Consider the following 230,686-nt stretch of genomic DNA (forward strand, 5'->3'; position numbering starts at 1 on the left):
AATCTTTCGCGTCAAAATGATGACGGGTATCGCCTGTGTGATCCATGACGATCTGCGTAGCCATAGAAGAATCTCCACTGTTTGGGTTTCTCTTCCAGCCCGGAGTAACTGTAATCGAAATACGACACGACGCATGTTCAAAAATGCGGCATCCCGCATCCTGCCGCGGAGCTATGCCTTGGCGCTGAGAAGAAAGCGGTCGTCACCGCTTCCGCCACGCAGACAAGCCAGGCGGGCCGTTTCGAACATTCGTCGCCCTTGTCTGTGGTTGAAAAGCTCACGTGCTCCAGAACCGGCATCAGGCCGGACCATTTGCTGAGCCCGCGAGGTGTCATTGAGCCAGAAGAAAATAGTTGTCGCGGAGCTTACGTTCCGGCGCGCCGTAGCAGCCCGGAGCGGCCGCTTTTGGCGCGAAGCAGCCGTTGACGCTCGAACGTTGGCCTGCTTTGGTTGCGGCTGGCCGCGAGTGTCAACGGTGCGGCGTTTCGTCAACCTGCTCCGCCGGAATGACCTCGGCATGCTTCGGCGGCAATGTAAATTGAAATACGGCCCCCCGCGGCTCATTTGCACTGGCCCACAGCCGGCCGCCGTGCGCCTCGATGATCGACCGGCAAATCGCCAGACCCATGCCCAAACCGGCGGACTTGGTGGTATAGAAGGCCTCGAAAACGCAGTGCGCACTTGTGGGGTCGAGGCCCGGGCCCGAGTCCCAAACGGCAACGAGCACGCCGCCCGCGGCATCCGTCCGCGTACTGATCAGCAGTTCGCGCCTCTCTTCACCGAGATCGCCCATCGCCTCGGCTGCATTCATGATCAGATTGAGGATCACCTGCTGCAGCTGTACGCGATCGCCGTCCACGGACGGCAAACCGGTAGCGAGCTCGGTCTGCAGCGCGACACCATGCTTCAGCACTTCGCTCCGGGTCAGGGCGATGACGTCGAGGATGGCTTCGTTCAAGTCGAATCGGCTGCTGCGGGGCGGTGCCTTCTTGACGAGGGCCCGGATTCCGTCAATGACGTCGCCGGCCCTTCTGCCGTTCTCGATGACCTGGCCGAGCGATTGCCGGACTTCCTCGAGATCAGGCGGGCTGGCGCGCAGCCAGCGCAAGGCGGCGTAAGCGTTGGTGACCGCAGCTGCGATGGGTTGGTTGACCTCGTGTGCGATCGAGGCCGTCAGCTGGCCCATGGTCGTTACGCGATTGACATGCGCCAGCTCCGTCTGCGCCTCGCGCAAGGCCTGCTCTGCTTGCTTGCGCTCTGTAATGTGCCGCCCGACGCCGCGGTAGCCGGTGAAGCGCCCATTTTCGTCGAAGACCGGCAGCCCCGAGACGGATACGTAACGCTTGCCGCCGTTGGGCATAGGTCGCGCGAGCTCGAAGTCGCGGAACGGCAGATGGGCATCAAGTGTCTCCCGATGCTTGCGCCAAGCCTCTGCATCGGGCTCCAAATAGGGCACTTCCCACCGCGTCTTGCCGAGCTCGGAGCCCCGCGCCGGTGCATCGACAACGCTTTCGGAGAACTCCTGACGAATGAAGCGATGCTGCGCATCGCTTTCCCAGTACACGTCGAACGAGAATTGCACGAGCGTGCGAAAGCGCTCCTCGCTTGCGCGCAGCTCCTGCTCGGCCCGCTTGCGCTCGGTCAAATCAAGTACAAACGAGACTCCTTGGTTCGCCTTTTCATCGAACAGCGTCCCGCCCATCAGCACGGGCACGCGGCTGCCGTCCTTTCGGAAGTACTCTTTCTCAAATGGTTGGACTATTCCAATCGTCTTCAGCTCTGCAACGGTCCGTGCGTCGCGGTCACGCCATTCCGCCGGCGTCAGCTTTGTCCGGTTCAGGCCACCTAAGGCAAGGTCCTCTTGGTCGTATCCCAGCATACGCAGAAACGCGTCATTGGCTTCGAGAATCCGACCTTCGAGGTCCGAGATGATGATCCCGATGATGTTGGCGTCGACCAGGCGCTGAATCTTCGCTTCGCGCTCTGCAAGATCGCGGTACAAGCGGGTATTCTCGAGCGAGATCGCGGCCTGAGAGGCGAGCAGCGTCAGCGCCGCGATGCGGGCCGGTGCGAAGACACGAGCGGCCAGGTTGTTCTCCAGATAGAGCACACCGACGAGTTTCGCCTGATTGATCAGTGGAAGGCAGAGAATGGAACGGGCCACGTGCTGACGAATGTATGGATCCGCAGCAAATGAGGACTGGGCCGCGGCATCGTCGAGAATGACGGTCTCCTGCATGCGCAGGACATAGTGGAGAACCGATTCTGGCAGCAGATCCTCGGTTACGACATCGTCACGCGGATTCACGATCACCCTATCGCCATCGGTCGTGGCTTCCGCTGTGATCCGCAGCGCTTCCCCTTGCAGCAGGAGCAACAGACCGCGCTGGGCACCGGCCTGCTCGATCGCGGTGCGCACCAGCGTCCCGATCAGTTTTTCCAGAACGATTTCGCCTGACACGGCTTGCGACACCTTGATAATCGTCGCGAGGTCCAGATGCTGAATCGGCGCGCCGATCGTGGTCGTCGGGCCGGGAACTCGCTCGTTCTCCCGCAGGTGCGGATGAAGCTGCTCGAGTTGCCGCACCTTACCGTCGGCTCCCCAACGAAGGTACGCGTGGCGGGCATCGCGCAGATAGAGATGCGCGATCTGCTCAAAGCCACGCGCCGCGTAGAAACGCGCGGCGAGTTCATAGGCGAGCGCCTCATTCTGAACGAAGGCATTGTCGCGCGCAGCGCGGATTGCCTGCTCGTAAAGACGCTCAGCGTCAAGTTCCCGGCCTTCCAGGCCTGCAATCTCCGCGTCGACCAGTGCGACGCGATCCTCGAAGTTCTCGGGACAATTGTTCGCCCAAACCTTGAGCTGCTCTTGATGTGCCGTCATCGCCTCCAGGTGCTGCCGCCGGTCATCGGGAGTAGCGGACCTGCAGACTGTCGCGTGGCAGAGCGCAGAGCAGAAGCGATATTCAACCGTCTCTGAGTGCGAGAGCGTCCACAGGAGGTCGTGCGCGCTCCGGGAGGCATCGAGCGCCATCTCGATGTCGCCAGACATGAAACGCGCCTGCAACTTCCGGATCCAATAATAGGCCGTGGGCCGCGCCAGGGCAGCGCCAGCGGAGAGCTGGTGCTCAAACTGCCGCTCGTCGAACTCTTTATCGTCGAATCGACCGAAGATCGGTGTCAGGCCGCGGAGAGTCCGAATGAGCCGGAGCTGCGCGGTGATGAGATCGAAGAAGAATGTGAAATGGACTTTCCGTGCGAATTCGAGGCCAAGGTCGGCCTCTCGTTGCGTCTCGGCGAGCGCGTCGCCTGCCGCCAGCATGTTCCTGATCAGGTTCGCGTAGCCGTAGGCGGCGTAAATGACGTCTCCGTTCCGGGTAGCCACATCGACACCTCGGCGCACCAACTCGCGTCCCGACTTCACGTGCTGAGTCCATGGCATGACCAGGTTCCCGAACACGATATAGACGCCGGCCTGGAAGCGCTTCAGTCCGCACCGTTCGACCAGCTCGTATCCCACGCGACCGAGTTTGAGCGCGGTCGGATACTCGCCGAAGCGTGCGCCGGCAACGATCGCCAGCCGCTGGTAGGCCAGGCTTGATCCATCGCAGTTGCCGCGCTCGAGGGTCAGCTTGACCGCGCAGGAGACCACGAGTATTTCGCGATTCTTATCAACACGCGCGCCCGGCGTTTCCATCTTGTTCAAGACGTCCATGGTCGCCAGCGAAGCCGGATCGCTCATTAGCGGCAACTCGATAAGTTCATCGATCGTGCGGCTGCCGAGCACGTACAAGACCTGTTCGTAGTCGCGTCGAGCATCGTCTTCGGTGGGATGGGGCGACCAGTCAATGCCCACACGCCGGAGGTAGTCGAGACCGACCTCGACGGCGCGGCTACCTTGACCGAGAGTCGTGTAGACATCCATTCGCAAGCAGGTGATGGCGGCGCAGTCAACGATGTTGGTGGCTCGTTCCCAAAGAATCCTGAGCCGTTCATCGGCTGCGGCCAATGCGCCGGTAACAAACTCGCACTCTGCACGGCGGAATTCGAGTTCGAACGCAAGTGCCCCACACCGCTCCAGGCAACCGTCTGGCAGCAGCGCGCGACCGGCAGCAAGGTAGGTGAGCGCCGAGCTGTAGGCTGCCGATTGCCTGGCGCGCCTGCCCGCGAGCAGATTGAGTTCGGCTAACCACTCGCGCTCCTCGCGTGAGGTAATCAAAGCCGCCCCGCGGTTGAGCTGATTAACGATGTCGAATATCATCTCCTCCCGCTTCTCGGGGGGTGTGCGCGCCGCGAGCAATCTGCCCATTCGAAGGTGCGTTTCGCCACGCAACTCGTCGGGGACCATCGAATAAGCAGCCTCCTGAATGCGATCGTGGACGAACCGGTACGTGCCCCTTAAGTGTTCGATCAATTCCTGATGCACGGCTGGCCACAGCGCTGCGTGGACCTGCTGCCTGGAAGTCCCGAGCACGATCGAGAGTGTCGTAAGGTCGGCGCTGTTTCCAAGACTGGCGAGCTGCTGCAACGCAGCCCGTGTGCTTGCCGGCAGGCGGGTGAGCTTCCCGACCATCAACTCCACCACGTTTTCGGTGTATCCCTTCGCGTGAATACGGTCGAGATCCCAGGACCAACGCGCAGCATCATGATCGAAGATGAGCATTCCCTCTTCGGCGAGCGAGGACATGAACTGATTGGCGAAGAAGGGATTGCCGCCTGTCTTCTCGTGCACCAATTGAGCGAGCGGTGCGGCGCGCTCGTGGTCGCAGCGAAGCGTGTCTGCAATCAGTTCTGCGAGATGTTCTCGTTCGAGCGGCGCGAGCCTGATTTCCGCCACTTTCCCGCCAGCCGTCTTGATAGCTTCGAGCTTGCGCAGCAGCGGATTGGCGGCAGTGACTTCGTTGTCGCGGTAGGCGCCGATCAGCATGAGGTGTTGCAGATCCGAACGGGTCAACAGATACTCCAGAAGATCAAGCGTCACCGCGTCGAGCCACTGCAAATCATCGAGGAACAGTGCCAGTGGATGCTCCGGCCTAGCAAAGACGCCTATCAGCCGCCGTACCACCAGTTGGAAACGCTGTTGCGCGTCTTGGGGTGGTAACTCACGAACCGGCTGCTGATCTCCGATGATGAGCTTCAATTCCGGAACGAGATCGACTATGAGCTGGCCGTTCGGGCCCAGCGCTTCACGGAGCGAGTCGCGCCACGGCGCCAATCGAGCTTCACTCTTTCCCAGCAATGGCCGAATAAGACTCTTAACGGCTTGAGCGAGGGTCTCATATGGCGTTTCATGCTTGTGCTGATCGAACTTGGCGGACGCGAAGAGCCCGCGTGGCGCAACGAGCACCTTATGCAGCTCATTGACCACTGACGATTTCCCGATCCCAGAGTATCCGGAAAGCAGCGCCAGCTCCGGCGCTCCGGTCGTGACGACGCGATCGAAAACAGCGAGTAAATGCTCGACCTCGCGCGCTCGTCCGTACAGCCTTTCGGGAATAAGGAGCCGATCCGAAGAGTCGTGGACGCCGAGCTGAAACGCGTCGATGCGTTCGCGAGCTTCCCATTCAGCCAGGCAGCGTCGCAAATCACATTCGAGGCCGCGTGCGGTCTGGTAGCGCTCTTCGGCTGTCTTGGCCAGCAACTTCATGATGATGGCCGAGACAATCGTCGGGACTTCCTTCACACGCTCGGCCGGCAAGATCGGTTGCCGTGCGACGTGGCAATGCACCCATCCCATCGGATCGGCCGCCGTAAACGGCAGCACGCCGGTCAGCGTCTGGTACAAGGTGACGCCGAGTGCGTAGAGGTCGCTTCGAAAGTCGATCGACCGGTTCGTGCGGCCGGTCTGTTCGGGGGACATGTAGGCAAGAGTTCCAATGAGCTCTTCCGGCGGCTCGGGTAACAACCGCTCGCGCCGTAGGCGCGAGGCGAGACCGAAGCCAGTGAGCCGCACCTCGGCATCCACGCCCGTGACCAGGATATTGGTTGGCTTGAGATCCTTGTGCACGAGGCCATGCTGATGCGTCTTGCCCAGCGCTCTGACGATGCCGATCGCCAAGCGCAAGAACTGTCCCACCTCCATGGGAGTGCCGAGCCGTCGGGCGAGGGGCTCGCCGCCGGGATCCTCGAGCAGGAGCATGGTCCCTTGGCTGTTCCGCAACAGCTCTAGCGGCCGTACTGCCCAGGCACCGTCCAGTTCGTCCTTCAACCCAAATTCGTGAGCAAGGCGCTCAAGGTTTGAGGGCGTTGGATGCTCTGCGGTTGGCGATACGGCCAGCACCGGCTTCCGCTGGCCATCGGCGTCCAGACACCATCCCCGGGCAAATGAACGCTCCCCGTCCTCCCACAAGACCTGGAGGCTGCATTGCGCATCAGGGCCGAACCGATAAGATTTCTCCACGGCCGCTCTCCGCCATTACTCCGGTGGTCGCTATCGGGATTCACTGCGCCGGCCTTGGCTCTCACCGATCGTCCGCTGAGCAGGCCAGGGCGAGCTTTAACGGCAATTCTGCCACAGCCAGCGCGATGTGGCATATCTTTCTGGCACAGCTCGCTGCAGGACATGGCCGCGGCTGGGGCGGAACCCGCGACGCATCCTCATGTCTTGCGCCGGCCTGAGTTACCCAACAAATGGCGTTGCCATCGCCATGCAACGTCTGCGCGATGAGAGGGCACCCATTGCGACCAACTATTAGCGACGGTTGCCGACAGGCGACGAGGGCGAGCTTGTGAGGCTTGCCGGCTGCGGCCTTTTCCAATGCGTCCGCGAGATTCGCGCCGCTCTGGTGTTCTTGAAGATCTCCGGCAACGGGCGAACTCCGGTCCGGCTTGGCTGCGCTCGATGCCGGGAAGCCATGGCGATAAAACCAGTCCAGAATGACCTTCCCGCATCTAGCGAGGGGCCGCTTCTGGCGCAACAAGCGGCCGCCGGGGATAAGTTGGGATTCGATGATTAGAGCTCGATTTGCTCGGCGATGTGTCGAGCATCGTCTACCTCAATCCCGAGAAAACGGACGGTGCTCTCTAGCTTTGTATGACCGAGTAGAAGCTGGACAGCACGAAGGTTGCCAGTCTTGCGATAGATTTGACTAACCTTCGTCCGCCGCATCGAATGGGTACCATAGAAGATCGGTTTCAAACCGATGCTGTCAACCCAGCGGTGCACCAGCCGGGAATATTGTCGGGTGGATAGGTGGGGGCGTGCATGAAGTCGGCTCGAGAAGAGATATCGAGAACCAGTCGTGCGGAGAATTTGTAACCAGACTTCGAGGGAGGCTCTCGTCTGCTCCGTAATCTCGAACTGCACTGGTCGGCCCGTCTTCTTTTGGACGACTGTCGCTCGGTCCCGGATCATTGGACCTGAGCATACTTCCTCGATACGAAGTTTCACCAAATCACAGGCGCGAAGCTTGCTATCTATCGCCAAATTGAAGAGTGCAAGATCGCGCCACATGCGTGCGATCTCGAGCCGAACGCGAATGGTCCAAACGTGAGGGTTGGAGGGGCTTTTTCTGGCCGACGAGCAATCCCTTATTCCAAGGCCGTGGATGGCCGCGGCCGACAAAACGAACGAGCATGGCGGATCCTCCGCCAACCCGCCCGCCGCGTCGCTCTATGTCGAGCGTAATAAGATAGCGATAAAATACATTCTGATCTCAATCTAATGACCATTCTTGATGGACCGGTCTTGGCGCAAAGCCGCCGTTCCTAGGCATTTCCGCTTATGGGGGGAAAGCCAACCTCCCGATCATCCGCCTCGACCTCTGAGTTTGAACCCGAAGCGGACATCGTGCACAGGTCTTAGGATGCATCACCAAGAAGCGGGCCAGCAGCGGCCGGTCTGCCATCATGAATCGGCACGAACACGGCGTGCTTCGACAATCCTAAATAGATAGTTCTTCACCTCCGCGTGCACGCTAGTTTAGCGACACGCAAAAGGTGTTTAATTTCAGGCATTTCCCGCTCTTTTCCCGTAGTTATACGCAGCCGGCGTTAAGTTTAACGTGGAAGATGCAGCATACCATTTTGCCAAAGCGCCGCCTTATGGCGCGCGGTCCAACGAGGCCGCGTGAGTCCCATCGCGCGCATTTTCTTGCGCGATGCTTGTGCCCGACTGCTGTCGACAATGAAGTCGGTGAGGTTCTTTGGAAACGTCGGAGCGGTCTGCCTCAGCATCAACTGGGCAGCTCCCGAACCGCCTAGGGGGTGCAGGAAATGGCCACCACCAATGCGTCCGCGCGAGGCGGAACGGTATGGAGTATTCGCAATCTCCTTGTCACGGCGGTCGCGCTGCTGGCCCTCTTCGGTATCGGCATCTCCGGACACGTCTTGCGCAATGCCAGCCTGGAGCGGGCAACGGCGGCCGATGCGGCCTCGGTCAACGAGACCGCGGATATGTTGCTGGAAAGCGCAGGCCAATGGGCCCGCGAGCGCGGCGCGACCAATCTGGCGCTCAACGCCGCCGACCCCGCGGCCGACGCCCAGAAGTCTGCGATCGCGAATTTCCGCAAACTCGGCGACCAGCCGTTCGAGCAGGCGCTGGCTCGCATGGCCGCAAGGCATTTCGCCAACAAGGACCAGATGATCGCCGGCGCCAAGCGCGCGCATGAGCAGGTTGCGGCGCTTCGTGCGCGCGCGGATGCCGAGATCACCAAACCAGCAGGCGCGCGTGACAAAGCCATCGTTTCGCAGTGGGCTCCGACCATCACCGGGCTGATCACCGCCAGCCAGGCCCTCCGCGTCGCCGCGGCGATGGAGGAAGATGACGTCCAGTCCCGCCTGTCGAGCCTGCAGAACCTGAAGCACTTCGTCTGGGTCATGAGCGAGTATCTCGGGCGCGAGAGGGCAGCAGTAGCAGCGCTGGTGGCTTCCGGCAAGCCGATGAGCTCGCAGGAGATCAGCACCCTCGCGACATTCCGCGGTCGACTAGAAGCTGCCTGGGACTACGTGCAAGCCTATGCCGCAAAATCGTCGGGGCCGCAGAGTGTGGTGGGCGGCACTGAACGCGTGCGCGAGAATGTATTCCGCCGGTTCGAAGAGACCCGCAAGGGCGTCTATGCCGCCGGACTTGGCGGGGGCGCTTATCCCGTCAATTCCGCTGAATGGTTCAGTCAGTCGACCAAGGCGATTGACGACGTCATTGCGCTCAGCGCGCTGGCAAGTCAGGAAGCGGTGAAACTCGCCGAAACTTCGCAGCGAAGCAGTCTGCTAACGTTGCTGGTCAATGGCGTCCTGATGGCGTTCTCGATACTGCTTGCCGCCGGTGCGCTATGGATCGTGTTCAACCGGATCGTTCGATCCGTCAATCAGATGACGGACGCGATGGGCGAAATCGCCGAGGGCAATACGTCGATTGCTGTGCCCTGTGTCGAACGCCGCGACGAAATGGGAGCAATGGCGCGCGCGTTGCTGGTGTTCAAGGGAAATGCGGAAAAGGTACAGGCCATGCAGGCGGAGCGGGCGGCGCTGGAAAAAGCCGCGCAGGCCGAGAAGGTGGCCGCCATGAACCGGCTTGCCGATGATTTTGAGGCCAAGATCGGCGAGATCGTTGAGACGGTTTCCTCGGCGTCGACCGAACTGGAAGCCTCCGCCAAAACACTGACCTCCACCGCAGATCGATCGCAGCAATTGGCTACGACGGTGGCGGCCGCGTCCGGGGAAGCCTCGACCAACGTGCAGTCGGTGGCGTCGGCGACGGAGGAACTGACCTCGTCGGTCACCGAGATCAGCCGCCAGGTGCAGGAATCCGCGCGGATGGCCAACGAGGCTGTTGATCAGGCCCGCACTACCAACGAACGCGTTGGTGAATTGTCGAAGGCGGCGGGCCGCATTGGCGACGTGGTCGAACTGATCAACACCATCGCCGGCCAGACCAACCTGCTCGCGCTCAACGCTACCATCGAGGCGGCGCGCGCGGGCGAGGCTGGCCGCGGCTTTGCCGTGGTGGCTTCTGAAGTGAAGGCGTTGGCTGAGCAGACCGCCAAGGCCACCGGCGAGATCAGCCAGCAGATTTCGGGCATCCAGGCCGCGACGCAAGAGTCGGTGAGCGCAATCAGGGAGATCAGCGGGACCATCGAGCGCCTGTCGGAGATTTCCTCGACCATCGCGGCTGCCGTGGAAGAGCAGGGCGCGGCAACGCAGGAAATCTCCCGCAACGTGCAGCAGGCCGCGCAGGGCACCCAGGAGGTCTCCGCCAATATCAGCGACGTCCAGCGCGGCGCCGGTGAGACTGGTTCGGCCTCCTCGCAGGTGCTATCGGCAGCGCAAATGCTGTCCGGCGACAGCAACCGCCTTAAGGTCGAGGTAGCCAAATTCCTCGACTCGGTGCGCGCTGCCTGACGCGAACCCAACAACGATAATGTTAGCAGCGGGCCACGCTCCGCCGGCCGCCGCGCTAGGAGGGACAGGGTAACAAGCCGCGGCAGGTCGAATCTCATGGCTTCTACCTGGACAACGCAGACGATATTGGTAGCACCAGCTGCAGGATTTCTCTTGCGAGTCTGTTCAGATAGGCAATAAGCGGGTGATCAATAATCCCGCTTTGTAAAGACGATGGATATATCCATGGTCCGCTTATGGCGCAAAGCGGCCGTCCGCAGGAATGCCCGTTCCTGGAGCAGGGCTGACATCACCCATGCGTCGGCTCATGTCTGTTTTGACCCGTGGCAGACATGGCTGTTTGACGGAGATCATAAAATAAGCCTTAGGGCGATGACGTTCAAAGCACGGGAGACCGCCTCGCGACGGTCTCCCCTCGTCCACTGGGCTATTGGTAGCAGCTCATCCGTTTTGAACAGCGGCTGCAGCCTTGCGGATCACGCCGATCACGACGTCGGGCTGCGATAGCATCGGCACGTGGCTGCTAGTCACTTCAGTGACGGTTGCTCCCATGCGCTTCGAGACCCAGCGTTGCAGGTCGGGATGCACAGTGTGGTCTTGTGTCGCCAGAACGTACCAGCTCGGCTTGGACCTCCACGCGATGTTGTCGGCGCTGAGCTTCTGTTGCAGGAACAGATCGGCGACGGGTGCATAATGGGTGGCCCACACGAGCTTCTGCTCCTGTTCGGACAGGTCGCCAGCGAAGAACTCGGTGCCGTTCGGAAGCATCCAGGCACGCCCATCCGCGACCTCGACGCGGGAGAAGATATCCGACGGATATTTGTTGAGCTGGTCCTGCACGGTCTCGCCGGCATCCGGGGCGACTGCGGCAATGTAGACCAGGCCAGCCACGCGCTTATCGACGCCCGCGGCGGTGATGGTGGCGCCGCCATAGGAATGACCAACGAGAAGAACGGAGCTGCCGACGCGGTTGAGCGTGCGCTTCACCGTCGCCACATCCTCTTCGTAGGAGTCGAGGCCATATTGAACCGCGATGACTTCGTGCCCGTCGGCCTGCAACGCAGGGATCACCTTGCTGAAGCACGAGCCATCGGCCCAGATTCCATGGCAGAAAACGATGGTAGGTTTGGTTTTGGTCGACACATTAACCTCCTTTGGGTTGAGCCTCAGATTGAGCTTTATCGCTCGCCGGAGCGGCACCCCAGCGGGTGACGTTTGCGTTGTTGTCTTGGGGGGCGCGGGGATTGTCCGCGCCGCCGTCAGTCGCTGAACGACGCCCCAGCGTTCGCTATAAAGTCCGCCACGGCCCTCGGTTGAGAAAGCATCGGCACGTCGCTGCTTCGAAGGACCATTGTCGCGCGTTACTAGAGCTATCAAAAAAGAAGAACCCTAGTGGTGAAAAACGGTGAAAGATGTCGCCTCATGGGCGCGAACGAAGCCCAGGTAGCCAACGCTCATCACATCAGGGCGACAATGCCGGCAGCGGGATGGGTAGGTCGACGCGTCGTGGCTTATTGTCTTGATTATGGAGAACGTCTGTCAGGTCCGGGGCCGTCTGACGCAAGCCAACTTACGGCTGTCGGCTACCGCCTAAGAGAAGGTGCAGCAAACTTCAAGCAAGCTCTCTCAGCAGTCTCGCGGCCTTTTGGAGATCCGATGTTTCAAACCCCTCGCTGAACCGATTGTAGACCAATGAAAGGACATTTCGCGCTTGCGCGTTCTTGCCGTTCTCACGCAACATCCGAGCGAGGTCGATGGTAGCTCGCAGCTCCCAAGTCAAGGCGCGCTGGCGCCGGGCCACTTTGATCGCCTCATAGAGTTGATTCTGCGCCGCGCGCTGAGCTGATATTCGTCGGTCAAGGCTCAGAAGCTCAGCCTTGATTCGGAGCAACTCGGGAAGGCACCAGACTTCCTCATACTTCCGTGACCACTTTATTGCTTGTTCGATCTGTCTGCGGGCTTCAGACATCTGCCCAATATTTCCGAGAGCTTGTGCGAGCATGCCCACAAAACTTACATGACGCACGCCAAATCCAGCCCTCTTCATTTCCTCAACAGCCTTTCGGAGTTGACCAACTTCGTCTTGTTCTCCCCTCGCAACCAGCACAGCACTTCTGAAACAAGCTGTGAGGCAAATAACATATCTGTGCTGGGGGATACGATCCGTTAGCAAAGCCAACATCTGCCTTGCTTCATCGAATTCGCCTCGATAGTAGGCGACCGGAACAGCCGCCAGCACAAGAGAGTTTTCAATAGAAATTGCATGCCCCAGAGCCTCGGAATCCTCGAGGACGATTCGAGCAACATGCTGGGCCTTATCAAGAAAGCCTTGCACCAACAAGACAGGCGCCAAGATGCAGCGAGCGGCAATGCGATTGTCCAAGTGGAATCTAGCGAGACGACGTCCCTGCTCTAACACGACCTTGTCATCGAGTAGCCGGGATAAGCGTTTTCGTGCCTGAGTGTGCTCCCCTACATAATGGACCGTCGCCGCCTCCAACCTATCGCCATCGATCTCAAACGCGCTATTCTGTACAGTCTTTGCGATCCGCCGAAGGTTACTGATATGCTTCATCGCCGATCTATGGTGGCCGACGTAGAGACGATAATAGGCGAGTCCATAAAGCGACCGGAGTACATACTCTGTTTCTCCAAGACGCTTAGCTAGTGGTAGTGCCTTACAGAGTAGGGTGTCGACTTGTGGAGCCGGCCCTTGCGTGTAAAGCAATACCAGCGCCAACGTCACGGAAAGCTTCATCCGCTGCTGATCGGTCAGCCTCCGACGGCTCTTCGGCTCGGTAAGCACGCGCTCAGTCCACGATCGACACTCCTCAATGAGGGACAGACGTGCCCATAATGGCACCGCCGCAACGACCAGCGCGACTCCCAATAGCCGAGCATCGGGGGCGCTGAATATCCACCGCAAAGCGGCCCGCACATCGTCAATTGTGCGCGAGTTTACGATTAGCCAATCGGTTGCGGGGAGCGAGTCTAGCTCAAATTCTGCGCTCCGAAGTACGTTCAAGAAATACGTAGCATGTCTAAGCGAGTACGATGAGAGTTCGCCATTTTCGTCAAGCTTTTTGCGGGCAAATGCTCGAGTCGTTTCAAGCAGGCGATATTGACGGAGCGTTGTATCGGCCGATATCAGGGATTTTTCAACCAGGGCGCTAACGGTCTCAACGACGTATTCATTGTCGCTTGCGTTAAATCCAGCGACCGCACTAGCAGCGCTGAGGCTAAAAGGCCCGGCGAACAACGATAAGCGTTGTAGAATGATTTGCTCGGTCGAGGGTAGTAGACGATAGCTCCAATCCAATGCAGCATTCAGCGTCTGTTGCCGTTCTGGAGCCGCACGGCTACCCTTGTTCAATAGGCGAAACCGATCGGTTAGAAGCGCAGAAACTCCACTGATACCCAACGTGGGTACGCGGGTAGCCGCCAATTCGATTGCAAGGGCGATGCCATCAAGTTCGCTGCATATAGAGCCGATGACAGAGGCATCGCTATCGTCTAACAAAAAATCTCCGCCGCTCGATTTCGCGCGCTCAACAAAAAGTTGTATCGCGGGAAACGTCATGGCCTCAGCTGCGCTCATCCTTTGCGGCGACGACGGGTAGTCCAACGGCGGCAAACGGTAGACGCGCTCGCCCCGAGTTCGTAGAGGCTCACGGCTTGTAGCAATAATGTGTACTCTTGTGGTATCGGACAAGATCCGTTGCACCATCTCTGTTATCGGATCGATCAAATGCTCACAGTTGTCGAAAACCAAGAGTAGGTTTTGGCTACGAAGAAAGGCACGCAAGGTGATTTCGGGCTGTTCAGAATGAATAGCGAGACCAAGGGCCGCGGCGACTGTACTGGCTATCACCCCCGGCTGATTGAGAGGCGAAAAATCAACGAACCACGCGCCATGTTGGTAGCTTTCAGCCACTGATCGCGCGACCGCAAGTGCTACAGTAGTCTTTCCGATCCCTCCAGCGCCAACGATCGTCAGGAGTCTGAAGTCCGTGGAGTAGCATTTCAGATCTTCAATAGAAGCAGCGCGCCCAAATATGGGCATCGATGAATTTGGTAAATTGCCGCTAGGATAAGATGACTTGCTGTGACGATTACTGGATCCGGCCTCTCCGAAAATGTTTACAGGAGATACGAACGTATAACCGCGACCGGCTACCGCCGCGATGTATTTACGCGAGGCTGTCGTTTCCTTTAACGCCTTGCGCAGAGCGGCTACGTTGACCTTAAGACTACTGCTCTCAACGTGAATGTTGGGCCATGCGCGTGCGAAGAGCTCCTCTTTGCGCACGATGTCACCCGGTCGCTCAACAAGAGCTAACAAGATGTCCAGAGCGCGGTCGCCAATGCGAATTGGTACGTCACCTTCGAGAAGGAGCCGCTTTTCAGAGACGAGCGTGAACGGTCCAAAACTAAATGAAGTCACCTCGCGTCGTGCTCCTCGGCATGACCGCCTTTAAGTGGCCAGAGGGTACCTGGGTTTTTAGTGACATGCCAAGTGTCTGCTTATGGCGGCGGGTTCAACTGATCGCTGCAACACATTCTGCGAACTTCTCAGCCGGCGTCTGATAGAGCAAGGTCTTTCTCGGCCTTTCGTTGAGCTGCCTGGCGATGGCACTGAGCTTGGCTTGGCTGTGCAAAGACAGATCGGTGCCGCGCGGAAGATACTGGCGCAGTAATCTGTTGGTGTTTTCGTTTGAGCCGCGCTGCCAGGGAGACCGAGGGTCACAAAAATAGATCTCGACCTCGGTGGCCAATGTCAAGCGCTGATGGTCGGCAAGCTCTTTGCCTCTGTCCCAGGTCAGCGACCGATAAAGCTCGCCAGGCAATCGCTGCGATTGCTTGATCAACGCCGAGACGACGCTTTCGGTGAGCAACCTTGACCAGCATCACGTAGCGAGAATGGCGTTCGACAAGCGTTGCAATATAGCCATTTCTCGACCCACCGATCAGATCGCCTTCCCAATGGCCGGGGACCGCGCGATCTTCGATCGACGGCGGTCGTTCACTGATGGATACGGCGTTCTTGATCTGGCCGAGCCCGTTCCGCTTCATGCTGGCGTGCCGGGATCGACGGACCGTGCGCCTCGCCCTCAGGTGCTCAAGAAGCTCCTTTTTCAGCACGCCGCGCGCCTGAATGAACAGGCTGCGATAGATCGTCTCGTGTGACACCTGCTTTTGAGGCTCCACCGGATATGTGCGTTTTAGCCAGCCGGCAATCTGCTCCGGTGACCACTGCCGCCGCAGCAAGGTCGATACTGTCCGCCTCAGGAAGGGACGGCAAGCCAGCTTGCAAAGCTTTGGACGCCGCGCCCGATCCCAGGCGGCCTGATCGGACCCGGCCGCGCGATAGCGATCCGCCCCGCCATTGCGCTGAACCTCACGGCTGACGGTGGACGGAGATCGTCCCAAGTGGCGCGCGATCGACCGCAACGAGCAGCGCATGCTGAGCCATCGAGAGATCTCCTCTCGTTCAGAAAGGCTGAGCGCCTGCTTGGCTCGGCACCTATCCGGAGGGCGGATGCCACCCGTTGGCGAGATCACAGAGAAGACAGAAAAGGACTCCCGGTCAAACCGGCGCCCGATCGAACTCATTGGCTCGTCGGCTTGCCAGCGATCCCAGATCTCGGACCGCTGAGCGGCTGAGTAATAAATGCGACGTCGCTGTTTCATGTCCACACTCCATCTTTGCTAGAAGATTAGAGTGTTGCGCCGACCAATTGAGCCCGCCGCGCAAAGCGGACCTTCGGACCATTGGCGATCAGCAAAGGTCCAGAAGCTCATTTGAAAGAATGCTGCAGACTGAGGATGGAGGAGGCTAGTGGATCTCGGCGATCTTCGGTCCGCGCCGTCCTCATTGATCAGCCCTACACCCCCGCCATCGAGAAAGCGGTAGGACCATCGGCCGTCCTGTTGAGGAAAGCTTTTAGTCTCCGATCTGGAGACCGCGGTTCGTGCAGCAGTATCCGCAATTTGAATTTAACCACCGGCGACCTGTAGGGCGTCATTCGTGCGATGTGGTCTGCCCCGCGAGAAGCGGAGCGTACGCGGCGAGCCTGCGGGATACGGACTCCGTGAAGAGCCGCACGCGCTTGGTCTTGCGTGTCTCCCCCTGTGTGAGAAGCCAGAGCGTTCCGTACATGTGCAGGTCGGTGCCCGGCACCCTCACTAGCAGGGGGTCGGCATCTCCCATGAAGCACGGCAGTGTCGTGATCCCGAGCCCTTGCCGTACAGCAACGAACTGCGCCTCGGCGTCCGTGATCCTGAATGGAACCCCCGTGGTGCGAACCTCTCCCTCGCTGGCCCAATCCGGAATTCCATGAATGCTTATGACGATCCACCGGATGGGATCAGGCGCGCCAGCACGCCATGCGGCCAGTCGATCGCGAGACATGTAGACGCCGCCGAACAACTCCGGTCCTTTCAGGCCGTGAAGATTGAGCGGCAGGGTTTTGCGGTCGTAGACGACGCGGATCGCGACGTCGGCCTCTCGGTTGGTCAGATTTGCCAGTTCGCCAAACGATAGGATTTCCATCTCGATTTCCGGATGCAGGTGCGCGAAATCGGCGAAGTCCGGCATGAGCAGGTGTGTCACGAGGGGTGGGGCCAGCGTCACCCGAAGTAGCCCGCGCACGCTCTGATCCCGACCCAAGACGCGCGTCTCCAGCTTGTGCGACGACGCTTCCATCTGCTTCGCGAGTTCAAGGACCTCCTCGCCCGCAGCCGTCAGGCGGTAGCCCGCAGGCAGCTTTTCGAACATGAGCGCGCCGAGGCGTTCCTCAAGCTGGGCGATGCGTCGCAGTACGGTCGCGTGGTTCACACCAAGGCTCTTGGCGGCAGCCCGCACCGAGCCTCCGCGCGAGACGGCAAGAAAGTAGCGAATGTCATCCCAGTCGATCATGGTGCAATCCAGCACCATGCGGTGCGCCTTCCAAAAGCCCGTAAACGGATCGTATAGCGGTATTGGCGGAAATAATAGCTTGCGGCGACGAGCCCGGCCCAATTCCGACCGGCAACCACCGATCATCGCGGCCGGCGTCAATCGTCGACCCGGATCGTTTTCGCACCACCAATGTGCGCTTTTCCGCACTCAACGCCTGACCCCGGCGGACCTATGTCGAGGTCTCGGGGGCGTCCCCAAACGATCAGAGGCGGAAGCCTGGAAGGAAGCAGTCATGGGAAAGCTTGAAGGTAAGGTTGCAGTCATCACGGGTGGATCCAGCGGCATGGCGCTGGCGAGCGCCCAGCGGTTCGTTGAAGAAGGTGCCTATGTTTTCATCACGGGCCGGAAACAGGGGGCGCTGGACGAGGCCGTCAAGCTGATCGGCCGGAACGTGACCGGCGTGCGCGGCGACGCGGCCAATCTCGACGACCTCGACCGTCTGTTCGACACGGTCAAGCGGAAAAGGGCAGGATCGACATTCTGTACGCGAGCGCCGGCACGGGCGAAGCCGTCCCACTGGGCGAGATTACCGAGCAGCATTTCGATGCGACCTTCGGCCTGAATACGCGCGGCACGCTGTTTACAGTCCAGAAGGCGTTGCCGCTGTTCAACGACGGCGGATCGATCTTCATGACCGGGTCGGTTGCTTCGATCAAAGGCTTTCCTGGTTACAGCGTGTATGCGGCGAGCAAGGCGGCGCTGCACGCATTCGCACGCGGATGGCTCAACGAACTCAAGGGCAGGAATATCCGGGTGAACGTGCTGCACCCAGGGCCGATCGCCACACCGATGCAGGACCAGGTTCTCACCGACGAAGCGAAGCAGATGTTCGAATCCCTGATCCCGCGGGGAAAGATGGGTCGTCCCGAGGAAATTGCGGCAGCCGCGCTGTTTCTTGCTTCGGACGATTCGAGCTTCGTGAACGGGGTGGAGTTGTCCGTCGACGGCGGCTTCTCGGCCATCTGAATTCGCGCCGAATAAAAACGGAGAGATACGATGAGTACCGAAGAGAGTATCCAGCTTGTGAAGAATTTCTTTGCAGCCATGGGCAGCAGCAACGCGCACGATCTGCTGGCGTTGGCTGCCGAAGATATCGAGTGGATCATTCCGGGCGAAGGCTGGCCGTTGGCAGGCACGCACCGCGGGCACGCGGAGTTGGCGGCTGTGCTCAAGAAGGCGTCCGAAGAGGTGGAAACGCAATACCCGAAGCCCCCCGAATTCGTGGCGCAGGGAGTCCGGGTTATGGTCGTCGGCGTCGCAACGGGAAAAATCAAACCCACGAATAGGCCGTTCAAGGACGAGTGGGTCTTCGACATAACCGTTCGAGACGGGAAAGTCGCCCGCATCCAGGAATACATCGACACGCAAGCACTGGCGCGGGCCTCGCAGTCCGACGCAAAGACGTAGTCGAGTTCGACGGTGATTTGTGCCGCCTGATATCCTCTAATCTGAATGGGCTCTATCCATGACTTCCGCTTTAAACGGTCAGTCGCTTGACCAGATTTTTCGCTTCGCTCGCACCCCGAACGGTTGGGCTGATCGTCCTGTTGAGGACACTCTGGCACGCGAAGTCTATGATCTCATGAAATGGGGACCGACATCCGCGAACAGCAGCCCCGCCAGGTTTGTCTGGGTGCGTAGCGCCGACGGAAAGGCAACGCTCGCAGGGCTTGCCGCGGAGCCGAACAAGGAAAAAATTCTGAAGGCTCCCGTCACGGTCATCATCGGCCACGATTTGGATTTCGCCGGCGAGCTACCAAAGCTTCTGCCTCATAATGCGGAGGTCATGCAGAAGTATTTCGCGGCACCAGGCGTGGGCGAGGCGACGGCAATGCGAAACGGAACGCTGCAGGGTGCTTACCTGATCATCGCTGCACGCGCGTTGGGACTAGACTGCGGCCCCATGTCGGGCTTCGACAACGCTGGCGTGGATAAGGTCTTTTTTGCCGGCACGCGTATCCGGTCGAACTTTATCTGCAGCATTGGCTACGGCGATCCGGCTTCCGTGTTTCCACGCAACCCTCGCCTTAGTTTTGAGGAGGCCGGTCGCTGGGCCTAAGCCCACCCGTCTAGCGGCAGCTTTTCGGGGTCGACGGTGAATGAGCCGTGGACCGCCGTCCCGCACGCTCGTCGAATTCCAAAACGTAATGGAGATCCCAATGTACGACCAATCCAAGCTATCCGAGTTGATCCGGTTCGCACGCGTGGATGCCGGCGCCACCGTCATCGACGTTTACCCAGGCGACGGCGATTGGACCCGTCTCTTCTCCGACGTCGTGGGACCCGAAGGACGGGTCTACAGCTTCGTGCCGGCCGAAGTCGCCCATTTCAAGAACGACCCGGTTGGTCGAATGCGGACGCTTGCGAAGGAGCCCGGCCGAAAGAACGTCGAAGCCGTCTCGGCGGACCTCGTGGCGATGCCGCAGGCCACACAACCAGCGGACGTTCTCTGGCTGCACCTGTTCTACCACGATCTGCACACCGCCCTGATCCAGGCCAAGGGCGCAACGGCGGAACAATTCAATCGAGCCGTCTACGAGCGGCTGAAGCCCGGCGGGTCCTACGTCATCGTAGACCACGCTGCCGCCGTCGGGGCGGGCACTAGCGACGCCCAGTCGCTGCATCGGATTGAGCCTGCATCCGTTCGCGAGGAGGTGGAGGCGGCCGGCTTCTTAATGGACGCGGAGAGCACCATACTCGCAAACAAGGACGATCCACACTCGATAAAGGTGTTCGATCCCTCGATCAAGGGTGAGACCGATCGCTTCGCCTACCGTTTCATGAAGCCTCGATAGGTCGCGGGAGCGACTGGTGCGACCTGACCGACGGGAAGACACGCTTGTCGCATCTCGACCTGTCTGCGGTGCGCGGCGGTCCACCAGCATCTCCGCTTCGCGCAGGTCTTCTTCATCCAGTCGTTGCTTCGTCCGGTCAGGTATCGAACGGCCGGTACTGGCGCCGCGCAAAGCGGCCGTTCGCAGGAATGTCCGTTCGTTGGGGGCGAAGCGGAGGTGGTAGGCTTGGCCGTCATCTTGGCGACGGCATCGAACGGACCCCCACGATTTCGCGCCGAACGAAAATCATAAGGTCGCGATCCTTCTCGTGCCTCGCGGTGGGACGACGCTCTTCACGAATAGTTCTTCCAGCAGCGGGCGGGTGACCAGTAGATCCTGCAGGGTATATTCGCTGAGCGTTGCATGAAACGCCTTCAGGGCGTTTCGCAAGGCCGAGCGCAGCAGGCAGGCCGAACTGATGCGACAGTCCTCACAGCGAGGCTCAAAGCAGCCAACGAGGGAGAAGTCCCCCTCGATGCACATCACCACGTCGCCAATGTTGATCTCGGATGGCTTCTTGGCGAGCGACAGCCCGCCGCCATTGCCGCGTACCGAGCGGACGAAGCCTTCCTGGCAGAGCCGATGGGCGACTTTCATCATGTGATTCTTCGATACGCGATAGGCGTCGGCCGTTTCCTTGACCGTCACAAGGCGGTTGGCATGCACGCCAAGCTGAATGAGCATCCGCAGCGCATAATCCGTTTGCATTGTCAGTCGCATGGAGACGATTCCATATTCATGAGGAGCGGCTGATCTTGTCTGCCAATGCAAGGAGCATTCGATCCGCGCCGGCCGCGCCGATCAAGGAAACGCCCAGCGGCAATCCAGCGAACTCTGCGAGGCCGGGCAACGTCACTTCGGGTAGTCCGGAAAGCCCGGCGATCGAGGTTAGGCGTTGTGCGCGCTGCCTGAACTCCTCAACTGCCTGACCTTTTGCATCGAGCATCGGCGCCGGTCCGGGGGCAGTGGGAATGCACAGCACTGTATTGGTCTCGACGCATACGCGGACGCTTCTGCCGAGTTCCGCGCACTTGCGCCGTGCATCCGCTGCATCGGCGTCGGTGATGGATCTGGCAAACGCAAATCGCTCGGCTATCGGCGCGCTCAAGGAGTCCCCGTGAGCGGAGATCCATGCTCCGTGTACGCGCCAGGTCTCGTGCGCGGACGCTATGCGGAATACATCGCGCCACGGGGCCAGTCCTGCCGCGCCGGCAATGGAAATCGTCGCCACCTCGCCAAAGCAGTCGCCTAGCGCGTCAACGGCATTTCGAAACACGAGCCTTGCCTCATGGTCCAGCAATTCCAGCCCCTCGCTCACGATCAAGAGCCGCGTGGGCAAGGAGGACGGCGCGACCTCCGGCAAAAGAACTTCACCTACCTGTTGGAATAATCCGGGCTCGCGCGCAAACCAGCCCACCGTATCGAAACTCGGCATCAAGGGTACGAGGCCCGCGGTGGATACCGTGCCGTGACTTGTGCGGATACCGAATAAACCGCAAAAACTGCCGGGTATGCGTACCGAGCCGCCGGTGTCGGTACCGAGCGCGAAGTCGCACAGGCTTGCGGCGACGGCCGCCGCCGAGCCGCTCGACGAGCCACCGGGCACGCGATCAGGCGCCTTGCTGTTGCGCGGTGTGCCGTAGTGGATGTTGTCGCCGTTGAGGCTATAAGCCAGCTCGTCCGTGATGGTCTTGCCGATCATGCGCGCGCCGGCGGCGAGCAAGGCCGCGACGGGTGGCGCGGTCTGCCTCGCCGGCCCATGCGTCGCCAGCCACTGTGGATTGCCCGCGCCGGTCACTCGGCCTTCGATGTCGAACAAATCCTTTACCGCGAAGGTGCGGCCGGCGAGCGGACCCGCCGGGGCGCCCGACAGCTCGAATCGCCCGTGCGGACAGAACGCGCCTACCGTATCGACCACCATCAGATCGCGGCTCGCCGTCCGCCGGCCTCATTTTTCGGCGCGTAGCCCATGCGAGCCCCCTGCTGGCGATAGCGGATCGCCAGCCAGCGATTGAACTGGCTCAGCGTCTCCTCAAGCGGCGCCAGGCGACCACGCGGTGCAAAACGCGAGAACTTGGCGCGCTGCATGGCGAGGTTGACGCTGGTATCCTGCTCACCAAGCTGGCGCGAGCCTTCCATCATCCGGCCGACGCGATCTGCGAAATCCGGCAGCGCGACCGTCGATTTTGGCATGCACCAGCCGCCGGCGGTGAACAAGCCGCCGCCGACCGTAAGCGTCGTCGGTGACAGCGGGTAGACCATTCCGTAGCAGAGCATGTCGGGTGTGAAAATGATGTTCATGGTCGGCGGCACCATGCCGAAGCCGACGCGGTGACGCTGCTTGGCACTGAGCGTTTCGATCGGCGGGAAGCAGGCGGGCGCCGCCCAGCCTTTCTCGGTGAGGCCGCCGTCCGGCGCCAGGAATGGGACGTACCGGACGATCACGTTGTCGTCGTCGCCGCGCCAGGGGTCAAATTCGGTGCCGGTGCTCGGCGCGAAGTCGTGGATGACCGGGTGGACGTATTCGGTGTGATACGGCTCGATGTAGTTCTCGAACAGCATCTTCCAGTTCCACGGCAGCGGATCCTTGATGAAGCTCGGCGGCAGCGTGACCATGGAGTCGAGATCGTAGCCTTGCATGTAAGGCTCGAGCTTGACCATGCTCGGAGCCAGCGGCTTGGCGTCCTTGTCGAAATTGATGAAGATGAAGCCATACCATATCTCGACGCGCAGCTGCGGCAGCGCGCTTTCCTCGCGCAGCTTGCGGATCTTGACGGCGTCGCTCATGCGCGGCGCCCCGACCAGCTCGCCTTCGATGGTGTAGGTCCAGCGATGGTAGGGGCAGATCAAGCGTTTGGCATTGCCGGCGCACTCTTCCACCAGCGTGTGGCCGCGGTGCCGGCACAGTGCCGACATCGCGTGAATCTCGCTGTCATGGCCGTGCACGATGATCAGCGGCTCGCCCAGCAGCGTCACAGCCATGTAATCGCCCGGCTGCGCGATCTGCTGCACCCGGCCGACGCACAGCCAGGAATGCATGAACACCGCGTCGCGCTCGAAATCGAAGAACGCCTGCGACATGTAGGCTTCCTTCGGCATGACGCGTGCACCGGCCGGATGATTGATCGGGCGATCGCTGATTTCGAGGCCGTCGAGCACCGTCGCCACGTCGGGATGAAGATGGGAATTAGCCTCCTGCATGTCGTCGCTCCTTTCCTCAAACCAGGCTATTTGGCGTCGGCCAGCGACGACAGGACATCGGTCGATCGGCAGACGAAACCGTAACACTTCTTCACGTTCCAGACGGTCGCCTGCGTGCAGAAGTCCGGCGATGTGGTGGCGCAGCAGTCCTCCATCATGATGCAGCCGTAACCGAGGAAATTCGCATCGGTGAGCGTGCAGAAAACGCACTGATCGGTGTTCACTCCCGCGAACAAGATGGTGCGGATGCCGAGATTCTTCAGGATGCTGTCGAGCGGCGTGTCCCAGAAACCGCTGATGCGATACTTGTCGACCTTGATGTCGCCTGGCTCCGGCGCGAGTTCGTCGACGACGGCCGCGGCCCAACTGTCTTTTTCCAGCACATGTGCGCCGCTGCCGGGCAGGGGCTCGCCGAGACCAACGCCAGTGCCCGCCGGCTTGTAGAGATGAATCTGGTTGGGCGGCATGTTCAGGAGATCGGGTCGGTTGCCCCAATTGACCCAGATCACCGGGACCGCGGCGGCGCGCAGCGCCGGCACGAGTTTCTGCAGCGGAGCGATCGGCGCGCGGTCCGGCGTGAAGTCCGCGCCAAGGTAGTCGACCCAGCCGCCCTTCGCGCAGAAGTCGTTCTGCATGTCGATGACGACGAGCGCGGTTCGGTTCAAATCCACAATGACGGACTGCGGCTCGCAGGCGATCGTCCGGCGGCGCGGCTCCGACAACGGCATGGCCATGTCGACCGTCGTCGCGTTGACCTGCCAGTGAAAGGTCGGCCCTTTGCCGAGCGCGTGGAATTTGGTTTCGGCGGCCGGTTCGATGTTGTCAGTCATCGCGATCCTCTGCACGGGTATCTCCGTTGTCGAAGGCAATCATGCAAAGTCCGTACCACTATCAACCGACGCCGCAGGCCCACTCGGCGCCTGCGGATGCTGGTTCGATCAACATGAATGAGGATGTTTTTAAGCGGCGGGGCATGCGAAGCGCGCGTTACATGCGCCGCCGCCGGCTCGGCCGAGCGCTTCAAACAGGCATGCGAAATGCATCTTTCGGCGTCATCGCGCTCGCATTCTGAGCATGGCGATGTCGGCACACGCCGCGAATGCGGCGATTCAGCGCTGGCACGCTCCTTGCTCGATAAAGCTCGCTCAGTTCCTCACTCGGAGAGTTCAAATGACAATCTCGCGTCGTCTCTTTATCGGCACGGGCATCGCGGGCTCTGCCGCGCTTGCATCGGGCCTCGTCAGCAGCACGGCATGGACCGCTTCGCCGGTCGCCGTCGGCATTCTCATTCCCGGTTCGAAGTCTGACAAAGGCTGGATGGAGTCGGGCTACGACGGCCTCACGGCCTCCGAGAAGAAGCACGGTGCCGCCATCAAGGTGCAGATGATCGAAAACATCAAAGACGCCGAGATGGAGCAGGCGCTGACCAACCTTGCCAGCAAGAGCGATCTCGTGATCGGCGTGGGCGGACAAACGCAGGCGGCGTTGCTGAAAGTTGCCAAGCGCTTCCCGAAGGTCAAATTCTCGATCGTGGGTGGCGCGCTCGGCGACAAGATCCCCAACGTTGCGCAGTACGACGTGAAGCAGGCGGAGATCGCCTTCCTGGCCGGCGCGGCGGCGGCGATGCTGTCGAAGACAGGTGCGGTCAGCTACGTCGGCGGCCTCGAAATCCCGTCGATCGTCAACGCCGGCAAGGAATTCGGCAATGGCGCCAAGTATATCAAGCCGGACATCAAGTACTTCGAGGCCTATGCCGGCGACTTCGACAACGTTTCCAAATCGAAAGAGGCGACACTTGCCGCGATCTCGCAGGGCGCCGATGTTCACTACCACATCCTCAACCTCGGCCTGCGCGGCATGGAGCAGGCGGCGCGCGAAAAGGGTACGCATCTGATCGGCGGCTACACCAACCGCTGCGGCGGCGATCCGCTCTACGTCGCGTATTCGGTGACCGGCGTCGGCTTCCAGGTGCAATACGCGATCGATCAGACGGTCGCCGGTACATGGGAATCCGGCTACAAGCCGTTCGGTCTGGCGATGGGCTCGGCCGCGTCGGATATGATTGTCTGCAGCGGCACGGCCGAGCAGAAGGCCAAGCTCGAGGCGATCAAGAAGGAAATTCTCTCGGGCAAGATCACGACCCTGAACGGCTGACGATGGCCGTCGCGGAAATTGCGGGCCTCGCGCCCGAACCGGAAGGCCGGCATGCGCCCGCGGGGAGCATGCTGGTGCTCGACCGCGTCTCCAAACGGTTCGGGCGCGTCCAGGCTCTCAGCGAAATTTCCCTGAATATCGTGTCCGGTGCCGTGCATTGCCTGCTCGGCGAGAATGGCGCTGGCAAGTCGACCTTGTGCAATCTCGTGTTCGGTGTCTACCAGCCGGACGCCGGCACGATGCTGTTCGATGGCAAGCCGCACGCGCCGCAGGGCCCGGCCGACGCGTTACGTGCCGGCATCGCCATGGTGCACCAGCATTTCAGCCTGGTGCCGGACATGACGGTAACTGAGAACGTGCTGCTTGGCCGCACGCGCGGTCTGCTCGACCGTAAAGCCTGGGCCGCGCGCATCCAGGCCCTGAGCGACGAATACAGCCTCGCCGTCGATCCTTCCACGCTGGTCGGCGATCTGTCGGTCGGCGAGCGGCAGCGGATCGAAATCATCAAGTGTATGATCGACAGCCCGCGGCTTATCATTTTGGACGAACCGACAGCGGTGTTGCTGCCGGAGGAAATTGCAAAGCTGATGAGCGTGTGTCGCAGCCTGGCGGAGCGCGGCTGCGCCATTGTGCTGGTCACGCACAAGCTCGCAGAGATCAAGCAGGTCGCCGACACTGTGACCGTGCTTCGTCAAGGGCGCACCGTAGCCACCTCGGCGGAGCCGGCCAAGGACATCCAACGGCTGGTGAGTGCGATGGTGCAGCGCGATCTGGCCTCGCTCGACGTCGCGCTCGCTGGGACGCTTGGTGTGAGCGAGGACGCAGTCGGAGCCGACAATGGCATTCGCGAACCGCACCTCCCGCGCGGACAGGAGGCAATGCAGCTGGATGCGCTGACAGTGAAGGATGCGAACGGCGTGCTACGCGTCGATGACGTAACTTTGACTGTCGACCGTGGCGAGATCGTCGGCGTGGCCGGCGTTGAGGGCAACGGGCAGACCGAGATCGGCCTCGTTCTTGCCGGCCTGCTAAAGCCGACATCGGGAAGGGTATTTATCGGCGGCACTGAGGCGACCAGCAAATCGCCCCGCGAGATCACCGCCATGGGCGTCGGCATCGTGCCAGAGGACCGCCACGCGATTGCCTGCATCAGCTCAATGTCGCTGGCCGAAAACATGTATCTCAACCGGCTCGACGGCTTCCGCCGCTTCGGTTTGTTGCGGCGCGGCCAAATGGAGCGCGAGGCGGCCACGCTGATGACGCAGTTCGACGTGCGTGCGGACGGGCCGCGCACGCCGTTTTCCAGCCTGTCTGGCGGCAACCAGCAGAAAGCTGTGCTGGCACGCGAGCTGACAACCGAGCGGCTCCTGTTCCTGCTCGCGGCGCAGCCGACGCGCGGGCTTGACGTCGGCGCGGTGGAAGCGGTCTACAAGTCGATCCGCAAGACGTGTGAGGCGGGAGTCGGCGTATTGCTGATTTCCTCCGAGCTCGACGAATTGATCGCGGTGGCGCACCGCATCGTTGTGCTTTACCGCGGGCGCATTATCGGCGAACGCCGCGCGCATCCGAAATTCCGGCACGATATCGGCATGTTGATGGCGGGGCAGCAACCATGGGCGTGAACGCCATTTCACCCGCCACGCCATCAATGTGGCAAAGTTTGATCCGCAACGAGATCGCGGTGGCGTTCGCCGCCGTTCTGGGCGCGCTGATCATCGGACTCCTGCTGATCGTCATGATTGGCGTGCCGCTGTCGGACGCAATCGGCGCTTTCTTTGATGGCGCCTTCGGCTCCGGCTACGCAATTGCCGCCTCGATCAACCGCGCCACTGTATTCGCGGCCGTGGGCCTCGGCTTTATCTTCGCCAACCAGGCCAACCTGACCAATGTGGGCGGTGAAGGCCAAATCGCGGTGGGAGGCATCGCGGCCGCGGCCGTCGCGTTGAAAACGCCGGTAGCCGGTCTGCCGATCGGGCTCGCCTTCATCTTCCCGATGTTGGCCGCCGTCATCGCGGGCGCGGCCTGGGGCGGCATGTGCGGCGTGCTCAAGGTGAAGGTCGGCACCAACGAGGTCATCAGTTCGCTCCTCCTCACCTTCATCGGAATCTGGCTCCTGTACTGGAGCGTACAGTCGACCGAATTGCTGCGCCAGCCGATGACCAATACGGCAACGCTGCCAGAAACGCTGGAAATCCCGGACGCGACCAAGCTCCCCGCCCTGCTGGACGTCGCCGGGCCGCTCAACATCGGTCTCGTCTTCGTGGTCATTCTCGCTGTGATCATCGGGCTGGCGCTGCACAAGGGCGTGCTGGGCCTGCGGCTGCGGGCAGCCGGCCTCAATGAGCTCGCCTCACGGCGCGCCGGCATTTCTTATGACCGATACGTGGTCCTGGCGATGGCTGTTGCCGGCGGTTTCGGCGGTCTTGCCGGCGCCATCATGCTGCAAGGCGATCAATACGTGCTCAAGGATGGCTTCACATCGGGCTACGGCTTCGATGGCCTCGTCGTTGGCCTGTTGGCACGGGGTTCCAGCATCGGCGTCGTTCTCGGTGCCTTGTTCTTCGGCTTCCTGCGCTCGGGTGGCATCAACATGGAAATGACGGCGCGGGTGCCCTCCGCCGTGGTGGTGATCATTCAGGGTTTGGTGATCATTGCCATCGCCGCCTCCGGCTATTGGCTATCGCGCAACGAAGGCAAACGATGACCCTTGAGCAATTCGCCGTCTTTGTTGGTTCGTCTCTGCGGCTAGCCACGCCATTGTTGTTCGGCGCCACGGGTGAAATCGTCAGCGAAAAGGCCGGCGTGCTGAACATGAGCGTCGAGGGTATGATGCTCACGGCCGCCTTCGGCGGCGCCTATGGCTCCCTTGTCTCCGGCAGTGCGGCGGTCGGGCTCGTGATCGGTGTTGTCTCGGTGGTACCGGTGGCACTGCTGCAGGCGTTCCTGAGCAATACGCTGCGCGTCAACCAGATCGTCAGTGGCATCGGCATCAACATCCTGGCGCTGGGCGCGACCACGCTGGCCTACCGCGAGATATTCGGCGCCCGGTCGAGCCAGCTCGTTGACGGCTTTGCGACGTGGGTGCCGCCGATTTTGGGACAAATCCCGGTGATCGGTAAACCGATCTTCGAACAGGTCTGGATATTCTATCTGGCGGTGGCGCTATTCGTGCTGGTGGCGTTCGGACTCAAGCATACCGCGCTGGGTCTCGCGCTACGTGCTGTCGGCGTCGATCCCAAAGCTGCCCACCATGCAGGTATTTCTGTCACGCTGGTGCGATATGGCGCAGTTATGTTTGCCGGGCTGTGCTCGGCGCTCGGTGGCGTCTTCATTTCGCTCGGCAACATTCATACATTCACCGAAGGCATGACCAGCGGCGCCGGCTATCTTGCCATTACCGCGGTGATCTTCGGCAATTGGCGCGTATGGCGCATGGTCGGCGCCTGCCTGCTATTCGGCGCCGCCACAGCGCTGCAATTCCAATTGTCGCCGCTGGGCATCGAAGTGCCGACCGCCTTCCTGATCATGTTGCCCTACGTGCTCGCCTTCGTGGCCGTGACCGGCCTTGTCGGCCGTCAGACGCCGCCGGCGGCGCTCACGCTGCCATTTCTCGGCGGCAAATGACCGCCGATGACAGTTATGGCTGCTTCTGCGCTGGCGCATTTGCGCCAGTCACGGGTGCGGACGTCGGCCCTTTGCGCGGGTTCACCTTTGCCGTCAAAGACCTGATCGATACTCGCGGTAGCGTCACCGGGGCAGGCAACCCGGACTGGCGCAGCACGCATGCGGTGGCAACGGCGAACGCGCCAGTGGTGCAGCAGCTCCTCGAGGCCGCTGCGACGATGGTCGGACGTACCATCACGGATGAGTTGGCCTTTAGTCTGGAAGGCGAGAACTTCTTCGAGGGCACGCCGGTGAATCCTCTCGCGCCGGACCGGCTGCCCGGTGGCTCGTCGAGCGGATCGGCGGCGGCGGTCGCGGCCGGTCTCGTCGATTTCGCGCTTGGTACCGACACCGGAGGTTCGGTGCGCGTGCCGGCAGCGTTTTGCGGTGTCTACGGTCTTCGTCCAACGCATGGCGTCATTCCGACTGCCGGTGTGGTTCCCTTCGCTCCAAGTCTCGACACGGTTGGTTGGCTGGCGCGTGATGCCGCGACGCTCGCCAGGGTGGGCGACGTCCTGCTGCCAAAAACAACGGTCGAACCGGTCAGGCGCGTCTTCGTCGCCCGAGACGCGTTTGCGTTGGCCGACCAGGGCGTGCAAAACGCGCTCGACGAGGCTATGCGCGCGATGGCGCTGCCGAGCGACGTCCTGGATGTTTTTCCGGGCACTGTCGACGACATGGCGCGTACTTATCAGGTCGTGCAGGCGATCGACATCATCGCCGCGCTCGGGCCGTGGCTCAAGGAAGTCCAGCCGCGGTTCGGACCTGCCATTGCGCCGCGCTTTGCCGGCATTCATGATTATACCGCCGCGGACATGGCAGCTGCGCAGCTCTTGCGCGAGAAACTTCGCGTCCGCTTGACTGATTTTTTCGTGACGCATCCCGATGCAGTCATCCTCCTCCCGTCGGCCCCCTGTGTAGCCTTGCAACGCGGGCTCGCAGGTCTCGACATTGCAGCTTTCTACCGGGCTGCGCTGGCAACCGGCGCGGTCGCGGGCCTTGCCGGCCTGCCGCAAATATCGATACCGATTGTGCATGCAGGTGAGTTGCCGATCGGGCTTGGGGCCATTGCAGCAAAGGGCAGCGATCGCGCGCTCCTTGCATTTGCGAGCAGCCGCCAGATTGGAAGATGACCTCCGGAGTGTATCAAAAGCGGCGTCTGGACCGACTTGGAGGGATGCGGATCACCGCTCGCAATGTCTGGGCCGCGCCCGGCACAAGTCGTTCCGCAAACCATCAATTTCCTGAAAATACCTTGGCCTGATCGGCACTCTTGCGCTTATTGTCTGTCGCGGGCCCGGCGGGTGCGCCGCGCACCCCAAAGCGCCGAAGGAAAATGGCATCCGAGCATCCGATTTCGCACAACATTGTTCTCGAACGGCTGCGCGCCGCGCGGGAATCGTTGCAGTTTCAGTACGCAGGCCGAAACAGTTAGCCATCTGCGCGACTGCTGCACGCTAGACCTGCTAAGATCGGCCATAAAACTCGTGCGTTAAGCTTGCTGTCTGCCGCGGAAGTTAATTCTGGAACACGTCGCCGCGGCCGGACAAAAGATAACCGCGACACTAACCTTTATTGGCCAGGTTAAATCAATCAAGACATTGCTCTACCTTCGCGCCGCGTTATGACCATGTGTGATTCTTGGTGAGAGCAATTATGCTTTGGACGATGATGGAAACCGTATCCTGATTGGATTGACGGTCGAAGAGACGCGAGAGTTTCTAGAGCTCACCGATTTGCTCGCTAGCATCAGTCCTGGGCAACCGCTCTCGTCCATCGACTGGACGTCGGCCAAGGAAATGCGTTGGTTAGTGCTCATGCAAAAGCATTCTCTAGAGCTCGAAAAACATCTACGCCCCGGTGGGAGTAAGCATTGATAACACGACGCCGCCACCGGGGTTCAGCGCCTTCATGACCCCAATCCGCGTGTCCAAAATCCGTCGAGTTAAGAAAGTGCTACCAGTTAGACGGCGGTCTTGACGTGCTGAGTAGTAGATCATTTAACGTGACGGGTTGCTGAGCTAGACCAAGGTGCTTGGAGCGTCTCATAATTCGGCGATGGCAAGCAGTATTTGGACGACCGAATATTTCAGCTGTCCCAGTTGCGGGCTGCCTTACAGCGCGACAAGGGAGCACCACTCAGAAAAGCATTCAGGCAGCTTCAAATGTGAGGTTTGCGCGACCAAAGTCCACGTGTGGTCAGGTAATTATGACTTTTTCGATTGGAAAGTCGACCAGGTGAAGTCGCCCGTGTTTGGGAAAAGGTGGGGGTGAACGAGCATCGGGTGTTCGAACCTAATCTGCCCGCCGCGCTCAACTACGCTGCGACCTTATCTTCCTTGTCGGCTTCGGCCAGCCGTGCCAGTGCGATGAAGAGGTGTTGCGGATGTTGGTCACCGGCGGTCCGCCGGTGCGCGGCGCTCCGGACTCCGTGGGGCAGCCCAGTACTCGGATTGCCCGATAACGGCCAAGCCAGGTCGGGGGACATAAGGGGCGGCGATCAACCGGCACCTACCTGGCGAGCCGGCTCTCAGAGCCATAGCAAGTATTTCGTTTCGCTAAGCCGCCGTTGCTTGCTCGCGAGGCGCTCGATCGGCAAGACGCTGTCTAAGGGCGTCGATTGTCACCTTGAGATTGTCGCGCCGATCGAGGAGGGCACTCGCCAGCATTGGATACCTGACATCGGACCGGTCGGAAACGCGGGCGCGTTCTTCTTGGGTCGCGATCTCGCATTCGATCAGTTGGACGGTGCGGACAAGATCAGGCAGTATCTTACTGATCACTGCAGTTTCGCGCGCTGTCTCAAAACGGGGCTGTATATTCATTTTGGTGCTCCGAATGGCTTAGTTCGGCACACCTAAAGATAGTGGCCGAACAGTTGAAGCACACATCGCAAGTTGTTGGCCAAGAAGCGTACCTTGCACCAATGTTTGACGCATCAGTGCAGAGGAGGCTGCAATGCGCGACGTTTCAAAACCGAAGTTCATCGGCTCGACGTTCTGTAACCAATGTCAGAGCCAGGTGAAGTTTTATATCGATGAGGCTCGTGCATCTGGAAAGTGTCAGCTCGTAGTCGTTTATGAGAATGGTGAACCCGACTTCATGGCCGGCATTCCTGATGAGTGGGCAGATGAAAACGTGCAGGACTTCATCTTCTGGCCGATGAAAAATCCGAACTCGCCCTTTCCCGCATGGGAGGTGCCGGCGCGCGCCTATGGCAGTCTAATGCTCTATGCTTGGTGGAAGGGCCGCCCTCCGCTTCAGCGAGCAGCTCAGAAATAGCTTACGGATTAGCTGGTGCACCTTTGCTTCGGAGGGCCACGCTAAGCGACTGCCTGAAAATAGCAATTTGAGATGGTTGCATGATGGATCGCCAACCCCGGGATAACCCCGGCTGCGTCAGCAACGAACGAAAATAACTAATATCGTATGAAGCCAAAACTCTCGACTTTTCAGCGCTATGCGGCCCGATAACTGGGTTCGGGACGCAGTGGACCGTCCGCTTCAGACGGCGACGATCAGCGAATGTCGGGATCGGTGATTGCGAGTCTCGGCGACAAAGTTGAGACGCCAAACATGGGTTGAGCCACGATTTCCGTCGCGGTCCAAACGGACTCCAACACCAATCGGGCAGGGCGCCTGAGTCGGTGAATCATGAGTTAATTTTCCGGCAAATTTCGCCGCTCGTCGCCCCCGCGACTCAGTCTATGACGTCTTCGTCGCACGAAAAATGCGGGTGCACACAGATGCCAAATTCGGATGATGTCGCCATCCACGAGATGCTTTGGGAACGCGTCCTGTCCCTGCTCGTCGTGGGTGCCAGCGTGCTGGGCGGAAGCACCGTGTTGCTGATACAGGCGCTACCACCATTGCTTCACGGATTTCCATAGAGGCGCAAAACGGGTTTTGACTGCGACCATGGGGATCGCAACCGCCATTCTGACCACGAAGAATTCTGTAATGATCTCAATGGGCCAAACAGACCGAAAATGTCAGAACGGCCTGAAAACACTACAAGATTTTCTGACTTCCAAGCTGAATGCGACGCTTAGATGCCTGCTGCCTACTGCCGCTGTTCACGCGGCTGTCTCGAACAACAATTTGAGACGGTTGGGATTTAAACCTACTAAACGGACAGCTCAAACGTACGCTGGTAGCGTACGAACGGCGGTTCTTGGTAAATTTGAAGATGCCGCGTAGCGAGTTACGCTGTCCGCCAAAAAGAAGGCAGGACCCCAAGGTAGTGTGAGCGATGTAGCGGACCACTGACTCGAACCTCCGACCGCTCACCCAGCCCCCCGCACGCGCACCAAAAGATCCGAGTGCTGCAGCGAGGCGTTCTCGCCGAGAACGCCGCATTGAAATCGCAACGAACTGGGACTCTCGGTCCACCCCGCTGGGCAACGCGGGACTAAAATGCGGCGTGACCGATACGTCGGACGTAGGGTCGCGGCGAGCGTGCTGCGATGGGCCACGGCAGGAGTTTTGCAAACGTCTCAGAAGTGGCCGGAAATAGCCGGATCAAAATATAGGGAGTTTGCAAAACCAGGTGAGAGATTTCAAAGGCTTAGCACAAAAGCTGTTGTGCTACCGTTACACCATTCCCCAAGAATTGCTCAACGACATCAGTATCTTAGATGGTCATCCGGGCAATTGCTCCGGCCGGATTCGTGAGGATCCGGCGATCTGGCGCTCTTCTACTCGCTACCTCCCGCCCTTGGCAAGCGCGCGGGGATGGCGTTGTTGCAGGGGGGCCGGCAAATCCCGGGTCATTGTGTGGCGCAGGCCACGGTCAGGATTGGGCGTATGAGCCTTTCTTTCGAAGAGCTGGATTTCCGTCCGACGCCGATGGGCGTGCTGAGCCTGAGGCGCCGCAGGCGGCCGATGTCCGATGTCGATGTTTACGAAATCAAGCTTGGCGATGAATTCCTGATGTCGAGCCAGTTCACGGCGGCAGAGGTCGAATTGGCCCGGCTCGGTCTGGCGGCGCTGGGTCGAGCGGATCTCGACGTGGTGGTCGGCGGCCTCGGGCTCGGCTACACCGCACGCGCGGTGCTCGAGAATGCCGGCGTGCGATCCCTGATCGTGGTCGATGCGCTTGCCGAGGTCATCGAATGGCACGAGCAGGGATTGCTTCCACTCGGCAAGGAGCTGACGGGCGATCCGCGCTGCCGTTTTGTCAACGGCGACTTCTTCGCGATGTCGTCCTCCGCCGAAGGGTTCGATCATCGTTCGCAGGTCCGGCGTTTCGATGCCGTGCTGGTGGATATCGATCACTCGCCGCGCAAGTTGCTGCATCCGCGCCACGCCGCGCTGTACGAGCCGGAAGGGCTGGCCCGGCTTGCCGGTCATCTCAATCCAGGTGGTGTTTTCGCGCTCTGGTCGAACGATCCGCCGGATGATGCTTTTGAGCGTGTCCTGACCGGTGCGTTTGCAACCTCGACCTCCCACGTCGTGACCTTCGACAATCTGCGCGGAGACCACGATGTCAGCAATACGGTCTACGTGGCCGTGAAAGCGGACTTGCCATTGCCGAGGTGATCGTCGATGCGGCGCCGAGCGATAGGAGTCTGACGGCGTCCGCGGACGCCAACTTGCCGATGCCAACCGGCCATGCAATGCTTGCGCTACCAATAAAACAAGCGCCGGGCGGTGATGCCCGGCATATCCAGGGCCAAAAGAGCCCGGTACCGGGTGGGACGGAGATTTTCAAAATGAGATTGAAACATATCGTAGGGCTGCTTTCTGCCGTCGCGATGTCAGCTGTGATCGCGGGCTCGGCTGCGGCCCAGGACAAGACGGTCAAGATCGGCGCGATCTTCCCCCTGAGCGGCAACGCGGCCAGCGCCGGCGTGCATGGCAAGGCGGCGATCGAAACCGCAGTGGAAATCATCAACAGCGGCAATCCCGCGCTCGGCAATCTTCCGGTGACCAAGAATGCGGGACTCAAGGGCCTCGGCGGCGCCAAGGTCGAAGTGGTGTTTGCCGACAACCAGGGCAGCCCCGCTACCGGGCAGAACCAGGCGCTTCGCCTGATCACGGAAGAAAAAGTGGTGGCACTCACCGGCGCCTATCAGTCCGGCGTCACGCTGACGGCGAGCGCTATCGCCGAGAAATACGGCATTCCCTTCGTCAATGGCGAGTCGGTTGCGGCCAATCTCACCGAGCGCGGTTTCAAATGGTTCTTCCGCACGACGCCGGTGGCCGGCGATTTCGCCAGAATCTATCTCGACTTCCTCAAGGAGATGAAGGCGGGCGGACAGAAGGTCGATAACGTCGCCCTCGTTCACGAGAACACCGAATACGGCACGTCGGTCGCGAACGTCATCACCGGCCTGTTCAAGGAAAACGGGCTCCCGATCGCGCAGGACATCGCCTATTCGGCCAACACCACCGACGTGCAGAGCCAGGTGCTGCAGCTCAAGGACAAGAAGCCGGACGTGGTGATCATGATCAGCTACACGTCGGATGCGATCCTCTACGCCAAGACATTCCAGGCGCTGGACTACAAGCCGCCGATGATGATCGCCGACAACGCCGGCTATTCCGATCCGTCGACGCTGAAGGCCGTCGGAAAGCAGATTCAGGGCATCTTCAATCGCTCCTCTTTTGCGATCGGCACTGCGGGGTCGCCGACCTTCCTGATCAACGAGATCTACAAGAAGAAGAGCGGCGGCGACGATCTCGACGATACCGCGGCGCGACAGATGCAGGGCTTCTTCGTGCTGGTCGATGCGATCGATCGTGCCGGCTCGACCGAGCCTGCGAAGATTCAGGCCGCGCTGAAGGCCACCGACCTCAAGCCCGATCAATTGATCATGGGCTACAAGGGCGTGAAGTTCGACGACAAGGGCCAGAATGTGCTGGCCGCCGGACTGGTGATCCAGCTTCAGGATGGCGAGAATTACGTGCCGGTCTGGCCGAAGCAACTCGCCAAGACGGCGCCCGTGTTTCCCTACAAGGGCTGGTAATGATCGGGAACGGGCGGGATTTCGATCCCGCCTTTTTTGATTTCACCGCGTCACGAACCCGCTAGCTCAACGGCAAGCCGCTAATATGTCCTCCATCCTCGTTCAGGTAATCGTCGGCGGGCTGTTGCTCGGCGCGGTCTACGCGCTGTTCTCGTCCGGCCTCACACTGATCTGGGGCATGATGAACATCGTCAATTTTGCCCATGGCGATTTCGTCATGCTGGGCATGTATGTCGCGTTCGTGGTGTGGACGGTGCTCGGCGTCGGGCCGTTCGTCGGCGCGCCTGCGGCGGCGCTGGTGCTGGCGACGCTCGGCATCATCGTTTACTTCGGGCTGATCCGCAGCGTAATGAAGGGGCCCATGCTGGCCCAGATCCTCGGCACCTTCGGACTCGCACTGCTGCTGCGTTACTCCGTGTTCTGGGGTTTCGGTGCCAACTTCCTGACGCTGCCGGAAAATCTGGTTGGCGGCACCTATGATGTGTTTGGCATCAAGCTGCAGGCCTCGCGCCTGCTGGCCGGCGTCGTCGCCTTGCTGGTGACCCTGGGGCTGCATTTGCTCCTGACGCGGACGTCACTGGGCTCAAAAATGCTCGCGGTCGCCGAGGATGCCACCGCAGCGCAGTTGATGGGCATCCGCCCCGACAGCATGCAGGCGATCGCCTGGGCGATCGCAGCCGGCGCCACGGGACTGGCCGGCGCGCTGATCGCAACATTCTTCTACATCGCGCCGACCGTCGGCGAGACGCTGGGCATCGTCGCCTTTGTCACGGTGTCGCTCGGCGGTTTCGGCAGCGTGCCGGGCGCGCTGGTCGCGGGGCTTCTGATCGGCGTCATCGAATCGGTGTCGGCCTACTGGATCGGCGCGGTCTACAAGGACATCGTTGTGTATTCGCTGTTCCTGTGTTTCCTCTGGTTCCGGCCGCAAGGCCTGATGGGCAAGATGTAATGCGGCGCTTCATCTGGCCCTCGGTCGCGCTCGCGCTTGTCATTCTCTATCCGCTGCTGTTCACGACGCCGTTCCAGCAGCGGCTCGGCGCGCTGATCCTGCTCTATGCGATCGCGGCTTCCGCCTGGAACATCATTGGCGGCTACGCCGGGCAGGTGTCGGTCGGGCATGTCGTCTTCTTCGGCTGCGGCGCCTATGCCTCGATGGCGGCGTACGCGCATTTCGGCTTGCCACCCCTGGTCGGGATACCCGTCGGCATCGCTGCCGCGGTTCTGATCGCTGCCGTCATCGGCGTTCCGACATTGCGACTGTCCGGGCATTATTTCAGCATGGCGACGATTGCGGTTGCCGAACTCGCGCGTCTGATCGTGACCAACGTGGACGTTCTCGGCGCCGCCGTCGGCCTCAGCGGTCCAACCGTGCCGCGCACCGTGTTCGATCTCTCCTTCATCTCGGCCTTGCCGTATTACTATCTGTTTCTTGCCGTTCTCCTCGTTACCCTCGGCATCACTTGGTGGATGACTAATAGCCGGATGGGATTTTATCTGCGCGCCATCAAGGATTCCGAACGCGCGGCGCGCTCGCTTGGCGCACCTGCGAGCCGCACCAAGCTCTATGCCTTCATGCTGAGCGCCGGGCTGACCAGCGTCGCCGGCGCGCTTTATTCGATGATGTTCGGGTTCGTCGATCCCGAATCCGGACTCGGCATCCTCATTTCGGTGAAAATACTGATCATGGCGGCGCTGGGTGGTGCCGGGCTGTTGTTCGGGCCGCTGGTGGGCGCGGCGATCCTGGTGCCGCTGGAGGAAATCTCCAACAACGTTCTGGGCGGCAAGGGCGCGGGCCTCACCTTCGTTGTTTACGGCGCCATCATCGTGATCATCGCCCGGTTCCAGCCGGGCGGCATTCTGGCCCTGATCAATCGGCTATGGGACAGGCGCAAGCCTGCTGCAGCAGCGAAAGGAGCTGCCCATGCTCCTTGAAGCCCGCGACGTCACCAAGGCCTTTGGCAGCTTCAAGGCCGTCGATTCCGCCAGCGTCACGCTGGAGCCCGGTGACATTCTCGGCCTGATCGGGCCGAACGGCGCCGGCAAGTCGACCTTCTTCAATTGCCTGACCGGCGATCTCGTTTCGACCTCGGGCAAGGTGCTGTTCGAAGGCCATGACATCACCAGCATGACACCGGAGGCGAGGGCGCAACTCGGGCTGGCGCGCACCTTCCAGGTGCCGCAGACCTTCGAAGGCATGACGGTGCTGGAGAACGTCATGATCGGGGCGTTCCTGCGCACCCCGCACCGGGCGCAGGCCGAAGCGAAAGCCCGCGCCGTGCTGGAGCGCGTCGGCATGAGCCGGCTGGCGGATGCGCCGGCGCGTTCGCTCGGCACGCCCGGCCGCAAGCGGCTGGAGATCGCACGCGCGCTCGCCACCGAACCCAAAGTGCTGCTGCTCGACGAAGCCATGGCCGGCCTTACCCAGCAGGAGGTAAAACTCGCGATCGACCTGGTGCGCGACATCCACCGCTCCGGCATTACGCTCGTCATTGTCGAGCACATCATGGAAGTGATCATGTCGCTGGCGAGCCGGGTGGTGGTGTTCCACCAAGGCAAGGAGATCGCGCGCGGCAGCCCGCGCGAAGTCACCGCCAACCCTGCCGTCATCGCCGCCTATCTCGGCACCCGCGCCGCCAAGGCGGCCGCGGGCCATACGCCGATCGAGCTGATGGGCGGGCCGGCGACATGAGCGAGCACTTGCTCCACATCGACAATCTCGAGGTGCGCTACGGCGACCTGATCGGCGTCTCCGACGTGTCGCTCCAGGTGCCCGAGGGCAGCGTGGTGGCGTTGCTCGGTTCCAATGGCGGCGGCAAGACCACGGTGCTCAACGCCATCGCCGGTCTCATCCCCGTGCACAACGGATCGATCCGCTTCAATGGCGAGGAGATCGGCGGCCAGCACGCGTTTGCGATCGTCCGCAAGGGGCTTGCGCTATCGCCGGAGGGCTGGCGGCTGTTCGTGCAGCAGAGCGTGGAGAATAACCTCTTGCTCGGCGCCACCCCGTTGCGCGACAAGGCGCGCGCGGCTGCGCTGCTGGAACGCGTCTATGAAATATTTCCAAAATTGAAGGAGCGGCGTACCCAGCGCGCCGGCACCATGTCCGGCGGCGAGCGGCAGATGCTGGCGGTCGGCCGCGCCTTGATGAGCGATCCAAAACTATTGATGCTGGACGAGCCGTCACTGGGGCTGGCGCCGGCCGTGGTCGAGTCCATGTACGAGACGTTCGGGAGGCTACATCGCGAAGGGCTGACCATCCTGCTTGCCGAACAGTCGATCGAACTGGCGCTGGAAGTCTCCGATTTCGCGACCGTGCTGCAGGTCGGCAAGAGCGTGCTGTCCGGCACCGCCGCGGCGCTGGCGCAGGACCCGCAGGTGCAGAAGGCTTATCTGGGGACTTGAACGCGAAGACTCGTAGGATGGGTAGAGCGCAGCGAAACCCATCATCGTTCCCGCGACGGCGGTTGATGGGTTTCGCTGCGCTCTACCCATCCTACGGATCTCGAACTATCGCTTGCGCGTGCGTGAACCGTTATCGGCCATCTCCGCCTGCAGCAACAGCAACAGGCATCCCGCCAGCCGTTCCTCCAGCTCCCCGTCATGAATGGATAGCGGTCCGGGATTGTTGAGGATGGCGTTAATTAGCGTTCCCAGCACGACCTGAAAGCCGAAGGCGATGGCGCGCGTCTTCGCCGCCTTGCGGCCCGGCCCCATGACCCGGAGCAGGATCGGCGTGGCATTGGCCACATTGGCGCGCGCCAGCTCCTTGAAGGTCGACCACTGGTCCGGTTTGGTGTCGTCGTGCTGGAGCGCGGCGCGCAGCACGCCTTCATGGTTGCGGATCCAGCCGATCGTCCCGCGGACCAGGAGGCGGCCGAGCTCGCCGAGATCGGCGCCGGCCAGCCGCTTGTCTTCCTTCATGCGCGACAGCCTGCTTTCGCCGTCACGCGCGGCAAGCGCCATCAGGGCATTGAAATAGGCGTCCTTGCTCTCGAACCGGCTGTAGAAGGCGCCGACGGTGGCGCCGACCTTTCGGCACAGCGCATCGATCGACAATTCCCCGAGGCTGTGCGTGCGCAACATCTCCGCGCCGGCCTGGAACAGGGCGGCCGTGGTCTCGCGGCTGCGCTGCTGCCGCGACGGGGTCACGCCGGGGAGATCGAGTTCGGGCGGTCGCTGCATCGGGAACTTGCGTCTCGGTTCGAAATAATCATAATGATAATTCGGATTATGCTTTTAGGCAATGCGGCGGCAGGCAGCATTGCCGTGACCCCGGCGAGCCGCAGGATCAACCGCGGTCGCATCGAAGATGCGGAGGAAAACATGGTGGCAGGCAGCGCAAAACCGTTCGGCGGCACGATCGGCAAAACGGTGGCTGGCTCAAAACCGTGGTGGCCGTCAGCGCCGAAGCCGCCCCAAGGCGCGCCGAATATTCTCGTCGTGTTGTTCGACGACGTCGGATTCTCCGATTTCGGCTGCTACGGCTCGGCGATCAGGACGCCGACCATCGACAAGCTCGCCGCCGAAGGCCTTCGCTATTCGGGCTTCCACACCACCGCGATGTGTTCGACGACGCGCGCGGCGCTGCTCACCGGTCGCAACCATCATTCGGTCGGCGTCGGCTGTCTCGCCAATTTCGATAGCGGCTATCCCGGATATCGCGGCAAGATCGCGCGCGAGGCGGGGACGCTGGCGGAAATGCTGCGGCCGCACGGCTATCGCAACTACATGGTCGGCAAATGGCATGTCACGCCTTTGACCGAAAGCGGCGCGACCGGGCCGTTCGACGGCTGGCCGCTCGGCCGTGGCTTTGATCGCTTCTATGGCTTCCTCGATGCCGAGACCGATCAATTTGCGCCGGAACTGGTTTCCGACAACACCCATATCGATCCGCCCGGGGTCTATGCGGATGGCTATCACCTGACGTCCGATTTGATTGACCAGTCGGTCCGGTTCATCGCCGACCACACCGCCGACCGTCCCGATATCCCGTGGCTGACCTGGGTGGCGCTCGGCGCCTGCCACGCACCGCATCAGGCGCCGATGGACGTCATCAAGAGCTATGATGCGATGTTCACCCATGGCTGGGACGTCGAGCGCGAGCAGCGAATGGCGCGGCAGAAGGCGATGGGGATCGTGCTGCCGGAAACCCGATTGCCCGGACGCAATGACGGCGTGAAGGCGTGGGAAGAGCACAGTGCCGACGAAAAGCGTGTCTTCACGCGGCTGCAGGCGGCCTTCGCCGGTATGCTCGATCACGCCGACCAGCATCTGGCGCGGTTGATCGCGTTCCTCGATACGGCCGGCATCCGCGACAACACACTGGTCCTGGTTTTGTCCGATAATGGCGCGAGCCAGGAGGGCGGGCCGCTCGGCTTCGTCAACGCGATGGGGCCGTATAATTTCCGTCCCGAACCGATCGCGGAAAAGCTGCGCCGGATCGACGATATCGGCGGGCCGGATTCGCACAGTAACTTTCCGCACGGATGGGCGATGGCGTCGAACACGCCGCTGCGCCGCTACAAGCAGAACACCCATGGCGGCGGCATCCGCGATCCCTTCGTCATGACCTGGCCGAAGAAGATCGCCGCCAAAGGCGAGGTGCGCCATCAATTCGTCCATGCCTGCGATCTGACGCCGACCTTGCTCGACCTGATCGGGATCGCGCCGCCAGCCGAAATTGGCGGCGTTGCGCAGATGCCGATCGAAGGCGAGAGCTTTGCGCGCTCGGTCACCGATCCATCCGCGCCGTCAAAATCTTCCTCGCAATACTTTGAAATGTTTGGCCATCGCGGCATATGGCAGGACGGCTGGAAGGCGGTCTCCTTCCATCCCTCCGGCACCCCGTTCGAGAACGACAAATGGGAGCTGTTTCACCTGGCGCAGGATTTTTCGGAAACCAACGATCTGGCCGCGCAACAGCCCGAGCGGCTTGAGGCGATGATCAAGCTGTGGTGGAGCGAGGCCGAGAAGCACAATGTGCTGCCGCTCGACGACCGCTTCGGCCCGCGCTTTGCGGAAAACGCCGCGCGCTTCCATGGCGCGCGCAACAAATTCACCTTTCACGCCGGCATGGGCCACGTGCCGACCGACGTGGCGCCCGACGTGCGCAGCCGCAGTTACACCATCGAAGCCCATGTGGAGATCGGCGCGGAGGGCGCCGAGGGCGTGCTGATCGCCCATGGCGACGCGACGTCAGGCTACAGTCTCTACATCAAGGACGGTTTCCTGGTGCACGATCTCAATATCGGCGGCGGCCATGAGATCGTGACCTCGAATCGCAAGGTGCCGTCCGGCGCGCATCGGTTCGGCGTGCACGTCGAGCGCCTGGTGCGAAAGGAGCCGCCGGCCAAAGGCTCCCGCACCGGCGTGACGGCTTATACGCTGCTGATCGACGGCGAGGCGGCGGGCGCGATCCAGACCCAGTCTGCCTTCAACAATTTCATCTCGTGGTCCGGTCTCGACATCGGCCGCGACCGTTCCAGCCCGGTCTCGCACTACGCGGCGCCGTTCGAATTCACCGGGCAGTTGCTGAAGGTGACGGTCGACATGCACGACGACCAGAAGCTGGATGGCGAGGGGGTAGGGGCTGCGGAGATGGCAAGGCAGTAGCGCCGCCATTACGAGGAGCAGGCGGCACGACACCCACCGTCATTGCGAGCGCAGCGAAGCAATCCATGCATCGGCGGGTGCGGAAGCATGGATTGCTTCGTCGCTTCGCTCCTCGCAATGACGCGCGTGTCGGCTACAGAGCCGGGTCAGTCATCAAGTCATTCGGCCGCTTGCTTGACCGAGGCTTGCGCGCCCGGATGCGTCCGATGATCGGAATCCGCCGATCGTCCCCAGCCGGCGAACCTGTTCGAGAGCCGGTCGAGATAGAGATAGACCACCGGCGTGGTGAACAGTGTCAGCGCCTGGCTGACGATCAGGCCGCCGACCATGGCATAGCCGAGCGGCTGACGGATTTCCGATCCGGTGCCGGTGCCGAGCATCAGCGGCACGCCGCCAAGCAGCGCCGCCATCGTCGTCATCATGATCGGGCGGAAACGCAATAGCGCCGCCTTGCGGATCGCGGCCTCGGGCTCGAGGTTCTCGTCGCGCTCGGCGGTGATGGCGAAATCAACCATCATGATGCCGTTCTTCTTCACGATGCCGATCAAAAGCACGATGCCGATCAAGGCGATCAGGCTGAAGTCGAACCCGAACAGCATCAGGATCGCGAGCGCGCCGACGCCGGCCGACGGCAGCGTCGACAGGATCGTGATCGGGTGGATGTAGCTCTCGTAGAGAATGCCGAGGATCAGATACACCACGACAAGCGCCGCGAGGATCAGCAGCGGAACGGTGCCGAGCGACTGCTGAAACGCCTGCGCGGTGCCCTGGAAGCTCGAACTCAGCGTGGTCGGGGCGCCGAGCTCGACCATCGCCTTTTGCACCGCGTCGGTGGCCTGGCCCAGCGCCGCGCCCTGGGCGAGGTTGAAGCTGATGGTGATCGCCGGAAACTGGCCCTGATGGCTGATCGACAGCGGCCGCACCGGCACGCTGGTCCAGGTGGCGAAGGTCGACAGCGGCACCTGGTCGCCGGTGGTCGGCGATTTCACGTAGATCTTGTTCAGCGTATCGAGGCTGGCCTGCAGTTCAGGCAGCACTTCGAGGATCACGTGATAGCTGTTGAGCTGCGTGAAATACTGCGTCACCTGGCGCTGGCCGAAGGCGTCGTACAGCGTGTCGTCGATCAGTTGCGGCTGGATGCCGTAACGCGCGGCGGTGTCGCGGTTGATCTTGAGCTGCAGCGTGGTTCCGTTGGTCTGCTGGTCGGTCGCGACGTCGCGCAGCTCGGGCAGCGTCTGCATCTTCGCCAGGATCTTTGGCGCCCATTCGTTTAATTCGGCCAGATTGGCGTCTTGCAGCGTGAACTCGAACTGGGTTCGCGTCGGCCGGCCGCCGAGCCGCACGTCCTGGGCGGCCTGCATATAGAGCCGGGCGCCCTCGACCTTCTCCAGTTGGGGGCGCAGGCGGGAGATGATCTGTTGGGCGGTTGCCTTGCGTTCGTTGCGCGGCTTGAGCGTGATGAACATGTTGCCGTTGTTGCCGGCCCTGCCGCTGCCGCCGATATTCATCGCGATGGTCGCGACGTCAGGATCGGCCATGACGATCTTGCCGAGTTCCTCCTGATGCCGCTTCATGTCGGCAAAGGAAATATCCTGATTGGCTTCCGATGTCGCGCTGATCAGGCCCACGTCCTGCTGCGGAAAGAAGCCTTTCGGGATGATCACGAAAAGATAGACGGACAATCCGAGTGTCGCAAAGAAGATCATCAACGTCGCGAATTTCCAGCGCAGCGCCAGATCGAGACCTCGCTCGTAGGCACGGAGCATGGCATCGAACGCATTTTCACTCCATTGATAGAAGCGGCCGTGCTTGGTCTCATGATGCGCGCGCAGGAACCGCGAGGCCATCATCGGCGTCAGTGTCAGCGATACGATCATCGACACGAAGATCGTCATCGCGAGCGTGACCGCGAACTCGCGGAACAGGCGGCCGATGATTCCGCCCATCAACAGCAGCGGGATCAGCACGGCGACCAGCGAAATCGAGATCGACACGATCGTGAAACCGATTTCCTTGGCGCCCTTGAAGGCCGCCGCCATCGGCTTTTCGCCTTCCTCGATATAACGGGTGATGTTTTCCAGCATCACGATGGCGTCGTCGACCACGAAGCCGACGGCGATCGTCAGGGCCATCAGCGACAGATTGTCGAGCGAATAGCCGAACGCCCACATCAGCGCGCAGGCGCCGAGCAGCGCCAGCGGCACCGTGATGGTCGGAATGACCGTGGCCCAGAAGCTGCGCAGGAAGATGAAGATCACCATCACGACCAGCGCAATGGTCAGGAGCAGGGTGAATTGCACGTCCTCCACCGCGGCGCGGATGGTCTGAGTGCGGTCGCTGATCACCTCGATTTTGATCGAGGGCGGGATCGCAGCGACCAGTCGCGGCAGCGTCGCCTTGATCTTGTCGACGGTCTCGATGACGTTGGCGCCGGGCTGTTTGAACACCACCAGGAACACGCCGCGCTTGCCGTTGGCCCAAGCAGCCTGCTTGGCGTCCTCCGGGCCGGTGACGGCCTGGCCAATATCGCGGATCCGCAACGGGCCGCCGTTGCGATAGGCGACGATGACGTCATTCCAGTCCTTCGAATCCAGCAACTGGTCGTTGGCGTAGATGGTGTAGGCGCGGGTGGCGCCGTCGATGTTGCCCTTCGGGCTGTCGACGGTGGTGATCGCAATCTGGCTGCGCACGTCCTCCATCGACAGGCCCTTGGCGACGAGCTTGCCCGGATCGATCTGGATGCGGATCGCCGGCTTCTGCTGGCCGCCGATGACGACCTGGGCGACACCAGAGATCTGGCTGATCTGCTGCGCGAGCTGGGCGTCGACGGCGTCGCTGACCGTGGTCAGCGGCAGCGTATCCGACGTCGCCGACAACAGCAGGATCGGCGAGTCAGCCGGGTTGACCTTGCGATAGGTCGGCGGCGAGGGCAGGTTTTTGGGCAGCTGCCCGCCGGCGGCATTGATCGCGGCCTGCACGTCGTTGGCGGCGGCATCGATCGAGCGGTTGAGGTCGAACTGGATGGTGACCGCGGCGGTACCGAGATAGCTGGTCGAGGTCATCTGCGCGATGCCGGGGATCTGCGCCAACTGGCGCTCCAGCGGCTGCGCGACCGACGAGGCCATGGTCTCCGGGCTGCCGCCGGGCAGGGAGGCGGAGACCTGGATGGTCGGGAAGTCGACCTGCGGCAGCGGCGCCACCGGCAACAGCGGATAGGCGACGAGGCCGACGAACAGGATGCCGGCCATCATCAGCGAGGTGCCGATCGGATAGCGGATAAAGGGCGCGGAGATTCCCTCGCTCATTGCTGGCTGGCCTTCGCTGCGCCTGCATCCGAACTCGCTACCGCCGTGCTCACCAGCGCGCCGGGCTGTACTTTATATTGGCCGGACGTGATCACCTGCTGCCCCGGCGACAGACCCTCATCGACTACCGAGCGGCCGTCGATCGAATTCGTCACCTTGATCTTGCGCAGCTCGGCTTTGTTTTCCGTGTTGACGGCATACGCATAAAGGCCATCGGGGCCGTGCTGGACCGCATCGTCGGCAACGACGGTCGCGTCCTTCAGGGTCTTGATCAGCAGGCGCGTGGAAACTGATTGACCTGGCCACAGCGCATGGTCCTTGTTGTCGAACACCGCCTTCAGCCGGATCGTGCCGCTCGTGGTGTCGACCTGGTTGTTGATCAGCGCCAGCGTGCCTGTCGACAGCACGCGCTTGCCGTCGGTCGACAGCGCGATCACCTTTGGAGGGGAGGCGTTGAGCGCCGCCTTGATCGCCGGCAACTGGTCTTCCGGCGCGGTGAAGATCACCGCGATCGGCTCGATCTGGGCGATGCTCACAATGCCGGTTTGGGTCGCGGCGTTGACGATATTGCCGACGTCGACCTGGCGCAGCCCGGCGACGCCGGAGAACGGCGCCTTGATGGTGGCGTAATCGAGCTGGGTCTGCGCGTTCTCGATCGACGCCGTGTCGGCTGCGATCTGCGCCGTGAGCTGCGCGACGGTGGAGCGCTGCGTGTCGGTCTGCTGCCGGGTCGCGAACTCGCCGAGCTTGGTGAAGCGCTGGAGATCCAGGTTGGCGTTGGCAAGATTGGCCTCGTCCTGGACCTTTTTGGCCTTGGCCTGGTCGAGCGTGGCCTGGAACGGCCGCGGATCGATCTCAACCAGCGTATCGCCCTCTTTGACGAATTTGCCTTCCTGAAACGCGATCCGGTTGATCTGGCCATCGACGCGGGTACGGACCACGACGGTGTTGAAGCCCTGTACGGTGCCAAGGCCGGTCAGATAGACCGGAAAATCGGCTTTTTCGACTGGGGCGATCTTTACGGGGACGGCGATCTGGACCGGTGCACGTTTCCGGGCATTCTCGGCCGTTGCGAGCCCGTCACCGTGGAAGCGCAGCCACCCGAAATAGCCGAGGCCCGCGACGGCGGCGGCCAGCAACACCCAACGGATTGTGCGCGACTTCGACATGCAAGCTTCTTGGGTTCGGAAGACAAGTAATGGGTGATCAAAACAGTTCCCTGCGAAGCCCGATATAATATGCGTGCACTTAATGTGTAAACACACTATAACTTGAGGAATCCTAAACAATTGGAAAGGTTTGGGATCGTCACTTAGCGGACCATCTTATTCGAATGTCGCTCGATTTGAAACGCAGCTTGATCGCCCAACTCGTCGAGAGTTCGCGCCTGCTGCGCAATTACATTGACAACCGCGCCAAGGAACGCGGCACCACGCGCGCGCAGTGGATCGTGCTGTTTCGCCTTCGGCAGCAGGAGGGGCTTTCACAGGTCGATCTCGCCGATGTGCTGGAGCTGCAGCCGATTTCGCTTGTGCGTTTGCTCGATCGCCTGGTCGAACACGGACTGCTGGAGCGTCGGCCCGACCCTAAAGACCGTCGCGCCAACCGCCTGTTCCTGACCAGAAGCGGCCGCCGGCTTGTCGACGACCTCGATAGTCTGCGTGACGCGATTGCATCGGATGTGCTCCGCGACATTCCGGACGAAGCGATCCAGACGAGCCTCGACGCGCTGGTCGACGTCAAGGAACGCCTCAAGGGTCTCGGTCAGGCCTCGGATACGATCGTCGCCAAATAGTTTCAGGCGATTGCCTCTCGACGACGGCCTGACCTCGTCCGGTTTGAGCACCCCAATTTGAAACCGTTGAAACGCGATGGGATGTCGTCCATATCGCGCTCACCAAATCGCGATATCAGGGGTGCAGGATGGACGAACTGAACGGACGCATGATGGCGTGCCAGATTTTGATCACGGGATTGATTGCGCGTGTCGCGAACGAGTCGCCCGATCCCTTGCGATTCCTCACTGACTTTCGCGATGAGATCAAAGCGGTGGTGAGGGGAGTCAACATCACCGGCATGGACAACACCGATCGTGTCCGTCAGGTCGCGCAATCGACGGTCGATGAATTGTTTTCGCTGATGAAGCCGCCGAGCACCGATTGATAGTCGTGAAGCGACGATGCAATTTATGCCTGATTTCACGGCATTTCTTTCATTTTTAGAACGTTTACAAACTAACTTTAGAAACGATTCGAACTGCAGTTTAGAATCGTTGTGATTTAGAATCACTTTGATCTGGATGGATTCAACCGGACTGTCGCCCCAATCGCGTTGACCCCAAAATTTCCACTCGGTACTCACCGAGTGGGACCATTCGCTGCATGTTGATTTGCCGCGAATTGAAATGATCAGGGGCACGTAATGAATCTTGCAAAAGCACCGAGGTCGCTTCGCTTTGAAGCGGCGGTCAACTCGCTCGGTCAGACGGTTGAAAACAATTCTGGCAAGACGGTTTCCGCGGTTGCGGGCCTCATTGCGGTCGCGTCGTTTTCCGGCGCTGAAGCGCAGCAGTCCAACCTCCCGCCGGTGACGGTCGATGCCCCGGTCGCTCGCCCGCGTCCTGCCGCTTCAAAACCCTCGCCGGACCAGCTTCGCGCCCGCAGCGCGCTGCGCCGCGCCGCCCGTCGCGCGCAGCCGGCGCAAGTCGCCGCGGTGCCGTTTCCCAATGCGGGAAGCCTGGCGGCCGATCGCAACCCCTATGCGGATGCCGCCGCGCCCTACAAGGTCGATCGCGTGCAGGCCTCCGGCAAGTTTCCGGAGCCTCTGCTCAACACGCCGAAAAGCATCACCGTGCTCAGCAAGGAAGTGCTTGCCGACAAGAACATCACCTCGCTGCGCGAGATCGGCCGCTCCACCGCCGGCGTGACGCTGGGATCGGGCGAGGGCGGCAACGCCTTCGGCGACCGATTCTTCATCCGCGGTTTTGACGCGCGCAACGACGTCTTCATTGACGGCATTCGCGATCCGGCGGTCAGCATCCGCGAAAACTTCTTCACCGAGCAGATCGAGATTTTGCGTGGCCCGGCGTCGTCCTATGCCGGCCGCGGCACCGCCGGCGGCGCCATCAACATCGTCACCAAGCAGGCGGGTGATCGCAACTTCTACAACGCCGAGAGCACCTTCGGCACCGACCACACCAAGCGCGTCACGTTCGACGTCAACCAGGTGATCAGCCCGACCTTCTCGATTCGAACTGGCGGCATGTTCCAGGACGCCAACGTGGCGGGGCGCAACTATGTGACCGACGACCGCTGGGGCGGCTTCATCTCGACCAAGTGGACGCCGACCAACGACATCAAGATCACCACGAACTACGTCCACACCGACCTCAGCGGCTTGCCGGACTTCGGCGTGCCCTACTACAAGCAAGGTAACGGGCCGGTCACCGACTTCGGCATCCCGCGACAGAACTGGTACGGTTTTGCCAATCGCGACTTCCAGACCGCGCGGCAGGATTTTGGTACGCTAACCGGCGAATACAAGGTTACCGACAGCATCACGCTGACCAGCCGGACCCGCGCAGAGCATTCGCTGCTGGCCTATATCGGCACGCTGCCCAACACCACAGCGCTGCAAACGGCGAATCCCGATCCGACGAAATGGACGTTCACCGCGAGCCCGCAAAGCCGCAACCAGTGGGTCGATATCCTGGCGAACCAGGAAGAGGCCGCGTTCAAGTTCGACACGGGGTCGGTCAAGCACACGGCGGTGGTTGGGCTCGAAGTCTCCAACGAGCGCATTGGGATCGACCGCTATACGGGGCTTTCATCTGAAGCTTTTGGCCTCGTCACGCCCGGCACCGGCTCCTACGCGGGACAGTCGATCTATGCACCAAACTACACGTTCTTTCCGTTCGGCATTCCGTCGCTCATCGGAAATCCGACCCGCTATAATGTCGACAGCAAAGCCCTCTATGTCATGGACACCGCGAACTGGCAGGACACGATCATCCTGAACGGCGGCGTGCGTTATGACGGCTATGACCTGCGATCGTCGAACAACACGCAGTCCGCCACGGTCAACTCGGATTTCATCAATTATAACGTCGGCGCCGTCTTCAAGCCGCTGCCGATCGGGAGCCTCTACGCGGCCTACGCGACGTCGACCAACCCGTTCGGCTCCGAACTCGATGCGACGGGCACCGATTACGGTAGCGCTCCGCCGAACGGCACCACCATTCTTGGGCCCGAGCGTAACAAAGCTGCCGAAATCGGCACCAAGTGGGAGCTGTTCGATCGCCACCTCCTGGTGACGGGCGCGCTGTTCCATACCGAGAAGGACAATGCGCGCGAGACCGTCAACGGCGTTCTCACGTCGGGAGCGGCCTACCAGGTCGAGGGCATCGACCTCGAGGTCAGCGGTAAAATCACCGATCGCTGGAGCGTTTTCGGTGGTCTGGTGCTCATGAAGTCGAAGGTCACGCAGAGTGGGATCGCTTCCAACATCGGGCTGCAGATGGCCAACATCGCTCATGAATCCTTCAGCATGTTGAGCAAGTACAAGTTCGACGGCGGCTGGGAGCTTGGCGGGCAGGCGGTCTACCGCTCGAAGATCTATGGCGGCACCTTCGGGGCCAACACCGGCACGGAGCTACCCAGCTACTGGCGCTTCGATGCCTTCGTCGAGAAGAAGATCGACAAGAACTGGACCATGAAGCTCTACGCGCAGAACCTGACCAACAAGCTCTACTACGACACGCTCTACCGCAGCGCGGTGCCGTTCGTCGCGGTCGCGCCGGGGCGGGCGTTCTACCTCGTCACCTCGGCGAAGTTCTGACGTGCTGATATGCGTCCCCGGGGTGCTGAGCAAAGCTGATGTGGCGGATTTCCGCCGCATCATGGACGCCTCCGACTGGGAGGACGGCCGCTCCACCGCGGGGTCGCAATCGGCCATGGTCAAGCGCAACGAGCAGCTTCCGCCGGACAGCGAAGCTGCCCGCGCGCTCGGCAATCGCGTGCTGTCGGCGCTGACCGCCAGCCCCAGATTCATCTCGGCGGCGATCCCGTTGCAGATATTCCCGCCGCTATTTAATCGCTACGTGGCCTCTGGCGGGCACCATTTCGGCCTCCATGTCGACAATGCGGTGAGGGGAGATCGTCTCACCGGCAAGCGGATCCGGACCGACCTGTCGGTGACGCTGTTTCTGTCGGAACCGGATGAGTACGACGGCGGCGAACTGGTGGTGGAGGACCTCTATGGCTCACATGAAATCAAGCTCGCGGCCGGGGACCTCGTTCTTTATCCTGCGTCTAGTTTGCATCTGGTCACTCCCGTCACACGAGGTATGCGGGTGGCATCTTTTTTCTGGCTTCAGAGCATGGTACGGGATGCTCACGCCCGCAGCCTGATCTTCGATCTCGATACCTCGATCCAGGCCCTGGTGGAGCGGCTTGGGCGAGACGACCCCGAAACGGTCAAATTGACCGGTATCTATCACAACCTGATCCGCTACTGGGCCGAAGTATGAAGAACATGACTCTTTCTCGCGTGACGACCTTTGCGGTGATCTCGGCGCTGGCGATGCTGTCGCTGGCGGCGCCGTTGTCGGCCCAGCAAAGCACGACCCCGGCACCCCTGGCCCAGCAGCAGGCGCCCGCCGTATCGCAGCCTCCGGCCGCGCTGCCCCAAGCGGCTGCACCGGCCGCGCCTTCGGACGCGGCCGCCACGCCAGCGGAGCGCGAGGCCAAATTGCTGAAGGCCGCCACCGCCGAACTCAAGGAATTGTCGCCGTGGACGATGTTCAAGTCGGCCGACGTGGTGGTCAAGGCGGTCATGATCGGCCTTGCCTTTGCGTCGCTGGTGACCTGGACCATCTTCATCGCCAAGATGCTCGAGCTGACGGTCGTTCAGCGCAAGGTGCGCTCGGCACTGATCAAGATCGCTGACGCGCGGTCGCTGGCGGAAGCGCAATTCGCGCTGGGCGCCAAGGGCAGCGTGCTGGCGTCCTTCCTGGCGGCGGCGATGCGCGAGGCGCGGCTGTCGGCGGGCATCTCCAGCGATGCCGGCATCAAGGAGCGCGCCGCTTCCAGCTTTGCCGAAATCGTGCGGGCCGAGGCACGGCGGATCCGGCTCGGCATGGGCCTGTTGGCAACCATTGGCGCGACGTCGCCCTTCGTCGGTTTGTTCGGCACCGTCTGGGGCATCATGAACAGTTTTATCGGCATTTCGAAATCGCAGACCACGAACCTCGCCGTGGTGGCGCCCGGCATCGCCGAGGCGTTGCTCGCCACCGCCATCGGCCTGGTCGCGGCGATCCCCGCCGTCATCATCTACAATCACTTCGCGCGGGTGACCAAAGGCTACCTCGAACTGGTCAGCCGGGCGTCAGGTGCCGCGGGGCGGCTATTGTCGCGCGATCTCGATCGCACCCATGTCAGCGGCGGGCAGCGCGGCCGCGGAGCGGCGGAGTAGGCAATGGGCGCGTCGATCGCAGATACCGACGTCGATGACGACAGCGATTTCGCGGAATCGCATGAGATCAACGTCACGCCGTTCATCGACGTCATTCTGGTCCTGTTGATCATCTTCATGGTCGCGGCGCCCTTGTCGACCGTCGACCTGCCGATCGATTTGCCGACCTCGACCGCGACCCCGCAGAAGAAGCCGGACAAGCCTACCTATGTCAGCATCAAGCCCGATCTCTCGGTTGCGATCGGGGAAAACATGGTCAAGCGCGTCGACCTGGTACGCTCGCTCGATACGATGGCCGACATGAGCAAGGAGCGTTACATCTTCCTGCGCGCGGATCGCGCCGTGCCCTATGGCGAGTTGATGGACGTGCTCGAAATCCTGCGCGCCGGCGGCTATTCCAAGCTTAAGCTGGTGGCGCTCGAAGGCGTTCCCGAAGCAGCCGCTTCGCAAGCGGCGCCGGCAAAGCCTTGACCGGCCTCGACGAGCAAAAGCCATCCCGGCGGCTCTGGATTTCCGCCGCGGTGATCGCGCTTGCGCTTCATGTCGGCGGCGCGGCGCTGGCGATTGCACATTTGCAGACCGAAGAGTCCGACGATGCGTTGGGCGCATCGGCGATCGAGGTCGGCCTCGAACTGGCGTCGGTGCGCCGCGAGGTGACCGACCTGCCACCGGGGCCGGACACCGATGCTTCCGCCGCGTCGCCGCAGCTCAACGAGCAAAAGGCCGAGGTCAAGGAAACCGAGCTGCCGCAGGACAAGCCGACCGAACCCGAAGAGGCCGACCGGGTGGTGACGGAGAACGAGTCGAAGAAGCCGAAAGAGGATGATCCGAAGATTGCGGCGGTGCAGACCTCGGCTTCCACCGAGTCGGTTGCCGCCGAAGCCACCGCGACGCCGAGTTCGGAGGCGATTCCGGAAGGGCCGCGTTCGGTCGCGCCGGTGATCGGCACCGGCGAGAGCGCCCGGCGTGCCCGCGTGACCTGGCAGAAGGAGCTGGTCGCACATCTCGACAAGCACAAGCGATACCCGAAGGAACGGCAGCAAAAATCCGCCGAGATCCAGATTCGCTTCACACTCGACCGCCTGGGTCACGTGCTCTCGACCGATATCGAAAAAGGCTCGGGCGATGCGGCCTTCGACGAGGCCGCGCTGGCGATGGTGCGGCGTTCCGACCCGGTGCCGATGCCGCCGCCGGTCATCGCTGACGAAGGCCTGACCTTCACCTTGCCCGTGATCTTCCGCGTCAAGACCAAGAGCTGACGCTGCCCGTTGCGCTTGTTCGTAGGATGGGTAGAGCGCAGCGAAACCCATCGATCCCAGGCGCTGAGAGCTGATGGGTTTCGCTGCGCTCTACCCATCCTACTCTGTTCCCGGGGCGCTTTGCTCACCCGAGCTACCTGACCTGCTTCCCCCATGGTACGGCGTGGCCGTGAACTAGGGATGTAGAATATACGGCCGCACGCTATCCATTCTTAGTCTGAGGCACGCGATCTCCTTGTCGGAAAGGGGTCGCAAGGCGGTCCTCTTGTCTTCCCGAACGATACCCGGATAGCGCAGGATAGCCTCTTCCGCGTCACCTGCCTCGAGCGATCCAACCGCAAAAAATCTGGGATCAGGGTCCCGTCCCACCAAGCGTAGTTCGACGAGCCAACCACATTGCGCAAGTCCCGCTACCCCCGATGCATCTCCAAGCGACTGCTCCCCCAGACTGACTTGGCTGGCTATCGGATGTGGGTTTTCGATGCATGGTATCGGCGCCGGCATGGCCACGAGCCACCGAACTTCGCTGTGCCACGCTCTGTCAGACATGGCGAGACCTCTTCCTCCACTGTCAGCGGCAGACTTTCTTTTGGTTCATCATGACTGCAGGCGCAGTTTTCTCTACTTGTTAAAGGCCAGGCTAGAGCAATACCACCAGACTTCCATGGGTTTCCAAGCGAGGAAATAACTGGCTTCCGTACACTCGACGTAGCTTTTGTAATTGCGCCCATTTTTGCACGTTGAGGACCCCATGGGCCAGGCAGACCCGGAGCATCCGACCCAGGGGCGTCCCCTTGATGGGAGGCTCGATTGGCAACCACCGTCGCAACTGCTGACACCCCGCTCAATCCTGCGAAGCTTTTCCAGTACCGACTCTTCCCCTGCGGTTGGCGATGTTCCACGGGACACGGTGCGATTTACGGTGTTGCGGGTAACCGCGCGCTGCTGGGGCCTTTGTGTCCTGGCAACCGGCTTCGGCGCCTGGACCGTGATGCTCGGAAGAACAGTAGGGGCCGAGCTTGGTTCGGTTCGCGACATTGCCGTGCCGCTCAGCAGTACGGTTGACAGGACAGCGAGAGCCGAGGGCGCGACAAGGCTCGATGACATTCTCATAACTCGTTCACTCAAATCCGAAGATTCCGTCCTCGCTGCGGACACCATGTCACGTATTTCCGAAGACATGACAGACGGCGTTCAGCTGTGTGCAAGTCCCGATACCCCCGATTCATCCCTTCAAAAGCTTGCCGCTAGCGTACAGGCTGCTGCAAAACCACGACATATCAGCTGGTCTCCAGCCCACGAACATTCCGACCTCCCTACACTCCTCGTACGTTTTGAAGTTGGCTGCATTTCTGCATGTTGTCGACAAAACAAAACTACCGGGCGAGAAGCATCCAACCCAGGGTTGGTTGCCGGATCTGAAACTTGTCGGGCAACCATCGGCGCAACTGCTGTTGGCCCTGCTGGCAATCTTCTCGAACGTGGCGAACCTCGCCATCACTGCACCCGGCGCCGGGTTTGGCGATAATGGGCGATAGGCAGACGTGCTTGCCACCTGCGGCCTCTGCGGCGGTCTTGCCACCCGCCTGTGTGGCCTGGCCATCTGCTTCGGCGCGTCGATCGTGACGCCGGGAAGCAGGGCTTGCGACATGGCCGTGCCGCTCAGGCCGCATAACAATGCAGTCGCCATGATAGCGACAGCCGAGAGCGTGACCAGGCTCGATGACATCCTCATAACTCGTTCTCCCCAAATGCCGTCCCCGGTGCGGCCTGCGCTACCTGTTCCGATTCTCTGCGGTGAGCCGGAATTTCCCCCCACCCAGCATGCCGGTGCAGTACCACCATGATCGGTTTCGGTCCCAGCCCAGGAACATCTTGGTTTCTACGCATTGCGCGTAGTCCCTGTGAGTGAGTGTGTCTTTGCAGGTTGCCGAGAAAACTGAATAGTACCCCACCGATTCACTGCATCCAACCCAGGGGTCCTTGCCGCGTGGGAAGCTCGATTCACAGCCATCGTTGCAACTGCTGGCCTCTCTCTCGAGCCTGGCAAGCTTCGCCATGACAGGACCCCGGGCAGCCGACGGCGTCCCTCCCGCCGTCTGAGCCGCCGTCCGCGGGGCTGGTCCTCTCCGGAAAGTTGCACCCGTGTTTGCCGCCCGTTCCTGCCTCTGTGGCGGTCTCGCCCTTTGCTCCGGCGCCGTGACCGTGACGCTGGGAAGCGTCGAGCTTGGCGTGGTTTGCGAGGCTGCCGTGCCGCTTAGGCCGCACAATAACGAAGTTGACAGGATCGCGACAGCTGAGGGCGCGACTAGGCTTGATGACCTTCTCATGACTCGTTCTCCCAAATCCGGAAATAAATGCCGTCCCGGTGCGGACATCGTCTCACGTATCCAACCAGCCGTTCCGTTCGGTCGGCATCATGCTCCAGCGCAGTCACACGTATCTTCCACGCTCGCGACAATGCGTTCGGTCGAGCCGAGTTTTCGCCGCAACCAATCGAATACGAATTCCTTTGCAAGGGTCGGGTTGTCGATATGGCCGGGAGATGCCGCGGTCTCTTCCGTCGAAAAGACCTTCAAATCAAGCGGCGCGCCCGATCGGTTGCAGGATTCGTGGACGTCGATTGCATTCTCGACGGCGATATAATCGTGTTGTCCGATCGTCATCAGCGAAGGACATTTTAGCATCGTCGCGGAATGCACGGCTTCCGCCATCCAGACCCGCTTGCCGGCCGCTGCTTGATCGCGAACGATCCGACCTGCAAAAATGAGTTCGTGGCGGTCCCAAAGTCCCCCGTCACAAACCGCAGCGGCAAATCGATGATCGCGGCTTGCGATCCTGGTCGCGAGAGAGCTGCCCAAGCCGTCACCGTAAAGCGCGATTCTGGAGGGATCGATGTCGCCGCGCGCCAGCAGATAGTCCACCCAGCAACCGGCCGAAGCCTCGATATGAGGCGAGAGTCTGTTTTCGTCCATGGCTTCGCAGCCCGGCAGATCAATCAGTAGAAGCGATAGGCCGTTTCCAGCCGCGCTCCTTCGCATCGTACAAAGTAGCTCGTCCTTGCAGAGGTCGATCCCGCCGAGACAGACCACGACCGGCATCAACGGGCGAGCGCCCGGAGCGCTGATGAAATATCCTTCCAGGGAGCGGCCGCCCTGGTATGGAATCTTGACGACCTCGCCCCTCGGGCTGATATGTTCGAGATAGTGGCGCGAGCACCGTCTCATGCTTCGCAACAGAAACTCGCGCCTCGGATCCTTCTCATCCATGAATAGCTCGGCGCAGCGGTAATAGTTCGATGCCCGCAGCCAGTTGCTGGTCGCCGCATTGAAGCCACCCCGGGCATGTGCTTCATCGCCGCGCGCACGGTTGATATCGGCGGCGCTTTTCCAGGCTTCGTGCCAGCTTTCGTCGTCGCCAGGCGTAATCAGCCTTGCGGCGAAAAAACATTCCGAGATGGTGCTCGCGCCCTCCTGTGCTGCACCGAGCATCCGCATGAACTGAAACGAATAGGCCTCGTCGTCGGGCCATTGCAGCCATCCCGCGTCGCTGTAGCAGGGCGACGCGGACCGCATTTTTGGTCCGCCCAATTTGGCCTCGGCTGGCAACGCGAGCATGTCCTTGTCCGGGTCGAGCGACACCGCTTTCTCCCAAAAGGAAGACAGGCATCACTGGAAGTGTCCGATGTATCCCGCGAATTTCTGCCTGTGCCGATTTTGAAATTTTCTATGTCGGGCCGGCAGGACGATACATTACGTTACAAAATGGGATGTCACTTGTCCCGGCGGTTGGGTACTCTGGCGTGTATGGGCAATCCGGACCACATTCTCGTCGTTGACGACGACCTGGGTTTGCGCGAGCTGCTGGACCGATACTTTGTCGGCAACGGCTATCGCGTCACGACGGTGGCCAACGGCCGGCAGATGCGCGACGTTCTCGCCAACCACCGGGTCGATCTGATCGTACTCGACCTCATGCTGCCGGGGGACGACGGTCTCACGCTCTGCCGCAACTTACGCGCGAATCAACCCTATGACATTCCGATCCTGATGCTGACGGCGCGCGGTGATGAAGCGGACCGCATCGTCGGCCTTGAGATGGGGGCGGACGACTACCTCACGAAGCCGTTCGCCCCGCGCGAGCTGCTCGCACGAATCCGCTCGGTGTTGCGCAGGGCCGAAATGCTGCCCCGCAACCTTGCGGCATCGGAGAAAGCCCGCCTGCTTCGGTTCGGCGAATGGAAGCTCGATACGGTCGGGCGTTTCCTGGTCGATGCCGAGGGGACCGTGGTCTCGTTGAGCGGCGCCGAATATCGACTGTTGCGCGTGTTTCTCGATCACCCCCAACATGTCCTCAATCGCGATCAACTGCTCAACTTGACGCAGGGCCGTGAGGCCGAAGTCTTCGATCGGTCGATAGACCTTCTCGTCAGCCGCCTTCGCCAGCGACTGCGCGAAGACGCCCGGGAGCCGTCCTACATCAAGACGGTGCGTAGCGAAGGCTACGTTTTTACAGCTGCCGTCGAGGCATTGCAGGGGCCGACATGAGCGCTCGTTTTCGGCGCATGGCGGCGCGTCTTTGGCCGGACACACTGTTCGGCCGACTGACGATGATCCTGTTATCCGGCCTTGTGGCGGCACATGTGTTGGCCTTCGTTTTGATTGCCCTCGACCGCATCGCTATCGAAGACGAGCTGGGTAGCAAATATGCTGCTGCGGACATCGCGGAAGCAGTCGCTTTACTTGACTACCTCAAGCCTGAAGAAAGACCCGCCTGGCTCGACCGCCTCTCTCGACGCAATTGGCGATACATTCTCGCCGATGAGGGAGAGCTGGAAGCGGAGACACCTAAACGACGGCAAGCGAATATCGCGCGTTTGCGGGCCGCGCTGGGGCCCGACCACGACGCGAATTTTGTCCACTTCGATCCACCGCAGCGACTGCGACGGGGCATACGCATGCACCTGAAGGACGGTAGCCCCGTGACGATCGCGGTGTTTCCGCCGAAGGAAATCATTTCGCCTTGGTTGCCGGCGGCGCTTGCCGTTCAACTCGGTATCATCGCATTCTTCGTCTGGGTTGCCGTAAAGCTCGCGACGCAACCGCTGGCGCGGCTCGAGCGCGCGGCCAACGGCCTGGGCTCGGATTTGCGCGGCGAGCCGCTCCCGGAGGATGGTCCGAAGGAAGTGGCGCGCGCCGCTGCCGCGCTCAACGCCATGCAGCGACGCATTGCCGAGCAGGTCGCGGAACGAATCCAGATTCTGGCGGCGATCTCCCACGATCTTCAGACCCCGATCACGCGGATGCGGCTGCGCGCTGATTTCCTGGGCGACAGCGACGCCAGGGAAAAGTTGCAGGGCGACCTGCACGAAATGCAGACGCTCGTCAAGCAGGGTCTTGCCCTGGCGCGGGAGTACGACGGCGTTGGCCCGACGGCCGCCGCGCATGTCGCCGTCGAAGCATCGCGGGAGCCGTCATGAGCGCCCACCTTCGACGTATGGCGGCGCGTCTTTGGCCGGACTCACTGTTCCGCCGGCTGGCGATCATCCTGTTCGCCGGTCTGCTGGCGGCGCATCTGCTGTCCTTTGGTCTGGTCGCCCTCAATGTCTTCGGCCCCAGCGTCGAGCAGTCCGACGACTATTTCATGAGGAGCGTCGCGACGGAGGTCGCTATCCTCGAACGGGTCAAGCCCGAAGAAAGACGCGAATGGCTGGATCGCCTTGCTAAACCAGCATATCGACACGTTCTCAAGGGCGGCGGGGAGGCATATGCGCCGCTCAGACCTCAAGGGAAAGTGTTTTTGGCGGCCCTCAAAGCCGAGCTTGGGGCCGGCCACGACGTGGACTATGTCTACCTCGATCCACTGGATCGATCGAAAAGAGGCATGCTCATTCATCTCAAGGACGGCAGTCCGGTGACGATCGAATACCGCGTGCCGAGGAGGGTGAGTTCGCCCTGGTTGCCCGCGGCGCTCGCCGTTCAACTCTGCTTTCTCGCATTCTTCACCTGGGTTGCGGTGAAGCTCGCGACACGACCGCTGGCGCGCCTCGAGCGCGCGGCCAACAGCCTTGGCTCGGACTTACGCGGCGCGCCGCTCCCGGAGGACGGTCCGAAGGAAGTGGCGCGCGCCGCTACCGCGTTCAACGCCATGCAGCGACGCATTGCCGAGCAGGCGGTGGAGCGAATCCAGATACTGGCGGGAATCTCGCGCCGCCTTCAGACTCCGATCACGCGCATGCGGCTGCGCGCGGATTTCCTCGGTGACAACGACGCCAGGGAGAAGCTGCAGGGCGACCTGCAGGAAATGCAGACGCTCGTCAAGCAGGGGCTTGCTTTGGCCCGCGGACGCGACGAGATCGGCAAGCAGCAGTGCCAGACCGACCTGCATGCCCTGATCGACAGCCTCGTCTGCGACTATTCCGACGCCGGAGAATCCCTCCGCTTTTCCGGAGAACGCGGGGTGACGATTCTCACGCACCCGCAGGCCTTGCGCCGCATCATGATCAACCTGATCGATAACGGGCTGAAATTCGGCGAGGATGTCGAAGTCGCCGTCGATGCGCAACGGTCGAGCCGCATCACGATCACCGTATCGGACCGGGGCCCCGGCATTCCCGACGAGCATCTGAAGTCGGTATTTTTGCCGTTCTATCGGGTCGAAGCTTCGCGCAATCGCGAAACCGGCGGCACCGGGCTTGGCCTGGCCATCGCCCAGCAACTCGTCAACGCGCTGCGCGGCACGCTCACGCTCGCCAACCGCGACGGCGGCGGATTAGAAGCGCGGCTGGAATTTTCGAGGTAACAATAGGATGATGTTGAATCAGCGGACATCATGCAAGCTGCGGCCAACGGCTGCCTCCTAGGTCCAGGGCGGACGAGAGCGCTTGACCCGTCCGCAAGATGCCTGAACGAGAGCAGGGTTGAGATCGGTTTCCGCCGCGACAGCTGAGCCTCTCATGCCAGGTCATGCAGCGGTGAAAAGTGCTGCGAATTCAAACCCATCTCTACTGTGCATGGGGTTGTTTTCGATATTTTGCATGCGGGGCCTGCGGTGAAGGGCATCCGCACAGGGGCCGGCACGCCTCATGCAAAAACCCTCTCCCGGCGACGGGAGAGGGCTGAGTAACATAGTCCGAGATCGCGATGCTCAGGTCTTCTTCAGCATCGGGCAGGCACTCTTCTCGAGTGGGATGAACGCTTCCGTCGCCGGAATGGTGGCAACGAGGTTGTAATAGTCCCACGGATACTTCGAATCCGCCGGCTTCTTCACTTCGAACAAATAGGCCGGATGGATCTTGCGGCCGTCGGCGCGGACCGAGCCCTTGCCGAACAGCGGATCGTCGGTCGGCATTTCCTTCATCTTGGCGACGACAGCGCGGCCGTCATGCGGATTGCCGCCGAGGGCCTCCAGCGCCTTGAAGTAATGGATCAGCGACGAGTAGACGCCGGCCTGCACCATGGTCGGCGGCTGCTTCTTGAACTTCTCGTTGAAGCGCTTGGTGAAGGCGCGGGTCTGGTCGTTCATGTCCCAGTAGAAGGTCTCGGTGAAGTTCAGGCCCTGCGCGACCTTCAATCCGAGCGAATGGACGTCGGTGATGAACATCAGCATGCCCGCGAGCTTCTGCCCGCCGGCGACGATGCCGAACTCCGCCGCCTGCTTGATCGAGTTGGTGGTGTCGCCGCCGGCATTGGCGAGGCCGATGATCTTGGCCTTGGAGCTTTGCGCCTGCAGCAGGAAGGAGGAGAAGTCGGCGTTGTTGAGCGGATGCTTGACGCCGCCGAGCACCTTGCCGCCATTGGCAACGACGACCGCAGCTGTATCGCGTTCGAGCGCATGACCGAAGGCATAGTCCGCGGTCAGGAAGAACCAGCTGTCGCCGCCGGATTTCACCAGCGCCTTGCCGGTGCCGTTGGCGAGCATCCAGGTGTCGTAGACCCAATGGATGGTGTTCGGCGAGCACTGCGCGCCGGTGAGATCTGATGACGCCGAGCCGGAGTTCAGGTTGACGACGTTCTTTTCCCTGGCGAGGTTGGCAATGGCGAGGCCGACACCGGAACTCGCGAGATCGACGAACACATCGACCTTCTCGACGTCGATCCACTGCTTGCCGATATTGGTGCCGACGTCGGGCTTGTTCTGATGATCGGCCGAGATCAGGTCGATCTTCCAGCCCTTGGCGAGAAGGCCGGAATCCTCGATCGCCATCTGCGCGGCGACGGACGAGCCGGGGCCGCCGATATCAGCGTAGAGTCCGGACTGGTCGCCGAGACTTCCCACCTTGACGACCTTGTCGAGCGTTTGCGCAAAAGCGCTGGTGGCAAAAACCAGGCTCGTGGTCACGACCAGGGCTGCAATGGATCGCTTCATCTATCCTCCAGAAATTTCTTTTTGAACGTTCGTCGGAACAACGGAGCCATTATGTCCGGCCTTGTTTCAACCGGCTAGCCGTTGCGATCAATCGTCATCGTCCGCGAATATTCCACCGCACGGTGAATTCGCGAGAAAGATGCCCAGCAATGTGAGGAAACGCGTCAGCGCCAGTAGTAGCGGATACCGACATAGACCACGGCGAGGCACGCAAAGATCAGCGCCACCGGAAGCCTTGGTTTGGTCGCCGGGCCGGATCCGGACGCGGCTGGCTTCGGCCGCGGGGGCGGCCGGCGGAACGCGGTGACGTTGCCGGTGTCGGTGGCCGGCTCGCTGGCGCGCGAGGGAATTTCGGGTGGCGCTCCGGAGCCGCCCATCTCGGCGTAATAGCTCTTGTACATGAGCTGGATGGTGGCCTCGGAGGCGTCCGCCTCGGTCATCCTCGCCAGTAACTGCCGGTAGCTTTCCAGAAAGCTCTGCGCCTCGGTGGGCAGGGCGGAAAACCCGTTGAGTTTGGCCAGCATTTTCCACGTTGCAAAATCAGCCCGGGCGCGCGTATCGGCGCGGCGTGCAATCAACATATCGGCAGCTTTTGTCGCCATGGCCCGGAGTCGGTTCTTCCCTGTGCTGTTTCTATCTGAAGTTTAAGCGTTGCCGGTAATGAAGAGAAGCGCGCTGATCACATATCCGGTCAGTGTCCGCAGTATCGTCGAAATAACATCAAGATTTAGGCCGAGCTGCGCGCCGATGACGGGAAGCAGGATCAGAAGGCCGATCAGGATCAGCATCCCGTACGGTTCCAGCCGCGACAGCGGGTATGCCAGCACCCGCGGCAGCAGCCCGACCGCGACCCGGCCACCGTCCAGCGGCGGGATCGGCATCATGTTGAAGATCGCCAGAACGATATTGATCAGGAAAGCATTTTTAAGGTTGTCCGCCGTCCATTTGGCGGCGTCTGCCGGCACCAAAGGCAGGGCATGGAATGCGAATGCGACGACCGTCGCCAGGACGATGTTGATGGCGGGGCCGGCCAGCGCCACCCAGACCATGTCGAGCCGGGGATGGTTAAGGTTCCGGAAATTCACCGGGACCGGCTTGGCGTAGCCGAACAGGAACGGCGAATGCGACAGCAACAGCAGGCCCGGCAGAATCACGGTCCCGAACGGATCGATATGCTTGAGCGGGTTGAAGCTGACCCGGCCAAGCTGCCAGGCGGTATTGTCGCCGAGCTTGTATGCCACAAAGGCGTGAGCAGCCTCGTGAAAGGTGATGGCGACGAGGAGGGGGAGTACCCAGACCGAGATGTCGTATAGCGAGATGTTCAAGCGGTCTGCCCCGGTTTTGCGCTTCGGAGCCGGTAGCCTAGCACGGCGCCGCTACTGGGGAACCGTCTCCTGATATTGCGGTAAACCGTCGTCGAGCCGCACCCAGGCCATCTTTTCCGAGACCCAGATATGCTCGGTCGGTGCAAAGGCGTTGCGGTCGTCGAAGGCAGCGAGCGCAACGCCCACCACGGTACCGTTAGTCCGCCGGGAAAACAGCCGTGTGCCGCAAACCTTGCAGAATACCCGGTCGAGCGCCTCCGATGACGGATAGCGCGCGGTGTCGCCCTCGACGATAAGCGCCCGCTGGTCGAACAGCGCGCGGGCAAAGAACGGCGAGCCCATCGCCTTCTGGCAGTTGCGGCAGTGGCAGATGCGGACATTGAGCGGCTCGCCCTCGGCCTTGAACCGGACCGCGCCGCAGAAACATCCGCCTTCCCGGATGGTGCCCATTTCAATAGGTCGCCCGACCGCCGGAGATGTCGAACACCGCACCGGTCGAGAAGGCGCAATCTTCCGACGCCAGCCAGGCGACCATCGCCGCGAGTTCTTCGACCAGCACAAAGCGCCCCTTTGGAATCTTCGACAGCATGAAATCGATGTGCTGCTGTGTCAGCTGGTCGAAGATCGCGGTTTTCGCCGCCGCTGGTGTCACCGCGTTGACGAGGATGTCGTGCTGCGCGAGCTCCTTGCCGAGCGACTTGGTCAGCGCGATCAGGCCGGCCTTCGAGGCCGAGTAATGTGCGGCGTTCGGGTTGCCTTCCTTGCCGGCGATCGAGGCGATGTTGACGATGCGGCCGTATTTCTGCGCCAGCATTGCCGGCACTACCGCCTTGCAGCAGATGAAGGGGCCGTCGAGATTGATGCGCAGCACCTTGCGCCATTCGTCGAGATCGGTTTCCCACACCGTCTTGTTGATGCCGGCGATGCCGGCATTGTTGACGAGGATGTCGATCTTGCCCAGCGCCTTCAGCGTTTCGTCGCGGGTCTTCTCGACCGCCGCAAGGTCGGAGACATCAACCTTGAAGGCGGAGACCGCCGGGCCGATTTCCCGGGCGGTCTTTTCCGCGAACGGCAGGTCATGATCCCAGATCGCGACCTTCGCGCCTGATGCGACGAAGCGTTCGGCGATGGCGCGGCCAAAACCCTGCGCCCCACCGGTGACGACGGCGCAACGGCCGTTCAGATCGATCTTGTTCATGCTGGAAGCCTTTGATTGCGTGGACGTCAGAGCATGTAGCCGCCGTCGACGACGAGGTCGACACCGGTGGTGAACGCGGCCTCGTCGCTCGCAAGATAGACCGCCATGGCCGCGATTTCCTCCGCGGTGCCCAGCCGCCCCATCTTCTGGCGGGCGATGAACATGTCTTTGCCCTGCGGGCCGACGGCCGCGGCGCGGTCGAGCATCGAGGGTGTCTCCACGGTGCCGGGGCAGATGCTGTTGCAGCGGATGCCCTGGGTGATGAAGTCGAGTGCAACTGCGCGCGTGAGCAGCGAAACCGCAGCCTTGGATGCGCTGTAGGCATAACGGTTGGCCGGTGGCCGGAGCGCCGCGCAAGATGAGATGTTGACGATGCTGCCGCCTCCGCCCGCCAGCATCGCCGGCAGAAACGCCTTGATGGTCCGGTGCATGGATTTGACGTTGAGGTCGAACGAGAAATCCCAGTCTTCTTCCGAACAGTCGAGGATGGTTCCGTGGTGTACGAAGCCCGCCGCGTTAAGCAGGATGTCGATCTTTCCAATGCGCTTGGCGAAGGTGTCGACGTCGGCGGTGCTACGAACGTCGAGCCGTGCCGTCTCGGCGATGCCTTCCTTGCCCAGGGTGGCGATGCCGTTTTCATTGATGTCGGTGGCGATCACCGTGGCGCCTTCGCGCGCGAATGCTATCGCACATGCGCGCCCGATGCCCGCCGCTGCTGCGGTGACAACAGCGCGTTTTCCCTTCAATCGATCTGACATGTTTTTCTTTTCCTTTTTTCTTCATCATTGCGAGGAACTCGCGACAAAATTGTAAAGCAATTTTGCGCTGAAGCGACGAAGCAATCCATAGTTCCTGTGCGGAGGCATGGATTGCGTCGCTACGCTGGCAATGACGGCGGTTGCCTAGTGATTATCCCGCGCCACGCCGACCGTGCCGGCAATATTTTGATAGCGCGTGGCGAGCTCCATGCAGGCGCCGGTGGCCTGCTGTCCGACGGTCGAGCGATAGACCTCCTGCCACGGCGTCTGGTTGGCCGGGTAGGGGAAGCCGCCCCTGTCCTTCAGCTCGGCGCGACGCTTCTTCAATTCGTCGCTGGTGATCAGGATGTTGGCGTCGCCCTTGTTGAGGTCGATGCGAACCTTGTCGCCGGTCCGCAAGATCGCCAGCCCGCCGTCGGCGGCGGCCTCCGGCGAGGCGTTGAGGATCGACGGCGAACCCGAGGTGCCGGACTGCCTTCCGTCGCCGATGCAGGGCAGCGAGAGGATACCGCGTTTGATCAGCGCCGCCGGCGGCTGCATGTTGACGACCTCGGCGCCGCCGGGATAGCCGATCGGGCCGGCGCCGCGGATGAACAGCACGCAATGCTCGTCGATGTTGAGCGAGGGATCGTCGATCCGGTCGTGATAATCCTCAGGCCCTTCGAACACGATGGCGCGGCCTTCGAACGCATTCAGGTCTTTGGGATTGATCAAATAGCGGTCGCGGAATTCCTTCGAGATCACGCTGGTCTTCATGATCGCGGAATCGAACAAATTGCCGCGCAGCACCAGGAAGCCCGCATCCTTCACCAGCGGCTTGTCGTAGCTCCAGATCACGTCGCCGTCGGGCTTGGCCGCCTCGCGGCAGTTCTCGCCCATGGTGCGGCCGTTGACCGTCACGGCGTCCTCATGGATGCGCTTGTGCGCCATCAATTCACGTATCACCGCCGGCACGCCGCCGGCGCGGTGATATTCCTCGCCGAGATAGAAGCCGGCCGGCTGCATGTTCACCAATAGCGGGACGTCATGGCCGTGCTTCTGCCAGTCGTCAATCGAGAGCTCGACGCCGATATGCCGCGCCAGCGCGTTGATGTGGATCGGCGCGTTGGTCGAGCCGCCGATCGCCGAATTCACCACGATGCAGTTCTCGAACGCCTTGCGGGTCAGGATGTCGGAAGGTTTGAGGTCCTCCCAGACCATCTCGACGATCCGCTTGCCGGTTTCGTAAGCGATCTGGCCTCGCTCGCGATAGGGCGCGGGGATCGCTGCGCAGCCCGGCAGCGACATGCCGAGCGCTTCCGCAAGCGAGTTCATCGTCGAGGCCGTCCCCATCGTGTTGCAGTGGCCGACCGACGGGGCCGAGGACGCCACGATTGCGATAAATTCGTTGTAGTCGATCTCCCCGGCGGCAAGCCGCTCGCGTTGCTTCCAGACGATGGTGCCGGAACCGGTGCGCTCACCATTGAACCAGCCGTTCAGCATCGGGCCACCCGAGAGCACGATGGCAGGCATATTGACGGTCGCCGCCGCCATCAGGCAGGCTGGCGTCGTCTTGTCGCAGCCGGTGGTCAGCACCACGCCGTCGAGCGGATAGCCGAACAGGATTTCGACCAGGCCGAGATAGGCCAGGTTGCGGTCGAGGGCCGCGGTCGGCCGCTTTCCGGTTTCCTGGATCGGATGCATCGGAAATTCCATCGCGATGCCGCCGGCCTCGCGGATACCCTCGCGCACCCGGTGCGCCAGTTCGAGATGGTGGCGGTTGCACGGGGACAGGTCATTGCCGGTCTGGGCGATGCCGATAATCGGCTTGCCGGACTGCAATTCCTCGCGAGTCAGGCCGTAATTCAGGTAGCGCTCGAGATAAAGCGCGGTCATTCCCGGGTTATGCGGGTTGTTGAACCACTCAAGGGAACGTAGCTTCCGGCCCTTGCCGTTGGTGGCAGTCTTGGTGTCATTGTTTTTCATTGGTTCCTCCCGCACTGCAAACTCGTGGGTGGCTTAAGTCACGGCAGCGATGCACCATGCCAAGAATTTCATCCGCTGCAACGCGCTTGCCTTCTCCCGTCCGAGCGATCTGATCTTAGTTCGAGCCAAAAGATAGCGCTACCATTTTCTGTCCGCGCCTAATCCAGGCGGACGCGTCGGCCATCACGTGCTTTGCGGTGTCGAGCTCGCGCGGACCATTAACTGAAAACCGAGGTTGAGAATCGCCTCCCGCGGACGACGGCCCTCGATCGCGTCGATCACCATGGTGACGGCGTGCCGGCCCATTTCGTAGCGATTGGTGCGCACACTGGTAAGGGAGGGGACCGCAGAGGCCGTGAATTCCAGATCGTTGAAGCCGACAATGGCCAAATCGCGCGGAACCGACATTTGCCGACGCTGGCATTCGAACAGGACCCCGAGCGCGAGGTCGTCGTTGACGCAGAAGACCGCGTCGATGTCGGAGGTCCGGGAGAGAAGATCGGCGAACAAGGTACCGCCGAGCGTGACAGTGGTTGGCACCGACGTGGTGACGACGAGGTTCGGGTCGAACAGCGATGCCGCTTTCATGGCATCACGATACCCTTCGAACCGCCGCTGCACACGAGGATCCATTCGCGCGCCGAGAAATCCGATGCGACGGTATCCCTGTTCGAGGATGTGCGAAATTGCCGCGGCGGCTGCGTCGTAATGAGAGAAGCCGACCATCATATCGACCGGACTGTCGCCGATCTCCATGATCTGCGTGACCGGACAATTCATCGACTCCAGGATCGTTCGCGATTCCGAGGTCTGGTTGATGCCGGTGACGATCAATCCCGCGGGCTTCTGCGCCCGAAACAGGCGCAGCAGCTTTTCCTCCTGCAGGATGCTGTAGCGGGTATTGGCAAGCTGGATGGTGTAGCGGCTGCCTTCCGAAGAATCGTAGATGCCGCGCAACACGTCGGCGAAGACGTTGTTGGTGAGCGAGGGAATCACGACGCCGATGACTTCGGTGCGGTGCGACGCCAGCGCGCGCGCGGCGAGATTGGGTACGTAACCCAGTTCCTTCACGGCGCTGTCGACGCGTTCCCGCTTGCTCAACGACAGCGCTTCGGGGTTCCTGAAAAAACGCGATGCCGTGATTGGGCTGACGCCAGCGAGCTTGGCGACCTCGGTGAGGCGGATTTTGCCAGACTTTGTCTGTTTTCGTCCCATCTTGCGCTCATATCACAACGGATTAGACGTTTGAACAATTATTGACAGCGCTACCATCGGATTGCTAAAAACCGCCAAACTGCGGATGATGATGACGGTTGAATTCGGCTTCCGGCATTAGAGTCGAAAAGACAGCAGGGCGCCGCCGTCTACCTGTGGCGCCACAAAACAGAAAAATGAGGGGAGAGACGATGTCGTCGGTACAGATTCGCGACGTGCGAAAGTCGTTCGGCAATTTTGAAGTTTTGCACGGTGTGTCGATTCCGATCGAGGATGGCGAGTTCGTCGTGCTGGTCGGCCCCTCCGGTTGCGGCAAGTCCACCTTGCTGCGGATGCTTGCCGGCCTCGAAAACATCACCTCGGGAACCATTTCGATCGGTGATCGCGTCGTCAACAATGTCCAGCCGAAAGAGCGCGACATTGCGATGGTGTTCCAGAACTACGCGCTCTATCCGCACATGACCGTCGCCGACAACATGGGCTTCTCGCTCAAGCTGCGCGGCGCGAGTGCTGATGAAATCTCGAAAGGCGTCAATCGCGCCGCGGAAATCCTGGCCCTGACGCCGCTGCTCGAGCGCTATCCCCGGCAGTTGTCCGGCGGCCAGCGCCAGCGCGTCGCCATGGGCCGCGCCATCGTGCGCGATCCGCAGGTGTTTTTGTTCGACGAGCCGCTTTCCAACCTCGACGCCAAGCTGCGTGTCGCGATGCGCACCGAAATCAAGGAACTGCACCAGCGGCTGAAGACCACGACCGTCTACGTCACCCACGATCAGATCGAGGCCATGACGATGGCGGACAAGATCGTGGTGATGCATGACGGTGTTGTCGAACAGATGGGCACTCCGCTCGAGCTCTACGACACCCCGGCCAACCAGTTCGTCGCGGGCTTTATCGGCTCGCCGGCGATGAACTTCCTCAAGGGCCAGGTGAAGTCGAACGGCAGCGCTGGCTTTGAGGGGCCGAACGGCGTCAAACTGCCGCTAAAGTCGGCGCCGGCCAATTCGGAAGGGCGTCCCGCAGTCTACGGCGTCCGCCCCGAACATTTCACCATCGCCGATGACGGGGCCGAAGCCGAGATCGTCGTGGTCGAGCCGACCGGCTCTGAAACGCAAGTGTTCGCCAAGCTCGGTGGCGAGCAGGTCGTCGCCGTATTCCGTGAACGTCATCAATTCAATCCGGGCGACAAGGTCCGGCTGAAACCAGACCCGGCACTTGTCCATCTGTTCGATGAGCAGACCGGGAAACGACTGAACGCCTAAAAAAATAAACTCAAAATTATAAATCAACGGGAGGATGGACTATGCAGGACTTTAACCGCCGTACCCTGCTTCAGGGCGGCACCGCGCTTGCGGCAACCGGTGCGCTTACGGGGTCGGCGTTGTTCGACTTTGCCAAGGCGTGGGCACAAGCCTCGCCGTGGAAAGCCGAGAAGGGCGCCAAGCTCACGGTGATGCGCTGGAAGCGCTTCGTGCCGGCGGAAGACGACGCGTTCAACGCCATGGTCGCGGCATTCAAGGCTGCTACCGGCACCGAAATGAACGTATTCAGCGAGTCCTTCGAGGACGTGCAGCCGAAGGCGTCGGTTGCCGCCAACACCGGCTCGGGTCTCGACCTTGCCTGGGGCCTGCACACGCTGCCGCAGCTGTTCCCGACTAAAGTGCTGAAGATGAACGATGTCGCCGATTACCTCGGCAAAAAGTACGGTGGATGGACCACGGCGGCAGAGATTACCTGCAAGCAGGGCAATGACTGGCTCGGCATTCCCGTCGCGACCATCGGCGGCTACATGACCTACCGGAAATCGGCCGTGGACAAGGCTGGTTTCAGTGAATTCCCGAAGGACTTCCCGGGCTTCCTTGAAATGTGCAAGGCGCTCAAGAAGAACGGCACGCCTGCCGGCTTCCCGCTCGGCCACGCTACCGGCGATGCCAACGGCTGGCTGCACTGGGTCCTCTGGGGCCACGGTGCCTACACCGTCGACAAGGACAACAAGGTCATCATCAACTCGCCGGAAACGGTCAAGGCATTGGAATATGCCAAGGCGCTGTCGGACACGTTTATTCCCGGCGTCGCATCCTGGAACGACTCCTCCAACAACAAGGCGTTCCTCGCGGGCGAACTCTATTGCACCGCCAACGGCATCTCGATCTATGTTGCCGCCAAGGACGACCCGGCCAAGAAGGAACTCGCCGACGATACCTATCACGCGCTTTGGCCGGTCGGGCCGATCGGCAAGCCGACCGAACTGCAGCTCGCGGTTCCGATCCTGGCGTTCAACTTCACCAAGTCCCCGAACGCTGCGAAGGCCTTCGTCGCCTTCATGCTGGAGAAGGAAAACTACGACAAGTGGCTGACCGGTGCGCGGGGTTATCTCACCCACACGCTCAATTCCTACGATAACTCACCGGTGTGGACGGCCGACCCGAAGAACGCCGTGTTCGCCCAGGCCAGCAGGCGCGCGCTGCCCGCTTCCGGCATCGGCACGCCCGGCGAGAAGGCGGCGACGGCGATCGCCGACTTCCTGGTGGTCGACATGTTCGCCAACTACTGCAGCGGACGCGACGACGCCAAGGGCGCCATTGCGGTGACCGAACGGCAGTTGAAGCGCATCTACCGTTAAGCAAAGTAGGGCGGGCCGCAAGCGATTGCGGCTCGCCTCCTTCCAATATCGATACGGCAGCAGCGCCGCTCATGAATTTGCAGGATTTCGCCCATGGCTGACATCGCACTGCAACCCCGGGCGGCACGGCCGCCGATCCGCGAGGCCACCTCGTGGGATCAGGTCAAGACCAACCGGAACTGGCTCGGCTTCTGGTTCATGCTGCCGGCAATGGCCTTCCTGATCTTCTTTCTCGCTTACCCGCTCGGCCTTGGCATCTGGATTTCGTTCACCGATGCCAAGATCGGACGGCCCGGCGAATATATCGGTATCGAGAACTATGAATGGCTGTGGGGCGACAGCATCTTCTGGCTGTCGGTATTCAATACGCTACTCTACACCTCCGTCGCGAGCGCTATCAAATTCGCCGTCGGCCTCTATCTCGCGCTGCTGTTGAACGAGAACATGCCGTTCAAGGCGATCCTTCGAGCGCTGGTGCTGATCCCCTTCATCGTGCCGACGGTGCTGTCGGCGCTGGCGTTCTGGTGGATCTTCGATTCGCAGTTCTCGATCATCTCATGGTCGCTCAAGCAACTCGGCCTCATCACCCAGAACATCAACTTCCTCGGCGACGTCACCTGGGCGCGGATTTGCGTGATCTTCGCCAATATCTGGCGTGGCGTTCCCTTCGTTGCGATCACATTGCTGGCGGGCCTGCAGACGGTGCAACCCTCGCTCTATGAAGCGGCGACGCTCGATGGTGCCAGCAAGTGGGAAATGTTCCGCTACATTACTTATCCGCTGCTGACGCCGATCATCGCCGTGGTGATGACGTTCTCCGTGCTGTTCACGTTCACCGACTTCCAGTTGATCTGGGCGATGACGCGGGGTGGTCCGGTCAACGCCACGCACCTGATGGCGACCTTGTCGTATCAGCGCGCCATCATTGCCGGTCAGCTCGGCGAGGGTGCTGCGATCTCGAGCGCGATGATCCCGTTCCTGCTCGCCGCGATCATGGTTTCCTGGTTCGGGCTGCAGCGTCGCAAGTGGCAGCAGGGTGAGAACAATGACTGATCTTCCGACCTCGCGGATCGATCTCAAGGCCGTACTTTCCGGAACTTCGCCGACGGTCGCCAAGGACGATCACAGCGAGGGCATGAGCTATCTGCAGTCGGTGCCGCGCCGGATGGTAACGCTGTATTTGCCGCTGGCGATCATCGTGTTCGTGCTGCTGTTCCCGTTTTACTGGATGGGGCTGACGGCGATCAAGCCGGATGAGCAACTGCTCGATCTCGACAAGTTCAATCCGTTCTGGACCTGGAATCCGACCTTCAAGCACATCCACAAGCTATTGTTCGAAAGCTACTATCCGTGGTGGCTGTGGAACACGATGTATGTGGCGGTCTGCGCCACCGTCCTGTCGATCATCGCCAGCGTGCTGGCGGCCTATGCGATCGTGCGGCTGCGCTATCGCGGCGCGCAATGGGTCGGCGGGCTGATCTTTCTGTCCTACCTGGTGCCGCCGTCGATCCTGTTCATTCCGCTGGCCACCGTCGTGTTCCAGTACGGCCTGTTCGACTCGCCGATGGCGCTGATCCTGACCTATCCGACCATCCTAATCCCGTTCTCGACCTGGCTCCTGATGGGTTACTTCAAGACCATCCCGTTCGAGTTGGAGGAATGCGCGCTGATCGACGGCGCCAGCCGCTGGCAGATCCTGGTTAAGATCGTGCTGCCGCTGGCGATCCCCGGCCTGATCTCGGCGTTCATCTTCTGCTTCACGCTGTGCTGGAACGAGTTCATCTATGCGCTGACGTTCCTGCAATCGACCTCCAACAAGACGGTGCCGGTCGCGATCGTCAACGAATTCGTCGACGGCGATATCTATCGCTGGGGCTCGCTGATGGCGGGCGCGCTGGCGGGCTCGCTGCCGCTGGTCATCCTTTACGCCTTCTTCGTCGAGCACTACGTGTCGGCCATGACGGGAGCCGTGAAAGAGTGAGCGCGTTGAGGCCCGTGTCGGACGTTATCTCTTGACGCGTTTTCTTCACGCGAACCGGTTTCCACCTCGCTTGAAAACGCTATAGAAGAATTCAAAAAGGAGACGGGTCTTGCACATTCTGATTTTGGGCGCCGCCGGCATGGTGGGCCGCAAGCTGACCGAACGGCTGCTGCGCGACGGCCGTCTCGGCAAGCACGACATCACCCGCATGACGTTGCAGGACGTGGTGACGCCCGCAAAGCCCACCAACGCATCGATCCCGATCGAGGTCGTGGCGTCCGACTTTGCCGATGCCGGCGCCGCGGCGCCGCTGATTGCCGGCCGGCCCGAGGTGATCTTTCATCTCGCCGCCATCGTCTCCGGCGAGGCCGAGGCCGAGTTCGACAAGGGCTACCGGATCAATCTGGACGGCACCCGATACCTGATCGACGCCATCCGCCACGCCGGCGGCGGCTACAAGCCGCGGCTGGTGTTCACGTCCTCGATCGCGGTGTTCGGCGCGCCGTTCCCGGAAAAGATCGGCGACGAATTCTTCCATACGCCGCTGACCAGCTACGGCACGCAGAAGTCGATCTGCGAGCTCCTCATCAACGACTACACCCGCAAGGGCCTGCTCGACGGCATCTCGATCCGCCTGCCGACGATCTGCGTGCGGCCCGGCAAGCCGAACAAGGCGGCTTCCGGCTTCTTCTCCAACATCATCCGCGAGCCGCTGGCGGGCGAGGAGGCGGTGCTGCCGGTCTCCGAGGACGTGCGGCACTGGCACGCCTCGCCGAAATCGGCGGTCGGTTTTCTGGTCCACGCCGGCACCATGGACCTCAACGCGATGGGGCCGCGGCGCAATCTCAGCATGCCCGGCATGTCGGTGACCGTCGGCGAACAGATCGCAGCGCTCGATCGCGTCGCCGGCAAGAACGTCACCGCGCGCATCAAGCGGGTGCCCGATCCGACCATCATCGGCATCGTCTCCGGCTGGCCGCGCGACTTCGTCACCGACCGCGCGCTCAAGCTCGGCTTCACCACCGCCGAGAAGACGTTTGACGACATCATCCGTATCCACATCGAGGATGAGCTGGACGGCAAGTTCGCAGGCTAACGTGGCTTCACGGTTCTTCACGCGGATGCGGTCATGGGTAAGGTAGCCTGCATCGGCGAATGCATGGTCGAGTTGAGGCAGGCTGATGGCGGCCTGTTTTCGCGCGGCTATGGCGGCGACACGCTCAACACCGCCGTCTATCTCGCCCGGCTCGGCGTCGGCGCCGACTACATCACCGCACTCGGCGATGACCCCCTGAGCGACGAAATGATCTCCGGCTGGGAGGCAGAAGGGGTCGGGACCAGCCGGGTGGCGCGGCTGCCGGGCAAGCTTCCGGGCCTCTACATGATCCAGACCGACGACAGGGGCGAGCGCCGGTTCTTTCATTGGCGTGACAGCGCCGCCGCGCGCAGCCTGATGGATTTGCCGCAGACGCCGGAGATCCTCGATTCGCTGGCCGGCTATGACGTGGTCTATCTCTCGGCGATTACGCTCTCGCTGTACGGTGCGGAGGGACGGAGAAGACTGTTCGCGGCGATCGAACGTGCCCGCGAAAAGGGGGCGCGTTTCGCTTTCGACACCAATTTCCGTGCCCGCGGCTGGCCCGATCTCGACGTCGCGCGCATCGTTTTCCAGGAGGCCTTCACGGCTGCCGATATTGTGCTGGCTTCCATGGAGGATTTGCTGCCGCTTTATCCGGGCGTAACCAACGAAACCTTGCTGGCGCGAATCCCCGGGGCCGAGGTGGTGTTGAAGCTTGCGGAGCCGGCGAGCATCGTGCGCCTGGAAGGCGTTCCTTATCCGATCAAGGCGAAGCCGGTAGAGGTGCCCGTTGTCGATACGACGGCGGCCGGCGATAGTTTTGCGGCCGCCTACGTCGCCGCGCGCCTGGTGGGCGCCGATCCGATTGAGGCCGCCCGTGCCGGGCATCGCCTCGCCGGCGTTGTGGTATGTCATCCGGGCGCGATCATCCCGCGCGCGGAGATGCCGCCCGGCCTCATTCCGAACCACGTCAATTCTCGCAAGGCATCGCCATGACATCAGCCACCAAGCGGGAACAACTCGCCGCCATTTTCAAGTCCGCCACCGTGATCCCGGTGCTCACCATCGAACGGGTGGAGGATGCGGTACCGCTGGCGCGCGCGCTGGTCGCAGGCGGCGTGCACGTGCTGGAAGTCACCCTGCGCACGCCGGTCGCCGCAGATGCCGCCAGGGCCATGATCGCGGCGGTGCCGGAAGCCATTGTCGGCATCGGCACGATTTTGAACGCCGACGATCTGGCGAGGGCCGTGGCGCTCGGGGCCAAATTCGGCATCAGCCCGGGGGCGACGCCCGAGCTGTTGCAGGCCGCCGCTGCAAGCGACCTGCCGTTTGCGCCCGGGATCGCGACGGCTTCCGAGCTGATGCAGGCGCTGGCGGCCGGCTTCGATCTCGTGAAATTCTTTCCCGCCGAGCAGGCCGGCGGTATCAAGGCACTTCGGGCGCTGGCCGGACCGTTTCCGAACATCAGGGTGTGCCCGACCGGCGGCATTGGCGAGGCCAATGCCGCGACCTGGCTGGCCGAGCCGAATGTGGTGGCGGTGGGCGGCTCCTGGCTCTGCCCCGCGGCCGATATCCGGACCGGTAACTGGGCCGGCATAACCGCCATGTGCGCGCGGGCGATGAAATCGCTGAAACCGACGTGAAGTCCTTTTCCCGATAGGCTACAAGGGCTTCAGAACCGGAACAGGGAGAACGACATGACAGCCAGCATCGTCGGATGGGCGCACACGCCGTTCGGCAAGTTCGACGCGGAAACCGTCGAGAGCCTCGTAGTGAAGGTGGCGACCGATGCGCTGGCGGATGCCGGGATTTCCGCCGAAGACGTCGACGAGATCGTACTTGGGCATTTCAATGCCGGCTTCTCGCCGCAGGATTTTACGGCCTCGCTGGTGCTGCAGGCCGACCCCAAACTTCGCTTCAAGCCGGCCACGCGGGTCGAGAATGCCTGCGCGACGGGCTCAGCGGCGGTGCATCAGGGCATCCGGGCGATCGCCTCGGGTGCGGCGAAAATCGTGCTGGTGGTCGGCGTCGAGCAGATGACGCGGACGCCGGGCCCGGAGATCGGAAAGTACCTGCTCAAGGCCTCCTACCTGCCCGAGGATGGCGACACTGTCGGCGGCTTTGCAGGCGTGTTCGGCAAGATCGCGCAGGGCTATTTCCAGAAATATGGCGACCAGTCGGACGCGCTGGCGATGATCGCGGCCAAGAACCACAAGAACGGCGTCGCCAACCCCTATGCGCAGATGCGCAAGGATTTTGGCTTCGAGTTCTGCCGCGCCGAGAGCGAGAAGAACCCGTTTGTCGCAGGTCCCCTGAAGCGCACCGACTGTTCGCTGGTTTCGGACGGCGCGGCGGCGCTGGTGCTGACGGATTCGGAAACCGCGAAGACCATGGGCAAGGCGGTGAACTTCCGCGCCACCGCGCACGCGCAGGATTTCCTGCCGATGTCCAAGCGCGACATCCTGCAGTTCGAAGGCTGCACGGTGGCCTGGCAGCGCGCGCTGGCGCAGGCCGGCGTGCAGCTCACCGATCTCTCCTTTGTCGAAACCCATGACTGTTTCACGGTTGCCGAACTGATCGAATATGAAGCGATGGGCCTGACGCCGCGCGGGCAGGGCGCTCGCGCCATCAAGGAAGGCTGGACCCAGAAGGACGGCAAGCTGCCGGTCAATCCATCCGGTGGCCTCAAGGCAAAAGGCCATCCGATCGGCGCCACCGGCGTCTCCATGCATGTGATGAGCGCGATGCAACTCGTTGGCCAGGCGCCCGAGGGCATGCAGCTCAAGAACGCCAAGCTCGCCGGCATCTTCAACATGGGCGGGGCGGCGGTGGCGAACTACGTCTCCGTGCTGGAGCCTGCGAAGTAATAGGACTAAGCCGTAGGGTGGGCAAAGCGAAGCGTGCCCACCATTCAGGATGATGCTATCGATAGGGGGTGGGCACGCTGCGCTTTGCCCACCCTACAATCTTGCCGCGGTAGCCATTTCCGGAGCGTGCATCATGAGCAACGAGAGTTCGTTGTCATTGCCAGAACTCAACGATCGGATCAGGATTCTGGAAGACAACATCCGGCAGTTGATCGAACAGGCTGCCGCCGCCTCCGGCGAACGGAACGAATCCCGTATCGCTGACCGGCTCAGCCAGCAGAATGAAGAGCTGGAGCGCCTGACCCGGGAACGGGACGCCAGACCGAAGAACTAGCCGCCATCGCGCGCATACGGCCATACGCCGGGCGCGCCTTGATCTTCGCAAGTGCCTGCCGTTACTTGGTCCTCACAACAATGCGAGGCCAGACGGCCGCATATCGGGGAGCAGGCTGACCCATGGGACCATTGGAAGGCATCAAGGTCATCGACATGACGACCGTGCTGATGGGGCCCTATGCCACCCAGATGCTCGGCGATTACGGCGCCGACGTCATCAAGGTGGAGTCGCTCGATGGCGACGTGACGCGGCAGATCGGGCCGACCCGTCATCCCGGCATGGGGCCGGTTTTCCTCAACACCAACCGCAGCAAGCGCTCGATCTGCCTCGATCTGAAGAAGCCTGCCGGGCGCGACGCCGTGCTGCGGCTGATCAAATCCGCCGACGTGCTGGTCTACAATGTGCGCCCGCAGGCGATGGCGCGGCTGAATCTCGGTTACGACGTGGTGTCGAAAATCAATCCGCGCCTGATCTATGCCGGCGTGTTCGGCTTCGGGCAGGATGGGCCCTATGCGGCAAAGCCTGCCTATGACGATCTGATCCAGGGCGCGACGGCTTTGCCGGCGCTGATGGCGCAGACCGCCGACGGCGTGCCGCGCTATGTCCCGAATGCGCTGGTCGACCGTATCGTCGGGCTGACCGCAGTGGGCGCCATCTGCGCCAGCCTGGTCGATCGTAACCGCACCGGGCGCGGCCAGCGTGTCGATATTCCGATGTTCGAAACCATGGCCGGTTTCGTGATGGGCGATCACATGGGCGGCCTCACCTATGAGCCGCCGCTCGACAAGGGAGGCTACGCCCGTCATCTGTCGCCCGACCGGCGGCCCTACAAGACCTCGGACGGCTATATCTGTGTAATCGTCTACAACGACAAGCAGTGGCAGAATTTCTTCGATGCCACCGGGCGCGACGACCTTCGCGTCCACCCGAAATTTGCGACCTTCGCCGGCCGCGCCACCAATATCGATGTGGTTTATGCCGAACTGGCACGCATCCTCGAGACCAGGACCACCGCCGAGTGGACTGCTATCCTCGAGAAGGCGGATGTGCCTGTCATGCCGATGCACGACCTCGAAAGCCTGCTTGGCGATCCCCACATCGTCGCGACCGATTTCTTCCCCGTCGTCGATCATCCAACCGAGGGCCGCATTCGCAACATGCGGCCGTCAGCGCGATTTTCGGAAACGCCGGTTGAGACGAAGCGGTTGGCGCCACGCCTGAGCGAGCACAGCGCGGAAATCCTCCGCGAAGCCGGCTCGTCGCCGGATGAGATCGCAGCGCTGGTGCGCGATGGCGTCACCAAGGCCGCGTCAAACACGTAAGGACGAGATAGATGGATTTTGCGCTGTCAGCCAATCAGGAATCGATCCGCGACGCAGTCGGAAAAATCTGTTCGCGCTTCGACGATTCTTATTGGCTCAAGAAAGACAAGGAGGGCGGCTATCCGGCCGATTTCCACCGCGCGCTGGCTGATGCCGGATGGCTCGGCATCTGCATCCCCGAGGAATATGGCGGGTCGGGGCTCGGCATCACGGATGCCGCGATCATGATGCGGACGATTGCGGAATCGGGCGCCGGCATGTCCGGCGCCTCCGCCGTACATATGAACGTGTTCGGGCTCAATCCCGTGGTCGTGTTCGGCACGAAGGAACAGTGCACGCGGATGCTGCCGCCGATCATCGACGGCCGGGACAAGTCCTGCTTTGCGGTGACCGAACCCAATACCGGGCTCAATACCACGCAACTGAAAACCCGGGCGGTTCGCAAGGGCGACAACTACATCGTCAATGGCCAGAAGGTCTGGATTTCAACCGCGCAGGTTGCCAACAAGATCCTGCTGCTGGCGCGCACCACGCCATTGGAAGAGGTGAAGACACCGACGCAGGGCTTGAGCCTGTTCTACACGGATTTCGACAAGAAGCGCGTCGCGGTGCATGAGATCGAGAAGATGGGCCGCAAGCCCGTGGACTCCAACGAATTGTTCTTCGAGAATTTTGAGATCCCGGTCGAGGACCGCCTCGGCGAGGAAGGCCGCGGCTTCGAATATATCCTGCACGGGATGAACCCCGAGCGCATCCTGATTGCGGCGGAAGCGGTCGGGCTCGGCCAGATCGCGCTGTCACGGGCCTCGGCCTATGCGAAAAACCGCATCGTGTTCAACCGTCCGATCGGCATGAATCAAGGCATCCAGCATCCGCTGGCCAGGAACTGGATGGAGCTGGAAGCCGCGTGGATGATGGTGCTGCGCGCGGGCTGGCAATACGACCAGGGCATGCCATGCGGCCCGGCCGCCAACGCCGCAAAATACCTCGCCGCCGAAGCCGGTTTCCACGCCTGCGAGCAGGCGGTCATGACGCATGGCGGCTTCGGCTACGCTAAGGAATATCATGTCGAGCGCTATTTGCGGGAATCCCTGATTCCGCGCATCGCACCGATCAGCCCGCAGCTCATTCTCAGCTTCATTGCCGAGAAGGTGCTCGGTCTGCCCAAGTCGTATTGAGAAACAGACGACCATGAGCTTCATCACCGGCGTCGGACTGACGTCCTATGGGAAGCACGAGGGTTCGTCCTCGCTCGATCTCATGAGCAAGGCGGCCGAGCTTGCCATTGCCGATGCCGGGCTGAAGCGGTCCGAGATCGACGGCATTCTCTGCGGCTATTCGACGGTCTCGCCGCACATCATGCTGGCGACCGTATTCGCCGAGCACTTTGGCATCCAGCCGTCCTATGCGCACGCCGTCCAGGTCGGCGGCGCCACCGGTCTCGCCATGACCATGCTGGCGCATCATCTGGTCGACGCCGGCGTGGCTAAGCACGTGCTGGTCGTCGGCGGTGAAAACCGGCTCACTGGCCAAAGCCGCGACGCCTCGATCCAGGCGCTGGCCCAGGTGGGCCACCCGGATTACGAGGTGTCCCTGGGGCCGACGATCCCCGCCTATTACGGCCTCGTCGCCTCGCGCTACATGCATGAATACGGCGTCACCCAGGAAGACCTCGCTGAATTCGCGGTGCTGATGCGCGCCCACGCTGCGACCCATCCCGGCGCCCAGTTCCACGAGCCGATCACCGTCGCCGACGTGATGGCCTCAAAACCCGTGGCGATGCCGCTCAAGCTCCTGGATTGCTGCCCGGTGTCCGACGGCGGCGCGGCGTTCGTGGTCAGCCGCGAGCCGACCTCTGCGACCGGCATTCGCGTGCGCGGCTGCGCGCAGGCGCATACCCATCAGCACGTCACGGCCGCGCCCGCATTGAGCGAACTCGGCGCGGAGATCGCGATCGCCAAGGCAAAGGCCGCGTCTGGTTTGGCGATTTCAGACGTGCGTTACGCGGCGGTCTATGACAGCTTCACCATCACGCTGGCGATGCTGCTGGAAGACCTCGGCCTTGCCGCGCGCGGTGAGGCGGCGGCGCGTGTCCGGGCAGGGCATTTTGGCCGCGACGGCGCCATGCCGCTCAACACCCATGGCGGGCTTTTGAGCTACGGCCATTGCGGCGTCGGCGGCGCGATGGCGCATCTGGTCGAGACACATTTGCAGATGACGGAGCGCGCCGGACCCCGGCAGGTCCGCGACGCCTCGATCGCGCTGCTGCACGGCGACGGCGGCGTGCTGTCGTCGCATGTCAGCATGTTCCTGGAGCGGGTGCGATGAGCGACAAACTGGCCGACTGGACCAAGGGCGCCGAGGCCATCGTTTATCAAACCTGCGGCGCGTGCGGGAATGTGCAGTATTTCAACCGCCGTTTCTGCGCCGCCTGTGGTGCGCGGGATCCGGCCCAGAAGCGCGCCAGCGGAGCCGCGACGGTCTATGCGACGTCGTTGGTGTGCCGTGCCGCGACGCCGGAGACGCGCGCGCATGTTCCCTACAATATCGTGCTGGTCGATGCGGTGGAGGGTTTTCGCATGATGGCCCACGGCGACAACGATCTTGCGATCGGTGACAAGGTTACCGCAAGCTATCGGCCGTTTGCGGGGAGGCTGGTGCCGTATTTCGAGAAAACATAAATCGCAGACGCAAAATGTTCACGCTACGAAGCAACCCAGAATTACGCGGAACAGGTGAAAATCTGAGTGCTTCGATGCGTCAACATTCAGTGCCAGTAGAACACGACGCTGGCGATAACGAGCATTGCCGTCACCGCCATCATCTGCGCGAGCGCTTCCGAGGCCGCCTTTTTGGTGGCTTCCTTCATGCCTAACTCCCTAGACTTGGGCATGAGTCATCAATGCCCGCGAAGGCCTGATGGCTCAGTTGGTTTTTTACTCGGAACGCCCCGCGACGAGTATTCGCTCTTTTGAGTCCCCACTCAGCGAATATCGACGGTGTTAGAATCGACCAGCATTGAGGCCGCAATTTGGCTCGTTCGTAGCCGGTTTGTGCACGCGAGAGGGAGTTTTTTGGCACGGGGTCGAACGGGTGGGGCGCGTGCCCGGATCCGCGCCAGCGGTATTTCGGTGGTTGATCAGCCTCCTGCTGCGGTGCATGATCCCACTGTCAACAAATCAGAAAATCTCCAAACCCCAAGGTGATGAATGGCCCGCGTCGAATACAGCGATCCCGCCAAGCACAACGAGCGCACCCGCGAATTGCTGGGCAAAAACCGCAATGCCAACATCTTCCGCATGATGGCGCATTCGCCGAGCTACCTCGAACAATACTGCCGGCTGGGCGGAGCGATCCGGCACAAAGGCGAACTGGACCCGATCGTGCGCGAACTCGCCATCACCCGCACCGGCATCCTGTGCGAGGCGCCCTATGAAATCGTCGCCCACAAGCGGATCGGCAAGAACGTCGGCGTCACCGACGAGCAGAACGAGGCGCTGGAGAACTGGGAGGCGGCGACATGCTTCAACGATGTGCAGCGCGCCGCGCTCGCCTTCACCGATGAAATTGTCCGGCGTCACAAGCCGACGGACGCGACCTTCAACGCGATTGCCTCGAAATTGACGCCGGCTGCATTGGTCGAACTGCAGCTCTCGGTCGGCTTCTACATCATGACGTCAAAATTCCTGGAAACGTTTGCGATCGATCTGCAGCCGGTGACGGAAGTGGTGGGCTGACGGATTTGTCGCCTGGGGTGAGAGTGATGTCGTGATCGACGAGGAACTCGAATCTTCGGTGCGTGCCGCCATCGCTCGATTGCATGCGGCGATGGCCATCGTGGCGAACGGTGACGTCTCGGCAATCAAGGATCTCTATTCGCACACGTCGGAGGCAACCAGCTTCTATGGGTGGGGCGGTTACGAACTGGGATGGGAGGCGGTTTCGCTCCGTTGGGACTGGGCCGGCGCCCAGTTCAAAGGTGGAAGCGTACGCCACGACAATATCTCGACGATCATCACGCCGGAGATGTTCTATGTTACCGACATCGAGACCTTCGAGGGACAGCGCGTCGCCAGCGTAGACGGCACAACAGGGTGGTCTAACCGGGTTACGCATGTTTTCCGCCGCGAAGCAGGCGAGTGGCGTCTCGTTCACCGTCACGCCAACCGGCTGGAATCGCAACACGAGCCATCAACCAGACTTACAACTACGCCTGTGAGATGATCTCAGACTCGCGGCCCGTATCGTCTTAGCGCCTCCAGCGTCAATCCCTTGCCGACGGCGCCGAAGATGTCGCCCTCGACGATGCGAGCCGATGGCACGGCTTTGGTGATCGCCTTGTGGACGTGAGCGAGTTTCACCGAACCACCGGTCAGGAACACGGCGTCGATACCACCGGGGGCCAATCCCGCCTGAACAAGGCAGTTGTTGATTCGGGCCGCGATGCGATCGGCCAGCTGCTTGGTATGGCTGACGAGATCGGGGCGGCTGATATCAGCGCCTAGACCGGGGCTAACCCACTCCAGCGGGATGTCCGCCCGGCGCTTCTCGGACAGGGCGATCTTGGCGTCTTCGACTTCCATCGCTAGCGTGTGGCCGCGCTGTTCATCGACCACGCGGATCAGCCGGTCGAGAAGTTCCGGCCGGCTCGCCTCCTGCCGCACCTGGCGGATATCGGCCATCACGCGTGGCTCGTACATGCGGTTGATGCTCGACCAGGTCGCAAGGTCGTGGAAGTAGCTCGACGGCACGTCGAGCCCGGGACGCTTCATGGCGCTGCCGAATCCGAACATTGGCATGACCACGCCGAGGCTGAGCTGACGGTCGAAATCGGTGCCGCCGATCCGCACGCCGTCATTGGCGAGAATATCTGCGGCGCGATCGGCCTTGCCGTGACGATCAGGCCCCAGACGCACGATCGAAAAGTCGGAGGTGCCGCCGCCGATATCGGCGATCAGTGCGACTTCCTCGGATGTGATCTGTCGCTCATAGTCCAGGGCCGCGGCGATCGGTTCGAATTGAAACGTGACATCGTCAAAGCCGATCCCTCGCGCAATTATCCTTAAGGTATCCTCCGCCTTGCGATCGGCGTCCGGCGCATTGTCGACAAAGTGTACCGGCCGGCCGTGGACGACATTGCGCAGTTCATGGCCGGTGGTCTGTTCCGCGCGGCGTTTGACCGCACCGAGATAATAGGCGATCACGTCGCGAAAGCTCACGCGTTCGCGCCCCAACCGGGTGGTTTCGTCGATCAGCGAGGTTCCAAGCACCGACTTGAGGCTCCGCATCAGGCGGCCGGGCGCGCCTTCGACATAGGCTTCCACGGCCCTGCGGCCGATCAGGATGCCGCCGTCCGTCTCATAGAACATCGCGCTGGGTATAGTGGTCTGGGCCGCCTCCAGCGCCACCAGAACGGGCGCCTGGCCTTCGATGGTGCCAAGCGTCGTGTTCGACGTTCCGAAATCAAGGCCACAGATTGACATGGATGCTCCAGGAGGGAGCGTCCGTTTACACATTACAACGTCATCGATCCACCTTTATCTCGTGTCATTGCAACCGGTTGTTCGCACGTATTGATTTGCTCGCTTAAGGCCATCCACAGATCAATTTGTTTCTGCGGACGCCTTGATGAATTAATCTGCGATGGTCCATAAGCGTCCTCCCGGCGGCGGCCGGCGATTCACCAGCCCTGATGGTTTTGAGGAAGATTCGCGTGGCAAATATCAATCGACAGATCGCGCAAGAGCTTGGTGTTCGCGAAGAGCAGATCTCGGCGACCGTCGAACTGCTCGATGGCGGCGCCACCGTGCCGTTCGTGGCGCGCTATCGCAAGGAAATCACCGGCGGGCTCGATGATGCGCAGTTGCGCACGCTGGAAGAGCGGTTGACCTATCTGCGCGAGCTCGAGGAGCGCCGGGTCGCCATCCTCAACTCGGTCCGCGAGCAAGGTAAGCTCGACGCCGCGCTGGAAGCCGCCATCATGGCGGCCGACAGCAAGGGGCGTCTGGAAGACATCTATTTGCCGTTCAAGCCGAAGCGTCGCACCAAGGCCGAGATCGCCAGGGAAGCCGGGCTGGAACCATTGTCGGAACTGTTGCTGACACAGCCGCAGAACGATCCTCAGGCCGTCGCCGCGACCTATGTCGACGCCGAGAAGCAAGTCGCGGACGTCGCCGCGGCGCTCGAAGGCGCGCGCGCAATCCTGGTGGAGCGCTTTGCTGAAGATGCGGACCTGATCGGAAAGCTCCGCGAGGACATGTGGTCGAACGGCCAGATGGCGTCTACCGTGCGCAAGGGTAAGAAAACCGAGGGCGAGAAGTTCGCCGATTATTTCGAATACAACGGAGCGCTCCACAAGCTGCCGTCGCACCGCATTCTCGCACTTTTCCGGGGCGAGAAGGAAGAGATACTCGAACTGCAGATCCAGCCCGAGGCGAATGCGCCCGAGGCCGGCGTGCCAAGCGCATATGAACTCAAGATCATGCAGCGCTTCGGCATCACCGATCAGAAGCGGCCGGGCGACCGCTGGCTGGTCGACACCGCGCGCTGGGCCTGGCGCACCAAGATTCAGGTGCACCTCAACATCGACCTGCGGATGCGGCTGTGGACGGCGGCGGAGACCGAAGGCGTGCGGGTGTTCGCCTCGAATTTGCGCGACCTGCTGCTGGCGGCGCCGGCCGGCGCGCGCGTGACCATGGGGCTCGATCCCGGCTTTCGCTCCGGCGTCAAGGTCGCCGTCGTCGATGCGACGGGGAAGGTAGTGGCGACCGGCGTGATCTATCCGCACGAGCCGCAAAGGCAATGGGATGCGGCGCTGGCGACGCTGGGCAAGCTCGCGGTCGCGCACCGCGTCGACCTGATTGCGATCGGCAACGGCACTGCCTCGCGCGAGACCGACAAGCTGGCGACCGAACTGGTCAAGCTGCTGCCGGACCTGAAAATGTCGAAGATCGTGGTGTCGGAAGCGGGCGCATCGGTCTACTCCGCCTCGGCCTTTGCGTCCGAGGAATTGCCGGAGCTCGACGTCACCCTGCGCGGCGCGGTGTCGATCGCGCGGCGCCTGCAGGATCCGCTGGCCGAACTGGTCAAGATCGATCCGAAGGCGATCGGCGTCGGGCAGTATCAGCACGACCTCGGTGAATCAAAGCTGGCGCGTTCGCTCGATGCCGTGGTCGAGGACTGCGTCAACGCCGTCGGCGTCGATGCCAACACGGCTTCCGCGCCGCTGCTGGCGCGGGTGTCGGGCATCGGTGCAGGGCTGGCGCAAAGCATCGTGCAGCATCGCGACGCCAACGGTCCGTTCAAATCGCGCAAGGCGCTGAAGGAAGTGCCGCGGCTGGGACCGAAAGCGTTCGAGCAGTGCGCAGGCTTCCTGCGCATCAACGGCGGTGAAGACCCGCTCGATTCGTCCGGTGTGCACCCGGAAGCCTATCCGGTGGTGCGGCGGATACTCACCGCAGCCAAGAGCGATATCAAGGCGCTGATCGGCAATGCCGAGATCGTGCGGCAGCTGAAGCCGCAGGCCTTTGTCGACGAAACCTTTGGTCTGCCCACGGTCACCGACATCCTGCGCGAGCTGGAAAAGCCCGGCCGGGACCCGCGTCCGGCCTTCAAAGCCGCGGTGTTCATGGAGGGCGTCGAGGAGATCAAGGATCTCAAGCCCGGCATGATCCTGGAAGGCACGGTGACGAACGTTGCTGCGTTCGGTGCCTTCGTCGATATCGGCGTGCATCAGGACGGCCTGGTGCATATCTCTGCGATGTCGAAAACCTTCATCAAGGACCCACGCGAGGTGGTGAAGCCAGGCGACATCGTCAAGGTCAAGGTGTTGGAGGTCGAAGTCGCCCGCAAGCGCATCGCGCTGACGCTGCGGCTCGATGACGAAGTGGGCGCCAAAAGCGAGCGCACACCCGCTCAAGGCAAGCCGCGCGAGTTTTCCAAGGCGTCGATGACGTCATCCTCGCCGAAAAAGCCGCAGGAGCAGGGCGGGGCGCTGGCCGAAGCGATGCGCCGTGCCGCCGAAAAGAACGGCCGGGGCAAGGCGGGGTAGGCCAAGGCCTGGCCGCCGCTGCGCGGCGCTTCGTAGGGTGGGCAGAGGAGCGAAGCGACGTGCCCACCATCTCTCACCGAGCGCGTTGTGAAATGGTGGGCACGCTGCGCTTTGCCCACCCTACAAATCGAACCATGTAGCCCGAGATCAGCCCGACGTCAGCAGGTTCAGCTTGGCATTCGCCAGGATCAGCCTGTCCGCCAGCAATTGCGCAAGATTGCGCATGATCCGCTCGCCGGCGTGCGGATGCTGCTTTCGGAATCGCTGGAAATCGCGGAGCGGGATTTCGTAGGCGGTCGCCGCCATGTCGGCCAGCACATCGGCCGAGCGGCGCGGCTCCAACAGCGCCATCTCGCCGAACGGCATTCCAGCCGTCAGCGTCGCCAGGCGGATGCCGTCGGGCAGGGTGACATGCACCACGCCGCTCCTGAGAAAGAACAGGGAATCTGCGGGATCGCCGGCGGCGATGATCTTTTCGTTGGCCTGATAGGTCCGGATCGACGCGAGCGTGGTGAGATCGGTCAGTTCCTCGTCCGTCAGCCCCGCCAGCAGCGCCTGTTCGGAGAGTTCGGTCGCCTCGAAGAAGTCGATCGCGCCCCCGTAACGGTAGACCACCTGGTCTTCCGCCCATTCGATCGCGGCATCGAGCAAATAGTAGTTGCGGATGTTGCTGAGGCCTTCCGTCCATTCCCCGATCATCTTCCATTCCGGCGACGACCGCCGGATGCCCGACAGGATCACGGTGACGTGGTAAGCCGCGAGCTCGCGAAACTCCTCGGCGAGCAGGCGGGTGCCGGCGCGGGTCATGGCGGTGACGCGGCGCAGGTCGAAGATGACGAGTTGCGGCCGCGGCTTGGCCGCGATCTGGCGCGAGACGTAATCGACATTGGAGAACGACAGCGTGCCCACCAGTTCGATGACGCGAACGTCCTGGCGATGCGCGGCGAGGATGTTCTGTTCGTGGGCGCGCCGCACGCGCCGCGACGGGCTGTTGCCGATGTCGTAATCGGCGATGATGCTGTTGCGCGCGTCGTCGCTGCGGTTGAGCATATGCAGGTCGTAATGCGATGACAGCGCCTCGCAGACCTTGATGCCGCGCACGCTGTTGCCGTGCTTGTCGAGTTTAGGCGAATAGCTGCCGAGCCCGAGCCGCGCCGGCAGCGCCGCAAGGATGCCGCCGCCGACGCCGCTTTTCGCTGGGAGGCCGATCCGGTAGATCCATTCTCCGGCGTAATCATACATGCCGGAGCTCGTCATGACGGAGAGCGTTCGCGAGATGGCATATGGCGTCAGCACCTGTTCGCCGGTCACGGGATTGATGCCGCGATTGGCGAGGGTGGCCGCCATGACGGCTATATCGCGCGCCGTCACCAGGATCGCGCATTGCCGGAAATAGACCTCCAGCACCGCCACCACGTTGTCGGTGATCACGGCGTTGGTGCGCAGCAGATAGCCGATCGCCCGGTTGCGGTCGCCCGTCAGGCTTTCGGAAGAATAGACGGCGTCATCGACATCGAGATCGCGCCCGGCAAATTTCCCCAGCGCCTGCCTGATATAGTCGAACGCGGCGTCGCCCTTCGCCTCATAGATCAGGCCGGAACAGGCGATCGCGCCGGCATTGACCATAGGATTGAAGGGGTGGTTTTCCGCGTTGAGGCGGATCGAGTTGAAGGGATCGCCCGAGGGCTCGACGCCAATGACGCTTTCGACCCGTGGCGCACCGAGCGTATCCAGCGCCAGCGCGAACACAAACGGTTTGGACATCGACTGGATGGTGAAGGGGATCTGGGTGTCGCCGACCTCATAGACATGGCCGTCGAGGGTGGCGAGGCTGATGCCGAAATGGGCAGGGTCGGCCTTGCCGAGTTCGGGGATGTAATTGGCGACCGCGCCGCTGGTTTCGCCAGCGAAATCGGCGTGGCACGCGTTCAGGAACCGCAGCAAGGGCGGTTTAGAGCTCGTCCAGGCAGCGGGGCCGGCGTTGAGCGGAGGAGGCGACTGTTTCATCGCCTCCTGTTGTGCAACGCAATCAGGGTGCGCGCAACTGGTCCGGCACCAGGGTTTGGCGCCGTATCAGCACCAGCGCGAGCAGGACGGTCGGGATCAGGATCGCCAATCCGAGGGAGGTGATCTGCCATTGCGACAGCGGCATGATCCCGCCGCCGGGCGTGGCGATGACGAAGCCGCCGATCACGAGCAATATCCGCAGCGGCCATTCCATGAGTCCGGCGCCCCTGAGATCGCCGACGTAGGCCTGATAGCCCTGGACGCCGCCGCAGATGAAGACGATGCCGAAGCAGGCGAGCCCCGTAAGCCCGAGCGCTTCGAGATAGGGATTATCCCCCTGCAGCAGCAGCGCGGGATTCAACACGAAGAAGAACGGGATGAAATAGATGATGCTGCCGACCCACATGCTCTCCCATCCGGTCTTCATCGCGGGCGCGCCGGCGATGCCGGCCGCCGCGAAGGAGGCGATGGCGACCGGCGGCGTGATCGCCGACAGCATGCCCCAATAGAAGATGAACATGTGCACGGCCATCTTGTTGAGCCCGAGCTTTTCCAGCGCGGGCGCGACCAGGATGGCGAGGAAGATGTAGCAGGACGTGGTGGTGAGCCCCAATCCCAGCACCATGCTGGTGATGGCGCACATGATGAGCAGCAGGAAGGCGTCGCCGCCGGCGATGGCGAGGAGATCGTTGGCGAGGCTCGAGATCACGCCGGTCAGCGAGAACGCGCCGATCAGCAGGCCGCAGCCGGCGAGAATGGCCATTAGTTCGACGAAAGTCTTGCCGTTCAGCTCGAGGAAATGCAGCCAGCGCGCGCCGCCCCAGTTCTTGCCCGGAAAGAATTCGTTGAGTGCGGCAAGCAGGCACATGCCCCACAGGAACGCGTTGAGCACGTCGAACCAGAGCATCAGGCAGGTCGCGGCGATTGAAAGCACCAGCACCGCCGTATTGCCGCGCTTCCACGGCGCCGGTCCCGACCATTGGTGCAGGATCACCAGCAGCACCGTGGCATAGAACGGCGCGTGGCTCTCGCGCTTGAAGTACAGCAGCATCACCACGAGGATCAGGATGACGAACAGGTAGTACCAGCCCTCCTTGAAAGCATCCATGAAGCGCGGAAGTTCCTCGCGCGGGAGGCCCTCGAGCTTGTGGCGGGCGGCGTAGCTGTCGACCTGCGCGAATAGACCGACATAATACAGAATCGATGGGATGGTCGCGGCCAGCGCGACATCCGAGTAGCTGGTGTTCATGAACTGCGCCATCACGAAGGCGGTGGCGCCAAGCACCGGCGGCGCCAGCACGGCGCCAGTGGACGCGCAGGCTTCGATCGCGCCGGAATAGGACGGCGTGAAGCCGGTCTTCTTCATCGCGGGGATGGTCATGGTGCCCGCGGTCAGCACGTTGGAGACGATGCTGCCGCCGACGGTGCCGAGCAATCCGCTGGCAAAGACGCAAACCTTCGCAGCGCCGCCGCGGAACGTCCCGCACATCGCGAAAGCAATGTTGATGAAGAATTTTCCGGCGCCGGTCATCATCAGCGCGGTGCCGAACACCAGAAAGCCGATGACGGTGTCGGCAAAGGCCTGAACCGGAATGCCGAGCAGGCTCTCGCCCGACAGCATGTGATAGGCGGTGGTCTGCTCAAGGGTCGATTGCGTGCCGCGGAACGGCCCGAGCCATTTGGAGTCGGCGAACAATGGATAGAGCGTGAACGGGAGCACGCTCAGCAACAGGCTCCAGCCGCCGGTGCGTCGCAGCGCTTCCATCAGCACGGCCCACATCACGAGGCCGGCTGCGATCACGTTCTGCGGGGCGCCGTCGAATTCCCAGCCTGATTGCGCCGCCTTGCGGACATTCATCATCAGCCAGATCGCCGAGCCGAGCGTCAGCAGGAACAGGACAACGTCATACCAGGGAACGCGGTCGAGGCTCGCTCTGTCGGATCCGGGAAAGATCAGGAAGGTGAACGGCAGCATCAATGCGATCAGCAGATAGAAATATTCGGTATTGAGCTGGGTATAACCGACAAAGAACTGCAGCGAGAATTGCTGGTTGACGCACAACAGGATCGTCACCGTAGCCGCTGTTATCAACACCCAGCGCCAGCCGCCTTGTAGGGTGCGGACGCGCGAAACCTCCGCCTCCTGCATGTCGGCGGCCGCTGCAAGATGCGGATCGGCGAACTCGATCTTGACGGGCTCCCTCGGATCACCGCCGAGCAACGGTGCGGAATCTGACGGCTGCGAGTTATCGGACGGAGGACTCGACATTCAACTGTTCCAATAACTGCTGCAACTGATCCTGGGGAGTTCCGAAGACCGGCTATTCAAAGCCGTTCGGCATGCTGGCCTTGGTCAGCGCCGCCGCGCGCGCCTTCATCCAGCCGTCGAGAAACGCCTTGTCATCCGATGGCGGATTGGACTTGCTGTAATCCGTCCACGCCGCCGCCAATACCTGCTGGCGCTTGAGCAATACCTTGTTGTGGGCTTCCTGTTCGTCGGTCCACTGACCGGCTTCCTTCAGCGCCCTCGCGGCGCCCGGATGCACCGGAACCACCCAGTTCTTGGTCTGCCGATCGGCCGCGAGGCCGGGCGCGCCCGGCGCGGAATCCTTAAAGGCGTCGTAGCCTGTGATCATCGCCTTGGTAATGGAATAGACGTCGTCGGCGGGCAGCGATCCATAGGACGTGAAAATCGGGTAGGGGTAGTTGCCGAGCTCAACCGGCTTGTCCTTGGTGATGCCGGCGCCGCAGGTCGCGACGTGCGGGAAGAAGAACGAGCCAACCTTTTTCACCCGCTCCCAGCCGGCCTTGTCGCCGGGCGGCAGCGGCGGCCAGACGATGCCGCGTGGCGACGTCTCAAGCTCCTTCGCCGGGCCGGTGATGGTGGTGGCGAAGGCGGCGTCGACGTCGTTGTTGACCATGCCTTTCCACATCGCGCCGTAGCTCGAGAATTCTACGACCTTGACGTCGCTCTGCTTGAGGTCGCCGAACGCCAGGATCGCGAGCGCGTTCTGGTTCAGCGCCGGCGAACCGACCACGAAGCCGACGCGCTTGCCCTTGAGCTGCTTGATCTCGGTCACACCCGTATCCTTGGCGACGCCGAGCGAGCCGGCGTTGCAGTCGACCGAGGACAGCACGAGTTGCAGCGGTTGCGGACCCCATTCCTTGGTGCCGAATTCGAACACGCCTTCCTGGGCGAAATAAGTGCCGGATCCCATTGCCGACATCGCAGCGCGCTTGGCGCGCAGCGGCGCCAGTCGCGCCACGTCGTTGCCGGCCGGCAGCACGCGGACATCGGTGCCGTATTTGTCCTTCATCATCTTGCCGACGCCGACCGCGATGTTGAAGCCTGCAGTGCCGGTGTCGTAAGCGGTGACCACCATGGTCGGCGGCAGTTTCACGTCTTCGGCGTACGCCGCAGGTAAGGCCAGCAGCGAAACGCTTGCAAGGGCGATTGGCGCGAGCGCCTTCAAGCGATGAATCATAGTTTTCCCCTCAGATGGTTTCGCAATGCGAATTCAGTCGTTGGCATTGATCATGTCATCGGCTGCCTGTGATGGCAACGTTAGGTAGGCATACGTCAACATCTGAGTTGGACAGATTGTCGCGGAGCTCGTTCGAAGAAAGCTTATGCCGCGATCTGGTTAAGCTTCGATGATTGCAACGACCTGTCCTTCAGCGATGACGTCGTCGAGCTTGACCAGGATAGTCTTGATTCTTCCTGCCGTCGTCGACGTGACCGGAATTTCCATCTTCATGGCTTCGACAAAAGCAATCTCGTCGCCGTCGCCGACATTGCCGCCGGTTGTGACAGGAAGCGCACACACGCGACCGGCGACTTCGGTGACGATCTTGATGTCTGGCATTGCCGTTCTCCCGGGAACCGTCTGACGGACTGGTGTCCTCGCGAACGGCTTTTTGTTGTGGCGGCAGATTGCCTGAGGTAGTTTGTTCTGCAAGTGGAATTTTATTCCGCAGGGCGGAATGGAGCCTGAAACATGGGACGGCGCTCGGAACGGCTTAGCAAGCAGGGAATGCTCGCCAGCGATCTCGCAGGCGAGGGTGATGTGATCCAGGTGGTGTCGCGGGCGTTCGACGTCCTGCGCTGCTTCGAGGGTCAAGACGCCAGACTGGGCAATCTGGAGATTTCCAGCCGCTGTGGTCTGCCGCGCTCAACGGTATCGCGGCTCACCCACACGCTGACGCGGATGGGCCAGCTGGTCTATCTGCCGCGCGACCAGAAATACCGGATCGGTCCAAGCGCGGTGGCGATGAGCACCTCGATGATGAAGGGGTTGCAGCTTCGCAACCTGATCCGGCTGCGGCTGCAGGACGTCGCCGATCAATTGCCGGGCACCGTCGGCTTCGTGATTCCCGATCGCTTCCATCTGGTCTATCTCGAATTCGCGCGGGCCGCGAACGCGCTCGGCCTGCACGAAGGTACCGGCAGCCGGATATCGATGACGAACACCGCGGCCGGTTTTGCCTACACCGCCGCGCTCGATGCCGAGGTCGGCAACGCCTTGATCGCCGAAATGGAGCGCGAGATCCCGGGAAACTCGGGGTTGTTGAAGTCGCGCATCGAAGACAACCGCCGTCATTTACGCGAACACGGCTATGTCGTGGGCTGCGGTACCTGGAGCCCGCATATCAACGGTTGCGCGGTGCCGGTGTGGTCGCCGCAATATCAAACCTTCGTCGTCGCGACCATTGGCCTGCTCTCGGCGATGTTCGATGAGAAGCGGTTGCACAGGGAAGCGGCGCCGCAGATGCTTCAGCTCGGTGCTGCGCTCGGCAGCCTGCTCGAAGGCGCCGAAGGCGACATCTTCACCAACCGTATCGAAAGAAAGCCGCTTCCGGTGCCAACCCATAATAACAACAAGATCATCAAGACGGAGGATACGAATGAACTGGAAGCCGGAGCTCGACGAGCTCGCTCGGCGCGAAGCGTTCGCGCGCGAGATGGGAGGCGTTGAAAAGGTCAAGCGCCAGCATGACCAGGGCCGGCTCACGGTTCGTGAGCGCATCGACAAACTAATCGACAAGAGTTCCTTCCATGAGATCGGCGCTATTTCCGGGGTCGCCGAATACGACGAAAGCAACGAACTCAAGCAGCTGACGCCGGCCAACTGCGTATTCGGCCGCGGCAAGATCGACGGCCGCACCGTCGTCGTGGTAGGCGACGATTTCACCGTGCGTGGCGGCTCGGCCGATGCCTCGATATCCACCAAGCCACTGATGGCCGAGGAGATGGCGCACGATTTCCGCCTGCCGATCATTCGCGTGATCGAGGGGTCGGGCGGCGGCGGATCGGTGAAGACAATCGAAACGCGTGGCGCGGCCAACCTGCCAGGCGGGGTCGGCGGTACGCGGGCGTACTGGTTCACGACCGGAAACCTGGCGCGGGTGCCCGTGGTCGCGCTCGGGCTAGGCTCGGTCGCGGGCCTCGGTGCGGCGCGTCTTGCTGCCAGCCATTATTCGGTGATGACGAGAAGCTCCGCGATGTTCGTCGCCGGTCCCCCGGTGGTCAAGCGGCTCGGCCAGGATCTGAGCAAGACCGAACTTGGCGGCGCCGACATCCAGACCCGCGCCGGCGGCGTCGACGATGCCGTCGACACCGAGGAAGAGGCGTTCGAGCGCGCTAGGCGTTTCCTGTCCTACCTGCCGTCGTCGGTGTACGACTTGCCGCCGACCACGCCCTGCACCGACGATCCGGAGCGCGCGGAAGAATCGCTGTCGAAGGCGGTGCCGCGCAATCGCCGCCAGGTCTACAAGATGCGGCCGATCATCGACGCCGTCGTCGACAAGGGTTCGTTCTTCGAGGTCAACGCCAATTTCGGCCGCCCTGTTATCACCGGACTTGCCCGGCTCGATGGCCGCGCGGTGCTGCTGCTGGCCAGTGATCCCTTCCACTATGGCGGGTCGTGGACGGCGGAGGCGTGCCAGAAGGTGGTGCGCTGGGTCGATTTTGCGGAAACCTTCCATCTGCCGGTGGTCTATCTGATGGATTGCCCCGGCTTCATGATCGGGCTCGAGGCCGAGAAGTCGGCGACGATCCGCCATGGCGTGCGGGCGATGGCGGCGGTCAACCAGTCGACCGTACCCTGGTGCACCATCATCGTACGCAACGCGTTCGGCGTTGCCGGTGTCGTGCACCAGCCGGCCAACCGCTATTCGATGCGCTACGCCTGGCCGTCGGCCTATTGGGGCTCGCTGCCGCTGGAAGGCGGCATCGAGGCGGCTTACCGCGCCGACATCGATGGCTCAGATGACCCGGCCGCGAAGCTGAAGGAGATCGAGGAGCGCCTCAACAAGCTGCGCTCGCCGTTCCGTTCGGCCGAGAAGTTCTGGGTCGAAGAGGTGATCGATCCCCGCAAGACGCGCTCGCTGTTGTGCGAATTCGCGCGATTGGCTGAGCCTATCCGCAGCGTTGGCCCGCCGACCAATATGTCGACGCGGCCATAGGTAGACGCTAGAATCGTAGGGCGGCAAAGCGAAGCGTGCCCACCATTCTGCGCCGATGAAGATAGATGGTGGGCACGGCGCAAATGCGCCTTTACCCACCCTACGAATATTCACTCCGCCGCTACCAACGGTTTCGGCCGCGAGATTGCCAGCACGATCAGAGCTGCGACGATGCAGAGCGCACCGGCCACAAAGAAAGCTGGCAAATAGGTCGCATAGATCGTTCGCGACAATCCAGCGCCGAAGGCCGCGACACCCGCACCCAACTGATGGCCGGCAAAAATCCAGCCGAACACGAGGTTCGCGCGCTCGGGCCCGAACCGCTGGGCGGTGAGCCGCACCGTCGGCGGCACGGTCGCGATCCAGTCGAGCCCGTAGAACATCGCAAACAGCGACAGGCCGTAGAACGAGAAATCGGTGAACGGCAGGAACAACAGCGACAGGCCGCGCAGCCCGTAATACCAGAACAGCAGCTTGCGATTGTCGTAACGGTCCGAGAGCCAGCCGGAGGCGATGGTGCCGACGAAATCGAAAATGCCCATCGCCGCGAGCAAGCTTGCCGCCTGCACCTGCGGAATGCCGAAATCGAGGCACATCGGAATCAAGTGCACCTGGACCAGGCCGTTGGTCGAGGCGCCGCAGATGAAGAAGGTGGCGAACAGGATCCAGAACACGCTCGACTTCGAGGCGTCGCGCAGCGTGCCGAGCGCCGCCGCCATGATCGGCGTGTTGTTCGGCGGCGGCGCCGGCAGCGGCTCGGTGCCTTCGTCGCCGAATGGCCGCAAGCCCACATCACTCGGCCGGTCGCGCATGACCATCAGCACGGCGAAAGCCGCCACGCCCAGCATGACGCACACCAGCGCCAGCGCGATCCGCCAGCCATATGCATCGGTGAGGCTTGCCAATAGCGGCAGGAAGGCAAGCTGTCCGGTGGCAACGCTCGCGGTGAGGATGCCGACCACAAGCCCGCGCCGGGCCACGAACCAGCGTGCGGCGATCGTCGCTCCCAGCACCAGCGCGGTCATGCCGGTGCCGAGCCCGATCACCACGCCCCACAGCAGCATCAGATGCCAGACCTGGGTCATCGCCAGCGACGCAACGAGCCCGGATACCACGATCAGCAGCGCCAACAGCGTCACATTGCGCAAGCCATAACGGTTCATCAGCGCGGCGGCGAAGGGCGCCATCAGCCCGAACAGGATGAAGCGGATCGACAACGCCGAGGAAATCTCTGCCGTGGTCCAGCCGAATTCCTTCTGCAGGGGCACGATGAAGACGCCGGGCGCGCCGACCGTGCCGGCGGAGATCAGGGCGGTGAGGAAGGTCACGCCGACCATCACCCAGCCGTAGTGGATGTTGCGGCGGGCGAGGGCGGCTGACAGCCAGTTCGAGATCATTGGGCCTCAGAGGATTCCAGAGGGAAGATTTGCTTGGTTGATTTACGTCATTCTGACCCGACGGCAGTCTGACTTAAATGTCATACTTCCCTCATTTCAGGACACGGCGTGGGAGTGGCGGCGTCCGGGATTGATCCGGGTGCGGCTCAATGCCGGAATTGCATTATACTTGTAATATTATGCACGGCAAAAAATCGCAACCGATCATCCCATGAGAATTTCTTGCCTTTCGCATGAGAGAAATTGATCGATCGGCGCCTGAGACTGAGATTGTCGCGAAAGGTCGCTATTCCAGCCCGTCGAGCGCGGTCTCGATGGCCTTCCTGAAGGCCACGATGTCGCCGAGTTCGTGGCCGAGCACGAGCGCAAGCCGGGTCAGGAACAGCGCTTCGCGCGCAGTCCCGGCTTGGTCGATCGCGGTTGCCAGCGTCTCATAGGCGGTCTCAAAATCCTCGAACGGCATAGCGCTCATGGCGTCTCGCTTCCCAGGCAAAGGCCTGCGGTTTTCAGAATTTCGGCGGCAACGATGGCCTTCCATCGCCCGGCAATGTGCAGGTCGGGCCGCAGCAGATAGAGCGTGCCGGGCGCGGCCCCGAACAAGCGGGCGATTTCGCCGTCCTGGTCGGCAATGGTTTTCGCTTCGGAGGCCGAATCGCCTGACGTGATCAGCACCGGAACGAAGCGCTTATCGATCCCGCCAAGCTGCGCGAGCAGCGCCGCTTGCTCGTGGGTGGGTTGCCTCTCGCAGAACAGGATCGCCGTCATGCCGTTGCAGGCGCGATCCAATAGATAGCTTCCGTCGGCGAGCCTGGCGTTCGGCGCCACGCTGCCACAAGGAGGGCCGGCGGCAAATTCGGTGTCGCGTTCGGCATAGGGCGTCAGCGGGCTTTCCGAATAGGTGTAAGGCTGCATCTGCCGCGGGTTGGCGAGCCCGCGCGGAAATTCGTGCTTCAAACTGAGCGACAGCGCCGCCTCGCGCGCCAATCGCCAGCCGCGCGTCGGCGGGGTCATGAAGCGCGTGCTCTTGGTGGCGTTGGCGAAGACGTCGAGCGTGGCGCCGCGTCGCTCCGGCGAATAGCTGTCGAGCAGCCGCGCGTCCGCCTCGCCGTGGAGGACGAGCGCCAGCTTCCAGCCGATGTTTTCGGCATCCGCCAAGCCGTTGTTCAGGCCGCGCACGCCGAAAATCGGCACGATATGCGCGGCATCGCCGATGAAGATGATGCGGCCATGCCGGTAGTCGTCGAGGCAGAGCGTGTTGGCGGAATAGACGCTCCACCATTCCAGTTCCCACGGTTTTGTATGACCGACATCGGCAAGGATTGCGCCGACGCGGGCGCGGAGGTTTTCCTCTTTAACGGCATCCGCTTCGCTTTCGCCTTCGCGGAGCTGGTAATCCACCCGCCAGATATTATTGGGCTGCTTGTGGATCAGCACCGTGCCGCCGGGGTTGCCGGCCGGTTCGAAAAAGGCGCGGCGCTCGGTCGGAAAATCGTGGTCCATGCGGATGTCAGCAATCACATAGCGGCCTTCGTAATTGTCGCCTTTCAGCCGCAAGCCGAGCATCGATCTGACGGGCGAGCGCGCCCCGTCGGCGGCGATCACATAGTCGGAGTCGAGCTGATAATCACCTGCCGGCGATGAAATCCCGACCGACACGCCATCGTCGTGGAGCTCGATCGCGGACAATTCACTCCGCCAGCGCATGTCGACGAGGTCGCTGGTCGCGACTGCGTCGTGCAGGAATTGTTCGATATATTGCTGCTGCAAATTGTACATCGGCAGATATTTTTCGCCCGGCGGTTGCGGCATCTCCAGCCGGAATATCTGTTCGCCGCGATAGTAGCTGCGGCCGAACCGCCAGCCGAGTGCCTTTTCGACAAACGGCGCGACCGCACCGATCCGCTCCAGGATGTGCATGCTGGGCCGCGCGATGCAGATCGCGCGGCTGCCGTCATTGAAGGTGTCCTTGCGATCGATCAGCACGCTCCTGATGCCGTAACGCGCCAGCACCAGCGCCGCCGTCATGCCGATCGGGCCGGCGCCCACGATCAGCACGGGATGCCTTGCCGTCGAGCCGTCGAGTTCGGGGACGCGCCGCGCTGCGAACCGCGGATAGTCGAAATATAGCGATTCCAGCGCGCCCTTGCCGGCGGGTTTCATGCCTCCCTCCGTCTATTTCTTGCGATCGAGAAAACCCTGCATCAGCCGTTGCGGCTCGCCGGTCAGGAAGGATTTTCCGAACACGCCGACGCTCAGATTGACCGACTCCGTCAGCGGCAGTTCCTCCCACTGGCGCATCAGCGCCTTCTGCGCGCGTAGCGCTTCGGGACCGCATTCCAGCAGCGCCTTGATCGTATGCTCGACCGCTTCATCCAATTCGCCTTGCTTCGCGACCACGTCGACCAGGCCCCAGGCGAGCGCGGTCGGCGCGTCGATATTCTCAGCCGTCATGACCAGCCAGCGGGCGCGGCCCCAGCCGATCAGCCGCGGCAGCAGGGCGGCGTGGATCACCGAGGGGATGCCGACACGGACCTCCGGCATGCCGAATTTGGCGTCATGGGCGGCAATCCGGAAATCGCAGGCGGCGGCAACCTCCAGTCCGCCGCCGAGGCACCAGCCGGGCAGCCGCGCGATCACAGGCGCCGGAAAATGGCGCACGGCTTCGCAGAGGTCGCGCAGCCGTGTGATGAAGGCTTCCGCGGACTTCTGGTCGAGCTTCGCCATCTCCTTGATGTCGGCGCCGCCGATCATGCTCTTCTCGCTCTGGCCGGCCAGGATCACCACGCGAATGTCCTTGTCACCGGCGAGCTTCTCGAACCCTTCGCGCACGCCATCGGTAACGGCGGACGAGAGAATGTTGAGGGTGCCTGCGTTGCAGATCGACAGGCGAACGACGCCTCGATCGTCGCGGTCAATGCCGCAGTGGGGATTGAGCATTTCCATTTTGTTTTTCCGGGCTTGTTCAGGACGGTTGACGCCACTTCCAAGGACATTGCGCCGGCTTGTCAAGGGCAGGCGGGCGAGGGGTGTTGTGCGGCGGCCCGCGTCGACATAGAATGATATACGTCATTCAAAGGAGCCGTTATGACCCTAACCGAGTCCGTCGATCTGTTTTCCTTCGACACACGGAGGCATCGGGTGGTGGAGTGGCAGGCGCCGGGACCTGTTGCCAGGGCCGCCTCCGGGATGTCCGGGCTGGAGACCATGTGCGCGATCCGAGACGGCATCCTGCCACCGCCGCCGATGGCCCGGCTGATCGGCTTCGAGATGTGCATCGCCGAAGCCGGGCGGATCGTGATGGAACTGGATCCGGATGAAAGCCTCGAAAATACCATCGGACTGCTCCATGGCGCGACCGCCGCGGCGCTGCTGGATACCGCCATGGGTTGCGCCATTGCCACCATGCAGCCGGCCGGGCAGACCTCGGTCACGCTGGACCTCAAGCTGACCTATCTGCGGCCGTTGTCGGTACGATCGGGCAGGGTCTCGGCGGAAGGCAAAGTGGTAAAATTCGGCCGCCAGACCAGTTATTCCGAAGGTTTTGTCCGCGACGGCGCGGGAAATCTTGCAGTGCACGCGACTGCGACATTTACGATGATCGGCGGTGACAAAGCGAAATAGATGCAGCTTTTCGTGCCCGCAACTGCTATTATATGACTGCAGACATTTAATGGGACGGATTGATGCGGTATTCGAAAGAGCACAAGCAGGAGACGCACGCGCGAATCGTGAAGAAGGCCTCGGTGCGGCTTCGCGAAAAGGGCGCGCATGGTATCGGCGTCGCCGACCTGATGAAGGAGGCGGGCCTGACCCATGGCGGCTTCTATGCCCATTTCGATTCCCGCGAGGCGCTGGTGATCGAGGCGTTTGGCTATGCCATGGATCGTGCTGCCGAGCATTGGCGCAATATGGCGGCTGACATTCCGCCGGAGAAGCGGCTGTCGACCATCGTCGATTCCTACGTCTCGGCCGCGCATCGCGACGATCCGGGCCGCGGTTGCGCCGTTCCGACGCTGGGTGCCGAAATCGCCCGCGAGAGCGCCAAGACTCGCAAGGCTTTTGCTGCCAAGCTTGACCAGATGATCGATCTCGTCGCCGACCAGATTCCGGACGTGCCGAGGAAGACGGCGCGTCGGCTCGCGATGGGCACGATGGCGACGATGATGGGTGCGCTTGTGATGTCCCGCGTCGCCGGCAGCGGCGAGATGTCGGACGAAATTCTCGCCTCCGGCCGCGAGGCGGCGCTGGCCCGCGCGGCGAAGCCGGTTGCGAAGAAGGCGCGGGCGAAGGCGAATTGAAATCGTGGGGTGGGCAAAGGCGCTCTTGCGCCGTGCCCACCATCTTTCCGCGATCGCCGGCTGGAATGGTGGGCACGCTACGCTTTGCCCACCCTCCAAATCTACGTTTTTCCGCCAAACAGCGCGCGTTCGCTCTCCACCGTCTCGTGGATGTAATCGGCCACCGCGCGAATGCGTGCGAGATCCTTGCTGTCGGCGTGCATCAGCATCCAGAAGCTGCGCGAAATCCTGATCTCGTCCGGCAATACCGCCCGTAATTCCGGATGCGCCGTCGCCATGAAGTGCGGCAGCACGGCGATACCAAAACCGGCGATGGTGGCGTTGAGCTGCGCGATCAGGTTGGCGCTGCGGAATTTGGCGGAGATCTTTGGCGAGACCTGGGGCAGGTAGTCCAGTTCCGGCGTGAACAGCAATTCCTCGATATAGCCGACGAAGCGATGCCCGGGCAGGTCGCCACGCGATACGATTTTTGGCGCGCGATCGAGGTAGGCCGGGGCGGCATAGAGTCCGAGGCTGTAGTCGAGCAGCTTGCGGCCGACGATGCGGCCTTCCTTGGGCATGGTCAGGCTGATCGCAATGTCCGCCTCGCGCTTCGACAGGCTGAACAGCCGTGCGGTGGCCACGAGCTGCAGGTCGAGATCGGGATACCGCTCGGTGAATTTCAGAAGCCGCGAGGCCAGAAAATGGCTGCCGAACCCGTCGGGGGCGCCGATCCGGACCGTGCCGGTGAGCTGGGCGCGCGAGCCGCCGACCGCTTCCTGGTTGGCGACGATGGTGGATTCCATCGCCTCAGCGCTGTCGGCGACGCGCTGGCCGGCCTCGGTCAGCAGGTAACCGGTCTTGCGGCGATCAAACAGTTTTGCGGAGAGATGCCGTTCCAGGCGGTCGACACGCCGGATCACTGTGGCATGATCGACGGCAAGCTGCTTGGCGGCAGCGGAAACCGACCCGCCGCGGACGATCGCCAGCACGAAGCGGAAGTCATCCCAGTCGATGGTTTTAGTGCCTTGCGTCTTGGCGCCTTGATCCAGCATTTCCGCACATCTATGGTGCAATTTATCGGACTTGTATCCTAAGAAATGCAGGTCAAAAAGGGCTCCAAAGCTAACCATCCGGGCCCTTAGGGAGATTATTCATGCGCTCAATCGGACATTTCATCGGCGGCAAAGAGGTCAAGGGCACGTCGGGGCGGACGGCCGACGTTTTCGAGCCGATGACCGGCGACGTCCAGGCCAAGGTGGCGCTGGCCTCCAAGGCCGAGGTTCGGGCCGCCGTCGAAAACGCCAGGGACGCCCAAATCGAGTGGGCCAACACCAATCCGCAGCGCCGCGCGCGCGTGATGATGAAATTCCTCGAACTCGCCCAGCGCGATTACGACAAGCTCGCCGATATGCTGGCGCGTGAACACGGCAAGACCGTTCCCGACGCCAAGGGCGACATCCAGCGCGGCCTCGAAGTCGTCGAGTTCGCCTGCGGCATCCCGCACCTGATGAAGGGCGAATACACCGAAGGCGCCGGCCCCGGCATCGACATCTATTCGATGCGGCAGCCGCTCGGCGTCGTCGCCGGCATCACGCCGTTCAATTTCCCGGCGATGATCCCGATGTGGAAATTCGCGCCCGCGATCGCCTGCGGCAACGCTTTCATCCTGAAGCCGTCTGAGCGCGATCCCGGCGTGCCGATGATGCTGGCCCAATTGATGATCGAGGCGGGGCTGCCGCCCGGCGTGCTCAATGTCGTCAACGGCGACAAGGAAGCGGTCGACGCCATCCTCGACGATCCCGACATCAAGGCGATCGGCTTTGTCGGCTCGACGCCGATTGCGCAGTACATCTACGAGCGCGCCGCGCAGACGGGTAAGCGCTGCCAGTGTTTTGGCGGCGCCAAGAACCACGCCATCGTGATGCCCGACGCCGACATGGACCAGACCGTCGATGCGCTGATCGGCGCCGGCTACGGCTCGGCCGGCGAGCGCTGCATGGCGATTTCGGTTGCGGTGCCCGTCGGAAAGACCGCCGCCGACCGCCTGATGGAAAAGCTGATCCCGCGCGTGGAGTCGCTCAAGATCGGCACCTCGGTCGATCCGTCCGCCGATTACGGCCCGCTGGTGACGCGCGAGGCGGTCGAGAAGGTGAAGAGCTACATCGATATCGGCGTCAAGGAAGGCGCGACGCTCGCCGTCGACGGCCGTGGCTTCAAGATGCAGGGCTACGAGAACGGCTTCTATCTCGGCGGGTCGCTGTTCGACAACGTCACCAAGGACATGCGGATCTACAAGGAAGAGATCTTTGGACCGGTGCTCTCGGTGGTGCGCGCCCACGACTACAAGGAAGCGCTGGCGCTGCCGTCGGACCATGATTACGGCAATGGTGTCGCGATCTTCACCCGCGACGGCGACGCCGCCCGCGATTTTGCCGCCAAGGTCAATGTCGGCATGGTCGGCATCAACGTGCCGATCCCGGTGCCGATCGCCTACTACACCTTCGGCGGCTGGAAGAAGTCCGGCTTCGGCGATCTCAACCAGCATGGCCCGGATTCGATCCGCTTCTATACCAAGACCAAGACAGTCACCTCGCGCTGGCCGTCCGGCGTCAAGGAGGGCGCGGAGTTCTCGATCCCGACGATGAACTGACGATACAGCCCAGGCCGTCATTGCGAGCGCAGCGAAGCAATCCATCTGCCGCGTAGGAAGCATGGATTGCTTCGTCGCTTCGCCCCTCGCAATGACGACAGGAATGAGAAGTCCGGAATGCATTTCGCTCTCAACGACGATCAGGTGGCGGTTCGCGACATGGCGCGCGAATTCGCCGCGGAGAAGATCGCGCCGCATGCGCTGCGCTGGGACGAGGAGAAGCATTTCCCGGTCGACGTGATGCGGGAAGCGGCCACGCTCGGCATGGGCGGCATCTACATCAAGGACGACGTCGGCGGCTCCGCGATGACCCGCTTCGACGCCGCGCTGATCTTCGAGGCGCTCGCGACCGGTTGTCCGACCGTGTCGGCTTTCATCTCGATCCACAACATGGCGTCCTGGATGATCGATGCCTATGGCAACGATACCCAGCGGCAAAAATGGCTGCCGAAGCTTTGCACGATGGAGTTGATCGCAAGCTACTGCCTCACCGAGCCGGGCGCCGGCTCGGATGCCGCGGCGCTGCGGACCCGCGCGGTGCGCGACGGCGATCATTACGTCCTGAACGGCCAGAAGCAGTTCATTTCAGGCGCCGGCGGCACCGACCTGTTGGTGACGATGGTGCGGACCGGCGGTGACGGGCCCGGCGGCGTTTCAACGTTCGTCATCGACGGCAAGACGCCGGGTGTGTCCTTCGGCGCCAACGAACGCAAGATGGGCTGGAATGCGCAGCCGACCCGCGCGGTGATTTTCGAGAACGCCCGCGTGCCCGTCGAAAACCGGTTGGGTGAAGAAGGCATCGGCTTCAAGATCGCGATGGCCGGGCTCGATGGCGGCCGCATCAATATCGCGGCGTGCTCATTGGGCGGTGCGCAAAGTGCGCTGGAAAAATCGCTGGCCTACATGAAGGAACGCAAGGCTTTTGGAAAGCGCCTCGACGAATTCCAGGCGCTACAGTTTCGTCTCGCCGACATGGCGACCGAACTGGAGGCGGCGCGAACCTTTGTGTGGCGCGCGGCCGCTGCCCTCGATCGTAAGGATGCCGACGCGACCATGCTGTGCGCGATGGCAAAACGTTTCGGCACCGATGTCGGTTTCGAGGTCGCCAACCAGGCGCTGCAGCTGCACGGCGGCTACGGTTACTTAAGCGAATACGGCATCGAGAAGATCGTGCGTGACCTGCGCGTGCACCAGATCCTGGAAGGGACCAACGAAATCATGCGGCTGATCGTCTCGCGCAAGCTGATCGAGGGCGCGCGATGACGGATGCGGCTGTTGCAGATGGTGACCTGATCGCGCGCAAGGAAGGCTCAGCCGGCATCCTCCGCCTGAATCGGCCGAAGGCGATCAATGCGGTGACGCTGGAGATGTTCCACGACATCGACAAGGCGCTCGACGTCTTCGAAGCCGATCCCGATGTTGCGGTGATCCTGCTGGAAGGCGCCGGCGAACGTGGCCTTTGCGCCGGCGGCGACATCCGCGCGCTCTGGGAGAGTTCGAAGATCAAGGGCGACCTCGGCAAGATCCTGTGGCGCGACGAATACATCCTCAACGCCCGCATCAAGAAATTCCCGAAGCCTTATGTGTCCTTCATGGACGGCATCGTGATGGGCGGGGGCGTCGGCCTATCCGCACATTCCAGCCACCGCGTCGTCACCGACAAGACCAAACTGGCGATGCCCGAAGTCGGCCTCGGCTTCTTCCCCGATGTCGGCGGCACCTGGCTGCTGTCGCATTCGCCGGGCGAAATCGGCACCTATTTCGGGCTGACCGGGCAGACGATGAACGGCCCGGACGCGATCCATGCCGGCTTTGCCGACACCGTCGCTCCATCGGCCAAGCTCGCCGCCTTGCGCGAAGCTCTCACCAAAGTCCGTCCCGGGGTCACGTCCGCCGAAGTCAAAACCTTGATCGCTGCCTTTGCCACCGGTGAGACCGCAGGTCCCGTCGCTGCGATGCAGGGAAAGATCGACGCGTGGTTCGCCCATGACCGCATGGAAGACATCGTCGCCGCTCTGCAGCGCGACGGATCGGAACTGGCACTATCGACGCTGAAGACGCTGACCGAAAAGTCGCCGCGCGGCATGGTGGTGACGCTGAAACTGATGCGGCTGGCGCGGACGTCGCGTTCGCTCGAGGAATGCCTGGTGCGGGAATATCGCGCCGCGCTGGAAGTTTTTGCCAGCGACGATTTCCGCGAGGGCGTGCGCGCCGCCGTGATCGACAAGGATCGCAATCCAAAATGGTCGCCGCCGCGAATTGAAGACGTAACGCCGGAAATGGTCGCGCCTTATTTCGCCGAGATCGGCACGGACGAACTGAAATTCCCCTGATCAAAATAGAAAAGTCTTAGCGGAGGATTCGAGATGGCAAATATCGCATTCATTGGCCTCGGCAACATGGGCGGGCCGATGGCGGCCAATCTGGTCAAGGCCGGCCACAAGGTCACCGCGTTCGATCTGGTCGCGGCCTCGCGCGACCAGGCCAAGGCCGATGGCGCTTCCATCGCGGAGACTTCGGTAGCTTCCGTCAAGGGCGCCGAAATCGTCGTCACCATGCTGCCAGCGGGCAAGCACGTGCTGTCGGTCTGGAATGAAGTGATCCCTGTCATGGCCAAGGGCAGTTTGATTATCGATTGCTCGACCATCGATGTCGAAAGCGCCAAGCAGGCGCATGCATTCGCTGCCAAGCATGGCGCACTTTCGGTCGACGCCCCGGTGTCCGGCGGAACCGGCGGCGCCAAGGGCGCGACGCTCACCTTCATGTGCGGCGGCGAGGACAAGGCGTTTGCGGCGGCAAAACCCGTGCTTGAGAACATGGGCAAGAAGCTCGTGCATTGCGGCGGTGCGGGCGCCGGGCAGGCGGCCAAGATCTGCAACAACATGATCCTCGGCATTTCCATGATCGGGGTCGGCGAGGCCTTTGCGCTCGCGGAAAAGCTCGGCCTGTCGCATCAGGCACTGTTCGACGTCGCCTCGACCTCATCGGGACAATGCTGGGCGCTGACGTCCTATTGCCCGGTGCCGGGCCCGGTGCCGGCCTCGCCCGCGAACAACGGCTACAAGCCGGGATTTGCCTCGGCGCTAATGGTGAAGGACCTGACGTTGGCGCAGGACGCGGCCAACGCCGCGGGCGCCGCGACGCCGCTGGGCAAGCACGCGCAGGAGATCTACAAAGCGTTCGACGCGGCCGGCCATGGCGGGGTGGATTTTTCCGGGATTATCCAGCACGTTCGGAGCCTCGCCGGGAAATAGGCACAGTCCTCACCCCCGCGCAACGGCGTTGCCGTTGTCGCAGGAGGTGCGAGCTAAGCGAGCCTCGAAGGGTGAGTGATCGGTGTGGCCATCCTTCGAGACGCCGCTTTGCGGCTCCTCAGGATGAGGTCAGTGCGGAAAAGGAACAGCATGACAACATTCCAGGAAGCGCGCGCCTTTCTGCTCAAGCACCGCACCGATTACGATGCGGCCGTGAAGGGATTTCGCTGGCCCGATCCGGTTCCGTTCAACTGGGCGCTGGATTGGTTCGATGCGGAACTCGCCCGCAATCCTGATAGCCGGGATCGCACGGCGCTCTGGATCGTCGATGCCGGCCACAAGGAAACAAAGCTTTCCTTCGCGACGCTCTCGGTCCGTTCCAACCAGGTGGCGAATTTCCTGCGCGCGCAGGGCCTGAAGCGCGGCGATCATTTGCTGCTGCTGCTCGGCAACGTCGTGCCGCTGTGGGAGACCATGCTGGCGGCGATGAAGCTCGGCGTGGTGGTGATCCCCGCGACCACGCTCCTCACTCCCGATGAACTGCGTGACCGGCTCGATCGCGGCCGGGCGAGGGTGGTGGTGGCCTCGCAGGATCAGGTCGCGAAGTTTGCTGGCCTCGGCAGCGAAAATCTGGTGCGCATCGTGGTAGGTGCCACGTCCACGCATGACGGCTGGTTGCCATTTGAGGAAGCGGCAAACAGCTCCGAGACGTTTGCGGCGGACGGCCCGACAAACGCCGACGATCCGATGCTGCTCTATTTCACCTCGGGCACCACCGCAAAACCAAAACTGGTGCGGCACAGCCAGCGTAGCTATCCCGTCGGCGCGCTGTCGACGATGTTCTGGCTCGGGCTGCAGCCGGGCGACGTGCATCTGAACATCTCGTCGCCAGGCTGGGCCAAGCATGCCTGGAGCTGCTTCTTCGCGCCGTGGAATGCGGGGGCGACCGTGTTCGTGGTCAACCAGCCGCGCTTCGACGCCAAGGCGCTGCTTGCGACCGTCGGCCGCTGCGGCGTCACCACGCTGTGCGCGCCGCCGACGGTATGGAGATTGTTCATTCAGGAAAAGCTCGCTGATTTCAAAGTTAGCCTGCGAGAGGTCTGCGGCGCGGGCGAGCCGCTCAATCCCGAAGTGATCGATCAGGTGAAGGCGGCATGGGGCCTGACCATCCGCGACGGCTATGGCCAGACCGAGACCACGGCGCTGGCCGGCAACTCGCCGGGCCAGAAGGTCAAAGTCGGCTCGATGGGCCGCCCGCTGCCGGGCTATCGCGTGCAGATCACCGATAATGACGGTCCCGTCACCAAAGAGGGCGAGGTGACGCTGGTGCTGGGTGCTGATCGCCCGGCCGGCCTGATGCAGGGCTATCAGGGCGAGGACGGCAAGTTGAGCGGCGCGGACGGCGATCTCTACCGCAGCGGCGACGTGGTGTTCGCCGATGACGAAGGCTATCTCACCTTCGTCGGCCGCTCCGACGACGTCTTCAAATCTTCCGACTACCGCATTAGTCCGTTCGAGCTGGAAAGCGTGCTCCTGGAACATGAATCGGTGGCCGAAGCCGCCGTCGTGCCGAGCCCGGATCCGATCCGGCTCGCGATCCCGAAGGCCTATGTGCTGCTGGTGTCCGGCGTGGAACGTTCGCCCGAAACCGCGCTGTCGATCTTCAAGCATCTCCACACCCGGCTTGCGCCGTTCAAGCGTATTCGCAAGATCGAACTGGTGACGGAACTGCCGAAGACGATTTCCGGAAAGATCCGTCGCGTCCAGTTGCGCCGGCTGGAACATGATAATGTCAGAAGCGACGCACTGCGCGGCGCCGAGTTCCGCGAAGAAGAATTCCCGGAGCTGCAGAAGGTGCGGACCGCCGGGCTGGAGACCTAGTCAATGAATGAAGTCTGGAAGAAGCCGCCGGTCTCATTTGAGGCCTATCAGGCCATGGTCGGCAAGGAGATCGGGGTGTCGTCGTGGCACCTGATCGACCAGAACAGGATCAACGTCTATGCCGACGTGATCGAGGACCATCAGTTCATTCATGTCGATCCAGAGCGGGCGAAGAAGGAAACCGCGTTCGGCAACACCATCGCCCACGGCTTCCTCACGATGTCCCTGATGAGCATCATGTCCTATGAGGTGATGCCGGTCATCGAAGGCACCGCGATGGGCGTCAATTACGGCTTTGACAAGCTCCGTTTCCTCTCCCCGGTACGGGCCGGCTCGCGCGTCCGTGGCCGCTTCACGCTGATGGAAGCCAAGCTGCGCAAGCCGAAAGAGCTGCAATCGCGCACCAATGTGACGGTGGAGATCGAGGGCGAGGAAAAGCCGGCGCTGGTGGCTGACTGGATCGGGCTGATCTATTTCGACTGATCTCTCATTCATCGTTTGCCGGGCTTGACCCGGCAATCCATCGCTGCTCAAAAACAGTCAAACGCGGGCTCGGTATCACCCTCTCCCCTTGTGGGAGAGGGGGGCGCCGAACGCAGTTCGGCGACGGGTGAGGGGTTCTCTCCACAAGCACGCCAGCCGAAACAACCCCTCATCCGGCGCTTTGCGCCACCTTCTCCCACAAGGGGAGAAGGAAGAAACCAGGATTACTCATGGCAATCAGGTTTGACGGACGCGTCGCTATCGTCACCGGCGCGGGCAATGGTCTGGGACGGGCGCATGCGCTGGGGCTGGCGAGCCGCGGCGCCAAGGTGGTGGTCAACGATTTCGGCGGTGCGCGCGATGGTACCGGCGGGTCGCTGACGCCTGCCGAAACCGTAGTCGAGGAAATCCGTAAAGCCGGCGGCACGGCAATGGCCGATGGCGCCGATGTCTCGAACTTCGAGCAGGTAACCGCCATGGTCGACCGCGCCACCCAGGAATGGGGCAGCGTCGATCTGCTATGCGCCAACGCCGGCATCCTGCGCGACAAGTCGTTTGCAAAAATGGAAGTCGCCGATTTCGCAAAGGTGCTGGACGTCCATCTCGTCGGCACTTTCTACTGCTGCAAGGCGGTGTGGGCCGGCATGCGCGAGCGCAATTACGGCCGTATCGTCGTCACCACCTCGTCGTCGGGCCTGTTCGGCAATTTCGGCCAGGCCAATTACGGCGCCGCCAAAGCCGGCATGGTCGGCCTGATGAACGTGCTGGCCGAGGAAGGCCGCAAGAACAACATCCGCGTCAACACGATCTCGCCGACCGCGGCGACCCGGATGACCGAAGAACTGCTGCCGCCGCAGGCGCTGGCCCTGATGCGCCCTGAGGCGATCACGCCGGCGGTGGAATTCCTGCTCAGCGAGGACGCGCCGACCCGCACCATCATGGGCGCGGGCGCGGGCTCGTTCGCCGTGATCAAGATCATCGAGACCGAAGGCATCAATCTGGCCCAGTCCGACTGGACACCGGATGCGATCGCGGCACACTTTGCCGAGATCGACGATGTCTCGAAGGCGAAGGCGCTGCAGGGCGCGTTCGAGCAGACGCAGAAATATGTGGCGCAGGCCGCGGCACGGGCGGGGATCAAGCTGTAGGCTCGGTCTCGTAGGGTGGGCAAAGGCGCAAAGCGCCGTGCCCACCATGCATCACCAACGCCGGTGAATAGTGGTGGGCACGCTTCGCTTTGCCCACCCTACGAACCGCCGATCCGGCCTACACTCCTGCCATGTCATCACCTCCCAAAAACGTCGCCATCATCGGCGCCGGCCCCGCCGGCCTGATGGCCGCAGACGTACTCGCGCAAGGCGGCGCCAGCGTCACAATCTACGACGCGATGCCGTCGGCCGGCCGCAAATTCCTGATGGCGGGGCGAGGCGGGTTGAACCTCACGCATAGCGAACCGTTGCCCCAATTCCTTGCACGCTACCGCGAGGCCATGCCGCACCTGCAAGCCGCCGTCGAAGCGTTCCCACCGAGCACCTTGCGTGACTGGAGCGGGGCGCTGGGGCAGGAAACTTTCGTCGGCTCCAGTGGCCGGGTGTTTCCAAAAGCCTTCAAGGCATCGCCCTTGCTGCGGGCCTGGCTGCGTCGGCTGGATTCAATGGGCGTACAATTGACGCTGCGTCACCGCTGGACCGGCTGGGATGAGCAGGGCCGTCTGCGTTTTCAAACGCCGGATGGGCAGCAATTCGCCGAAGCGCGCGCGACAGTGCTGGCGCTCGGCGGCGCGAGCTGGCCGCGGCTGGGCTCTGATGGCGCCTGGGCCGGGATTCTCGCGGCCAGGGGCGTGAAGATATCGCCGCTGCGGCCTGCAAATTCTGGCTTCACCGTCGCCTGGTCCGAAATTTTCCGCGATCGTTTCGAAGGTCAGCCGCTCAAGGCTGTGGCGCTGACATTTGGCAAACACACGGTGCGCGGCGAAGCCATCGTCACCCGCGCTGGCATCGAAGGAGGCGCAATTTACGCGCTTTCGGCTGAGTTGCGCGAGGCGATCCTGCGCGATGGAACGGCCACGCTCAATATTGCCCTGCGTCCCGACACGGAGATCGGCGAACTGACGGTGAAATTGTCGGCGGCGAAGGGCAAGCAGTCCCTCTCGAACTTCCTACGCAAGGCGGCAAATCTCTCGCCCGTTGCGATCGGGCTGTTGCAAGAAGCCGCCAAAGCATCCGGATTGTCGTTGTCATCGCTTTCGCCCGTTGATCTCGCCCGCTTGATCCAGGCGGTACCGGTGCAGCTCAACGGCGTGTCTCCAATCGCGCGGGCGATTTCGACTGCGGGCGGGATAGCATTCGACGAACTCGATAGCGATTTCATGCTCCGCCGGGTGCCCGGTGTGTTCGCCGCGGGCGAGATGCTGGATTGGGAAGCGCCGACCGGCGGCTATCTCCTGCAGGCGTCGTTTGCGACGGGAGCAGCCGCAGGGCGGGGCGCGCTGAAGTGGCTAAATTCGTAGGATGGGTAGAGCGAAGCGAAACCCATCATCGGGCAGCTCGGCAAGTCTCGATGGGTTTCGCTTCGCTCTACCCATCCTACGGGGATGCCTACCGCAGCTTCCCCCTTGCCGCGACCGGCAGCGTGCCGATGATCTCGTCACCGCGCACCATCACCACCTCGTCCATCATGTTGACGACGACGCAGACATGGTTGGGCACGATCCGCACGACGTCGCCGACGACGGGCCGCGTGTTGCTGCGGGCCAGGTCGAGAAAGCCGTGCTCTTCCGCAAAGCGCGCGATCTTCGCCTCGGGGTGCTCCAGGATCAGCCCGTGGCCTTCAAGCCCGCCGCCGGTATCTGAGGTCAGCGTCTTCGAGCCGGCATCGAGAATGCCGCGGTCCGGGCCGGCGCGGCTGACGACGGTGGAATAGATGTTGAGCGCGCAATCGTCCCAATCGGCGACGCCGGCCGCAACCTGCATGCGGTCGTTGTAGATATAGGTGCCGGGACGATGCTCAGTCGCACCCTTGAGCTTGCCGAGATTTTTCAGGTTCGGCGAACCGCCGGTTGACACCATCGCCGCGTCGAGCCCAAGCGCACGGACGCCGGCCAGTGCTTCGTCAAAGAACTTCTGCGCCTCCGTCCAGCCGGTCTCGGTCGGATACAGCATGAAGCCCGCGAACTGCAGCCCCTTGGACGCCGCGATCTCGCGGGCCAGCGCAATGGCCTCACCTGGCGTTTCGACACCAGCCCGCTTGCGGCCCGTATCGCATTCCACCACGACTGAAAGCGGCCGGCCGGAAGTGGCGGCGGCTTGCGGCAAGCCAGCGATCACGGTCGAATTGTCGGCGGCTACCGTCAAGTGGGCCTTGGCCTGCAGCGCGGCGAGGCGGGCCATCTTCTCCTCGCCGATCAGATTGTAGCTGATCAGGATGTCGTCGATGCCGGCTTCCGCCATCACCTCGGCCTCACCGATCTTCTGGCAGGTGATGCCCTTCGCGCCAGCCGCGACCTGCATCTGTGCCAACAAGGGGCTCTTGTGAGTCTTGATATGCGGGCGGTTAGCTACGCCGGCCGTGTCGCAGGCCACCTGGATCCGCGCGATGTTGCGCTCGACGCGATCCATGTCGATCACAGCGCAGGGCGTGCCGTATTCACGGGCGATCTTGGCGGCGAGGGGCGTTGTCATGCTCTTCTCTTTGTTCGAACCGTAGGATGGGTGGAGCGAAGCGAAACCCATCAATTCCGTCAATGGCTCATGATGGGTTTCGCTTCGCTCTACCCATCCTACGCTCAGGCCTGTTCTATCTCTTCCCGCAAAACCTCAAGCTCCAGCCACCTGTCCTCGGCCTCGGCCAGCTCTTGCTGCGCCTTTGCAATCGCAGATGAAGCCGCGTCAAACTTCTTGCGATCCTTGGCGTAGAGGTCGGGATCGTCAAGCAGCTTTTGCTGCTTGGCAATCTCGGCCTGCAACTTCTTCATCGTCTTCGGCAGCGTTTCCAGCGCGTGCTTCTCGTTGAAGTTCAGCCGGCGCCTTGGCGTCGCAGAAGGGGCGGCCGCCCTGGTTTCCTTCTTTTCCTCGACGGTAGCGATACTGGGAGCCTCGCGCGCGAGGTCCTCGCCGCGCTGCGCCAGCATGTCGGTGTAACCGCCGGCATATTCGATCCAGCGGCCATTGCCCTCGGGCACGATCACGGACGTGACGACGCGGTCGAGGAAGTCGCGGTCATGGCTGATCAGGATCACCGTGCCCTCATAGTCGCCGAGCATCTCCTCGAGTACGTCAAGGGTTTCGAGGTCGAGGTCGTTGGTCGGTTCGTCCAGCACCAATAGATTGGAAGGCTTTGCCAGCGCGCGCGCCAGCATCAGCCGGCCGCGCTCGCCGCCGGAAAGCACCTCCAGCGGCGTGCGCATCTGTTCCTGCGCGAACAGAAAGTCCTTCATGTAGCTGACGACGTGCTTCGGCTTGCCGCCGACCATGACGTGGTCGCCGCGTCCGCCGGTCAGCGCTTCCGCCAGCGTCGATTTGGGGTCGAGGCTTTCGCGGTGCTGGTCGAGCGTCGCCATCTCGATATTGGCGCCGAGCCGGATGGTCCCGCTGTCGGGCGGGCTGCCGCCGGTCAGCATCTCGATCAGCGTGGTCTTGCCGGCGCCGTTCGGGCCGACGATGCCGATCCGGTCGCCGCGCTGGACCCGGATCGAAAAGCCGTCGACGATCGTGCGGTCGCCATACGCCTTGCTGATGTTCTTGGCCTCGATGACGAGCTTGCCGGATTTGTCGGCTTCCGCAGCCGCGAGGCTGGCATTGCCGGTCGCGCCACGGTAAGTGCGGCGCTGGTCGCGCAGCGCATGCAGATTGCCGAGCCGCTTGACGTTGCGCTTGCGGCGGCCGGAGACGCCGTAGCGCAGCCAGTGTTCCTCGTTGACGATCTTGCGGTCGAGCTTGTGCTGGTCGCGCTCTTCTTCCGCCAGCACCTCGTCGCGCCAGGCTTCGAATGCCGAGAAACCGCGGTCGATCTGCCGGATCTGGCCTCGATCGAGCCAGGCGGTCGCGCGCGACAGGTTGGAGAGGAAGCGGCGATCATGGCTGATGATGACCAGCGCGCAACGGCGGCTTTCCAGTTCGCTTTCCAGCCATTCGATGGTCGGCAGATCGAGATGGTTGGTCGGCTCGTCCAGCAGCAAAATGTCGGGCGAGGGCGCCAGCACGCGCGCGAGCGCGGCGCGGCGGGCCTCGCCGCCGGAGACATGCGCCGGGTCTTCGTCGCCGTGCAGTCCGAGCTGCTCGACCAGATAGCGCGCCTGATAATGATCGTCGCCGGGGCCGAGGCCAGCCTCGACATAGGCCAGCGTCGTCTCGTGGTCGCCGAAGTCAGGCTCCTGCGGCAGATAGCGGATGGTCGCGCCGGGCTGCACGAAGCGGCTGCCGCCGTCGGGTTCGACGGTGCCGGCGGCGATCTTCAGCAGCGTGGATTTGCCCGAGCCGTTGCGGCCGATCAGGCAGACGCGCTCGCCCGACGAGACCGATAGTTCCACGCCCGACAACAGCGGCGTGCCGCCGAACGTGAGCCTTATATCTTTCAACTGAATCAGCGGTGGCGCCATCGTTCGCTTCAACCTTGATCTTGTGCGGGCTGTTGCGCCCGCTGGCGCTGGATGCGGCGGATGGTCTGGTCGAGCGCCGACAGGAATGCCGAACGATCGCGCGGGGAGTAGGATTTCGGGCCGCCGGTGATTTCACCGGACGAGCGCAGGTCGGTCATCAAATTGCGTACCGCCAGCGTCATGCCGATCGATTGTTCGGTGAACGGCTTGCCGTTCGGCGCGATCACCTCGGCGCCCGATTTCACGCAGCGGCTGGCGAGCGGGATGTCCGAGGTGACGACGATATCGCCTTTTGCCGCGCGCTCCGCGATCCAGTCATCGGCGGCATCCATGCCGGAACCGGCGGCGATCCGCTCGATCAGCGGGTCCTGCGGCACGCGGATGAAATTGCCCGCGACCACGCTGACCGGCAGGCCGTGCCGGAGCGCGACGCGATAGATCTCGTCCTTCACCGGGCAGGCGTCGGCATCGACATAGATGCGGGTGGGGTTCAAATCGGGCACTTCAGGTCAGTCAATCGGATTGGATTCGGTAAGGCTCTCTCGTCCGCGCGTGGTACTCCACCGGGCGGAAAAATGCGAGGAAAACAGCTGTCGGAACACGCTTGCTACGGTACTTTCTTCGCTACGATAACACTTGAAAAGAACAAAAAAGCAGAGGAAACGGGCATGACAAGCCGTATCGAGCCGCATCGGGTCTCGGCCTATAACACGTCGAAGCATTCCGAAAACAAGATGCACGATGACACCGTCGCGAAGCGTTACGGTTTTATCGGCGGGCTGGTGCCCGGTGTCGACGTCATGGCCTATATGATGCACCTGCCGGTCGCAAAATGGGGCCGCGCCTTCCTCGAACGCGGCCTGATCGAGGCGCGCTTTGTCAAGCCGGTGTATGACGGCGAGCTGGCCGTTGTCACCGGCGAAGAGAACAGCGGCGTGCTTGCGATCCAGGTCGAGAGCCGGGGAGAGCTTTGCGCGACCGGCACGGCCTCACTGCCACCGGAAGCGCCATCCTTTTCCCTTTCCGACTTTGTCGACGTTGCGGCAGTCGCCGAGCGCAAGCCGGTGGATGCGACGTCCTATGCCCTCGGCAAATGGCTGGGCGCGGTGCCGCGTACCTGGGCGGCGGATGCGGCCAAGGAGTATCTGGCGGATATTCGCGAAACTGAGCCGATCTACACCCAAGAAGGGCTCGGCCACCCCGGCCTGCTGCCACGGGTGATGAACAAGGTACTGGTTGATAATGCGATCATGGGTCCGTGGATTCATGTCGGCACCCGGATGCAACTGCTGTCTGCCGCCCGCATCGGCGATGAATTGACCGCGCGCGCCAAAGTCGTCGGCAATTACGACAAGAAGGGCCATCGCTTCGTCGAGCTCGACGCGCTGGTCGTCGCCAACGGCAAGACGCCGCTGGCCCATTGCCACCACATCGCGATCTACCAGCCGCGCGAACAGGCGGCGGCGTAGGGGCAACGCCTCGCGCCCCAAGCTCACCTGTCATTCCCCGCGAAAGCGGGGAATCCAGTACGCCGCGGCTTCCCGGTTTTATCGCTGGCGTCTCTGGAATACTGGATCGCCCGGTCAAGCCGGGCGATGACGACTGTGTGTTAGCGGGCGACGTTCAATCACTTCACGCCGCCTTGGCCTTCGCATCCTGGATCGCCCGCCACACCCGCTCCGGCGTCAGCGGCATGTCGAGATGGGTGATGCCATATTCCGACAGCGCATCCACCACCGCATTGACGATGCAGACCAGGCTGCCGGCGCAGCCGGCTTCGCCGCAACCCTTGGTGCCGAGCGGATTGGTTTTTGCCGGCGAGGGGTGATCGCCGACTTCCATCGGCGGGATATCCTCAGCGCGCGGCATGGCGTAGTCCATGAAGGAGCCGGTGATCGGCTGGCCGCTGGAATCGTAGCTGACTTCCTCCATCAGCGCCTGGCCGATGCCTTGCGCCACGCCGCCATGCAACTGGCCGGCAACGATCATCGGGTTGACGACGGTGCCGAAATCATTGACGGCGAAATAACGCACGATCCGCGTCACACCGGTTTCGGGATCGATTTCCACTTCCGCGACATGGCAACCATTGGGGAAAGTCGACGGCGTTTCCTTGGTGGCGTGGTCGACGTCGAGCGACAGCGGCACGCCCTCGGGCATCTTGCCTTCACGCACGCGCTGCGCCAGCTCCATGATGCCGATCGAGCGGTCGGTGCCGGCGATGGTGAAGCGGCCTTGTGCGAATTCGATATCGCCTTCGGACGCTTCCATCAGATGCGCGGCGGCCTGCTTACCCTTGGCGACCACGAGCGCGGAGGCTTCCACAATCGCCTGACCGGTCGCCGTGATCGAGCGCGAGCCGCCGGTGCCGTTGCCGAAACGGACGAGGTCGCTATCGCCTTGCTCCAGGGTGATCTTCTCGAACGGCACGCCAAGCTGCTCCGACAGCACCTGCGCGAACGGCGTGGCGTGCCCCTGGCCGTAATCGAGCGTGCCGGTGGTCAGCTTCACCGAACCGTCGGGCTCGAAGGTGATCTTGCCAAGCTCGCCGCTCGGCGGCGCAGTCACTTCCAGATAGGAGCCGACGGCGATGCCGCGCAGCTTGCCGCTCTTCCTGCTCTCCTTCTTGCGCCTGGCGAAATTGGCGTGGTCGGAAATCTCCAGCGCCTTATTGAAGACGCCTGCGAAATCGCCGCTGTCATAGGTAACGCCGGAGGCCGCCGCGAACGGCAGTTGCGCCGGCTTGATGAAGTTGCGCTTGCGCAGCGTCAGCCGGTTGATGCCCATCTCGTCAGCAGCGCGGTCGATCAGCCGCTCCATGTAGTAATTGGCCTCGGGCCGGCCGGCGCCGCGATAGGCGCCCATCAGCGTGGTGTTGGTCAACACCGTCTTGATGTCGACGCCGAGCAGCGGCGTGCGGTAGACGCTGGCGAGATTCTTGCCGGTGTTGAGCGACAGCGGCCCCGGCGCGACGCCGGTGATGTAGGCGCCGAGATTACCGTAACCCTGCAGACGCACCGCGAGAAACTTGCCTTCGGCATCGAGCGCCAGTTCGGCGTGAATGAGCTGGGCGCGGCCATGGCTATCGGACAGGAAGCTGGTCGAGCGCTCATCGGTCCACTTCACCGGCCGTCCCAGCGCCTTCGCCGCGTGCGCGATGCAGGTGTATTCGGGGTAGTGCATGTTCTTCATGCCGAAGGAACCGCCGACATTGGCGGTGAGGATGCGAACCTTGTCGGTCGGCACGTTCAGGATTTTTGCAAAGCCGGCCTTGTTGCCGGCGACGCCCTGGGTCGGCACCTGAAGCGTGAAACGCTCGCTCGCCTTGTCATAGGCCGCCAGCGCCACGCGCGGCTCCATCGAGACCACAGCCACGCGGGTATTGACGATGTCGAGTCTTGTGACATGCGCCGCAGTGGCAAACGCGGCGTCGATCTTGGCGCTGTCGCCATAGTGATAGTCCAGCGCGACGTTGTTGGGGATGTGGTCGTAGAGCAGCGGCGCGCCGGGTTTTGTAGCCTCCGCCGCATCGGTCACGGCGGGAAGGGGCTCGATGTCGAGTTCGACGGCCTCCGCCGCATCGCGCGCCTGCGCCAGCGTTTCAGCGACCACAAAAGCCACGGGGTCACCGACAAAGCGTACCTTGTCGGTGACCAGTGCCGGACGGTTGGTCTGCAGCAGCGGCGAGCCGTCCCGGCTTTTCAACGGCAGGCCGCAGGTAAAGGGGTTGTAGCCGGCGGCTTCCAGGTCCTTGCCGGTCCAGACGCCGAGCACGCCGGGCATGGCCTTGGCGGCCGCCGTGCCGATCCCCTTGATGATCCCGTGGGCATGGCTGGAGCGCACCATCCAGCAATAGGCCTGGCCGGGCAGGGTGAAATCGTCGGTGTATTTACCCTTGCCGCGCACCAGGGTGTCGTCTTCCTTGCGGCGCACCGGCTGCCCCACACCGTATTTTTGCAGTGCAATAGCGTTGTCCACGGAGGAAGCCGACGTGTAATCTTGCATCGCAAAACACCTGAAATGCTGGGAATTCTCTGGGATTTTCCCGGTTTGGCGGGTTCCTGCTGAGATAACGCACCGCGTCATGCCCGACAACGCCTGATTAGGCATAGTCCTATGTGATGGGTTGTTGCGTAGCCCCTTGGCGCTGCTAAAGTTTCTGTGAACGGTAATTTTCTTCGTCGGCCCGGAAGCGGCCGCGGAAAGACAGTTTTGATGAATGAGGATACGCGGCTGCGCGAAGGTCTTGAGGCCTGCGCAAGCCCGTCAGGGTCGGTTGCGGCGGCCACGGCAAACGGCGTTTATGCCGCGCTCGACCTTGGCACCAATAATTGCCGGCTTTTGATCGCCAGTCCGGCCGGCGATGGGTTTCGCGTGATGGATTCGTTTTCGCGGATCATCCGGCTGGGCGAAGGCATTTCCGCAACCGGTTCCATCAGCGAGGCGGCGATCGACCGCGCCATCGCGGCGCTGAGCATCTGCAGCGACAAGATCCGCTACCGCAAGGCTCGCCGCCTGCGGCTGATCGCGACCGAGGCCTGCCGCGCCGCTGCCAATGCCGACAGCTTCCGCGACCGGGTCGCTGCCGAGACCGGCATCCGGCTCGAGGTGATCGATCGCGAGACCGAAGCGACGCTGGCCGTGATCGGCTGCTCGCCGCTGCTTGACGCAAAAGGGCGGGGTGCCATCCTGTTCGACATCGGCGGCGGCTCGACCGAACTGGTTCGGATCGAGCGCGATCCGGCCGAGCAGAATGCGTCGCCTCGGATCAAGGCGTGGATGTCGATCCCGCTCGGCGTCGTCACTTTGGCCGAGCATTTCGGCGGCAGGGACGTCACCGCGGAATCCTATACGCACATGGTGCGCGAGGTCGCGCAATATGTAGCTCCGTTCGCAGCCCAGCACGGCTCGGATTTGCGCGACATGCACATGCTGGGCACCTCCGGCACCGTGACGACGCTCGCCGGCGTCCATCTCAATCTGGCGCGCTACGACCGCCGCCGCATCGATGGCGTCTGGATGAACGGTTCCGACGTCACCACGGTGATCCAGCGGCTGCGCGGCATGAGCTATCAGGAACGCGCCAACAATACTTGCATCAGCGTCGAGCGCGCCGATCTGGTGCTGGCCGGCTGCGCCATTCTCGATGCGATCCGCGATGCCTTCCCGCTGCCGCGGCTGCGCGTCGCCGACCGCGGCTTGCGCGAAGGCATGCTGGTCGAGATGATGCGCGAGGACGGCGCGCTCAGAGCGTGCTAATGCGCCGCGTGGCGTGATGTGCTAGATCGCGTCTGACATTTCAAGGCACCAACCGATATGGCAAAAGACACCACCGGACGGCTGCACGTCACCGTCAAAAGCGGTGGCAAGCGCAAGCTGTCATCAAAACTCTGGCTGGAGCGGCAGCTCAACGATCCCTATGTGGCGCAGGCCAAGCGGGACGGCTATCGCTCGCGCGCGGCCTACAAGCTGATCGAGATCGACGACAAGTATCATTTCCTCAAGCACGGCGTCGCCGTGGTCGATCTCGGCGCCGCCCCCGGCGGCTGGAGCCAGATCGCGGCCAAGCGCGTCGGTGCGGTCAACGGCAAGGGCAAGGTGGTGGCGATCGATCTCTTGGAGATGCCGGAAGTTCCCGGCGTCAATTTTGCGCAGCTCGACTTCCTAGCCGAGGACGCGCCTGAAAAGCTGATCGCCATGATGGGCGGCCGCGCCGACGTCGTGATGTCCGATATGGCGCCCAACACCACCGGCAACCGCAAGACCGATCAGTTGCGCATCGTCGGCCTGATCGAAACGGCGGCGGCGTTTGCCTGCGACGTGCTCAATCCCGGCGGAACGTTTCTGGCCAAGGCCTTTCAGAGCGGCGCCGACGCCGAACTGGTCGCGCAGTTGAAGCGAGATTTCGCCAGCGTGCGCCATGTCAAACCGGCATCAAGCCGCCAGGATTCATCCGAACGCTACGTGCTGGCGATGGGATTTCGAGGCGGCGCGAAGACGTCGCCGATCGTCGGCGGCTGACGAACAGGTGTGGCGAACGGCGCGGCATCCTCTTGTTCGCTACGGTTGTTGCGCTTAATTTTTGCTCGTACAAGATGCCAATCCTCATGGTCCAACCCCTCCAGGAAAAATTTCCGCGCCAATTAATCCCTTGTGATTTCACCAATTATTGGCCACATTTAAAATTGAAATAACTCCAATAAAATAAAAGCCTTATACAATTAATGGTTGCCTGCGGTCGTCGATAAACCCTGGGCAGGAATTAAAATTTTACTGACGTTCGTTTCGATTTTCGGGCCGAGCGCGCGTGTGTTGTTGTGTAGTCCAGCGTTTTTAGTCAGGTGTTTGTAATGCGTTTTTTTACAAGATTGGTGGCCGCGCTTATCGTCGCGGTCGGGTTCTGCGACGCGAGTCTCGCGCAATCCTCCAGAACACAGAATGCGTCACCGACGCCGAGCGAACAACAGATCAGGGAACGGATTAATGCCGGGACTGTGGGCCTTGCCGGCGGTTTGCTGGAGGGCGCCCCGATCCGTTTCGCTACCGAAATTGCGCGGGTGGTGAATGAGAGCAGTCAGGTGCACGTTCTTCCGATCGTGACGCGGGGCCCTACGGAAAACGTCAACGATCTTCTCTATCTCAAGGGAGTGGATCTGGCGATCATCAACACGGACTCGCTTGAAGAGTACAAGACGCAGGTGCCGCAGATCCAGCAGCGTATCGTCTCGATCATGAACCTGTTTCCGTCGGACCTGCATATCTTCGTCCGGCCGGAGATTCGATCGCTGGCGGACCTCGCAGGCAAGAAAGTCAACTTCAACACGCAAGGCACCGCCGCGGCCTATTCCGGGCCACTGATTTTCAGCCGCCTGGGGGTTACTGTCGACAAGATGTTCATCCCGCACCCCGTCGCCCTGGAGCAACTGAAACGCGGGGAGATTTCTGCCGTCGTCTTTATCACGACGAAGCCCGTCGACCCGTTCGTCAAGGGCAAATGGGACGATGGCTTCAAGTTTCTGCCTGTCGAGTTCGGTCCGAAATTCTCGGACTACTATGTCGCTTCGTCGCTCGAGTCCGCGGACTATCCCAACCTGATCGCGAAGGGTGAGCGCGTCGCCACCATCGCGGTTCCCACCGTTCTCGCATCGTACAACTGGCGGCCGGAGACGCCGCGTTATCGCCGGGTCGAACGCTTCGTGGAAGAGTTCTTCAGCCGGGTCGAAAAATTAAAGGCGCCCGGGTTCGATCCGAAATGGAAGGACATGGACCTGAAGAAGGGCGTGCCAGGCATTGAACGATTCCGGGCCGCTCAAAACTGGATTGATCGCACCAATCCTGTCAAACAGAGCGAGATGTCGCGATGAGAGCGCTGTGGATCGCGACCTCGCTCTGCCTCGCGAGCACCGTCGTTCTCGCGCAGTCCACAAACAAGACCGTCGTGGGCCTGGACACCTGCTTCAAGCTGGTACGTGTCACGGAAGAGAACTGCTCGACCTCCACCAACGACACGGCGCAGCGTCAGCAGTGCCTTCAGAACGCACGCAAGGTGCAACTCGCGTGCCTTGAACTCGCCGGACCGCAGGCCTTTGCGTCGGTCGATCGGCCGCCGACGGCTGCCGGCCCAGTTTCGTCCGACAAGCCCGCCGAAGCCGCCTCGCAGGTCATTTCCACCGGGGTGATTCCATCGGTAAATCCGGTCGCAGGCACCTCGGCAGACCAAAGCGAGAGCCAGTCGGCCAAGACGTCGGGGGCGGTTCCTTCGGACAAATCTGTCGCAGCGATATCAGTGGGCACGGCGACCACATCGACCTCCGCGCCATCCGGCACGCAAGGCTCGGGCTGGACGGTGAGCGAAACGACCTCGCCCGTGGATTATTCCCCTCTCGTCACGGCGACGATTCCCGCGCGGTCCGAGACCAAGAATGCGCCGACGGCGCTGGTGGTTCGTTGCCGCGGACGCCGCACCGAACTCGGGCTGCGCATGGAGGGGTCCACGCGCGCGTCGCGTGGCGGCGAAATCCCCGTCGCCTACCAGATCAACGATCAGCCAATGGTCAAGCTGCGCTGGGCTGCATCCGCGGATGGGAAGACGGCGAGTTACAGGGAGGACGCGACCGCGCTGTTGCAGTCGTTTTCCGAGGACGCGCGTCTGAAGATCATTGTGGTCGATGGAGCTGGCCGGGATGGTGAGGCTGCTTTCCAACTCGCCGGATGGAACGTGATCCGCGACAAGATCGCGACGGCCTGCATGTGGACGTCGACGGCGAGCAAGTCATCGGAGCGACGCTAGGGCTGGATCGGCGATTTCTGAGAAGTTCGTCATGCGTATTTTTTTGGAGAGTTTTGTCATGCGTAGATGGTTTTGTCAGTTGATCGTGGCGTCCATGGTCTGTTTGCCGATGGCTTCGGCCGCGCTGGCCCAGGGCGCGAAGCAACATAGTTCGCGTCCGGCAAAGCCGCATCGACTGCTCATACATGTCGATCAGAATGATCCGGCGGTCATGAATCTCGCACTGAACAACGCCACGAACGTGATTGAGTATTACCGCGCCAAGGGCCAGGACGTTGACGTGGACATTGTTGCCTATGGTCCGGGCCTGCACATGTTGCGCGCCGACACGTCGCCGGTGCAGGACCGGATCAAGCAGCTGAAGGGCATGGCGTTCCCCAGCAAGGTCCAGTTCTCCGCCTGCGGCAACACCAAGGAGAACATGGAGAAGAAGGAGGGGCACTCGGTCGCGGTGCTCTCCGACGCCACGATCGTTCCGTCAGGCGTCGTCCAGTTGATGGAGAAACAGGAAGAGGGCTGGAGTTACGTGCGGCCGTGAGCTGGATTTTCCGTCGCGCAGTGATTTGAGTTCAGGCAATGGTTTCGAGGGGCATTATGCGACAGTTATGGGTGTTGCTGATTTTCTTGTCGTGCTTTGGCGCCGCCGGTGCATCGGAATTAACGCCGCAGGATCGCACGGTCGTCTCGCAGGTGGACGATCGTAGCAAGGCGCCCCCGGCGTCGCCGGGCGATGCGGGCCGAACGGTTGCGCTACTGTTGGCTGTTCCGGAAGTCACGTCATTGTCGGAACTGGCAGGCAAGAGCATTGCCATCGATGAAGCCGCGCCTGCGTCGAACGACGACGCGCGGCGCAAGCTCGAAGCAACGGTCAATGCGAAATTGGCCGAAGGCCGGGCGAAGGCGCTGGACCGGCTGGTCAACGGGGAAGTATCCGCGGCAGTCCTGACGCTGGCCTATCCAGAGACGGCCGAGTGGTCCGCTGAAATCGCGGGTTTCAAGGTGTTTCGAGTTTCGCTGGTGGATCGCCCTCTGGTGGCCGGATTGGCGCCTGCGGATCCCGCGGTGTCCGATACGCAATCGGCGCGCATCCCGCTTTCGCTTCCGTCACCGGAAGCCCGCGCCGAAGTTGTCGATCCCGCGGCGCTGGCCGCCGCCAGAAAGGTGCGAGAGCGGATGCGGGTCGCGACTGTCATCGCGGAGCACGTGATGACGTTGCGGGATGCCGAGAAGAAGGCGTTAGCCTCGCCGAACGGCGGCGAGCCGTCGGTCGCGATTGTCGTGGCTAGCCCGGAAATCAAGTCGGTATACGACCTCACCGGAAAAATCATCGCAATAGACGACAAGTATTTGAATTCGCAAGCCAGGATTCAAGCCGCGATCGCGTCGGCGGGGGCGACTGATAGCCTGCTCACCACGGGTGAAAGCATGGCAATGGATCGGCTGCTCAGTGGCAAGGCGCCGGCCGCCGTCCTGACCCTGGTCTATCCGGAAACCGGATTTTCGACGATCGAAGGCTACAGTGTTTTTCGCGTTCCGCTCTAAAATAGCGGGATGAGGGCAGGCATGTCGTCGTTCGACCGCTGGTGTGCACTGTTCCGTTGGAGCCGGACACCCGGCACGTGATGCAAACAGGGCTTTAGACCCGTCAGCCCAGCCGCTGATCGCGCGCGTCCTCGGTGCCTTCGCTGGCGGCCTTGGTCGCGGCCTTTTCCACGCCCTTGCGGCTGGAAATCTCCACCGCCTTGCGGCCCGAGATTTCGTGGCCGGCATCGTCAGGCATCTGCCAGAAAAAATACGCCGACACGCCCGAGATGATGGCAACCACGAGGAACGCGGGCGGGAACACCCCGGCGCTCAACTCAGTGACATGCTGATACGCCATGGTTGATTCCACCGAGAACGCACCGACCGCGACGCCCGCGGAAATCGCCAGTTGCTGGTTGACGCTGACCAGCGTGGTGGCGCGGCTCATCTGCGCCGGCTCGACCTCTGCATAGGCGACCGTATTGATCGCGGTGAACTGCAGCGAGCGGAAGAAGCCGCCGACCACGAGAATGATGAAGATCAGCAACAGCGGCGTCGTCACCGTGAACAGGGCGCATGCGGCGAGGAAGACCGCACTCACGACCGCATTGACCGTCATCATGTAGCGAAAACCAAAGGCGCGGATGATGCGCGCGGCGAGCGTCTTCATTCCCATGGCGCCGACCGCCGAGGCAAACGTCACCAGGCCGGACTGGAACGGCGTCAGACCAAAGCCTTCCTGCATCAATAGCGGCAGCAGGAACGGCAGCGCGCCGATGCCGAGCCGGAACAGGAAGCCGCCGATGATACTGGCGCGCATGGTGGAAAGCCGCAGCAGCGAGAAATCCAGCACCGGCGATCCGGTCCGCCGGGCGTGCATCACATAGAGCGTCATCGAGATCGTGCCGACCGCGACGAGGCCGGCAACCATTGGCCAGGGCAGCAAATTGAGGCCCGCGACCGAGAGGCCGAAGGCGATGCCGGCCAGGCCGATGCCGGCCAGTATCAGCCCATAGAGATCGAATCGCTCGGGATCCTCGCTCTTGATCGGGTCGATGTACTTCAACGCCATGAAGATGCCGAGCAGCCCGATCGGGATGTTGATCAGAAAAATCCAGTGCCAGGAGAAATAGGTGGTGATGAAGCCGCCGAGCGGCGGGCCGATCACCGGTCCGACCAGCGCCGGCACCGTCACCCATGTCATCGCATTGACCAGCGCGCTCTTGTCGATCGAGCGCAACAGCACCAGCCGCCCGACCGGCGTCATCATCGCCCCGCCCATGCCCTGCAGGATACGGGCGATGACGAAATGGGTGACGTTCTGCGACAGCGCACAGCCGATCGAGCCGATCATGAACACGCCGATCGCGATCGAGAACACCATGCGCGCGCCGAAGCGGTCGGCGGTCCAGCCGCTGGCCGGAATGAACACGGCAAGCGAGAGCAAATAGGAGGTGATGGCAAGCTTCAGCGTCAGCGGGCTGGTGCCGATGTCAGCCGCGATCGCCGGCAGCGAAGTCGCAATCACCGTCGAGTCCATGTTTTCCATGAACAGGGCGGTGGCGACGATCAGCGGGATCAGGCGTTGCTTGTCCATCGGAATCGGGAGACCGGGAGTAATAGAGGCGGGCGAGGGGGCCTGTATCATCCCGTTGTCGCACAAGCCATTGCGGAACGGGGCAAATCACCTAAATCCTGCGTGACGCTGGTATGCACCGCCAGCCGCTGGAGGGTCCGCATGATTTACGTTCTTGCCGCCTTGTTGCCGCCGCTCGGACTGCTCCTGAACGGGCAGCCGTTTTCGGCGATCTTCAACCTGGTCCTGATCGTATTTTGCCTGGTTTTCGGGCTGATTTTCCATGTCTTGCTGCTGGTGCCCTCGGCGCATGCGCTGATCGTGGTCCACATGAAGCGGGAGGACCGCCGGCACCGCGAGGTGGTGGAAGCGATCCGCCAGCACGGCCCGCCGCCGGGATACCGGTCCTAAGGCCGTCGCTAACCCCTTGGGATTGCGGCTTTTCCCGAAAAGCATGTGCATAGCTGGCAAACGCTTTGATTCGGCGTTCCGTCATGCTATCGACCACCGTCAACCCCACCGATGGGCTTCGATTCGACGGCGATGCCTATAGCATCGCCGGAGGCGGCGTTCATCCATAAGAACTGATCGCGGCGATGAGCCGCCGAAAGGAGTTGGCAATGGCGCAGGGACTTCAGGGTATCCGTGAAGCCTTCACGTTCGACGATGTGCTTCTAAAGCCCGGTCTCTCGGATATCCTGCCCTCTGAGGCCGATATCCGCTCCCACGTCACCCGCGCGATCCCGCTCAACATCCCGATCATCGCCTCCGCGATGGATACGGTCACCGAAGCGCGCATGGCGATCGCGATGGCGCAGGCCGGCGGCGTCGGCGTCATCCACCGCAATTTCGACCCCGAGGGGCAGGCCGCCCAGGTGCGGCAGGTCAAGAAGTACGAATCCGGAATGGTGGTCAATCCGCTGACCATCGGCCCCGATGCGATGCTGTCGGACGCGATGGCGCTGATGAACGATCACGGTTTTTCCGGCATTCCCGTGGTCACCGGCGCTTCCAAGGGGGTACCGGGAAAGCTGGTTGGTATCCTCACCAACCGCGACGTGCGGTTTGCGACCGATCCGCGCCAGAAAATCTCCGAATTGATGACGCATGAAAACCTCGTCACGGTGCGCGAAGGCGTCAGCCAGGACGAGGCCAAGCGGATGCTGCACAAGCACCGCATCGAAAAGCTGCTGGTCGTCGACGACCAGTATCGCTGCGTCGGCCTGATCACCGTCAAGGATATGGAGAAGGCGGTCGCGCATCCGCTGGCCTGTAAGGACGCGCAGGGTCGATTGCGCGCCGCGGCCGCGACCACGGTCGGCGAGGGCGGCTTTGAGCGTACCGAGCTCTTGATCGATGCCGGCGTCGATTTGATCGTGGTCGATACCGCGCACGGCCATTCCGCCCGCGTGCTGGAAGCCGTCAACCGCATCAAGCGGCTTTCCAACGCCGTGCAGGTCATCGCCGGCAACATCGCCACCAAAGAAGGCGCGCAGGCGCTGATCGATGCCGGCGCGGATTCGATCAAGGTCGGCATCGGCCCGGGCTCGATCTGCACCACGCGCATCGTCGCCGGCGTCGGCGTGCCGCAGCTCACCGCGATCATGGACGCGGTGGAAGCGGCGAAGAAGGCAAACGTGCCCGTCATCGCGGACGGCGGCATCAAATATTCCGGCGATCTGGCGAAGGCGCTCGCCGCCGGCGCCGACATCGCCATGGTCGGTTCGCTGCTCGCTGGCACCGACGAGACGCCGGGCGAAGTGTTTCTGTGGCAGGGCCGTTCCTACAAGGCCTATCGCGGCATGGGCTCGGTCGGCGCGATGGCGCGCGGCTCGGCCGACCGCTACTTCCAGCAGGACATCAAGGACACGCTGAAGCTGGTCCCTGAGGGCATCGAGGGCCAGGTGCCCTACAAGGGCCCGGTTGCCAATGTCATGCACCAGCTCGCAGGGGGCCTGCGCGCCGCCATGGGCTATGTCGGCGCCCGCAACCTCGCCGAATTCCACGACAAGGCGCAGTTCGTCCGCATCACCGGCGCTGGCCTGCGCGAAAGCCACGTCCACGACGTCACGATTACCCGGGAAAGCCCGAACTATCCGGGCGGAGTTTAGTATGGTCGATTGGTCGGACGACAGGATTGCCGCGCTTTCGAAGCAGGATTTGAAGAATCTGCTCGCCAATGCTGAGCGGAAATCCGCCGCCGAGATCGTCGCGCGATGCAAAGCCGAGATGGACAAGCGGGATACGTCAAAGCCGCGCAACGCATCGAAGCCGCGCACCGAGCTGAAAGAGTTCGAGCACGGCATGTCGGAGCAACTCGCTGAAATCGGCAAGGCGATGGCCGCGAAATACGATCTGTCGGCGGAGACAGCGAAAGCAAGATCGGCGGGCGTGAAGGGCTTCAAGGCGCACAAATTGCTGGACTCAAATGGCTTTGCAAAACTAGGCGGGATGCAACGCGACGGCTCGGTCGCGGTCGACCGCTATATTTCATACCGGCGTGGCACGGATATCGTCTCGATCGGTGTCTTCCTGCTGAAAGACCAGCCCGTCGAAGCCCATGAGTTTCACGTGATCGCGCCATTGGCCCTGCTCGATGGGGGAAAGCCGATCGCCGAGATTCGCCCCACCGCGACGGAAGCGCAGAAGCAGACCGCGGATAGCGGGCTTGCCCTCACGGATTTGGCGAGCGCGGCTGCCGCGTTCGAGGCGGCGCTCTCCAAAATCGCGGCCTGATACTTTGGGGCTCAGGCGGTAATTGCAATCAACGACCGTCATTGCCTGCGACAAACGCGAAGCGTTTCAATCCAGCTTTTGTTTGGCAAGGATGGATTGCTTCCCCCTGCGCTCATTGAGCTACGGCGGACAAGTCGCTAGGCTTGTCATGACGAAGAACAATAACATTTGGAGGAACCCCATGTCCCAAGGCAAGCGCATCGTTCTGGCTTCCCGTCCCGTCGGCGAACCCAAGCCATCTGATTTCCGCCTCGAGGAATGCCCGGTGCCGACACCGGGCGCCGGCGAGGTTCTCCTGCGCACCGTCTGGCTGTCGCTCGATCCTTATATGCGCGGGCGCATGAGCGACGGCCCGTCCTATGCCCAGCCGGTGCCGATCGGCGGCGTCATGGAGGGCGGCACGGTCAGCGAGGTGATCGCGTCCAACAATTCCGCCTTCACCAAGGGCGACATCGTGCTGTCGCGCGCCGGCTGGCAGACCCATGCGATCTCCGACGGTAAGGGCCTGGCCAAAATCGATCCCAAGATCGCGCCGATCTCGACCGCGGTGGGCGTGCTCGGCATGCCCGGCATGACCGCCTATACCGGCCTGCTCGACATCGGCAAGCCGCAGGCGGGCGAGACAGTGGTCGTCGCGGCGGCCTCCGGCGCCGTCGGTTCGGCGGTCGGCCAGATCGCTCGCATCAAGGGCGCTCGCGCGGTCGGCATCGCCGGCGGCAAGGACAAGTGCGCCTACGTCAAGAACGAGCTCGGCTTCGACGATTGCCTCGATCACCGCGATCCCGATCTTGCGGCGAAGCTGAAGGACGCCTGCCCGAAAGGCATCGACGTCTATTTCGAGAACGTCGGCGGCGCGGTGTTCGAAGCGGTGTTCCCGCTGCTCAATGCCTTTGCGCGCATGCCCGTCTGCGGCCTGATCGCGCATTACAACGATACCCAGGCGGTGGCGCCGAAATGGGCGGCGGCGATGATGCGCAATGTCTTGACCAAGCGGCTGACCATCCGCGGCTTCATCGTCAGCGACTTTGCCGCACGTCACGGCGACTTCCTGCGCGACATGTCGGGCTGGGTGCGCGAGGGCAAGGTCAAGCACAAGGAGTTCGTCACCGAAGGCCTCGATAGCGCCCCGGCAGCGTTCATGGGGCTCTTGAAAGGCGCCAATTTTGGCAAGCAGCTGGTGCGCGTCGGGCCGGACAAGGCGTAAGCCGTCATAACATCTCGGAGAAGATGAAACATGGCAGGCATTCTTGACGGCAAGGTAGCGCTCGTCACCGGCGGCGCGTCTGGCATCGGCCAGGCGACCGCGCTGGTGATGGTGCGGGAAGGCGCGCGGGTGGCGGTGGCCGACCGCGCCGAGGCAGACGCAGCAGGGACGGTCGCGCTGATCAATGCGGCCGGCGGTCAGGCGATCGCCATCGGCGGTGATGTGACGCGCGAAGCCGACGTCGCCGCGATGGTGGCGCGCACGGTCTCGGCGTTCGGGCGTATCGATTGTGCGTTCAACAACGCGGGAATCTCCGGACGCGCCGTCGGCCCGGCGGGCCAGCGTTCACACGAACTCAGCCAGGAGGCGTTCGACACCATGCTGGCGGTGAATGTGAGGGGCGTGTTTCTCTGTCTCAAGCACGAAGTCGCGCAGATGCTGGCGCAGGGCGGTGGCGGCGCGATCGTCAATACGGCTTCCATCGCTGGACTGATCGGCCTTGCCACCTCGGCCCACTACGTCGCGGCCAAGCACGGCGTGGTGGGGCTGACCAAGAGCGCGGCGATCGAATATGCCCAGGACGGCATCCGTGTGAACTGCGTCAATCCCGGCTACGTCGCGACCCCGATGACGAAAGATATTATCGATGAGCGCGGTCAGGACATTCTGGCGAAAGTGCCGATGCGGCGTTTCGGCGTTCCCAACGAGATCGCCGAAGCGGTGGCCTGGATGTGTTCGGACAAGGCCTCGTTCATGACCGGCGCATCGCACGTGATCGACGGCGGATACTACGCGGCCTGAGACGGGCTGTTCGTGGCGCCCCGGACGCGATGCCGGGGCTTTCACTTTTCAGACGTAGAGGTCAGTACTTTGCGACGACAGGTCCGCCGAAGCGGTAGTTGATGCGCGCGGTCACCATGTCGACATCCTGACGAATCCGTTCGCTGTGGTTCAACGCAGCGATAAACGCCGGATCGTAGGTGATCCGGACATCGCGATCGCCCATGAACAAATGATTGTATTCAAGCGCGAATGACCAGTTCGGCGTGAACCCATACTCGGCTCCGACGCCGACCACGCCACCCCATCGCGTCTCGCTGCCGCGGGCCGCAATGAAGCCTGATGGCAGCGGACCCTGGGGGCCCGTGAGGAAGATTTCGTACTTGTCTTGCGTGACCGCAGCGCCGCCCTTGACGTAGAGCAGGAAAGAATTCCAGGCGTAGCCGACCTGACCGGTGAACAAGCCGATGGCATCGATCCTGGAGCGGTTGGCAAAACCGGCCAGAAAAGCGTTCGGAGTCGGGTTCGAACCCGATAGATCCGCCCAGTTGCCCTGCGCCTCCAGTCCGAACACCCAGGCCGCGCGTTGCCAGCGATAGCCGACCTGGCCGCCGGCTGTTGCGCCACCAGCGGTATGGCATCCTTCAGGACCCGAAACGGTGAACGGGGGAATGAAACCAAGATCGATGGTGAACGGATTCGCATCCCAGCACTTGCGGCTCCACGCACCGCCGCCATTGGCGCCGAGATAGAAGCCGCTCCAGTCATAGATGGCTGCGACGGCCACCGGGGGCGCCTTGGTGTAAGGACGGGCCGCGAGATCGGCGGCAGCGGCGCTCACGGCGCTGACTGCGAGCAAGGAAACGGCAAGCGCAAATCTATTCATGAACGCCCCCGGGCGCGACACGTCGCGGTGAAATCGGGAACAGCCTATCCGATCCGCTTGAGGAGAGGCTGTTCCTCGCGAGCAACACCTGCAACTATTCAGGCCGTCTTTGGAGCGTCACTGCCGAACAAGCGAAACCGCAGGACAGACGTTCGAAGCCCTAGCTCTTCGATTTCGCGTTGAGCAGTTCATCCAGCCCGACATCGATCTGGCCGGCCGCCCTGACGTGCCGGACCTCAAAACTGTCGGGCCGGAAACGATACTCCACCAGCCCGCATTCCTTCGCGCCGATCACGGGCTGCATTCGGTCAGGAATGATGAAGCCGGCGGAGGGCGACCAGACGTGGCGCGTATGGCCAAAGGTGAAGTCGCGGCGCTGATGGACGTGGCCGCTCGCAACCAGCCGCACGTCAAGCGCACTGAGCATCTCCACAAGCCTGGAGCGTACCGGTTGCGGTACATAGCGGATCGCGGTGTCGGATTCCTCGGGATCATCAGGGGTCATCAGATATAACGGCTTGTGTAGAAAAAGTGCGATCGGCTTGCCGTTCGCACCGGAGAGCTGCGACTGCAGCCACTCTTCCTGCTCGTACTCGCTCGGAATTCCCGTGTTCATGATCAGCGAATTGAGCCCAATGAAGCGCCAGCCCGCGGCTTCGAACTGCCAGCGGTCTTCGCCGAACACTTCGATGAAGGCGGCACAATCCTTTTCGTTTGCCATATGCAATGGTGCGGCGCCGAGCGCCGTCGGGTTGTCGCCGACGTCGTGATTGCCTGGCAGGTAGCGGCAATCTATCGGCAAGGTCGCGTGCAGTTCTTTGGCGAATTCCAGATCGCTGCGATGAGTTGGACCGTCCCACGACACATCGCCGCTGTTGACGACGAGATCCGGCCGCGCGGCGTCGATGTGCGCGCTGATCCGATGAAAATTCTCGGTCAGGCTGGCGAAGCGGTCGGCGCGAGAAAGATGCGTATCGGAAATTTGCGTCAGACGAAATTCGGTCATGCATTATTCCTTTCGCCGCGAGCATAGCCGGAGCCGAAGTCGGCGCGATGACGATCTTCTCGATCCAGGCGCTGACGTCTCTGAGACGCTGGATCATCCGCGTGCGCGAGTAATGACGACTATTATGTGGCGCAACGCGTCACTCTAGCGCTTACCCCAGCGTCCTTCGCCAGAACGCCAGCATATCCGCCCGAAACAATTCGGCATCGCCATCGCGGCTTCCGATCCGGGCGCCCTTGCGGCCGTAGCCGGCTTTCAGCGCGTAGATCATGAGGTCGCGGTCGACCAGCTTGCTGTCGGCGACGCCGGTGAGCGGATGGATGAAGGCGCCGTCATTGGCGATATAGGCCGTCGGCGCGGCGGGGGAGACGGATGCGTCGGGAACGTTCTCGATATCGGTGCCGCGGTCAAAGCTCTGCTGCGCGCCGCCGATCAGCCGCATCGTCGCTCTTCCGCCGGAGAGGCGGATGGCCTGGCAATGGCCCTGCACCTGCATCGGCGAGCACCATTCATCGGCGTCGCCCATGATGACGCGGATTTCGGTTTCATCGACGGAGGGATCTAGGAACTGGTGGCCGCTCCAGGGATAGGCGGCGAGCACGCTGCGAAAGCCGGCGCCGGCGCCGACCACCGCATCGGCAAAGCGCCGCGTCGCTGCCGTCAGCACCGCCGAGCCGCCGCGGCTGTGGCCCTGCGCGCCGATCCGGGAGGCGTCGATCTCGGGATGATCAGACAGCACCTGCCAGGCCGCCAGCACGTCATAGGCGCTGGCGGCAAAGGAGAACTGGGTCTGGTTGGCGACGGTGGAGGTCACATCGCGCGCGCCAAAGCAATCGAGCACAAACGCCGCGAAGCCGTCGGAAACCACCGTTTCGGCATGTTTGACGTGCGAGGGCGCCACGCCGAGGCTGCCCGGCACCACCATGACCAGCGGCAGCTTTCCGTTGCGTTTGCGCTTGTCCGAGGCCGGCAGGAACAGCTTGCCGTCGATCGCAAGCCTCGGCAGCTCGGCGGAATTGCTGATGACGTGGAAGTAGTTGGCAGGATTGGCGGTGGGAATTTCGAAATTCTGTCCCTTGCTCTGTCCGTTGGCGCCGTCGGCGAAAACAATATCCTGATCGCGAAATCGCAAGTTGTAATCCTCCTGCGGCTGCTCTTTTTTGGCGACCGTCAGCGATAGAGTAAAGTGCTAGCTGTTCCCGTCAAAGCAAATGTGCCCCGCGGTTTCGCTGTCTTTTATTTCGCGATGTGTATCGGCAACAGGTCTGCATGTTGGCAGGCATACAGGGGGTGGGCGATGGCGGCGAATGGCCATGATTGTGGCGAAACCGATCGCATCAGCACGCCTGGTTCCGCAAGCGCCCGCGTGCCTCAATGCACGCGGTAGCGGATCGCGAAGGCGTCATGAAGCTCTGACGTCACCGTGTCGCCATTGGCGGGGACGATGCCGTCGGCGAGGTGCCACGGCCCGAACTGGCCGGAACGCGACGGGCTCGCGGGCAGCCGCAGCCGAAAGGTGCTCTGGCCCTGGCCCGGCAGGTTCAACACCATCATGCGTTCCGTGGTGCGGTAATCGAGCGTCACGGTTCCCCGCAAGATGCTTCGGCCGTCGGGGGTGGCGGCCAGTGCCTCCTGAACTTTTGCAAGCTTCTGGTTTCGATCGGTCAGCAATTCGACCTGGGTGTCGGTGGCCGTCGCGAGTGCCGCCTTCGGCAGGCGGATTTCGAATTCGACGGCGGGCTTTGCGGGATTGAGGCCGAGATAGGCCAGCGCAGCGTTCCGCATGTCCGAGATCGCGAAGGCGAGCAGCACCAGCACCGCGGAGGCGGCGAGCCCGTGCCTCACCAGATCGCGCCGGCTGCGATAGCCGCTGCGGAAATAGACCGACAGCGCGATTGCGACCGCCAGCGCCGCGGCGACGCCGGCCAGGGCCGACATGATCACGCCAAGGCCGCCGTCCGGGCTGCCGGCCCCGAATGCCCTGAAAAAGGAGGTCACGGTGTCGCCGGGCAGCTCGGTCGCGTTGGCTGCGCCGGTCAGGATCGGGGAGGTGATGTTCATCGCCTGCTCGCTGGGTTGCTTGATGGCCGGTTCGAGGCCAGAACCATCGGAATTCTCGATAGTTGGTCGCCAACGCTTGAGCTGTGGTTCAAACGGCTCGGGCGGTGGTTCAGGTGGCCCCGGACAAGCGGATTTGTCAGGCGAAGGGCGGCTATATTGCTTTAAGGTCTGGTGCAGGTTTCGGGGGAGATTCTCATGTCGGTTCAAATGGTTTTGCTGCCGGTCTTCGTTCTGGTCGGGCTCACTTTCTTCCTGATGCTATGGATGGTCACGGCCCGCACCAAGGCGGTGAAGGCCCGGGAAACCAGCGTGAAGGACATCGCGGCGGGACAGCCGAAATATCCGGCCCGCGTCGCCCAGATCGGCAATTGCTTCAGCAATCAGTTCGAAGTACCCCTCCTGTTCTACTTCCTGATCGCGCTGGCGCTGCCGCTGCGGCGGGCCGATCTCTTCATCGTGCTGATGTCCTGGGTGTTCGTGGTGACGCGATTTGCCCATGCCGGCATTTTCGTCACCTCGAACAACATCCAGCAGCGCAGCCTGGCGTGGTTTGCCGGCGCGCTGGTGGTGCTGGCGATGTGGATCTACTTCGCGCTGAAGCTGCTGCTTCTGATCTAATCTTTGTTTTGACGCGTTTTCTTCACGCGAACCGGTTCCACTTCGCTCGAAAACGCTAACGGAAAGTTCTTGATGACTCCCGCTGCCCGGCTCTCCGCCGCTATCGAACTGATCGAGACCATCGACGCCCAGCGCGTTCCGGCCGCAAAGGCGCTGAAGGAGTGGGGCACCGCGCACCGCTATGCCGGCTCGGGCGACCGCGCGGCGATTTCGGGCCTGATCTGGGACGTGTTGCGGCGGCGGGCGTCGAGCGCCTGGTTGATGGACGCCGACACGCCGCGCGCGCGCGTGCTCGGCATGCTGAGGCTCGAGCGCGGCATGACGACTGAGGCGATCTCCAATTTGTGCCACGGCGAACGATTTGCGCCGGAGCCGCTGAGCGCGGCCGAGCGCTCGGCGCTGACCTCGCGCTCACTCGACGATGCACCGCCGCATGTTGCCGGCGATTATCCGGAATGGCTCGACGCGCATCTGGCAAAAGTGTTCGGCGACGACAGGGTGGCCGAAGCAACGGCGATGGCGAGCCGCGCGCCGCTGGATCTCCGCGTCAACACGCTGAAGGCCAATCGCGAAAAGGTTCTGCCGCGGCTGTCGCACCTCGGCGCGGAGCCGACGCCGTGGTCGGCGATCGGCCTGCGCATCGAGCTCGGCGCCGATGCGCGCAATCCCGGCATTCACGCGGAAGAAGATTTCATCAAGGGCGGCATCGAAGTGCAGGACGAGGGCTCGCAGCTCGCGGCGCTGTTCACGGCGGCAAAACCCGGCGAGCAGGTGATCGACCTCTGCGCCGGCGCCGGCGGCAAGACGCTGGCACTCGCCGCGATGATGCAAGGCAAGGGCCGCCTGATCGCGACCGATCATGACAAGCGCCAGCTCGCGCCGATCTACGAGCGGCTGTCGCGCGCCGGCGTCCACAACGCCGATATCCGCGCGCCGAAAGGCGACGCTGATCCATTGGTCGACATCAGGGCGTCGGCCGATCTCGTGCTGATCGACGCGCCCTGCACCGGCACCGGCACCTGGCGCCGCAATCCGGATGCAAAGTGGCGGATGCGCCCCGGTGCGCTCGAAGTCCGCTTGAAGGACCAGGCCGAAGTGCTTGATCGCGCGGCAGCCCTGGTCAAGCCGGGCGGCCGGATCGCGTATGTCACGTGCTCGGTGTTGCCGAGCGAAAACGGCGACCAGGTGCGCGCGTTCCTGTCACGCCATGAAGGGTTTTCGATTCAGCCATTGAACGAGACGGCGAGCGTGCTCTGGGACAAGGCGGAAGATTTTGAAAAGGCCGCGCTCGGGTCTGCCGAGGGCTGGCTGATGACGCCGCGTCGCACCGGCACGGACGGGTTCTTCGTATCGGTGCTGAAGAAGGCGTGATCGCGTAGGGTGGGCAAAGCGAAGCGTGCCCACCATCTATCCGCGACCGATGTCTTGAATGGTGGGCACGCTTCGCTTTGCCCACCCTACGAGTTCTCAATCCACAATGAACAACTTCACCCCGGTCTTGGTCGACGACCGATGCGCGGCGTCGCCGAAATCCGAGACCTGATAGCTCATCCCCGCCTTGAGCTTGAATGTGCGCCCGTCGCGCAATTCGCTATCGAGTTCGCCCTCCAGCACGTAGAGCACGTGTCCGCGGTCGCACCAGTGATCGGCGAGGTAACCCGGCGAATACTCGACCATCCGCACCCGCAGGTCGCCGATGTTAAGCGTGCGCCACAGCGCTTCGCCGGTTTCGCCGGGATGTTTCGTCGCGGGGACTTCGCTCCAGTCGGTGACGGTGAAGGGCAGTGTCGGAATTTTCATGCGGGAATTTCCTGTGGTAGGGGAGCGGGTAACTCTGGCCTCCGTCATTGCGAGAAGCGAAGCGACGAAGCAATCCATTCTTTCTTGATGCCGCGTGATGGATTGCTTCGCTTCGCTCGCAATGACGGCGGTACTGCACCAAATGTTCGCCGAGCCTGGCCGGATCTTGCCTCCAGCGTCGAGCCGCAGATCTGCGCGCTACGCTCGTTCTTGCCGCGCAGCGTGCCGCTGGCCTCCGCCTGACCACGGTCAGCGGTCATCTCCGCGTCTTCGGTATTTTGCTACCGATCGCCGAGAAAATCCAGCAGCGCGGCATTGAACAGGACTGGATCCTGCAAGAAGGCAAAATGGCTGGCGTTGGGCAGGATCAGCAGGCGGGCGCCAGGAATTGTTGCGGCGATATATTCCGTGTGCTCGCGCTTGATGCCTTCATCGTGGTCTCCATCCACCACCAGGACCGGTGAGCTGATGGTGCGGAGTTGCGCATCCGTCCAATTCGGCTGGTTCTCCCACATCTTGCCGATCTGTTCCTGAAAGGCATCGTATTGATCGGGCGTCGGTGAAAGGTGCGTATATTCCTCACGCGCGCGCGCCATATAGGCGGCAAAGACGGGATTCTTGTCGAACCCGTCCTTGAGGCCGGAAGTCTGCGTATTGGCGCCGAACGCGAAGACGCGGCCCACGCGATTGGGATACCGCATGGCCATGTCCAGTCCGATGATCGCACCGTCGCTCCAGCCCGCAATATCGGCTTTCTGGATATTGAGCCTGTCGAGCAGCGCCACGACGTCGTCGGTCATCAGGTCGTACCCGAACGGCTGGTCGTTGCGCGTGCTGCGCCCATGTCCGCGGCTGTCCACCACGACAACGCGGTGATGTCCGGCAAGCGCCAGCACCTGGTTGCCGAGATAGTCGGAATTGGCCAAGCCGCCGTGCAGCACCACGACCGGCGAGCCTTGACCGATCTCGGCGTAGAACAGCCTGATTCCGTTGAGCTCGGCGTGTCCGGTCTTTAGTCCCGGGACCGGTGCCGGTGTCGGCGGCAACGCCTCCCAACGTTCGGCTGCCATCGCTGTGTGCAGTGGGATCGCAAGTACAAGAAAAACCAAAATCAACGTTCGGCGCATCTTCAATCCTGTCGGTGATCATCCGACCAATCTGGATGAGGTAGATTTCAGCCGGATTGCGGCAACAGCGCGGACGGTTACTGATGTAGCCCAATATGGGTCGAGTACCGTGCGGAGCCTGTATTTGCCTCCTTTTCCTTCGATTTTGCCCGCTAAAAGACGTGGATGGCCTTGACCAGGCTGGCCACGGGGGATTTTCCGGGTTGCGAGGCCGCCCCTCGTCGCGTATCTGCTTGCCATGACAGCCCCACAAAAAGCCCGCGAGTCGACGCCAACCATGGTCTCGGCGCATGACAAGATTCTGATTGTCGATTTCGGCAGTCAGGTGACGCAACTGATCGCGCGCCGGGTCCGCGAGGAGGGCGTTTATTCCGAAATCGTGCCGTTCCAGAAGGCGGAAGCCGCCTTCGACGAGATGAAGCCGAAAGCGGTGATCCTCTCCGGCGGACCGGAATCGGTACACGAAAAAGGCTCGCCTCGCGCGCCGCAAAAGATCTTCGATTCCGGCGTGCCCGTGCTCGGCATCTGCTACGGCCAGATGACCATGGCCGCCCAGCTCGGCGGCGAGGTCGAGGGTGGCCACCACCGCGAATTCGGCCGCGCCGATGTCGAGGTCAAGGCGGCCAGCAACCTGTTCGAATCCACCTGGTCGATGGGCGAAAAGCATCAGGTCTGGATGAGCCATGGCGACCGCATCACCAAAATGCCGCCGGGTTTTACGGTCGCCGGCGTTTCGCCGAACGCGCCGTTCGCGGTGATCCAGGACGAGAAGCGAAGATACTACGGGTTGATGTTCCACCCCGAAGTGGTGCACACGCCCGACGGCGCCAAGCTGATCCGCAATTTCGTGCGCAAGGTCGCCGGCCTGACCGGCGACTGGACCATGCGCGCCTTCCGCGAGGAGGCGATCGAGAAGATCCGCGCGCAGGTCGGCAAGGGCAGGGTGATCTGCGGCCTCTCCGGCGGCGTCGATTCTGCTGTCGCCGCGGTGCTGATCCACGAAGCGGTCGGCGACCAGCTCACCTGCGTGTTCGTCGATCACGGCATGCTGCGGCTCGATGAAGCCAAGACCGTCGTCGACCTGTTCCGGCATCACTACAACATTCCGCTGGTGCATGTTGATGCCTCAAAACAATTCCTCGGCGAGCTCGCTGGAGTCACCGATCCGGAAGTGAAGCGCAAGACCATCGGCCGCCTGTTCATCGATGTGTTCGATGCGGAAGCGAAAAAGCTCGGCGGCGCGGACTTCCTCGCGCAAGGCACGCTCTATCCCGACGTGATCGAAAGCGTCTCCTTCACCGGCGGCCCGTCGGTAACGATCAAGTCGCACCACAATGTCGGCGGTCTCCCCGAGCGCATGAACATGAAGCTGGTCGAGCCCCTGCGCGAATTGTTCAAGGACGAAGTCCGCGTGCTCGGCCGCGAACTGGGTCTTCCCGAAATATTCGTCGGCCGCCACCCGTTCCCGGGCCCGGGCCTCGCCATCCGCTGCCCCGGCGACATCACGAAAGAGAAGCTCGACATCCTCCGCAACGCGGACGCGGTCTATATCGACCAGATCAGGAAGCACGGCCTCTACGACCAGATCTGGCAAGCCTTCGCCGTGCTGCTGCCGGTGAAGACCGTCGGCGTGATGGGCGACGGCAGAACTTACGAATACGTCGTCGGCCTACGCGCCGTCACCTCCACCGACGGCATGACCGCCGACTTCTATGCCTTCGACATGAAATTCCTCGGCGAGACCGCAACGCGGATCATCAACGAGGTGAAGGGCGTGAATAGGGTGGTGTATGACGTGACGTCAAAGCCGCCGGGGACGATTGAGTGGGAATAATTCGGGCCCGTCTGGGACTATCCCGCTCTATCCAATTGCACGAATTAACAGACTGATTTTACGACTTAATTCGTCATCTACGTTCGAGATCTATCGGCACGCAGAAATCTGGACAGACGGGGCGCCTGACGGTGTCTCCGTCCATTGAAAATACCGATCCTGATCGATACCGTCACGCGCGATGCTGCGCCTGACGGTATTTTTCTTTGTCTAAGTATCTGTAAAGCAAGGAAATATCCGGCCAATCGCGGCTCAAAAATGACCGACGGTATTTGCCTGGAGGGAAAGTCTTTGCTGACAGATGCGGCGCTTAAGGCTTTGAGGCCAAAGGAAAAATCGTACAAGATCACTGACCGTGACGGCATGTACGTGCTCGTGTCGCCCGCTGGTACGCTGTCGTTCCGGCTCGACTACCGTCTGCATGGCCGGCGCGAGACTGTCGTTCTCGGGAAGTACGGCCCAACCGGGCTATCGCTCGCACGAGCTCGCGAGAAATGCATCGATGCGAGGCGCGCAATAGGTGAGGGTCGTTCTCCCGCAATCGAGAAGCAGCGCGAAAAGCGGCGTCTGCTTGAAGCCAGAAGTTTCGGCGAGCTCGGTGAAAAGTGGCTCGTCGCCGCGCCCATGGCCGACAGCTCACGGGCAATGCGGCGATCGATCTTCGAGCGCGAGCTGCTTCCGGTCTGGCGCAGGCGCCTTCTGAATGAGATTGCATCAGACGATCTCCGTGCCCATTGCGCTGCCATCGTAGAGCGCGGGGCTCCTGCAACGGCGATCCACGTCCGCGATATCGTGAAGCAGATCTACGGGTTTGCGATCCTGCACGGCGAGAAGATCACCAATCCTGCAGATGAGGTTGGACCTGCGTCGATCGCAAGCTTTGTCCCGCGGGACCGTTCGCTTTCACCGACTGAAATTCGCATCATGCTCAAACAACTGGATCATGTCGCGACATTGCCTACCATCAGGCTGGGTATGCGTCTGTATCTGCTGACGATGGTCCGCAAGAGCGAACTGCTCGATGCCACATGGGATGAAGTCGATTTCGAGAATGCGGTCTGGACGATTCCCAAGGAGCGCATGAAGCGTTCGAGGGCGCATAATGTGTATTTCTCGCGCCAGGTGCTCGATATCTTCATTGCGCTGAAGACATGCGCAGGAAATTCGAAGTTCGTCCTGCCGTCGCGCTACGACGCGGACGCTCCGATGTCGCGGGCCACGTTTAACCGGGTCACGTACACGGTTGTTGAGCATGCAGAAAAGGAGGGGCTTCCGCTGGAGCCGTTCACGGTTCATGACCTGCGAAGGACCGCGTCAACACTTCTGAACGAACTCGGATTTAACAGCGACTGGATCGAAAAGTGCCTTGCGCATGAGGACGGGCGGTCATCCAGGGGAGTCTACAACAAGGCAGAGTACGAGGTGCAGCGCCGCCACATGATGCAGGAGTGGTCCAACATCGTCGATGCCTGGGTTGGCGGCCAGAAATACATCCCGACCCTTATTCCCCCTTCAATGCCGCTCCTGCAGCCCGACCCGGCACTATGACCGGCCGGGTTCGACGTTGTCTCACATCAGGATGCGGCGCACGGGCAGGAGGCGTTGATCTTCGCGCAGCGAGCCAGGCTTCGACCTCAGCGAGATCCCACACGACACACCGGGCCGATAGTGCGAACCGCCTCGGAAACTCGCCGCGCTGCTCCATTTCATAGATGGTGCTGTCGGCAAGCGGGACCATCTCGCGAAGCTGGTCCCGCCGGATGGTGCGCTTGATGGGTGTTGCTTCCCGACGTGTCATCTTGCTGTCCTGTAAGCGATTGAGACCAATAGATACTGGGCAACTAGAGTTTGGGGCTCCACCCGGCAACCGGCTGGCTAATGTGTCGTACAAAAAGAAACGTTTTGCGCTGTCGGATATAAGGTGGGCCAACCAGTTCGCTCGCACATCGCCGGGAGGAACCGCATCATGCCGTTGCGCGAAGGGCGGCCGGGCGCGATCGTCCGCAGGCCATTTCCCACCTGCAATCTGTAGTTTATCGGGAGCACCGAGGCGGACCGCACGGCTGGATTTCAAACGCCAGCAAGAGTATACATCGGGCACTGCACACCCTAAAGCATAATAGGCTTCAGTGCTCGATTGACGCCGCGCTGGTCGGTCATGCCAAAGGATCGGTGAACAGTAAATACATCCACACGCTCGATACCGCTCTTATCATGGCGGCCGATACGATTTCCGGTTATATCCAAGGCCTTCTGGACGGGGACAAGTTTAAGCAGACTGCCTACGCCTTGGATCGTGACACGCGGAAAGCCGCCTTGGCACGCTTCTTGGCAACGGCCGTCGGAGAGCGGCTGACCGAGACTGAAGATATGCAGGGCATTGCCGCCTAAAGTGGGCGGACCGCGACCGCTTCGGAAAAAGCGTTGGCTGACCGGAATACGAATCTGAGGGTCGGACGTTCGAACCGTTCCGGGCGCTTATCGAGCTCGCTGGAAAAGCTATTGATCTTAAAATTGGCTTAGAACGGTCCAGAATAAATTTCAGTTTAGTCTAGGATTTGGTCTGGGGAGTTTTCGCTGGCGAGCCGCGCTATCTCTTCGTTGCAGATTGGAAGCGCGACCGTGCCACCAATCCAACTTTGCCTGCACGGGGAGCCCAAACCGGGGCGGCCTCAGGCCGTCAAGGCCGGAGCCGCGAAGCGGGGGCGCGACAGCGCCAGCCTTTATGGCCTGAGGCCGGTCCGGTTCACTGCTGTCAGCAGCAAAAGGACATGCCATCGAACGGTCTGGCAGAAGGCAGGCAACCACCGACCTCACCGGACCTCATCGCGCTGACATTTCGGGCGCCATGCGACGGGATCGGCGACCCAGCGGTCGATGTCGGACTCATGCCAGCCGATCCCGTTGACGCTGATCTTGATCTGTGGCGGGAACGTGCCTTCAGCGATCTTGCGGTAGATGGTGGATCGGGACAACCCGCTCCGGGCAAGTACAGTTTTCAGACGGATGATACGGGCGGGTTCGTGCATGGCTGCGCTGCCTCCTGCTGGCTGTTTCTGACGACTGCTGAGACAGACAGGGCAGGCGTTTGCTGGCGCGCAAGAGGGATTTACCCGTCACCGCACTGTGGCGAAGAGTCGGCGGTAAAACGGACGAGTCAAATTTCGATGCCCCGGCCCCTTCCAAGGTCGATGCCGTGGGTGAAAGCAAGCTCGAGGCCGAGCCGGCGTCCTGATTCGAACGCGATGCCAAGCTCCCGCTTGCGGTTGTCGAGGATAGACTCCAGTTGCGGATCGCGTTCGAGGACTCTCGCCATGTCGCCCATCGCGGAGCGCGTGGCCCTGTAGCCGGATATGTCGCCTGCCTGATACTGGCGCAGGCTGGCCAGGTCGAGCTTCTGCCAGTCCTCCACGAAGCGGTCGGCGCGGCGGCCCGGATCGATGCGCAGTTCAGTTTCAAGCTGGAGCGCTCGGATGGCGCGGGCAGGGTTGCCCGAAGCGGCTTCCAGGGCGAGTTCCGGGTTCTTATTGTAGGCGGCTTCGGCGTCGTGCGAGCCATAGGGCCGCACCGCCTCGAAGACCTTGCGGGCTTCCTGCAATTCCTTCACCTGCTCGAGACTTGCATCGACGCCCAGCTTCTGCATATCAAAGATCGCATCCACGGCTCGGGCATGGCGGACCAGCGCTCGGGTACGCACGCGACGCAATTCCTTTTCTGGGTCTTCCGCCACCTTCCTGTCCGGCGCTTCGGTTTTGCGCCGCTCGGCTTCCGTACCGGTCCTTTCCCTTTCCGGCGTTTCCCGCTCAGGCCTTCGTCCGCCATCCGGGCCGGGCACATCTGAAGGAGAGCGAAGGCCGTCGAACATGTCGCGTAGCTTTTGCGGCACGACCTTGCGCACGATCTCGGCCACGCGCTCGCGGAAGGTGATCCCGCGCCGCTCGGCATAGCTCTGTACCGGATCGGCACGCTCGTAGTCCGAGGCCATATCCTTCGCGCGATCGCGCGACAGGGTGCGGGCGAGGCGGTCCTGATTGGCAAAATCGTCGCGGCCGTAATGCAGCTCCACGCCGTCACGGTGCCGCGACAGGGCGACATAGCTGCTGTGGGTGTCCATCCCCGGCGTCGCCAGTACATGGGTGCGATCCACCGTCATGCCCTGCGCCTTGTGGATGGTCGCGGCATAGCCATGGTCGATATGGTTATAATACTTGAGGTCGAAGCGTACGGATCGACCATCCTCGGTCTGAACGGTCATGGACTGCGGGCTCATCTGTTCGATGATGCCGAGGGTGCCGTTCTTCACGCCAAGCCCGCGCTCATTTTGCAGGAACATGACCCGATCTCCGCTGGCGAAGTTTCTCGCGCCGCGCTCGACCGTGACGTGCACCTCATCGCCAAGGCTTCCGGCTTCCCGCATCTTTTCGCGCGCCGCTTCGTTGAGGGCCCGCACTTCGTCGTTGGTGTGGGTGAGGATGATCCGGCTCCGGTCCGTTGATGTCTGCCGGTCGCGGTCCCAGCGGTCGATCAGATCGCCGCGCGCCTGCTCGCGGGTCTGGGCCTCATGCACCATGTCGTGGGAGCGATAGGCTTCCAGCGCATTGCCGGTTCTGCCGGTCGCCAGATCACGCGTTGCGTCCCGCTGCCAGTCCTCCCGTTGGCGGCGCACCTCGCCGATTTCCGCGCCGCCGTGACGCTCATGGATCGAGCGGAACGCCGCGCCGGCCTCTATTGATTGCAGCTGTTTTGGATCCCCGACCAGCACGACCTTGGCTCCGGCCTCAGTGGCATGGGACAGCACGCGTTCCAACTGCCGGGTACCGACCATGCCCGCCTCGTCGATCACCAGCACATCGCGGGTCGTGAGCAGGTCGCGGCCCTTTCCCCAGCCATGCTCCATGCTGGCGATGGTCCGTGATGCAATGCCCGATCCGCTTTCGAGGTTTTCCGCCGCGATGCCGGAAAGTGCCACGCCCCGGACCTCATAGCCCGCCGTCTCCCACGCCTCCCGTGCCACGCCCAGCAGCGCGCTCTTTCCCGTTCCGGCATGGCCGACGACGATGCCAAGATCGCGCCCATCCGTGATGTGCACCAGCGCATCGGCCTGCTCGCTCGAAAGGACAAGACCGCTCTGTTCGGCGCGCGCCAAAGCGACTTCGCGGTTCGCGCCGCGCACCTCATGGCGCTCCCGTTCGGCCATCAATCCGGCGCCGCGGTGCAGGCGCTGTTCCGCCTCGATCATGTCGCGGGTGGTGAAGCGGTCCTCGCCGCGTGAGTCCTTGCCGAGTTCGACAAGATCTGGAGCGCTACGCATCGCGCCCATGACTACGTTGAACTGCTCGATCCCGTCGCTGTGGCGGTGCGCGAAGATAGCTATATCGCGCCGCGTGAAGGTCGATTGCTGCTGTGTGATCGCGTCTAGCCCCAGCGAAGGATCGGCGATGATCCCCTCGCCATTATTGCGTGCAATCTCGCGGTGCATCTCGGCGCGGTCAGCCTCGGTCGCTTCGCCCTCGATGCCCCGGTCCTCGATACGTTTGGCGGGCGCGCCGATCTGGGTTTGCGGCTCCAGCGCGATACCCTGCGCTTCCAGGCTGCGATGGTCGATCCGCGCGTCGATGTCGAGTTCGGCTAGCCGCTCGTTGGCAAGCTCGGCCCAACGTTCCCGCCAGCGCTCGACCATCTCAGTGCGGTTCCAGTCCCGAACCTTCGGACCAAAACCGTTTTCGTCCACAACGCGCATGGTCAGCATGACATGGGCATGGGGTTTGAGCAGGCCGTCCTCGGCCATGTCCCAGTGCACATTGAGATCCGCGATCATGCCCCGATCCACGAATTCGCCCCGAGCGAAGTCGCGGGCCAGTTCGATGCCCTGGGCCTCACTCATCTCGCGCGGAATGGCGAACTCGACCTCGCGGGCAAGCTGAGCATCCTTGCGGACCTCGAACGCTTCGACATCGTTCCACAGGCGTTCGCGGTCGCCCCACGCCTCCGGCGCATTTTCAGGGAGCAGCACCTCGGAATGGACGACGCCGCGCTTGGCCGAAAAGTCATGGCTGCGGTCCAGGCGCTCGTCGCGCAAACGCGACCCAGAGCGGTAGGCAGCCGACGCCACCGCGCTGGAGCCAGACTTGCGGCCAATGACCTTGACGTGAAGATGGTAGATCGCCATCGCGATCAGATCAGTGGCACGGCAGAGCGCACGTCGGAACGACGTATAAGCGCGCCCTCCCTCGAAAAAATCTCGGGCGGGATCGCACCGTCTCAGCCCGTCCTGACAACCCTACAGCATTGTGCCGGATGCTCGACTATCATTTCTCATCAACGCTCAAGGAGACAATGATGCGGAAGCCAAGGGACTTTGATGCCGAACTGAAGGCGCTGGGGGACAAAGCCCGCGACCTCAAAAGCCGCAAAGTGCAGCAGCTTGGCGAACTCGTCATCGCCACGGGGGCTGACACGCTCAGCGCCGATGAACTGGCTGGCGCGCTGATCGTGCTAGCCGAGACGAAGGAGGCCGGAAAGAGGGAGGTATGGGCCAGGCGCGGGGCCACGTTCTTTCAAAGACGGGCGCGGCGAAATGCACCAACAACTGACCGCAACCTGGAAGGCACTCCGACGCAACCGGGCGGCCCGCAACCGCCATCAGGCCGCAAGGGCGCGGCATGACATGCGCACTTGGCAAGTCGAGCGCCGCAAGCGCACGCGGCGTCTCATCGAACTCGGTGGCCTCGTCGTGAAAGCTGGGATTGTGAACCTGACAGGAGACGACCGCGCCACGATCTTTGGCGCGCTGCTATGGTGCGCCGATAAGCTCAAAAGCGAACAAGGCGAACAGGCACGAGCACTGTGGGTGGAAAATGGGAAGCAAGCGTTTGAGGCGGCTTCGGCGACTCACAGCAAGACGGACCCAACTAGTCCGGCGGTTCGTCGTTAACATTTTACAAGAGCATCTCAACAGAGCGACGCCATGCCCGGGCGGCAGCGCAAACGCTAAGTTTTGGCGTGGACGCGGTCGATGCGCAGTTGCCGGGACAGGCCCCGCTGCGAAGGCCGCGATCGCCGACACCCGGGGCTGCGCTTGGCCGAGACACCCCAGGGTGGCTCGGTTCACGAGAGCCGTTTTGGCGAAGCGAACGCGCCCGGAAAGTTGTCCGACTCTGAATGCTGGAACCGACGGCCGAATTTGGCTTTCCAGTTATAGATCGTCGCCTCGGAGACACCGTGCTTGCGCGCCAGGTCGGCGGTCTTAGCGCCCGCGTCGTACTCCCTAAGCACCCCGATAATCTGCTTTTCCGTGAACCTTGCTCGCTTCATCTATCCGTCCTTCTGCAGGCCGGACTCTAACCTCAACTGGAGGAAATCGGCAGGGGCAGGTCACCTCCGCTCGCCGCGGGACAGTTCTGACACTTAGAAAACAGCGATGCCCTTTGACATAAGGGACTACTCGCTACTCTTGCCCAGCGGAGGCCGCCGCCGCAGTGCTCACGAAGAGACCCTGTAGCGATTTGAGCGTCAGGTCGACCACCGCTGCGTTGGGGCTGCCCAGCTGAGCAACTTTGTCGGTAGTGATGAGATTAGTCACTCGCAATTCCTCCCGAGACAGTTCATGTAAATCTTCCCACGGCGGAACGTTTAGCGACAGTGACAACAGATCACCCGCGCCGCCCATGTCGAAGGTGTATTTGGCGAGACTTCCGATATCGCGCTCAACGGTCATGAGATCATATGCGCTGTAGCTCGCGGCCCGTGCATTGTCAGCGCGGTCACCCATCCAGATCTGATGCACGCGGACATGCGCCTGTTCAGGCACGTAACGCGACTTGCCCGACAGCAGCAGAAAAACGCACATTGATTCGCAGTAGGCCTCCGGCGACACGTGGGCGCGCTCACCACGTGAGCCGGGGGTAAGCACGCTCACCCCGACGGTCGTGAACATTTCGAGCGCCCGGAACCGCCGTCCGAGCGCCATCGCGTCGTTGACCGAGCCGCCGCTGGAATCCAGCACGATAGTTTCGCCCTTGAGCTGATGATCGCGCGCGAAAGCATCGAAGTCGCTTGGGGTCTCGGCGGTGACGATGCCGACTGCGCTGATCCAGCCTCGGCAATTCGGCTGGCAAGCGACCCAGCTGAATTTCATCGGCAATTGGCGTTCTTCGAGGGCGACGCCGGCATACGCCGAGCAGTCCAGCATGGCCACCAGGCCAAGCAATGCGATGCAACGGGTGGCGGCGCTGAGCAACATCCAAGCTCGGGTGGTCGTCCAGTGAGCGAGCATGATTCCTTAACCTCGGGTGGTGTTAGCCGCGTTACGACGGCGTATATGCACCGGCGACTGCTGACGCTGCCCGTCCGGCGATACAGCTTCAGAATCGAATCTCGGCCAACGCTGATGCTTGGCGCGCCATTTCGGGCCGGGGCCACGCATGTAGTGCAGCCCGGGTCGGTAGCTGTCGCGCACGTCCATAATCAGGTTGTGAATGACACTGGCGAAGTCGGAGACAAACTCAGCTGTCCTACGAGCGGTTGCACCCATTGTTGTCATCGATGAACCTCTCCTATTTCTCTTGCCGCTCAACACATCGGCCGTTATGCCCAAGCGTAGCCTCCGAGAGATGGGCCAAGCCATTGCACAGAGGTTGATCCTCACCGGACCCTTGGCTGAGAAGAGCACACCAAGGTTTAGGCCGTGCCCACGAGGGCCTTGCGACTGATGGGAAGGTCGCACCTCCTTCATGGCGCATTATCGCTTTCAGCAGCTGGCAATCCAACTGGCTCAAAGTTGCGAGGTGCGAAATGCCAAGAAGACACAGCGGATCGGATTGGCACCACCTCACGCTCTACCCGCCTGCGCAGATGAGGTTAGCAGGCGGGTTTGCTGCGGGCCGCCGGAGAGAATGAAAACGATAACGATCCGCGCCCGCGTCTACCGGCGAAGCGCACGGAAGCAACCGCAGACGAGCGAAAATGATGCCTCGCCCTTGCCGATCTCGTAGCGGTGCTCGTCCAGCGCTTCGGAAAGATCACTGGGAATCTCGACTGGGCCTGCTCATCGCTTTCGATCGATTCGCTTCGGTCGAGCCGAGCATCAGCAACGTTAGTCGAAGTGCTTTTCGCGGCGCTTTCAAGGGCCGCCCCCTCAAGCGACAGCATTGTCTCGTTGATGATGTTCTCGTTGCCTCTTTGAGGGTACTCGTTTTTCAATACGTCTGAAGGTTTATTTGATGGGCGTGGTTAGAGGGTTGTCATTGGTGTCGAGGACGAAGACAGCGAGCAGCTTTGCGGGCTCGGTCTTGCTCGCGTTGCGGCTGATCGAATGGATAGCGCCCGGCGGTTCGGACCAGCTCTCGCCTGCCCGATAGATGCGCGTCTTGCCGTCATTCACCTTCGACTCGATCGCGCCCGAAATCACATAGGCGTAGATGAAAGCCGACTTCGCGTGGGAGTGGGGCACGGAGGCCGCGCCGGGTGCGTAATCGACTTCCACAGCGATCAACGACTTGCCAAGGATATTGGGAATGGCCGCCTCGAAGTTCTTCGTAACGGTTTGCGCTTCGCGATCATGGGCGTGGATGGGGCCGGCCATCGAGAAGGCGAAGGCGGCGCAGGTGGCGGCGATGATGGTTCGGATATTCATGGGCTTTCTCCTTCTGCCTATAGGTTGGTCTTCGTTCTTCATTGTTTCCTCCCGGCCTTGCTGGCCTGCTGCTGATTACGGACACCGAACGGGTCAGTCTCGCGGGATGAAGTCGACGTGGGGCCCCGGCTCGATAATGAACACCGCGAGCGTGGCGAGAACGCACGCGACCGCTGCGATAGCCATCGCCATGTGGAATCCTGAGAATAGCTGAGGACCGCCCTGCTGCAGGACGCCGCCGAGCAGGGCGATGGCAAAGAGGGACCCGGCGCGTGAGACCGCGCTGTTGACACCAGACGCGGTTCCGGCGCGATCGGACTCGATGGAGGTGAGGACGAGGGTCGTCAACGGTGCGATCGCCAGGCTCATGCCCAGCGACAGCAACAGGATGGGGGGGAAGATGTCCGCCCAATAGGTGGCGTTCGAACCGACACGGAGCATCATGGCGCATCCCAAGGCGACGACGGCGCCGCCAGCGAACAATGGCAAGCGCCGGCCGAACCCGCGGCAGAGCATGCCGGCGAGCGGCGAGACGACCATAATCAGCACTTGCAGGGGAATGAATGCCATGCCCGCTACCAGCGTCGGCAGGTGCGCGCCCCGGATCATCACGAACGGGATCAAGGTTAGCACGATCGTGAACGCTCCGTAGAGGAGCGCGGTGAACAGGTTCGCGCCGAGGACCGACCGCGAGGCGAAGAGGGAAGGGGGCAGCATGGCGTTGTCGCCTAATCGCCGTTCGGTCACGATGAGGCAGGCAAAGCCGCCCAGACCGACGATCAGGGTGACGAGCACCCAACGGTTCAGACCGGAACCGTTGGTCAGGCTGGTCAGCCCCGCACCCAGCCCGCCGAGCCCGACTGTCGAAAAGACCGCGCCACCGACGTCGACCCGAGCGTGGCTCGTCGCGGAGTCCTTGGGTATCCACACGGCGCCGACGGCCAGCGCGCCGGCGACTACGGGCAGGAGCATCAGAAAGGTGGTCCGCCAGGACCCGTGATCCAGGATCGCGCCGGCGATCGCGGGCGCAACGCCGCTGGCGACAGCCGCGGCGGCGGACCAGATGCCGACCGCACGGGCTTTCTTGTCGGCGGGAAAGGCCTGCCCGAGCAGGGAAAGGCCGTTGGGCAGGATCAAGGCTTCGCCCAAGCCTTGCAGGAACCGGCCGACGATCAGTGGGGTGAAACTCGGCGCGAAACCAATCGTGGTCCCACCCAGGCCATAGAGAGCGATCCCCGCGAGGAAAATCCGCTTCTGTCCGAATCGGTCACCGAGAGCGCCAGCGACCAAGGTCAGGGCCGCGAGCGGCAGGAGCTCGGCGTTCATCACCCACTGCAAATCGAGCGGCGACAGGCGCATCTCTCGGCCAATCGCCGAGAGCGCAACCGTGACGACGGCGCTGCTGACGAACACGAGGCAGCTGCCCAGGCTCGACGCGGCGAGCACCTTCGTGCTGCCCTGCGCGCCGACAGCCTTAGGCTCGGAGAGCGCCAGGCTGCGGTCGGTCAGGATTAGGGACGCGCTGCTCACGACCTAATCCCTCAGGTTGGGTCGAGCGATTCGCGGCGCGCGAGCTCATTGGCCAGCAGCCTGAAGCCCCGCCGCCGTGTCCATTCGCGGATCACTCCTCTCATCAACCTCAAGCAGACTCTCCCTAGACCGCCGTCACTTTCAACCCGCGCTCCACCGCCGGACGCGCGAGGCCACGGTTGAGCCACGCCTGCACATGAAGAAAGCGGCCGAAGCCGACAAGGTCGCGCGCTTCGTAAAAGCCGATCAAATTGCGCACCCAGCCGAGCAGCGAAATATCGGCGATGCTGTAGTCAGCGCCCATCACCCAGTCGCGGCCCGCGAGCCGTTCGTCGAGGACACCGAGCAGCCGCGCTGATTCGGTTGCGTAGCGGTCGCGCGGGCGCTTGTCCTCATGGGCCTTGCCGGCGAATTTGTTGAAGAAGCCGACCTGGCCGAACATCGGCCCGACTCCGCCCATCTGCCACATCACCCACTGGATCGTTTCGTAGCGAGTGTTCGGATCGACGGAGATAAGTTGTCCCGTCTTGTCGGCAAGATAGAGGAGGATCGCGCCCGATTCGAACAGCGCGAGCGGTGTGCCGCTCGGCCCGTCGGGGTCGTAGATTGCGGGAATCTTGCCGTTGGGGTTGAGCGCGAGAAAGGCCGGGTCGTGGCTTTCGGCCGCTATGATGTCGATCCGGTGCGGCTCGTAGGCGAGGCTCGTTTCCTCAAGCATGATGCCGACCTTCACCCCATTGGGCGTCGGAGCGGAAAAGAGCTGCAGCCGATCAGGGCACTGGCTCGGCCAGCGCGTGAAAATTGGATGATTGAGTGTCATTTTTTTCCTGGGTGAGCGGGCCGAGCTGCGCCGGGATATGGCCGAATCTCCCGCCTGGATGCGTGCCCAGATAATCGCCGCGACCCAAAGGGAAACGATAATCCACGACAAAGGGCACAATTGCTCGCCCTCCTCGAGTCCTCACGGACGAACATCGGCAACCAGGCGAGCATCGAGCCTTTTCGATGCTCGCCTATGTTTGGCGGGGGACGCGCGACCCAAGAACAGGTGCCGCACGTCTCGACCCTTTACGCCGCCGTCGCCGCCTTCAACCCGCTAGGCGCGTGTCCAAACCCGAATGCTTCACGACTGGTTCCTCAGGCGCGTTCAAGACTGACGTTGAGAGGAAGACAGCGGCAGCGAGGACCCAGTAGTACCAGGCGTCGAGTCCAGCGAATTTGAAGGCAAACGGTGCGATGACAAACACCACCCCGACGGCGCGATCGACCCAAAGGTGCAGCCAGTAGGGGATGATGCGGACGAGACCGGTGGGATGGTCGGTCAGAGTGGCCAAGAGCAGCGCGGCGACACCGACAACAACCGAAAGCCACATTGCGACCGGTCCGCTCTGGCCGAGCTTCAGCACGAACGGCGCTGCCATCAGGACGATCGCGACGGGATAATCGATCAGGTAGGCGTGGATAGACTTGGTGATGAAGCGGAACGACATTGGTGACTCCTATGTGCTTGGTTGCTTGAGCGGGTCCTTGCGACGCGGAGAGTGCATCCACCAAGAGGACGATCACGCCGCCCTATGCTGGCAAGCACTCCGCACAACCGTGACAGGTCAGTCCGGTTAGATGCACAGAAAAGCTATGCCGGCACGCCAACCGTTGGAAATGCCCGGTCGTTATAGTTTCCATTCCACTCGCCCGGCGCCATGGAAGCGAGTTAGTGCGGCGTAGAGCGTCGACCGCCAGTCCAAGAGCGGAGTGAACTTCAGGCGCACGAGGCGACGATGCTTCAGTGTCTAGGTGTCGAGGTCAGGCTTGGGAAGATCGTCCGGACCGCGCCATACGTCATCCGCTTCATTCCCAGGGCATCCCACCAGGTCCGCGACGGTCGTCGTGCGTTATGCCGAGGGGCAGCTTTCGACCTTCGGTGTCGCAGCTGTCAGGCGACCTCCTCGATCACGAACTCCCTTCCGTTGAACGAGATCGCGTCACCGGCGCACTTGCCCTCCAACTCAGCTTAGATCGGTCCCTGGGTGGAGATAACAGAACGGCATCTCCCAACGCCTGGCACGCCGCAACACGGCCGGCGCACTCGTCGCTAGAGAAGTGGCGTGGCGTTATCGATTTCATTCTCGGCCGCTTGAGGCCTGGAGCATCTAGTCTAGACTAGTGAGCTGCTCGACGGCCCGTGGCTTTGCGAGCCGGCCCTTCCGAGCACGCGCCGGCCGCGTCAAACGGCGGCGCTTGGGACGAGCGGTGTCGAAGCGTCGCGCCGGTCGTAACGCACGGTCGGCGTCTGCATTGCGACGATCTCCTCGCCGACTGTCGGGTGCACGGCCATGATCGACATGAAGTCTTTCATGGTGGCTCCGCTGCCGACGGCGATGGCGAGCACCTGGATCATCTCGCTGGCCTCTTCAGCGAAGATATGGATCCCGAGGATCCGGTCAGACTCGCAATCCACGACGACCTTCAGAAGCCTGGCCTTGCAATCGCCCGTTACGGCCGCCTTCAGCGGGCGGAAGCGGACCTTGTAGACGTCAACAGCAAGATATTGCGCCCTCGCTTCCAGCTCCGTCAGGCCGACGGTGCCGATCTCCGGGCTGGAGAAAACCGCGGTCGGCACATTGGAGTAGTCGACCTGCCAAGCTTTCTTGCCGAACACGCTGTCGGCGAACGCGTGGCCTTCGCGGATCGCGACGGGCGTTAGGTTGATCTGGTTCGACACATCGCCCACCGCGTAGATGTTCGGGATGTTCGTGCGCGAGTTTGCGTCGACAATGATCGCGCCGTCTGCCCCAGTCTTGAGCCCGGCGCGGTCGAGCCCGAGCGAAGTCGTGTTCGGGGTGCGGCCGAAGGCAAGCAGCACCTGGTCGGCCATCAGCCTTCCGCCCTGTTCGGTCGTAACGTCGATCCTACCCGCACGGTCGCCACCGCCGACGTCCCCGTCCCGTCGTTCGAGGCGGCGGATGGTGTCGCCAAACAGAAGCTTAATGCCACGGTTCGTATAGGACCCGGCGACCGCCTGGCGCACGTCCTCGTCAAAGCCACGGAGCACATTGCTCCCGCGGCACACGACGGTGACGTCGCTTCCCAGCGCGGCAAACAGACCAGCAAACTCCATCGCGATGTATCCGGCCCCCCCGATGACAAGCTTTCTCGGGAAAGTCTTCAAGTCGAAGACGCCGTCCGAGGTGATACCGAGCTCAATGCCGTCGAAGGGAGGCAGTTCGGGCCGTGCGCCTGTCGCGATCAAGATCGTGCGCGCTCGTACGCGGCGGCCGTCTTCGAGGAGGCGCACCGTATGCGCGTTCTCGAGCACAGCGCGAGATCTCACGACCTCGACGCCCGCGCCTTCCTGACCGGTACCGTAGAGCCCTTCCAGGCGTGTAATCTCGCGATCCTTCGCGGCGATCAATGACGGCCAGTCGAAATGCGGGACCGACAAGCGCCAGCCGAATTCCGCGGCCTCGTCGAATGTGTCGCTGAAACGGCTCGCGTAGACGAACAGTTTCTTCGGCACGCAGCCGCGGATGACACACGTCCCTCCCAGCCGATACTCCTCGGCGAGCATCACTTTGGCGCCGTGTCCCGACGCGACGCGCGCAGCGCGGATGCCTCCTGACCCACCACCAATCACGAACAAGTCGACATCGAACTCCGCTTCACGGGAAGGCGCTGACGCCTTGGCCGCCGATGTCGATACGCCTGGGGGGGCCTGCAATAAATCTGTGTCGCTCAAGTCAGCATCCAATCCATTCTGTCCGCCGGTCGAAATGCGTGCGCTGACCGAATTGTCCGCGCACGCGCGGGGGTGAACGTCTGCCTAGAGTTGCTCTCACTCTGAATTCGAATAGTCGAGAGTGTAGCGCACACGCTGCCGCTTCGGACTCGTGGCATCGTGGTTTGGACTTTCGGCTCAGCGCATCCGTCGATGATGCGCGGCCGTACAGACTCGCTCACGAACCACGCATGATTCTCGGCCGCAAGCGTGCGCTCGGGGTCAAGCTCTCCGGGTCGTCTCGAACAGGAACCATGTGCGACGTTCCGCCTCGTCGATCCAGTTTTCGATCAGGCTGGCCGTGGCGACATCGCCGTGCTCGTCGCAGACATTGCGGGCCTGCCGCATGCGCTGTGTGAGCGCCAGGTTGTCTTCCTTCAGCTCGGTCAGCATGTCTTCGGCCGTGACGAAATCCGCTTCATTGTCCTCGATATGCTTCACCCTGGCGATGTGGCCGATCGAGCGGATCGTTGTGCCGCCGATCTTGCGCGCTCCTTCCGCGATGTCGTCCGTCATCGCGAAAATCTGCGCAGCCTGCTCGTCAAGAAGGAGGTGATAATCCCGGAAATGCGGGCCTGATATGTGCCAATGGAAGTTCTTGGTTTTGACGTAAAGCGCGAACACGTCTGCCAGAAGCACAGTGAGGGCGGCGGAAATATCCTTGGTGGCGTTGGAACCGAGATCGGTCGGCGTGTCGAGCGGCACCTCGCGGCGCTTTCTCGCGTCCTCTATACTCATTATTGGATCCCTCCTTCAGGGTTGATGCAGTCTTACTGTTCGTGGAGGATCACTCTGAACAAGCCATTTTGCGAAATAGAGTCTGCACGTTTGCAAGGACTCGGCTCTTTGACGTTAACGCGACATGGTCGAGTCCGCCTTCGATGACTGTCTCTACGTCGGGCCACGTCGGCCTGCGCCATAGCTCCTTAGGCCCGCTTTAAATCCTCGACCAACATCCCCGTGCCGTGGCGCGCGAGCGCCTGGGTCGGGGCGTTGGTATTGCCACTGGTGATGGTGGGCATGATCGAGGCGTCGATTACCCGGAGACCGTCGACCCCGCGGACCCTGAGCCTTGCATCGACCACCGCTCGCGCATCCTGGCCCATCCGGCACGTGCCGACCGGGTGAAACATCGTCGTCACGACACGCTTCACCCATTCGCCGATCTCGGCGTCCGACTGGATGCGCGGGCCGGGCTCGATCTCTTCCGCGATCACCGGCGCCAGCGACTCCTGTGCCATGACCTTGCGGACCGCGCGCACCGATTCCACCGCCGCCCTCAGGTCTTCTTCCTCGCCCATAAAGTTAGGGTTGATGAGCGGCATTGACGTCGGGTCGCTGTCGGCCAGCCGTACCCAGCCACGGCTCTTGGGCTGAAGCACCACGAGTTCGAAGGTGATGCCCGAGCGGTCGCCCGTCGGGCTGATTCCATCGGCAGCGATGATAGGCACGTGATAGCATTGGATCGTGGGTTCGGCGGCGAAGTCGGACGGATTCCAGTGGGAAACCGTCTCGATGCCGTTGCCCGACGCCGGGCCATCCTTGGTGACGAAATAGCGCAGGCCCGCCTTCACGGTGCCGAGACCCTGGGCGGCCGCCTGATAGCCGAGATCGCCCTTTACGTAGGCACGGACCGGCACGATCGCGTGGTCGTGGAGATTTTCGCCCACCTCCCGAGAATCCACTATCACAGCGATACCGTGCTGGCGCAGCTGCTCGGCCGGCCCTATGCCCGAGTGCATAAGGATCTTCGGGCTATGGACGGTGCCAGCCGACAGCACGACCTCGTCGGCCATGATCCTCTCCAGGCCGTTGTCCATGAGCTCGACGCCAACGGCCCGCTTGTTCTCGACGAGGATGCGAACGACCGTCTTGCCGGTGAGAAGGGTGACGCGGCCTGAGGCGAGGTGCGGACGCAGATAAGCGTCGACCGCGCTGCACCGCCGCTGATTTCCGACCGTTGACTGCACCGGCGAGACGCCGATCTGGCTCTCGCCGTTATAGTCGGGATTATAGGGAAGCCCATATTCCTGGAAGGCTTTGAGGCAATATTGGTTCAGCTTGTTGATGCCCTTGGGCAGCTGGACCGACAGGCCACCATCGATGCCGTGATATTCGTCGTGAAAGGTGTCGTTGTGTTCCTGCGCCATGAAGACGGGAAGCAGGTCTTCATACGACCATTTGCCCGTGTTGCCGACCGCGTCCTGCCACGCGGCGTAGTCGCGCATCTGACCACGGACGTAGGCCATCGCGTTGATCGAGGAGCCGCCGCCGAGCACCTTGCCTGAGCGATAGGCTCGCGTGGTGCCGTGCTGGGGAACCGTCTCGTATTTCCAGACATGCCGGTCGTGGGCCAGCATTTTGGCGAACCCGGCAGGAATGTGGATGAACGGATCGCGATCCATGTCGCCGGCTTCGATCAGCGCGATCGACGCATCGGTGTGTTCGGCGAGATAACTCGCAACGACGCAGCCGGCCGCGCCCGCACCAACAATGACAATGTCGTAGGCTTCCTGGGACATCAGTGTCTTTCTTTTCACGCCATTTGTATCGTTCAATCAACACCCGTAGCCGGAGCAGCGCCATCGCGGTGCCTGATCCTGAGTTTGATTGGAACGTGCTTTTGGAGAATGACCTTGCAACGCCGGCGAGGGAAATCACCTCTCGCCATAGAGTCGATAGACGATCGTTATTGCCGCTCGCCCCGCGTCGTGATGCCGTAGCGAGGAATGCCACCGGCCGCATGGCACCTGGAAACCGACGTTGAAACACTTTGGGAGGATGAACACTGAACAAGGTCGCGCCCGAGCAGCGGTGGTAGCGCGCTACGTTCATTCAACGCTTCCCCCCATACATTGGGTCAGGCCGCTCGCGCTTCGTTATTGCAATCCCGTGATTTCAGAAACTCGCTTTCGAACAGCCGCGTGGGAACGACGTATTTGACCGCGAGAATTTACGGTCGCAAGTCACGAAGCCATTGCACCGATCCTGACGCCAGACATTCCCGCGATGATCGCGGCCGCGACGATGGCGCTCATCGCGACGCAGACACCCCAAAGGCGATCGGCATTACGTTGATCAACACCGTGTGCGATCAGCACCACTCTCAGCCCTGAAGCAAGGTGGCTCAGGACGAAGAAGGCGCCTAGTGCATAGTGAGGCAGCAGACGGATATTCCATGCGTCATGAATGAGCCCAGTCGGGGCTCCGATCGCGAAATCCCAATCTGTCGGTATGCCGAGGAAGCTTCGCGCGTAGACGAAGACCGAGTTCATGTGGCCGAGAATGTACACTGAGAGATAGGCTCCCGAAGCTACCTGATAGGTCCGCTGGAAGTCATGCGCTGCGGCGCTCCAACGCCATGCCAGAAAGAGGCCGGTGCCGATCTGGAAAAGCATGGCCGCCACCAACAACGGTTCACCTACGGCAGAGCGATAAACCACGCGTCCGATCTTCATAACGGCCGCATGCGCATCCGGCCCTATCAAGCCGAACAGATGATTGGTGAGATGAAACACCACATATAGAGACAGGACCGCGGCCGTTACGCCGTGGACCACCCGCCAACCCCCGACTGCAGGCACGGCTGCAGCGACCGGATCTCGGGCAGACTGCGACCAGATCGCGATTGCGAGCCAAATCGCGCACCAGACGACCTCGTCGGGAATAGGGCTCTTGATCAAGATCTGGACAACGCCGAGAAAGACATAGAGCGTTGGCGACACAACGCTGGCATAGGCGAGGCGTCTTGAGCCGGGACTGGACGTGGGACGACAAGCCAGAGCGATCCCAAGAAGCGGCACGACGAACGCAACGATCAGGACGAAGGTCGCGCTGGCGATTGCGAGCGGTGGCGGGATTACGGCCTGCGTGCCGACGATGGCATGAAAAGCATTGAGCAGAAATGGATAACAAAGCGCCGCCGCCGCGGGAACCAGAGCCAAATAGTCAAAGCGCTTCTCAAGAAACCTTCCGCGATTCTGCGGGTGAACGAATGCTTCCATCATAAACCTATAAAGCCATAACAATAACCGGTGTCCGAGACGACTTCCAAGACAGGTTTAAAAACTCGCCTTCGCGTATCACGCCGCGCGGCAAGCGGCCAATAACGATTGTCTATCGACTCTATGGCGAGAGGTGATTTCCCTTGCTGGTGTTGCAAGATCATTCTCCAAAGCATCGTCGTGCCGAAACTTTTAGCGCCGAAACCGACACGCGGAACACGATGCCAGATTGAGAAGCCAGGAGGCTCGATATGCAGAGCAACGACGCAATTGAAGTCGTCGCGCCTCTTGGATGCTGCAGCCTGTATCGAGACTGGCCGACGGTGACTATCTCGACCTGTCCGATTCAATTGCGGCATTCCAGGTCCTTGGAGAGACGGAAGTGAGTGCGACTGACAGAACAGAGTATTCGGCTCCGGCGACCCGGCTCGATCGCGGTTCGTTTCGCCGCCTTGCACGATGGGGCGGTGCACCGATCGGTCTGCTGTTAGCGCTCGCGCTCGCTGGCTGCGACGAGAAGGCGCAATCGCAGGTGGCCGCGCCTCCGCCGCCGCCGGTGACGGTGGCACAACCTGTCAAACGGATCGTCACCGACTGGGACGAGTTCACCGGCCGCTTCGAGGCGATCCAGGAGGTTCAGGTCCGTGCCCGCGTCGGCGGCTTCGTCAATAGTGTAGAGTTCAAGGATGGTGCGATCGTCCGTACTGGCGATCTGCTCTACATCATCGATCCGCGCCCGTTCGAGGCGGTCGTGCTACAAGCCGAAGGGCAGCTCGCCGACGCACGCGCCAAGGGGGAGCTCGCCAAGCGCGATCTCGAGCGCGGCCTGACCCTCGTGCAGACCAGCGCAGTCTCCGAACAAGTCGTCGATCAGCGCCGTCAGGCGCTGCAGGCGGCGCGTGCCGCCGAAACTCAGGCTGAAGGCGCGCTGAAGGCCGCACAGCTCAATGTCGAATTCACCCATGTGGTGGCCCCGATCACCGGCCGCGTCAGCCGCCATCTGGTCACCCCGGGCAATCTCGTGCAGGGCAGCGAGGGCGGCGCGACGCTATTGACCTCGATCGTATCGCTCGATCCGATCTACATCTATTTCGACGTGGACGAGGCGACATACCTGAAGAACAACAAGCTGTGGTTCGAGGGCAAGCGGCCGAGCTCGCGCGACACGGCGAATCCGGTGCAGGTGGCGCTGACCGGCGAAACCAAGCCGTCGCATGAGGGCCATATGGACTTCATCGACAACCGGCTCGACGTTTCCACCGGCACGCTGCGCAGTCGTGCCGTGATCCCGAACCATGACCTATCGATTCTGCCGGGCCAGTTCGGTCGCGTGCGGCTGATCGGCTCTTCGCCCTACGAGGCGCTGCTATTGCCGGATACCGCGATCGCGACTGACCAGTCGCGCAAGATCGTGTTCGTGGTGAAAGACGACAACATGGTGGAGGCGAGGGCAGTGGTGCTCGGTCCGCTCGACGAGGGCCTGCGCGTGATCCACGAAGGCCTCAAGCCGGAGGATCACGTGATCGTCGACGGCATCCAGCGCGCTCGCGTCGGCGCCAGGGTCAACCCGCACAAGGCCGAGATCGGCGGCAATTCATGAATCTCGGGCGTCTTTCCGTCAACCAGCCGATTCTGGCGATGGTGCTGTCGATCGTACTGCTGATCGTGGGCACGCTCGCCTATCAGACGCTGCCGATCGCCGAATATCCGCAAGTGGTGCCGCCGACGGTGGTGGTCACCGCGCAATATCCGGGCGCCACCGCGCAGACCGTTTCCGATACGGTCGCCGCCCCGATCGAACAAGAGATCAATGGCGTCGACGACATGCTGTATCTTTACAGCCAGGCCACCTCGAACGGCCAGCTCACCATCACCGTCACGTTCAAGCTCGGCACCGATCTCGACAAGGCGCAGGTGCTGGTGCAGAACCGCGTCGCGATCGCGCAGCCGCAATTGCCGGAGGAGGTGCAGCGCAACGGCGTCGTCACCAAGAAGGACTCGCCCGATATTCTGATGGTCGTCTTCATGCTGTCGCCGGACGATACCCTCGATCAGCTCTACATCTCCAACTATGCGTTGCTGCAGGTGCGCGACCAGTTGCTGCGGCTTGACGGCATCGGCGACATCCAGATCTTCGGCGCGCGCGATTATTCGATGCGGCTGTGGCTCGATCCCGACAAAATCGCCAATCTCGGCCTGACCTCGAGCGACGTGGTTGCGGCGATCCGCGCCCAGAACCTGCAGATCACGGGCGGCCAGCTTGCGAGCCCACCGATTGCCGACCGCGCCTTCCAGCCAAACCTCACCTTCGTTGGCCGGCTGAAAGATCCATCCCAATTCGAGGACATCGTCGTCAAATCGGGCCAGGACGGCCGCATCGTTCGCCTTCGCGACGTGGCGCGGATCGAGCTCGGCGCGCTCGACTATTCCACTAACAGCTTCCTGTTCCGTAAGTCAGCGGTGGCGTTGCGGGTGACGCAGCGGCCAGGATCGAACGCGCTTGCGACCGCTAAGGGCATCAAGGACACGATGGAGAAGCTGAAGGCCAGCTTCCCCAAGGGGCTCGACTACAATATCGGCTACAACCCGACCGAGTTCATCCGGCAGTCCATCAGCGAGCTGATCAAGACGATCTATGAAGCGATGGCACTGGTTGTCGTCGTGGTGCTGGTGTTCCTGCAGGGCTGGCGTCCGGCGATCATCCCGATCGTGGCGATCCCAGTGTCGCTGGTTGGTACCTTTGCGGCCATGGCAGCCCTCGGCTACGGCATCAACAATCTCACGCTGTTCGGCCTCGTGCTCGCGGTGGGCGTCGTGGTCGACGACGCCATTGTCGTGGTCGAAAATGTCGAGCGGCATCTCGCGCGCGGCCTGAGCCGGCGCGATGCCGCGCTGAAGACCATGGAGGAAGTCGGCGGCGCGCTGGTGTCGATTGCGCTGGTGCTGTGCGCAGTCTTCGTGCCGACCGCGTTTCTAGGTGGCATTACCGGGCAATTCTTCCAGCAGTTCGCGGTCACCATCGCGGTCGCGACAGCTATCTCCTGCTTCTGTTCGCTGACCCTGTCGCCGGCACTGGCTTCGCAGATCCTCCTTCCGCGCGAGGAGAAGCGGCCGCCGGCCGCTTGGAATTTGATCGCGCGCGGCTGGGAATGGTTCACCAGGCGGTTCAACCGCGGCTTTGACTGGCTGTCGCATTTTTATGCTGACGTGGCAGGCTTCGTGATCCGACATCGCGTTGTGATGCTGCTCGTCTATGTGGTCCTGATCGGCAGCGCCGGTTGGCTGCTTGGCAGCACGCCTCAGGGCTACATTCCGGCACAGGATCGAGGCTACGTGATCATATCCGCGCAACTGCCGGGCGCGGCCTCGCTGGCGCGGACCACAGAGATCGTTCGCCGGATCGAGAGCATCGCGCTCGATACGCCCGGAATTTCGCATATCGCGGTCTTTGCAGGTCTGTCGGGAGCGACCCGCACACAGGCAAGCAACTCGGCGGCGCTGTTTCCAGTGTTCGAAGAACCGGAGGTGCGCCTCAAGAAGGGGCTGAACGCGCGGGTTATCACGGCGGATCTGCGCAAGCGGCTGTCGGCCATTGAAGGTGCGTTCATCATCGTGATCCCGCCACCACCGATCCCCGGCATCGGCACCGGCGGCGGCTTCACCATGCGCATCCAGGACCGGCAAGGCCGTGGTCCGAAGCTGCTGGCGGCCGCGACTGACGAACTCGTCGTAGCGGCGCGCAAGTCGCCGCTGCTCCTCGCCCCCACTGTGTTCTCGCCGTTCTCGGCGAACACGCCGCAGGTCTTCGTCGACATCGATCAGGTCAAGGCGCAGAAGCTCGGCGTTCCCATCCAGAACATTACCGACACGATCCAGACCTATTTCGGCTCGACCTATGTCAACGACTTCAACCTGTTCGGCCGCACCTATCACGTCACCGCGCAGGCCGACCTGCCGTTCCGGAAGGAGCGTCCTGATCTTGCGCGGCTGCGGACCCGCAACGCCAATGCCGACACGGTGATGCTCGGCAGCGTCATAGATTTTAAGGACGTCGCGGGTCCCGATCGCGTCGCCCGCTACAATCTCTATCCGGCGGCCGAGCTGCAGGGCGAAGGCTTGCCGGGGACAAGTTCCGCGACCGTGATCGCCGCTATGAAGAAGCTCGCCGAGAATACATTGCCGAGTGGCTTTTCCTTCGAATGGACCGACCTGTCCTATCAGCAGGTCACCGGCGGCAACACCGGCTTGTTCGTGTTCCCGATCTGCGTGCTGTTCGTCTATCTGGTTCTGGCCGCGCAATACGGGAGTTGGAGCTTGCCGTTTTCCGTCATCCTGATCGTGCCGATGTGCTTGCTTGCCGCCACTATCGGCGTGCGCATCACGGGTCAGGACGTCAACATCCTCACCCAGATCGGCTTCATTGTGCTGGTGGGATTGGCGGCCAAGAACGCGATCCTGATCGTCGAGTTCGCGCGGGACATCGAGCTTGAGGGTAAACCGCGCCTGGAGGCGGTGATCGAGGCTTGCCGCCTGCGACTGCGGCCGATCCTGATGACCTCGTTCGCCTTCATCCTCGGCGTGCTGCCGCTCGTGATCTCCACGGGCTCCGGATCGGAAATACGCCAGGCGGTCGGCGTCGCCGTGTTCTTCGGTATGCTCGGCGTCACGCTGTTTGGGCTGATCTTCACGCCGATCTTCTACATGGTGGTGCGCAATCTCGCGGAAGGCAAGAACGAGGGCAAGCCGACCCAGACGGCGGTCGCGGCGGAGTGAGTTGCGGTGACGCCGATGCGCGATGAAGCCGGAACAACTCATGCTGCCGTGTGAGGCAGGAGGACGGGCGATGGCCACGACGGTTGAAGGCAATGTTGGAAGTCACGACAATGACTGGACGTCTGCAGAGACTGCCGACGGGCGCAACGTTGGCCTCTCCCTCTGGAGGGGCATTCGAGGAAGGTGCCCGCGCTGCGGGCGGGGTCGCCTGTTTTGTGCGTTTCTCAAGGTCGGCGACCACTGCTCTGTCTGTCGTCTCGATTTCACTTGCCACCGAGCCGACGACCTGCCGGCCTACTTAGTGATCGTCATCGTCGGACACGTCTTGGTCCCGGTAATTCTCTGGATTGAGGTGGACTATGCACCGTCGCTGGCGTTTCAGCTTGGCGCCTACCTTCCGATTACGGCCTTGGCCTCGATAGCTCTCCTGCAGCCGGTCAAGGGCGCCGTCGTGGCGCTGCAATGGGCGCTCAGGATGCACGGCTTCGGCGCGCACCCGCCCGACGAACTCTAGGCTTGAGGCGGAAGGTGCCTCAACAGAACGAGGTCGGAAAAGCGGGCGCGAGCGCCAGCAATTTCATTCGCAGCATCATAGCGTCTGACGTCGAGACCGGCCGCACACGTGCCTTGGTCACGCGCTTTCCACCCGAACCGAACGGCTTCCTCCACTTGGGGCATGCGAAGTCGATCGTGCTGAATTACGAGCTTGCGAAGGAATTCGGCGGCCGCTGCAATTTGCGGCTTGACGATACAAACCCGGCAAAGGAAAGGGTGGAGTACATCGACGCGATCAAGCGCGACGTCCAGTGGCTCGGATTCGATTGGTCGCAGGACCTCCACTTCGCCTCCGACTACTTCGAGCAGCTCTACGCCTGGGCCTGCGATCTCGTCCGCATCGGAAAAGCATACGTGGATGACCAGTCCGCCCACGATATTAGAGAGGGCAGGGGGACATTGACGAACTCTGGCCGGAACAGCCCGTTCCGCGACCGCAGCGTGAAGGAAAACGCCAAGCTGTTCGCGCGGATGCGCGCAGGCGAGTTCAGGAACGGCGAGCGGGTGCTCCGCGCGAAAATCGACATGGCGTCAGCAAACCTCAACCTGCGCGACCCCGTCATCTACCGTATTCTCAACGCCAGCCATCCGCGCACCGGCACGGCCTGGCACATCTACCCGAACTATGACTTCGCGCACGGCCAGTGCGACGCCATCGAAGGGGTGAGCCACTCGCTCTGCACCCTCGAGTTCGAGGGTCACCGACCTCTTTACGACTGGTTCCTCGACAACCTGCCGGTGCCATCGCGACCCCGGCAGTATGAGTTCGCTCGCCTGGGTATTACGTATACCGTCCTCTCGAAACGCGCGCTGACGGAGCTAGTGCGCGACGGCCACGTGGCGGGCTGGGACGACCCGAGGATGCCGACGCTTGCGGGCATGCGCCGACGCGGCGTGCCGCCCGAAGCGGTGCGTCGCTTCATACGCGGCGTCGGAGTTTCGAAGGCCAACAGCACGGTCGACGACGGTGTCCTGGACGCAGCGATCCGGGACGTCCTGAATGAGCGGGCTCCCCGACGACTGGCGGTGCTCAAGCCGCTCAAAGTGACAATCGAGAACTACTATGAGGGCCGGATAGAGGAGTTCGAAGCGCCAAACCACCCGGCGGACCCGGCCTTCGGGACGAGAGTCGTCCGGTTCTCCCGCGAGGTGTACATCGAGCAAGACGACTTCCACGAGGCGCCACCACAGGGTTTCCGGCGCCTCGCGCCGGGCCGCGCGGTGAGGCTCCGCTACGCCTACCTCGTCACTTGCCATGATGTCGTGAAGGACGCCGCAGGCCGTGTGGTCGAGCTGCGCTGCGTCTACGACCCCGACAGCAGGGGTGGCGCCGGCGCCGGGGGGCGAAAAGTCGGGGCGACAATCCACTGGGTCAGCGCGGTGGATGCGTTGCCGGCAGAGGTCAGGCTCTACGGCCGGCTCTTCTCAGCAGCAAGTCCGAGCCCGACGGACCTAGGAGCCGACCTCGACCCACATTCCATGCAAACCCTAAGCGGCTGCCTCGTCGAGCGGGCAACCGCCTCTGATCCCCATGGCCAGGCATTGCAGTTTGAGCGCCAAGGCTACTTCACACACGACGACGATTCCCGCCCAGAAAGGCTGGTCTTCAATCGAACCGCCTCGTTGCGCGAGAGCCCGGAAAAGCCGCCGACAGGGCACCTCGACCTTCTCAGCAAATGAGACGTGTTGCAGAGTATCCTTTCATGGCCGGAGTTCACTCACTGGATCGGCGAGCCGGCCGGCTTCATTTTGTTGGGCTTAGAGATCGTCACCACGACGCTCCCCGGCTCGAAGTCGACGGCGTCGCCAGCGCGGAGGCCAGCCGCACTTCATCCGGCCGAACTAGCGGTTGCTGTCTGTCCCTGCGTTCCAGCATCCGCGGACCGCCGGGGGCAGAAGAACTGATTTGCCCGAGGCTCGTTGCTAGGCTGACAGCGATGCGAAGACGTCGGCTCCGCAGTGCCGGCGCATAATAGCGGTGGCGGCCTCGAACTGCTTTGCACTGGCGGGGTGGACGATTAATACAATGCCACCATTGAGGATCTGGTTCTCGGCCCACTCGTGCACGTGGCCCTCGTGTCGCTTCCCGAACAAAGCTGCCAGCCCGCCCACACTGCCGCCGGAAGCCAACCCCGCCAGCAGAGCCGGTGCGGCTGCTCCGCCAGTCGCCGCTAGGACAGCGCCGGCTCCAGCGAACGACGCGACAGTGGCCACAAGCGAAGTCGTAAGTGTGCGAACCTGCTGCCGGTCGTCACTCAAGCTGATCTCGACGCGGGGCAGCTGCTTGATGTCGCAACCGACGGCGCCGGCGCAGGACGCTGCAATATCCTCCTGCGCCAGGACGCTTATGCGAGCGCGGTCGATCCCCGCAGCTCCCAACTCGCTTACGACAGCCTCGAATTCAACTTCGCTTTGCAGCGCACCAATGACCTCTCGCAACTCGCTCTCTAGCGTCATCTTATAAACCTGCCTTCCCATCTCGGCCCATGCCGCGCACCGCGACCGCCTCTCACGAGTAGTCGCCGCCGCTCTGCTGAGTGAGGTTGCCGAGGTAGTCACGCTTCCCGATCTTCGCTCCGAGGTGCCGGAGGATCGCGTGCGCAATCGAGACGTGAAAGAAGAAGTCGGGCAGAACCAGGTGCCGGATGTAGTCGTCGCCGCCAAACCATCCGCGCACGATAGGCGGCGTCAATTCGTACGTGTGGGACTGCGCGCTAGCAATCTTGTCCGGCTGCACGTTTTGCAGAAAACAGCGAGTCTCAAGGAGCCGTTCCTTCAACGCTGGATACATCATCGGAGTGTTGCGGGGTGCCGGCGGATCGTGTTGCATCAACCTCGCCATGTGCGCCTCGACCTTGTTGCAGGTTACTGAGAACTGTTCTCCGAAAGTAAGCATGTCGGGCGCGAGCCGCTCATTAAGGATTCTCCCAGGCTCAAACGTCTTGGACCGTTCGAGCGCTTGGGCGTCGTCGAGATAGTCGTCCATCACGTTCAACCCATGTAGCATGACAGGAACAGTGATGTCATAGACCGAGAGGGGCACGCTGACCTCCATGCGCTCGTTTGTAGTCTGAACGTCGGTCAGACTCGATAGGTCGATAACCGAAACGTATGGTCACAATAACTCCTTCGATCTCACGGCTTGCCACACCAGCTTGCCGGACTCGACAGTTGCTCCCGCGAAACAGCAGCAAGAGGAGAGCGCCTAAGCATGCGGCCGCCTAGTGATGCAGTACGGGATATCCGTTAACGTAAATCCAGTCAGTGGCCTTCGCGGGCACGTGGCACCCCTGGCAATCGGTGTGGTAGTCGGTAGAGGTGGTCTTGAGCGGCTTGTCCGCGTCGAACCACGACCATCCCCACCCGTCGCCCCACAAGGGGTTGCCGGGGTGCGTTCCCTTGCTGTCTTTCACCATGACGAACCAACCCTTGAGCTTGTCGGCGTGGCTTACTGTACCGGTGGTCATCTCGTTCGTTGAGGTCGCGAAGACTTCTTTCACCAGGACGGCGCCGTCCGGGAACTGCCCCGTCTTCCGGTAGGCGTCGATCGCTCCCGGAGATGCGTAGACGGCGTGCATTTCCTTCGAGCCTTGGCCGCCGTCGGCGGCAATCGCCCAACTCCCGAGCGCTTGGTAGAGGGTTCGGTAGTCTGCCGGCACGCGCAGGTGCCCGACGGCGTCCACCGCGTTCGCGGTCGGATCGGCCGGAGCAGCCGCTCCGCCAAGCGCCGCCACGGTGCCGGCAACCAGCGAGACGGCGACAGCCAGTCCGACAGTCCTCGATAATTTCATGGTGGCCTCCCTTATTGCCCGAGCGCGGCACGGCGGCTCGGCGCAATGGCTTCAATCAATGTCGAGGCGGCCGCGTGTTCGGCCGTCCCAGTGGTGACCTCAGGATCGGACGAAGCCGGCGAAATTAGAAATTCCGAGTTGACATGCATTCGATAAGCGTGAGCTATCGTGTGAGTGCAAACAACTCAGCACACCGGTTCGGCGTGATGCCGTGCATGTCTCTCCGTGGCTGGGCTGATAGGACGCAGCCAGCCGCCCTGGACCGCAATCGTCTGGCTGCACGGATCAATGGGCGCGTGTCGGTCACGGACGAACGCGAATGACCGTCTTTCCCGCGCGTCGCTCGGTGGCGTTGAGGGTGGCGACGGCATCGTCGAGGGCCGAGACGTTGCCAATGTTCGTCCGCAGTCGTCCGTCACGCACCCGCTGGACGATCTCACTCAGTTGGGCACGATCGGACTCGACAACGAAATCGACCGCTAGGCCATCGGCAGGCTGCGCCTCGGGCGGCCCGACGATGGACACCAGTGCTCCTCCAGTTCGAACAAGGCCTGCGGACCGCTTCTGGATGTCGCCGCCGATGACATCGAACACCAGATCGACGCCGCCGACGTCTTCCAGCGCGTCGTTGTCGAGGTCGACGAACTCCTGCGCGCCGAAGTCGAGCGCTTTCTGACGGTCGGCCGCGCGTCCGGTGCCGATGACATACGCGCCAGCCTCGCGCGCTAATTGCGTCACCATCGTCCCGACTGCGCCTGCCGCGCCGTGCGCGAGGACGCTCTGCCCCGCCTGAAGACGGCCATGCTGGAACAGTCCCTGCCACGCGGTGAGGGCCGAGATTGGCAGGCTCGCGCCCACCGTGAAGTCGACGTCACCTGGCAGCGGCGCGAGGTTGCGTCCTTCGATGGCCACATACTCGGCCAGCGTGCCATCGCGGTACCAGTCCGCGAGACCGAACACGCGCTGTCCCACCGACAGACCCGTCGTGCCATAGCCGAGAGCGATGACCACTCCGGCCAGCTCGTGCCCGGGGATCGACGGTGTTCGGCCGCGGTCGAGGCGATCGGTCCAGGTCGGGGGCCACGTCAGCTCAGTCGGGACGAATCCCGACGCGTGAACCTGAACGACGACGTCATTTATCGCTGCCTGCGGCTCGGGCCGCTCCACCAGCTTCATCCCGGCCGTTCCGGCAGCCTGGTCCGTCACCACGATCGCCTTCATGATAATTTTCTCCTCGGTCATTTGTCACTTTGGTGGAAATGCTGCAGGTATGGAAAGTCCGTTCGACTATTGCGGGACCACGGGTAATTTTCGGGTTGCCCTCGGCGGGGCTGATGGGACGCAGCCGGCCGATCTGGACAGCGCCGGCCGTCCGCGTGCATCGATGGGCGCGAGTTGCTCACGGACGAACGCGAATGATCGTCTTTCCGCTGATCCGCTCGGTCGGATTGAAAGCGGCGACGGCATCGTCGAGGGTCGAGACGTTGCCGATGTTCGTCCGCAGTCGTCCGTCACGCACCCGCTGGACGATCTCACCCAGTTGGGCGCGATCGGACACGAGCACAAAGTCGATCGTCAGGCCGTCGGCGGGCCGCGCCTCGGTCGGCCCGGCGATGGTCACCAGTGTTCCTCGGGCCCGGATCACGCCTGCGGACCGCTTCTGGATGTCGCCGCCGATGACATCGAACACCAGATCGACACCGCCGACGTCTTCCAGTGCGTCGTTGTCGAGGTCGACGAACTCCTGCGCGCCGAAGTCGAGCGCCTTCTGACGGTCGGCAGCGTGGCCGGTGCCGATGACGTAAGCGCCGAACTCACGTGCGAGCTGCGTCACCATCGAACCGACTGCGCCGGCCGCGCCGTGCACAAGGACGCTCTGCCCCGCCTGAAGACGGCCATGCTCGAACAGTCCCTGCCACGCGGTCAGGCCCGGCATCGCCACGCTCGCTCCCACCGTGAAGTCGACGTCACCCGGCAGCGGCGCGAGGTTGCGTGCCTCGATGGCCACATACTCCGCCAGGGTGCCGCCACGATACGAGTCCGAGAGGCCGAACACGCGCTGTCCCATCGACAGCCCCGTCGTGCCATAGCCGAGGGCGATGACCACTCCGGCCAGCTCTTGCCCGGGGATCGACGGTGTTCGGTCGCGGTCGAGGCGATCGATCCAGGTCGACGGCCACGTCAGCTCACCCGAGGTGAATCCCGACGCATGAACCTGAACGATGACGTCGTTTATCGCTGCCTGCGGCTCGGGCCGCTCCACCAGCTTCATCCCGGCCGTTCCCGCAGCCTGGTCCGTCACTACAATCGCCTTCATCGTCCACCTCCCGATGTGTGGGATGTCGTCATTTTCCGAATTCCTTTGCAGATGAGCGAAAATAGAACGGCGAAAATCGATGGTCCAATGACCTTCGGCCATGGAATCGATGCCACCGACTCGGCGTTCAAAAATCGACGGTGCGGAACAAACATCTGCTTCTCACACCGAAGGGCCGGCTATCACAATGATGATCTACCGCTCGTCACCCTTGGCTTGGAAAAATCTCCACGGAGTTGGCGTTACGCTCGCATCACGCGACGCCTCGCAGGCACCCTCGGAGAAGGTCGATGCGACCGGATAGAGTTCAGATCGAGCCAGTCCGTGTAACGGGGGGAAAGTCCTACTCGGGATCGAACACGTTACTGAAAAAATTCGTCAAGGAGTACATAGCCACCAGCCCGACGATCTCCATGACGTTCGCATCCGTGTAGCCTGCATCGCGAACGGCTTTCAGATCGGCGTCACTGACCTTGCCGCGGGTCTCGATGACTTTGCGCCCAAACTGAACGGCGGCGTCCCGCTTCGGGTCGCTGGCATGGCCCTGCCGAGCGAGAATGATTTCATCGACCGCTAGCTTGGCCATATGCTCGGCAGTAAAGCTGGGTATCCTCAGGCAATAGTTGCAGCCATTCACTTCGGAGACAGCGAGGCCGATCCTGTCACGCGTCTTCACGTCGAGCGCCTTGCTCAAGGAGCCGAGCAGGGCGGCCCACGCGTTGAACGCGATCGGGCTCTGTGCGAAGGTCGCCATCATATTTGGGATGAACCCGATGTTTTCGGTGAACGCATCGAGTGTCGGTTTGCAATCGGCCGGCACTTGTTCCGGCTTTAGAGCTGCGCTTCTTGGCATCGTGGTCTTCCGTAAGTTAACTTTACTGGGGCGTGTACTCATAAAAATCGACTGAAAACCCAGTGGTCGCGATACCCAACGTCCGCTGTTGGGTAAAGCGGACCTCGAAGGGCCGGGGCTGGCATGTCCGTAATGACCCTGGCGGTGTGTACACGACCAAGACCCAGGCTGTGTGAAGACCCGGTCGATGCTATGATTCTCTTGCTGAATCGGCGGCTTCATTCAAAATAAAGCACCCGGTCATGTCTTTGACGTAGTTGCCTCGTGCACTCACCGATTGACCTCGTGCTGATGACCACAGGCGCTGCAGCAACTGGCATAAAGAATGCCTTCGCAGGAACGCACCAGCGAAATAGAGCCTCTGTTTCCAGTGTATTTAAATTGGGCTTGATGACGCGATCATAAGGTTCGCACGCGTGAGTGAGACACCCGGGGCGCCGCCAGAAAGGCGGCGCCCCAAATGTTTGGGTGATCTTGGTACTTCGCCCATTGTTCCCGCCATGCCGGATTAGAATCTAGAGGCGTGATACCGGCCTGCTCGTCTCGGTCGACGTTTGGCTACGAAGATCACCTCAAGCGAAGAAGGGCTTGACTGCCTCCAATACTTCGTTCTTGCTCATGGCCTTATCGAATGCCCCGTCTGAACCCGGCTTACCCACCAGCACGCGCACCGACCCGGCATGACGAGCTTCTACCGAATGAATTTGAAGCGCGGTCTGTAGAACGGGCGTTCTGGCGAGATTCGTAATCTGTCCCTTGAAGGCCGCGACGCCAGTATCTTCGATGGTGGATGATAGTGTCGAGAACGTCTTAAAATTAGTAAACACGTCGGCATACTTTCCGCCGGCACTGAAATCGAACTTCGGCGGTTTGACCGCTGCATTTCCCAATACGCCGCTGAGCAGCGCCACATGCCCGGCTTCATGCTCACCGATTTCGCGGAAGAGGCCGCGGTATTTTTCAGGAATAAGGCCATCCGCCCCATTCGCGGTCTTGTAGAACGCTGCCTCGAAGTGCTCAAGCGTCAGCGCATAGTTGAGAATGTCGACCACTTGCTGTGGAAGCTCGGCGCCGAACGCTTCCGTCGAGGCCACGGCAAGCAGAGTAGAGGCGCTCGCCGTTATCATATGGCTGCGATATTTCGCGAGCGCGTCCCTAGCGCTCAGGTCGATGCGCTTGACTACTTCTGGTTCAAGTTCATTGAGAAGGCTGTTTCGATCGTTCACTGGTCTCTCCTCACTTCAGCGAAGGGGCGGTTAGGGCAGTCTTGATAAATGGTTTCGCCTTCGCGAGCACCGCCGTTGGTGGCATCGTCCCATCAAGCCCTTTCTCACTGACGTGTCCTTTACCGGCGGAGGTTGCGGATGGGCCATGTAGGAGTGCCGCGATCATTGCAGCGTGCCGCGCCTCTACGGATACGATCGTTCCTGCTGCTGCCAAATAGTCCGCGTTACTGAGGAGCGGACCTGCTCCATTGAAGGCGGCTATGCCGAGATTCTCAAAGGAATCGGCTGTAGCAAGGACGCTTGAGCGCTGTTTGAAATCTACCTGCGAAAAATCGACCTCGATTTCCGGGATCGCATGGTCGCCCAGCGCCTTCTTCAGGAAGCTTTTATGTGCTTCTTCGTGATCGCGAATTTCGACAAATGTTTCGGTTTCATTTTTCGTGATCCCGCTGAAGGGATGATCCGTCACTTTTGTGTAAAAGGCAGCCTCTAATTGCTCCAGCGCGTAAGCGTAATTCAGGATGGCAACGTCGCCCTCGCCCAAACTGGTAGCCCATGCCGTCCCAATGCCGAAATTGGGCAGGGCCACGCCGCAAACTAACACGGTGCCCGCGGCTGTACCGCTCCACTTTAAGATCGCACGTCGTGAAAACGTAATGTCGGATTTCATCTCTCGCTCCTTCGGGGTAAACGGTCTTCCAGTCGCTGTAGACCGGCGCCTAAAAGCAGTGTGAGCTAGTTCTCTGGACGGGAGAAGCCAGGACCCGACATCATAATGATTACGTTCAGTTATAATCGGCGCCTTCCCGCATTGACGTGCCGCAGCATCACACGCAGGCACGAGCCGTCGAAGATACCCGAGCGCGCTATGGCACGTAGGTGGCCAAGCGGCCGGCTTGAGTTGTTCGGCAGTGCTGCGGAGGAATTCGCCACTGACGGATTGATCGCCTGATCCCAGCTCAAAACGTCCGACCTTCCGCGTATTTTTACTTTTGAATTGGACGGTCGAAGGGGATCGACAACGTCTCGGATGGGCATGTTGACGCGTGCTGACAAATAGTCTCAGCCACCGCGCTATATGTGATGGCGGTAGTCCGAACGCGGATGCCCTTAACGGACATGCCGACCTGCCCGACGGATGTCTGCTGTCGAGGGTAAGGCCGACATGTGGCAGGACGCGCCATCCGCGGCTTTATGAGTACGCGCCCTAACACTACTTTGGCAGATTTTAAGCGGCACGGGATTCCCAAATCAGTTTTTCTGTGACTCATGGGTGGTCGGCTCTTGGAGGGCTGACCATGGTGGACTGGGAAGACGAGCTCGAACGCTGGCTGAAGCCATTCCTGGATCGGTTGGGTCATAAGACCCGGCAGCGGATGTGTCCGCTTTACGTTGCGGGATTGATCGGTCCTGGTGATCGCAAAAGCGTTCAGCCGATGGCGGAACGCCTTGCAACGGGCAACTACGATCAGTTGCACCATTTCATCGCCGATGGTGTCTGGGACGCAACACCGCTGGAATCGGAACTGCTCAATCAGGCCGACCGGCTTGTCGGCGGCAAGGATGCGGTGCTGGTTATTGACGACACCGCGATGCCGAAGAAGGGCGAGCGCTCAGTTGGTGTCGCGGCTCAATATGCATCGGCTCTTGGCAAAACGGCAAATTGCCAAACGTTGGTGTCGCTGACACTTGCGCGCGGCGAGGTGCCGGTGATGATCGCATTGCGTCTCTTCCTACCCGAGAGCTGGACAAACGACACCCCTCGTTTGAAGCGCGTCGGCGTACCGGTCGAATACCGGACGCCACGATCCAAGCCGGAGATCGCTTTGGCGGAGATTGATCGCGCGATGGCAGCCGGCGTACGCTTCGGTTGTGTGCTGGCGGATGCAGGATACGGCCTCAGCGCGCCGTTTCGACAAGGTCTCACGACACGCGGGCTGGCCTGGGCCGTTGGCATCCCTCGTCACCTCAAGGTGTATCCGGTTGGTGTGCAGCTCATTTGGCCGATTACCAAAGTTCGGGGTCGGCCACGTAAGCGCCACGTGCCAGATATTCTATCGATCGCGGCCGAAGACATGCTGGCCAGCGCCAAGTGGAAAACTGTGAGTTGGCGCAACGGGACCAAAGGCCGGCTGAAAGCCCGATTTGCTGCTATCCGTGTGCGCACCGCCGACGGACCTCCTCAGCGAATATGGGATAAGGGTCAACAGCATCTGCCAGGCGACGAAGCCTGGCTCATCGGCGAGCAACGCGCCTCCGGGGAGAAGAAATACTATCTCGCCAATCTGCCGGCCGCGACAAATCTGCGCACACTAGCCGCCACCATCAAGGCACGATGGATTTGCGAGCAGGCGCATCAGCAGTTGAAAGAGGAGCTCGGGCTCGATCACTTCGAGGGGCGATCATGGCAAGGTCTGCATCGTCACGCGCTGATGACTATGATCGCCTACGCCTTCTTGCAACACCGTCGCCTCGCACAAGCGAGGCGGAAAAAAAAGAATCAACGGACCTCCGCCTCAGCCAAGCTTGCCGGCGGTACGCCACGCCATCGTCGATCTCATTCTGCGACCGCCATCTCAGCGATGCCCATACTGCAGAAGACGAATACGTGAAAAGCCGCAGCAATAAATCTGCCAAAGTAGTGCTAATACTCATACGAGATCCAGAACGTCGGCGAGCGGACGGCGCGGCTTCTGCGCCCAGTTTCCCGGACGCTCCGGCCCCACGGACAACAGCATGACCGGCACTTCGTCCTCAGCCAGTCCGAACTCGCGGTGCACCGCTTCGGCGTCGAAACCGATCATCGGCGTCGAACCCAGGCCCAGCGAACGGGCCGCATAGGTCATCGCCGCCGCGCCGAACGTGCCGGTGCGGACTGCCTCGTCGCGCTGGCGCTGCGGGTACTCCATGTACAGATCGCGTGCGGGGATTTCCCATTCCGGCACCATCTTTGCCGGCATGATGCCCGCTTTCACCAGCGGTGCCAGACGCTCTGGTACTACGCTGGAATCGGCCAACTGGCCGCAGACAATGAAGGTAACGGCTGCTTCGGTGATCGCGGGCTGATCCCAAGCGATCGGACGCAACCGAGCCTTGGCTTCAGGCGTGCGCACAGCGATGAAGCGCCAGTTCTGCAAGTGGAAAGACGTTGGCGCGGTGGTGCCGATACGCACCAGCTCGCGGATTTGGTCGTCGCTCAAGGTGGCGGCAGGGTCGAAGTACTTGGTGGCGCTGCGGCTCAGGATGCATTCGATGACGGCGTTGGTCATGGTGGTTCCGTTGGTCGTGGCGATTCCGTCGGTCATGGTGATTCCTATGGGTGAAGGGATAGCTTGAGGTGCGAGAGTGCTTTCGCTCTCTTTGCTGAGAACGCTGCGGCGATGGGGCCCCCTCGACGTCTCATGCCAGGGGCCATGGGTAGTTTCGCGGAAGCGAAGGCAGAAAGATGCGACCTCGCTTCCACAACTGCTCGGTGAAAGGCGGCGGCTTGACTAGTGACACATCAGCATCCACCACGTTCACGGTCGGACCGGCCGGAGCCGCTTCGCTCATCTACGCGCGCAGCTACGGTGCCGTGACCAGCGAGACGGCAACAGCTGGGCCGACGGTCTTCGGTGATTTCATGGTGGTCTCCTTTGTTACCCGCGTGCGGCACAGTGGCTCGGCGCAATGGCTTCATTCAATGTCGAGGCGGCCGCGTGTTCAGCCGACCCAGTGAGCCTCAGGATCGGACGCGGCGGGCGAAATTGGAAATTCCGTTTGGACATGCATTCGATAAGCGCAGGGTATCGTTGCCCGAAAAGTGCTGTGCGTACGCTCCGTCGGTCAGGGCAGGGAAGCGCATCGCGTAACCGCCGCTGCTCTCGAAGCGCACAGGCAGCACGCTCGTAACGCATGGCGGTGAGGATTTCAGACGGAGAATCACGCAATTCGGACGCCTGCACACTTTGTCGGCGGTATCGATGTTTAGCGTGCGAATGGATGGCGCCTCGCTGACGCCTCGCTCAACGAGCCGTTACTTCAATGTAGCAAGATAGGCAACGAGGTCCGTCCGGTCCGTCGGGTTCTTCAGCCCTGCGTAGGGCATCCTGTTTCCGGGAACCACCTGCTGTGGGGATTCCAGATACGCATCGAGGATCTTCGTATCCCAGACAATGTCGGACTTCTTCATCGCGTTACTATAGCTGAAGCCGGGAACCGTACCCGCCTTCCTGCCGATGATCTCCCCCAGGCCCGGCCCGACGCGATTGGCATTATCCGTCGCATGGCAGGATGCGCAAGCTTTGAAGATGGCTTTTCCGTGCTCGGCGTCCTGTGCGTAGCCGCGATTTGCGGTTGCTCCCGCAACTACGAGCAGCGCGATAAACGCGCGAATCTTTCCCGCGCTTTTCATAGGGGGACGTCCTTTTTAGATCGGGATCAGAGGTGGCGCGGCCGCGCAACATAATCGTTGAGGTCGTCGCCGAGCCGAAGCGCGAGAGCCCCTAGCGGTCCTGTCGGGTTGTAGCCTGCATTGAAGGGGTAGACGGATGCACCGACGACAAACAGGTTTTCTGCATCCCAGTGCTGCAGGTGAGGGGAGACGACGCTCGTCGCAGGGTCGCTTCCCATAATCGTGCCACCAGTGACATGGGTGGTCTGATAGATGCGACTATCGTACGGCTCCTTGCGGGGCGCTGTCGGCGGCGCGATGTCGGCACCTGTCGCTTTGGCGATCTCGTCGATCTTCTTCGACAGAAAGACGGACATCTTGCGCTCGTTCTCGCGAATGTCGAACGTCATCCGCAGAAGCGGTTGACCATAGGCATCGACATAGCTCGGGTCCAGGTCGACATAATTCTCCCGATGCGGATACCAGCTTCCGTGGGCAGATATGGTGAAATTGTGGGCATACCAATCGGCGTTGGCCTTCTTCCAGGTCGAGCCCCATTTCGGGGTTCCGGGCGGCACCGCACGGCTCGTAATCGGCCGTCCATTCGTCACGTTGGCGTAGATGTAGCCCCCTCCAAAGAAGCCAAGACCGCTGTGGTCGAAATTGTCGCCGTTAAATTCGTCGATCACCGTCTGTGAGGCACCGGACGCCAGGAACGGGTTGATCCAGCGATCCTTGAAAAAGACACGCGTGCCAGACATTGTCTGGTGGCAAAAATTCTTGCCGACGACCCCGTGAACAGTGTTCGGATTGTAAGGCGTCCCAATCCCCGCCATCAGCAGAAACTTGGTATTTGACATCGTGAAAGAAGAAAGTACGACGACGTCGGCCGGCTGTTCGTACTCCTCGCCGGTTACGCGATCGATGTAGCGAACGCCCCTCACGCGTTTTGCCCTACGATCATAAAGAATATCGAGAACATGGGTTTGCAGACGCAATTCGAAGCTCTTGCGCTTTCTCAGCATCGGATAGAGCAAAACTTCGGGGCTCGCCTTGGCATTGGCTTCGCAGATGAAGCGCTCGCAATGGCCACAGAACTGGCACTGACCAAGCTGCATGCCATCGGGGTTGGTGTAGGGCTCCGGCGAATTCGCCGCCGGCAAGGGAAAAGGTTTGCAGCCTAGCTTTTTGGTTGCCTCGCTGAAGATCACGCCCGCTTCGGTGATAGGCAGAGGTTTTTGCGGAAACTCGTTCTGCCGTGGTGCCTCGAACGGATTTCCGCCCTCCTGCACCTTGCCACGCAGATTTCCTGCCTTGCCGGCAATGCCGAACAGCTTTTCGAACTGATCGTGATAGGACTCCATCTCGGCATAGCTGACGCCCCAATCCTGGATCGCCATTTCAGCTGGAATGGCCTTCTTTCCATACCGGTTCTCAAGGTGGGTGCGCAAAACAGGGTCAGACTCGCTCCAGCGCCAGGTCTGCCCGTTCCAGTGATTGGCCGCACCGCCCATTCCCTCGCCGGGTTTGAAGGCCTGGAGACGCCGTATCGGCAGCGCCGTTTCGCCGTCATTATGGCGAAGCGTGTAGGTCTGGACGGACCAATCCTGAAAGAGATCACCATGCACGTCCCAGCGCAGTTCGTCGCGCTGTGATGGCAGGCTTGTTGCGGCGGTATGGGTGCGGTCGATTCCACGTTCAAGGACGACGACATCGACGCCCTTGGCCGTCAGCTGGCGAGCAGCCAGCGCCGCTGTGAATCCTCCGCCAACGAAAACGACGGTGCGATGTTTCAAGCGTGTAGCCATGATTTCTTCCCTTAGGCGAAGTCGGCGATAGATTTCGGATCGGCAGCACCCGGGAAGGGCTTGCCACGGAAATCGATCATGTCTTGGGAATGAACTGCAGGGAGACCTGGATAACCAATCGCCTTCCAGAATACTTTGCCGACATTGCCGCCATAGATGGGATCGGCAAAGCAGGCTTGTTCGAATAGCGGATAGACGAGTTCGTTGAACCACGCGGTGAGCTGGACGCGCTCGTCCGTGACCTTGCCGTCGGCAATTTCATGGAGAAATTGGTCAGCGCCACTCTCATCCAATTCACTAAAGGCCTTGCCATTGCGTTTCCGGCAGGCCGCATCCGCGGCGGCGAGTCCCGCCTTGAAAAACTGCTCGGGTGTGAGCGGCAATTGATAACCCAGTTCAGGCTTACCCTCTCGCCAGGGGCCGCGCATATAAAGGCGCGCGCCCTTACCGAAACCACCTGCCAGTTGTCGGTCGATGTAGGCTGCAAGCCCGCAATCGACGCCGCCGGGTGTCAGCGCATCCGCAGGGCACATCACGTTGACCATTACCTCGACGAAGCCGGCTTCGTCCGGGCCGAATGACAGATAGCCAAGCACTGGCGACGGCAACTTGGCAGCGATAGTACTCGCGGAAGCATCCACGGATTGGGAGGGGACCGGTTCGGATGCTTCCGCGAGCGCCGCGGTTCCTGTCAGGAGACTCGGAGCCAGCGAAGCGGCGCCCGTGGCGGCGGCAACGCCGAGAAAGCCTCGACGGTTCGGATGGAAGGTTTTGTCGCTTTGGTCATTGGTCATCGGAGTTGCAGTCCACCTTTTCATCGCGGCATAATCGCGTGATCATCCATGTGCGAGGCGTCCCTCTGTGCCGCGGAAGCGCGGGTCGCCTCATGCGGAGTTCAGTCTGCCTGACACGCGTTCGCGGTCGGGTCGTTCGGAGCAGTTCCGCTGATCTCCGCTAGCGCCGCCACAATGGTGGCGAGCAGGGAGGCGGCAACAGCCAAGCCAACAGTCCTTGTAATTTCATGGGGCTCCTTTGCTGCCCACGCGCGGCGCGGTAACTCGCCACAACGCCTTCAACCAGTGTTTCAATCCCTGTGGAGGCGACCGCGTGTGCTCGGCCGGCCCAGCAGACCCAAAGATCGGACGCAGCCGACGAAATTAGAAATTACCTTTGGTCATGCATTCGATAGGCGTGAAGTATCGTCCAAAAGCGCTGTGCGCGCTTGAATCCCGTCCGTCTTCGATCAGCCATCGAAAAGCGCGCCGTACTCGAGGTGTCGGGCGGCACAGGAAGACATGAAGGGCACTTCGCGATCACCCTTTTTCCATCGCCTCGCAACACGTCAAAAACGCCATGCGCCAGCCGCGATCCGTACCTTTGGCCGGGCAGCTTGCTGTGGAGCAGGACGAGGCGGCTTTTGGTAGGCGACTGCGAGCGCGCCGTCGCCGAATGGCATTTCAAGCCGGCTCATTGCTGGATTGCCCGATTACGGCCGCGGGAAGCGGGGCGAGCTGCGTGTGTCTGGACGACTGGCGACGTATTGTGGATTCGCCGTGCCATCCGCGGACTTTTCCGCTGCGGTGGCGTGCGGCCCGCAGCACTTTGTTTGCGCGCCGTCGCGCTCGGCCAGTGCGATCGGGCACGATTGCGCGTGATCGCATGCCGCGTCAAATATCGTCCCCGTGCTGCAGCGCACGAGCGGAAGACTTGAGCCAACAGACCCTGCTGGAACACTTTCGTCGCACTCTAGAGGCAGAGTGAACTGAAAGGAGTCGCCCCGAGGTTCATTCGCGCCGGCCCACATCCGGGCCGCCGTGCGCCTCGATGATGGAACGACAGACGGTCAAGCCTATGCCGACGCCTCGGACCCTAGTAGAATAGAGGGCCTCGAAGGGTCGGTCCACACTCTTCAGAGCCAATCCCGGACTCGAATCTTGTACTGCCACCAGCGCGCCGTCTGATTCCTCTTTCTCCGTGCAAATCAGCAACTGCCGTGCTTCTTCGCGCATGCTGCTCATTGCCTCCACTGCGTTGATCCTCAAATTGAGGATTACTTGCTGTAGTTGCACCCGATCTGTTTGGACAGGCGGTGAGGGCTCTGCGAAGTGCGTCAGGACTGCTACGCCGTTTTTCGTCACCTCGTCACGCGTCAGCTCGAGCACGTCGCGGATCGCTCCATCTCCACGCGCTCCTTCTTCGGTGGCGCCTCCTTGAGGAGCCCCCGGATCCGGTAGATCACGTCACTGGCCCGATAAGCGTCCCTCACGATGCAATCGAGCGCTTGTCGCACCTCGTCCAGGGCCGGGGGGCGATGATCCAGAAAGTGCCGAGCGGCTTGAGCATTAGTGACAATCGCCGCAATGGACTGTGTTACGTCAGGGACGACCGAGGCTGCGAGCCGTCCTATCGTTGTGATGCGGTCGACGCGCGCCAGATCGACCTGCACCTCGCGCAAGGCTTTGGAGGCAAGCGTCAGGGACTGCGTTCGGAATGGTACGGCATCAAGGGTTTTTTCGGTATTGTCTGGTGGGGCGCCCAAATGTCCAGTGTCGGTCATCGCGTTCTCCTTTGGATGTTCGGAGCGGAGCACAAGACCGCGAAAGGTCTGTCCGCTGGCTGAGCATCCAACAAATGATCTAGCCACTCTTGGAGGAATTTGATCCGGACCGGAGGCCCTTGCTTTTTTACGTGGAATTTTGGCTTGCGGCGCGCCGTCAGGCTCACTGTTCCACAGTCGGAACAATACCGTCGGCTGCCCCTGCGGCGATTGCGAGGGTACTTCGCGTGGTATACCGTGATGCCACTTCGACGATGCTTTCTTTGGGCGTGCGCGGTGTCTATTGGACTTGCGGCGCCGTGTGCCGCGATAGCGCGCTTTGCCACGGGCAGAAGATGGACGGCGCGCCATCGCTACAAACCTGTCCATCGTGAACCAGGTGCGGTGATGGGACTCCCGGAGTGGTCTGCAAGCTCGCTCGACACTTTCGCTGGGCATGTCGAACACGTTTGTTCGGTTGCTCAGGGGGCAGCGCCTCCGCCGGGGGTGGAAGCAGTATCAAGCTCCTGGCAAAGATCAGCAAAAAAATACGGACTTGATCCGGTCGATAGCAGGGCGCCGCGGATCCTCACGCCTGCTGAATTGAAGCATTGTCGCGAACCGCTCGATAAGTTCACCTTTAGTGCTCAAGAGGAGATAAATGAACTATATAAGGTGGTTCGTGAAGCTGGTTATGCCATCTTGCTCTGTGATAGCTCGGGCGTCGTAGTCGCGCATCGCGATGAAGATGCGCGGGCAAGCGAGTTCAAATATTGGGGAACTTGGCTTGGTGGGGTGTGGTCCGAGGAGTTGGAAGGCACAAACGGCATCGGCACCTGCATCATAGAAGAGCGGCCTGTCACGGTCCACAGAAGCCAGCATTTTAGGTCCAGACACATTAACTTGAGCTGCTCTGGTGCGCCGGTCTTCGGGGTTGACGGGCGATTGATAGCAGTGTTGGACGTCTCTGCCGTCGATCCTGAACTCTCGGAACGAGCGCACGCGCTCACTGGTGCGCTCACACTGCGATCGGCCTGCGCGATAGAAGAGCGACTTTTTCGTGAGCACTTCCGTCGAGAGTGGGTCGTCGCGGTAGCGCCGCCGGAGGGAGGCGCTCGAGGCATGCTGTTGGCGATTGACAGCGACCAACGTATCATGGGCGCAAACCGGTTCGCGCGCACATCCCTTATGCTCGATGATCGTGGACTCCGGGCAGGTACCAGCTTGTGGTCGATCTTCGAGCGAAACGTCGACATTTTCCGGCACCGGGACCGGACCGATTTTTCTGTGCGGTTACTCATCGCCGGCAGCAATGAAAATCGGCCCGCGCTTGTCACTCCACCCGATCGCCCTGTGACTGCCTCGAACAATCCAACGAGCCATGACCTGCACACGCGGCCGCGCCTGGGCTCGATTGATGTTTCGACACCGCCGCCAGCGCCGCAAGCATGGGGCGGATTGTCGCCGGGCGCAATGCGTCGGGTGCGGGAATACGTGGAAGTGCATTTGGGCGATACTATCGATCTGTCGATGCTGGCTGGAGTTGCCGGACTATCAGTACATCATTTTGCACGACAGTTTAAGCAATCAGCCGGGTTGACGCCGCATGTCTACCTCACGCAAAAGCGCGTTGAGCGCGCCCAGGAGATGTTGGTTCAGACGGATCTTCCGTTAGCGGAAATTGCGTTCGCCGTGGGCTTTTTCGACCAAGGTCATCTAGCACGTCATTTCCGTCATTTGCTCGGTAAGACCCCTCGAGAGTTTCGATGGTCGCAACACTAGAAGCAAAGAACGTTTGCATTGCCGAAGATTTCGCTGAGGAGATAGGTCTGTCGCATGGCCACCACACCGACCGAAGACGCGGTCAAGGAATCCGATGCGGCCTTCACACCGCGAGAGCGTCCGCGCGACCGCGGTGAGATACGCTGGACGCACCTGAAGCCCCAGCTCTCGAGCAGCCTGGGACCCTTTGAGACCTCGAGTCGTTCAGGTGGTGCACCACGATCATCACGGCTCTGCGTTCGCTGTCGGCCGTGGCGACGTCGCGGACTCACAGGAGGCGTTCTGCCGTCCTGCGGCGGAGCGTCTTCAGGTCGTTCGCGAGCACGCGAATGCCCTCGGACAGCTTCTCGGTCGCCATCGCGTCCTCGTTCATGATCCACCGGAAGGTTGTTTCGTCCATCGGACCCGCGGGGTCCAGGTGTTTTATGTCGACGGCGTCTTCGCTCACGAACCAGTGGCAGATCCCGTCTTCCGCCGTCCGAAGGGAGCGTGGCTCTGCGGCGGTCGGCGCCAAGACGCGTTTGAGCTCGCCCCCCTCGGACGCAAGGGCGTCCATGAGGGTTGGCGCGATCGACAGCCGATCGCATCCGGCCAGCGCCTCGATCTGTCCAGTGTTACGAAATGACGTGCCCATGACGATCGTCTCGATGCCGTTCGACTTGTAGTATCCGTAGATGTCCCGCACGGACCGGACCCCTGGATCCTCGTCGGCGGCGAAGTCCTTTCCACCAGACTTCTTGTGCCAGTCGTAGATGCGGCCCACGAACGGCGAGATCAGGAAGGCGCCAGCTTCGGCGCTGGCAATCGCCTGCGCCCGGTTCAGCAGCAACGTCATGTTGCACTTCACACCCTCACTTTGGAGGATCTCTGCAGCTCGTATTCCCTCCCACGTCGATGCGAGCTTGATGAGCAGGCGCTCGGGTCCGACGCCGCGCTGCTTGTAGCCGTCGATAATCTGGCGCGCCCTCGCGACCGATGCTCCGATATTGAACGACAGGTTGGCGTCCACCTCGGTGGACACAAAGCCTGGCACGAGCCGCAAGAGCTCGACGCCGACGGAGACTGCGATCCGGTCGGCAGTCGCGGCGGCGACCCGTGCAGCGTCGCCGCTCCGTTTTCGTCCCCATGTCAACGCTTCTTCGACAACATCCCTGTACTCGGGATTGTCGATAGCTTTCAGGACGATCGTGGGATTCGTCGTGCAGTCTACCGGCTTGAGACGCGACACCGCACCAATATCCCCCGTGTCGGCGACCACCGTTGTCATTGCGCGTAGTTGATCCAGCTTCGACGCCAAGGCCTTTTCCTCTCGATGTCGGCTCAAGCCGTGCATGCGCCATGCCTGCGAAACCGATTTCCTGTCGTCGGTTCGCGCTTTTTTATGCCTCGCGCGTGGCCAGGGTCGTCGGGTCAGACGGGCTTTCCCGACTGCTCCTCTTCGAACGTCACCGCTACCGCCGCGTTTGCCGAGAGGCGAACCCTTTGCCCCTCGACGTCGGCGACCAGCCCGAGGTCGATGAAATGCGCGTGGTCCTTGTGCTGGCCCTCGCCGCTGTCGCGCTTGGCGAGCCTGATGCGACCGTTCGCGACACCGTCGACGGTGCCGACGTGAACGCCGTCTGCGCCGATCACTTCCATGTTCTGGACGATCTTGTTCGTGGTCATCTCGTCTCTCCTTGTTTCGCCGACTGTGGCGAAGCTAAGCGTGCTCCGCCAGCCGGAGTCCCGCGATTTGCCAACGCGTGTGCGCCGGGGAAAAAGTCCGGTAGCTCGCGCCGACGGTGTGACGCAAGAACCGCCCCGCAGCACGAACTGGCCGGACATGAATTTTGCCGTTGTACTCGCCGGCCGCTCCCTCGACCGCGCGGAAGCGCAAGTATTGGCGAGGATGCGTCAACCCTCGTTTCACGGAAGCGAAGTAATGCTGTGTCCGCCGCCGTCCACACGTCCCTGCGCCGCCTCAGGCGGCGCTTCTGCGCGGAAGCTTCCACTGCGGGCGGACGAAGTGGCAGGTGTAGCCGTTCGGGTAGCGTTCCAGGTAGTCCTGGTGCTCGGGCTCGGCCATCCAGAAGTCGCCAGCGGGCGAAACCTCCGTCGCTACTTTGCCCGGCCACAGCCCTGAGGCCTCGACGTCGGCGATGGTGTCCTCGGCGACGCGGCGTTGTTCCTCGCCCGTGTAGAAAATCGCCGACCTGTAGCTTGCGCCTCGGTCGTTTCCCTGCCGGTTGGGCGTCGTCGGGTCGTGGATCTGGAAGAAGAACTCCAGCAGGTCGCGGAAGCTCGTCTGACTCGGGTCAAACGTGATCTCGATCGCTTCCGCGTGCGTGCCGTGGTTGCTGTACGTGGCGTTCTTGACGTCGCCGCCCGAGTACCCAACCCGCGTTGAGACGACACCGGGCAGGCGTCGCACCAGTTGCTGCATTCCCCAAAAGCAACCCCCTGCCAGGATCGCGCGTTCTGTAGTCGCTGCCATCGTCAAGCCTCCTGCTTTGCGAAGAGCTTTGCGTACTCGCCGTACCCCTCGCCCTCCAATTGATCGCGGTGGATGAACCTCAAGGAGGCCGAGTTCATGCAGTACCTCAACCCGCCCTTGTCGCGCGGCCCATCCGGGAAAACGTGGCCAAGGTGGCTGTCGCCGTGCTTGGAGCGAACCTCCGTCCGTGCCATGCCGAGCGAGCTGTCAACGTTCTCGACGACGTTTGCGGCCTCGAGGGGCCGCGTGAAACTCGGCCATCCCGTCCCGCTGTCGAACTTGTCGAAGGATGCGAACAGCGGCTCGCCGGAAACCACGTCGACGTATAGGCCAGACTCCTTGTTGTCCCAGTATTCGTTGGCGAAGGGGCGCTCGGTCCCGGCAGTCTGCGTGACGCGGTACTGCTCGGGAGTCAACTTCGAGACCGCTTCGGGGTTTTTCCTGTAGGTCGGCATTCGCCGTGCTCCTTTTGTTCAGAATTGAAGATAGGCACCGGATGGTCGACCGTCCAATCACTTCCGGCTATCGAAACGATGCCACGCGGATCGACACCAGGAGGTGTTTCAATCCGCCGGGGCCGATCTATTGGCCCAGGCGACGGGTCTGACAACTGCGGGAACAGGACCTTGAATCGGCGCTCGCCCGACTATTCCCAAAGATAATTCGTCAACCACTTCCATTCCAAAGTTGAATTTTCGTTTTCCAGAACGCACGGTCACCATGCAAGAAACTAACGCGGACAGCGCGAGGGGCGCCATTGGGGAGAACTAGAATGGACGACGAAGTTTCGAAGGGGCGCCCGGTCAGTACGCCGATCGAAGCCTCCGCGGAGACCTTGAGCGGCTTTCGCACGCTGGACATCCGAACCGACCGACTGCTTTCATCATGGCTGCGAGAGGCGGGCGTTCCTGAAGGCGCCCTGAAGGCGAACGAACCTGCCCCCGATTTCCTTCTCCCCGAGGCAACTGGAAAGCTCGTTTCATCTTTGGAATTGCGACAAACTGCACCGTTGATCGTCACCTTCGTTTACGGGACCTGGTCCCCATTGTGCGCAGCTGGACTACTCGCTCTTCACGGGGCCACCTCCAGTATCCGCACTGCCGGCGCCAGAGCAATTGTCATAACGCCCGAGACTGGAGACTTGCCACGAAATTTCAAACGCGATCACCGACTGGATCTGGAAATCCTCTCCGACCTAGATCTTGGGGTGAGCCTTTCGTTCGGCCTGGTGTCCGTGTTGCCGGTGGAGATAAAGAGCCGTCTCTTGCGGCGCGGCCTTGATCTCTCCGCTCCCTATGGCTTCTCCTTTTGGATGTTGCCAATGCCGGCCACCTATGTCCTCGACCAACGAGGGATCATCCGTCGAGCGTGTGTCGGGCCGGACTCCATCACGGGAGCGACGATCGAAACCATGCTTGCTGCACTGTCCGAATTGGATGGGCCTAAGCCTCGTCCTTAGAGCCTGACCGGAAATGAGATGAGGTCAATTCAAGAGGCTACAGCGGGGCGACTGCAACTGCGTCATGCCCGCGACAAGCTTGGGCATGAGGAGGCGGGACCGGGGCTCGTGATTTGGATCAAGGAGCCTGCACCTTGTGCGTCAGCTTTGCGAACATTGTCCTTGTTCGAGGCAGGGGCAGATGCGCGGCCGAGTTTGTCCAGCGCACTCGTCCAGTCGCGAACACGAGCAACCTTGATAAAGGCATCAAGCGCCGGCGAATACTGCCTCCCCGCCACGGCCAAAAGCTGCACCTCGTGCCGGACGGGGTCGCCCTCAATTGGAATGGCGGCGAGCGACGGCAGCCTGGCAGCGTGCTCTGGCGCCAGGATGGCCCCAAAACCGGCGGATGCCATTTGCTGAAGATGCCTTTCCTGATCGCTCCTGTGCACAACTTTAGGGCCTGGATGGTCGGCAAAACAAGCCTGCTTGAATCGGCCTGCGACGTCGCATCCGACCCTTTCGAGAAATACCACCTCATGCAAGTCTTGGAGCGGGATAATGGTTTGCCTCGCCATCGGATGTTTCCGAGACAAGACGAGCACGTACCGCTCCTCGAAGAGCCGCCAGCGATCGATACGCTCAGGTAGCTCCACGGCGTCACCGACGAGTGCGGCATTGATCTCGCCATCCAAAAGCATCGCAACGAGCCCGTCGGCATCCGCCTCGCGCAGATCGACTCGAAGATCAGGAATTATCCTGGCAAGTTCCAAGAGCAATTCCGTAATGAGTGCGGCGGAGACTGACGGCACCAGCCCGATCTTGAGCGGGGCGATTGTCTTCTTTTGATAGCCTCGCGCCTGAAGCCGTACCGACTCCGCGGCGGCAAATATTTTCTCCAGCGTGGGCAAAATCATCTTGCCCAGCTCGGTGAGCTGGGTGAGGTGACGTTCACGGTGAATCAACGCGCCACCGAGTTCTTGCTCCAGTTTTTGTACCGCCTTTGTCAGCGCCGGCTGCGTCACATTGCATTGCTCCGCAGCTCGCGTAAAATTGAGTGTCCTTGCTAGGGCTAAGAAATATCGCACCTGATAAAACTGCAGCTGCATGCTCATACTCGAAAGATTTGCCGTGGTTCGGATCGTTCCAGTTCCTCCTTGCCATAGTAGGGAGGGGCGATGGGCAAGCGGTTTGTTGCGGAGCTTCCGCGGAAACAGATATTGTTCGCCGGCTCGGAATTGTCGACTCGCGTCTTGCGGTTTCCTACTAACGTCGCGGTTGCGTGGAACATCATAGGCGAGACCAGTTAAATCTCAGGGTTTGCATCGGGATCGGCTCGGCCATCTTTTCATCGGGTATTTTTTGCGCATTTAGGATCTCCTTAAGGTCTCAGTTCTCGACGGTTGGAATGAGGGCCGCGGCAAGCGCGGCACGCTCACGCTCGTCAAAGAGGTTTCTAGCTTCCGCCCAGGCCGCTGGTTTGGGCACCGTCCTAGCCATAAGGATTTGCAATTATGAGTGTACTACGCGATGACTGCGCTCCCCAGCGACCGCGGTGTCCTGTCCCAACACTAGGACACCAGCTTAATCAGAGGGTCCGAAACACATGTCCGATAGTCCAAATCTTGTATTGCCTCGATCCGATCTCGATATGCTGATGGCAACCTTGGATGTCGACGTCATTGGGCTCATCGAGTGTTTGGTCAGTCCAGGTTGGCGCCTTTCATTCGGGAGCGCGGATGCGCCGGCTATCCACTACAATCTTTCCGGGACCGGACGAATGGTCGTGGATGGTTTCTCCGCATTTCCTCTGGTACCTCACACCCTTGTCATCACACCGGCCAAGAAGCCGTTTCACATCGAGGTCGATGACTGCACGGCGGCCAGGACAGTGAATGTGGTCGAAGCGCAATGGGATCCGCGCTTCGGCGAGCGTGTCCAGCGATTCGTCGCCGGGGACGTCGGCCCGATGGTCGTGCTGATCTGCGGGTACTTTCGCGCCACCTACGGCTCGTCGATCGACCTCTTTGCAGGCCTTTCCACGCCGATTGTCGAGCGCTTCGAACCCGGCGATGAACTGGGGTCAAAGTTGCAGGCTGCGTTGGCAGAAATCAGCGGCCGGCAGGTTGGAATGCAGGCGATGACGACCGCCATCCTGAAGCAGGTCCTCGTCACGCTCGTCCGTCGGAGTCTGAATTCGACCAGCGTTTGGCTCGAACGCTTTTCTATCCTGAGTGACCGTCAAATCGCTCTTGCGTTCGCTGATATGGTGGCGCGACCATCGGCCGATCACTCTGTCATGGCCTTGGCGCAGAAGGCTGGCTTGAGCCGATCCGCATTCATGGCGCGTTTTGCGCGCGCAATCGGATGTTCGCCAATGGTCGCGCTCCGGCAAATGCGGATGAAGCGTGCAGCCGATATGCTCGCCGCGAGGACATTTTCAGTTGAGCAGATCGCGCGGGCGGTCGGTTATAGGAGCTGCAGCAGCTTTCTCCGTGCCTTTCGCCAAGTGCATGGATACGTCCCGGCAGAATCTGAGGGTGAAGGGCGCTCCGCGCCGCCAGCTCCTCCCCGGTCAGCGCGGCGGGTCGGGCCCAGCTGAGGACGAAGTCCGGGATACGTGACATTGGTGCGCCGGTCGGTACACAGCCGATGACCTGCTGTTATCGATTGTATGATCAAGAAACATGATCGCCGCGGCGCGACGCGCCCTAGTCTTCGGGGCAGTCCAGTGGCCGCCACTGGCTGAGACGGTCGGTGTCAGTGCCATCGTCACCAATCGAATAATTGTTTGTGGTCTACAGAAGGAGGCTCAAATGCCCCGTATTGCCATTCCGAAACGCGAGGACGCCCCCGCAGTGTCCAAGCCGATCCTCGACAACGTCGACAAGATTCTGGGCTTCGTGCCCAACCTGCACCGCCTCATGTCAATCAGCCCGAACGCGCTCTCCGGCTGGGCTACCCTGATGGGATCGCTTGCGAAGACGCTGGACGTCAAGACGAGAGACGGGATCGCGTTGGCGGTGTCGGAGGCGGACGGGTGCGACTACTGCCTGGCCGCGCACAGCTTTATGGCGGGCAACCTGGCCAAAATCCCGGCGGACGAAATCGAGCTGAACAGGGAGGGCCGCTCGAGCGATCCGAAGCGCCAGGCTGCGGTCGCCTTCGCGAAAGCGCTCATCGAGACGCGCGGCAAAGTTTCCGACGCCCAGTTTGCGGCGGTCAGGGATGCGGGGTGGACAGACGCCAACATCGTCGAGATGATCGCGCTGACTGCCCAGTTCCTGTTGACCAACTTCATTAACAATGCAGTGCAGACCCCGATCGATTTTCCCGAGGTCAGTCCCGCGAAGGCAGCCTGACGCGAGGTGCCTTCCTTTGGAGGGAGGGCTGGAAAATCCAATGTCTCGACGCTCCCCGCGGCTTGGTGTCAAGCGCGTCTACGAGCCGCCCGAGGCCTCGGACGGCACGAGGGTGCTCGTCGACCGCATCTGGCCGCGCGGGCTCACGAAGGAGCATGCCAGCGTCGACGTATGGCTGAAGGACATCGCCCCGAGCGCCGGTCTCAGGACCTGGTTTGGCCATGACCCGAACCGCTGGCGCGAGTTTCACAAACGATACTTCGAGGAGCTCCGCGCCAATCACGCCGCAGTCGAGCACCTCACGGATCTTGTATCGACGGGCAAAGTCACGCTGCTCTTCGGCGCGCACGACACCGAGCGCAACAACGCCGTGGCGCTCGCGGACTATCTCGCGGCACACTAGTCGGGGTCGATGTTCGGGATCGGAAGCTCGCGCAAGTCGTCGTCATAGCTTGCCGCCGGTCCGACGCCGACGTTATCGTTCGTGCGGATGTCGGCGCTGAGGCCGAGCGTCCGCCCGATGGGACACATGTTCGCAGCCTGCATCAGTTGGGCGTGCGCCTCGTCGCCAAGGTTTCCTTCGAGCCTGATGGAGCGCTCGAAGGAGTCGCGGCCGCCATCCCCGCCATGGTGGTACGACACGGCTACCTCGACGTGGGAAAGCGGGATTTTCCGCCTTCGCGCCTGCAGCCGTATCGTCATCGCCGTGCACGCGGCGAGCGAAGCGCTTAACAACTCGTAGGGGTTCGCCCCCACCGCCGTGCCGCCCCTGCCGTCGGGGCCGCCGATCGAAAACACCGATGCGCCGGCACGGCCGTTAAGCGTGCCAGCGCCGTCAAGGTCGCCGGCCACCTCCGCCTGTGGGCGGGGAGCTCCATCGTCGTTCGAATTCGTCATCGTGCTTTCCTTTTCAGATTCTGACAGGGCCCTTGGCTGGCCCGTTAGAGCGGGTCGCGGCAGTCGAACAGTTTACACGGCATCTTTGCGGGAGCCTCCGCGCTTCGGCGCGGTCTCGCGCTCGCTGATGAGGATAAGCACGTAAGCGCTGATCACCCACTGGACGGCAGCGAAGGACGCTTCGACCGACCGCCCATTCGAAGGCAGCGAGGCTACGATGTTCGAGGCGAACACGATGGGACGAGGCGAACGACGCCGTTAGCAGAACTTGGAATTTCCGCGATGCCTCGGCGCCTCGCTCGTCCACTGCGCTCGTCATTTCGGCGGGTCTCCTTGACCGTTTCGTCGCTGCCGCCTCGCGAAGCGACCTTTACTGCTCCAGGGCTCGCGCCTTGGTGAACGCAGGGTGGAACTCGCAGTAGGTTGGATCTCCCCGATGGAGCGGTGTCAGTCGTGAAGGGTCTCGCCGCCCTTGGCGTCTGCGTAGTACTGAGGCGCCTCGCGACGGTCGTATTTCCCGTAGTCGCGCACGATCCGCACTCTCCGGACCCTTGCATTGTCATTCGGCTCGGAAGCGTCCTCGTATGCCCGCGCTGCAGCGGCGTCTTTCCAGGATATGAGGAGAATCAGCTCGCCGGGCGTAAGTACGGCGTCGAAGATGTCCCAGGACGTGCTGTCGGCGGCCCACGGATTCAGGCCGAGCCACTCGGCGCAATCGTACGGGTTGTTGGTCTGCTTCCACTCCGCGGGGCGAGTCGCGTTGATCAGTGTAAGCGTTGTTCCTTCCCCGACTTCGGTTTCGTCGAGCCTCTGCTCCGTGAGGGCGTACCCCGGCGGCACTTGATTGTCAGCGGTGATCTGGCCGACGCGCAGGTGGTAGTCAGCGAGGATTTCGTCGCGGCCCTTCTGCTGGACCTCGTGATGGCGCCTGCGGGTGCGCCAGCGGACGAGTGACTTCTCGTCCCGCCAGTTCGAAAGCGAAAGGATCCAGCCCTCGCGGGTCAAGCTCTTGTACCGGATGTTGTCAACGAAGCCCTCTTCCTGCTCCAGCTCGGAGCGCAGCATCTTGGCGTTGTCGAGGTAGTCATCCCAGTTCTCTTTATGGGGGAGAACCTCAAAAATCACTGAAAACATGTTCAAATCCCGCTTTTAGAGTGCTGCTGCGACGCAGTCGATCTCGATGTCGAAGTGCCCAGGCCAGGCGTGCCGCCTTCACGGCAGAAGACCTTCAGCCGTCGACATCGATCGTTTTGGACAGCATCCGCGTGGCTCCTGTTGCCTTCACCGACACGTCTCTCGCAAAACGAAATGGATCGTCTCTCAAGCGCCATAGCGTTCGGTCTTAATCGCTCCGGCTCCCAGTCCCAAAGCGAGCGCGGCGTCCACCGCGATGTCGACGAAGGCGTTCGACCCGCACACGAAGGCGCAGCCGGGGGACTCAGGCAGCCTCGCCGCGAGGTCCGCAACCATCCTGGCGTCGATCCGCCTGCTGAAGTCGGTGCGGCGCGTGGCAGGCTCGCGTGTCAGCGCCAAGGCGAGCGCGAAATCGGGAAGCGACATTTCGAGCTCGAGGAGCTCGTCCCTGAACAGCACGTCACCCCAGGTCTTGGAGGAGAGCGACAGCGCGACAGGCACCGGCTCGCCGCTGGCCTTCCGATACCGGATCATGGCCATGAGCGGTACGACGCCGGAGCCGGCGCCGATCAAGAGCACTGGTTTGTTGGAAGACCCCGGCCAGAGAAAGTGTCCGCCAAGCGGCCCGCGAAGCTCGATCGTGTCGCCTACTTGGGCGACGTCGTGGAAGAACGGGGAGACCTCGCCGTCCGGGAGACGCTCGATCGCCAGCTCAATCACCTTGGAACCGCTCGGGGCCGAGGCGATCGAGTAGCTGCGCATGGCATTGTAGCCGTTGGGCGCGGTCAGCCGCACGTCAACGTGCTGTCCGGCCGCATGATCGAACGTTTCGGAGAGGCTGAGAAAGAAGCTCTTGATAGCCGGCGTTCTCGTCGCGATCTTGACAATCGCACAGCTCTGCCATCGCGCGGTTGCGGCAATCGCTTCAGTCATTCGTATATCGCTGCTCATTCCACGGATCGCCGTACATGTGGTACCCGCGCAGCTCCCAGAAGCCGGCCTCGTTGCGCTCCGTGAACTGAAGACCGTTCACCCACTTCGCCGACTTCCAGAAGTAGAGATGCGGCACGATTAGGCGCGCCGGCCCCCCGTGCTCGCGCGGCAGCGGCTGGCCTTCGTACTTGAGCGCGACCATCGCCTTCCCCGTTGCGAGGTCGGCGAGCGGCACGTTGGTGGAGTATCCGTCGTAGCAATGTGCGAGCGCGAAGGGAGTGGGTGCGGTAAGGCCAGCGTCGGCGAGGATGTCGTCGACGGCTACGCCCTCCCAGGCGGTGTTGAGCTTCGACCACGAGGTCACGCAGTGGATGTCTCGTATCATCCTGGTTCGTGGGAGTGCGTTGAACTCAGACCAGCTCCACGCTTTGACCGGACGAGGTCCGACCTTCAGCGTGAAAGTCCAGTCCGCGGGATCGATCCGCGGCGTGGGTCCGGCCGTAAGCACCGGGAAATTGTCGACGAGGTGCTGTCCCGGGGGGATCCGGTCCGATTGTTCTGATCCGGATTGGCGGCCTGTGAAACCGCGAGTGACCATGGCGGATTTCCTCCGTTGGCGGGTGAAGGGAGCTTCTTCCCGCACAAAAACGCTAAGCTGTTGTGCACCGGATGAGCACGGTACCGTCGAAGCATGGAATTTCGCGCGGCGAATGGGAAATGACGTCACGCCATGAAGTCGATAGCCGCTCGTTATGACGGCCGTCCGCCTTCCGCATAGGGCTCGCGTGCACCCGAAGCCGAGTCCTCCAGCAGCTCGGCCAGCATCCTGACGGCCTCGGTGAGCTTCAGGACTTCCCGCTCGCGGAGTTGGTCGATCTTCTCGTGCAGCAACTCTATCTCGAGCTCCGCCTTCACGTTGATGCGGTAGTCCTTCTCCGCGGCCTTGCGATCGATGTCCTGCTGCCGGTTCTGGCTCATCATGATTACCGGCGCCGCATAGGCGGCCTGGAACGAAAGCGCGAGATTGAGAAGAATGAACGGGTAGGGGTCCCAGCCCCTGATCGCGCCCACCAGGTTGGCGGTTATCCAGACGATCAGGATCGCGCTCTGGACGATGATGAAGCTCCACGATCCCATGACGGTGGCGACCGCGTCCGCTATCCTTTGCCCCGGCGTCAGTCGCGCAACCGCCGGGGGCTCATCCATGGCCTGAAGCCGAAGCGAACGGCGCGCTCGCCTGAGGTCGGCGAGCAGGTCGTGCTCAGCCGGCTCCATGCCGCCGGGGTCTCCCGCCTTCTCTTCCACGCTGCCAGCATCCGTTCCGCTCGATTGCACGGTCGATCTCGTCTTTGTGCTCGTCTTGCGCGACCCAGCGCGCAACCACCACGTAGCTCATGTCTCGGCCTTTCGCTCGTGCTACCTGACGTCAACGCCGTTCCAGAAAGCCACGTAGTCCTTGATGTTCGCGGCCGCCGTCGACGGCTCCGGGTAGTACCACGCGGCGTTCTCGTTGGTCTTTCCGTCCACCACCAACGAGTAGTACCTCGCCGTACCCTTCCACGGGCAGCGGCTCGTCGTCGAACTCGCCTGTAGGAATTCCTTGCGGACGCTCCCGGGCGGGAAGTAGTGGTTTCCCTCGACGACGACCGTCTTATCCGACTCCGCGATCGTCGCGCCATTCCAAGTTGCCGTCGTCATTCCCTGTTCCTCACCCTGCTACGGTTGCGATGACTCCGACGCTATCGCACGCCGCGGCCTCCGCGAAATAACGATCGCGAATGGATTGCATAGCGCTACGCTTCGCCGGGCCACGCCACTGTGACGCAAGCGCCCCGGCCGGACGAGTTGGACGCCATCCGGAGCTCGCCCCCAGCTGCCCGACCAGAGCCTTCAGCACCTTCATTCCGAGGTCGGCAGAGCAGCCGCCTTGGAAGAAACTCAGGACGAGGGGTCCGTTGCGGCGCAGCTGCTCGGAGGAGTGGAGACGGCCGTCGGCGCCTGGTGGGTGGAAGTCCGGCGCGGTGTCTCCGACTTTCAACGCGTGCGATGCCACATCTGTATCGCGCAGCCAACCCACGAGGTGGCTGTAGGACTCCCAGTCTGCGGCGCTGAAGGTCGTTAACAGCTCGGTGCGAATCTGGGCGAGTGTCTAGTCGATCTGGTTTGGCATCGGTAGGCCGTCAGACTGCGGATCGATTGGCTGGAAGCGGTTGGCCGCCGGCGTGCGTGTCGTGGTCATGCCGGCGCGCTCGCCACCTCCGGGAGCGTTGCGTGCAACATGCCCTGTTAAGGGACTTCGACCGACCAGTCGCGAAGCCGCGCGACCTTGACGAAAGCCTCCAGCGCCGGCGAGTAGCGGCGCCCCTGCACAGCCAGCAGCCGCACCTCCCGCGAAACCGGATCGCCTTCGAGCGGAATGGTCTTGAGCGTCGGAAGGCGCGGCATGTGCTCGGGCGCGAGCATCACGCCGAAGCCAGCCGCGGCCAAGTGCTGCAGGTGCAAGTCGTGACCGCTGCAGTGCCCGAGGCGGGGCGGCTCCTCGGCGAAATACGACCGTTGGATCTTCGGGGCGACGTCGCATCCGGCGCGTTCCAGCAAGACGGTCTCGCGGAGGTCGTCGATGCCGATCGAGGGACGGTTTGCGAGCTGGTGTGTCGGCGCGAGAACCGCGACGTAGCGCTCCTCAAACAGCGACCAGTCGTCGATGCGGGCAGGTATGTCCTGCACGTCCCCGACTATTGCGGCGTTGATCTCCCCCTCAAGCAAGAGGTCGACGAGATCCTCCGCTGCGCCCTCGCGCAGCTCGACGTGAAGTCCAGGGATGAACTTTGCGATCTCCGCGATCAGATCGAGGACGAGCGACACCGAGATGGAGGGAGCGAGGCCGATCTTCAGTGGCGCAACCTCCTTGCGTTGGAATTCTTGGGCTCTGCGACGCACCGCCGCTGCCGAGGTCAATGTGTGCTCCAGCATCGGAAGGACTTCCTTCCCAAGGTCCGTGAGCTGCGTCAACTGGCGCTCGCGGTAGATCAGCTGGCCGCCGAGCTCCTGCTCGAGCTTCTGCACCCCCTTGGTCAGGGCGGGCTGCGTGACATTGCACTGCTCGGCTGCGCGGGTGAAATTGAGTGTGGACGCTAGGGCTAGGAAGTAGCGAACTTGATGAAGCTCCATGGGTTGTTCTCCGTCAAGTGCTGCGGACTATACTGATGGGCCTTGCGTCGCCCCGTCTGGACTCGGGCGCTCGTGGTCGTTCACCAAGAGGGGGAAGGCGACCGCGGTGACTGTCAACGGCCGCCTGCTCGTCACCTTCAACGAGGTCGGGTTGGCGGCCACCGTCGCCGGGCTCGGGCTCGTCTCGATGACCGTAGGCGCCGCGAGCAAGGAGATTTCGGGGGTCTGTTCGTGCGCGTCCTCGTTGACTGGGTCATGGGCGAGGTCGAGCTGCTCGCCGTATTTCCGGCGCGCAAAGCTGCGAAGCCATCGCGCGTGCATTCGTCGACTTGCTTGCCTCAAGTTCCGTCATGATCTTTCCTTCCGGGTCGCAGTTGCGCTCCGAGTTCCCCCCGGGACCAACGGGCATGGCGCTTATTGAACCGCGTGTGCCGCCGTAGCGAGTAAAGCCGGGCAAATCGCTCCAAATTGCTGCTAAAAAGAAGGAGGATCCGCGTCCGCCGTATCCGGCAAGACCAAGGGACGGCTGGCATTTCTAGGGCGATGGAGTACGATTGCTCCAGGCTGGAGAGAGGCCGCGCGTGTGGCGCGCGAAGTGCTTGATCAGCCGACTTCAAACCGACGCCTGACACCGGAGTCTGACAGATGGTGCAGCAGTCGCTGAACGTCGCGTACTCGGATGGTGGCTCTCAGGTGTTGTGGGAGGACGGCGAGCGCGTGTTCAGCCGTAGCTGGCGACTAGACGAGAATGGCAACCGGCTCGCCGTGTTGCTTGTTGCCCCTGCCGGCGACCACGCGTCCCGGTCAAGACTCGATCGCCTCACGCACGAATACGAGCTGAAAGATGAGCTCGACGGAGCATGGGCGGCGCGGCCGCTGGCCCTCATGCGCGACGCCGGTCGGACCGTGCTGGTGCTCGATGATCTGGGCGGCGAGCCGCTCGACCGTTTGCTCGGTGGGCCCATGGAGGTAGGACGCTTCTTGCGCCTCGCCATCGCTGTTACGTCGGTTCTGGGCAAGCTTCATCAGCGCGGGCTCGTCCACAAAGACATCAAGCCGGCCAACATCCTGCTCAACGAAGCGACCGGCGAGGTGCGGCTGACCGGGTTCGGCATCGCCTCGCGCTTTGCGCGCGAACGTCAGTCGCCCCATCCTCCCGAGACGATCGCGGGTACGCTCGCCTACATGGCGCCGGAGCAGACCGGACGGATGAACCGCTCGATCGACGCCCGGAGCGATCTCTACGCCCTCGGCGTCACGCTGTACCAGATGCTCACGGGCGTTCTGCCCTTAACGGCGGCCGAGCCCATGGAGTGGGTGCACTGCCATATTGCCAGAAAGCCGGTGCCGCCAGGGGAGCGGTTAGAGAGTGTCCCAGCGCCCGTCTCGGCGATCATCATGAAACTGCTCGCCAAGACACCCGAGGATCGTTACCAGACCGCCGGCGGTGTCGAGCGCGATCTGCGACGCTGCGTGGCGGAATGGGAAGCGCGCCGTCGCATCGATGACTTCCCGCTCGGCCTGCGCGACACGCCGAACCAGCTGCTGATCCCCGAAAAGCTGTACGGACGAGATCGTGAGATCGCGACGTTGCTTTCCTGCTTTGACCGCATCATCAAGACCGGTGTGCCAGAGTTGGTGCTGGTCTCAGGATATTCCGGCATCGGCAAGTCCTCAGTCGTCGACGAAATACACAAGGTGCTGGTGCAGCCGCGCGGCCTGTTCGCGTCCGGCAAGTTCGACCAGTACAAGCGCGATATCCCCTACGCGACACTGGTGCAGGCTTTTCAAAGCCTCGTCCGGCCTCTCCTCAGCAAAAGCGACACCGAGTTGGCGAGCTGGCGCCACGCGCTTCTGGAGGCGCTGGGACCGAACGGGCGGCTCATGATCGATCTCATACCCGAACTCAAGCTAATCATCGGAGGCCAGCCGCCGGTTCCTGAGTTGCCGCCACAGCAGGCACAAAGCCGTTTTCAACTCGTATGTCGGCGCTTCATTGGCGCATTTGCCCGACCGAACCATCCACTGACGCTCTTCCTCGACGATCTGCAGTGGCTCGACGCGGCGACCCTCGATCTGCTTGAGGATCTGCTGACGCGTTCAGATTTGCGGCACCTCATGCTGATCGGTGCCTATCGCGACAACGAAGTCGCTGCCGCTCATCCGCTAATGAGAAAGCTCGACGCCATCAAGGCCGCCGGCGGAAAGGTCGTGGAGATCACGCTGTCGCCGCTCGCCCACGAGCACCTTGGGCAGTTGGTTGCGGATGCTCTTCGCTGCGAGTTGGAGCGGGCCGCGCCGCTTGCGAAGCTGGTGCACGTGAAGACCGGCGGCAATCCGTTTTTCGCCATTCAGTTCCTGTCTTCGCTCGCCGAGGAAGCATTACTCACATTCGATCATGATTGTGCGGGCTGGTCCTGGGATATCGATCGCATTCACGCCAAGGGCTACACCGACAACGTCGTTGATCTTATGGTCGGGAAGCTCTCCCGCTTGCCGGCCGAAACTCAGACGGCGGTGCAGTTCATGGCTTGTCTCGGCAGCGCGGCCGAGGTGGCCACGATTTCGATCGTTTTCGAGACCCCGGAGGAGCAGGTCCACGCGATGCTGTGGCCTGCGGTCCGTCAGGAACTGGTCGAGCGCCTGCCCGGCGCATACCGGTTCGTGCATGATCGCGTACAGGAAGCGGCCTATTCGCTGATCCCGCCAGAACGGCGCAGCGAGGTGCACCTTCAGGTAGGAAGACTGCTCGAAGCGCAGACTCCTTCCGAGAAGCGAGAGACGGCCATTTTCGACATCGTGAACCAGCTGAACCGCGGCGCGACCTTGATCACCTCGCAACGCGAGCGCGAGAGACTGGCCGAGCTCAATCTGCTCGCTGGCCAGCGTGCCAAAAGTGCGGCCGCCTACTCCTCGGCGCTGACCTACCTTGCCGCCGGAGCGGCCCTGCTCCCCGAAGATAGCTGGGAGCGCCTGCACGAACTGAGGTTTGCGCTGGAGCTGCGACGCGCTGAATGCGAGTACGCGACGGGGGCGCTTGCGCAAGCGGAGGCGCGCCTGGCGGTGCTGTCAACGCGCGCTGGTACGACGGTCCAACTCGCAACCGTGGCCTGTTTGCGGATCGATTTGCACATGACCATCGGTCAGCTCGACCGGGCCGTCGCCGTCGCTCTCGACTCCCTCCGCCACCTCGGGATCGACTGGCCGCCGGATCCGACTGAAGAGCAGGCGCGCGACGAATACGAGCGGATCTGGTCGCATCTCGGCGGCCGCACGATCGAGGAGCTCCGTGAACTGCCGTTGATGAGTGACCCCGACACACTCGCGACCGTTGAGATCCTGATGCGACTGGCGGGGCCGACTTACGTTATGGGCTCGCGGTTGTTTTCCCTCGCCAGCTGCAGGGCCGTGAGCCTCAGTCTCGAGCACGGCCACAGCGAGGCCTCGTGTGTGGCGTATGAGTTCTTCGCCATGGCGGCCGGGCCAACATTCGGTAAGTACGACGCCGGCTTTCGATTTGCCAGCCTCGGCAATGACTTGGCTGAAAAGCCTGAACTCAACCGTTTCCAGGCGAGAACGATTCAGACGTTTGGGTTCGTCACCCCCTGGACGCAGCATGTCCGGATGGGGCGTGACCTGCTGCGGCGCGGGATAGAAATAGCGGAACGTACCGGCGATCACGCGTTTGCGGCCTACGCCTGCGGTCAGCTGAACACCAATTTCCTGTTGGCGGGCGATCCGCTCGACGAGGCGCAGAGGGAGACCGAAAGCGGCCTAGAGTTTGCGGAGAAATTGGGGTTCGGCCTTGTTGTCGGTTGGATCACCTCGCAGCTCGGGCTTATCCGGACGCTGCGCGGGCTCACGACAAGGTTCGGCGCGTTTGATGATGGGCGATTCAAAGAGCTCGAGTTCGAGCGCCATCTGTCAAGTCAGCCGGCATTGGCCCTTGTCGAATGCTGGTACTGGATACGCAAGCTGCAGGCCCGCTTTTTTGGGGGTGACTATGCAGCGGCGGTCGATGCTTCGTTGAGGGCGCAACCGCAGCTACAGGCATCAATGTCAATGCTGGAAACGGCCGAATATCACTTCTATAGCGCGCTGACGCGCGCGGCATGTTGGGACACGGAAACAGCCGAGTCGCGGCAGAAGCACATCGAGACCCTCACGGCTCATTACCGGCAGCTCCAGATCTGGGCCGAGAATTGCCCGGATAACTTCGAGAACCGCGCTGCGTTGGTTGGTGCGGAGAAAGCCCGGATTGAAGGCCGCGCTCTCGATGCCATGGACCTTTACGAACAAGCCATCCACTCGGCACAGGCAAACGGCTTTGTTCATAATGAGGCGCTCGCCAAAGAGCTGGCGGCGCGCTTTTACGCCGCGCGCGGCTTCGAACAAATCGCACACCTATATTTGCGAAACGCCCGGGACTGCTACCTGCGCTGGGGTGCGGACGGAAAGGTAAGACAACTCGATCAGCTCAATCCTTGGCTGAGGCAGGAGCAGCGCGCGCAAGGTCCGACGGGCACGATCGAAGCACCAGTCGAATATCTCGATCTCGAGACGATGATCGAGGTATCGCGAGCGCTATCGGGCGAGATGGTTCTGGATAAGCTCATCGACAAACTCATGCGCGCGGCTCTCGAGCACGCCGGTGCCGGGCGAGGTCTCCTGATTGTGCCGCGAGGCGATGAGCTGCAGATACAGGCGGAAGCGATCGCTAGCCGAGAGAACGTAACTGTGCATCTGCGGGAAGGTTGCCCGATTGCAGCCGCGCTGCCGGAGTCGCTCGTTCGTTATGGAATACGCACTCAGGAAATCGTGATTCTCGACGATGCGTCATCTCACAATCCATTTTCTGCCGATCCCTACATCGTTGAGAGATATCTCCGTTCTATTCTCTGTTTGCCGTTAATCAACCAAGGAAAGCTTACAGGCATTCTCTACCTGGAGAACAATCTGACACCCAGCGTCTTTACGCCCGATCGCGTCGCTTTGTTGAAGGTGCTTGCGTCTCAGGCGGCGATCTCGCTCGAAAATTCGCAGCTTTATCGCGACGTCGCAGATCGCGAAGGGAAGATTCGGCGTTTGGTCGACGCCAACATCATTGGGATCATCATTGCCGACCGCGAAGGTCAAATTCTTGAAGCCAATGACGCGTTTCTACATATCTTAGGATATGACCGTGAGGACTTGTTTTCGGGCCGCGTGCGCTGGACCGAGCTGTCCCCGCCCGAATGGCGCGAGCGCGACATATTGACTCAGGCAGAACTGAACTCAACCGGGATAGTTCAGCCCTTCGAGAAGGAGTATATTCGGAAAGACGGCAGCCGCGTTCCGGTGCTTATTGGCGCCGCTCTGTTCAAAGAAGGAGGCGACGAGGGCCTTGCATTCGTGCTCGATTTGACAGAGCGCAAGCGAGCCGAGGACCGGCTGCGCCGCAGCGAAGCCTGGCTAAGCCAAGCACAGAGGCTAAGCCGTAGCGGAAATTGGGTCTATAGTGCGACATCGAAGCAGTTTATTTATTGGTCCGACGAGAGCTACAGAATCTGGGGGTTTGATCCGCTGCGGGGCCTTCCAAGCCGTGAGGATATGCGGCAACGCATCCACCCAGACGATCGAGACCGAGTCAGGCAAGCAGTTCAAGAGGCAGTGCGCCAGAAAACGGATTTCACAGCGGAGTTCAGAATCTTACTTCCTGATGGAACGGTCAAATACCTTGAAGCAACCACCCATCACCTGTTTTCTTCCGAGGGCGCACTGTTGGAGGGTATGACCTCAGCCGTCGATGTGACGCAACGCAAGCGTACCGAGCAAGCCTTGCGTGAAAGCGAGCGAAGTTTGCGCTCGGCGATTGACGGGATACCGGGCCTCGTTGCGATCTTGGCCCCGAATGGTGACCTCGAAGCCGTAAATCGTCAGATCTTTGAGTATTGCGGCCAGTCACTGGAAGAGCTGAGGAACTGGGGCACAAACGGAACGATACACCCCGATGACTTTCCCCATCTCGCTGAAGTCTTCACAAAATCGATCGCCGCCGGCGTTCCCTATGGGACCGAAGCACGCGTGAGGCGCTTCGACGGCGAATTTCGTTGGTTTGAGATCCGCGGCATTCCGGTCCGGGATGCCTCCGACCGCATTGTTCGCTGGTATTCTCTGCTCACTGACACCGAAGATCGCACACAAGCGTTGGCGCGGTTGCAGCAGATGCAGTCAGAGTTTGCCCACATCAACCGCGTGAGCATGATGGGAGAGTTAGCAGCCTCGCTGTCGCACGAAATCGCGCAACCGATCGCCAGCGCACGCAACAACGCCCGGGCGGCCCAGAATTTTCTGAAGATGCAGCGGCCGGACCTGGGCGAGGTCAGGGAAGCACTTTCCTGTGTCGTCGGAGATGCTGATCGGGCCGGAGAAATCATCGACCGCATCCGAGAGCAAATCAAGAAAGCGCCGCCGCGAAAAGAATGTTTTGATCTCAACGTGGCAATCAACGAAGTGATCGTATTGGCTCGAAGCGTGACCCTCAGGAATGGCGTTTCGGTACAGACCCGGCTTGCAGAGGGACTACTTTCGGTTCCGGGGGATCGCGTTCAGCTGCAACAGGTCTTACTGAATCTGATTCTGAATGCGGCTGAAGCAATGGGTTCGATGGAGGAAGGGGCGAGAGAGCTGTTGATCAGCACAGAGGAGCATCAAGCAGGCGTCGTCGTGGCCGTGCGCGATTCCGGGCCGGGCATTGATCCGGAGCATCTCGACCGAGTCTTTGACGCCTTCTACACCACGAAGCCCAGTGGAACGGGCATGGGGCTGTCGATCTGCCGGTCTATTATCCATGCTCATGGCGGCAAGCTATGGGCGGAGGCGAACGAACCCCGCGGCGCCGTGTTCCAGTTCACCTTGCCGGGAGCGGAAAGGGAGCTCACGACCCCTCCTCAGGCGAGCCTGCCGACCTGAGAGCCGCGCAAACACATCGTGTGAGATGGTCCTCATCCACCGGCTTACGCAGGTAACACAAGACCCCATCGTTCAGGGCGCGAGCCCGGTCAGCATCATTGGGAAAGGCCGTCACGAGGATTGTCGGTATCGCGTTGCCCGTTTCGATAAGTCGCCGGTAGAGTTCGAGCCCGGTCATAGCAGGCATATGGATGTCGGCGATCAGGCAGGCTGTTTCGGCAAGGCGCGGGGAGGCGAGAAAATCGGCCGCAGACGAGAAAATGTCGACCGTATAGCCCAGTGATCTCATGAACCTGCACATGGACTCACGAAGGAACCGATCATCTTCAACGACCGAAACCAGTACCTTTTTCATCATGCCGCCTATGGCCATTCGCTGGACCCGTCGTGCGGGCAGCCAATCATCTAATCATAGTGACGCTCCGCATCGAATTGCTTGATATATGAGAGGATGCCACCAGTGTGCCGCCTGTGCCCCGTAAACTTTGGCTTATCTGGACGATGATTGCGAAGCCAATCCGGCATGGCTAGTGATCGAGGCTCCCCCGCCGGACGAAAGCAGTCGCGGGAATCGCAGCGGGCGAACTCCAGGACTCGTCCGAGCGCCCTAAGCCTTCGTATCATCGTCCCGCCCCCTTTGGATGCCCGAGCTCAACCTGCGCTCAATTGAGCCGTTGGTGACAATCCTCTTAGTCTTAATGCATCCGACATGCACACAGGCCAAAAGGAGAAAACAATGACTTACCGACTGGAAAGTCACGGGTCCGACAAGGCCAAGCGATGCGCAGTCTGTCAGGGCAAGTTTGGTCTCGTCCGGCATTATTCGTGGCGAACGCAGCTTTGCTCCAGGAAGTGCGTCGATTGCTTCAAGGCGCGCCGCCAAAGTGACCACAATTGGATGGGCTGGTTCCAAATCGCTTTCGACCAGTCGCCCGAAAACCGCGCGAGGGCGTCATGACTCTTCAGATCTCTCAACGAGGCAAGGAATATTTGAAGACAGCGCAGACCTTGCTTCGCGCGACCAAAACCATGACGGACCAAGCGATTGCGGCTCAGCTTAAGGCTCTTGCCGACGACTACGAGCGGCGAGCCGAGAAGGCTTCGCTCGACGATGCAGCCAAAGCATTGGCTCAATCCGCCGAGCGCTGAATACGAGTGGCATTCATGATCTGATGGGCAGCTTCCCTCAGCCGCTATCGGGCCGACCAGAGATCGGACTTCAGCCGAAAGTCGACCCGAGCGTCGGGAGGGGAGCGAGCTATGTCTGCGCGCGCAAGCTTTGGTGTACCGGCGCGCATCCTTCAGAAAAAAAGGGGCTGTTCAGGTTCCAGGATTGGGATTAGAAATGCGCGGTCTGCCGGACCTGCAAACCAAGATGCTAGCTGATTTTCGCGATCTCTTCCGAGTGGCAGCGATGTCTGACGCAACCTCCACCGTGTTGGTCATCGACGACGATCCGGATCTCCGCGCGTCGGTCGGGCGCCTGCTGCGATCGCTCGGCATTAACGTTCAGCTATTTGCCTCCATTTCCGACTTCCTCAAATCCGATCCGCCGGATTGCCCCACCTGTCTTGTGCTCGATATCAGATTGCCCGGCCAAAGCGGCCTCGATTTCCAGCGCGAGCTAGCTGCGGCAAACAGGGAGATCCCGATCATCTTCGTCACGGGCCACGGCGACATACCGATGTCTGTGCAGGCAATGAAGGGGGGGGCGATTGAGTTCCTGACCAAGCCGTTCCGCGACCAGGATCTTCTCGATGCCATTCAGCTTGGCTTGGCCCGCGATCGTGCGCGGCGGGAGAATGACAAGGACTTGGTCTCCCTTAGGCAGCGTTTCGCCTCCCTAAGCCCCCGGGAGCGCGAGATCGTAATTCAGGTGGCGCGCGGCCGCCTGAGCAAACAGATTGCCCACGATATCGGCATCGCCGAAGCCACGGTGAAGGTGCATCGCAGCAGGGCGATGCACAAGATGCAGGCCGGTTCGCTTCCAGAACTCGGCCGGATGGCTGGCAAGCTCAAGCTGGTGCCTGACACGCCGCAACGCTCTTAAGGTGTGCGCTTTTGCGCTATTCGCGCGGCCGGAAGCAGTTGCGCAATCTCCAAAGCAAACGAAGAGAGAGGCCGGCGGGCGTTACGCCGCGGACTTTTTCTTGCAACTGTCGGCTCGCGGGAGGTTCGCACTACCGAATCCGGGTACAGCTAATTGTACGCCGATTTATTGATCACGAAGTGCCGCGCAGATGCGCGCTAGCCTCAAGCTTTTCCTCCTGGGTGACTACTGTGCCAAGCACTGCCATCGCGAAATGATCTAATCTGCGGCACCCCCTGACTTGATCCCGCCATAGCACTTACAATCTGCCGCCCGATTGAAGCCATCTCCCCGGCTTGTAAATCTAGGTTTAGGCAACGCAACCAAATCTGTCATTGCGCGCCACCCACGTGGAATAGCTCGCAGCACTGCAGATCGTCATATTGCGGGTCACTAGCATCTTTGCGGGGATTAGCCCTGTCAAAGCAAGCGAGGTCATTATGCGATCGACTGCAGCGTTCGGACGCTTGGAGCAATTTCATCTCGAACCGGAGCTTGACGTCGGACGCGCCGTTCAGCGTCCGGATGCGGCCAGGCCACTCTTCGAGAAACGAACCAAACCAGCCGGCGCAACGCCAACAGAAGTTTCGTTCGGACCGTTTCGCCTGCTTCGAGCGCAGTTCCTTTTGCTGGAAGGCGACAAGCCCGTGCCTCTCGGAAGTCGCGCTCTGGAAATCCTGATTGCTTTGCTTGAACGCCACGGAGAGTTGGTCAGCAAGCAGGATTTGATGGCTCGCGTTTGGCCCAATGTTTTCGTTGAGCCCGCCAACCTCACGGTTCATATGTCAGCGCTGCGTCGCGCGTTGCGTGACGGTCAGGATAGGAATCGCTTCATTGTCAACATCCCCGGACGCGGCTACTGTTTCGTCGCCTCAGTCGCTATGTCGGCTCACGAGAATTGAGCGCAACTGGCGAAGCACCGGGAAATTCTGGAGAGGCATTACCGTGGTCGCGACAATGGCAGATCAGCCCTTCACTGTAGCGAACATTCCCGTCAGCTCCTGGAGCTTCGCGATCCGCATTTGGCTGGCTACAATCCTGGCGTTGTTCGTGAGTTTTTAGGGCGAGGGCGGCGGCCCCTCCGCCGGCATTCGAAACCGTCACTCGCCTTTTCTAAGCCAAGGTTTATGTGGCGCGCAACTACGGACGTATCCTGAACAACCCACGTGCAATAGAAGATAGACCGGCAGAAATGTAAGTCTCCTCGCAGCAACTCACGTTCCGGAGTCCGTTCATGAGGAGAATCACTGTTCTCATCGCTTCTGCTCTGATCAATGCATCTACAATTCCCGGGCTTGCGGCGGAGTCCACGTTAAACAAGGATGTTAACACCGCTCGCGCGGTCTCGGCGACTGTACACAGCAAGCCCGATAATGCGGCCGACAACGAGAAGACTTGTCGCGCCTACGCCGCCTCATTTTATGAGTCCGTGATGCGGCAGCAAGCCGCTGCTGGCCGCGTCGACGGCGCGCGGCTGGTAACTGCGATCGATTCCGTGATTGACGCTTTCAAAGACTTGTTGGCCACGAAATGCGGCAGCTGACACTCACTATTCTCTGACAATGCACAAGGTCCGCAAATGATCAGCTTCCCGCTCATAACCCCCTGGATGTGGTTTGAGGCCGCCATGACAGTTCAGTCACTCTCCAACAATACACTCGGCAAGCTGGTCGCGGGGCCGACCGTCTTCATCCGCGACGAATGCGGTGAACTCTGCATGGACATCATCCGTGAGGAGAGCAAGTCCTCGCTGGTGAAGTCGCGCGACGGCATTCCGACGCCGAAGGAAATCTGCAAGGTGCTGGACGACTACGTGATCGGCCAGAGCCATGCCAAGAAGGTGCTCTCGGTCGCCGTCCACAATCACTACAAGCGGCTCAATCACCAGACCAAGCACAACGACGTCGAACTGGCGAAGTCCAACATCCTGCTGATCGGTCCGACCGGCTCGGGCAAGACGCTGCTCGCGCAGACGCTGGCGCGGATTCTCGACGTGCCGTTCACGATGGCGGATGCGACGACGCTGACCGAAGCCGGCTACGTCGGCGAGGACGTCGAGAACATCATCCTGAAGCTGTTGCAGTCGGCCGACTACAATGTCGAGCGCGCGCAGCGCGGCATCGTCTATATCGACGAAATCGACAAGATCAGCCGCAAGTCGGACAATCCGTCGATCACCCGCGACGTGTCGGGCGAGGGCGTGCAGCAGGCGCTGCTGAAGATCATGGAAGGCACCGTTGCCTCCGTGCCTCCGCAGGGCGGCCGCAAGCATCCGCAGCAGGAGTTCCTGCAGGTCGACACCACCAACATCCTCTTCATCTGCGGCGGCGCGTTCTCCGGCCTCGAGAAGATCATCTCCGCGCGCGGACGTTCGACCTCGATCGGCTTCGCAGCGCAGGTTCTGGCGCCGGAAGATCGCCGCACCGGCGAAATCTTCCGCCACGTCGAGCCGGAAGATCTGTTGCTGATCCCGGAATTCGTCGGCCGCTTGCCGGTGGTCGCGACGCTGGAAGATCTGGACGAGGCTTCGCTGACGAAGATCCTGACCGATCCGAAGAACGCGCTGGTCAAGCAGTACCAGCGGCTGTTCGAAATGGAGAACATCGAGCTCACCTTCGCCGACGAGGCGCTTGGCGCGGTCGCCCGCAAGGCGATCGAGCGCAAGACCGGCGCGCGCGGACTGCGTTCGATCCTCGAAAGCATCCTGCTCGAGACCATGTTCGATCTTCCGGGTCTGGAAGGCGTCGAAGAAGTTGTGATCTCGCGCGAAGTGGTCGAGGGAACCGCCCGTCCGCTCTACACCTACGCGGACCGTTCCGACCGCGGCGTGGAGAGCAGCGCCATGGCGTGCTGACTCGACCGAACTAACCGAAGCTGCCTTACAACATTCGGCCCCGTCACGAGTTTTTTATCCCCTTGTTGCTACCTGCGCGGGGCTTCGAAGTCGACGCCGACGGACCTACCGTGACAATGGAAGTGAAAACATGTGTGAGGTTATTCGATTTGTCCCAAAGTCCGAGCGGGCGCGAACTCGCCTTATTCGAGAAGCCCGAGCGATATACGATAGCGTCTTTCCGCCGTCTGATCCCGTCCGCGAGCAGCGGGACAAGGCATCCGCAAGCGATATGCGCATCGGCGCAGACGTCCATCGCGGCGAGGGGGACCTATCATGATCGCGGTCATCGCTGTGCTCTGCAGTTTGTCTTCACCGGCAAATTGCCACGAGCAGACCGTCACCATCTCAGACTTCGCTGACGTCTCGATGCAGTCCTGCCTGATCGGCGCACCGCAGCTCGCCGACTGGATGAATCAGCATCCGACCGAGCGCCTTGCGGCATGGCGCTGCGTGTTCGGTAAAAAGGATGACAGCGGAGCTTAGGTAAAATATCGGCCAGCTCGCCAACTTAGAGCGCAATGTATCATGGCGTCGATTTTTGGAAGATGGTCGCTTGGGTTGGCCTTTTGCTGGCGGGTGCGCTCTATATGGTCGACCCTTGAACTGCTCTCCTCTTCCGTCCTGCCGATCTGCTTTGTGGCCGCTGACTCTGACGCGCCCGCACCTGCGGCAATTGAGATCAGCGCGAGCGTCGCGTACAGGCCGACATCACCAAAGATCTTGAAATTGTCGTGCGGTGTCAGGCAGGCGGGCCATGTCCGCGACCAATAGGCGCGCCGCAGCCGAAGGCTGCCGGTCTCCATCGACATCAGCGACGTCGCCTTCTGTTAGGCTGCTCGCAGGCAACCTCTCATAGCGAACGTGGTCGATCCAGTGGCATACGCATTTGGTACGATTTGCTGAGATTTGGATTGCTTCACTCGCACCGATGTTTCTCGTCGGATACCAATTTACCTCACGGAGGCGGACAGCTTCCCAAGTGCTCGGCGCGCGGCGATCCCCCCTTCGCCGTCGTTCGCCCGCGGCCGGTCCTTCCCCCCGGGGACCGGCCGCCCCTCTTCAGGGCCGTTGGGCGACGGCGCTGGATCGGATGGGCATGGGGCACTTGAGTCGAGGAGTGTGGGAAGGCCAGTCGTTGAGCATAAGACGGATGGAGATTTGAGCTAAGTCATGGAGACGATGAGCCCCACCAACAAAATCTGGAGCCGCGAAGCTGGCGCGGCAGAAAACGCGACATCATTCCTTTTTCACTGGCGCACTTGATAGGCCTATGCGCGTTTCCCTCATGCAGCCTGAGACAGCAGAGGGAAGCGCCGCACTCCCGCCGCGGCGCGCCAAGCGTCTCTCAGCCATTCCGATAACGGTCGGCTATCGACTCCATGGCGAGAGGTGATTTTCCTTTAGACGGTCATAAAGTCAATCTTCGAGCTGTCGTCGTCCGCCCTCGTGTACGGGCCAGAGTCGGCGTTCCGTTGAACGTTCGCAAGCCAGGAGGTCCAACATGCAGATCAAAGAGACACCCGACGTTTCCTTCCCTCGTGTGGTCGAGAGCTTCCCGCTGGAGGATGTCGTCGTGCTCGCGGACAACGCCGGCGTCGCGCTTGGAGTACAGCGCGCATTCAGCGCGAGGGTGCGGAGCGTCCGCGATGACGGCAGCGGCCTCATCGCGTCCAGGTGCGTGGAGATCCCGCTCGTCGGGCGCGACGGCGAGATCTCCGGGGTCCTGTGCCGGACCGCCCCACGGTCCGACACGCGCGGCGTGTTCTCCTCCCGTGGGCTGGAGGGGACGAGGGCGATCGGGGACGTGGCGCAGTTCGTGGTCCACGACATCAACAACCTTCTCGCTGTTATCGGCAGCGGCCTGCGGCTGCTCGAGTGCCAGAGCGACGCCGCATACCGAAAGGCCATCGTCGGCAAAATGCAGGAGGCGATCACGCGAGGTGCGTTGCTCCGCCGGCAGCTCCTCGACGCAGCGCGACCGCGCCCCAAGTCGATCGACGGGTTTGTCGCAGGCAGTCGCCTCGCTGCGATAGCGGGAACGCTTGACCGGGCGTTGCGTCCGGACATCACAGTCCGCACCGAGATCGCCCTTGACTTATGGGCCTTCAATGCCGACCCGGGAGAGCTGTACTTTGCTTTGCTGAACCTCTGCCGAAACTCGGCCGATGCTATGCCGGACGGCGGCGTGATCACCGTCGCGGCGCGGAACATCGAACCTTCCTCTGGCGCGGCGCGGGGGTTCGTCGAGATTGTCGTCGCCGACGACGGGGAGGGCATGCCCGCGGAGGTCCTCTCGCAGGCCTTCACCCCGTACTTCACGACAAAACCCGCGGGTAGCGGCATCGGTCTCGGCCTCGGGCTCATCCAGGTCCAGCGCTTCGCCGAAGGACGAGACGGCGCGGTCTGTATAGAGAGCGAGCGGGGTGCCGGCACGCTGGTACGCCTCTTCCTGCCGCGCGTGCAAGCAGCTGGGCTCCCCAGCAGCATCGTCGGCACGGAGATCGCGTACACGCCGTCACCCAACGGCGGCGTATTCCACGCCATCAACCCAGCGACGGCTGCGCCGACGTCGTAGCCGGCCCGAACACCTGGAGACCGGTTCAGCGATGCAGCTCATGATCCCGCCTGGCCGCCTCGACCGTCCGGTCGACCACGAGACGGACCACGTGCTCGGCCCCGCCGATGCCGAGATCACGCTCGTCGAGTACGGCAGCTACGCCTGCCCGCACTGCAGGGCTGCCAACGAGCGCATCGCACAAGCACGCGACCAACTTGGCGACCGCGTCTGCTACGCCTTCCGCCACAGGCCGCTCACGGACAACAGCCTTTCGTTTCGGGCTGCCGAGCTCGCTGAGCTGGCTCAGACGCCCGAGGCGTTCTGGTCCGCGCACATCAAGCTGATGACGAGGTCGATGCAGCTCACAGAGGACGACCTCGTCGCGGTGGCCGCCGACCTCGGCGTGAACGCCGACTTCGCGCTCGGCGACAGCGACGCCGTGCGGCGCGCGAGGGCGAGGGTGGAGGCGGACGTCGCGAGCTCACGCGCAAGCGGCGTGAGATTCACGCCTACCTTCTACATCAACCACCGGCGCTACGACGGGCCCTGGGACGAGAGTTCTCTCGTCGATGCGATGCTTGGCACGCTCGGCCATCGCGTCCGTTCGGCAGCCCTGGACTTCGCGAGCTGGGGCCCGTCCGCCGGCATTTTGCTGGTCCTCGCGACCGTGGCGGCGATCGTCTTGACGAACTCGCCGATCGGGCCGGCGTTCGAGGCGCTCTGGCGCCAGGAGTTCGGCGTGAGCTTGGGTGACGCAGCCTTTCAGATGTCCTTCCTTCATTGGGTCAACGACGGCCTGCTGACGGTGTTCTTCCTCGTCGTGGGATTGGAAGTGAAGCGCGAGATGACAGTTGGCCACCTCGCAAGCCGCCGCTCCGCCGCGCTTCCGATCGCCGCCGCGCTCGGCGGCATGGTCGTGCCGGCGCTTTTGTATGCGCTGGTCATCCCTACGGGGCCGTGGTCGCGCGCGTGGGGCGTTCCGATGGCGACCGACACTGCGTTCGCGATTGCCTTGATCGCCGTGATGGGCGCCCGCGTTCCCGTCGAGCTGCGCATCTTCCTCACCGCGGCGGCCATCGTCGACGACATCGGCGCGATCGTCGTCGTCGCTGTGTTCTACTCCGGCGATATCCATCCGGGCTACCTGGCCGCGGCTGCGGCGGTGGTCGTTGCGCTGGCGCTGCTGAGCCGGTCGAGAGTCTATCTTCTCTCGCCTTACATCCTGTTGGGCGTCGCGTTGTGGGCGTTCGTCTACGCGGGCGGCCTCCACGCGACGCTGGCTGGCGTGGTACTGGCGCTGTTCGTTCCGACGCGCCCGCCCGCCAACCTGGCCGCCCTGATGACGCAGGCCAGCACCATCATCGCCTCCGAGGCCCGCCACGAGGGTGAGGTTCTCAGGCACGGCCCCTCCACCCCGGCGCTGCACGCGCTCGACGCAATCTACGACAGACTTGAATCGCCCGCCGACCGGCTGCTGCGGCACGCCGGCGCGCGGTCGAGCTACGCTGTCCTCCCGATCTTCGCACTGGCGAATGCGGGCGTGGCGATTAATCCGGGCGTCTTTGTTGGGCATGGCTGGCTCATGGCCGCGATCGTCGCTGGCCTCGCCATAGGAAAGCCGCTCGGCGTCTTCCTTGCGGCTGCGGCGGCCGTGCGCGCAGGCATAGCCGTCAAGCCGGCAGAGTACACGTGGCGGCAGTTGGCCGGGGCGGGAGCCCTCGCTGGCATCGGCTTCACGATGTCGCTCTTCATCGCCGGGCAGGCGTTTCCAAGCGCTCCCGACTTCTCGGCCGCCAAGATCGCCGTGTTCGCCGCGTCGATTCTTACGGCCGTCGTTGGGACTGCCCTGCTCTGGGGAGCTTCGCGTCAGGAGCTTATCGAAGAGGTGCCGGAGAGTCCTGGCATGCAAGTATCATAGCCCGCCGGTGTTTATGCAGGATCGTGAACAGGAGGTCTTTCGATGATTCTACCTACCGGTACGACAGTAGCAGTCGCTGACGGCGAGACGGTCCGCCTGTTCCGGAATACGGGTGTGAAACCTGGGGTGCATCTGGTCGAGATCACGGCGGCTCCGGGTGCGCGCCATCACACCGGCTCTGCCAACCCCGATGGCAAGCGGCTCGACGAGGACGACTTCGCGGCAGCTACGGCCGCGTTCCTGAACAAGCTCAGCCTGGACGGGACCATAAAACACCTGGTCGTTGTCTCCGACCCCAGGACCCTGGGGGAGATGCGCAAGCACTTCCACCGCGATCTGAGAGGTAAGATAATAGGCGAACTCGCGAAGGACTTCAGCCGGCGTCCGCTTGAGGACATCGCCTCACTGATCGCCGACGCCTGACGCGCCTCTGGAAGCGGCTGCCGGCGCAAGCCTGTCCGGTCATAACCCGCGCGAATAACTCAAAGTTACCGACGACGACTACTGCTCTCGACTAACCTGAACCAAACCAACCGTCTAAATGCATCAGCAATGGACAAGATAGTCAAAGCCGCCTCTGGCATTCTAAGCAGCATCAAGAGGAAGCGGGGTTCTGCTGCCTGCTCGGTGTCACGTTCCAATCTCTCACGCGACTAACCGGCATCTCGCATTATGAGGAGCCTCCGCATGACCGAATACCTAATCGCCTCGCGCGCCGCGATCATCTTCTGGACGAGCCTTGCAGTGGTGCCAGCCGAGATCCTCTTTGACGCGATAGAGACCGAATTAGAGCGCCGCGGCGTGGAGCTATAGGGCTCTCTGCTTGGTCCTGCGGCAGCTGCCAGAAAGAAAGATCGTTGGAGCCCGAAATGACAAAGCACATTGCACCGTTACCGGATCCCGATGGATCGTTGCTTCTTCGTGAGTTGAACCACAGAGTAAATAACGAGCTCACTAGCAATATCTGCACGATTTCAGCCAAAGCGGTGGAGTCGGATGACGTGGCAGTCAAGGCCGCGCTCCTCGATGTTGTAGACCTCCTGCATGGTTACGCCGATGTTCACAAGGCACTACGCATGTCGGATCCTGGGCACCTGACCGACGCCGCAAGGTACCTCCAGCATCTTTGCATCTCCATCACGAAATACCGACTGGACCGGCTGTGGATACGTCTCTTGTGTTCGGCGGATGATTTGCGGCTTGAGGGCGAACGCTGCTGGAAGCTTGGGTTGATCGTATCCGAGCTGCTCACCAATGTGGCACGACATGCTCGATTCGACGATAGACGTCCGGAAGCGAAAGTGAAGTTGCTGCTCGCAGGTAACGTCGTAAGGTGCGCGGTCTCTGACAATGGCTCGGCATCTGATCTCGTTGTGCGCGGTCGCGGGCTAACGATCGTCGGCGAGTTGGCCAGCAGTTTGGGTGGCCGCTTTCATGCGTCTTGCGCCGCCGAAGGGTCTTCCTTCCTTCTTACCTTCCCATTGACTGAATCCGAGCAACGCGCCGCCGGCGCAACTCATGTTGTCTTGAAGCGAAGGAAGGTGCGTCGTTCTCACAGGTTTCGGGTCCCAAGAGCTGAAGATGCAGCGGCTGGCTAGGCCAGTCGTCCCACTGAAGGAGGCCGAACATGACCCAGGTCTATTTCCATTTCTCCAATACGAAGAAAGTTTTCCTCGATCACCAGGGCACCGTAGTGAACGATCTCGCTGAGGCGCGCGGTCATGCGACCCACCTCGTGCAATCCTTCACCAACGAGCGCAGCCTCGAGGATTGGCGTGACTGGGTCCTGCATGTCAGCGACGACCTGGGCGATGAGCTCTTCGTCGTCCCTTTCACCTTCGTACTTGGCAAGCCGCATTGATTCAGCATGCGCGCAATACGATCGCCGACAGTGCCGCTTCGCCGAAGGGTGAACGAAGTCGCGAGAAGAGTGAGCAAGCTCATCGCGATGGCCTATGATCCGTATCGGCCGAGCGTCATTACATGCGCGGGCCGAGCCCAAAATGGTTCGCCAAACATGGTGCATCCGCATCTGTCACGATTTGCTGAAAGGCAGCTTGGGCCCCCGGCACATGTCTCCCCCTTGTCCCTCGCCGGGCTTCCCCGCGGCCGGTCCTTTCCCCTCCCGAGGGCCGGCCGCCCCTTTCAGGGCCCGACGAAGCGAATGACGAAAACAAAAGGAGCTCACAATGAAAAGCCTCTTCACTTCCGCGATAGCCGCGAGTTGTCTTGTCCCCTTCGTATCGGTCGCACAAGCCCGCTCCGCGTATGATGGGTCTTGGGACCTTCTCTTCGTGACGCAGCGAGGTGCATGCGACCCGACCTATAATTTCTCCGTCAGCATCACTGACGGCGTCGTCACGCATCCCAACCTCGTGAAGTTCAGGGGCCACGTGGCGCGCTCGGGCGCCGTCAGCGCCTCGGTGACCGTTCCGGACAAATATGCGTCCGGCACAGGTCGGCTCTCGATCAATTCCGGTCGCGGGACGTGGAGGGGCTATTCGGGAAGCGCGCGTTGCTCAGGGTACTGGACCGCCCAGCGGAACTGACGAATTTACCGCCATCTGCTGATCGAGGGCCGGCGGCGCAAAGCGAAATATGGCGTGGTTCTGGTTTCTCCCGCCGCCCAGTGGATGACGGGCGCCAAACTGCGGATCGACGGCGGCGAAGTAAGGTCCGTCTAGTGGCGCCCGGAGGCCCAGGGTGACTGAATCGCATCAACTGCAGAGACAGCACCGGTGGTCCGTCTGCATCATGTGCGCGGCATCGCCTCGGTGAGCCAACTCAAAAAAAGGTCGGGCCAAGAGTCGCTACACCTCGATGTCGCTGCCGTACCACATCGGCAACGGCTGGTTCGCGGCATTCTGAAGCTGCTCGCGACCGCCGTTGTCGCCGCAACCGGGACTGACGCTGATCATCGGCGGTGTTTCTGGGCGCTACAGAGGGTTGCGCGGGCGTAGGCAGGAGCGGGCGGTTCCTGGAGCAGCAATTCACTGGACCTCCGCTCGGCCAACCGCGGCAGCAACCCCACCAATTCCCGTACCGAACAGCCGATCCTAGGCGCAGTGATCGGCCGGATTGTGTCGGCCATCACACTTAGAAACGATATCCGCATTTGCGGTTGAGCTAGCTAACGACTCGCGCCTGGTTAGCTGTGGAATCTCAACAGGTCGTCCTTCTGGAGGCCGAGGCGGCTGATGGGTGGTTTGGCCTGTAGGCTGCCGTGCGGGCGATGCCAGTTGTAGTGATGAAGCCAGATTGGCAGGTTTTCGGCGCGCTGGTCTGAAGTGTCGTAGGCGCGCGCATAGGCCCATTCGCGCAACACTGTCTGGATGAAGCGTTCGGCCTTGCCGTTTGTTTGCGGTCTGTAGGGTCTGGTGAAGATGTGCTGGAGGCCGAGCTTCCTGCACACTCTGGCGAAGGCCTTGGCACGATAGCAGGAGCCGTTGTCGGTCATGATGCCGGTGACCTTCATGCGGAGGCTGCGGTAGTAAGTGACGGCCTCGTTGAGGAAGGCGATGGCGCTCTCCTTTTTCTGATCCCGCCGGATCTGGGAGAAGGCCAGGCGCGATGCATCGTCGATGGCGACATGGACGAACTCGTGGCCGGCGCCGCGGCTTTCGCCCTTCTGGCGGTCGTGTGTGATGCGGTGGCCTGGTCTGACGAACCTGCCGAGCTTCTTGATGTCGATATGGATGAGCTCGCCGGGCTGCTCGCGCTCATACCGGCGCACCGGCTCGGCGGGCTCCAGATCCCGCATCCGGCTTAATCCCAAGCGGCGAAGGATGCGGCTGACGGTGGCCGGTGACACGTCGACCTCGGCTGCGATCTGCTTGCCGGTTTGGCGCTGCCGGCGCAACGCCTCGACGGCGGTGCACGTGGCTGGTGGGGTTTGGCTCGGCGATGAGTGAGGTCGCGACGAGCGATCGCGCAAACCATCCACGCCTTCTGCGCGGAACCGCTTGACCCACTTGGCCACCGTTTTCGGCGTCGTGTTGAACTGATTTGCCGCGTCAGCCTGGCTCAGCCCGCCCTCGACCACGCCTCGCACCATCGCCTCTCGACCTTTGGGCGTCAAAGGCGCATTCATGTGGACGTTCATCTGGTCTCTCCGTGGAACACTGAAGCTTCGCAACCTCAGCTTCCTCGGTTCAGACCAGATGGACAACCTCCTGAGAGACCAAAGTTAGCCCACCTCCGGCGCGAGCGGGCCCCGAGTGAAGCTCTCGTGTCCTTTCCCCGTGCACATCCGGGGCCTCTTCCACTCAACTTCATTAGCGGGCTGCGCATCTTTCGGCGGGGTTAGGTCAGAGAGACGTCCATATTGCTCAATTGCACTCGCGTCGTGCCGGCCTTGGCGAAGGTGATCGCTAGCATTAGACTGTGGTCGAGGCGCCCTGCGACTTCGGGCTAGTGAGATCGGACGATCTCGTCGGGCAAATGGTGGCTAGGAAAGGCACCACATTCTGCAAGTCTGATTTCGAATTAGAGGCCGGCGAACTCGAAATTGCCGCCCATCGCGGGCTTTCGACGTGAGGCGAATATGTTCGTGGAAAGGTCAGCGGCCGGATTACGGGCGCATGAGTTTGTACTCTCGAATCTTTCGCCCAGCGTCGCTCAAAGGCGGTTCGCGCTTGGCGTTGTGCTAGTGCTGCTCGCTGTCTTTGTCATAGTGGCAGGCCCGCTCTCGGGCCTGCCACTGAGGCCGGTTGACGCCTTTATACCCGCCTACGGCACTGCGATTTTCGTCGTCGACTCTATCACCGCAGCCCTGCTCTTCGCGCAGTTTTCCGTCCTACGCTCGCATGCGCTCCTCGCACTGGCGAGTGGCTATTTCCTGACGGCGCTCATCGCAATTCCTTGGACGCTCACATTTCCAGGCGTATTGGCGCCGGAGGGCGGCCTTGGCGGCGGCCTCCAGAGTACGGTTTGGCTCTATGTCCTGTCGCACGTGGGCTTCGCCCTGTTCGCGATCGTCTATACACTGCTGAAGGATGCCGATCCGATGGAGTGGCTGTCGCCACGATCCATTCGTGCGAGGGTCCTTACGACTGTCGGATCAGTTACTGCGCTCGTCTGTTGCGCAACAGTTTTCGTTACAGCGGGCCATGCGCTCCTCCCGCGCATTATGCTCGACACGGCGGAGGTTTCCTATCTCTGGTACTACGCGATCGGACCGATGGCGGCATTATTCGTCGTCGCGCTTGTCTTGCTATGGCTGCGGCACCGCTCGGTGCTCGATCTCTGGCTGATGTTGGTCTTGTTCGCATACATCATCGAGATCGCCCTAACCGCCTTTCCTATCCCGTACCGCTTTAGCGTCGGCTGGTATGCCGGGCGAGTTTACGGCGTGCTTTCCGGCAGCCTTGTGCTGCTCATCCTGGTGAAAGAAGTGACGATGCTATACGGTGAACTGCTGCGCGCAGTCCTTGCCCAACGCCGCGAGCGCGAGGTGCGTCTGCTGACGGGGGACGCGGTCGCAGCCACCGTTGCGCACGAGATCAAGCAGCCATTGTCGGCGATGACTATGGACGCCAGTGCGAGCCTGCGCTGGCTTGATCGCGCGACGCCCAACATCGATGAGGCCAAAGCCGCATTACAGCAAATCGTGAACAACGGGCACCGTACGGGCGAGGTGATCGAGAATATTCGGACGCTCTTCAAGACGGAAGCACGAACCCGGACTTCGCTCGACGTCAACAATCTGATCCGCGAAGCTCTGGCGCTCGTGCGCAACGACCTGCAGACGCATCGGGTAGCGGTTCAAACCGACTACAACCAATCGCTCCCACCGATAGAGGGCAACCAGGTTCAGCTGCAGCAGGTGCTCGTGAATTTGATCACGAACGCGATCGATTCAATGGCCACTGAAGATGGGGACCGGGTACTTTCCTTAAGGTCTAAAGTCTACGACTCCGGCAGTCTGATGGTGTCGGTGGAAGACGTGGGGAAGGGTGTCGAGCGGAGCGCTATCGATCTGATATTCAAACCGCAGTTTACGACCAAGCTGCACGGGATGGGGATGGGGCTGTCGATTTGCCGGTCGATCATCGAGGCCCATGGGGGGCGGTTGTGGGTGACCGCCAATCTGCCCCGAGGTGCCATTTTTCACTTCACGCTGCCCGCCCACCGGGAGCACTAGCATGCGCAGTGCTACTCTTGAAAGATGCAGGAGGCCGAATTGCCTACGGAGGGCCTGATCTCGATCATCGATGATGATGAGGACTTTCGCGAGGCTATAGCGGGTCTGATGAAATCGCGGGGGTTCACGGTCGAGGCCTTCCCATCCGCGCTGGCTTTTTTGTCCTGCCCGAATGTTCGCAATACCTCCTGCCTGATCGTGGACGTCCATATGCCGCGAATGACCGGGATTGAGCTGCATGGTCGGTTGGTGGAACGAAAGCTTCCGCCGCGAGATTTGCCTGTCCCTATCGCAAATTCAATCCGGTTGGCGTTGATTGGGAATCGGGCGATGCTGTCGCGCGATGCCGGATCTATTCAGGTTCATTTGTCTGCTCATCGGCGACCTTTTCGGTCGCGAACTGCGCCTGAAGCTGAACTGCTGGTGCTGAGGCAGCAAGTCAACGTACTGCGGCGGATCTGCCCCAAGAAGCCTCCCTTCATCCCGATTGATAGACTGATATTGGCGGGCGTCTGCCGATTATTCCCCAGTGCCTATGATGCCTTGGCGATAGTGCGGCCTGACACCGTGATCCGTTGGCATCGGACAGGTTTCAGATTGTACTGGCGCTGGAAGTCGAGACGCCGCTGCGGTCGGCCAATCGTGCCGTTGGAAGTTCGCGACCTGATCCGCCAGATGAGCATCAAAAACCCACTATGGGGCACACCGAGGATTCACGGTGAATTGCTCAAGTTGGGCATCGATGTCAGTCAGACTAGCGTGGCCAAATATATGGCGCGGAGGAGGGGGCCTCCCTCGCAGGGATGGAAAACGTTCCTTCGTAATCATGCTGATGGCATCGCCGCGATGGACTTGTTCGTGGTGCCGACAATCTCGTTCCGGCTGCTCTATTGCCTGCTGATTATGGCACACGGCCGGCGGCAAATCTTGTGGTTTGGGGTCACCGCGCACCCAACGGCCGAATGGATCGCCAATCAGCTGACCCAGGCTTGTGGCTGGGAGCAAATCCCTCGCTATATGATCCGGGATCGCGACGGAGCTTATGGCGAGGTATTCACCCGACGCTTGCGATCCATGAGCATTCGGGATCAACCGACGGCAGCTCGTTCGCCATGGCAAAACGCATACGCAGAAAGGCTGATCGGCTCGATCCGCAGGGAATGCGTCGATCAGTTCGGCGAGCGCCATTTACGTCATGCACTACTTTCGTAGATGAACTATTACAACGAAACCCGCACTCATCTGTCACTGAGCAAGGATAAGCCAAGGGGTTTTCAGCCATTGACGGTATCGGAAGCGAAGCTGTGTGAGTGTGGCCGTGGCCCGTCTGGGCAGAAGCATGCCCACTCACTGACCAATTGACTCCGATACTTACCGAAAAAAGCGTTCCGCCGAGGGCGATGAATTTTCCTGTGAATTCAATAACAAAAGGTTAGAGCGGTTATACCGTCGGGATTTGTCCGCCGGCTTCGAAATTTGCACTTGCAAATCAACGCGGTAGTGTCGTCCCGAATAATTGAGTGGGAGTAGCAACGTACAGTGTCGAGCCCTAAGTCTCGGAACTCCTGACCCGCACCCATCGAGCGATTACTGCGCGTCTTAGACTTGCGTTTATCTCAGTTGCTGCTCTACCAAGGCGAGCATTTCAGCCGCGTCGCTCTCCGGTTGTGAGTTTGGGCAGGACAAAGACCGTGTCAAAAAACTTCAATTACATCGCCTTCGGAAATAGCGACTACGTCGAAGCGGCAGTTATCGAAATGCCGCGGGGGCGCATGTTCGAGTATACGCCTACCGACATTGGGAAGCGGCTCGAGAACCTCGGTCCGAAGTCGATCGCGTTCTTGGAGAAGTTGCCAACCTTTCTCTGTAGCGAAATTGATCGCTCGGGTGACGCACCCTCAATGGTGATCAAATACGGGCTCATAGAGAATACGAGACCTGATCGGAAGGAAGTCGCAACCACCTTCAGGACCCTAACAGATTTCGGCGAGGTCAAATTTGCTTCAGTTGAGCAAGCTCGGGACATTTTCGAAGCCGACGGATTTCAGCTCTACCGCACGCACTGGGCAGTTCGAAAAGGCGACGCTATATGGCTGGCCCGCCAAGGCAGCGACAGAAACTTTCTTTCGGGGGCATGAGGATGAGCGGTTCGAACTGACGCCATCGTTGCTACGGAAATCGACGGAGGGCGCTTGGCAGTTCATGCCGAACGAGGATCGACTCTGCAAAGAGTTGCTTATTGCTCACTATGACGAGTTCCAAGATGATCAATTCTGCTTTGATCGTCTAGTCCGTATGCAGCACTACGGTCTACCAACTCGTCTTCTCGATATTTCAGGAAACCCATTGATTGCGCTGTTTTTCGCCTGCAACAGCGCGCCGGACCTGGTGAATGTCGGCGGCGAAGTGATCGTCTTTCGGGTGTCGTCAGACAAAGTAAAGTACTTCGATTCTAATACCGTCAGCTGTCTGGCAAATCTCTCTAACCTAACTTACGAACAGAAGAACGATATCGACCTGAACCTAAGCATCGAAGCGTTCAACCAAACTAACATCGTTCAGAAGCTGTTGCACCATATCAAGTCAGAAAAGGGTTTTTTTGAAGCGCGGATCGTTCCGGACGATCTCGGGTCAATTGTTTGCGTGAAAGCAAAACGAACCAACACGCGGATCAAATCACAGTCGGGAGCATTTTTGCTCTTTGGTCATGAGGCCGTATTGCCTGAATCTGGCCAGGAAGGCATTGAGATTGCGCGGGTAACGATCGTCAATAAGGCAGACATCCTCGCCCAGCTAGATCGAATTAATATTAACGCCACAACCGTTTATCCCAGTATCGATCAGACGACGATTCATCTTCGCGATCGGTATCGACAGGTCGAGGGGCCTAAGCTGTAGCTTAACTTGCCCAGAGGAAATCTTGTGAGCGGCGGAGAGACGGAGACTGAAGTCTTACTATTCTGCCGTTCTAGCCGCTGCCCCTGACCGCCGTACGAGCCCGGCCAACTCGACGCATCTCTCGTGCCTCCAATTGTGAAATAGCGTACAGACACCCGATCGGCTTGGTTGTATAGATCCGACGCTGGCCCGTCGGCAGAGGCAGCTTCGCCACGGGCAGCTCACTTTCGTTTCAGGAGTTCCGTCATGCGCGTTTTCAATCGCACGGCCACCACGATGTGGCAGCTTTGCATTCTTCAGTCCACCTTGAGCGGGTGAACCAAGGATATTTCGCGTGCGCTGACAATTGCGTACAGGGATTTTTTCTGGGGCCCCGCCGGTGACGGACGGGGCTTTTCCATTTTCATTTTATGCCCAACGCCGCCCGGCGGTGCCCCTGCGACAAAGGACGCGGGGTCATGTGGTATTTTGGGCCCGATCTGGCATTCGATCTGTTCAAAGGGCTGGTCGCTGGGGCGGCTTCCATAGCGTTGCAAGTGGTTGCCCCCATGACGGTTCGCGCCGTGAAGCGGCTGCGCGCGCGTTGGTCTGCGCGTAGAGCCGCGAGAAAGGCATCCCGTGGGGCAAAGCAATAGCAAGCAAGATCGGCGGGTTACGCTATCGCTAACCCGCCCTACATGCCGGCAGCCTTTGCCGTGCTGCTGCCGGTGAAGACCGTCGGCGTGATGGGTGACGGCAGAACTTACGAATACGTCGTGGCGCCACACGGATCAACGAGGTAAAGGGAGTGAACCGCGTGGTGTATGACGTCACGAGCAAGTCGCCGGGGACGATCGAGTGGGAGTGAGGGAAACTCACTGACTATATAGGCGGGACAGCGGCGCATTCCCACCGCGTGGATCTGGGCGGCCAGGCCTTTCACTCAAGCTGACCTGGCAGACCAGCTCATCCAATTTAGGAATGTAGGCATGATCGACAAACCGGATCCGATATCTATCAGCGCCGCGGACATCGAAGAGATCCGCAATCTCTTTCTGCGGCAGGCTGCAGGCGAAACCGCCCAGGACATCCGGGTAATCGAATCCGTGCTGGCCCGTACCCCGCCTGGACAGCCAGATCCAGTGAACTTTGTTGCCCGGGCCTATCGCTTCTGGGGTCGCGAGGCGGTCATCGATCATTTCCGCACCGTGTTCAAGGGCACCTGGCGCTTTGAGCCCGACGAGGACGAGATTCGTATCCTTCCCCTCGGACCGGACACTGCCCACATCTACGCGCCGACGCGCATAACCGTCGGCGCAGCCGGCGAGGAGAGCGCGACGTACAACTTTCTGGTCAACGAAATCGCGATCCGGACTGCCGAAGGCTGGCGCATTTCAGCCATCGTCCCGGTTCCGGCGCAGTGATCGGCCGTACCCGCAACAGAACGCTCGACATGTCCCGTTCCCCATTTTGCGACCTGCATGCAGGCTCCTCATCGAGGGATATACTTTGCATCCAACGTATCTCCGAAGATCGTCGAACACCGCGAGGTGGTGGCATGCGCACGATTAGGGGCGCGTCCCTCAGCTGCGTGAAGACGGTCCCGGCGCGTTGCGTTCGGTACGGAGGAACGCGAGGCGGTCGGTGCCGAACAGTTGAGGCTTGCGGCGCCTAACCCTTCGCGGCCGGCGCCGGCGGCACCGGTAGAATGATTTCGGAAGCGATCTTCCAGTCCTTCCCGACGCGAAGCCAGTTGATGATCATCAAAAACGGCCTGGCTGTTCCATCCTGCCCGGCATATGAGACCGTGATGTTCATCGGCACGTAGGACTCCGCGACGTCGCGCGTCAGGCCGACGACCCTGAGCTTGGAATAATCCGGCTCGAGCACGACCGGACCGGAGCTGCCGATATCATGCAGCTTTTGATCAATTGCCTCGTTGCCCCAAAAGCCGGCCCAGTTTCCCTCGGACGGGATTGCGCTCTTCGCCACCAGCAGGGTCGAAGGCGATTGCCAGAACATATCGTGCAGAGCCTTGAAATCGTGGTTGTTGGCCAATTTCATGAGTCTGCGGAACTTCGATTTGATCGTGACAAGGGTCGCAGCATCCAGCGGCTCCTTGCTGACGGCGGGAGCAGCCGCGACAGCGCTGATGGAAAGAGCCGTGGCGGTGAGGGTGGCAAGAAGTATCTTGTGCATGAAGGAATTCCCTTCCAGGTTTATTCGTCCGGCTCTCGTCGGGACAGCGTCTGTCGCGTTGCGCGATTGCGGCACGGGATGCTCGCTTCCATCGGCCGAAAACGGCATCAGGACGCTTTAGCCTGTACATTCGCGCAGTAAGGTTGTGATTTTCTCATCGAGACTTCGGGCAACGGCAAGCGCTGCCGCGTTGCCATAAGGCAGCAGATAACTCTCCATTCTGTCGTAGGAGACATGCACGCCATCGGAACGTTCATCGATGAGGACTGTGACTGGAGCGTAAGATCCAGCATCGGGAACGTGCTTGACCATCTCTTTCATGATGAGTGGATTGCCCATCACAAGCCGTATGATCTTGGGCGTCTTGGATCCAGACTCGCGACGCAGAATGTCGCCCAGGTCGAATTCGGCGAAGAGCATGAGGCCCGTGCGGCCGAGGCCGCTCTGGACAATGCGTTCCAAATCCGGGAAGGAATTTGTCGCCCTCGTCGTTCTGAAAAATTCGACCATGTCAGGCTGACCGACCGCCGCCTTGAGCGCGGCTACAATAGCCTCGAATGGTTTTGAGCTCGTGAGGCTGAAACGTTCTATCTCGACTTTTGCGATTGTCATCTTGTTCTCCTTAACAACTCACAGGGATAGGTGCGTCTGATCGCGTCGGAACGCGTCGAGGATCATGCAGCCGCCGGTTAGGCGTCCAGGAAGGTCCGGACGTGGCTGACGAACGTGTCGTGGTGCTGAAACAGGGCGCCGTGCCCTGAATCGGGATAAAGCACCAGCTGAGCATTGCTGAGTTCTTTGAACATCGCGTAGGCGTTGTTCGCGGGCAGCATGGTGTCGTTGCTACCGCTGACCACAAGCGTGGGCTGACGAATGGCGCGCAGCATGGCGTGCTCCGGATCGGGTGTGGCGCACCAGGTGATCAGCGCCTTGGCCTGCGGATCGGTTACCGCGCTGCCGTTATCGGTGTCTCGATCGTCCTTACGCACCTTCGCCCGCTTCAGGAAGGCCAGGCCGGACGACTGGCTGGCGGAGGACTTCGTGAAGAACAGCGGCAGGCGGGGGTCCGGCGCATCGGTTTGGGAAAACGCCTCCTGGAGAACCGCCAACAGGTGTTCCTCTCCGCCTTTCGGCGCGGTGCCGACGAGGATCAGCTTGCGGACCAGCCGTCCGTGCTCGGCGGCGATCTGCTGGGCGACGAAGCCGCCGAGAGAAAAGCCCAGCAGGTCGACTTCGGAAAGGCCAAGCAGGTTGATGAAGGTGACCGCGTCTTGGGCCATCGCTGCAACATTGTCGGGCGTTTGACCGGTCGAGCGGCCGACCCCGGTGTTGTCGAAGACGATGACAGGGCGATCGGCGGCGAGGGCGTTGACGACGGCGGGATCCCACGCATCGATGTTGCCCGAGAAGTGCTGCAGGAGAACCAGCGGCGTCCCGGTGGACGGGCCGAGGTGGCGATAGGCGAAGCGGATTCCGCGGCCTTCGATGTAACGGGTGGGTGCCGTTTCAAGCGTGGTAGCGCCCTTACTCAAGATGTCGAGTTCAGTCATGTCATCCTCCGGATGCTTGGCAGGAAATGGTCAAGTGGGGGGACCGGTGTGGCGTGGCAACCGAAACCTTCATCGACATGGGCTGCCGATTTGCGGTCTTGGCTGCGTTTGCGACAGTCGCGGTGCCATGCGTTCTGTATTCTCGTGAGCGTGCGCTCCCGGCGCAAAAGCGCCGGGAGCGGTAGCGTCACTTCGCAAGCGCGGCCTTTTCAATCGTCGCGGCGACTTCTTTCGCATGAACGACGAGCGAAGCATGGCTCCCGGCGACTTCGGTTATCTCGGCCTTCATCGCGTCGGCGAAAAATTTCTGCGCCTCGGGGGCGATCACCTTGTCCTTGGTGGTGATCACGTAGAACGTCGGTTTGTCGCGCCAGGCAGCCGTATCGACCGGTGCCTCGAACGCCACGTGGTTCAACGGAAGCTGGTGGTTTGCCAGAGATTCGGCGATCTGCGGGGGAAGGTCAGCCGCGACAGCCGAAGGAAACACCTTGGGATCGATGTAGAGGTTGCCCTTGGCGTCAGGATGAATCGCCGCTGAGCCCTCGGTTGGCGGGCCGCTGTTGGCGAGGGCCGCCAGAGATTGTCCCACGTCAGGCGCGAAAGCGGAGACGTAGACGAGCGCCGAGACCTTGGGATCGTTGCCGGCTTCCGTGATGACCACGCCGCCCCAGGAGTGGCCGACGAGAACGGTCTTGCCATTCTGCTTCGCCAGCGCTTGTTTGGTGGCATCGACGTCAGCGGTCAGGGAGGTGAGCGGATTTTCGACGAGCGTGACGTTGTAGCCCTTCTTCGTGAGGATGTCGGCAACGGGCTTCCAGCTCGTCTGGTCGACGAAAGCGCCATGGACGAGGACGATATTGTGAGCCGCCCCCTTGGGCAGTTCAGCCGACTGGGCGGGCGCGGCAAATGCCGCGCCGGCCATGACGGCGGCAACGGTTGAGAGGAGAAAATTTAGCATTGATAGCTCCTGTTTGATAACGGACGACGCGAGGTCGGGGGATGGGCGGGCGCTTCAGCAAAGTTGCGGTTTTCCATCTGCCGCTTTGAAAAATGGACGACCGCACGATGCGTCCGCGCTTCGGCAGGAGGTAATAAGAAGGCTTCTCGGTCAGTAGAGCTCAATCGTCCAAGTATTGTGTCGGATCGTCCGCGGGATTAGGATCATCGCTATGGACATCCTCGCCGAAGTACTCGACCGCGTTCGCCTCGGCGGGACTCTGCTCTTCCACTTCGAACTCGGGCATCCCTGGAGCTTGGCGTTGCCACAACGCCCCTACGCCCTGTTCCATTATCTTAGTCGTGGCTCAGCCTCAGCGACCCTCGGATTCGAACAGGGGCGAGAACTCCGCATGAGCCCGGGCGATTTTGTTGTCATCTCACGCGGCGAGCCCCATGAGATTTATTCGGATCGCCGGACAAAACCATTTTCGGTTCTCGACCTCGATCGGTCGTCCGCGCATCTTGGCGTCGTCCGTCACGGCGGTAGCGCGCAGCCGTATTCGACAATGATCTGCGGCAAGTTCACTGTAGCGCGGCCCTCGCGCGGTAGCGTGTTAGAATTACTTCCGCCCGTGCTTCTCCTGAAGCCGACGGAGGAAGGTGAGTGGCTCGAGGCGATTCTGCGACGCATGGTGAGCGAGTCGGCGCGTGAGCGTCCCGGCCAGGGCGTCGCGCTTTCACGACTGACGGAAGTGCTCTTCGTCGAGGTGTTGCGAAGCTGGATCAAGTCTCTCGGTCCCGGAGAAGGCGGATGGCTTGGGGCGATGGCGGACCCGCACATCGGACCGGCGCTTCAGTTGATCCACGAACAGCCGGACCGGCCATGGACGCTCGACGACCTCGGGCAGCGCGTGGGGCTGGGTCGCTCGGCGTTTTCGGCCCGCTTCACCAAGCTCGTCGGCCAGTCCATGTACCGCTACCTGATCGTCCGCCGGATGGAGGAGGCTGCGTTTCTGCTCGAATCAAGCGACGATGGGATTGCGCGGATCGCGACCCGTGTCGGCTACGAGACCGTGGCCGCATTTTCGAAGGTGTTCCTTCGACATCACGGCCTGTCGCCTGGCCGTTACCGGGCAGTTCGCCGCTCCGGCGACGACGGCAAGCAAGAGGACGTTCTGGAAGCAGAAGTCGCCGATTGATCTCGACCAGGCTGACGTCCAGGCCGTCTCGTCATCTCGCTGCCGCATATAGCTGCACTAATGCGAGCTACAAACTCTGCTCGCCGCGCCGGTCACCCCCGCTCAAACGCCGGCTGCGCACTGCATGCCGGCATGTTACGACTCCCGCAATCGTCCCTCCGGAGCCCGCCTTCATGTCCGTCGCGACCGCAGCCAGCCAGACCGTCACTCCGACGGCCGCCGAGACCGATCCTGAAGCACTCGGCTTCATGCAAGGCTTTCCGCCGCCGCCGGACAAGACCATCACCTTCCACAACGGCTCGTTCCGCAGCTTCCCCGAATTGCGTTGGGCCTGGAGCAATATCCGCCAGCTCGTGCCGACCGTGAATGTCTGGCGCGGGGCAGGGCCCGCGTCGGCGCTGCCGCGCCAGGAGCACGATATCGGTGCGTCCGCGTCGGTCACCATGGACGGGCGGCCGATGACGTTTGCGCGCATGCTCGAGGAAACCTATGCCGACGGCATCGCCGTGCTGCACCGGGGCAAGCTGATCTACGAGCGCTATTTCGGCGCGCTGAAGCCGCACAAGTCGCATATCTCGATGTCGGTGACGAAATCGTTCACCGGCGCGCTCGCGGGCATCTTGGTGGCGGAGGGCAAGATCGATCCGCAGGCGCCGGTCACCGACTATGTCCCCGAGCTGAAGGCCAGCGCGTTCGGCGATGCGCGCGTGCACGAGGCGATGGATATGACGACGGGCCTCGAATACACGGAAGTTTATACCGACAAGAATTCCGGCGTGTTTGGCCTGCGGCGGGCGAACGGCATGGCGCCGATCGAGCCCGGCTATGAGGGCGCCACCAACATTTTCGATTTCCTGTGCGCGCAGAAGAAGCAGGGCGAGCACGGCAAGGCCTTTGCCTACAAGACCGTCAACTCCGACGTGCTGGCCTTTATCTGCCGGCGCGCGAGCGGCATGACGCTGTCCGATCTGCTCTCGGAGCGCATCTGGATTCCGATGGGTGCGGAGGAGGACGCGCATTATCATGTCGACCGCATCGGCACCGAAAGCGGCGGCGGCGGCCTGTCGACCACGTTGCGCGATCTCGCCCGCTTCGGCGAGACGATCCGCAATCACGGCCGCTTCAACGGCCGCCAGATCGTGCCGTCCCAGGTCGTCGAGGACATCGCGCGCGGCGGCGATCCCGCAAAATTCAAGCCGGCCGGCTACACGACATTGCCCGGCGCGTCATACCGCAATCAATGGTGGGTCACGCACAACGCACACGGCGCCTTCATGGCGCGCGGCGTTCACGGGCAGGGCATCTATGTCGATCCGAAAGCCGAGATGGTGATCGCCCGCTACGCCTCGCACCCGGCCGCCGGCAACGTTGCCAACGACCCCGTGACGCTGCCGGCTTACATGGCGCTGGCGAAGGATCTGATGGCGGGCGGCTGATGCCCGGCTCCGTAGCCCGGGCGAGCGGAGAGACCTCGGGACCGCTGTTCCCGCATATCGCTTGCGCTCATGCGGGCTACGATCCCTGACGCCCGCTTCGTCTTAGCCTCGCACCGCGGCCTCGATCTTCGCGACGTCGATCTTCCCCATCGGCATCATCGCCTCGAAGGCGCGCCTGGCGACGTCGCCGCCCTTGGCCATCGCGTCGGTCAGCACGCGCGGGGTGATCTGCCACGAAAGGCCCCATTTGTCCTTGCACCAGCCGCAGGCGCTCTCGACGCCGCCATTGCCGACGATCGCGTTCCAGTAACGGTCGGTTTCTGCCTGGTCGTCGGTCGCGATCTGAAACGAGAAGGCCTCGCTTTGCTTGAACATGTCACCGCCGTTGAGGCCCATGCACGGCACGCCGCACACGGTGAACTGCACCGTCAAAACCTGGCCAGCCTTGCCGCCGGGAAAGTCGGATGGTGCTTTATGAATAGAATCGACGCTGCTGTTCGGAAACGTCTTTGCGTAAAACTGTGCGGCTTCTTCGGCGTCGCGATTATACCAAAGGCAGATCGTGTTCTTGCTCATCCGGGCCTCTCCTTGATTAGCCGCGCAGGGCGGCGATGACGGCTGGCTCCGGCAAAGGACGTTCGAACGACCGGCGTCCCGACATCACCACCGAATTTTTTTCATGTGCCCGGGAGGCGGAAAGATCTGGGCGTTGTCTGGGTTCCGCTTATTAAGCCCCGCGGCGGGCACGGTCTCCAGCAGGTTGGCGGTGAGGCAGCCAGCCGTAGCCCGGGTGAGCGCAGCGACACCCTGGACCGCTGCTCCCGCATATCGCTACGCTCATGCGGGCTACGGACCCCGCTGTATATGCGAAGCCTCGAGCTGTATAGAGTGCCCGCGAGAGCGGCTCTTGAACGGGAGACACAGGCGACATGGTGGACGGCAAAAAAGTGCGGGCTGGCCAGTGCCATTGCGGCGCGGTGCGTTTCGAGGCGACGCTGAGCGACGGCTTCAACTCGATCCTCCGCTGCACCTGCTCCTACTGCCGGATGCGGGGCGCCGTCGTCGTCATGGCCGAAATGGGCGGGGTCAAGATCCTGCAGGGCAAGGACGCGTTGACGACCTACCGCTTCCACACCGGAGCGGCGCAGCACTTCTTCTGTTCCTGCTGCGGAATCTACACCCATCATCAACGGCGATCGAACCAGAATTCCTATGCCGTCAACGTGGCTTGCCTCGACGGGGTAAGCCCGTTCGATTTTCCC

Annotated in this window: 197 protein-coding genes and 8 pseudogenes (2 of these 205 running past the window's edge); 110 read left to right on the forward strand and 95 right to left on the reverse strand. The window is 61.8% G+C overall.

Annotated elements, in window-relative coordinates; genetic code table 11:
• The 3 genes and pseudogenes from ACPPVP_RS19115 to ACPPVP_RS19125 form a co-directional block, all read right to left on the reverse strand.
• Positions 1-64, reverse strand: partial view of a hypothetical protein gene (locus tag ACPPVP_RS19115; protein ID WP_426536999.1) — the beginning only. 158 nt of this gene lie to the left of the window's left edge; 64 of the gene's 222 nt are visible here — the first part of the coding sequence; its start codon is at positions 62-64; its stop codon lies off the left edge, out of view.
• Between the two features lie 405 nt (positions 65-469).
• Positions 470-6,400 carry an AAA family ATPase gene (locus ACPPVP_RS19120; protein WP_426537001.1) on the reverse strand — a complete coding sequence of 1,977 codons (5,931 nt, stop codon included), beginning with the start codon at positions 6,398-6,400 and terminating at the stop codon, positions 470-472.
• Positions 6,401-6,952: 552 nt separating this feature from the next.
• Positions 6,953-7,577, reverse strand: a pseudogene (locus ACPPVP_RS19125) (tyrosine-type recombinase/integrase).
• 637 nt (positions 7,578-8,214) lie between these two features.
• Between ACPPVP_RS19125 and ACPPVP_RS19130 the strand changes: the two are divergent.
• The gene (locus ACPPVP_RS19130; protein ID WP_426537003.1) at positions 8,215-10,338 is read left to right on the forward strand and encodes a methyl-accepting chemotaxis protein; all 2,124 of its coding nucleotides are present in this window, start codon (positions 8,215-8,217) and stop codon (positions 10,336-10,338) included.
• 441 nt (positions 10,339-10,779) lie between these two features.
• On the opposite strand, the gene ACPPVP_RS19135 is transcribed toward ACPPVP_RS19130, so the two are convergent.
• From ACPPVP_RS19135 to ACPPVP_RS19150, 4 genes and pseudogenes are all read right to left on the reverse strand, one after another.
• Positions 10,780-11,481, reverse strand: coding sequence for an alpha/beta fold hydrolase (locus tag ACPPVP_RS19135; RefSeq protein WP_426537005.1), 702 nt, complete (start codon positions 11,479-11,481; stop codon positions 10,780-10,782).
• 469 nt (positions 11,482-11,950) lie between these two features.
• Positions 11,951-14,782, reverse strand: a complete 2,832-nt coding sequence (locus tag ACPPVP_RS19140; RefSeq protein ID WP_426537007.1) for an ATP-binding protein — start codon at positions 14,780-14,782, stop codon at positions 11,951-11,953.
• A gap of 94 nt (positions 14,783-14,876) precedes the next feature.
• Positions 14,877-16,029 (reverse strand): annotated as a pseudogene (locus ACPPVP_RS19145) (IS30 family transposase).
• Positions 16,030-16,360: 331 nt separating this feature from the next.
• Positions 16,361-17,257 (reverse strand): LysR family transcriptional regulator, encoded by an 897-nt coding sequence (locus tag ACPPVP_RS19150; RefSeq protein WP_426537009.1) that lies wholly within the window; start codon positions 17,255-17,257, stop codon positions 16,361-16,363.
• 274 nt (positions 17,258-17,531) lie between these two features.
• On the opposite strand from ACPPVP_RS19150, the pseudogene ACPPVP_RS19155 reads away from it, so the two are divergent.
• The 4 genes and pseudogenes from ACPPVP_RS19155 (at position 17,532) to ACPPVP_RS19170 (ending at position 20,094) form a co-directional block, all read left to right on the forward strand.
• Positions 17,532-18,265 (forward strand): annotated as a pseudogene (locus ACPPVP_RS19155) (SDR family NAD(P)-dependent oxidoreductase).
• Between the two features lie 30 nt (positions 18,266-18,295).
• The gene (locus ACPPVP_RS19160; RefSeq protein ID WP_426537011.1) at positions 18,296-18,706 is read left to right on the forward strand and encodes a nuclear transport factor 2 family protein; all 411 of its coding nucleotides are present in this window, start codon (positions 18,296-18,298) and stop codon (positions 18,704-18,706) included.
• A gap of 58 nt (positions 18,707-18,764) precedes the next feature.
• Positions 18,765-19,358, forward strand: coding sequence for a malonic semialdehyde reductase (locus tag ACPPVP_RS19165; protein WP_426537013.1), 594 nt, complete (start codon positions 18,765-18,767; stop codon positions 19,356-19,358).
• 100 nt (positions 19,359-19,458) lie between these two features.
• Complete coding sequence (locus ACPPVP_RS19170; RefSeq protein ID WP_426537015.1) at positions 19,459-20,094, forward strand: class I SAM-dependent methyltransferase; 636 nt, start codon at positions 19,459-19,461, stop codon at positions 20,092-20,094.
• Between the two features lie 285 nt (positions 20,095-20,379).
• Here ACPPVP_RS19170 and ACPPVP_RS19175 read toward each other — a convergent pair whose 3' ends face one another.
• From ACPPVP_RS19175 to ACPPVP_RS19190, 4 genes are read right to left on the reverse strand one after another with little or no spacing between them, the layout of a single operon-like run.
• Positions 20,380-20,853 carry an RrF2 family transcriptional regulator gene (locus ACPPVP_RS19175; RefSeq protein ID WP_426537017.1) on the reverse strand — a complete coding sequence of 158 codons (474 nt, stop codon included), beginning with the start codon at positions 20,851-20,853 and terminating at the stop codon, positions 20,380-20,382.
• A 16-nt stretch (positions 20,854-20,869) separates the two neighbouring features.
• A complete protein-coding gene (locus tag ACPPVP_RS19180) occupies positions 20,870-22,054 on the reverse strand; it encodes an amidase (RefSeq protein ID WP_426537019.1) in 1,185 nt (394 codons plus the stop codon).
• A complete protein-coding gene (locus ACPPVP_RS19185; protein WP_426537021.1) occupies positions 22,054-23,334 on the reverse strand; it encodes an aromatic ring-hydroxylating oxygenase subunit alpha in 1,281 nt (426 codons plus the stop codon). The genes ACPPVP_RS19180 and ACPPVP_RS19185 overlap by 1 nt, the downstream gene beginning before the upstream one ends.
• Positions 23,335-23,360: 26 nt before the next feature.
• Positions 23,361-24,164: a cysteine hydrolase family protein gene (locus tag ACPPVP_RS19190; protein WP_426537023.1), complete on the reverse strand. Its 804-nt coding sequence runs from the start codon at positions 24,162-24,164 to the stop codon at positions 23,361-23,363.
• Between the two features lie 340 nt (positions 24,165-24,504).
• Here ACPPVP_RS19190 and ACPPVP_RS19195 point away from each other — a divergent pair, with 340 nt between their 5' ends.
• Genes ACPPVP_RS19195 through ACPPVP_RS19215 form a run of 5 tightly spaced genes read left to right on the forward strand, consistent with a single transcriptional unit; the run spans position 24,505 to position 30,284 of the window.
• Complete coding sequence (locus ACPPVP_RS19195; protein ID WP_426537025.1) at positions 24,505-25,488, forward strand: BMP family protein; 984 nt, start codon at positions 24,505-24,507, stop codon at positions 25,486-25,488.
• A 2-nt stretch (positions 25,489-25,490) separates the two neighbouring features.
• On the forward strand, positions 25,491-27,110 hold the full coding sequence (locus ACPPVP_RS19200) for an ABC transporter ATP-binding protein (protein ID WP_426537027.1): 1,620 nt from the start codon (positions 25,491-25,493) through the stop codon (positions 27,108-27,110).
• Positions 27,101-28,192 carry an ABC transporter permease gene (locus ACPPVP_RS19205; RefSeq protein WP_426537029.1) on the forward strand — a complete coding sequence of 364 codons (1,092 nt, stop codon included), beginning with the start codon at positions 27,101-27,103 and terminating at the stop codon, positions 28,190-28,192. Before ACPPVP_RS19200 ends, ACPPVP_RS19205 begins: the two co-directional genes overlap by 10 nt.
• Positions 28,189-29,112, forward strand: a complete 924-nt coding sequence (locus ACPPVP_RS19210; protein ID WP_426537031.1) for an ABC transporter permease — start codon at positions 28,189-28,191, stop codon at positions 29,110-29,112. The genes ACPPVP_RS19205 and ACPPVP_RS19210 overlap by 4 nt, the downstream gene beginning before the upstream one ends.
• Positions 29,109-30,284 (forward strand): amidase, encoded by a 1,176-nt coding sequence (locus tag ACPPVP_RS19215; RefSeq protein WP_426537033.1) that lies wholly within the window; start codon positions 29,109-29,111, stop codon positions 30,282-30,284. Before ACPPVP_RS19210 ends, ACPPVP_RS19215 begins: the two co-directional genes overlap by 4 nt.
• Positions 30,285-31,485: 1,201 nt before the next feature.
• Here the strand turns inward: ACPPVP_RS19215 and ACPPVP_RS19220 are convergent.
• Positions 31,486-31,569 (reverse strand): annotated as a pseudogene (locus ACPPVP_RS19220) (SOS response-associated peptidase); the annotation flags it as partial.
• 540 nt (positions 31,570-32,109) lie between these two features.
• Between ACPPVP_RS19220 and ACPPVP_RS19225 the strand changes: the two are divergent.
• From ACPPVP_RS19225 to ACPPVP_RS19255, 7 genes are all read left to right on the forward strand, one after another.
• Entirely contained in the window at positions 32,110-32,433 is a 324-nt protein-coding gene (locus tag ACPPVP_RS19225) for a hypothetical protein (RefSeq protein ID WP_426537035.1), read from the forward strand.
• 1,524 nt (positions 32,434-33,957) lie between these two features.
• A complete protein-coding gene (locus tag ACPPVP_RS19230) occupies positions 33,958-34,692 on the forward strand; it encodes a spermidine synthase (protein WP_426537037.1) in 735 nt (244 codons plus the stop codon).
• A 173-nt stretch (positions 34,693-34,865) separates the two neighbouring features.
• Positions 34,866-36,122: an ABC transporter substrate-binding protein gene (locus ACPPVP_RS19235; RefSeq protein ID WP_426537039.1), complete on the forward strand. Its 1,257-nt coding sequence runs from the start codon at positions 34,866-34,868 to the stop codon at positions 36,120-36,122.
• Positions 36,123-36,207: 85 nt separating this feature from the next.
• On the forward strand, positions 36,208-37,071 hold the full coding sequence (locus tag ACPPVP_RS19240; protein WP_426537041.1) for a branched-chain amino acid ABC transporter permease: 864 nt from the start codon (positions 36,208-36,210) through the stop codon (positions 37,069-37,071).
• Positions 37,071-38,054: a branched-chain amino acid ABC transporter permease gene (locus ACPPVP_RS19245; protein ID WP_426537043.1), complete on the forward strand. Its 984-nt coding sequence runs from the start codon at positions 37,071-37,073 to the stop codon at positions 38,052-38,054. The genes ACPPVP_RS19240 and ACPPVP_RS19245 overlap by 1 nt, the downstream gene beginning before the upstream one ends.
• Positions 38,044-38,811 carry an ABC transporter ATP-binding protein gene (locus ACPPVP_RS19250; RefSeq protein ID WP_426537045.1) on the forward strand — a complete coding sequence of 256 codons (768 nt, stop codon included), beginning with the start codon at positions 38,044-38,046 and terminating at the stop codon, positions 38,809-38,811. The genes ACPPVP_RS19245 and ACPPVP_RS19250 overlap by 11 nt, the downstream gene beginning before the upstream one ends.
• Entirely contained in the window at positions 38,808-39,524 is a 717-nt protein-coding gene (locus tag ACPPVP_RS19255; protein ID WP_426537047.1) for an ABC transporter ATP-binding protein, read from the forward strand. Before ACPPVP_RS19250 ends, ACPPVP_RS19255 begins: the two co-directional genes overlap by 4 nt.
• 105 nt (positions 39,525-39,629) lie before the next feature.
• Here the strand turns inward: ACPPVP_RS19255 and ACPPVP_RS19260 are convergent, their stop codons facing one another.
• Complete coding sequence (locus ACPPVP_RS19260) at positions 39,630-40,304, reverse strand: TetR/AcrR family transcriptional regulator (protein ID WP_426537049.1); 675 nt, start codon at positions 40,302-40,304, stop codon at positions 39,630-39,632.
• 141 nt (positions 40,305-40,445) lie between these two features.
• Between ACPPVP_RS19260 and ACPPVP_RS19265 the strand changes: the two genes are divergently transcribed.
• Positions 40,446-42,734 carry an arylsulfatase gene (locus tag ACPPVP_RS19265; RefSeq protein ID WP_426537051.1) on the forward strand — a complete coding sequence of 763 codons (2,289 nt, stop codon included), beginning with the start codon at positions 40,446-40,448 and terminating at the stop codon, positions 42,732-42,734.
• A 158-nt stretch (positions 42,735-42,892) separates the two neighbouring features.
• On the opposite strand, the gene ACPPVP_RS19270 is transcribed toward ACPPVP_RS19265, so the two are convergent.
• The gene (locus tag ACPPVP_RS19270; protein WP_426537053.1) at positions 42,893-46,039 is read right to left on the reverse strand and encodes a multidrug efflux RND transporter permease subunit; all 3,147 of its coding nucleotides are present in this window, start codon (positions 46,037-46,039) and stop codon (positions 42,893-42,895) included.
• Positions 46,036-47,208 carry an efflux RND transporter periplasmic adaptor subunit gene (locus ACPPVP_RS19275; protein WP_426537055.1) on the reverse strand — a complete coding sequence of 391 codons (1,173 nt, stop codon included), beginning with the start codon at positions 47,206-47,208 and terminating at the stop codon, positions 46,036-46,038. Before ACPPVP_RS19275 ends, ACPPVP_RS19270 begins: the two co-directional genes overlap by 4 nt.
• A gap of 164 nt (positions 47,209-47,372) precedes the next feature.
• Between ACPPVP_RS19275 and ACPPVP_RS19280 the strand changes: the two genes are divergently transcribed.
• The 8 genes from ACPPVP_RS19280 to ACPPVP_RS19315 all read left to right on the forward strand — a co-directional run bounded on the left by ACPPVP_RS19280 (position 47,373) and on the right by ACPPVP_RS19315 (position 55,307).
• Positions 47,373-47,834 (forward strand): MarR family winged helix-turn-helix transcriptional regulator, encoded by a 462-nt coding sequence (locus ACPPVP_RS19280; protein ID WP_426537057.1) that lies wholly within the window; start codon positions 47,373-47,375, stop codon positions 47,832-47,834.
• A 128-nt stretch (positions 47,835-47,962) separates the two neighbouring features.
• Positions 47,963-48,202, forward strand: a complete 240-nt coding sequence (locus ACPPVP_RS19285; protein ID WP_426537059.1) for a hypothetical protein — start codon at positions 47,963-47,965, stop codon at positions 48,200-48,202.
• Positions 48,203-48,460: 258 nt separating this feature from the next.
• The gene (locus ACPPVP_RS19290) at positions 48,461-50,875 is read left to right on the forward strand and encodes a TonB-dependent receptor domain-containing protein (RefSeq protein WP_426537061.1); all 2,415 of its coding nucleotides are present in this window, start codon (positions 48,461-48,463) and stop codon (positions 50,873-50,875) included.
• A gap of 1 nt (position 50,876) precedes the next feature.
• Positions 50,877-51,566, forward strand: a complete 690-nt coding sequence (locus ACPPVP_RS19295) for a Fe2+-dependent dioxygenase (RefSeq protein ID WP_426537063.1) — start codon at positions 50,877-50,879, stop codon at positions 51,564-51,566.
• Positions 51,567-51,571: 5 nt separating this feature from the next.
• Positions 51,572-52,510 (forward strand): tonB-system energizer ExbB, encoded by a 939-nt coding sequence (gene exbB, locus ACPPVP_RS19300; protein WP_426537065.1) that lies wholly within the window; start codon positions 51,572-51,574, stop codon positions 52,508-52,510.
• 3 nt (positions 52,511-52,513) lie between these two features.
• Positions 52,514-52,981: a TonB system transport protein ExbD gene (gene exbD, locus ACPPVP_RS19305; protein ID WP_426537067.1), complete on the forward strand. Its 468-nt coding sequence runs from the start codon at positions 52,514-52,516 to the stop codon at positions 52,979-52,981.
• Positions 52,978-53,769: an energy transducer TonB family protein gene (locus ACPPVP_RS19310; protein ID WP_426537069.1), complete on the forward strand. Its 792-nt coding sequence runs from the start codon at positions 52,978-52,980 to the stop codon at positions 53,767-53,769. The genes exbD and ACPPVP_RS19310 overlap by 4 nt, the downstream gene beginning before the upstream one ends.
• Before the next feature lie 1,340 nt (positions 53,770-55,109).
• The gene (locus tag ACPPVP_RS19315) at positions 55,110-55,307 is read left to right on the forward strand and encodes a hypothetical protein (RefSeq protein WP_426537071.1); all 198 of its coding nucleotides are present in this window, start codon (positions 55,110-55,112) and stop codon (positions 55,305-55,307) included.
• An 879-nt stretch (positions 55,308-56,186) separates the two neighbouring features.
• On the opposite strand, the gene ACPPVP_RS19320 is transcribed toward ACPPVP_RS19315, so the two are convergent.
• Complete coding sequence (locus tag ACPPVP_RS19320) at positions 56,187-57,410, reverse strand: alpha/beta hydrolase family protein (RefSeq protein WP_426537073.1); 1,224 nt, start codon at positions 57,408-57,410, stop codon at positions 56,187-56,189.
• A 165-nt stretch (positions 57,411-57,575) separates the two neighbouring features.
• Here ACPPVP_RS19320 and ACPPVP_RS19325 point away from each other — a divergent pair, with 165 nt between their 5' ends.
• The 3 genes from ACPPVP_RS19325 to ACPPVP_RS19335 are packed head-to-tail and all read left to right on the forward strand — an operon-like array spanning position 57,576 to position 60,570.
• A complete protein-coding gene (locus tag ACPPVP_RS19325) occupies positions 57,576-58,316 on the forward strand; it encodes a response regulator (RefSeq protein WP_426537075.1) in 741 nt (246 codons plus the stop codon).
• 17 nt (positions 58,317-58,333) lie between these two features.
• Complete coding sequence (locus ACPPVP_RS19330; protein ID WP_426537077.1) at positions 58,334-59,248, forward strand: histidine kinase dimerization/phospho-acceptor domain-containing protein; 915 nt, start codon at positions 58,334-58,336, stop codon at positions 59,246-59,248.
• Positions 59,245-60,570, forward strand: coding sequence for an ATP-binding protein (locus ACPPVP_RS19335; protein WP_426537079.1), 1,326 nt, complete (start codon positions 59,245-59,247; stop codon positions 60,568-60,570). The genes ACPPVP_RS19330 and ACPPVP_RS19335 overlap by 4 nt, the downstream gene beginning before the upstream one ends.
• 345 nt (positions 60,571-60,915) lie before the next feature.
• On the opposite strand, the gene ACPPVP_RS19340 is transcribed toward ACPPVP_RS19335, so the two are convergent.
• The 8 genes from ACPPVP_RS19340 to ACPPVP_RS19375 all read right to left on the reverse strand — a co-directional run bounded on the left by ACPPVP_RS19340 (position 60,916) and on the right by ACPPVP_RS19375 (position 68,597).
• On the reverse strand, positions 60,916-62,136 hold the full coding sequence (locus ACPPVP_RS19340) for an ABC transporter substrate-binding protein (protein WP_426537081.1): 1,221 nt from the start codon (positions 62,134-62,136) through the stop codon (positions 60,916-60,918).
• A gap of 164 nt (positions 62,137-62,300) precedes the next feature.
• Complete coding sequence (locus ACPPVP_RS19345) at positions 62,301-62,738, reverse strand: hypothetical protein (protein ID WP_426537083.1); 438 nt, start codon at positions 62,736-62,738, stop codon at positions 62,301-62,303.
• Between the two features lie 42 nt (positions 62,739-62,780).
• Positions 62,781-63,461, reverse strand: a complete 681-nt coding sequence (locus ACPPVP_RS19350; RefSeq protein ID WP_426537085.1) for a site-2 protease family protein — start codon at positions 63,459-63,461, stop codon at positions 62,781-62,783.
• A gap of 51 nt (positions 63,462-63,512) precedes the next feature.
• On the reverse strand, positions 63,513-63,911 hold the full coding sequence (locus ACPPVP_RS19355; protein ID WP_426537087.1) for a GFA family protein: 399 nt from the start codon (positions 63,909-63,911) through the stop codon (positions 63,513-63,515).
• 1 nt (position 63,912) lies between these two features.
• Complete coding sequence (locus tag ACPPVP_RS19360; protein ID WP_426537089.1) at positions 63,913-64,659, reverse strand: SDR family NAD(P)-dependent oxidoreductase; 747 nt, start codon at positions 64,657-64,659, stop codon at positions 63,913-63,915.
• Between the two features lie 26 nt (positions 64,660-64,685).
• On the reverse strand, positions 64,686-65,417 hold the full coding sequence (locus tag ACPPVP_RS19365) for an SDR family oxidoreductase (protein ID WP_426537091.1): 732 nt from the start codon (positions 65,415-65,417) through the stop codon (positions 64,686-64,688).
• Positions 65,418-65,561: 144 nt separating this feature from the next.
• Positions 65,562-67,382, reverse strand: a complete 1,821-nt coding sequence (locus ACPPVP_RS19370) for an IlvD/Edd family dehydratase (protein WP_426537093.1) — start codon at positions 67,380-67,382, stop codon at positions 65,562-65,564.
• Positions 67,383-67,565: 183 nt separating this feature from the next.
• A complete protein-coding gene (locus ACPPVP_RS19375; RefSeq protein ID WP_426537095.1) occupies positions 67,566-68,597 on the reverse strand; it encodes a LacI family DNA-binding transcriptional regulator in 1,032 nt (343 codons plus the stop codon).
• Positions 68,598-68,788: 191 nt separating this feature from the next.
• On the opposite strand from ACPPVP_RS19375, the gene ACPPVP_RS19380 reads away from it, so the two are divergent.
• The 15 genes from ACPPVP_RS19380 to ACPPVP_RS19450 all read left to right on the forward strand — a co-directional run bounded on the left by ACPPVP_RS19380 (position 68,789) and on the right by ACPPVP_RS19450 (position 83,026).
• Positions 68,789-69,856 (forward strand): ABC transporter ATP-binding protein, encoded by a 1,068-nt coding sequence (locus ACPPVP_RS19380; RefSeq protein ID WP_426537097.1) that lies wholly within the window; start codon positions 68,789-68,791, stop codon positions 69,854-69,856.
• A gap of 41 nt (positions 69,857-69,897) precedes the next feature.
• Positions 69,898-71,217 (forward strand): ABC transporter substrate-binding protein, encoded by a 1,320-nt coding sequence (locus ACPPVP_RS19385; RefSeq protein ID WP_426537099.1) that lies wholly within the window; start codon positions 69,898-69,900, stop codon positions 71,215-71,217.
• Positions 71,218-71,310: 93 nt separating this feature from the next.
• Entirely contained in the window at positions 71,311-72,270 is a 960-nt protein-coding gene (locus ACPPVP_RS19390; RefSeq protein WP_426537101.1) for a carbohydrate ABC transporter permease, read from the forward strand.
• The gene (locus ACPPVP_RS19395) at positions 72,263-73,198 is read left to right on the forward strand and encodes a carbohydrate ABC transporter permease (protein ID WP_426537103.1); all 936 of its coding nucleotides are present in this window, start codon (positions 72,263-72,265) and stop codon (positions 73,196-73,198) included. The genes ACPPVP_RS19390 and ACPPVP_RS19395 overlap by 8 nt, the downstream gene beginning before the upstream one ends.
• A gap of 109 nt (positions 73,199-73,307) precedes the next feature.
• Positions 73,308-74,294 carry a D-erythronate dehydrogenase gene (gene denD / locus ACPPVP_RS19400; RefSeq protein ID WP_426537105.1) on the forward strand — a complete coding sequence of 329 codons (987 nt, stop codon included), beginning with the start codon at positions 73,308-73,310 and terminating at the stop codon, positions 74,292-74,294.
• Between the two features lie 33 nt (positions 74,295-74,327).
• Positions 74,328-75,272 (forward strand): sugar kinase, encoded by a 945-nt coding sequence (locus ACPPVP_RS19405; RefSeq protein WP_426537107.1) that lies wholly within the window; start codon positions 74,328-74,330, stop codon positions 75,270-75,272.
• A complete protein-coding gene (gene eda, locus ACPPVP_RS19410; protein WP_426537109.1) occupies positions 75,269-75,919 on the forward strand; it encodes a bifunctional 4-hydroxy-2-oxoglutarate aldolase/2-dehydro-3-deoxy-phosphogluconate aldolase in 651 nt (216 codons plus the stop codon). The genes ACPPVP_RS19405 and eda overlap by 4 nt, the downstream gene beginning before the upstream one ends.
• Before the next feature lie 54 nt (positions 75,920-75,973).
• The gene (locus ACPPVP_RS19415) at positions 75,974-77,143 is read left to right on the forward strand and encodes an acetyl-CoA acetyltransferase (protein WP_426537111.1); all 1,170 of its coding nucleotides are present in this window, start codon (positions 75,974-75,976) and stop codon (positions 77,141-77,143) included.
• Between the two features lie 133 nt (positions 77,144-77,276).
• Positions 77,277-77,477: a hypothetical protein gene (locus tag ACPPVP_RS19420; protein ID WP_426537113.1), complete on the forward strand. Its 201-nt coding sequence runs from the start codon at positions 77,277-77,279 to the stop codon at positions 77,475-77,477.
• A 122-nt stretch (positions 77,478-77,599) separates the two neighbouring features.
• Positions 77,600-78,802, forward strand: coding sequence for a CaiB/BaiF CoA transferase family protein (locus ACPPVP_RS19425; protein WP_426537115.1), 1,203 nt, complete (start codon positions 77,600-77,602; stop codon positions 78,800-78,802).
• A gap of 11 nt (positions 78,803-78,813) precedes the next feature.
• Positions 78,814-79,980, forward strand: coding sequence for an acyl-CoA dehydrogenase family protein (locus ACPPVP_RS19430; protein ID WP_426537117.1), 1,167 nt, complete (start codon positions 78,814-78,816; stop codon positions 79,978-79,980).
• Positions 79,981-79,993: 13 nt separating this feature from the next.
• Positions 79,994-81,130: a thiolase family protein gene (locus ACPPVP_RS19435; protein ID WP_426537119.1), complete on the forward strand. Its 1,137-nt coding sequence runs from the start codon at positions 79,994-79,996 to the stop codon at positions 81,128-81,130.
• Positions 81,127-81,483, forward strand: a complete 357-nt coding sequence (locus tag ACPPVP_RS19440) for a Zn-ribbon domain-containing OB-fold protein (protein WP_426537121.1) — start codon at positions 81,127-81,129, stop codon at positions 81,481-81,483. Before ACPPVP_RS19435 ends, ACPPVP_RS19440 begins: the two co-directional genes overlap by 4 nt.
• Positions 81,484-82,011: 528 nt before the next feature.
• Complete coding sequence (locus tag ACPPVP_RS19445) at positions 82,012-82,539, forward strand: carboxymuconolactone decarboxylase family protein (RefSeq protein WP_426537123.1); 528 nt, start codon at positions 82,012-82,014, stop codon at positions 82,537-82,539.
• Positions 82,540-82,570: 31 nt separating this feature from the next.
• Positions 82,571-83,026 carry a YybH family protein gene (locus tag ACPPVP_RS19450; protein WP_426537125.1) on the forward strand — a complete coding sequence of 152 codons (456 nt, stop codon included), beginning with the start codon at positions 82,571-82,573 and terminating at the stop codon, positions 83,024-83,026.
• A gap of 2 nt (positions 83,027-83,028) precedes the next feature.
• Here ACPPVP_RS19450 and ACPPVP_RS19455 read toward each other — a convergent pair whose 3' ends face one another.
• Positions 83,029-84,285, reverse strand: a complete 1,257-nt coding sequence (locus tag ACPPVP_RS19455; protein ID WP_426537127.1) for an Hsp70 family protein — start codon at positions 84,283-84,285, stop codon at positions 83,029-83,031.
• Between the two features lie 230 nt (positions 84,286-84,515).
• Here ACPPVP_RS19455 and ACPPVP_RS19460 point away from each other — a divergent pair, with 230 nt between their 5' ends.
• Positions 84,516-86,852: a Tex family protein gene (locus ACPPVP_RS19460; RefSeq protein WP_426537129.1), complete on the forward strand. Its 2,337-nt coding sequence runs from the start codon at positions 84,516-84,518 to the stop codon at positions 86,850-86,852.
• A 147-nt stretch (positions 86,853-86,999) separates the two neighbouring features.
• Here the strand turns inward: ACPPVP_RS19460 and glsA are convergent, their stop codons facing one another.
• From glsA to ACPPVP_RS19480, 4 genes are all read right to left on the reverse strand, one after another.
• On the reverse strand, positions 87,000-88,859 hold the full coding sequence (gene glsA / locus ACPPVP_RS19465) for a glutaminase A (RefSeq protein WP_426537131.1): 1,860 nt from the start codon (positions 88,857-88,859) through the stop codon (positions 87,000-87,002).
• Between the two features lie 22 nt (positions 88,860-88,881).
• Entirely contained in the window at positions 88,882-91,008 is a 2,127-nt protein-coding gene (locus ACPPVP_RS19470; RefSeq protein WP_426537941.1) for a TRAP transporter permease, read from the reverse strand.
• Between the two features lie 172 nt (positions 91,009-91,180).
• Positions 91,181-92,344, reverse strand: a complete 1,164-nt coding sequence (locus ACPPVP_RS19475; protein WP_426537133.1) for a TAXI family TRAP transporter solute-binding subunit — start codon at positions 92,342-92,344, stop codon at positions 91,181-91,183.
• A 159-nt stretch (positions 92,345-92,503) separates the two neighbouring features.
• Positions 92,504-92,725 carry an acetyl-CoA carboxylase biotin carboxyl carrier protein subunit gene (locus tag ACPPVP_RS19480; RefSeq protein WP_426537135.1) on the reverse strand — a complete coding sequence of 74 codons (222 nt, stop codon included), beginning with the start codon at positions 92,723-92,725 and terminating at the stop codon, positions 92,504-92,506.
• A gap of 132 nt (positions 92,726-92,857) precedes the next feature.
• Between ACPPVP_RS19480 and ACPPVP_RS19485 the strand changes: the two genes are divergently transcribed.
• Positions 92,858-93,835 carry an IclR family transcriptional regulator gene (locus ACPPVP_RS19485; protein ID WP_426537137.1) on the forward strand — a complete coding sequence of 326 codons (978 nt, stop codon included), beginning with the start codon at positions 92,858-92,860 and terminating at the stop codon, positions 93,833-93,835.
• Positions 93,765-95,324, forward strand: coding sequence for an acyl-CoA carboxylase subunit beta (locus ACPPVP_RS19490; RefSeq protein ID WP_426537139.1), 1,560 nt, complete (start codon positions 93,765-93,767; stop codon positions 95,322-95,324). Before ACPPVP_RS19485 ends, ACPPVP_RS19490 begins: the two co-directional genes overlap by 71 nt.
• Positions 95,325-95,434: 110 nt before the next feature.
• Here ACPPVP_RS19490 and ACPPVP_RS19495 read toward each other — a convergent pair whose 3' ends face one another.
• From ACPPVP_RS19495 to ACPPVP_RS19510, 4 genes are all read right to left on the reverse strand, one after another.
• Positions 95,435-96,721 (reverse strand): MFS transporter, encoded by a 1,287-nt coding sequence (locus ACPPVP_RS19495; RefSeq protein WP_426537141.1) that lies wholly within the window; start codon positions 96,719-96,721, stop codon positions 95,435-95,437.
• Between the two features lie 286 nt (positions 96,722-97,007).
• On the reverse strand, positions 97,008-97,193 hold the full coding sequence (locus ACPPVP_RS19500; RefSeq protein ID WP_426537143.1) for a hypothetical protein: 186 nt from the start codon (positions 97,191-97,193) through the stop codon (positions 97,008-97,010).
• Positions 97,190-98,881 carry an FAD-dependent monooxygenase gene (locus ACPPVP_RS19505; protein ID WP_426537145.1) on the reverse strand — a complete coding sequence of 564 codons (1,692 nt, stop codon included), beginning with the start codon at positions 98,879-98,881 and terminating at the stop codon, positions 97,190-97,192. Before ACPPVP_RS19505 ends, ACPPVP_RS19500 begins: the two co-directional genes overlap by 4 nt.
• 12 nt (positions 98,882-98,893) lie before the next feature.
• On the reverse strand, positions 98,894-99,664 hold the full coding sequence (locus tag ACPPVP_RS19510; RefSeq protein ID WP_426537147.1) for an enoyl-CoA hydratase: 771 nt from the start codon (positions 99,662-99,664) through the stop codon (positions 98,894-98,896).
• A gap of 141 nt (positions 99,665-99,805) precedes the next feature.
• Between ACPPVP_RS19510 and ACPPVP_RS19515 the strand changes: the two genes are divergently transcribed.
• Both ACPPVP_RS19515 and ACPPVP_RS19520 read left to right on the forward strand, forming a co-directional pair.
• Positions 99,806-100,342 (forward strand): PaaI family thioesterase, encoded by a 537-nt coding sequence (locus ACPPVP_RS19515; RefSeq protein WP_426537149.1) that lies wholly within the window; start codon positions 99,806-99,808, stop codon positions 100,340-100,342.
• Between the two features lie 62 nt (positions 100,343-100,404).
• Positions 100,405-101,019: a TetR/AcrR family transcriptional regulator gene (locus ACPPVP_RS19520; protein WP_426537151.1), complete on the forward strand. Its 615-nt coding sequence runs from the start codon at positions 100,405-100,407 to the stop codon at positions 101,017-101,019.
• A gap of 101 nt (positions 101,020-101,120) precedes the next feature.
• Here ACPPVP_RS19520 and ACPPVP_RS19525 read toward each other — a convergent pair whose 3' ends face one another.
• Positions 101,121-102,053, reverse strand: coding sequence for a LysR family transcriptional regulator (locus ACPPVP_RS19525; RefSeq protein ID WP_426537153.1), 933 nt, complete (start codon positions 102,051-102,053; stop codon positions 101,121-101,123).
• A gap of 101 nt (positions 102,054-102,154) precedes the next feature.
• Between ACPPVP_RS19525 and ACPPVP_RS19530 the strand changes: the two genes are divergently transcribed.
• The 8 genes from ACPPVP_RS19530 (at position 102,155) to ACPPVP_RS19565 (ending at position 111,778) form a co-directional block, all read left to right on the forward strand.
• Positions 102,155-103,651, forward strand: a complete 1,497-nt coding sequence (locus ACPPVP_RS19530; protein ID WP_426537154.1) for a CoA-acylating methylmalonate-semialdehyde dehydrogenase — start codon at positions 102,155-102,157, stop codon at positions 103,649-103,651.
• A 117-nt stretch (positions 103,652-103,768) separates the two neighbouring features.
• The gene (locus tag ACPPVP_RS19535; protein ID WP_426537156.1) at positions 103,769-104,914 is read left to right on the forward strand and encodes an isobutyryl-CoA dehydrogenase; all 1,146 of its coding nucleotides are present in this window, start codon (positions 103,769-103,771) and stop codon (positions 104,912-104,914) included.
• Positions 104,911-105,984 (forward strand): enoyl-CoA hydratase/isomerase family protein, encoded by a 1,074-nt coding sequence (locus ACPPVP_RS19540; protein WP_426537158.1) that lies wholly within the window; start codon positions 104,911-104,913, stop codon positions 105,982-105,984. Before ACPPVP_RS19535 ends, ACPPVP_RS19540 begins: the two co-directional genes overlap by 4 nt.
• A gap of 33 nt (positions 105,985-106,017) precedes the next feature.
• Positions 106,018-106,905 carry a 3-hydroxyisobutyrate dehydrogenase gene (gene mmsB / locus ACPPVP_RS19545; protein WP_426537160.1) on the forward strand — a complete coding sequence of 296 codons (888 nt, stop codon included), beginning with the start codon at positions 106,018-106,020 and terminating at the stop codon, positions 106,903-106,905.
• Between the two features lie 150 nt (positions 106,906-107,055).
• Entirely contained in the window at positions 107,056-108,786 is a 1,731-nt protein-coding gene (locus ACPPVP_RS19550; RefSeq protein WP_426537162.1) for an AMP-binding protein, read from the forward strand.
• Positions 108,787-108,789: 3 nt separating this feature from the next.
• A complete protein-coding gene (locus ACPPVP_RS19555) occupies positions 108,790-109,269 on the forward strand; it encodes a MaoC family dehydratase (protein ID WP_426537164.1) in 480 nt (159 codons plus the stop codon).
• A 230-nt stretch (positions 109,270-109,499) separates the two neighbouring features.
• Positions 109,500-110,417 carry an SDR family NAD(P)-dependent oxidoreductase gene (locus ACPPVP_RS19560; RefSeq protein WP_426537166.1) on the forward strand — a complete coding sequence of 306 codons (918 nt, stop codon included), beginning with the start codon at positions 109,500-109,502 and terminating at the stop codon, positions 110,415-110,417.
• Between the two features lie 185 nt (positions 110,418-110,602).
• Positions 110,603-111,778, forward strand: coding sequence for a TIGR03862 family flavoprotein (locus tag ACPPVP_RS19565; protein WP_426537943.1), 1,176 nt, complete (start codon positions 110,603-110,605; stop codon positions 111,776-111,778).
• A gap of 88 nt (positions 111,779-111,866) precedes the next feature.
• Here the strand turns inward: ACPPVP_RS19565 and ACPPVP_RS19570 are convergent, their stop codons facing one another.
• The 3 genes from ACPPVP_RS19570 to ACPPVP_RS19580 form a co-directional block, all read right to left on the reverse strand.
• Positions 111,867-112,949, reverse strand: coding sequence for a D-TA family PLP-dependent enzyme (locus ACPPVP_RS19570; RefSeq protein ID WP_426537168.1), 1,083 nt, complete (start codon positions 112,947-112,949; stop codon positions 111,867-111,869).
• Between the two features lie 104 nt (positions 112,950-113,053).
• Positions 113,054-114,865 carry an ABC-F family ATP-binding cassette domain-containing protein gene (locus ACPPVP_RS19575; protein ID WP_426537170.1) on the reverse strand — a complete coding sequence of 604 codons (1,812 nt, stop codon included), beginning with the start codon at positions 114,863-114,865 and terminating at the stop codon, positions 113,054-113,056.
• An 8-nt stretch (positions 114,866-114,873) separates the two neighbouring features.
• Positions 114,874-115,359 carry a YaiI/YqxD family protein gene (locus tag ACPPVP_RS19580; RefSeq protein WP_426537172.1) on the reverse strand — a complete coding sequence of 162 codons (486 nt, stop codon included), beginning with the start codon at positions 115,357-115,359 and terminating at the stop codon, positions 114,874-114,876.
• A 174-nt stretch (positions 115,360-115,533) separates the two neighbouring features.
• On the opposite strand from ACPPVP_RS19580, the gene ACPPVP_RS19585 reads away from it, so the two are divergent.
• Positions 115,534-116,334, forward strand: a complete 801-nt coding sequence (locus tag ACPPVP_RS19585; RefSeq protein ID WP_426537174.1) for a hypothetical protein — start codon at positions 115,534-115,536, stop codon at positions 116,332-116,334.
• Positions 116,335-116,497: 163 nt separating this feature from the next.
• On the opposite strand, the gene ACPPVP_RS19590 is transcribed toward ACPPVP_RS19585, so the two are convergent.
• Positions 116,498-118,870, reverse strand: coding sequence for a xanthine dehydrogenase family protein molybdopterin-binding subunit (locus tag ACPPVP_RS19590; RefSeq protein ID WP_426537176.1), 2,373 nt, complete (start codon positions 118,868-118,870; stop codon positions 116,498-116,500).
• Positions 118,871-119,080: 210 nt separating this feature from the next.
• On the opposite strand from ACPPVP_RS19590, the gene ACPPVP_RS19595 reads away from it, so the two are divergent.
• The 6 genes from ACPPVP_RS19595 to ACPPVP_RS19620 all read left to right on the forward strand — a co-directional run bounded on the left by ACPPVP_RS19595 (position 119,081) and on the right by ACPPVP_RS19620 (position 124,697).
• Positions 119,081-120,124: a Ppx/GppA phosphatase family protein gene (locus tag ACPPVP_RS19595; protein ID WP_426537178.1), complete on the forward strand. Its 1,044-nt coding sequence runs from the start codon at positions 119,081-119,083 to the stop codon at positions 120,122-120,124.
• A 57-nt stretch (positions 120,125-120,181) separates the two neighbouring features.
• Positions 120,182-120,886, forward strand: coding sequence for an RlmE family RNA methyltransferase (locus ACPPVP_RS19600; protein ID WP_426537180.1), 705 nt, complete (start codon positions 120,182-120,184; stop codon positions 120,884-120,886).
• Positions 120,887-121,215: 329 nt separating this feature from the next.
• The gene (locus tag ACPPVP_RS19605) at positions 121,216-122,229 is read left to right on the forward strand and encodes a TAXI family TRAP transporter solute-binding subunit (RefSeq protein ID WP_426537182.1); all 1,014 of its coding nucleotides are present in this window, start codon (positions 121,216-121,218) and stop codon (positions 122,227-122,229) included.
• Positions 122,226-123,155, forward strand: a complete 930-nt coding sequence (locus ACPPVP_RS19610; protein WP_426537184.1) for a hypothetical protein — start codon at positions 122,226-122,228, stop codon at positions 123,153-123,155. The genes ACPPVP_RS19605 and ACPPVP_RS19610 overlap by 4 nt, the downstream gene beginning before the upstream one ends.
• A gap of 58 nt (positions 123,156-123,213) precedes the next feature.
• Positions 123,214-123,693 carry a DsrE family protein gene (locus ACPPVP_RS19615; RefSeq protein WP_426537186.1) on the forward strand — a complete coding sequence of 160 codons (480 nt, stop codon included), beginning with the start codon at positions 123,214-123,216 and terminating at the stop codon, positions 123,691-123,693.
• Positions 123,694-123,749: 56 nt separating this feature from the next.
• A complete protein-coding gene (locus ACPPVP_RS19620) occupies positions 123,750-124,697 on the forward strand; it encodes a hypothetical protein (protein ID WP_426537188.1) in 948 nt (315 codons plus the stop codon).
• A gap of 103 nt (positions 124,698-124,800) precedes the next feature.
• Here the strand turns inward: ACPPVP_RS19620 and ACPPVP_RS19625 are convergent, their stop codons facing one another.
• Entirely contained in the window at positions 124,801-126,276 is a 1,476-nt protein-coding gene (locus tag ACPPVP_RS19625; RefSeq protein ID WP_426537190.1) for a DHA2 family efflux MFS transporter permease subunit, read from the reverse strand.
• 141 nt (positions 126,277-126,417) lie between these two features.
• On the opposite strand from ACPPVP_RS19625, the gene ACPPVP_RS19630 reads away from it, so the two are divergent.
• From ACPPVP_RS19630 to ACPPVP_RS19650, 5 genes are all read left to right on the forward strand, one after another.
• Positions 126,418-126,666: a hypothetical protein gene (locus ACPPVP_RS19630; RefSeq protein WP_426537192.1), complete on the forward strand. Its 249-nt coding sequence runs from the start codon at positions 126,418-126,420 to the stop codon at positions 126,664-126,666.
• Between the two features lie 209 nt (positions 126,667-126,875).
• Positions 126,876-128,366, forward strand: a complete 1,491-nt coding sequence (guaB, locus tag ACPPVP_RS19635; protein ID WP_426537194.1) for an IMP dehydrogenase — start codon at positions 126,876-126,878, stop codon at positions 128,364-128,366.
• A 1-nt stretch (position 128,367) separates the two neighbouring features.
• Entirely contained in the window at positions 128,368-128,991 is a 624-nt protein-coding gene (locus tag ACPPVP_RS19640) for a hypothetical protein (RefSeq protein WP_426537196.1), read from the forward strand.
• A gap of 181 nt (positions 128,992-129,172) precedes the next feature.
• The gene (locus ACPPVP_RS19645; protein WP_426537198.1) at positions 129,173-130,195 is read left to right on the forward strand and encodes an NADP-dependent oxidoreductase; all 1,023 of its coding nucleotides are present in this window, start codon (positions 129,173-129,175) and stop codon (positions 130,193-130,195) included.
• A gap of 30 nt (positions 130,196-130,225) precedes the next feature.
• Complete coding sequence (locus ACPPVP_RS19650; RefSeq protein WP_426537200.1) at positions 130,226-130,996, forward strand: SDR family NAD(P)-dependent oxidoreductase; 771 nt, start codon at positions 130,226-130,228, stop codon at positions 130,994-130,996.
• 61 nt (positions 130,997-131,057) lie between these two features.
• On the opposite strand, the gene ACPPVP_RS19655 is transcribed toward ACPPVP_RS19650, so the two are convergent.
• The 4 genes from ACPPVP_RS19655 to ACPPVP_RS19670 form a co-directional block, all read right to left on the reverse strand.
• Positions 131,058-131,861 carry an outer membrane protein gene (locus tag ACPPVP_RS19655; RefSeq protein WP_426537202.1) on the reverse strand — a complete coding sequence of 268 codons (804 nt, stop codon included), beginning with the start codon at positions 131,859-131,861 and terminating at the stop codon, positions 131,058-131,060.
• A 160-nt stretch (positions 131,862-132,021) separates the two neighbouring features.
• Positions 132,022-132,867: a metallophosphoesterase family protein gene (locus tag ACPPVP_RS19660; RefSeq protein ID WP_426537204.1), complete on the reverse strand. Its 846-nt coding sequence runs from the start codon at positions 132,865-132,867 to the stop codon at positions 132,022-132,024.
• Positions 132,868-133,018: 151 nt separating this feature from the next.
• Positions 133,019-133,999, reverse strand: a complete 981-nt coding sequence (locus ACPPVP_RS19665) for a dienelactone hydrolase family protein (RefSeq protein ID WP_426537206.1) — start codon at positions 133,997-133,999, stop codon at positions 133,019-133,021.
• 239 nt (positions 134,000-134,238) lie between these two features.
• Complete coding sequence (locus ACPPVP_RS19670) at positions 134,239-134,928, reverse strand: acriflavin resistance protein (protein ID WP_426537208.1); 690 nt, start codon at positions 134,926-134,928, stop codon at positions 134,239-134,241.
• 195 nt (positions 134,929-135,123) lie between these two features.
• Here ACPPVP_RS19670 and ACPPVP_RS19675 point away from each other — a divergent pair, with 195 nt between their 5' ends.
• Together ACPPVP_RS19675 and ACPPVP_RS19680 are read left to right on the forward strand one after the other, a co-directional pair.
• Positions 135,124-135,546, forward strand: a complete 423-nt coding sequence (locus ACPPVP_RS19675) for an MAPEG family protein (protein ID WP_426537210.1) — start codon at positions 135,124-135,126, stop codon at positions 135,544-135,546.
• 72 nt (positions 135,547-135,618) lie between these two features.
• The gene (locus ACPPVP_RS19680) at positions 135,619-136,917 is read left to right on the forward strand and encodes an RsmB/NOP family class I SAM-dependent RNA methyltransferase (RefSeq protein ID WP_426537212.1); all 1,299 of its coding nucleotides are present in this window, start codon (positions 135,619-135,621) and stop codon (positions 136,915-136,917) included.
• A gap of 96 nt (positions 136,918-137,013) precedes the next feature.
• Here the strand turns inward: ACPPVP_RS19680 and ACPPVP_RS19685 are convergent, their stop codons facing one another.
• From ACPPVP_RS19685 to ACPPVP_RS19695, 3 genes are read right to left on the reverse strand one after another with little or no spacing between them, the layout of a single operon-like run.
• Positions 137,014-137,346 (reverse strand): DHCW motif cupin fold protein, encoded by a 333-nt coding sequence (locus ACPPVP_RS19685; protein ID WP_426537214.1) that lies wholly within the window; start codon positions 137,344-137,346, stop codon positions 137,014-137,016.
• Between the two features lie 44 nt (positions 137,347-137,390).
• Entirely contained in the window at positions 137,391-137,606 is a 216-nt protein-coding gene (locus ACPPVP_RS19690; protein ID WP_426537216.1) for a hypothetical protein, read from the reverse strand.
• Between the two features lie 21 nt (positions 137,607-137,627).
• Positions 137,628-138,473, reverse strand: a complete 846-nt coding sequence (locus tag ACPPVP_RS19695) for an alpha/beta fold hydrolase (RefSeq protein WP_426537218.1) — start codon at positions 138,471-138,473, stop codon at positions 137,628-137,630.
• A 238-nt stretch (positions 138,474-138,711) separates the two neighbouring features.
• Here ACPPVP_RS19695 and guaA point away from each other — a divergent pair, with 238 nt between their 5' ends.
• Together guaA and ACPPVP_RS19705 are read left to right on the forward strand one after the other, a co-directional pair.
• Positions 138,712-140,307 carry a glutamine-hydrolyzing GMP synthase gene (gene guaA, locus ACPPVP_RS19700; protein ID WP_426537220.1) on the forward strand — a complete coding sequence of 532 codons (1,596 nt, stop codon included), beginning with the start codon at positions 138,712-138,714 and terminating at the stop codon, positions 140,305-140,307.
• 291 nt (positions 140,308-140,598) lie between these two features.
• Positions 140,599-141,855, forward strand: a complete 1,257-nt coding sequence (locus ACPPVP_RS19705) for a tyrosine-type recombinase/integrase (protein WP_426537945.1) — start codon at positions 140,599-140,601, stop codon at positions 141,853-141,855.
• On the opposite strand, the gene ACPPVP_RS19710 is transcribed toward ACPPVP_RS19705, so the two are convergent.
• Positions 141,809-142,105 carry a helix-turn-helix transcriptional regulator gene (locus ACPPVP_RS19710; protein ID WP_426537222.1) on the reverse strand — a complete coding sequence of 99 codons (297 nt, stop codon included), beginning with the start codon at positions 142,103-142,105 and terminating at the stop codon, positions 141,809-141,811. The genes ACPPVP_RS19705 and ACPPVP_RS19710 overlap by 47 nt on opposite strands.
• Positions 142,106-142,449: 344 nt before the next feature.
• Between ACPPVP_RS19710 and ACPPVP_RS19715 the strand changes: the two are divergent.
• Positions 142,450-142,698 (forward strand): annotated as a pseudogene (locus ACPPVP_RS19715) (integrase); the annotation flags it as partial.
• Positions 142,699-143,120: 422 nt separating this feature from the next.
• On the opposite strand, the gene ACPPVP_RS19720 reads toward ACPPVP_RS19715, so the two are convergent.
• Together ACPPVP_RS19720 and traA are read right to left on the reverse strand one after the other, a co-directional pair.
• Positions 143,121-143,336 carry a helix-turn-helix transcriptional regulator gene (locus ACPPVP_RS19720; protein WP_426537224.1) on the reverse strand — a complete coding sequence of 72 codons (216 nt, stop codon included), beginning with the start codon at positions 143,334-143,336 and terminating at the stop codon, positions 143,121-143,123.
• 128 nt (positions 143,337-143,464) lie between these two features.
• Positions 143,465-146,476: a Ti-type conjugative transfer relaxase TraA gene (gene traA, locus ACPPVP_RS19725; RefSeq protein WP_426537226.1), complete on the reverse strand. Its 3,012-nt coding sequence runs from the start codon at positions 146,474-146,476 to the stop codon at positions 143,465-143,467.
• Positions 146,477-146,646: 170 nt separating this feature from the next.
• Here traA and ACPPVP_RS19730 point away from each other — a divergent pair, with 170 nt between their 5' ends.
• Both ACPPVP_RS19730 and ACPPVP_RS19735 read left to right on the forward strand, forming a co-directional pair.
• Positions 146,647-146,973: a conjugal transfer protein TraD gene (locus ACPPVP_RS19730; protein WP_426537947.1), complete on the forward strand. Its 327-nt coding sequence runs from the start codon at positions 146,647-146,649 to the stop codon at positions 146,971-146,973.
• A 1-nt stretch (position 146,974) separates the two neighbouring features.
• Positions 146,975-147,241: a conjugal transfer protein TraD gene (locus ACPPVP_RS19735; RefSeq protein WP_426537228.1), complete on the forward strand. Its 267-nt coding sequence runs from the start codon at positions 146,975-146,977 to the stop codon at positions 147,239-147,241.
• Positions 147,242-147,483: 242 nt separating this feature from the next.
• On the opposite strand, the pseudogene ACPPVP_RS19740 reads toward ACPPVP_RS19735, so the two are convergent.
• The 10 genes and pseudogenes from ACPPVP_RS19740 to ACPPVP_RS19785 form a co-directional block, all read right to left on the reverse strand.
• Positions 147,484-147,621: pseudogene (locus ACPPVP_RS19740) on the reverse strand (transposase); the annotation flags it as partial.
• Positions 147,622-147,754: 133 nt separating this feature from the next.
• Positions 147,755-148,549, reverse strand: coding sequence for a hypothetical protein (locus ACPPVP_RS19745; RefSeq protein ID WP_426537230.1), 795 nt, complete (start codon positions 148,547-148,549; stop codon positions 147,755-147,757).
• Between the two features lie 972 nt (positions 148,550-149,521).
• Positions 149,522-149,941, reverse strand: coding sequence for a cupin domain-containing protein (locus tag ACPPVP_RS19750; protein WP_426537949.1), 420 nt, complete (start codon positions 149,939-149,941; stop codon positions 149,522-149,524).
• 93 nt (positions 149,942-150,034) lie between these two features.
• Positions 150,035-151,471, reverse strand: a complete 1,437-nt coding sequence (locus tag ACPPVP_RS19755; protein ID WP_426537232.1) for an MFS transporter — start codon at positions 151,469-151,471, stop codon at positions 150,035-150,037.
• A gap of 124 nt (positions 151,472-151,595) precedes the next feature.
• On the reverse strand, positions 151,596-152,291 hold the full coding sequence (locus tag ACPPVP_RS19760; protein ID WP_426537951.1) for a glutathione S-transferase N-terminal domain-containing protein: 696 nt from the start codon (positions 152,289-152,291) through the stop codon (positions 151,596-151,598).
• A 268-nt stretch (positions 152,292-152,559) separates the two neighbouring features.
• Positions 152,560-152,961 carry an SPW repeat domain-containing protein gene (locus ACPPVP_RS19765; protein ID WP_426537234.1) on the reverse strand — a complete coding sequence of 134 codons (402 nt, stop codon included), beginning with the start codon at positions 152,959-152,961 and terminating at the stop codon, positions 152,560-152,562.
• A 734-nt stretch (positions 152,962-153,695) separates the two neighbouring features.
• Entirely contained in the window at positions 153,696-155,111 is a 1,416-nt protein-coding gene (gene gorA, locus ACPPVP_RS19770; RefSeq protein ID WP_426537953.1) for a glutathione-disulfide reductase, read from the reverse strand.
• Between the two features lie 357 nt (positions 155,112-155,468).
• Entirely contained in the window at positions 155,469-155,984 is a 516-nt protein-coding gene (locus ACPPVP_RS19775) for a Dps family protein (protein WP_426537236.1), read from the reverse strand.
• Positions 155,985-156,172: 188 nt separating this feature from the next.
• Positions 156,173-157,768 (reverse strand): GMC family oxidoreductase, encoded by a 1,596-nt coding sequence (locus ACPPVP_RS19780; protein WP_426537238.1) that lies wholly within the window; start codon positions 157,766-157,768, stop codon positions 156,173-156,175.
• 444 nt (positions 157,769-158,212) lie between these two features.
• On the reverse strand, positions 158,213-159,250 hold the full coding sequence (locus ACPPVP_RS19785; protein ID WP_426537240.1) for a hypothetical protein: 1,038 nt from the start codon (positions 159,248-159,250) through the stop codon (positions 158,213-158,215).
• 475 nt (positions 159,251-159,725) lie between these two features.
• Between ACPPVP_RS19785 and ACPPVP_RS19790 the strand changes: the two genes are divergently transcribed.
• The 4 genes from ACPPVP_RS19790 to ACPPVP_RS19805 all read left to right on the forward strand — a co-directional run bounded on the left by ACPPVP_RS19790 (position 159,726) and on the right by ACPPVP_RS19805 (position 166,258).
• A complete protein-coding gene (locus ACPPVP_RS19790) occupies positions 159,726-160,850 on the forward strand; it encodes an efflux RND transporter periplasmic adaptor subunit (RefSeq protein ID WP_426537955.1) in 1,125 nt (374 codons plus the stop codon).
• Positions 160,847-164,023: an efflux RND transporter permease subunit gene (locus ACPPVP_RS19795; RefSeq protein WP_426537242.1), complete on the forward strand. Its 3,177-nt coding sequence runs from the start codon at positions 160,847-160,849 to the stop codon at positions 164,021-164,023. Before ACPPVP_RS19790 ends, ACPPVP_RS19795 begins: the two co-directional genes overlap by 4 nt.
• A gap of 70 nt (positions 164,024-164,093) precedes the next feature.
• Positions 164,094-164,537 (forward strand): DUF983 domain-containing protein, encoded by a 444-nt coding sequence (locus ACPPVP_RS19800; RefSeq protein ID WP_426537244.1) that lies wholly within the window; start codon positions 164,094-164,096, stop codon positions 164,535-164,537.
• Between the two features lie 14 nt (positions 164,538-164,551).
• Positions 164,552-166,258, forward strand: coding sequence for a glutamine--tRNA ligase/YqeY domain fusion protein (locus ACPPVP_RS19805; RefSeq protein ID WP_426537246.1), 1,707 nt, complete (start codon positions 164,552-164,554; stop codon positions 166,256-166,258).
• A 243-nt stretch (positions 166,259-166,501) separates the two neighbouring features.
• Here the strand turns inward: ACPPVP_RS19805 and ACPPVP_RS19810 are convergent, their stop codons facing one another.
• The 8 genes from ACPPVP_RS19810 to ACPPVP_RS19845 form a co-directional block, all read right to left on the reverse strand.
• Positions 166,502-167,035 carry a hypothetical protein gene (locus tag ACPPVP_RS19810; RefSeq protein WP_426537248.1) on the reverse strand — a complete coding sequence of 178 codons (534 nt, stop codon included), beginning with the start codon at positions 167,033-167,035 and terminating at the stop codon, positions 166,502-166,504.
• Between the two features lie 52 nt (positions 167,036-167,087).
• Positions 167,088-167,621: a DUF1993 domain-containing protein gene (locus ACPPVP_RS19815; protein ID WP_426537250.1), complete on the reverse strand. Its 534-nt coding sequence runs from the start codon at positions 167,619-167,621 to the stop codon at positions 167,088-167,090.
• Between the two features lie 178 nt (positions 167,622-167,799).
• The gene (locus ACPPVP_RS19820) at positions 167,800-168,369 is read right to left on the reverse strand and encodes a cytochrome P460 family protein (protein ID WP_426537252.1); all 570 of its coding nucleotides are present in this window, start codon (positions 168,367-168,369) and stop codon (positions 167,800-167,802) included.
• A gap of 303 nt (positions 168,370-168,672) precedes the next feature.
• A complete protein-coding gene (locus ACPPVP_RS19825; RefSeq protein ID WP_426537254.1) occupies positions 168,673-169,590 on the reverse strand; it encodes an NADP-dependent oxidoreductase in 918 nt (305 codons plus the stop codon).
• Positions 169,591-169,768: 178 nt separating this feature from the next.
• On the reverse strand, positions 169,769-170,686 hold the full coding sequence (locus ACPPVP_RS19830; protein WP_426537256.1) for an NADP-dependent oxidoreductase: 918 nt from the start codon (positions 170,684-170,686) through the stop codon (positions 169,769-169,771).
• Positions 170,687-171,029: 343 nt separating this feature from the next.
• The gene (locus ACPPVP_RS19835) at positions 171,030-171,539 is read right to left on the reverse strand and encodes a carboxymuconolactone decarboxylase family protein (protein ID WP_426537258.1); all 510 of its coding nucleotides are present in this window, start codon (positions 171,537-171,539) and stop codon (positions 171,030-171,032) included.
• Between the two features lie 572 nt (positions 171,540-172,111).
• A complete protein-coding gene (locus ACPPVP_RS19840) occupies positions 172,112-172,765 on the reverse strand; it encodes a ferritin-like domain-containing protein (protein ID WP_426537260.1) in 654 nt (217 codons plus the stop codon).
• 10 nt (positions 172,766-172,775) lie between these two features.
• Positions 172,776-173,435 (reverse strand): ferritin-like domain-containing protein, encoded by a 660-nt coding sequence (locus ACPPVP_RS19845; RefSeq protein ID WP_426537262.1) that lies wholly within the window; start codon positions 173,433-173,435, stop codon positions 172,776-172,778.
• Positions 173,436-174,027: 592 nt separating this feature from the next.
• On the opposite strand from ACPPVP_RS19845, the gene ACPPVP_RS19850 reads away from it, so the two are divergent.
• Positions 174,028-175,377: an IS701 family transposase gene (locus ACPPVP_RS19850; protein WP_426537264.1), complete on the forward strand. Its 1,350-nt coding sequence runs from the start codon at positions 174,028-174,030 to the stop codon at positions 175,375-175,377.
• A gap of 39 nt (positions 175,378-175,416) precedes the next feature.
• Here ACPPVP_RS19850 and ACPPVP_RS19855 read toward each other — a convergent pair whose 3' ends face one another.
• The 6 genes from ACPPVP_RS19855 to ACPPVP_RS19880 all read right to left on the reverse strand — a co-directional run bounded on the left by ACPPVP_RS19855 (position 175,417) and on the right by ACPPVP_RS19880 (position 181,502).
• Positions 175,417-176,070, reverse strand: a complete 654-nt coding sequence (locus ACPPVP_RS19855; RefSeq protein ID WP_426537266.1) for a nitroreductase family protein — start codon at positions 176,068-176,070, stop codon at positions 175,417-175,419.
• Between the two features lie 710 nt (positions 176,071-176,780).
• Positions 176,781-177,158, reverse strand: coding sequence for a c-type cytochrome (locus ACPPVP_RS19860; RefSeq protein ID WP_426537268.1), 378 nt, complete (start codon positions 177,156-177,158; stop codon positions 176,781-176,783).
• Positions 177,159-177,184: 26 nt separating this feature from the next.
• Positions 177,185-178,945 (reverse strand): GMC family oxidoreductase, encoded by a 1,761-nt coding sequence (locus ACPPVP_RS19865; protein WP_426537270.1) that lies wholly within the window; start codon positions 178,943-178,945, stop codon positions 177,185-177,187.
• An 11-nt stretch (positions 178,946-178,956) separates the two neighbouring features.
• Positions 178,957-179,739 (reverse strand): gluconate 2-dehydrogenase subunit 3 family protein, encoded by a 783-nt coding sequence (locus tag ACPPVP_RS19870; RefSeq protein ID WP_426537272.1) that lies wholly within the window; start codon positions 179,737-179,739, stop codon positions 178,957-178,959.
• A 990-nt stretch (positions 179,740-180,729) separates the two neighbouring features.
• Complete coding sequence (locus tag ACPPVP_RS19875) at positions 180,730-181,107, reverse strand: ATP-binding protein (protein WP_426537274.1); 378 nt, start codon at positions 181,105-181,107, stop codon at positions 180,730-180,732.
• Positions 181,095-181,502 (reverse strand): hypothetical protein, encoded by a 408-nt coding sequence (locus tag ACPPVP_RS19880; protein ID WP_426537276.1) that lies wholly within the window; start codon positions 181,500-181,502, stop codon positions 181,095-181,097. The genes ACPPVP_RS19875 and ACPPVP_RS19880 overlap by 13 nt, the downstream gene beginning before the upstream one ends.
• A 486-nt stretch (positions 181,503-181,988) precedes the next feature.
• Between ACPPVP_RS19880 and ACPPVP_RS19885 the strand changes: the two genes are divergently transcribed.
• Positions 181,989-183,263, forward strand: a complete 1,275-nt coding sequence (locus ACPPVP_RS19885; protein ID WP_426537278.1) for a helix-turn-helix domain-containing protein — start codon at positions 181,989-181,991, stop codon at positions 183,261-183,263.
• Positions 183,264-183,531: 268 nt separating this feature from the next.
• Here ACPPVP_RS19885 and tal read toward each other — a convergent pair whose 3' ends face one another.
• The 5 genes and pseudogenes from tal to msrB form a co-directional block, all read right to left on the reverse strand.
• The gene (tal, locus tag ACPPVP_RS19890) at positions 183,532-184,560 is read right to left on the reverse strand and encodes a transaldolase (RefSeq protein ID WP_426537282.1); all 1,029 of its coding nucleotides are present in this window, start codon (positions 184,558-184,560) and stop codon (positions 183,532-183,534) included.
• 113 nt (positions 184,561-184,673) lie between these two features.
• Positions 184,674-184,928, reverse strand: coding sequence for a DUF2171 domain-containing protein (locus tag ACPPVP_RS19895; RefSeq protein ID WP_426537284.1), 255 nt, complete (start codon positions 184,926-184,928; stop codon positions 184,674-184,676).
• A 34-nt stretch (positions 184,929-184,962) separates the two neighbouring features.
• A pseudogene (locus ACPPVP_RS19900) lies at positions 184,963-185,142 on the reverse strand (ergothioneine biosynthesis protein EgtB); the annotation flags it as partial.
• Positions 185,143-185,223: 81 nt separating this feature from the next.
• On the reverse strand, positions 185,224-185,736 hold the full coding sequence (gene msrA / locus ACPPVP_RS19905) for a peptide-methionine (S)-S-oxide reductase MsrA (RefSeq protein WP_426537286.1): 513 nt from the start codon (positions 185,734-185,736) through the stop codon (positions 185,224-185,226).
• Between the two features lie 2 nt (positions 185,737-185,738).
• Positions 185,739-186,191: a peptide-methionine (R)-S-oxide reductase MsrB gene (gene msrB / locus ACPPVP_RS19910; protein WP_426537288.1), complete on the reverse strand. Its 453-nt coding sequence runs from the start codon at positions 186,189-186,191 to the stop codon at positions 185,739-185,741.
• A 317-nt stretch (positions 186,192-186,508) separates the two neighbouring features.
• On the opposite strand from msrB, the gene ACPPVP_RS19915 reads away from it, so the two are divergent.
• Positions 186,509-187,195: a peroxiredoxin-like family protein gene (locus ACPPVP_RS19915; protein WP_426537290.1), complete on the forward strand. Its 687-nt coding sequence runs from the start codon at positions 186,509-186,511 to the stop codon at positions 187,193-187,195.
• Between the two features lie 62 nt (positions 187,196-187,257).
• Here ACPPVP_RS19915 and ACPPVP_RS19920 read toward each other — a convergent pair whose 3' ends face one another.
• The gene (locus ACPPVP_RS19920; protein WP_426537292.1) at positions 187,258-188,283 is read right to left on the reverse strand and encodes a LysR family transcriptional regulator; all 1,026 of its coding nucleotides are present in this window, start codon (positions 188,281-188,283) and stop codon (positions 187,258-187,260) included.
• Between the two features lie 542 nt (positions 188,284-188,825).
• Here ACPPVP_RS19920 and ACPPVP_RS19925 point away from each other — a divergent pair.
• The 3 genes from ACPPVP_RS19925 (at position 188,826) to ACPPVP_RS19935 (ending at position 190,939) form a co-directional block, all read left to right on the forward strand.
• Positions 188,826-189,776, forward strand: coding sequence for a helix-turn-helix domain-containing protein (locus ACPPVP_RS19925; protein ID WP_426537294.1), 951 nt, complete (start codon positions 188,826-188,828; stop codon positions 189,774-189,776).
• 214 nt (positions 189,777-189,990) lie between these two features.
• Entirely contained in the window at positions 189,991-190,536 is a 546-nt protein-coding gene (locus ACPPVP_RS19930; RefSeq protein ID WP_426537296.1) for a carboxymuconolactone decarboxylase family protein, read from the forward strand.
• A gap of 40 nt (positions 190,537-190,576) precedes the next feature.
• Positions 190,577-190,939: a DUF488 domain-containing protein gene (locus ACPPVP_RS19935; RefSeq protein WP_426537298.1), complete on the forward strand. Its 363-nt coding sequence runs from the start codon at positions 190,577-190,579 to the stop codon at positions 190,937-190,939.
• Here the strand turns inward: ACPPVP_RS19935 and ACPPVP_RS19940 are convergent.
• The 8 genes from ACPPVP_RS19940 to ACPPVP_RS19975 form a co-directional block, all read right to left on the reverse strand.
• A complete protein-coding gene (locus tag ACPPVP_RS19940; protein ID WP_426537300.1) occupies positions 190,936-191,433 on the reverse strand; it encodes an OsmC family protein in 498 nt (165 codons plus the stop codon). The two genes, ACPPVP_RS19935 and ACPPVP_RS19940, sit on opposite strands and share 4 nt — an antisense overlap.
• A gap of 447 nt (positions 191,434-191,880) precedes the next feature.
• A complete protein-coding gene (locus tag ACPPVP_RS19945; protein WP_426537302.1) occupies positions 191,881-192,567 on the reverse strand; it encodes an antibiotic biosynthesis monooxygenase family protein in 687 nt (228 codons plus the stop codon).
• A 186-nt stretch (positions 192,568-192,753) separates the two neighbouring features.
• Positions 192,754-193,500, reverse strand: a complete 747-nt coding sequence (locus ACPPVP_RS19950) for a ferredoxin reductase (RefSeq protein WP_426537304.1) — start codon at positions 193,498-193,500, stop codon at positions 192,754-192,756.
• Positions 193,493-194,098 (reverse strand): sulfite oxidase-like oxidoreductase, encoded by a 606-nt coding sequence (locus ACPPVP_RS19955; protein WP_426537306.1) that lies wholly within the window; start codon positions 194,096-194,098, stop codon positions 193,493-193,495. Before ACPPVP_RS19955 ends, ACPPVP_RS19950 begins: the two co-directional genes overlap by 8 nt.
• Before the next feature lie 152 nt (positions 194,099-194,250).
• On the reverse strand, positions 194,251-194,835 hold the full coding sequence (locus ACPPVP_RS19960) for a DUF1003 domain-containing protein (RefSeq protein WP_426537308.1): 585 nt from the start codon (positions 194,833-194,835) through the stop codon (positions 194,251-194,253).
• 81 nt (positions 194,836-194,916) lie between these two features.
• A complete protein-coding gene (locus tag ACPPVP_RS19965) occupies positions 194,917-195,198 on the reverse strand; it encodes a DUF427 domain-containing protein (protein WP_426537310.1) in 282 nt (93 codons plus the stop codon).
• 588 nt (positions 195,199-195,786) lie between these two features.
• Positions 195,787-196,671, reverse strand: coding sequence for a LysR family transcriptional regulator (locus ACPPVP_RS19970; protein WP_426537312.1), 885 nt, complete (start codon positions 196,669-196,671; stop codon positions 195,787-195,789).
• Between the two features lie 27 nt (positions 196,672-196,698).
• Positions 196,699-196,992: a hypothetical protein gene (locus ACPPVP_RS19975; RefSeq protein ID WP_426537314.1), complete on the reverse strand. Its 294-nt coding sequence runs from the start codon at positions 196,990-196,992 to the stop codon at positions 196,699-196,701.
• Positions 196,993-197,316: 324 nt separating this feature from the next.
• Between ACPPVP_RS19975 and ACPPVP_RS19980 the strand changes: the two genes are divergently transcribed.
• On the forward strand, positions 197,317-203,622 hold the full coding sequence (locus tag ACPPVP_RS19980) for an AAA family ATPase (RefSeq protein WP_426537316.1): 6,306 nt from the start codon (positions 197,317-197,319) through the stop codon (positions 203,620-203,622).
• Here ACPPVP_RS19980 and ACPPVP_RS19985 read toward each other — a convergent pair.
• Entirely contained in the window at positions 203,588-203,977 is a 390-nt protein-coding gene (locus ACPPVP_RS19985) for a response regulator transcription factor (protein ID WP_426537318.1), read from the reverse strand. The two genes, ACPPVP_RS19980 and ACPPVP_RS19985, sit on opposite strands and share 35 nt — an antisense overlap.
• A 599-nt stretch (positions 203,978-204,576) precedes the next feature.
• Here ACPPVP_RS19985 and ACPPVP_RS19990 point away from each other — a divergent pair.
• The 7 genes from ACPPVP_RS19990 (at position 204,577) to ACPPVP_RS20020 (ending at position 209,090) form a co-directional block, all read left to right on the forward strand.
• Positions 204,577-204,771 (forward strand): hypothetical protein, encoded by a 195-nt coding sequence (locus tag ACPPVP_RS19990; protein ID WP_426537320.1) that lies wholly within the window; start codon positions 204,577-204,579, stop codon positions 204,769-204,771.
• Between the two features lie 265 nt (positions 204,772-205,036).
• Positions 205,037-205,672: a response regulator transcription factor gene (locus tag ACPPVP_RS19995; protein ID WP_426537957.1), complete on the forward strand. Its 636-nt coding sequence runs from the start codon at positions 205,037-205,039 to the stop codon at positions 205,670-205,672.
• 479 nt (positions 205,673-206,151) lie between these two features.
• Complete coding sequence (locus ACPPVP_RS20000) at positions 206,152-206,613, forward strand: winged helix-turn-helix domain-containing protein (protein WP_426537322.1); 462 nt, start codon at positions 206,152-206,154, stop codon at positions 206,611-206,613.
• Positions 206,614-206,945: 332 nt separating this feature from the next.
• A complete protein-coding gene (locus tag ACPPVP_RS20005; protein ID WP_426537324.1) occupies positions 206,946-207,254 on the forward strand; it encodes a hypothetical protein in 309 nt (102 codons plus the stop codon).
• 84 nt (positions 207,255-207,338) lie between these two features.
• Positions 207,339-208,565 (forward strand): ATP-dependent Clp protease ATP-binding subunit ClpX, encoded by a 1,227-nt coding sequence (gene clpX, locus ACPPVP_RS20010; protein ID WP_426537326.1) that lies wholly within the window; start codon positions 207,339-207,341, stop codon positions 208,563-208,565.
• A gap of 130 nt (positions 208,566-208,695) precedes the next feature.
• On the forward strand, positions 208,696-208,884 hold the full coding sequence (locus ACPPVP_RS20015; RefSeq protein WP_426537328.1) for a hypothetical protein: 189 nt from the start codon (positions 208,696-208,698) through the stop codon (positions 208,882-208,884).
• Entirely contained in the window at positions 208,881-209,090 is a 210-nt protein-coding gene (locus tag ACPPVP_RS20020) for a hypothetical protein (RefSeq protein ID WP_426537330.1), read from the forward strand. Before ACPPVP_RS20015 ends, ACPPVP_RS20020 begins: the two co-directional genes overlap by 4 nt.
• On the opposite strand, the gene ACPPVP_RS20025 is transcribed toward ACPPVP_RS20020, so the two are convergent.
• Positions 209,087-209,416 carry a hypothetical protein gene (locus tag ACPPVP_RS20025; protein WP_426537332.1) on the reverse strand — a complete coding sequence of 110 codons (330 nt, stop codon included), beginning with the start codon at positions 209,414-209,416 and terminating at the stop codon, positions 209,087-209,089. The genes ACPPVP_RS20020 and ACPPVP_RS20025 overlap by 4 nt on opposite strands.
• A 692-nt stretch (positions 209,417-210,108) precedes the next feature.
• On the opposite strand from ACPPVP_RS20025, the gene ACPPVP_RS20030 reads away from it, so the two are divergent.
• The 7 genes from ACPPVP_RS20030 to ACPPVP_RS20060 all read left to right on the forward strand — a co-directional run bounded on the left by ACPPVP_RS20030 (position 210,109) and on the right by ACPPVP_RS20060 (position 215,631).
• On the forward strand, positions 210,109-211,182 hold the full coding sequence (locus ACPPVP_RS20030; RefSeq protein WP_426537334.1) for an ATP-binding protein: 1,074 nt from the start codon (positions 210,109-210,111) through the stop codon (positions 211,180-211,182).
• A 31-nt stretch (positions 211,183-211,213) separates the two neighbouring features.
• Positions 211,214-213,082: a Na+/H+ antiporter NhaA gene (gene nhaA, locus ACPPVP_RS20035; RefSeq protein ID WP_426537336.1), complete on the forward strand. Its 1,869-nt coding sequence runs from the start codon at positions 211,214-211,216 to the stop codon at positions 213,080-213,082.
• A gap of 42 nt (positions 213,083-213,124) precedes the next feature.
• On the forward strand, positions 213,125-213,505 hold the full coding sequence (locus ACPPVP_RS20040; RefSeq protein ID WP_426537338.1) for a host attachment protein: 381 nt from the start codon (positions 213,125-213,127) through the stop codon (positions 213,503-213,505).
• A gap of 264 nt (positions 213,506-213,769) precedes the next feature.
• On the forward strand, positions 213,770-213,895 hold the full coding sequence (locus tag ACPPVP_RS20045) for a hypothetical protein (protein WP_426537340.1): 126 nt from the start codon (positions 213,770-213,772) through the stop codon (positions 213,893-213,895).
• Between the two features lie 56 nt (positions 213,896-213,951).
• Positions 213,952-214,680 (forward strand): ATP-binding protein, encoded by a 729-nt coding sequence (locus ACPPVP_RS20050; RefSeq protein WP_426537342.1) that lies wholly within the window; start codon positions 213,952-213,954, stop codon positions 214,678-214,680.
• Positions 214,681-214,709: 29 nt separating this feature from the next.
• The gene (locus ACPPVP_RS20055) at positions 214,710-214,943 is read left to right on the forward strand and encodes a DUF6894 family protein (RefSeq protein ID WP_426537344.1); all 234 of its coding nucleotides are present in this window, start codon (positions 214,710-214,712) and stop codon (positions 214,941-214,943) included.
• A gap of 433 nt (positions 214,944-215,376) precedes the next feature.
• Entirely contained in the window at positions 215,377-215,631 is a 255-nt protein-coding gene (locus tag ACPPVP_RS20060; RefSeq protein WP_426537346.1) for a hypothetical protein, read from the forward strand.
• Positions 215,632-216,230: 599 nt separating this feature from the next.
• Here ACPPVP_RS20060 and ACPPVP_RS20065 read toward each other — a convergent pair.
• Complete coding sequence (locus ACPPVP_RS20065) at positions 216,231-217,184, reverse strand: IS481 family transposase (RefSeq protein WP_426528305.1); 954 nt, start codon at positions 217,182-217,184, stop codon at positions 216,231-216,233.
• A 546-nt stretch (positions 217,185-217,730) separates the two neighbouring features.
• Here ACPPVP_RS20065 and ACPPVP_RS20070 point away from each other — a divergent pair.
• From ACPPVP_RS20070 to ACPPVP_RS20095, 6 genes and pseudogenes are all read left to right on the forward strand, one after another.
• The gene (locus tag ACPPVP_RS20070) at positions 217,731-219,224 is read left to right on the forward strand and encodes an MASE4 domain-containing protein (protein WP_426537348.1); all 1,494 of its coding nucleotides are present in this window, start codon (positions 217,731-217,733) and stop codon (positions 219,222-219,224) included.
• 39 nt (positions 219,225-219,263) lie between these two features.
• A complete protein-coding gene (locus ACPPVP_RS20075) occupies positions 219,264-220,436 on the forward strand; it encodes a response regulator (protein WP_426537350.1) in 1,173 nt (390 codons plus the stop codon).
• Positions 220,437-220,915: 479 nt separating this feature from the next.
• On the forward strand, positions 220,916-221,362 hold the full coding sequence (locus ACPPVP_RS20080; RefSeq protein ID WP_426538459.1) for a hypothetical protein: 447 nt from the start codon (positions 220,916-220,918) through the stop codon (positions 221,360-221,362).
• Positions 221,363-221,390: 28 nt separating this feature from the next.
• A complete protein-coding gene (locus ACPPVP_RS20085; RefSeq protein WP_426537959.1) occupies positions 221,391-222,122 on the forward strand; it encodes an FRG domain-containing protein in 732 nt (243 codons plus the stop codon).
• 686 nt (positions 222,123-222,808) lie between these two features.
• A pseudogene (locus ACPPVP_RS20090) lies at positions 222,809-222,969 on the forward strand (glutamine-hydrolyzing GMP synthase); the annotation flags it as partial.
• 121 nt (positions 222,970-223,090) lie between these two features.
• Positions 223,091-223,525, forward strand: coding sequence for a YybH family protein (locus ACPPVP_RS20095; protein ID WP_426537352.1), 435 nt, complete (start codon positions 223,091-223,093; stop codon positions 223,523-223,525).
• A gap of 247 nt (positions 223,526-223,772) precedes the next feature.
• On the opposite strand, the gene ACPPVP_RS20100 is transcribed toward ACPPVP_RS20095, so the two are convergent.
• From ACPPVP_RS20100 to ACPPVP_RS20115, 4 genes are all read right to left on the reverse strand, one after another.
• Positions 223,773-224,300, reverse strand: a complete 528-nt coding sequence (locus ACPPVP_RS20100) for a hypothetical protein (protein ID WP_426537354.1) — start codon at positions 224,298-224,300, stop codon at positions 223,773-223,775.
• A 117-nt stretch (positions 224,301-224,417) separates the two neighbouring features.
• Entirely contained in the window at positions 224,418-224,912 is a 495-nt protein-coding gene (locus ACPPVP_RS20105; protein WP_426537356.1) for a DUF302 domain-containing protein, read from the reverse strand.
• 77 nt (positions 224,913-224,989) lie between these two features.
• Positions 224,990-225,850, reverse strand: a complete 861-nt coding sequence (locus ACPPVP_RS20110) for an alpha/beta fold hydrolase (RefSeq protein ID WP_426537358.1) — start codon at positions 225,848-225,850, stop codon at positions 224,990-224,992.
• Positions 225,851-226,037: 187 nt separating this feature from the next.
• Positions 226,038-226,808: an alpha/beta hydrolase gene (locus ACPPVP_RS20115; RefSeq protein WP_426537360.1), complete on the reverse strand. Its 771-nt coding sequence runs from the start codon at positions 226,806-226,808 to the stop codon at positions 226,038-226,040.
• A 211-nt stretch (positions 226,809-227,019) separates the two neighbouring features.
• Here ACPPVP_RS20115 and ACPPVP_RS20120 point away from each other — a divergent pair, with 211 nt between their 5' ends.
• Positions 227,020-227,988 carry a cupin domain-containing protein gene (locus tag ACPPVP_RS20120; protein WP_426537362.1) on the forward strand — a complete coding sequence of 323 codons (969 nt, stop codon included), beginning with the start codon at positions 227,020-227,022 and terminating at the stop codon, positions 227,986-227,988.
• A gap of 173 nt (positions 227,989-228,161) precedes the next feature.
• Positions 228,162-229,424 carry a serine hydrolase domain-containing protein gene (locus ACPPVP_RS20125; protein ID WP_426537364.1) on the forward strand — a complete coding sequence of 421 codons (1,263 nt, stop codon included), beginning with the start codon at positions 228,162-228,164 and terminating at the stop codon, positions 229,422-229,424.
• A 102-nt stretch (positions 229,425-229,526) separates the two neighbouring features.
• Here ACPPVP_RS20125 and ACPPVP_RS20130 read toward each other — a convergent pair whose 3' ends face one another.
• The gene (locus ACPPVP_RS20130; RefSeq protein WP_426537366.1) at positions 229,527-230,000 is read right to left on the reverse strand and encodes a VOC family protein; all 474 of its coding nucleotides are present in this window, start codon (positions 229,998-230,000) and stop codon (positions 229,527-229,529) included.
• Positions 230,001-230,353: 353 nt separating this feature from the next.
• Here ACPPVP_RS20130 and ACPPVP_RS20135 point away from each other — a divergent pair, with 353 nt between their 5' ends.
• Positions 230,354-230,686: the 5' portion of a GFA family protein gene (locus ACPPVP_RS20135; RefSeq protein WP_426537368.1), read on the forward strand. The gene runs 102 nt beyond the window's last position; the window shows 333 of its 435 coding nt (coding positions 1-333); its start codon is at positions 230,354-230,356; its stop codon lies off the right edge, out of view.

Origin of the sequence: Bradyrhizobium sp. McL0615 (genome assembly GCF_049993905.1) — a bacterium.
Lineage (GTDB): Bacteria > Pseudomonadota > Alphaproteobacteria > Rhizobiales > Xanthobacteraceae > Bradyrhizobium.

What these genes read in the sequence shown, in the direction of transcription:
- guaB (WP_426537194.1), top strand. Translation starts at nt 126,876, where the DNA reads ATGGCGCAGGGACTTCAGGGTATCCGTGAAGCCTTCACGTTCGACGAT.
- ACPPVP_RS19640 (WP_426537196.1), top strand. Translation starts at nt 128,368, where the DNA reads ATGGTCGATTGGTCGGACGACAGGATTGCCGCGCTTTCGAAGCAGGAT.
- ACPPVP_RS19355 (WP_426537087.1), bottom strand. Translation starts at nt 63,911, where the DNA reads ATGGGCACCATCCGGGAAGGCGGATGTTTCTGCGGCGCGGTCCGGTTC.
- nhaA (WP_426537336.1), top strand. Translation starts at nt 211,214, where the DNA reads ATGCAGCTCATGATCCCGCCTGGCCGCCTCGACCGTCCGGTCGACCAC.
- ACPPVP_RS19955 (WP_426537306.1), bottom strand. Translation starts at nt 194,098, where the DNA reads ATGGTCACTCGCGGTTTCACAGGCCGCCAATCCGGATCAGAACAATCG.
- ACPPVP_RS19250 (WP_426537045.1), top strand. Translation starts at nt 38,044, where the DNA reads ATGCTCCTTGAAGCCCGCGACGTCACCAAGGCCTTTGGCAGCTTCAAG.
- clpX (WP_426537326.1), top strand. Translation starts at nt 207,339, where the DNA reads ATGACAGTTCAGTCACTCTCCAACAATACACTCGGCAAGCTGGTCGCG.
- ACPPVP_RS19360 (WP_426537089.1), bottom strand. Translation starts at nt 64,659, where the DNA reads ATGAACAAGATCGATCTGAACGGCCGTTGCGCCGTCGTCACCGGTGGG.
- ACPPVP_RS19925 (WP_426537294.1), top strand. Translation starts at nt 188,826, where the DNA reads ATGCTGATGGCAACCTTGGATGTCGACGTCATTGGGCTCATCGAGTGT.
- ACPPVP_RS19655 (WP_426537202.1), bottom strand. Translation starts at nt 131,861, where the DNA reads ATGAATAGATTTGCGCTTGCCGTTTCCTTGCTCGCAGTCAGCGCCGTG.
- ACPPVP_RS19735 (WP_426537228.1), top strand. Translation starts at nt 146,975, where the DNA reads ATGCGCACTTGGCAAGTCGAGCGCCGCAAGCGCACGCGGCGTCTCATC.
- ACPPVP_RS19265 (WP_426537051.1), top strand. Translation starts at nt 40,446, where the DNA reads ATGGTGGCAGGCAGCGCAAAACCGTTCGGCGGCACGATCGGCAAAACG.
- ACPPVP_RS19150 (WP_426537009.1), bottom strand. Translation starts at nt 17,257, where the DNA reads ATGATCGACTGGGATGACATTCGCTACTTTCTTGCCGTCTCGCGCGGA.
- ACPPVP_RS19610 (WP_426537184.1), top strand. Translation starts at nt 122,226, where the DNA reads ATGAGAGCGCTGTGGATCGCGACCTCGCTCTGCCTCGCGAGCACCGTC.
- ACPPVP_RS19765 (WP_426537234.1), bottom strand. Translation starts at nt 152,961, where the DNA reads ATGTCGTTCCGCTTCATCACCAAGTCTATCCACGCCTACCTGATCGAT.
- ACPPVP_RS19565 (WP_426537943.1), top strand. Translation starts at nt 110,603, where the DNA reads ATGGCCGCAGACGTACTCGCGCAAGGCGGCGCCAGCGTCACAATCTAC.
- ACPPVP_RS19515 (WP_426537149.1), top strand. Translation starts at nt 99,806, where the DNA reads ATGACCCTAACCGAGTCCGTCGATCTGTTTTCCTTCGACACACGGAGG.
- ACPPVP_RS19405 (WP_426537107.1), top strand. Translation starts at nt 74,328, where the DNA reads ATGGGTAAGGTAGCCTGCATCGGCGAATGCATGGTCGAGTTGAGGCAG.
- ACPPVP_RS19495 (WP_426537141.1), bottom strand. Translation starts at nt 96,721, where the DNA reads ATGATCTCGAACTGGCTGTCAGCCGCCCTCGCCCGCCGCAACATCCAC.
- ACPPVP_RS19745 (WP_426537230.1), bottom strand. Translation starts at nt 148,549, where the DNA reads ATGTTGCTCAGCGCCGCCACCCGTTGCATCGCATTGCTTGGCCTGGTG.
- ACPPVP_RS19340 (WP_426537081.1), bottom strand. Translation starts at nt 62,136, where the DNA reads ATGAAGCGATCCATTGCAGCCCTGGTCGTGACCACGAGCCTGGTTTTT.
- ACPPVP_RS19500 (WP_426537143.1), bottom strand. Translation starts at nt 97,193, where the DNA reads ATGAGCGCTATGCCGTTCGAGGATTTTGAGACCGCCTATGAGACGCTG.
- ACPPVP_RS19995 (WP_426537957.1), top strand. Translation starts at nt 205,037, where the DNA reads ATGTCTGACGCAACCTCCACCGTGTTGGTCATCGACGACGATCCGGAT.
- ACPPVP_RS19330 (WP_426537077.1), top strand. Translation starts at nt 58,334, where the DNA reads ATGGCGGCGCGTCTTTGGCCGGACACACTGTTCGGCCGACTGACGATG.
- ACPPVP_RS19555 (WP_426537164.1), top strand. Translation starts at nt 108,790, where the DNA reads ATGAATGAAGTCTGGAAGAAGCCGCCGGTCTCATTTGAGGCCTATCAG.
- ACPPVP_RS19445 (WP_426537123.1), top strand. Translation starts at nt 82,012, where the DNA reads ATGGCCCGCGTCGAATACAGCGATCCCGCCAAGCACAACGAGCGCACC.
- ACPPVP_RS19230 (WP_426537037.1), top strand. Translation starts at nt 33,958, where the DNA reads ATGAGCCTTTCTTTCGAAGAGCTGGATTTCCGTCCGACGCCGATGGGC.
- ACPPVP_RS19510 (WP_426537147.1), bottom strand. Translation starts at nt 99,664, where the DNA reads ATGGAAATGCTCAATCCCCACTGCGGCATTGACCGCGACGATCGAGGC.
- ACPPVP_RS19430 (WP_426537117.1), top strand. Translation starts at nt 78,814, where the DNA reads ATGGATTTTGCGCTGTCAGCCAATCAGGAATCGATCCGCGACGCAGTC.
- ACPPVP_RS19685 (WP_426537214.1), bottom strand. Translation starts at nt 137,346, where the DNA reads ATGAAAATTCCGACACTGCCCTTCACCGTCACCGACTGGAGCGAAGTC.
- ACPPVP_RS19390 (WP_426537101.1), top strand. Translation starts at nt 71,311, where the DNA reads ATGGCTGACATCGCACTGCAACCCCGGGCGGCACGGCCGCCGATCCGC.
- ACPPVP_RS19985 (WP_426537318.1), bottom strand. Translation starts at nt 203,977, where the DNA reads ATGAAAAAGGTACTGGTTTCGGTCGTTGAAGATGATCGGTTCCTTCGT.
- ACPPVP_RS19585 (WP_426537174.1), top strand. Translation starts at nt 115,534, where the DNA reads ATGACAAGCCGTATCGAGCCGCATCGGGTCTCGGCCTATAACACGTCG.
- ACPPVP_RS19600 (WP_426537180.1), top strand. Translation starts at nt 120,182, where the DNA reads ATGGCAAAAGACACCACCGGACGGCTGCACGTCACCGTCAAAAGCGGT.
- ACPPVP_RS19205 (WP_426537029.1), top strand. Translation starts at nt 27,101, where the DNA reads ATGGGCGTGAACGCCATTTCACCCGCCACGCCATCAATGTGGCAAAGT.
- ACPPVP_RS20020 (WP_426537330.1), top strand. Translation starts at nt 208,881, where the DNA reads ATGATCGCGGTCATCGCTGTGCTCTGCAGTTTGTCTTCACCGGCAAAT.
- ACPPVP_RS19570 (WP_426537168.1), bottom strand. Translation starts at nt 112,949, where the DNA reads ATGACAACGCCCCTCGCCGCCAAGATCGCCCGTGAATACGGCACGCCC.
- ACPPVP_RS19625 (WP_426537190.1), bottom strand. Translation starts at nt 126,276, where the DNA reads ATGGACAAGCAACGCCTGATCCCGCTGATCGTCGCCACCGCCCTGTTC.
- ACPPVP_RS19370 (WP_426537093.1), bottom strand. Translation starts at nt 67,382, where the DNA reads ATGAAAAACAATGACACCAAGACTGCCACCAACGGCAAGGGCCGGAAG.
- ACPPVP_RS19965 (WP_426537310.1), bottom strand. Translation starts at nt 195,198, where the DNA reads ATGACGACGGCAACTTGGAATGGCGCGACGATCGCGGAGTCGGATAAG.
- exbB (WP_426537065.1), top strand. Translation starts at nt 51,572, where the DNA reads ATGACTCTTTCTCGCGTGACGACCTTTGCGGTGATCTCGGCGCTGGCG.
- ACPPVP_RS19975 (WP_426537314.1), bottom strand. Translation starts at nt 196,992, where the DNA reads ATGCACGCGCGATGGCTTCGCAGCTTTGCGCGCCGGAAATACGGCGAG.
- ACPPVP_RS19785 (WP_426537240.1), bottom strand. Translation starts at nt 159,250, where the DNA reads ATGGAAGCATTCGTTCACCCGCAGAATCGCGGAAGGTTTCTTGAGAAG.
- ACPPVP_RS19830 (WP_426537256.1), bottom strand. Translation starts at nt 170,686, where the DNA reads ATGAAGGCGATTGTAGTGACGGACCAGGCTGCGGGAACGGCCGGGATG.
- ACPPVP_RS19615 (WP_426537186.1), top strand. Translation starts at nt 123,214, where the DNA reads ATGCGTAGATGGTTTTGTCAGTTGATCGTGGCGTCCATGGTCTGTTTG.
- ACPPVP_RS19595 (WP_426537178.1), top strand. Translation starts at nt 119,081, where the DNA reads ATGAATGAGGATACGCGGCTGCGCGAAGGTCTTGAGGCCTGCGCAAGC.
- ACPPVP_RS19845 (WP_426537262.1), bottom strand. Translation starts at nt 173,435, where the DNA reads ATGAAATCCGACATTACGTTTTCACGACGTGCGATCTTAAAGTGGAGC.
- ACPPVP_RS19525 (WP_426537153.1), bottom strand. Translation starts at nt 102,053, where the DNA reads ATGCTGGATCAAGGCGCCAAGACGCAAGGCACTAAAACCATCGACTGG.
- ACPPVP_RS19810 (WP_426537248.1), bottom strand. Translation starts at nt 167,035, where the DNA reads ATGACGCTAGAGAGCGAGTTGCGAGAGGTCATTGGTGCGCTGCAAAGC.
- ACPPVP_RS20115 (WP_426537360.1), bottom strand. Translation starts at nt 226,808, where the DNA reads ATGCTAAATTTTCTCCTCTCAACCGTTGCCGCCGTCATGGCCGGCGCG.
- ACPPVP_RS19225 (WP_426537035.1), top strand. Translation starts at nt 32,110, where the DNA reads ATGCGCGACGTTTCAAAACCGAAGTTCATCGGCTCGACGTTCTGTAAC.
- msrB (WP_426537288.1), bottom strand. Translation starts at nt 186,191, where the DNA reads ATGCCGACCTACAGGAAAAACCCCGAAGCGGTCTCGAAGTTGACTCCC.
- ACPPVP_RS20050 (WP_426537342.1), top strand. Translation starts at nt 213,952, where the DNA reads ATGACAAAGCACATTGCACCGTTACCGGATCCCGATGGATCGTTGCTT.
- ACPPVP_RS19680 (WP_426537212.1), top strand. Translation starts at nt 135,619, where the DNA reads ATGACTCCCGCTGCCCGGCTCTCCGCCGCTATCGAACTGATCGAGACC.
- ACPPVP_RS19165 (WP_426537013.1), top strand. Translation starts at nt 18,765, where the DNA reads ATGACTTCCGCTTTAAACGGTCAGTCGCTTGACCAGATTTTTCGCTTC.
- ACPPVP_RS19820 (WP_426537252.1), bottom strand. Translation starts at nt 168,369, where the DNA reads ATGAAATTATCGAGGACTGTCGGACTGGCTGTCGCCGTCTCGCTGGTT.
- ACPPVP_RS19650 (WP_426537200.1), top strand. Translation starts at nt 130,226, where the DNA reads ATGGCAGGCATTCTTGACGGCAAGGTAGCGCTCGTCACCGGCGGCGCG.
- ACPPVP_RS20125 (WP_426537364.1), top strand. Translation starts at nt 228,162, where the DNA reads ATGTCCGTCGCGACCGCAGCCAGCCAGACCGTCACTCCGACGGCCGCC.
- ACPPVP_RS19560 (WP_426537166.1), top strand. Translation starts at nt 109,500, where the DNA reads ATGGCAATCAGGTTTGACGGACGCGTCGCTATCGTCACCGGCGCGGGC.
- ACPPVP_RS19750 (WP_426537949.1), bottom strand. Translation starts at nt 149,941, where the DNA reads ATGAATATCCGAACCATCATCGCCGCCACCTGCGCCGCCTTCGCCTTC.
- ACPPVP_RS19490 (WP_426537139.1), top strand. Translation starts at nt 93,765, where the DNA reads ATGAACTGGAAGCCGGAGCTCGACGAGCTCGCTCGGCGCGAAGCGTTC.
- ACPPVP_RS19590 (WP_426537176.1), bottom strand. Translation starts at nt 118,870, where the DNA reads ATGCAAGATTACACGTCGGCTTCCTCCGTGGACAACGCTATTGCACTG.
- ACPPVP_RS19535 (WP_426537156.1), top strand. Translation starts at nt 103,769, where the DNA reads ATGCATTTCGCTCTCAACGACGATCAGGTGGCGGTTCGCGACATGGCG.
- guaA (WP_426537220.1), top strand. Translation starts at nt 138,712, where the DNA reads ATGACAGCCCCACAAAAAGCCCGCGAGTCGACGCCAACCATGGTCTCG.
- ACPPVP_RS19190 (WP_426537023.1), bottom strand. Translation starts at nt 24,164, where the DNA reads ATGACTGACAACATCGAACCGGCCGCCGAAACCAAATTCCACGCGCTC.
- ACPPVP_RS19605 (WP_426537182.1), top strand. Translation starts at nt 121,216, where the DNA reads ATGCGTTTTTTTACAAGATTGGTGGCCGCGCTTATCGTCGCGGTCGGG.
- ACPPVP_RS19395 (WP_426537103.1), top strand. Translation starts at nt 72,263, where the DNA reads ATGACTGATCTTCCGACCTCGCGGATCGATCTCAAGGCCGTACTTTCC.
- ACPPVP_RS19480 (WP_426537135.1), bottom strand. Translation starts at nt 92,725, where the DNA reads ATGCCAGACATCAAGATCGTCACCGAAGTCGCCGGTCGCGTGTGTGCG.
- ACPPVP_RS19485 (WP_426537137.1), top strand. Translation starts at nt 92,858, where the DNA reads ATGGGACGGCGCTCGGAACGGCTTAGCAAGCAGGGAATGCTCGCCAGC.
- ACPPVP_RS19530 (WP_426537154.1), top strand. Translation starts at nt 102,155, where the DNA reads ATGCGCTCAATCGGACATTTCATCGGCGGCAAAGAGGTCAAGGGCACG.
- ACPPVP_RS19435 (WP_426537119.1), top strand. Translation starts at nt 79,994, where the DNA reads ATGAGCTTCATCACCGGCGTCGGACTGACGTCCTATGGGAAGCACGAG.
- ACPPVP_RS19795 (WP_426537242.1), top strand. Translation starts at nt 160,847, where the DNA reads ATGAATCTCGGGCGTCTTTCCGTCAACCAGCCGATTCTGGCGATGGTG.
- ACPPVP_RS19260 (WP_426537049.1), bottom strand. Translation starts at nt 40,304, where the DNA reads ATGCAGCGACCGCCCGAACTCGATCTCCCCGGCGTGACCCCGTCGCGG.
- eda (WP_426537109.1), top strand. Translation starts at nt 75,269, where the DNA reads ATGACATCAGCCACCAAGCGGGAACAACTCGCCGCCATTTTCAAGTCC.
- ACPPVP_RS19275 (WP_426537055.1), bottom strand. Translation starts at nt 47,208, where the DNA reads ATGTCGAAGTCGCGCACAATCCGTTGGGTGTTGCTGGCCGCCGCCGTC.
- exbD (WP_426537067.1), top strand. Translation starts at nt 52,514, where the DNA reads ATGGGCGCGTCGATCGCAGATACCGACGTCGATGACGACAGCGATTTC.
- ACPPVP_RS19710 (WP_426537222.1), bottom strand. Translation starts at nt 142,105, where the DNA reads ATGACACGTCGGGAAGCAACACCCATCAAGCGCACCATCCGGCGGGAC.
- ACPPVP_RS20055 (WP_426537344.1), top strand. Translation starts at nt 214,710, where the DNA reads ATGACCCAGGTCTATTTCCATTTCTCCAATACGAAGAAAGTTTTCCTC.
- ACPPVP_RS19930 (WP_426537296.1), top strand. Translation starts at nt 189,991, where the DNA reads ATGCCCCGTATTGCCATTCCGAAACGCGAGGACGCCCCCGCAGTGTCC.
- mmsB (WP_426537160.1), top strand. Translation starts at nt 106,018, where the DNA reads ATGGCAAATATCGCATTCATTGGCCTCGGCAACATGGGCGGGCCGATG.
- ACPPVP_RS19505 (WP_426537145.1), bottom strand. Translation starts at nt 98,881, where the DNA reads ATGAAACCCGCCGGCAAGGGCGCGCTGGAATCGCTATATTTCGACTAT.
- ACPPVP_RS19935 (WP_426537298.1), top strand. Translation starts at nt 190,577, where the DNA reads ATGTCTCGACGCTCCCCGCGGCTTGGTGTCAAGCGCGTCTACGAGCCG.
- ACPPVP_RS19200 (WP_426537027.1), top strand. Translation starts at nt 25,491, where the DNA reads ATGGCCGTCGCGGAAATTGCGGGCCTCGCGCCCGAACCGGAAGGCCGG.
- ACPPVP_RS19940 (WP_426537300.1), bottom strand. Translation starts at nt 191,433, where the DNA reads ATGACGAATTCGAACGACGATGGAGCTCCCCGCCCACAGGCGGAGGTG.
- ACPPVP_RS19690 (WP_426537216.1), bottom strand. Translation starts at nt 137,606, where the DNA reads ATGACCGCTGACCGTGGTCAGGCGGAGGCCAGCGGCACGCTGCGCGGC.
- ACPPVP_RS20015 (WP_426537328.1), top strand. Translation starts at nt 208,696, where the DNA reads ATGTGTGAGGTTATTCGATTTGTCCCAAAGTCCGAGCGGGCGCGAACT.
- ACPPVP_RS20030 (WP_426537334.1), top strand. Translation starts at nt 210,109, where the DNA reads ATGCAGATCAAAGAGACACCCGACGTTTCCTTCCCTCGTGTGGTCGAG.
- ACPPVP_RS19630 (WP_426537192.1), top strand. Translation starts at nt 126,418, where the DNA reads ATGATTTACGTTCTTGCCGCCTTGTTGCCGCCGCTCGGACTGCTCCTG.
- ACPPVP_RS19365 (WP_426537091.1), bottom strand. Translation starts at nt 65,417, where the DNA reads ATGTCAGATCGATTGAAGGGAAAACGCGCTGTTGTCACCGCAGCAGCG.
- ACPPVP_RS19645 (WP_426537198.1), top strand. Translation starts at nt 129,173, where the DNA reads ATGTCCCAAGGCAAGCGCATCGTTCTGGCTTCCCGTCCCGTCGGCGAA.
- ACPPVP_RS19290 (WP_426537061.1), top strand. Translation starts at nt 48,461, where the DNA reads ATGAATCTTGCAAAAGCACCGAGGTCGCTTCGCTTTGAAGCGGCGGTC.
- ACPPVP_RS19380 (WP_426537097.1), top strand. Translation starts at nt 68,789, where the DNA reads ATGTCGTCGGTACAGATTCGCGACGTGCGAAAGTCGTTCGGCAATTTT.
- ACPPVP_RS19470 (WP_426537941.1), bottom strand. Translation starts at nt 91,008, where the DNA reads ATGCAGGAGGCGGAGGTTTCGCGCGTCCGCACCCTACAAGGCGGCTGG.
- ACPPVP_RS19575 (WP_426537170.1), bottom strand. Translation starts at nt 114,865, where the DNA reads ATGGCGCCACCGCTGATTCAGTTGAAAGATATAAGGCTCACGTTCGGC.
- ACPPVP_RS20105 (WP_426537356.1), bottom strand. Translation starts at nt 224,912, where the DNA reads ATGACAATCGCAAAAGTCGAGATAGAACGTTTCAGCCTCACGAGCTCA.
- ACPPVP_RS19440 (WP_426537121.1), top strand. Translation starts at nt 81,127, where the DNA reads ATGAGCGACAAACTGGCCGACTGGACCAAGGGCGCCGAGGCCATCGTT.
- ACPPVP_RS20040 (WP_426537338.1), top strand. Translation starts at nt 213,125, where the DNA reads ATGATTCTACCTACCGGTACGACAGTAGCAGTCGCTGACGGCGAGACG.
- ACPPVP_RS20130 (WP_426537366.1), bottom strand. Translation starts at nt 230,000, where the DNA reads ATGAGCAAGAACACGATCTGCCTTTGGTATAATCGCGACGCCGAAGAA.
- ACPPVP_RS19870 (WP_426537272.1), bottom strand. Translation starts at nt 179,739, where the DNA reads ATGACCAATGACCAAAGCGACAAAACCTTCCATCCGAACCGTCGAGGC.
- ACPPVP_RS19180 (WP_426537019.1), bottom strand. Translation starts at nt 22,054, where the DNA reads ATGGTGGTCGATACGGTAGGCGCGTTCTGTCCGCACGGGCGATTCGAG.
- msrA (WP_426537286.1), bottom strand. Translation starts at nt 185,736, where the DNA reads ATGGCAGCGACTACAGAACGCGCGATCCTGGCAGGGGGTTGCTTTTGG.
- ACPPVP_RS19240 (WP_426537041.1), top strand. Translation starts at nt 36,208, where the DNA reads ATGTCCTCCATCCTCGTTCAGGTAATCGTCGGCGGGCTGTTGCTCGGC.
- ACPPVP_RS19620 (WP_426537188.1), top strand. Translation starts at nt 123,750, where the DNA reads ATGCGACAGTTATGGGTGTTGCTGATTTTCTTGTCGTGCTTTGGCGCC.
- ACPPVP_RS19670 (WP_426537208.1), bottom strand. Translation starts at nt 134,928, where the DNA reads ATGAACATCACCTCCCCGATCCTGACCGGCGCAGCCAACGCGACCGAG.
- ACPPVP_RS19280 (WP_426537057.1), top strand. Translation starts at nt 47,373, where the DNA reads ATGTCGCTCGATTTGAAACGCAGCTTGATCGCCCAACTCGTCGAGAGT.
- ACPPVP_RS19130 (WP_426537003.1), top strand. Translation starts at nt 8,215, where the DNA reads ATGGCCACCACCAATGCGTCCGCGCGAGGCGGAACGGTATGGAGTATT.
- ACPPVP_RS19235 (WP_426537039.1), top strand. Translation starts at nt 34,866, where the DNA reads ATGAGATTGAAACATATCGTAGGGCTGCTTTCTGCCGTCGCGATGTCA.
- ACPPVP_RS19675 (WP_426537210.1), top strand. Translation starts at nt 135,124, where the DNA reads ATGTCGGTTCAAATGGTTTTGCTGCCGGTCTTCGTTCTGGTCGGGCTC.
- ACPPVP_RS19375 (WP_426537095.1), bottom strand. Translation starts at nt 68,597, where the DNA reads ATGGGACGAAAACAGACAAAGTCTGGCAAAATCCGCCTCACCGAGGTC.
- ACPPVP_RS19660 (WP_426537204.1), bottom strand. Translation starts at nt 132,867, where the DNA reads ATGACCGAATTTCGTCTGACGCAAATTTCCGATACGCATCTTTCTCGC.
- ACPPVP_RS20120 (WP_426537362.1), top strand. Translation starts at nt 227,020, where the DNA reads ATGGACATCCTCGCCGAAGTACTCGACCGCGTTCGCCTCGGCGGGACT.
- ACPPVP_RS19540 (WP_426537158.1), top strand. Translation starts at nt 104,911, where the DNA reads ATGACGGATGCGGCTGTTGCAGATGGTGACCTGATCGCGCGCAAGGAA.
- ACPPVP_RS19760 (WP_426537951.1), bottom strand. Translation starts at nt 152,291, where the DNA reads ATGACACTCAATCATCCAATTTTCACGCGCTGGCCGAGCCAGTGCCCT.
- ACPPVP_RS19730 (WP_426537947.1), top strand. Translation starts at nt 146,647, where the DNA reads ATGCGGAAGCCAAGGGACTTTGATGCCGAACTGAAGGCGCTGGGGGAC.
- ACPPVP_RS19825 (WP_426537254.1), bottom strand. Translation starts at nt 169,590, where the DNA reads ATGAAGGCGATCGTGGTGACGGACCAGGCTGCCGGAACGGCCGGGATG.
- ACPPVP_RS19415 (WP_426537111.1), top strand. Translation starts at nt 75,974, where the DNA reads ATGACAGCCAGCATCGTCGGATGGGCGCACACGCCGTTCGGCAAGTTC.
- ACPPVP_RS19920 (WP_426537292.1), bottom strand. Translation starts at nt 188,283, where the DNA reads ATGCAGCTGCAGTTTTATCAGGTGCGATATTTCTTAGCCCTAGCAAGG.
- ACPPVP_RS19385 (WP_426537099.1), top strand. Translation starts at nt 69,898, where the DNA reads ATGCAGGACTTTAACCGCCGTACCCTGCTTCAGGGCGGCACCGCGCTT.
- ACPPVP_RS19185 (WP_426537021.1), bottom strand. Translation starts at nt 23,334, where the DNA reads ATGCAGGAGGCTAATTCCCATCTTCATCCCGACGTGGCGACGGTGCTC.
- ACPPVP_RS19865 (WP_426537270.1), bottom strand. Translation starts at nt 178,945, where the DNA reads ATGGCTACACGCTTGAAACATCGCACCGTCGTTTTCGTTGGCGGAGGA.
- ACPPVP_RS20025 (WP_426537332.1), bottom strand. Translation starts at nt 209,416, where the DNA reads ATGTCGATGGAGACCGGCAGCCTTCGGCTGCGGCGCGCCTATTGGTCG.
- ACPPVP_RS19345 (WP_426537083.1), bottom strand. Translation starts at nt 62,738, where the DNA reads ATGGCGACAAAAGCTGCCGATATGTTGATTGCACGCCGCGCCGATACG.
- ACPPVP_RS19335 (WP_426537079.1), top strand. Translation starts at nt 59,245, where the DNA reads ATGAGCGCCCACCTTCGACGTATGGCGGCGCGTCTTTGGCCGGACTCA.
- ACPPVP_RS19175 (WP_426537017.1), bottom strand. Translation starts at nt 20,853, where the DNA reads ATGCGACTGACAATGCAAACGGATTATGCGCTGCGGATGCTCATTCAG.
- ACPPVP_RS19475 (WP_426537133.1), bottom strand. Translation starts at nt 92,344, where the DNA reads ATGATTCATCGCTTGAAGGCGCTCGCGCCAATCGCCCTTGCAAGCGTT.
- ACPPVP_RS19520 (WP_426537151.1), top strand. Translation starts at nt 100,405, where the DNA reads ATGCGGTATTCGAAAGAGCACAAGCAGGAGACGCACGCGCGAATCGTG.
- ACPPVP_RS19215 (WP_426537033.1), top strand. Translation starts at nt 29,109, where the DNA reads ATGACCGCCGATGACAGTTATGGCTGCTTCTGCGCTGGCGCATTTGCG.
- ACPPVP_RS19695 (WP_426537218.1), bottom strand. Translation starts at nt 138,473, where the DNA reads ATGCGCCGAACGTTGATTTTGGTTTTTCTTGTACTTGCGATCCCACTG.
- ACPPVP_RS19160 (WP_426537011.1), top strand. Translation starts at nt 18,296, where the DNA reads ATGAGTACCGAAGAGAGTATCCAGCTTGTGAAGAATTTCTTTGCAGCC.
- ACPPVP_RS19855 (WP_426537266.1), bottom strand. Translation starts at nt 176,070, where the DNA reads ATGACCGACGGAATCGCCACGACCAACGGAACCACCATGACCAACGCC.
- ACPPVP_RS19195 (WP_426537025.1), top strand. Translation starts at nt 24,505, where the DNA reads ATGACAATCTCGCGTCGTCTCTTTATCGGCACGGGCATCGCGGGCTCT.
- ACPPVP_RS20065 (WP_426528305.1), bottom strand. Translation starts at nt 217,184, where the DNA reads ATGAACGTCCACATGAATGCGCCTTTGACGCCCAAAGGTCGAGAGGCG.
- ACPPVP_RS19780 (WP_426537238.1), bottom strand. Translation starts at nt 157,768, where the DNA reads ATGTCCCAGGAAGCCTACGACATTGTCATTGTTGGTGCGGGCGCGGCC.
- ACPPVP_RS19425 (WP_426537115.1), top strand. Translation starts at nt 77,600, where the DNA reads ATGGGACCATTGGAAGGCATCAAGGTCATCGACATGACGACCGTGCTG.
- ACPPVP_RS19945 (WP_426537302.1), bottom strand. Translation starts at nt 192,567, where the DNA reads ATGTTTTCAGTGATTTTTGAGGTTCTCCCCCATAAAGAGAACTGGGAT.
- ACPPVP_RS20100 (WP_426537354.1), bottom strand. Translation starts at nt 224,300, where the DNA reads ATGCACAAGATACTTCTTGCCACCCTCACCGCCACGGCTCTTTCCATC.
- ACPPVP_RS19550 (WP_426537162.1), top strand. Translation starts at nt 107,056, where the DNA reads ATGACAACATTCCAGGAAGCGCGCGCCTTTCTGCTCAAGCACCGCACC.
- ACPPVP_RS19990 (WP_426537320.1), top strand. Translation starts at nt 204,577, where the DNA reads ATGACTCTTCAGATCTCTCAACGAGGCAAGGAATATTTGAAGACAGCG.
- ACPPVP_RS19210 (WP_426537031.1), top strand. Translation starts at nt 28,189, where the DNA reads ATGACCCTTGAGCAATTCGCCGTCTTTGTTGGTTCGTCTCTGCGGCTA.
- ACPPVP_RS19255 (WP_426537047.1), top strand. Translation starts at nt 38,808, where the DNA reads ATGAGCGAGCACTTGCTCCACATCGACAATCTCGAGGTGCGCTACGGC.
- ACPPVP_RS20005 (WP_426537324.1), top strand. Translation starts at nt 206,946, where the DNA reads ATGAGGAGAATCACTGTTCTCATCGCTTCTGCTCTGATCAATGCATCT.
- ACPPVP_RS19420 (WP_426537113.1), top strand. Translation starts at nt 77,277, where the DNA reads ATGAGCAACGAGAGTTCGTTGTCATTGCCAGAACTCAACGATCGGATC.
- ACPPVP_RS19720 (WP_426537224.1), bottom strand. Translation starts at nt 143,336, where the DNA reads ATGCACGAACCCGCCCGTATCATCCGTCTGAAAACTGTACTTGCCCGG.
- ACPPVP_RS19915 (WP_426537290.1), top strand. Translation starts at nt 186,509, where the DNA reads ATGGACGACGAAGTTTCGAAGGGGCGCCCGGTCAGTACGCCGATCGAA.
- ACPPVP_RS19245 (WP_426537043.1), top strand. Translation starts at nt 37,071, where the DNA reads ATGCGGCGCTTCATCTGGCCCTCGGTCGCGCTCGCGCTTGTCATTCTC.
- ACPPVP_RS20045 (WP_426537340.1), top strand. Translation starts at nt 213,770, where the DNA reads ATGACCGAATACCTAATCGCCTCGCGCGCCGCGATCATCTTCTGGACG.
- ACPPVP_RS20000 (WP_426537322.1), top strand. Translation starts at nt 206,152, where the DNA reads ATGCGATCGACTGCAGCGTTCGGACGCTTGGAGCAATTTCATCTCGAA.
- ACPPVP_RS19860 (WP_426537268.1), bottom strand. Translation starts at nt 177,158, where the DNA reads ATGAAAAGCGCGGGAAAGATTCGCGCGTTTATCGCGCTGCTCGTAGTT.
- ACPPVP_RS19170 (WP_426537015.1), top strand. Translation starts at nt 19,459, where the DNA reads ATGTACGACCAATCCAAGCTATCCGAGTTGATCCGGTTCGCACGCGTG.
- ACPPVP_RS19950 (WP_426537304.1), bottom strand. Translation starts at nt 193,500, where the DNA reads ATGACTGAAGCGATTGCCGCAACCGCGCGATGGCAGAGCTGTGCGATT.
- ACPPVP_RS20110 (WP_426537358.1), bottom strand. Translation starts at nt 225,850, where the DNA reads ATGACTGAACTCGACATCTTGAGTAAGGGCGCTACCACGCTTGAAACG.
- ACPPVP_RS19895 (WP_426537284.1), bottom strand. Translation starts at nt 184,928, where the DNA reads ATGACCACGAACAAGATCGTCCAGAACATGGAAGTGATCGGCGCAGAC.
- ACPPVP_RS19880 (WP_426537276.1), bottom strand. Translation starts at nt 181,502, where the DNA reads ATGACCGACACTGGACATTTGGGCGCCCCACCAGACAATACCGAAAAA.
- ACPPVP_RS20095 (WP_426537352.1), top strand. Translation starts at nt 223,091, where the DNA reads ATGATCGACAAACCGGATCCGATATCTATCAGCGCCGCGGACATCGAA.
- ACPPVP_RS19970 (WP_426537312.1), bottom strand. Translation starts at nt 196,671, where the DNA reads ATGGAGCTTCATCAAGTTCGCTACTTCCTAGCCCTAGCGTCCACACTC.
- ACPPVP_RS19270 (WP_426537053.1), bottom strand. Translation starts at nt 46,039, where the DNA reads ATGAGCGAGGGAATCTCCGCGCCCTTTATCCGCTATCCGATCGGCACC.
- ACPPVP_RS19980 (WP_426537316.1), top strand. Translation starts at nt 197,317, where the DNA reads ATGGTGCAGCAGTCGCTGAACGTCGCGTACTCGGATGGTGGCTCTCAG.
- glsA (WP_426537131.1), bottom strand. Translation starts at nt 88,859, where the DNA reads ATGAAACAGTCGCCTCCTCCGCTCAACGCCGGCCCCGCTGCCTGGACG.
- ACPPVP_RS19775 (WP_426537236.1), bottom strand. Translation starts at nt 155,984, where the DNA reads ATGAGTATAGAGGACGCGAGAAAGCGCCGCGAGGTGCCGCTCGACACG.
- ACPPVP_RS19835 (WP_426537258.1), bottom strand. Translation starts at nt 171,539, where the DNA reads ATGCCAAGAAGCGCAGCTCTAAAGCCGGAACAAGTGCCGGCCGATTGC.
- ACPPVP_RS19455 (WP_426537127.1), bottom strand. Translation starts at nt 84,285, where the DNA reads ATGTCAATCTGTGGCCTTGATTTCGGAACGTCGAACACGACGCTTGGC.
- ACPPVP_RS19325 (WP_426537075.1), top strand. Translation starts at nt 57,576, where the DNA reads ATGGGCAATCCGGACCACATTCTCGTCGTTGACGACGACCTGGGTTTG.
- traA (WP_426537226.1), bottom strand. Translation starts at nt 146,476, where the DNA reads ATGGCGATCTACCATCTTCACGTCAAGGTCATTGGCCGCAAGTCTGGC.
- ACPPVP_RS19285 (WP_426537059.1), top strand. Translation starts at nt 47,963, where the DNA reads ATGGACGAACTGAACGGACGCATGATGGCGTGCCAGATTTTGATCACG.
- ACPPVP_RS19800 (WP_426537244.1), top strand. Translation starts at nt 164,094, where the DNA reads ATGGCCACGACGGTTGAAGGCAATGTTGGAAGTCACGACAATGACTGG.